201 protein-coding genes, 5 tRNA genes, 1 pseudogene and 2 riboswitches (2 of these 209 running past the window's edge) are annotated in these 230,686 nt (G+C 64.0%); of the genes and pseudogenes, 144 read left to right on the top strand and 63 right to left on the bottom strand.

Features of this window, described 5'->3' with window-relative positions; translation table 11 throughout:
• The 7 genes from B4F07_RS07725 to B4F07_RS07695 all read left to right on the top strand — a co-directional run.
• A protein-coding gene (locus B4F07_RS07725; RefSeq protein WP_293698343.1) for a putative bifunctional diguanylate cyclase/phosphodiesterase crosses the window boundary here: on the top strand, window positions 1-963 show its 3' portion. It extends 582 nt beyond the left edge of the window; 963 of the gene's 1,545 nt are visible here — the last part of the coding sequence; its start codon lies beyond the left edge, outside the window; it ends in the stop codon at window positions 961-963.
• Window positions 960-1,697: a LysM peptidoglycan-binding domain-containing protein gene (locus tag B4F07_RS07720; protein WP_293698340.1), complete on the top strand. Its 738-nt coding sequence runs from the start codon at window positions 960-962 to the stop codon at window positions 1,695-1,697. Before B4F07_RS07725 ends, B4F07_RS07720 begins: the two co-directional genes overlap by 4 nt.
• 51 nt (window positions 1,698-1,748) lie before the next feature.
• Window positions 1,749-3,443: a serine/threonine-protein kinase gene (locus B4F07_RS07715; RefSeq protein WP_293698337.1), complete on the top strand. Its 1,695-nt coding sequence runs from the start codon at window positions 1,749-1,751 to the stop codon at window positions 3,441-3,443.
• A 20-nt stretch (window positions 3,444-3,463) separates the two neighbouring features.
• On the top strand, window positions 3,464-4,483 hold the full coding sequence (locus B4F07_RS07710; RefSeq protein ID WP_293704697.1) for a type VI secretion system-associated FHA domain protein: 1,020 nt from the start codon (window positions 3,464-3,466) through the stop codon (window positions 4,481-4,483).
• Window positions 4,480-5,226: a PP2C family protein-serine/threonine phosphatase gene (locus B4F07_RS07705; protein ID WP_293698331.1), complete on the top strand. Its 747-nt coding sequence runs from the start codon at window positions 4,480-4,482 to the stop codon at window positions 5,224-5,226. The genes B4F07_RS07710 and B4F07_RS07705 overlap by 4 nt, the downstream gene beginning before the upstream one ends.
• A gap of 120 nt (window positions 5,227-5,346) precedes the next feature.
• Window positions 5,347-6,420 carry a sensor histidine kinase gene (locus B4F07_RS07700; protein ID WP_293698328.1) on the top strand — a complete coding sequence of 358 codons (1,074 nt, stop codon included), beginning with the start codon at window positions 5,347-5,349 and terminating at the stop codon, window positions 6,418-6,420.
• A gap of 149 nt (window positions 6,421-6,569) precedes the next feature.
• Window positions 6,570-7,538, top strand: a complete 969-nt coding sequence (locus B4F07_RS07695; RefSeq protein WP_293698744.1) for an ROK family protein — start codon at window positions 6,570-6,572, stop codon at window positions 7,536-7,538.
• Window positions 7,539-7,580: 42 nt separating this feature from the next.
• Here B4F07_RS07695 and B4F07_RS07690 read toward each other — a convergent pair.
• Both B4F07_RS07690 and B4F07_RS07685 read right to left on the bottom strand, forming a co-directional pair.
• Window positions 7,581-7,656: transfer RNA gene (locus B4F07_RS07690), tRNA-Thr, on the bottom strand.
• A gap of 17 nt (window positions 7,657-7,673) precedes the next feature.
• Window positions 7,674-8,546: a hypothetical protein gene (locus B4F07_RS07685; protein ID WP_293698325.1), complete on the bottom strand. Its 873-nt coding sequence runs from the start codon at window positions 8,544-8,546 to the stop codon at window positions 7,674-7,676.
• A gap of 62 nt (window positions 8,547-8,608) precedes the next feature.
• Here B4F07_RS07685 and B4F07_RS07680 point away from each other — a divergent pair, with 62 nt between their 5' ends.
• From B4F07_RS07680 to B4F07_RS07630, 11 genes are all read left to right on the top strand, one after another.
• Entirely contained in the window at window positions 8,609-9,184 is a 576-nt protein-coding gene (locus B4F07_RS07680; protein ID WP_293698322.1) for a NifU family protein, read from the top strand.
• Between the two features lie 27 nt (window positions 9,185-9,211).
• Window positions 9,212-9,805 carry a malonic semialdehyde reductase gene (locus B4F07_RS07675; RefSeq protein WP_293698319.1) on the top strand — a complete coding sequence of 198 codons (594 nt, stop codon included), beginning with the start codon at window positions 9,212-9,214 and terminating at the stop codon, window positions 9,803-9,805.
• A 19-nt stretch (window positions 9,806-9,824) separates the two neighbouring features.
• Window positions 9,825-10,442 (top strand): tRNA (adenosine(37)-N6)-threonylcarbamoyltransferase complex dimerization subunit type 1 TsaB, encoded by a 618-nt coding sequence (tsaB, locus tag B4F07_RS07670; RefSeq protein ID WP_293698317.1) that lies wholly within the window; start codon window positions 9,825-9,827, stop codon window positions 10,440-10,442.
• Entirely contained in the window at window positions 10,439-10,921 is a 483-nt protein-coding gene (locus B4F07_RS07665; protein ID WP_293698315.1) for a GNAT family N-acetyltransferase, read from the top strand. The genes tsaB and B4F07_RS07665 overlap by 4 nt, the downstream gene beginning before the upstream one ends.
• 107 nt (window positions 10,922-11,028) lie before the next feature.
• Window positions 11,029-11,463, top strand: a complete 435-nt coding sequence (locus B4F07_RS07660; protein WP_293698312.1) for a MucR family transcriptional regulator — start codon at window positions 11,029-11,031, stop codon at window positions 11,461-11,463.
• Window positions 11,464-11,597: 134 nt separating this feature from the next.
• Window positions 11,598-12,023: a Fur family transcriptional regulator gene (locus tag B4F07_RS07655; RefSeq protein ID WP_058805138.1), complete on the top strand. Its 426-nt coding sequence runs from the start codon at window positions 11,598-11,600 to the stop codon at window positions 12,021-12,023.
• Window positions 11,992-12,780, top strand: coding sequence for a 1-acyl-sn-glycerol-3-phosphate acyltransferase (locus B4F07_RS07650; protein ID WP_293698304.1), 789 nt, complete (start codon window positions 11,992-11,994; stop codon window positions 12,778-12,780). The genes B4F07_RS07655 and B4F07_RS07650 overlap by 32 nt, the downstream gene beginning before the upstream one ends.
• 7 nt (window positions 12,781-12,787) lie before the next feature.
• On the top strand, window positions 12,788-14,134 hold the full coding sequence (gene miaB / locus B4F07_RS07645) for a tRNA (N6-isopentenyl adenosine(37)-C2)-methylthiotransferase MiaB (RefSeq protein WP_293698301.1): 1,347 nt from the start codon (window positions 12,788-12,790) through the stop codon (window positions 14,132-14,134).
• A 131-nt stretch (window positions 14,135-14,265) separates the two neighbouring features.
• The gene (locus B4F07_RS07640; RefSeq protein WP_293698298.1) at window positions 14,266-15,273 is read left to right on the top strand and encodes a PhoH family protein; all 1,008 of its coding nucleotides are present in this window, start codon (window positions 14,266-14,268) and stop codon (window positions 15,271-15,273) included.
• A 304-nt stretch (window positions 15,274-15,577) separates the two neighbouring features.
• Window positions 15,578-17,800: a TonB-dependent hemoglobin/transferrin/lactoferrin family receptor gene (locus B4F07_RS07635; RefSeq protein ID WP_293698296.1), complete on the top strand. Its 2,223-nt coding sequence runs from the start codon at window positions 15,578-15,580 to the stop codon at window positions 17,798-17,800.
• Between the two features lie 23 nt (window positions 17,801-17,823).
• Entirely contained in the window at window positions 17,824-18,798 is a 975-nt protein-coding gene (locus tag B4F07_RS07630; RefSeq protein WP_293698293.1) for a DUF6607 family protein, read from the top strand.
• Between the two features lie 62 nt (window positions 18,799-18,860).
• Here the strand turns inward: B4F07_RS07630 and B4F07_RS07625 are convergent, their stop codons facing one another.
• Entirely contained in the window at window positions 18,861-19,244 is a 384-nt protein-coding gene (locus tag B4F07_RS07625) for a DoxX family protein (RefSeq protein ID WP_293698290.1), read from the bottom strand.
• A gap of 139 nt (window positions 19,245-19,383) precedes the next feature.
• Here B4F07_RS07625 and B4F07_RS07620 point away from each other — a divergent pair, with 139 nt between their 5' ends.
• The 6 genes from B4F07_RS07620 (at window position 19,384) to B4F07_RS07595 (ending at window position 24,889) form a co-directional block, all read left to right on the top strand.
• Window positions 19,384-19,839, top strand: a complete 456-nt coding sequence (locus B4F07_RS07620) for a carboxymuconolactone decarboxylase family protein (RefSeq protein ID WP_293698288.1) — start codon at window positions 19,384-19,386, stop codon at window positions 19,837-19,839.
• Entirely contained in the window at window positions 19,839-20,705 is an 867-nt protein-coding gene (locus tag B4F07_RS07615; protein WP_293698285.1) for a sigma-70 family RNA polymerase sigma factor, read from the top strand. The genes B4F07_RS07620 and B4F07_RS07615 overlap by 1 nt, the downstream gene beginning before the upstream one ends.
• Before the next feature lie 188 nt (window positions 20,706-20,893).
• Window positions 20,894-21,400, top strand: coding sequence for an rRNA maturation RNase YbeY (gene ybeY, locus B4F07_RS07610; protein ID WP_293698282.1), 507 nt, complete (start codon window positions 20,894-20,896; stop codon window positions 21,398-21,400).
• 19 nt (window positions 21,401-21,419) lie between these two features.
• The gene (locus B4F07_RS07605) at window positions 21,420-22,361 is read left to right on the top strand and encodes a hemolysin family protein (protein WP_293698279.1); all 942 of its coding nucleotides are present in this window, start codon (window positions 21,420-21,422) and stop codon (window positions 22,359-22,361) included.
• A gap of 40 nt (window positions 22,362-22,401) precedes the next feature.
• The gene (locus tag B4F07_RS07600; protein ID WP_293698277.1) at window positions 22,402-23,559 is read left to right on the top strand and encodes a glycosyltransferase family 4 protein; all 1,158 of its coding nucleotides are present in this window, start codon (window positions 22,402-22,404) and stop codon (window positions 23,557-23,559) included.
• 7 nt (window positions 23,560-23,566) lie between these two features.
• On the top strand, window positions 23,567-24,889 hold the full coding sequence (locus tag B4F07_RS07595) for a replication-associated recombination protein A (protein ID WP_293698274.1): 1,323 nt from the start codon (window positions 23,567-23,569) through the stop codon (window positions 24,887-24,889).
• Between the two features lie 29 nt (window positions 24,890-24,918).
• On the opposite strand, the gene B4F07_RS07590 is transcribed toward B4F07_RS07595, so the two are convergent.
• Window positions 24,919-25,335 (bottom strand): GFA family protein, encoded by a 417-nt coding sequence (locus tag B4F07_RS07590; protein ID WP_293698271.1) that lies wholly within the window; start codon window positions 25,333-25,335, stop codon window positions 24,919-24,921.
• 194 nt (window positions 25,336-25,529) lie between these two features.
• Between B4F07_RS07590 and B4F07_RS07585 the strand changes: the two genes are divergently transcribed.
• From B4F07_RS07585 to B4F07_RS07565, 5 genes are all read left to right on the top strand, one after another.
• Entirely contained in the window at window positions 25,530-27,221 is a 1,692-nt protein-coding gene (locus tag B4F07_RS07585; RefSeq protein ID WP_293698268.1) for a hypothetical protein, read from the top strand.
• An 85-nt stretch (window positions 27,222-27,306) separates the two neighbouring features.
• Window positions 27,307-28,539 carry a glycosyltransferase family 2 protein gene (locus tag B4F07_RS07580; protein ID WP_293698265.1) on the top strand — a complete coding sequence of 411 codons (1,233 nt, stop codon included), beginning with the start codon at window positions 27,307-27,309 and terminating at the stop codon, window positions 28,537-28,539.
• Window positions 28,536-29,459, top strand: coding sequence for a glycosyltransferase family 2 protein (locus tag B4F07_RS07575; protein ID WP_349681318.1), 924 nt, complete (start codon window positions 28,536-28,538; stop codon window positions 29,457-29,459). The genes B4F07_RS07580 and B4F07_RS07575 overlap by 4 nt, the downstream gene beginning before the upstream one ends.
• A 2-nt stretch (window positions 29,460-29,461) precedes the next feature.
• Window positions 29,462-30,091 (top strand): class I SAM-dependent methyltransferase, encoded by a 630-nt coding sequence (locus tag B4F07_RS07570; protein ID WP_293698262.1) that lies wholly within the window; start codon window positions 29,462-29,464, stop codon window positions 30,089-30,091.
• Complete coding sequence (locus B4F07_RS07565; RefSeq protein WP_293698259.1) at window positions 30,085-30,504, top strand: GtrA family protein; 420 nt, start codon at window positions 30,085-30,087, stop codon at window positions 30,502-30,504. Before B4F07_RS07570 ends, B4F07_RS07565 begins: the two co-directional genes overlap by 7 nt.
• On the opposite strand, the gene B4F07_RS07560 is transcribed toward B4F07_RS07565, so the two are convergent.
• The 5 genes from B4F07_RS07560 to B4F07_RS07540 all read right to left on the bottom strand — a co-directional run bounded on the left by B4F07_RS07560 (window position 30,494) and on the right by B4F07_RS07540 (window position 36,253).
• The gene (locus B4F07_RS07560; protein ID WP_293698256.1) at window positions 30,494-31,189 is read right to left on the bottom strand and encodes a class I SAM-dependent methyltransferase; all 696 of its coding nucleotides are present in this window, start codon (window positions 31,187-31,189) and stop codon (window positions 30,494-30,496) included. The genes B4F07_RS07565 and B4F07_RS07560 overlap by 11 nt on opposite strands.
• 2 nt (window positions 31,190-31,191) lie before the next feature.
• On the bottom strand, window positions 31,192-32,013 hold the full coding sequence (locus B4F07_RS07555; RefSeq protein ID WP_293698253.1) for a 2OG-Fe(II) oxygenase: 822 nt from the start codon (window positions 32,011-32,013) through the stop codon (window positions 31,192-31,194).
• A 59-nt stretch (window positions 32,014-32,072) separates the two neighbouring features.
• Window positions 32,073-34,370: a phosphoenolpyruvate--protein phosphotransferase gene (gene ptsP, locus B4F07_RS07550; RefSeq protein ID WP_293698251.1), complete on the bottom strand. Its 2,298-nt coding sequence runs from the start codon at window positions 34,368-34,370 to the stop codon at window positions 32,073-32,075.
• 90 nt (window positions 34,371-34,460) lie between these two features.
• Complete coding sequence (locus B4F07_RS07545) at window positions 34,461-35,216, bottom strand: hypothetical protein (protein WP_293698248.1); 756 nt, start codon at window positions 35,214-35,216, stop codon at window positions 34,461-34,463.
• 32 nt (window positions 35,217-35,248) lie between these two features.
• Window positions 35,249-36,253, bottom strand: coding sequence for an NAD(P)H-dependent flavin oxidoreductase (locus tag B4F07_RS07540; protein WP_293698245.1), 1,005 nt, complete (start codon window positions 36,251-36,253; stop codon window positions 35,249-35,251).
• Window positions 36,254-36,443: 190 nt separating this feature from the next.
• Between B4F07_RS07540 and B4F07_RS07535 the strand changes: the two genes are divergently transcribed.
• Window positions 36,444-36,614: a YezD family protein gene (locus B4F07_RS07535; protein WP_293698242.1), complete on the top strand. Its 171-nt coding sequence runs from the start codon at window positions 36,444-36,446 to the stop codon at window positions 36,612-36,614.
• Window positions 36,615-36,704: 90 nt separating this feature from the next.
• Window positions 36,705-39,239: a TonB-dependent receptor gene (locus B4F07_RS07530; RefSeq protein ID WP_293698239.1), complete on the top strand. Its 2,535-nt coding sequence runs from the start codon at window positions 36,705-36,707 to the stop codon at window positions 39,237-39,239.
• A 72-nt stretch (window positions 39,240-39,311) separates the two neighbouring features.
• On the opposite strand, the gene B4F07_RS07525 is transcribed toward B4F07_RS07530, so the two are convergent.
• Window positions 39,312-39,455, bottom strand: a complete 144-nt coding sequence (locus B4F07_RS07525; RefSeq protein WP_293698236.1) for a hypothetical protein — start codon at window positions 39,453-39,455, stop codon at window positions 39,312-39,314.
• 367 nt (window positions 39,456-39,822) lie between these two features.
• Between B4F07_RS07525 and katG the strand changes: the two genes are divergently transcribed.
• On the top strand, window positions 39,823-42,021 hold the full coding sequence (gene katG / locus B4F07_RS07520; RefSeq protein ID WP_293698233.1) for a catalase/peroxidase HPI: 2,199 nt from the start codon (window positions 39,823-39,825) through the stop codon (window positions 42,019-42,021).
• A gap of 108 nt (window positions 42,022-42,129) precedes the next feature.
• Here the strand turns inward: katG and B4F07_RS07515 are convergent, their stop codons facing one another.
• On the bottom strand, window positions 42,130-42,558 hold the full coding sequence (locus B4F07_RS07515) for a hypothetical protein (RefSeq protein WP_293698230.1): 429 nt from the start codon (window positions 42,556-42,558) through the stop codon (window positions 42,130-42,132).
• Between the two features lie 15 nt (window positions 42,559-42,573).
• On the opposite strand from B4F07_RS07515, the gene B4F07_RS07510 reads away from it, so the two are divergent.
• Window positions 42,574-43,107: a hypothetical protein gene (locus B4F07_RS07510; protein WP_293698227.1), complete on the top strand. Its 534-nt coding sequence runs from the start codon at window positions 42,574-42,576 to the stop codon at window positions 43,105-43,107.
• Window positions 43,108-43,463: 356 nt separating this feature from the next.
• On the opposite strand, the gene B4F07_RS07505 is transcribed toward B4F07_RS07510, so the two are convergent.
• Window positions 43,464-44,711, bottom strand: a complete 1,248-nt coding sequence (locus B4F07_RS07505; protein ID WP_293698224.1) for an aspartate kinase — start codon at window positions 44,709-44,711, stop codon at window positions 43,464-43,466.
• Between the two features lie 158 nt (window positions 44,712-44,869).
• On the opposite strand from B4F07_RS07505, the gene ubiG reads away from it, so the two are divergent.
• Window positions 44,870-45,619 (top strand): bifunctional 2-polyprenyl-6-hydroxyphenol methylase/3-demethylubiquinol 3-O-methyltransferase UbiG, encoded by a 750-nt coding sequence (gene ubiG, locus B4F07_RS07500; protein WP_293698222.1) that lies wholly within the window; start codon window positions 44,870-44,872, stop codon window positions 45,617-45,619.
• A 127-nt stretch (window positions 45,620-45,746) separates the two neighbouring features.
• On the opposite strand, the gene B4F07_RS07495 is transcribed toward ubiG, so the two are convergent.
• The 7 genes from B4F07_RS07495 to B4F07_RS07465 all read right to left on the bottom strand — a co-directional run bounded on the left by B4F07_RS07495 (window position 45,747) and on the right by B4F07_RS07465 (window position 56,381).
• The gene (locus tag B4F07_RS07495; RefSeq protein WP_293698219.1) at window positions 45,747-46,418 is read right to left on the bottom strand and encodes a glutathione S-transferase family protein; all 672 of its coding nucleotides are present in this window, start codon (window positions 46,416-46,418) and stop codon (window positions 45,747-45,749) included.
• Between the two features lie 79 nt (window positions 46,419-46,497).
• Window positions 46,498-46,926: a hypothetical protein gene (locus B4F07_RS07490; protein WP_293698217.1), complete on the bottom strand. Its 429-nt coding sequence runs from the start codon at window positions 46,924-46,926 to the stop codon at window positions 46,498-46,500.
• Window positions 46,927-47,184: 258 nt separating this feature from the next.
• Entirely contained in the window at window positions 47,185-51,714 is a 4,530-nt protein-coding gene (gltB, locus tag B4F07_RS07485) for a glutamate synthase large subunit (protein WP_293698215.1), read from the bottom strand.
• A 60-nt stretch (window positions 51,715-51,774) separates the two neighbouring features.
• Complete coding sequence (locus B4F07_RS07480; RefSeq protein WP_293698212.1) at window positions 51,775-52,971, bottom strand: DUF2059 domain-containing protein; 1,197 nt, start codon at window positions 52,969-52,971, stop codon at window positions 51,775-51,777.
• Entirely contained in the window at window positions 52,968-54,410 is a 1,443-nt protein-coding gene (locus B4F07_RS07475) for an NAD(P)-dependent oxidoreductase (protein WP_293698209.1), read from the bottom strand. Before B4F07_RS07475 ends, B4F07_RS07480 begins: the two co-directional genes overlap by 4 nt.
• Before the next feature lie 158 nt (window positions 54,411-54,568).
• Window positions 54,569-55,369 (bottom strand): undecaprenyl-diphosphate phosphatase, encoded by an 801-nt coding sequence (locus B4F07_RS07470; RefSeq protein ID WP_293698206.1) that lies wholly within the window; start codon window positions 55,367-55,369, stop codon window positions 54,569-54,571.
• A 73-nt stretch (window positions 55,370-55,442) separates the two neighbouring features.
• Entirely contained in the window at window positions 55,443-56,381 is a 939-nt protein-coding gene (locus B4F07_RS07465; RefSeq protein ID WP_293698203.1) for a complex I NDUFA9 subunit family protein, read from the bottom strand.
• A gap of 202 nt (window positions 56,382-56,583) precedes the next feature.
• Between B4F07_RS07465 and B4F07_RS07460 the strand changes: the two genes are divergently transcribed.
• The 11 genes from B4F07_RS07460 (at window position 56,584) to B4F07_RS07410 (ending at window position 75,105) form a co-directional block, all read left to right on the top strand.
• Window positions 56,584-56,670, top strand: a tRNA-Leu gene (locus tag B4F07_RS07460).
• 177 nt (window positions 56,671-56,847) lie between these two features.
• Window positions 56,848-58,080 carry a tyrosine-type recombinase/integrase gene (locus B4F07_RS07455; RefSeq protein ID WP_293698200.1) on the top strand — a complete coding sequence of 411 codons (1,233 nt, stop codon included), beginning with the start codon at window positions 56,848-56,850 and terminating at the stop codon, window positions 58,078-58,080.
• A 261-nt stretch (window positions 58,081-58,341) separates the two neighbouring features.
• On the top strand, window positions 58,342-58,521 hold the full coding sequence (locus B4F07_RS07450) for a helix-turn-helix transcriptional regulator (RefSeq protein WP_293698197.1): 180 nt from the start codon (window positions 58,342-58,344) through the stop codon (window positions 58,519-58,521).
• Window positions 58,522-58,880: 359 nt separating this feature from the next.
• Window positions 58,881-59,558 carry a hypothetical protein gene (locus tag B4F07_RS07445; RefSeq protein ID WP_293698195.1) on the top strand — a complete coding sequence of 226 codons (678 nt, stop codon included), beginning with the start codon at window positions 58,881-58,883 and terminating at the stop codon, window positions 59,556-59,558.
• 199 nt (window positions 59,559-59,757) lie between these two features.
• Window positions 59,758-63,846, top strand: a complete 4,089-nt coding sequence (locus B4F07_RS07440; protein ID WP_293698193.1) for an Eco57I restriction-modification methylase domain-containing protein — start codon at window positions 59,758-59,760, stop codon at window positions 63,844-63,846.
• Window positions 63,846-64,262 (top strand): hypothetical protein, encoded by a 417-nt coding sequence (locus B4F07_RS07435; protein ID WP_293698190.1) that lies wholly within the window; start codon window positions 63,846-63,848, stop codon window positions 64,260-64,262. The genes B4F07_RS07440 and B4F07_RS07435 overlap by 1 nt, the downstream gene beginning before the upstream one ends.
• Window positions 64,259-64,753, top strand: a complete 495-nt coding sequence (locus tag B4F07_RS07430) for a DUF6998 domain-containing protein (protein ID WP_293698187.1) — start codon at window positions 64,259-64,261, stop codon at window positions 64,751-64,753. Before B4F07_RS07435 ends, B4F07_RS07430 begins: the two co-directional genes overlap by 4 nt.
• Before the next feature lie 37 nt (window positions 64,754-64,790).
• The gene (locus B4F07_RS07425) at window positions 64,791-65,426 is read left to right on the top strand and encodes a hypothetical protein (RefSeq protein WP_293698184.1); all 636 of its coding nucleotides are present in this window, start codon (window positions 64,791-64,793) and stop codon (window positions 65,424-65,426) included.
• A 418-nt stretch (window positions 65,427-65,844) separates the two neighbouring features.
• A tRNA-Thr gene (locus B4F07_RS07420) sits at window positions 65,845-65,920 on the top strand.
• A 309-nt stretch (window positions 65,921-66,229) separates the two neighbouring features.
• Complete coding sequence (locus B4F07_RS07415) at window positions 66,230-73,246, top strand: putative Ig domain-containing protein (protein WP_293698181.1); 7,017 nt, start codon at window positions 66,230-66,232, stop codon at window positions 73,244-73,246.
• 221 nt (window positions 73,247-73,467) lie between these two features.
• Window positions 73,468-75,105, top strand: coding sequence for an ATP-binding response regulator (locus B4F07_RS07410; protein WP_293704695.1), 1,638 nt, complete (start codon window positions 73,468-73,470; stop codon window positions 75,103-75,105).
• A gap of 23 nt (window positions 75,106-75,128) precedes the next feature.
• Here B4F07_RS07410 and B4F07_RS07405 read toward each other — a convergent pair whose 3' ends face one another.
• From B4F07_RS07405 to B4F07_RS07390, 4 genes are all read right to left on the bottom strand, one after another.
• On the bottom strand, window positions 75,129-75,770 hold the full coding sequence (locus B4F07_RS07405) for a response regulator (RefSeq protein ID WP_293704694.1): 642 nt from the start codon (window positions 75,768-75,770) through the stop codon (window positions 75,129-75,131).
• A 293-nt stretch (window positions 75,771-76,063) separates the two neighbouring features.
• The gene (locus B4F07_RS07400; RefSeq protein ID WP_293704693.1) at window positions 76,064-76,543 is read right to left on the bottom strand and encodes a DoxX family protein; all 480 of its coding nucleotides are present in this window, start codon (window positions 76,541-76,543) and stop codon (window positions 76,064-76,066) included.
• Between the two features lie 28 nt (window positions 76,544-76,571).
• Window positions 76,572-77,003: a hypothetical protein gene (locus tag B4F07_RS07395; protein WP_293698170.1), complete on the bottom strand. Its 432-nt coding sequence runs from the start codon at window positions 77,001-77,003 to the stop codon at window positions 76,572-76,574.
• A gap of 9 nt (window positions 77,004-77,012) precedes the next feature.
• Window positions 77,013-77,438: a lysozyme inhibitor LprI family protein gene (locus tag B4F07_RS07390; protein ID WP_293698167.1), complete on the bottom strand. Its 426-nt coding sequence runs from the start codon at window positions 77,436-77,438 to the stop codon at window positions 77,013-77,015.
• 226 nt (window positions 77,439-77,664) lie between these two features.
• On the opposite strand from B4F07_RS07390, the gene B4F07_RS07385 reads away from it, so the two are divergent.
• The gene (locus B4F07_RS07385; RefSeq protein ID WP_293698164.1) at window positions 77,665-78,318 is read left to right on the top strand and encodes an ankyrin repeat domain-containing protein; all 654 of its coding nucleotides are present in this window, start codon (window positions 77,665-77,667) and stop codon (window positions 78,316-78,318) included.
• A 234-nt stretch (window positions 78,319-78,552) separates the two neighbouring features.
• Here B4F07_RS07385 and B4F07_RS07380 read toward each other — a convergent pair whose 3' ends face one another.
• Window positions 78,553-79,002: a LuxR C-terminal-related transcriptional regulator gene (locus B4F07_RS07380; RefSeq protein WP_293698161.1), complete on the bottom strand. Its 450-nt coding sequence runs from the start codon at window positions 79,000-79,002 to the stop codon at window positions 78,553-78,555.
• Window positions 79,003-79,110: 108 nt separating this feature from the next.
• Between B4F07_RS07380 and B4F07_RS07375 the strand changes: the two genes are divergently transcribed.
• The 3 genes from B4F07_RS07375 (at window position 79,111) to B4F07_RS07365 (ending at window position 82,378) form a co-directional block, all read left to right on the top strand.
• Window positions 79,111-80,244 carry a sensor histidine kinase gene (locus B4F07_RS07375; protein ID WP_293698159.1) on the top strand — a complete coding sequence of 378 codons (1,134 nt, stop codon included), beginning with the start codon at window positions 79,111-79,113 and terminating at the stop codon, window positions 80,242-80,244.
• The gene (locus B4F07_RS07370; RefSeq protein WP_293698156.1) at window positions 80,244-81,023 is read left to right on the top strand and encodes a LytR/AlgR family response regulator transcription factor; all 780 of its coding nucleotides are present in this window, start codon (window positions 80,244-80,246) and stop codon (window positions 81,021-81,023) included. The genes B4F07_RS07375 and B4F07_RS07370 overlap by 1 nt, the downstream gene beginning before the upstream one ends.
• Window positions 81,024-81,151: 128 nt before the next feature.
• Entirely contained in the window at window positions 81,152-82,378 is a 1,227-nt protein-coding gene (locus tag B4F07_RS07365) for an NAD(P)/FAD-dependent oxidoreductase (RefSeq protein ID WP_293698153.1), read from the top strand.
• Here the strand turns inward: B4F07_RS07365 and B4F07_RS07360 are convergent.
• Window positions 82,375-83,013 (bottom strand): DUF4126 domain-containing protein, encoded by a 639-nt coding sequence (locus B4F07_RS07360; protein ID WP_293698150.1) that lies wholly within the window; start codon window positions 83,011-83,013, stop codon window positions 82,375-82,377. The genes B4F07_RS07365 and B4F07_RS07360 overlap by 4 nt on opposite strands.
• A gap of 98 nt (window positions 83,014-83,111) precedes the next feature.
• On the opposite strand from B4F07_RS07360, the gene B4F07_RS07355 reads away from it, so the two are divergent.
• Together B4F07_RS07355 and B4F07_RS07350 are read left to right on the top strand one after the other, a co-directional pair.
• The gene (locus tag B4F07_RS07355) at window positions 83,112-83,912 is read left to right on the top strand and encodes an NUDIX hydrolase (protein ID WP_293698147.1); all 801 of its coding nucleotides are present in this window, start codon (window positions 83,112-83,114) and stop codon (window positions 83,910-83,912) included.
• A 173-nt stretch (window positions 83,913-84,085) separates the two neighbouring features.
• Entirely contained in the window at window positions 84,086-84,310 is a 225-nt protein-coding gene (locus B4F07_RS07350) for a hypothetical protein (RefSeq protein ID WP_293698144.1), read from the top strand.
• 213 nt (window positions 84,311-84,523) lie between these two features.
• Here B4F07_RS07350 and B4F07_RS07345 read toward each other — a convergent pair whose 3' ends face one another.
• Entirely contained in the window at window positions 84,524-85,384 is an 861-nt protein-coding gene (locus tag B4F07_RS07345) for a carbon-nitrogen hydrolase family protein (protein WP_293704691.1), read from the bottom strand.
• Between the two features lie 94 nt (window positions 85,385-85,478).
• On the opposite strand from B4F07_RS07345, the gene B4F07_RS07340 reads away from it, so the two are divergent.
• Window positions 85,479-88,427 (top strand): M16 family metallopeptidase, encoded by a 2,949-nt coding sequence (locus B4F07_RS07340; protein WP_293698139.1) that lies wholly within the window; start codon window positions 85,479-85,481, stop codon window positions 88,425-88,427.
• Here the strand turns inward: B4F07_RS07340 and B4F07_RS07335 are convergent.
• Window positions 88,424-90,205: a cation:proton antiporter gene (locus B4F07_RS07335; protein ID WP_293698137.1), complete on the bottom strand. Its 1,782-nt coding sequence runs from the start codon at window positions 90,203-90,205 to the stop codon at window positions 88,424-88,426. The two genes, B4F07_RS07340 and B4F07_RS07335, sit on opposite strands and share 4 nt — an antisense overlap.
• A 169-nt stretch (window positions 90,206-90,374) precedes the next feature.
• The gene (locus B4F07_RS07330; RefSeq protein ID WP_293698134.1) at window positions 90,375-91,589 is read right to left on the bottom strand and encodes an NADP-dependent isocitrate dehydrogenase; all 1,215 of its coding nucleotides are present in this window, start codon (window positions 91,587-91,589) and stop codon (window positions 90,375-90,377) included.
• A 139-nt stretch (window positions 91,590-91,728) separates the two neighbouring features.
• Here B4F07_RS07330 and B4F07_RS07325 point away from each other — a divergent pair, with 139 nt between their 5' ends.
• Together B4F07_RS07325 and B4F07_RS07320 are read left to right on the top strand one after the other, a co-directional pair.
• Entirely contained in the window at window positions 91,729-92,463 is a 735-nt protein-coding gene (locus B4F07_RS07325; RefSeq protein ID WP_293698131.1) for a phosphatidylserine decarboxylase, read from the top strand.
• Between the two features lies 1 nt (window position 92,464).
• On the top strand, window positions 92,465-93,238 hold the full coding sequence (locus B4F07_RS07320; RefSeq protein ID WP_293698128.1) for a CDP-alcohol phosphatidyltransferase family protein: 774 nt from the start codon (window positions 92,465-92,467) through the stop codon (window positions 93,236-93,238).
• Here B4F07_RS07320 and B4F07_RS07315 read toward each other — a convergent pair.
• Window positions 93,222-93,482: a hypothetical protein gene (locus B4F07_RS07315; RefSeq protein ID WP_293698125.1), complete on the bottom strand. Its 261-nt coding sequence runs from the start codon at window positions 93,480-93,482 to the stop codon at window positions 93,222-93,224. The genes B4F07_RS07320 and B4F07_RS07315 overlap by 17 nt on opposite strands.
• Window positions 93,483-93,794: 312 nt before the next feature.
• On the opposite strand from B4F07_RS07315, the gene rpsB reads away from it, so the two are divergent.
• From rpsB to rpmE, 12 genes are all read left to right on the top strand, one after another.
• Window positions 93,795-94,664: a 30S ribosomal protein S2 gene (gene rpsB / locus B4F07_RS07310; RefSeq protein ID WP_293698122.1), complete on the top strand. Its 870-nt coding sequence runs from the start codon at window positions 93,795-93,797 to the stop codon at window positions 94,662-94,664.
• Between the two features lie 137 nt (window positions 94,665-94,801).
• Window positions 94,802-95,728 (top strand): translation elongation factor Ts, encoded by a 927-nt coding sequence (tsf, locus tag B4F07_RS07305; RefSeq protein ID WP_293698119.1) that lies wholly within the window; start codon window positions 94,802-94,804, stop codon window positions 95,726-95,728.
• Window positions 95,729-95,957: 229 nt separating this feature from the next.
• Complete coding sequence (pyrH, locus tag B4F07_RS07300; RefSeq protein WP_293698117.1) at window positions 95,958-96,689, top strand: UMP kinase; 732 nt, start codon at window positions 95,958-95,960, stop codon at window positions 96,687-96,689.
• Between the two features lie 29 nt (window positions 96,690-96,718).
• Complete coding sequence (gene frr / locus B4F07_RS07295) at window positions 96,719-97,273, top strand: ribosome recycling factor (protein WP_293698114.1); 555 nt, start codon at window positions 96,719-96,721, stop codon at window positions 97,271-97,273.
• Window positions 97,274-97,392: 119 nt separating this feature from the next.
• Window positions 97,393-98,079, top strand: a complete 687-nt coding sequence (gene uppS / locus B4F07_RS07290) for a polyprenyl diphosphate synthase (protein WP_293704689.1) — start codon at window positions 97,393-97,395, stop codon at window positions 98,077-98,079.
• 3 nt (window positions 98,080-98,082) lie between these two features.
• The gene (locus B4F07_RS07285; protein WP_293698108.1) at window positions 98,083-98,769 is read left to right on the top strand and encodes a phosphatidate cytidylyltransferase; all 687 of its coding nucleotides are present in this window, start codon (window positions 98,083-98,085) and stop codon (window positions 98,767-98,769) included.
• Between the two features lies 1 nt (window position 98,770).
• Window positions 98,771-99,937, top strand: a complete 1,167-nt coding sequence (locus B4F07_RS07280) for a 1-deoxy-D-xylulose-5-phosphate reductoisomerase (RefSeq protein ID WP_293704687.1) — start codon at window positions 98,771-98,773, stop codon at window positions 99,935-99,937.
• On the top strand, window positions 99,930-101,063 hold the full coding sequence (rseP, locus tag B4F07_RS07275; RefSeq protein WP_293704720.1) for an RIP metalloprotease RseP: 1,134 nt from the start codon (window positions 99,930-99,932) through the stop codon (window positions 101,061-101,063). The genes B4F07_RS07280 and rseP overlap by 8 nt, the downstream gene beginning before the upstream one ends.
• Before the next feature lie 72 nt (window positions 101,064-101,135).
• On the top strand, window positions 101,136-103,802 hold the full coding sequence (gene bamA, locus B4F07_RS07270; protein WP_293704685.1) for an outer membrane protein assembly factor BamA: 2,667 nt from the start codon (window positions 101,136-101,138) through the stop codon (window positions 103,800-103,802).
• A complete protein-coding gene (locus B4F07_RS07265) occupies window positions 103,802-104,494 on the top strand; it encodes an OmpH family outer membrane protein (RefSeq protein WP_293700961.1) in 693 nt (230 codons plus the stop codon). The genes bamA and B4F07_RS07265 overlap by 1 nt, the downstream gene beginning before the upstream one ends.
• Before the next feature lie 4 nt (window positions 104,495-104,498).
• On the top strand, window positions 104,499-104,978 hold the full coding sequence (fabZ, locus tag B4F07_RS07260; protein WP_293704683.1) for a 3-hydroxyacyl-ACP dehydratase FabZ: 480 nt from the start codon (window positions 104,499-104,501) through the stop codon (window positions 104,976-104,978).
• 212 nt (window positions 104,979-105,190) lie between these two features.
• On the top strand, window positions 105,191-105,418 hold the full coding sequence (gene rpmE / locus B4F07_RS07255) for a 50S ribosomal protein L31 (RefSeq protein WP_088439403.1): 228 nt from the start codon (window positions 105,191-105,193) through the stop codon (window positions 105,416-105,418).
• Between the two features lie 135 nt (window positions 105,419-105,553).
• On the opposite strand, the gene B4F07_RS07250 is transcribed toward rpmE, so the two are convergent.
• Together B4F07_RS07250 and B4F07_RS07245 are read right to left on the bottom strand one after the other, a co-directional pair.
• Window positions 105,554-107,026, bottom strand: a complete 1,473-nt coding sequence (locus tag B4F07_RS07250) for a glycerol kinase (protein ID WP_293704680.1) — start codon at window positions 107,024-107,026, stop codon at window positions 105,554-105,556.
• A 69-nt stretch (window positions 107,027-107,095) separates the two neighbouring features.
• Window positions 107,096-107,971: an MBL fold metallo-hydrolase gene (locus tag B4F07_RS07245; protein ID WP_293696922.1), complete on the bottom strand. Its 876-nt coding sequence runs from the start codon at window positions 107,969-107,971 to the stop codon at window positions 107,096-107,098.
• 64 nt (window positions 107,972-108,035) lie between these two features.
• Between B4F07_RS07245 and B4F07_RS07240 the strand changes: the two genes are divergently transcribed.
• From B4F07_RS07240 to B4F07_RS07210, 7 genes are all read left to right on the top strand, one after another.
• Window positions 108,036-108,362 (top strand): ArsR/SmtB family transcription factor, encoded by a 327-nt coding sequence (locus B4F07_RS07240; protein WP_293696919.1) that lies wholly within the window; start codon window positions 108,036-108,038, stop codon window positions 108,360-108,362.
• A 2-nt stretch (window positions 108,363-108,364) separates the two neighbouring features.
• Window positions 108,365-108,898 carry a rhodanese family protein gene (locus B4F07_RS07235; protein ID WP_293696916.1) on the top strand — a complete coding sequence of 178 codons (534 nt, stop codon included), beginning with the start codon at window positions 108,365-108,367 and terminating at the stop codon, window positions 108,896-108,898.
• Window positions 108,898-109,329 (top strand): DoxX family membrane protein, encoded by a 432-nt coding sequence (locus B4F07_RS07230; protein WP_293696913.1) that lies wholly within the window; start codon window positions 108,898-108,900, stop codon window positions 109,327-109,329. The genes B4F07_RS07235 and B4F07_RS07230 overlap by 1 nt, the downstream gene beginning before the upstream one ends.
• Window positions 109,326-110,084 carry a sulfite exporter TauE/SafE family protein gene (locus B4F07_RS07225; RefSeq protein WP_349681317.1) on the top strand — a complete coding sequence of 253 codons (759 nt, stop codon included), beginning with the start codon at window positions 109,326-109,328 and terminating at the stop codon, window positions 110,082-110,084. Before B4F07_RS07230 ends, B4F07_RS07225 begins: the two co-directional genes overlap by 4 nt.
• Window positions 110,085-110,320: 236 nt before the next feature.
• On the top strand, window positions 110,321-111,700 hold the full coding sequence (locus B4F07_RS07220; protein ID WP_293704678.1) for a DEAD/DEAH box helicase: 1,380 nt from the start codon (window positions 110,321-110,323) through the stop codon (window positions 111,698-111,700).
• 164 nt (window positions 111,701-111,864) lie between these two features.
• Window positions 111,865-113,532 carry an MFS transporter gene (locus B4F07_RS07215; RefSeq protein WP_293704676.1) on the top strand — a complete coding sequence of 556 codons (1,668 nt, stop codon included), beginning with the start codon at window positions 111,865-111,867 and terminating at the stop codon, window positions 113,530-113,532.
• A gap of 60 nt (window positions 113,533-113,592) precedes the next feature.
• Window positions 113,593-114,639, top strand: a complete 1,047-nt coding sequence (locus B4F07_RS07210) for an alpha/beta fold hydrolase (protein WP_293696910.1) — start codon at window positions 113,593-113,595, stop codon at window positions 114,637-114,639.
• On the opposite strand, the gene B4F07_RS07205 is transcribed toward B4F07_RS07210, so the two are convergent.
• The 8 genes from B4F07_RS07205 to B4F07_RS07170 all read right to left on the bottom strand — a co-directional run bounded on the left by B4F07_RS07205 (window position 114,590) and on the right by B4F07_RS07170 (window position 121,013).
• On the bottom strand, window positions 114,590-115,345 hold the full coding sequence (locus B4F07_RS07205) for an alpha/beta fold hydrolase (RefSeq protein WP_293704674.1): 756 nt from the start codon (window positions 115,343-115,345) through the stop codon (window positions 114,590-114,592). The two genes, B4F07_RS07210 and B4F07_RS07205, sit on opposite strands and share 50 nt — an antisense overlap.
• 48 nt (window positions 115,346-115,393) lie before the next feature.
• The gene (locus B4F07_RS07200; RefSeq protein ID WP_293704672.1) at window positions 115,394-115,633 is read right to left on the bottom strand and encodes a hypothetical protein; all 240 of its coding nucleotides are present in this window, start codon (window positions 115,631-115,633) and stop codon (window positions 115,394-115,396) included.
• A gap of 127 nt (window positions 115,634-115,760) precedes the next feature.
• Window positions 115,761-116,324, bottom strand: coding sequence for a septal ring lytic transglycosylase RlpA family protein (locus B4F07_RS07195; RefSeq protein WP_293704670.1), 564 nt, complete (start codon window positions 116,322-116,324; stop codon window positions 115,761-115,763).
• A gap of 10 nt (window positions 116,325-116,334) precedes the next feature.
• Window positions 116,335-117,006: a spermidine synthase gene (locus B4F07_RS07190; RefSeq protein ID WP_293704668.1), complete on the bottom strand. Its 672-nt coding sequence runs from the start codon at window positions 117,004-117,006 to the stop codon at window positions 116,335-116,337.
• Between the two features lie 3 nt (window positions 117,007-117,009).
• On the bottom strand, window positions 117,010-118,263 hold the full coding sequence (locus tag B4F07_RS07185; protein ID WP_293704718.1) for an N-succinylarginine dihydrolase: 1,254 nt from the start codon (window positions 118,261-118,263) through the stop codon (window positions 117,010-117,012).
• 151 nt (window positions 118,264-118,414) lie between these two features.
• Window positions 118,415-119,416, bottom strand: coding sequence for an arginine N-succinyltransferase (locus tag B4F07_RS07180; RefSeq protein WP_293702909.1), 1,002 nt, complete (start codon window positions 119,414-119,416; stop codon window positions 118,415-118,417).
• Complete coding sequence (locus B4F07_RS07175) at window positions 119,413-120,624, bottom strand: hydrolase (protein WP_293702912.1); 1,212 nt, start codon at window positions 120,622-120,624, stop codon at window positions 119,413-119,415. Before B4F07_RS07175 ends, B4F07_RS07180 begins: the two co-directional genes overlap by 4 nt.
• Before the next feature lie 89 nt (window positions 120,625-120,713).
• A complete protein-coding gene (locus tag B4F07_RS07170; protein WP_293702915.1) occupies window positions 120,714-121,013 on the bottom strand; it encodes a WYL domain-containing protein in 300 nt (99 codons plus the stop codon).
• A gap of 215 nt (window positions 121,014-121,228) precedes the next feature.
• Here B4F07_RS07170 and B4F07_RS07165 point away from each other — a divergent pair, with 215 nt between their 5' ends.
• The 3 genes from B4F07_RS07165 to B4F07_RS07155 all read left to right on the top strand — a co-directional run bounded on the left by B4F07_RS07165 (window position 121,229) and on the right by B4F07_RS07155 (window position 126,520).
• Window positions 121,229-123,322, top strand: a complete 2,094-nt coding sequence (locus B4F07_RS07165) for a malate synthase G (RefSeq protein WP_293702918.1) — start codon at window positions 121,229-121,231, stop codon at window positions 123,320-123,322.
• Window positions 123,323-123,681: 359 nt separating this feature from the next.
• On the top strand, window positions 123,682-125,697 hold the full coding sequence (locus B4F07_RS07160) for a GMC family oxidoreductase N-terminal domain-containing protein (protein ID WP_293702921.1): 2,016 nt from the start codon (window positions 123,682-123,684) through the stop codon (window positions 125,695-125,697).
• A gap of 94 nt (window positions 125,698-125,791) precedes the next feature.
• Window positions 125,792-126,520 (top strand): rhodanese-related sulfurtransferase, encoded by a 729-nt coding sequence (locus B4F07_RS07155; RefSeq protein ID WP_349681316.1) that lies wholly within the window; start codon window positions 125,792-125,794, stop codon window positions 126,518-126,520.
• Window positions 126,521-126,524: 4 nt separating this feature from the next.
• Here the strand turns inward: B4F07_RS07155 and B4F07_RS07150 are convergent, their stop codons facing one another.
• Window positions 126,525-127,151, bottom strand: coding sequence for a class I SAM-dependent methyltransferase (locus B4F07_RS07150; protein ID WP_293702924.1), 627 nt, complete (start codon window positions 127,149-127,151; stop codon window positions 126,525-126,527).
• Complete coding sequence (locus B4F07_RS07145; RefSeq protein ID WP_293702927.1) at window positions 127,152-128,165, bottom strand: SRPBCC family protein; 1,014 nt, start codon at window positions 128,163-128,165, stop codon at window positions 127,152-127,154. It lies immediately after the preceding gene.
• Between the two features lie 92 nt (window positions 128,166-128,257).
• Between B4F07_RS07145 and trxB the strand changes: the two genes are divergently transcribed.
• On the top strand, window positions 128,258-129,223 hold the full coding sequence (gene trxB, locus B4F07_RS07140) for a thioredoxin-disulfide reductase (RefSeq protein ID WP_293702930.1): 966 nt from the start codon (window positions 128,258-128,260) through the stop codon (window positions 129,221-129,223).
• A gap of 259 nt (window positions 129,224-129,482) precedes the next feature.
• Here trxB and B4F07_RS07135 read toward each other — a convergent pair whose 3' ends face one another.
• The 4 genes from B4F07_RS07135 to B4F07_RS07120 form a co-directional block, all read right to left on the bottom strand.
• Window positions 129,483-130,280, bottom strand: coding sequence for a hydrolase 1, exosortase A system-associated (locus B4F07_RS07135; protein WP_293702933.1), 798 nt, complete (start codon window positions 130,278-130,280; stop codon window positions 129,483-129,485).
• The gene (locus B4F07_RS07130; protein WP_293702936.1) at window positions 130,265-130,951 is read right to left on the bottom strand and encodes a hypothetical protein; all 687 of its coding nucleotides are present in this window, start codon (window positions 130,949-130,951) and stop codon (window positions 130,265-130,267) included. Before B4F07_RS07130 ends, B4F07_RS07135 begins: the two co-directional genes overlap by 16 nt.
• A 75-nt stretch (window positions 130,952-131,026) precedes the next feature.
• On the bottom strand, window positions 131,027-131,293 hold the full coding sequence (locus B4F07_RS07125; protein ID WP_293702939.1) for an acyl carrier protein: 267 nt from the start codon (window positions 131,291-131,293) through the stop codon (window positions 131,027-131,029).
• A complete protein-coding gene (locus tag B4F07_RS07120) occupies window positions 131,290-132,246 on the bottom strand; it encodes a GNAT family N-acetyltransferase (RefSeq protein WP_293702942.1) in 957 nt (318 codons plus the stop codon). The genes B4F07_RS07125 and B4F07_RS07120 overlap by 4 nt, the downstream gene beginning before the upstream one ends.
• A 74-nt stretch (window positions 132,247-132,320) precedes the next feature.
• Between B4F07_RS07120 and B4F07_RS07115 the strand changes: the two genes are divergently transcribed.
• The 21 genes from B4F07_RS07115 to B4F07_RS07015 all read left to right on the top strand — a co-directional run bounded on the left by B4F07_RS07115 (window position 132,321) and on the right by B4F07_RS07015 (window position 156,132).
• Window positions 132,321-133,856 carry an acyl-CoA ligase (AMP-forming), exosortase A system-associated gene (locus tag B4F07_RS07115; RefSeq protein ID WP_293702945.1) on the top strand — a complete coding sequence of 512 codons (1,536 nt, stop codon included), beginning with the start codon at window positions 132,321-132,323 and terminating at the stop codon, window positions 133,854-133,856.
• 129 nt (window positions 133,857-133,985) lie between these two features.
• Window positions 133,986-135,215 carry a pyridoxal-dependent decarboxylase, exosortase A system-associated gene (locus tag B4F07_RS07110; protein WP_293702948.1) on the top strand — a complete coding sequence of 410 codons (1,230 nt, stop codon included), beginning with the start codon at window positions 133,986-133,988 and terminating at the stop codon, window positions 135,213-135,215.
• A 173-nt stretch (window positions 135,216-135,388) separates the two neighbouring features.
• Window positions 135,389-136,045, top strand: coding sequence for an XrtA/PEP-CTERM system exopolysaccharide export protein (locus tag B4F07_RS07105; protein ID WP_088439355.1), 657 nt, complete (start codon window positions 135,389-135,391; stop codon window positions 136,043-136,045).
• Window positions 136,046-136,096: 51 nt separating this feature from the next.
• Window positions 136,097-137,644, top strand: coding sequence for an XrtA system polysaccharide chain length determinant (locus B4F07_RS07100; protein ID WP_293702955.1), 1,548 nt, complete (start codon window positions 136,097-136,099; stop codon window positions 137,642-137,644).
• 14 nt (window positions 137,645-137,658) lie between these two features.
• On the top strand, window positions 137,659-138,681 hold the full coding sequence (locus B4F07_RS07095; protein WP_293702958.1) for a P-loop NTPase: 1,023 nt from the start codon (window positions 137,659-137,661) through the stop codon (window positions 138,679-138,681).
• On the top strand, window positions 138,681-140,390 hold the full coding sequence (locus B4F07_RS07090; protein WP_293702960.1) for a hypothetical protein: 1,710 nt from the start codon (window positions 138,681-138,683) through the stop codon (window positions 140,388-140,390). Before B4F07_RS07095 ends, B4F07_RS07090 begins: the two co-directional genes overlap by 1 nt.
• A 23-nt stretch (window positions 140,391-140,413) precedes the next feature.
• On the top strand, window positions 140,414-141,625 hold the full coding sequence (locus B4F07_RS07085) for an XrtA/PEP-CTERM system-associated ATPase (protein ID WP_293702963.1): 1,212 nt from the start codon (window positions 140,414-140,416) through the stop codon (window positions 141,623-141,625).
• A gap of 42 nt (window positions 141,626-141,667) precedes the next feature.
• Window positions 141,668-142,531 carry an XrtA system polysaccharide deacetylase gene (locus B4F07_RS07080; protein ID WP_293702966.1) on the top strand — a complete coding sequence of 288 codons (864 nt, stop codon included), beginning with the start codon at window positions 141,668-141,670 and terminating at the stop codon, window positions 142,529-142,531.
• Complete coding sequence (locus B4F07_RS07075) at window positions 142,513-143,595, top strand: FemAB family XrtA/PEP-CTERM system-associated protein (RefSeq protein WP_293702968.1); 1,083 nt, start codon at window positions 142,513-142,515, stop codon at window positions 143,593-143,595. The genes B4F07_RS07080 and B4F07_RS07075 overlap by 19 nt, the downstream gene beginning before the upstream one ends.
• Window positions 143,596-143,702: 107 nt before the next feature.
• Complete coding sequence (locus B4F07_RS07070) at window positions 143,703-144,908, top strand: TIGR03087 family PEP-CTERM/XrtA system glycosyltransferase (RefSeq protein WP_293703396.1); 1,206 nt, start codon at window positions 143,703-143,705, stop codon at window positions 144,906-144,908.
• Entirely contained in the window at window positions 144,905-146,383 is a 1,479-nt protein-coding gene (xrtA, locus tag B4F07_RS07065; protein ID WP_293702971.1) for an exosortase A, read from the top strand. The genes B4F07_RS07070 and xrtA overlap by 4 nt, the downstream gene beginning before the upstream one ends.
• Window positions 146,384-146,395: 12 nt before the next feature.
• Window positions 146,396-148,291 (top strand): XrtA/PEP-CTERM system amidotransferase, encoded by a 1,896-nt coding sequence (locus B4F07_RS07060; RefSeq protein WP_293702973.1) that lies wholly within the window; start codon window positions 146,396-146,398, stop codon window positions 148,289-148,291.
• A gap of 157 nt (window positions 148,292-148,448) precedes the next feature.
• Complete coding sequence (locus B4F07_RS07055) at window positions 148,449-149,633, top strand: GNAT family N-acetyltransferase (protein WP_293702976.1); 1,185 nt, start codon at window positions 148,449-148,451, stop codon at window positions 149,631-149,633.
• Window positions 149,630-150,496, top strand: a complete 867-nt coding sequence (locus tag B4F07_RS07050) for a cupin-like domain-containing protein (protein WP_293702978.1) — start codon at window positions 149,630-149,632, stop codon at window positions 150,494-150,496. Before B4F07_RS07055 ends, B4F07_RS07050 begins: the two co-directional genes overlap by 4 nt.
• A 72-nt stretch (window positions 150,497-150,568) precedes the next feature.
• Window positions 150,569-150,787, top strand: coding sequence for a translation initiation factor IF-1 (gene infA, locus B4F07_RS07045; protein ID WP_088439331.1), 219 nt, complete (start codon window positions 150,569-150,571; stop codon window positions 150,785-150,787).
• Window positions 150,784-151,374 carry a Maf family protein gene (locus tag B4F07_RS07040; RefSeq protein WP_293702982.1) on the top strand — a complete coding sequence of 197 codons (591 nt, stop codon included), beginning with the start codon at window positions 150,784-150,786 and terminating at the stop codon, window positions 151,372-151,374. Before infA ends, B4F07_RS07040 begins: the two co-directional genes overlap by 4 nt.
• On the top strand, window positions 151,367-152,350 hold the full coding sequence (locus B4F07_RS07035; RefSeq protein ID WP_293702985.1) for a ribonuclease E/G: 984 nt from the start codon (window positions 151,367-151,369) through the stop codon (window positions 152,348-152,350). Before B4F07_RS07040 ends, B4F07_RS07035 begins: the two co-directional genes overlap by 8 nt.
• Window positions 152,340-152,522 (top strand): DNA gyrase inhibitor YacG, encoded by a 183-nt coding sequence (locus B4F07_RS07030; RefSeq protein ID WP_088439327.1) that lies wholly within the window; start codon window positions 152,340-152,342, stop codon window positions 152,520-152,522. Before B4F07_RS07035 ends, B4F07_RS07030 begins: the two co-directional genes overlap by 11 nt.
• A 96-nt stretch (window positions 152,523-152,618) precedes the next feature.
• A tRNA-Phe gene (locus B4F07_RS07025) sits at window positions 152,619-152,694 on the top strand.
• A 64-nt stretch (window positions 152,695-152,758) separates the two neighbouring features.
• Window positions 152,759-153,304, top strand: coding sequence for a pseudouridine synthase (locus B4F07_RS07020; RefSeq protein ID WP_293702990.1), 546 nt, complete (start codon window positions 152,759-152,761; stop codon window positions 153,302-153,304).
• 209 nt (window positions 153,305-153,513) lie between these two features.
• The gene (locus B4F07_RS07015) at window positions 153,514-156,132 is read left to right on the top strand and encodes a TonB-dependent receptor (protein WP_293702994.1); all 2,619 of its coding nucleotides are present in this window, start codon (window positions 153,514-153,516) and stop codon (window positions 156,130-156,132) included.
• A 113-nt stretch (window positions 156,133-156,245) separates the two neighbouring features.
• Here B4F07_RS07015 and B4F07_RS07010 read toward each other — a convergent pair whose 3' ends face one another.
• Window positions 156,246-159,254, bottom strand: coding sequence for a TonB-dependent receptor (locus B4F07_RS07010; RefSeq protein WP_293702997.1), 3,009 nt, complete (start codon window positions 159,252-159,254; stop codon window positions 156,246-156,248).
• Window positions 159,255-159,691: 437 nt separating this feature from the next.
• Here B4F07_RS07010 and folE point away from each other — a divergent pair, with 437 nt between their 5' ends.
• Window positions 159,692-160,294, top strand: a complete 603-nt coding sequence (folE, locus tag B4F07_RS07005; protein ID WP_293703000.1) for a GTP cyclohydrolase I FolE — start codon at window positions 159,692-159,694, stop codon at window positions 160,292-160,294.
• A 241-nt stretch (window positions 160,295-160,535) separates the two neighbouring features.
• On the opposite strand, the gene rplI is transcribed toward folE, so the two are convergent.
• The 4 genes from rplI to B4F07_RS06985 all read right to left on the bottom strand — a co-directional run bounded on the left by rplI (window position 160,536) and on the right by B4F07_RS06985 (window position 163,343).
• Window positions 160,536-161,171 carry a 50S ribosomal protein L9 gene (rplI, locus tag B4F07_RS07000; RefSeq protein ID WP_293703003.1) on the bottom strand — a complete coding sequence of 212 codons (636 nt, stop codon included), beginning with the start codon at window positions 161,169-161,171 and terminating at the stop codon, window positions 160,536-160,538.
• A 14-nt stretch (window positions 161,172-161,185) separates the two neighbouring features.
• Window positions 161,186-161,410, bottom strand: a complete 225-nt coding sequence (gene rpsR / locus B4F07_RS06995; protein ID WP_088440322.1) for a 30S ribosomal protein S18 — start codon at window positions 161,408-161,410, stop codon at window positions 161,186-161,188.
• Between the two features lie 11 nt (window positions 161,411-161,421).
• Entirely contained in the window at window positions 161,422-161,799 is a 378-nt protein-coding gene (gene rpsF, locus B4F07_RS06990) for a 30S ribosomal protein S6 (RefSeq protein ID WP_293703008.1), read from the bottom strand.
• A 155-nt stretch (window positions 161,800-161,954) separates the two neighbouring features.
• A complete protein-coding gene (locus tag B4F07_RS06985) occupies window positions 161,955-163,343 on the bottom strand; it encodes a Mur ligase family protein (protein WP_293703011.1) in 1,389 nt (462 codons plus the stop codon).
• A gap of 156 nt (window positions 163,344-163,499) precedes the next feature.
• Here B4F07_RS06985 and B4F07_RS06980 point away from each other — a divergent pair, with 156 nt between their 5' ends.
• The 5 genes from B4F07_RS06980 to B4F07_RS06960 all read left to right on the top strand — a co-directional run bounded on the left by B4F07_RS06980 (window position 163,500) and on the right by B4F07_RS06960 (window position 167,125).
• Window positions 163,500-164,327 (top strand): LD-carboxypeptidase, encoded by an 828-nt coding sequence (locus tag B4F07_RS06980; protein WP_293703014.1) that lies wholly within the window; start codon window positions 163,500-163,502, stop codon window positions 164,325-164,327.
• A gap of 46 nt (window positions 164,328-164,373) precedes the next feature.
• Window positions 164,374-165,312 (top strand): ACP S-malonyltransferase, encoded by a 939-nt coding sequence (gene fabD, locus B4F07_RS06975; RefSeq protein ID WP_293703016.1) that lies wholly within the window; start codon window positions 164,374-164,376, stop codon window positions 165,310-165,312.
• Between the two features lie 67 nt (window positions 165,313-165,379).
• A complete protein-coding gene (locus B4F07_RS06970) occupies window positions 165,380-165,796 on the top strand; it encodes a GxxExxY protein (protein ID WP_293703019.1) in 417 nt (138 codons plus the stop codon).
• 14 nt (window positions 165,797-165,810) lie between these two features.
• Window positions 165,811-166,551, top strand: coding sequence for a 3-oxoacyl-[acyl-carrier-protein] reductase (fabG, locus tag B4F07_RS06965; protein ID WP_293703022.1), 741 nt, complete (start codon window positions 165,811-165,813; stop codon window positions 166,549-166,551).
• A 34-nt stretch (window positions 166,552-166,585) separates the two neighbouring features.
• Complete coding sequence (locus B4F07_RS06960) at window positions 166,586-167,125, top strand: hypothetical protein (protein WP_293703025.1); 540 nt, start codon at window positions 166,586-166,588, stop codon at window positions 167,123-167,125.
• Window positions 167,126-167,261: 136 nt separating this feature from the next.
• On the opposite strand, the gene B4F07_RS06955 is transcribed toward B4F07_RS06960, so the two are convergent.
• Entirely contained in the window at window positions 167,262-169,385 is a 2,124-nt protein-coding gene (locus B4F07_RS06955; protein ID WP_293703028.1) for a TonB-dependent receptor, read from the bottom strand.
• A 195-nt stretch (window positions 169,386-169,580) separates the two neighbouring features.
• Between B4F07_RS06955 and B4F07_RS06950 the strand changes: the two genes are divergently transcribed.
• The 32 genes and pseudogenes from B4F07_RS06950 to B4F07_RS06795 all read left to right on the top strand — a co-directional run bounded on the left by B4F07_RS06950 (window position 169,581) and on the right by B4F07_RS06795 (window position 204,297).
• Window positions 169,581-170,573 (top strand): cysteine synthase A, encoded by a 993-nt coding sequence (locus B4F07_RS06950; protein ID WP_293703031.1) that lies wholly within the window; start codon window positions 169,581-169,583, stop codon window positions 170,571-170,573.
• Complete coding sequence (locus B4F07_RS06945) at window positions 170,570-170,959, top strand: hypothetical protein (protein WP_293703034.1); 390 nt, start codon at window positions 170,570-170,572, stop codon at window positions 170,957-170,959. The genes B4F07_RS06950 and B4F07_RS06945 overlap by 4 nt, the downstream gene beginning before the upstream one ends.
• Window positions 170,956-172,119 (top strand): Gldg family protein, encoded by a 1,164-nt coding sequence (locus B4F07_RS06940; protein ID WP_293703037.1) that lies wholly within the window; start codon window positions 170,956-170,958, stop codon window positions 172,117-172,119. The genes B4F07_RS06945 and B4F07_RS06940 overlap by 4 nt, the downstream gene beginning before the upstream one ends.
• Window positions 172,120-172,393: 274 nt before the next feature.
• The gene (locus B4F07_RS06935) at window positions 172,394-172,894 is read left to right on the top strand and encodes a division/cell wall cluster transcriptional repressor MraZ (protein ID WP_293703039.1); all 501 of its coding nucleotides are present in this window, start codon (window positions 172,394-172,396) and stop codon (window positions 172,892-172,894) included.
• Window positions 172,891-173,871, top strand: coding sequence for a 16S rRNA (cytosine(1402)-N(4))-methyltransferase RsmH (rsmH, locus tag B4F07_RS06930; protein ID WP_293703042.1), 981 nt, complete (start codon window positions 172,891-172,893; stop codon window positions 173,869-173,871). The genes B4F07_RS06935 and rsmH overlap by 4 nt, the downstream gene beginning before the upstream one ends.
• The gene (locus B4F07_RS06925) at window positions 173,865-174,458 is read left to right on the top strand and encodes a hypothetical protein (RefSeq protein ID WP_293703045.1); all 594 of its coding nucleotides are present in this window, start codon (window positions 173,865-173,867) and stop codon (window positions 174,456-174,458) included. The genes rsmH and B4F07_RS06925 overlap by 7 nt, the downstream gene beginning before the upstream one ends.
• Window positions 174,455-176,149, top strand: a complete 1,695-nt coding sequence (locus B4F07_RS06920; protein WP_293703048.1) for a peptidoglycan D,D-transpeptidase FtsI family protein — start codon at window positions 174,455-174,457, stop codon at window positions 176,147-176,149. Before B4F07_RS06925 ends, B4F07_RS06920 begins: the two co-directional genes overlap by 4 nt.
• A complete protein-coding gene (locus B4F07_RS06915) occupies window positions 176,149-177,588 on the top strand; it encodes a UDP-N-acetylmuramoyl-L-alanyl-D-glutamate--2,6-diaminopimelate ligase (protein ID WP_293703051.1) in 1,440 nt (479 codons plus the stop codon). The genes B4F07_RS06920 and B4F07_RS06915 overlap by 1 nt, the downstream gene beginning before the upstream one ends.
• Entirely contained in the window at window positions 177,585-178,961 is a 1,377-nt protein-coding gene (locus tag B4F07_RS06910) for a UDP-N-acetylmuramoyl-tripeptide--D-alanyl-D-alanine ligase (RefSeq protein ID WP_293703054.1), read from the top strand. The genes B4F07_RS06915 and B4F07_RS06910 overlap by 4 nt, the downstream gene beginning before the upstream one ends.
• Window positions 178,961-180,031 (top strand): phospho-N-acetylmuramoyl-pentapeptide-transferase, encoded by a 1,071-nt coding sequence (gene mraY / locus B4F07_RS06905; RefSeq protein WP_293703057.1) that lies wholly within the window; start codon window positions 178,961-178,963, stop codon window positions 180,029-180,031. Before B4F07_RS06910 ends, mraY begins: the two co-directional genes overlap by 1 nt.
• The gene (gene murD, locus B4F07_RS06900; RefSeq protein WP_293703060.1) at window positions 180,028-181,332 is read left to right on the top strand and encodes a UDP-N-acetylmuramoyl-L-alanine--D-glutamate ligase; all 1,305 of its coding nucleotides are present in this window, start codon (window positions 180,028-180,030) and stop codon (window positions 181,330-181,332) included. The genes mraY and murD overlap by 4 nt, the downstream gene beginning before the upstream one ends.
• Window positions 181,329-182,567 carry an FtsW/RodA/SpoVE family cell cycle protein gene (locus B4F07_RS06895; RefSeq protein WP_293703063.1) on the top strand — a complete coding sequence of 413 codons (1,239 nt, stop codon included), beginning with the start codon at window positions 181,329-181,331 and terminating at the stop codon, window positions 182,565-182,567. The genes murD and B4F07_RS06895 overlap by 4 nt, the downstream gene beginning before the upstream one ends.
• Window positions 182,564-183,748 (top strand): undecaprenyldiphospho-muramoylpentapeptide beta-N-acetylglucosaminyltransferase, encoded by a 1,185-nt coding sequence (murG, locus tag B4F07_RS06890; protein WP_293703066.1) that lies wholly within the window; start codon window positions 182,564-182,566, stop codon window positions 183,746-183,748. Before B4F07_RS06895 ends, murG begins: the two co-directional genes overlap by 4 nt.
• Complete coding sequence (murC, locus tag B4F07_RS06885; protein WP_293704717.1) at window positions 183,748-185,181, top strand: UDP-N-acetylmuramate--L-alanine ligase; 1,434 nt, start codon at window positions 183,748-183,750, stop codon at window positions 185,179-185,181. Before murG ends, murC begins: the two co-directional genes overlap by 1 nt.
• 115 nt (window positions 185,182-185,296) lie before the next feature.
• Window positions 185,297-186,196, top strand: a complete 900-nt coding sequence (murB, locus tag B4F07_RS06880) for a UDP-N-acetylmuramate dehydrogenase (protein WP_293703068.1) — start codon at window positions 185,297-185,299, stop codon at window positions 186,194-186,196.
• Window positions 186,193-187,116, top strand: coding sequence for a D-alanine--D-alanine ligase (locus B4F07_RS06875; RefSeq protein ID WP_293703071.1), 924 nt, complete (start codon window positions 186,193-186,195; stop codon window positions 187,114-187,116). The genes murB and B4F07_RS06875 overlap by 4 nt, the downstream gene beginning before the upstream one ends.
• On the top strand, window positions 187,113-188,051 hold the full coding sequence (locus tag B4F07_RS06870; RefSeq protein ID WP_293703074.1) for a cell division protein FtsQ/DivIB: 939 nt from the start codon (window positions 187,113-187,115) through the stop codon (window positions 188,049-188,051). Before B4F07_RS06875 ends, B4F07_RS06870 begins: the two co-directional genes overlap by 4 nt.
• 3 nt (window positions 188,052-188,054) lie before the next feature.
• A complete protein-coding gene (ftsA, locus tag B4F07_RS06865; protein WP_293703076.1) occupies window positions 188,055-189,311 on the top strand; it encodes a cell division protein FtsA in 1,257 nt (418 codons plus the stop codon).
• 153 nt (window positions 189,312-189,464) lie between these two features.
• Window positions 189,465-190,934 (top strand): cell division protein FtsZ, encoded by a 1,470-nt coding sequence (gene ftsZ / locus B4F07_RS06860; protein ID WP_293703079.1) that lies wholly within the window; start codon window positions 189,465-189,467, stop codon window positions 190,932-190,934.
• 140 nt (window positions 190,935-191,074) lie between these two features.
• On the top strand, window positions 191,075-192,973 hold the full coding sequence (locus B4F07_RS06855) for an SPOR domain-containing protein (protein WP_293703081.1): 1,899 nt from the start codon (window positions 191,075-191,077) through the stop codon (window positions 192,971-192,973).
• Complete coding sequence (locus B4F07_RS06850; protein WP_293703084.1) at window positions 192,970-194,142, top strand: deoxyguanosinetriphosphate triphosphohydrolase; 1,173 nt, start codon at window positions 192,970-192,972, stop codon at window positions 194,140-194,142. Before B4F07_RS06855 ends, B4F07_RS06850 begins: the two co-directional genes overlap by 4 nt.
• On the top strand, window positions 194,135-194,782 hold the full coding sequence (locus B4F07_RS06845; RefSeq protein WP_293703087.1) for an NAD-dependent dehydratase: 648 nt from the start codon (window positions 194,135-194,137) through the stop codon (window positions 194,780-194,782). The genes B4F07_RS06850 and B4F07_RS06845 overlap by 8 nt, the downstream gene beginning before the upstream one ends.
• A 57-nt stretch (window positions 194,783-194,839) precedes the next feature.
• Window positions 194,840-194,941: riboswitch (glycine riboswitch) on the top strand.
• A riboswitch (glycine riboswitch) is annotated at window positions 194,942-195,051 on the top strand.
• A gap of 54 nt (window positions 195,052-195,105) precedes the next feature.
• Complete coding sequence (gene gcvT, locus B4F07_RS06840; RefSeq protein WP_293703090.1) at window positions 195,106-196,272, top strand: glycine cleavage system aminomethyltransferase GcvT; 1,167 nt, start codon at window positions 195,106-195,108, stop codon at window positions 196,270-196,272.
• A 3-nt stretch (window positions 196,273-196,275) separates the two neighbouring features.
• The gene (gcvH, locus tag B4F07_RS06835; RefSeq protein ID WP_293703093.1) at window positions 196,276-196,647 is read left to right on the top strand and encodes a glycine cleavage system protein GcvH; all 372 of its coding nucleotides are present in this window, start codon (window positions 196,276-196,278) and stop codon (window positions 196,645-196,647) included.
• A gap of 75 nt (window positions 196,648-196,722) precedes the next feature.
• A complete protein-coding gene (locus tag B4F07_RS06830) occupies window positions 196,723-197,505 on the top strand; it encodes a glycosyltransferase family 2 protein (protein ID WP_293703096.1) in 783 nt (260 codons plus the stop codon).
• A gap of 3 nt (window positions 197,506-197,508) precedes the next feature.
• On the top strand, window positions 197,509-198,867 hold the full coding sequence (gene gcvPA / locus B4F07_RS06825; RefSeq protein ID WP_293703099.1) for an aminomethyl-transferring glycine dehydrogenase subunit GcvPA: 1,359 nt from the start codon (window positions 197,509-197,511) through the stop codon (window positions 198,865-198,867).
• Window positions 198,864-200,456, top strand: a complete 1,593-nt coding sequence (gene gcvPB / locus B4F07_RS06820) for an aminomethyl-transferring glycine dehydrogenase subunit GcvPB (RefSeq protein WP_414711727.1) — start codon at window positions 198,864-198,866, stop codon at window positions 200,454-200,456. The genes gcvPA and gcvPB overlap by 4 nt, the downstream gene beginning before the upstream one ends.
• 20 nt (window positions 200,457-200,476) lie before the next feature.
• Window positions 200,477-200,791 carry a hypothetical protein gene (locus tag B4F07_RS06815; RefSeq protein WP_293703102.1) on the top strand — a complete coding sequence of 105 codons (315 nt, stop codon included), beginning with the start codon at window positions 200,477-200,479 and terminating at the stop codon, window positions 200,789-200,791.
• A gap of 31 nt (window positions 200,792-200,822) precedes the next feature.
• The gene (locus B4F07_RS06810; RefSeq protein WP_293703104.1) at window positions 200,823-201,476 is read left to right on the top strand and encodes a TMEM175 family protein; all 654 of its coding nucleotides are present in this window, start codon (window positions 200,823-200,825) and stop codon (window positions 201,474-201,476) included.
• A complete protein-coding gene (locus tag B4F07_RS06805) occupies window positions 201,473-201,919 on the top strand; it encodes an ABA4-like family protein (RefSeq protein ID WP_293703107.1) in 447 nt (148 codons plus the stop codon). The genes B4F07_RS06810 and B4F07_RS06805 overlap by 4 nt, the downstream gene beginning before the upstream one ends.
• Window positions 201,919-202,636: pseudogene (locus B4F07_RS06800) on the top strand (DUF938 domain-containing protein). The gene B4F07_RS06805 and the pseudogene B4F07_RS06800 overlap by 1 nt, the downstream one beginning before the upstream one ends.
• Window positions 202,637-202,737: 101 nt before the next feature.
• Window positions 202,738-204,297: a fatty acid--CoA ligase gene (locus B4F07_RS06795; protein WP_293703112.1), complete on the top strand. Its 1,560-nt coding sequence runs from the start codon at window positions 202,738-202,740 to the stop codon at window positions 204,295-204,297.
• Window positions 204,298-204,438: 141 nt separating this feature from the next.
• Here B4F07_RS06795 and B4F07_RS06790 read toward each other — a convergent pair whose 3' ends face one another.
• Together B4F07_RS06790 and B4F07_RS06785 are read right to left on the bottom strand one after the other, a co-directional pair.
• Window positions 204,439-205,056: a glutathione S-transferase family protein gene (locus B4F07_RS06790; protein WP_293703114.1), complete on the bottom strand. Its 618-nt coding sequence runs from the start codon at window positions 205,054-205,056 to the stop codon at window positions 204,439-204,441.
• Window positions 205,053-205,988, bottom strand: a complete 936-nt coding sequence (locus tag B4F07_RS06785) for a DMT family transporter (protein WP_293703117.1) — start codon at window positions 205,986-205,988, stop codon at window positions 205,053-205,055. Before B4F07_RS06785 ends, B4F07_RS06790 begins: the two co-directional genes overlap by 4 nt.
• 92 nt (window positions 205,989-206,080) lie before the next feature.
• On the opposite strand from B4F07_RS06785, the gene B4F07_RS06780 reads away from it, so the two are divergent.
• A tRNA-Trp gene (locus tag B4F07_RS06780) sits at window positions 206,081-206,156 on the top strand.
• Window positions 206,157-206,586: 430 nt separating this feature from the next.
• On the opposite strand, the gene B4F07_RS06775 is transcribed toward B4F07_RS06780, so the two are convergent.
• The 4 genes from B4F07_RS06775 to dctA all read right to left on the bottom strand — a co-directional run bounded on the left by B4F07_RS06775 (window position 206,587) and on the right by dctA (window position 213,191).
• Complete coding sequence (locus B4F07_RS06775; RefSeq protein ID WP_293704665.1) at window positions 206,587-207,573, bottom strand: M14 family metallopeptidase; 987 nt, start codon at window positions 207,571-207,573, stop codon at window positions 206,587-206,589.
• Window positions 207,574-207,772: 199 nt separating this feature from the next.
• A complete protein-coding gene (locus tag B4F07_RS06770; RefSeq protein ID WP_293703121.1) occupies window positions 207,773-210,844 on the bottom strand; it encodes a TonB-dependent receptor domain-containing protein in 3,072 nt (1,023 codons plus the stop codon).
• 17 nt (window positions 210,845-210,861) lie between these two features.
• Entirely contained in the window at window positions 210,862-211,809 is a 948-nt protein-coding gene (locus tag B4F07_RS06765; protein WP_293703124.1) for an alpha/beta hydrolase, read from the bottom strand.
• Window positions 211,806-213,191: a C4-dicarboxylate transporter DctA gene (gene dctA, locus B4F07_RS06760; protein WP_293703126.1), complete on the bottom strand. Its 1,386-nt coding sequence runs from the start codon at window positions 213,189-213,191 to the stop codon at window positions 211,806-211,808. Before dctA ends, B4F07_RS06765 begins: the two co-directional genes overlap by 4 nt.
• A gap of 189 nt (window positions 213,192-213,380) precedes the next feature.
• On the opposite strand from dctA, the gene B4F07_RS06755 reads away from it, so the two are divergent.
• Window positions 213,381-215,078: a sensor histidine kinase gene (locus tag B4F07_RS06755; protein WP_293703129.1), complete on the top strand. Its 1,698-nt coding sequence runs from the start codon at window positions 213,381-213,383 to the stop codon at window positions 215,076-215,078.
• Window positions 215,075-216,400, top strand: a complete 1,326-nt coding sequence (locus tag B4F07_RS06750; protein WP_293703131.1) for a sigma-54-dependent transcriptional regulator — start codon at window positions 215,075-215,077, stop codon at window positions 216,398-216,400. Before B4F07_RS06755 ends, B4F07_RS06750 begins: the two co-directional genes overlap by 4 nt.
• A 261-nt stretch (window positions 216,401-216,661) precedes the next feature.
• On the opposite strand, the gene purU is transcribed toward B4F07_RS06750, so the two are convergent.
• From purU to B4F07_RS06720, 6 genes are all read right to left on the bottom strand, one after another.
• On the bottom strand, window positions 216,662-217,522 hold the full coding sequence (purU, locus tag B4F07_RS06745; protein WP_293703133.1) for a formyltetrahydrofolate deformylase: 861 nt from the start codon (window positions 217,520-217,522) through the stop codon (window positions 216,662-216,664).
• 24 nt (window positions 217,523-217,546) lie between these two features.
• A complete protein-coding gene (locus tag B4F07_RS06740) occupies window positions 217,547-218,071 on the bottom strand; it encodes a sarcosine oxidase subunit gamma family protein (RefSeq protein WP_293703137.1) in 525 nt (174 codons plus the stop codon).
• Entirely contained in the window at window positions 218,064-220,997 is a 2,934-nt protein-coding gene (locus B4F07_RS06735) for a sarcosine oxidase subunit alpha family protein (protein WP_293703139.1), read from the bottom strand. Before B4F07_RS06735 ends, B4F07_RS06740 begins: the two co-directional genes overlap by 8 nt.
• Window positions 220,994-221,281 carry a sarcosine oxidase subunit delta gene (locus B4F07_RS06730; RefSeq protein ID WP_293703142.1) on the bottom strand — a complete coding sequence of 96 codons (288 nt, stop codon included), beginning with the start codon at window positions 221,279-221,281 and terminating at the stop codon, window positions 220,994-220,996. The genes B4F07_RS06735 and B4F07_RS06730 overlap by 4 nt, the downstream gene beginning before the upstream one ends.
• Before the next feature lie 7 nt (window positions 221,282-221,288).
• Window positions 221,289-222,533 (bottom strand): sarcosine oxidase subunit beta family protein, encoded by a 1,245-nt coding sequence (locus B4F07_RS06725; protein WP_293703145.1) that lies wholly within the window; start codon window positions 222,531-222,533, stop codon window positions 221,289-221,291.
• A gap of 89 nt (window positions 222,534-222,622) precedes the next feature.
• Window positions 222,623-223,771, bottom strand: coding sequence for an MFS transporter (locus B4F07_RS06720; protein ID WP_293703148.1), 1,149 nt, complete (start codon window positions 223,769-223,771; stop codon window positions 222,623-222,625).
• A 170-nt stretch (window positions 223,772-223,941) separates the two neighbouring features.
• On the opposite strand from B4F07_RS06720, the gene B4F07_RS06715 reads away from it, so the two are divergent.
• From B4F07_RS06715 to B4F07_RS06695, 5 genes are all read left to right on the top strand, one after another.
• A complete protein-coding gene (locus tag B4F07_RS06715; RefSeq protein ID WP_293703151.1) occupies window positions 223,942-224,574 on the top strand; it encodes a TetR/AcrR family transcriptional regulator in 633 nt (210 codons plus the stop codon).
• A 253-nt stretch (window positions 224,575-224,827) separates the two neighbouring features.
• Window positions 224,828-225,805, top strand: a complete 978-nt coding sequence (pip, locus tag B4F07_RS06710) for a prolyl aminopeptidase (protein ID WP_293703154.1) — start codon at window positions 224,828-224,830, stop codon at window positions 225,803-225,805.
• A gap of 4 nt (window positions 225,806-225,809) precedes the next feature.
• Window positions 225,810-227,198 (top strand): peptide MFS transporter, encoded by a 1,389-nt coding sequence (locus B4F07_RS06705; RefSeq protein ID WP_293703157.1) that lies wholly within the window; start codon window positions 225,810-225,812, stop codon window positions 227,196-227,198.
• Window positions 227,199-227,675: 477 nt separating this feature from the next.
• Window positions 227,676-230,027 carry a TonB-dependent receptor gene (locus tag B4F07_RS06700; RefSeq protein WP_293703160.1) on the top strand — a complete coding sequence of 784 codons (2,352 nt, stop codon included), beginning with the start codon at window positions 227,676-227,678 and terminating at the stop codon, window positions 230,025-230,027.
• Between the two features lie 71 nt (window positions 230,028-230,098).
• Window positions 230,099-230,686 carry the 5' end (the start) of a S9 family peptidase gene (locus B4F07_RS06695; protein WP_293703163.1) on the top strand. 1,839 nt of this gene lie beyond the right edge of the window, so the window shows 588 of its 2,427 coding nt (coding positions 1-588); the start codon lies at window positions 230,099-230,101; the stop codon falls past the right edge of the window.

The following is a 230,686-nucleotide window of genomic DNA, read 5'->3' as shown; positions in this document are numbered from 1 at the left end:
GCAACGCGTTGTGCGGCGTTGGTGGACGGCGTCACCCCGCAGCTGCTGCTGACGCGAACGCTTGCCTCCTTCGCGCTGGACGATTTGGCTGAGACGCACGAGCTGAGCGATCAGGCCATTGCGCAAGTTCAGCATCGCTATGCAATGGAACAGGATTTGCGCGGCGCGATCGCCCGCAACGAATTCCAGCTATTCTTCCAGCCGCTGATCGATGCGAACTGGCAATGCGTGACGGGCGCGGAGGCGCTGATCCGCTGGAACCATCCCGAGCGGGGGAGTGTGCCACCGTCGCTGTTCATCCCGATCGTCGAGGCATCGGGCTTGGCCGAAGAGGTCGGACTATGGGTTCTCAACGCGGCTGCGCGCCAGGCGAGCGAATGGGAGGGGGGCACGGCGGGTCCGTTGAGGATCGCCATCAACGTGTCTGCCAGCCAGCTTCACGACGCCAAATTCGCAGAGGTGCTCAGCCGCACGCTGCACAATCATTCGCTCGACCCCGCATGTCTGGAAATCGAACTGACGGAGGGGGTTGCCAGCACCGACGATGCTGCCCTCGCCCGGCTGTTCGGCAAGATTCGCGCGCTGGGCGTGAAAATCGCCATCGATGATTTCGGCACCGGATATTCGAGCTTCAGCACGCTTCGCCAGCTGACCTTTGACAAGATCAAGATTGATCGCGAGTTCGTGACCGACGTTCATCGGCGACCGCAAAGTCAGGCGATCTGCCAGAGTATCATTGCCCTTGGCCGCGGTCTCGACATTCGGGTGCTCGCCGAGGGTGTGGAAACCACCGAGGAATATCGCTGGCTGGTCCAGCATGGCTGCCGCCATTTTCAGGGCTATTATTTTTCCCGGCCGCTGTCGGCGGACGATTTTCTGGCGTTCATCAACGACCGAGCCAGCCTGACCGCTTTGCTCCAGTCATCCATCCCCGTCCCCCAAATCGAGAGAATCACATCATGACGATTGCCGCCCAAAACGGCCCGCATCGGTATGTCCGGCGCACGATGGTTCTGGCCGCCGCGCTGGCTTTGGCTGGTTGCGCTAGCGGGCCAAAACCTGGCGCCGTCGCCGCTCCGGCCAGCAGCGCGCAAAATATCGACGCCATCGCGGAGCATCTGAACCAAGGTGACGTCTCCGCCGCGCGCAAGCTGATTAAATCGGGGCTGAAGCGCGATCCCAACAATCCTTCGCTTGCGCTATTGCGCGATTCGATTGCTCGCGATCCGGTCGAACTGCTTGGGCCGCAATCGTTCGACTATGTCGTCCAGCCCGGCGACACGCTCGCGGGCATCGCCCAGCGCTATCTCGGCAATCGGCTGATGACCTATCAACTGGCGCGGTACAACGGGATTGAAAAGCCTGCGGCGCTGATCGCAGGCCAGATGTTGCGTATTCCCGGCACAAAGCCTGCGCCGGCGCGCCGGCTGGAGAAGCCGTCGCCGCCGCCATCGGCACCTGCGGCGCCGCGCGCCCAGCCGCCCAAATCGGCGGTCGCGCCGCCCGCGGCGCGCAGTGACCCCGCCGCGGCGCGTCAATTGCGCACGCAGGGCCTCGCCGCGCTCAACAAAGGGTCCGCGACGCGCGCGGTGCAGTTGCTGCGGCGCGCTTCGGCGCTTGATCCCGGCAATGCGATGATCAAGGCCGACCTAGCGCGCGCCGAGCGGATCGAGGCAACCGTCCGGTCGCGACGCTAGTCATATTTCAACCTTCGCCCGCTAAGACGGGCGATCACGAGGGTCAGACCGATGAAGTCGCTTGGACGTTATACTATCGAGGGCCGCCTGGGCGAGGGCGCGATGGCCGACGTCTATCGTGCGATCGATCCCAGCATCGGACGCAACGTCGCGATCAAGGTTCTCAAGCCGGAATATGCGCGCAACCCCGGCCTCAATATCCGCTTCCTGCGCGAAGCCCGCGCCGCGGGGGCGCTCAGCCACCCCAACATTGCCACGATTTACGAAGTCGGCGAAGAAGCAGGCATCGCCTATATCGCGATGGAGCTGATCGAAGGTCAGCCGCTCGACACGTTGCTCCAGGCGAATGGCCGCTTGCCCTATGAACGGGTGTTGGTGCTCGGGCAGCAGCTCGCCGGGGCGCTCGCCTATGCGCACAAGATGGGCGTCGTGCACCGCGACATCAAACCGTCGAACATCCTGCTGTCGAACGACGGCCGCACGGCAAAGCTGGTCGATTTCGGGGTTGCGCGCATCGACGATCCCGATCCCGCGGGGAATGGCGACCAGCTTGCGCAAACCCAGTTCGGCCAAATGATCGGGACCCCGCGTTACATGAGCCCCGAACAGGCGCTGAGCCTGCCGGTCGATCACCGCTCGGACCTGTTTTCGCTCGGCATCGTGCTCTACGAAATGGTGACCGGAAAGGCTGCATTCCCGGGCATCGGCCTCGCGACGCTGGCGATCCAGATCGCGCAGGAGCGGGTGGAACCGATCGAGCGGTCGGCGGGTGATTGTCCGCCGGGGCTGCGCTTCATCATCGACAAGCTGTTGTCCAAAAAGCCCGAACAACGTTTTGCCGATGGCGAGGCGGTGCGCAAAGCCCTCATGCGCGAAATGAGCGCGCGCGAAGAGAACGCAGTGCCGCGCCGCGGCCTGTCGCTGCGTGTCAAACTGCCTTTATTGCTGGCGACGGTTACCTTCGCGGTGCTCGCGGTCTGCGGCGCGCTGATCAGTATACGCGAAGATCAGGCGTTCGAGCAAATGGCGGCCACATCGGGGCGGACGATCGCTTCCTTTGTCGCGAGCAACGCGGGGGTGGTGGCGGTCGATAACGCGGGATTGCCGCCTGACCAACAGGATTGGGGGGCGTTACAAGCCTTTGTCACCAGCGCTAGCGACGGCAGCGAGATTCGCGCCATGACGGTCGTCGATGCGAACAACGTGGTCCGCGCCGCCACCGACAGCCGTCAGGTCGGCGCGCGCTATGCGGCGCCGCAAGGTGAGGCACGCATCGGCGCGACCCAGGGCGCCGTGGTCAGCTATGTCGGCGCCGAACAAGGTGCCGGGATGCGGATTGTGCAGCCGATCCGCTATGCGGGGGCAAGCTATGGCAAGGTCGATGTCGTTGTCCGCACCGAAGCCCTAGCGGCCGCCGCCAACAACACGCGGTGGCTGCTGGTGATGTTGTCGCTTGTGGTCATGGTGACGGTCATGATCGTTGGCTATTTGAGCGGCGCTGCGGTCACGCGTCCGCTCGCACGCCTTCGCAAGGCGCTCGATGAGGCGGCGTCATCGCGGTTTGCGCTGCGCATCTCGCATCGGCGGGGCGATGAGTTTGGCGCGGCGTTCGACGCCTTCAATCGTGCCGCTGCGGTGGCGGAAGAAAATTTCGCGGTCGGTACAACCGACGATGACGCATCGATGCTCGCCACGCGAATTGCCGAACCCGCCGTCGCCGCAGCGCCTGCCCGCAAAGTCGCCTGAGGAAAGCGCGGCTCATGTATATGTTGCAACTTTTCGAACGTGGCGATGACATCCATCCGGTCGATGCCCGGCTGCTGCGCGAGGGTGTGCTGCGGGTTGGCCGCGACAAGAGTGCCGACTGGTCGATCCCCGACCCCGATTGCGCCCTCTCGCGGACTCACTGCGAATTTACGGTCGCACCCGAAGGACTAACCCTGCGGCCGCTCGGTGCCAATGGCGTGTTCAACGCGGCCACTGGCGAGCGTCTTGCCGACCAAGCGGAGATAGCCATCCCGCTGCCGTTTGCGATCCGCCTCGGCGACTTTCGCATTGTCGTGTCCGAGGCGCCGCACGCCGATATCGCCGGTCAGGAAACGCGCACGATGGTGCTGACGCCGCCGCTCGGCCATTCGATCGATGTCCCCAGCGATTGGACCGATACCGCGGTCGCAACCCAGCCCGGTGCGACCGCGGCGATCACCACCGGGTCGCTGCTCGACGCATTTTGCGAAGGCGCCGGACTGGACGCTTCGCTGTTGGCGCGCGAGGATCCCGTCGAAATCATGCGCCGCGTGGGCGGGGTCTATCGCCAGATGGTGCTGGGCGTGGGCGATCTGATGAGCGAGCGCGATCATGCCCGCTCGCATTATCAGATGACGCGGACGACGATCGGGAGCGCTGACAACAACCCCTTTAAATGGGCGCCGACCCAGCGACTGGCGATCGACCTGATCCTGGGCGGGTCGCACGGATTCCTCTCGGGTCCGGCGGCGCTGCAGTCGTCATTTCGCGACATCAAGCGGCACCTGGTTGCGACCTTTGCCGGCCTGCGCGGAAGTTTGCAGCAAGCGATCGCATGCTTTGACCCGGCGCGGCTCGACGGGGACACGCCCGGCCGGTCGCTGTTTCAGAACCGGGCGGTAGCGCAACTGAAGGAGCTGGAAAAGCGGCACGCCGATCTGCTTGAAGAGATTGAGGGCAAAAAATCGGGGGTGCTCGATCGGGCGTTCGTCCAGGCCTATGACATCGCCGACGCGGCCGCGATCGACGATCGCGAATGAATTTCCTGCGTATCTTTCGTCGCGGTGCGGCGCCGATCGCCACTGGCACGGCCGCGACTATTGCATCGGTAGCGCTCACTCACGTCGGCCACGTCCGCGCCGTCAATGAGGATCGCGTCCTCGATTTGCCCGAGGCCCGGCTCTGGGCGGTGGCTGACGGCATGGGCGGTCATCAATCGGGCGATGTCGCCGCGCAAATCGCCATCGATGCGCTAAGCGATCTGGCCAGTCGCCTCCCGCAACCATGCAGTGCCGACATCGTTACAGCGCTGCAATCGGCCAATATGATGATCCATGACCGCTACAGCGACGCCGACCGGCGCAGCGGCACGACCATTTTGGCGGCTCTGCGCACCAACGATCAGATCGAGATTTTCTGGGCCGGGGACAGCCGCGCCTACCGATTGCGATCGGGCAAGTGGCAATTGCTGACCCGCGATCACAGCGTCGTTCAGCAGATGGTCGATGCGGGCGCGCTTCCACCGTCCGCTGCGGCCAATCATCCCAAATCCAATGTGATCACCCGCGCCTTGGGGGTGCATCGGGAGGTTGTGATCGACCAGCTGGCGACGACGTTCGCAGCGGGGGATATCATCATGCTTTGTTCGGACGGCGTATCACGAAGTTTGCGGGAGGGGGTGAACGATGCCCCCTCGCTGTCGTTGCTCGCGCAATCGATACTCGATCAGGCGCTGACTCGCGACGGCAGCGATAACGCCAGCCTCGTTCTGATTCAGGGGTGATTTGTCCGCCGCCGGCAATGAGTTGTGCGACATTGTCGTGAATCTTCTAACCGTTGAATTGCAAATGGCAGGGTCGATCCGAACCCGCTATGCGGGTGGAATCATGTCCGAGGAACAGCAATGAATACTGAAAAATCCGACCAGGTGGAGACGTTGCTGGACACGCCCAACCTCGCCGATGCGCTGGAGAACGAGCGGTTCAAACAGTTTCTCGATCATGTGCCAGTCGCTGTGGCGGTTTCGGAACTTCATCCGTCGGAAGTTGTAACTTACGCAAACCGCGAATTCGAACGCCTGACCGGTCATTCGATTGCCGAGATCGAAGGAAAAAGCTGGCGGTCGCTGCCGGGCGTGGCCGCCCCTGCCGACGATGACCGGCTCTTGCGCGACGCCGTGCAGGCCGATGTCGATTATGTCGGCGAATTCCGGATCGAGCAGGAAGCGGGCGCCATTATCGTGGACGCCTGGTCGAACACGATCGAGGACGAGGACGGCACGCCCCTTTATCGGCTTGTTGCGCTGGCGCCCACCGGCAACGAACGGGCGGAGAACGAACAAACAACCGAGCTCGCAGCGAAAGACGCGCAGCTTCGCGAGCTTCAGCATCGCGTCAAAAACAATTTGCAGATGATCACGGCACTCATCCGGCTCGAAGCGCGCAACATCCCCGATGGCGATACGGGGGAGCGCTTTGATCGGTTGGCGGGCCGGATCGGCGCTTTGGCGGTGCTTTATGACACCTTGTCCCGGGAAAATGCCGACGACAGCATCGATCTGGGAATTTACCTGGGTCAGATCGCGACGTCGGTGATGGCGGCCCATGCAACCGACGGCGTGCGGCTCGACATGAAGCTCGACAGCTGGCCAGCATCGGTCAATGTCGCGATGCCGGCGGGCCTGGTGGTCAATGAGCTGCTGACGAACGCGCTCAAACACGCTTTTGTCGGACGCGACGGCGGTACCATCACCCTCCACAGCCTGATCGACGACGTCGGTTGTCACATTACCATATCCGACGATGGTGTCGGCCTGGCCGACGGCATCACATGGCCCAAGGCCGGCAAGCTTGGTGCCATCATTGTCCAGTCGCTGAAGCAGAATGCGTCGGCAAAGGTAGCCGTCACATCGGAGCCGGGCAACGGACTGAAAGTGGTCATTTCCTTTGCCAAAGCGGACGCTGCGCCCGCGGTTTAACCCGCCATCTGCCGGCGTTATACGTCGCTTCATGGCATGTTTCGGCTATGCTCCGCGGCGTTCGGCATCGTGGCGCGATCAAGCCTTGCATTTGGAGTTTGCGTCCGACATCCGCAGTGGGGGATCGGGCTTAGGTAGGCGGGATCATGATGACCGAGACGGTAGTCGCAGTTGATATTGGCGGTACCCATGCGCGTTTTGCGATGGCCGAGGTCGCGGGCGGGCGTGTGCTGTCGCTGGGCGAGGCGACGACGCTGCATACCGCCCATCACGCCAGTTTCCAGTCGGCGTGGGAGGCGTTTGCGCGGCAGGAGGGCGGCGTGCCGCGCAGCGTCGCGATTGCCGTGGCGGGACCGGTGCGCGGCGAGGTGATCCGTTTTACGAACAACCCTTGGCTGATCCGCCCGGCGTTGATCGGCGAAAAACTGCATGTCGATCGCTATGTCCTGGTTAATGATTTCGAGGCGGTCGGCCATGCCGTAGCGCAAGCCGATGCCAGCTATTTCGAGCGGCTGAGCGGTCCCGACGAACCATTACCAGCAACCGGTACGATCAGCATTATCGGCCCCGGTACTGGACTGGGGGTCGCGCACATCTGGCGGGATGGCCGCGATTATCGGGTGCAGGCGACCGAAGGCGGCCACGTCGACTTTGCGCCCTTGGACAGCATCGAGGATGCCATTCTCGCAAGGCTCCGCGAGCGCCACCGCCGCGTGTCGGTCGAACGTGTCGTATCCGGCCCCGGCATCGTCGACATTTATGAAACACTGGCAGCGCTCGAAGGACGAGCGGTCGCATCGCTCGACGACCGGACGATCTGGACCATGGCGATGAGCGGCGACGATAGCCTCGCTGCCGCTGCTGCCGATCGCTTCTGCCTGTCGCTGGGCAGCGTCGCCGGCGATCTGGCGCTGGCGCAAGGCGCCGGCGGTGTGGTCATTGCGGGCGGGCTGGGGCTGCGCATCCGTGATAGCCTCGTGCGCTCGGGTTTTCCCGAACGCTTCATTGCAAAAGGCCGGTTCGAAAACCTGATGGCGTCGTTGCCCGTCAAGCTGATCACCCATCCGCAACCCGGCCTGTTCGGCGCCGCCGCCGCCTTTGCGCGCGACTATCGCTGACGGTCCAAAATCGGATCAACAACGCGTGCGCGTCAGAATGCATGGTGCCGACTGTCAGACTCGAACTGACGACCTACCGCTTACAAGGCGGTTGCTCTACCAACTGAGCTAAGCCGGCGTGGGGCGCTCCTTGCGTCAAATTATCCCAAAGGTCCAGCCTTCGGTGCGTGCGAGGCTGTCGGTGAGCGGCGCGGGCGACCAGGGGGCCGCGGCATCGGCGGTGCGGCGCAGCCAAGCCGCGGTCAGAAGCGCGTCACTGGCATGATCGCTGATCGCGCCGGTCATCCCGACCGGCGGCGAGCCGAGCGTCATCAGCGCGCTGTCGAGCGCGGCGCCGTCGCGAATCTTGCTGCGCCCCGCCGCCACCCCGGCGGCACGCGCCGCGAGCCCGGTGTAGATTTCGACGAGCAGGGGACCGCGCGAGGGCACCGGATCGAGTGGCCACAACGGCAGCGCGGGATGCAGCCGGTGGAGCAGACGCATTCCCGCCAGACTCGCCTTGCCGACCTGCGCCGCGCCGATCAGGTTGAAATTGCTGACGCTCGCGGCCTGCTTGGTCGCGCGCTGATGATGCTCGACGATCCGCAGCCGACCCGTGCCGGGCGCGAACAGATCGCCGACATCGCTGCGCGTGTGGCGGAAATGCCGCCGTGCCTGGGGATGCGCCAAAAATCCGCCGATCTCGAAATGCGGGTCCGCGGCAGCCAGCCGCTCGACCAGCGCCCACAATGCGGGCAGGTCGGCGGGGCTCGCGTCCCATTCCGGAAAATAGGCGCCGCGGTCGGCAAAGGCGAATCCCGCCGAAAAATCGAACCCGATCAGCATATCGACTTGCGATGCCGCAACATCCTGTAACCACGTCAGGATTTCAGCGCGCGACCAGATATGGCCAGGCTGCACCAGTTCGGGCGCGCCGGTGCCGCTCGCCATCGCCAGCGCAATCCCGCGCTGCCGCGACCCGCGCGCGCCCGACCAGTCGAGGGCAGCAAAGTGGGTGAAGCGGCGCATCCACGGTGTCTAGCGCCCCCAATCGGCTTGCACAAAGGGCGATGGCGTCCCACATGCAGCCCATGCTGATCGAAACCGAATCAACGCCCAATCCCGCGACGCTCAAATTCCTGCCCGGCCAGGCGGTGATGGAGGCGGGAACCCGCGACTTTGCCAGCCCCGAAGAAGCCGAGGCGTCGCCGCTGGCGAGCGCGCTCTTCTCGCTCGGCGATGTGACGGGCGTATTCTTTGGCCGCGATTTCGTGTCGGTCACCGCGGCGCCCGGCGTCGGCTGGAGCGACCTCAAGCCCGACGTGCTCGGCATCCTGATGGATCATTTCCTTGCCGGCGTGCCACTGTTCAACGCCGCCAGTGCGGGCTTTGCGGTGCCGCCCGAAGATGAGACCGGCTTCTCCGACGATCCCGCCGATGCCGATATCATCGAGCAAATCAAGGAACTGATCGAAACGCGCGTCCGTCCCGCGGTCGCCAATGACGGCGGCGACATCGTCTATCGCGGTTTCGACAAGGGCAATGTGTATCTGAAAATGCAGGGCGCCTGCGCCGGTTGCCCGTCCTCGTCGGCGACGCTCAAGAACGGCATCGAATCGCTCTTGAAACATTATGTGCCCGAGGTAACGGCGGTTCACGCCGTCTGATCTTTCAAGTTTCAGGAGAATTCCTCGATGAGCGAACCGTTATCCGACAGCGCCCTCGACCAGCTGTTTCGTACCGCGCGCACTTACAATGGCTATCTTGATGCGCCCGTTTCAGAAACGCAGCTGCACGCGATCTGGGATCTGATGAAGTTCGGTCCGACCAGCGCGAATTGCCTGCCCGCGCGAATCATCTGGTGTACGTCGGACGCCGCAAAGCAAAAGCTTGCCGCGCTGGCCATGCCGGCCAATGCCGAAAAGATTTTGAAGGCGCCGGTTACCGCGATCATCGGCATGGACCTGAAATTTTACGAGAATTTGCCGGAACTTTTTCCGCACACCGATGCGCGGAGCTGGTTCGTGGGCAATGATGAATTGGCCAAGGCGACGGCGTTTCGCAATTCCAGCCTGCAGGGCGCTTATTTCATCCTCGCGGCGCGCGCGCTTGGCCTCGATACGGGGCCGATGTCGGGGTTCGATAACGATGCCGTCGATGCGGCCTTTTTTGGTGACCAGCCGAGCGTGAAGAGCAATTTCATCTCGACCCTTGGCTATGGCGATCCAGCGACGATTTTCGAACGCAGTCCGCGCCCCGACTTCGGTCGGTTCAATCGCATCGCCTGAGCCGAAACTCCCACGCTTCATGCGCCAGTTGGTAATCGATTCGGCGAGCGAGGCCTGTTCGGTAGCGTTGCTGGAGGGCGCTGACGTTGTGGATTACCGGCACGAGGTGATCGGTCGCGGCCATGCCGAGCGGCTGGTTCCCCTGATTGCTGAACTCATCAATGGCGGTAAAGCCGACGCGATCGTCGTCGGTTGCGGACCGGGCAGCTTTGCCGGGGTGCGGATCGGCGTTGCCGCGGCGCGTGGACTGGCGCTGGGCTGGCAGGTGCCGGTGCGGGGGTTTTCGACGCTCGCGCTCGTCGCGGCCAGCGCCGCCGAAGCGATAGCGGCAGCAGGCGGCGCGCTCGTCGTGATGGAGGGCGGGCATGGCCAATGGTTCGTCCAGCCTTTCGCCGCCGACCTCTCGCCGCGCGCGGAACTCCGTTCGCTGTTGCCTGATGAAGCGGCCGCGCTGACCGATGAACTGGTCGTCGGCAATCGCGCCGAACCGCTCGTTGCGCGGCGCGGTACCGGCCGCGCGCTGGCGATGCTGCCCGACGCGCGGGCATTTTGGCGTCTGCCGCCGGCGGCATTGCTCGACCAGCCCAGCCCGATTTATGGCCGCGCGCCCGACGCCAAGCCGATGGCGCCGGCATGACCCACGACATCCGCCTGACCACCGCGCGCGTCGCCGATCTCGCCGCGGTGATGCGCGTCATGGATGCCGCTTTTGAACCCGCCTATGGCGAGGCGTGGAGCGGGGCACAGCTGCTCACCCTGTTTGCCCTGCCTTCGGCGCGGGTGTGCATCGCGTGGGTTGGCGACCAGCCATGCGGCTTTTCGGCAGCGCGGATTGCCGGACCCGAAAGCGAGCTTTTACTGCTCGCGGTCGACCCGGCTTGGCGCGGACGCGGGATCGGCAAGTTGTTGATACAGGACTGGCAGGCTTGGGCCGCTGCGCAGGGTGCCAATGACTATTTTCTCGAAATGCGCGCCGACAACGATGCGATACATCTGTATTTACAGACCGGCTTTTCGGAAGTCGGGCGACGCGCTGCCTATTATCGCGGTCAGGATGGCAAGATGCGCGATGCTATTACGATGCGCCGCACGCCGCTAGTGGCCGGAAACAACTGATCGGTCGTTGCGCATTCGCTTGCAAAGTGGCAACATTGTAAGTGGCGTCGCAAGAATTCCAATGGTCGCCGTCCAGATTCTGGGTCAAAACAATAAGGAATAGTCTCATGTCCGACCAAGCCGATACCAACGAGATGCTCGTTACACTGACCGCAGACATTGTCGCCGCGCATGTCAGCAATAACAGCGTAGCGATTTCCGATCTTTCTTTGCTCATCAACAATGTTCATGCCGCTTTGACCGGGCTCGGCTCCGCGCCGGTCGTCGAGGAAAAGCTCGTTCCCGCGGTATCGATCCGCACGTCGGTCAAACCCGACTTCATCACTTGCCTGGAAGATGGCAAGAAGCTGAAGATGTTGCGCCGTCATTTGATGACGCATTATGGCATGACGCCCGACGATTACCGCACCAAATGGGGGCTGCCCGCCGACTATCCGATGGTCGCGCCCAATTATGCCGAACGGCGCCGCGCGCTGGCGAAAGAAATCGGGCTGGGCACCAAGGGGCGGGGCGGCGGACGCAAGCGCAAGGTCAAAGCCTGAGCCGCTGCTCCTGGGCGCCCGGACCGGCAGGGAAAGGGGGGTGCCCGGGGGGTGCCACCCTTGTCCTATCGCCAGGGTGACCCTATACAGTTGTTATAAGAAAGACGCGGCTGCATCTTGCAGGAAAGGCCAGCATGTCCGGTACCATCGATCTCGAAGCCCTGTGCCACGAAAAGGGGCTGCGCATTACCGAGCAGCGCCGCATCATCGCGCGCGTCATCTCGGATTCCGAGGATCATCCCGATGTCGAAACGCTCTATGAGCGCGCGTCCAAGATCGACAGCGGCATTTCGATCGCCACCGTTTACCGCACGGTGCGCCTGTTCGAAGAGGCAGGCATCCTCGATCGCCATGATTTCGGGGACGGGCGCTCGCGTTACGAAGCCGCGCCCGAGGCCCATCACGATCATCTGATCGACGTCGAAACGGGCAAGGTGATCGAATTTGTCGATCCCGAACTCGAAGCGTTGCAAAAGGTGATCGCCGAACGGCTGGGCTTCCGCCTCGTCGACCATCGCATGGAGCTTTATGGTGTCGCCCTCGATCGCAAGCGCGACTGATCGCGCCGCGATCACTTGGCGGACGGTCGCCCGCCTGACCCTGATGGTGCTGGCGCTCCTGTTTCTGATCGTGCCGCACCTCCTGTATCGCGCCGTCGGTCGGCCGTCGCCGATGGTCATGGCCTTCCTCAATGCCGCGGGATGGATCGCCGGGCTGCGGATCCGCACCACGGGCACCCGCCTCCGCCGCGACGTGCTGTTCGTTTCGAACCATGTCAGTTGGCTCGATATCCTTGCGCTTGGCGGCGCCGCGCGCTCGGCGTTCGTGTCAAAGGCGGAAGTGAAAACGACGCCTTTCGTCGGCTGGCTCGCCGATCAGAACAGCACCATCTATGTCCAGCGCGAGGCGAAGCGCGACATCCACAGCCAGGCGAACAGCCTGCGCGATGCGCTCGCGCGTGGACGCCCGGTGACGCTGTTTCCCGAGGGGACGACCGGACCCGGCGACGGTCTGCTGCCCTTCCGCGCCTCGCTGTTCCAGGCGATCATCCCGACCCCGCCCAAATTGCAGGTCCAGCCGGTGTTCCTCGATTATGGGCCGGAGGCGAACGACATCGCATGGCTCGACCCCGAATCGGGGCTCGATAACTTCAAACGCCTGCTCGCGCGCAAGCAGCCAATCCCGCTGACCATCCACTATCTCGACCCACTGCCCGACGCCGTCGAGCAGGATCGCAAGGCGATCAACGAGGCGGCACGCGCGGCCATTGCCGCCAAAATCGCGGCGGCTTCCGCCGCGCCGCGGCATCGCCTATAGCGCGCCGATGAAATCCGACTCCCCCACCACCGCCAAGACCTTTCACGTCAAATCCTTCGGTTGCCAGATGAACGTCTATGACGGCGATCGCATGGCCGAGATGCTGGCAGCCGAAGGCTATGTCGCCGCCGCCGACGGTGCCGACGCCGACCTGGTCGTGCTCAACACGTGCCACATCCGCGAAAAAGCCGCCGAGAAAGTCTATTCGGACATCGGCCGTTTGAAGCGCGCCGACGGCAGCCGCCCGACGATCGCGGTGGCAGGCTGCGTCGCGCAGGCCGAGGGTGCCGAAATCGCCCGCCGCGCCCCCACTGTCGACGTCGTTGTCGGCCCGCAGGCGTACCACCGGCTGCCCGACCTGCTCGCGCGCGCGGCGCGCGGCGAGAAAGCGGTCGACCTTGACATGCCCGCCGCCAGCAAGTTCGGCGCTTTGCCAAAACGCGGCGCGAGTCAGCGCCCGACCGCCTTCCTGACGGTGCAGGAGGGCTGCGACAAATTCTGTACCTATTGTGTTGTTCCCTACACCCGCGGCGCCGAGATCAGCCGACCGTTCGCCGACCTGATCGCCGAGGCCCGCGCCCTGATCGCGGGCGGCGCGCGCGAGATCACCTTGCTCGGCCAGAACGTCAACGCGTGGGACGGCGAGGATGACCGTGGCAGGGCGATCGGCCTCGACGGCCTGATCCGCGAGCTGGCGCGCGAGGATGGGCTCGAACGCATCCGCTATACAACGAGCCACCCCAATGACATGACCGACGGGCTGATCGCCGCACATGGCGAGGTCGACAAGCTGATGCCCTTCCTCCACCTGCCGGTGCAGGCGGGCAGCGACCGCATTCTCGCCGCGATGAACCGCAGCCACAGCAGCGAGAGTTATTTGCGCGTCATCGAACGCGTCCGCGCGGTGCGCCCCGACATCGCAATCTCGGGCGACTTCATCGTCGGCTTCCCCGGTGAGACCGAGGCGGATTTTCAGGCGACGCTCGATCTGATCCATCAGACGCGCTACGCAATGGCATACAGCTTCAAATACTCGCGCCGCCCTGGAACGCCCGCCGCGACGATGGACGATCAGATTTCCGAAGATGTGATGAACGATCGCCTCCAGCGCCTGCAGGCGCTGCTCAACGAGCAGCAACAGGCGTTTAACGAAGCGAGCGTCGGCAGCACGGCGCGGCTGCTCCTCGAACGCAAGGGCAAGCTCGACGGGCAGCTGATCGGCAAGACGCCGTGGCTGCAATCGGCGCATGTGATCGCTCCCGGCCTCGCGATCGGCGACATGATCGACGTGCGGATCGTATCGGCCGGGGCCAACAGCGTTGCCGCCGAGCCTTTGTTCGAAGCGGTCGCCTAGTGCGACTTGCGGAAGCTGTCTCCACGAAGCCACACTCCGTCGCCTTCTGTCGAATCCCTAAACTATCGGTGATGGACTCCCGCCAGTGCGGGAGTACACAGGATCATTCTTAGCCAAGGTGACTTGCCCATATGTCCAAACGCCCGCTGACTGCCTCGACCCCCGCCGAGCCCGGCGACCGCGTCCGACTGACCGCGGAATTTGAGCGAACGCAGCTGTTGGGCATTTTGTTCGGCGAGTTCGATCGCAACCTTGTCGGCATCGAGAACCGGCTTGGCGTCTACATCTCGGCGCGCGGCAACCGGGTCCAGATCGAGGGTGAGGCCGAAGCTGCGGCGCGTGCGCGCGACGTGCTCCTCGATCTCTACAACCGCATCGAACAGGGGCAGGAGGTTGACGCCGGGATGGTCGACGGCGTGATCGCCATGTCGGCGCAGCCGACGCTCGCGGGCATCATCCGTCACGACAAGGACGAAGCGCCGACGGTGATGATCCGGACGCGCAAAAAGACGATCGTGCCGCGCGCCCCGTCGCAGGTGCCCTATATGAAGGCGCTGGCGCGGGACGATGTGATCTTTGCGCTCGGTCCGGCGGGGACGGGCAAGACCTATCTCGCGGTCGCGCAGGCGGTGGCGCAGCTGATAACCGGTAGCGTCCAGCGCCTGATCCTGTCGCGCCCCGCGGTCGAGGCGGGCGAAAAGCTCGGGTTCCTGCCCGGCGACATGAAGGAAAAGGTCGATCCCTATCTGCGCCCGCTCTACGATGCGCTCCACGATTGCTTGCCCGCCGAACAGGTCGAGCGCCGCATCGCCAGCGGCGAAATCGAGATTGCTCCGCTCGCCTTCATGCGCGGTCGGACGCTCGCCGACGCCTTCATCATCCTTGATGAGGCGCAAAACACGACGATTCCGCAGATGAAGATGTTCCTCACCCGCTTCGGCATGAACAGCCGAATGGTCATCTGCGGCGACCCTAAGCAGGTCGATCTGCCGATTCCCGCCAGCTCGGGCCTTGCCGACGCGGTCAGCCGCCTGGAGGGCGTCGAGGGCATCAATGTCAGCTACTTCACCAGCGCCGATGTTGTGCGTCACCCGATCGTGGGGCGGATCGTCGATGCCTATGAAGGGCCGGGGGCTTAACTCCTAAAAATCCTCCCTGTGGCGAAGCCATGGGGAGGGGGACCACTTGCGCAGCGAGGGGTGGTGGGGCGCCGCGACTTTGCGCAACGCCCCTCTGTCAACGCTTCGCGCTGCCACCTCCCCATGGCTTCGCCACAGGGAGGACCGTTGCCGCCTCTCCGCCGCATCATCCTGCGTACAAAACCCAATATCCATACAATCATAGACGCAAACGAGTCGCAATAGCATAAAACTTGACCCCTTGATTTCGCGCGCCTAGAGCGTCGCTATTGCGACTCACTCGCAACCAATTAGGGGAAGCATTTTGATAAACGACCGTTCGCCGTCCGCCATCCGCCTAGTCACCGGCACCGCGCTGGGCCTCGCGCTCGTCGCGACCGCCACGCCGGTCTTTGCGCAGGACAATGACGGCGACTATTGGGCGGCGCGCAAGAGCCAGATCGTCGTCACCGCGACGCGCACGCCCGTGAAGGTCGAGGACATTCCGGTCACCGTCACCGTCAAAGACGCCGAACAGATCGCCGACGAGCTGGTCACCGACATCCGCGACCTCATCCGCTTCGAGCCCGGGGTCAGCGTCCAGCGCCAGCCCGCGCGCTTCGGCGCCGCGCTCGGTGCCACCGGCCGCGCGGGCAACGACAGCTTCAACATCCGCGGTATCGGCGGCAACCGCGTCCTCATCCAGGTCGATGGCGTCCGTGTCCCCGATGGCTTCAGCTTTGGCGCGCAGGCGTCGGGGCGCGGCGACTATGTGGACTTAGGTCTCATCAAGTCGGTCGAAATCCTGCGCGGTCCGTCGTCGGCGCTCTATGGCAGCGACGGCTTGGCGGGCGCGGTCAGTTTCATCACCGCCGATCCCGCGGACTTCCTTGAGGAAGGCAAGAGCGTTGGCGGCCTGCTCCGCGCCGCGTACAGCAGCGCCGACAAGGAGTTCAGCGAAACCGCGATCCTCGCGGGGCGCAGCGGCGACTGGTCGGCGATGGCGGCCTACACCCGCCGCGATTATCAGGAACTCGACAATCAGGGGACGGTCGGCGGCACCGGCGCCGTGCGGACACGGCCCAATCCGCAAGACGGCCGCTCCGACGCCGCCCTCGCGCGCCTCGTTTACGATCCCGCGAACGGCCACAAGCTGCGCTTGACCGGCGAATATCTCGACACGCACCTCTATACCAACGGCCTTTCAGGCCTCAGCGCCTCCGTCGACCGGCTCGAAGGCTTCGACAGCGGAACCCGCAAGCGCGTCTCGCTCGACTGGAGCTGGGAGGGCGAGGGGGCGATCGATTTCGCGCGCGTCGCGCTCTACTGGCAGGACGGCGAGGATCGCCAATATACCGAGGAGGATCGCACCACCCTCCCGGATCGCACCCGTCTCAACACTTTCGAGAACCGCGTATTCGGTGCGTCCGCCGATGCGCGCGCCGACTTTGCCACCGGCGCGATCACTCACCGCCTGGTTTTCGGCGGCGACATCAGCCAGACGCGCCAGCGCGGGCTGCGCGGCGGCACCGTGCCGCCGGCCGGCGAGACCTATCCAGCGCGCGCCTTCCCCACCACCGATTTCACCCGCGCTGGCCTGTTCGTCGGCGACGAAATCGCGATCGCCGATGGGCGCCTGCTGCTCTACCCGGCACTGCGCTTCGACTGGTATGATCTGTCGCCCGACAACGACCCGCTGCTGCCGACCTTCGCCGCGGCGAAACAGGATGGCTCGCGCCTGTCGCCGAAGTTCGGCGCGGTGTGGAAAATCACCGACCAGGTCAGGCTGTTCGCCAATTATGCGACGGGCTTCAAAGCGCCCGAGCCCGGACAGGTTAACCAGTTCTTCGAAAACCTGACCTCGCCCTTCTTTTCCTACCGCTCGATCCCCAATCCCGATCTCGGTCCCGAACGCAGTGAAAGCGTCGAGGGCGGCATCCGCTTTGCCAGCGACGCGGTCAGCCTGGATGTCACGGGCTTTTCGGCGCGCTACAAGGATTTCATCAGCCAGGAACAGATTGGCGGCGCGGGGACGATCGCCAATCCGATCCTCTTTCAATTCGTCAATCTCGACCGCGTCCGCGTCAAAGGGGCCGAGGCGCGGTTCGAGGGGCGAGCGTCCTCCGGCCTCTATGCGACGCTCGCCCTATCCTATGCCAAGGGCGATGTGATCGACCCCGCGGGCGCCCGTTCGCCGCTGTCCACGATCGATCCGCTCAAGCTGGTCGCCGGGGTCGGCTATCGCGAGGCGCAGGGGCGCTTTGGCGGCCAGATCATCATGACGCACAGCGCCCGCGTCAGCGCATCACGCACCACGGGCATTTGCACCCCTGACTGCTTCCGCCCCGATGCCTTTACGATCGTCGATGCGACGGCGTTCGCCCGCATCGTCGACGGGCTGACGCTGCGTGCCGGGGTCTTCAACATCCTCGACAAGACATATGCCTGGTGGAGCGACGTCCGCGGGCTCGCCTCCACCTCGACTGTCACTGACGCCTACACCCAGCCCGGCCGCAACGCGAGCGTATCGCTCAGCTTCCGTTTCTGATCCGCAACGAAGGACTGCATCCCATGAAAACCATCCGCAACCTCGCCGCCGCCGTGCTGTTCTCGGCCGCAATCCCCATCGCGGCTTCCGCACACCCGCCGATCGCTGCCGATGCCGCTGCGGCCAATTTCGAGCAGGACCGCGCCGACATCCTCGCGATGGCGGGCAATTACCGCGTCAGCTTTCACATGCAGGAATCGACGCGCTGGGATCCGAATTACGAAGTGCTCGAACCCAAACGCTCGGGCGGCAACGAGGTCGTCCGCGTGATCGAGGATACGGGGCGCAAGATCGTCCTCCAGCACCTGCTCGTCATCACGACCGACGACGACAAGAGCATGATCATCAAACATTGGCGGCAGGACTGGGAGTATGAGCCTGCCAAGGTGCTCGTTTATTCGGACCGCAACAGCTGGACATGGGAAGACGTCCCCGAACGCATGCGCACCGGCCGCTGGTCGCAGACGGTGTATCAGGTCGATGACAGTCCGCGTTATGGCGGCTGGGGCCAGTTCGAAACGCAGGGCGGTCTCCGCCGCTGGCGTTCGAACTGGACCTGGCGCCCGCTCGCGCGCCGCGATGCGGTGCGGAACCCCGTTTACGACCGTTATCTGTCGATCAACCGCCACCAGCCGAGCCCCGACGGCTGGGTCCATTGGCAGGACAACACCAAGATGGGAACGATGGACGGCAAACTGGTCCCCATCGTTCAGGAATATGTCCTCAACACCTATATCAAATATGACCAATATGACGTGAAGGCCGCCGACGATTATTGGGCCGCGACGAAGAATTATTGGGCCGCGGTGCGCGCCGAATGGGACCGCGTCGCCGCCACCAAAGGCGGTATCGCGATCAACGAGGAGGCGCAAACCGGTACCGTGATCAGCGGTCGCCTCCTCGAGATGGCTGACGAGGTGCAGGACCAGAAACTGACCACCGCCAAGGCTATTGCTGAGGCGAAAAAACTGATCGAGGCGAATACCCGAAAGCTGTGACGACCTTCACCATGTGAATCCCGGCACTGGGGGCGGTCCGTCAGGGCCGCCCCTATTTTGCATTACGCCTTTGCGCGTGCCCCATCCACGCTCCAGATCCCGGCCCCGCGCGTCGCGATGAACAGGAAGATGAAGCAGTAGAGCGCGATCGTCTCGCCGCCATTGGCGATCGGGAAGGGGCTTTGCATCCCGTGCGCGACCCAATAGCCGACCGCCGACATCCCGCTGGCGATAAACGCCGCGGGGCGGGTGAACAGCCCGATGGCGATCAGCGCGCCGGCGATCAGCTCGATCGCGCCTGCGGCTTGCAGCATCGGCGTCAACGGATAGGGAAAGGCGGCGGGGAAATTGATAAATTTCTGCACCCCATGCGCCATGAACAACAGACCCGCGACGATGCGCAGCAGCGCGTAGGCCTGTTCGCCGAAACCATCGAGAAACTTCATGATTGGACCCCTCCTCATCATTGTCGAGGCAACCAAGCTAACGGATTTTCACACCCGTGCGAAATTTTTTCGCGCGCCATGTCACACCTGCCGATCCTGTCTCGTCAAGTCGGTACAAACCAACCAAAGGAGACAGATTATGACCGTCGTAACCGACCCCTTCGCCGCCGCGCCGCAGCTGATGAAACAGTGGATGAGCGTCAGTCTGGCGGTGCAGGACAGCCTGGAGCCGAGCCTGATCGAGCTGGTCAAAATTCGCGCCTCGATCCTCAACGCCTGCGCCAATTGCATCAACATGCACACCGCCGAAGCGCGCGCCAAGGGCGAGACCGAGCAGCGTATCTATTTGCTCGCGGCGTGGCATGAGGCTCCCGTCTATACCGCGCGCGAACGCGCTGCGCTGGCGTGGACCGATGCCTTGACCCGTCTGTCCCAAGGCCACACACAACAGGCTGCGAAAGACGGACTCGAAGCGCATTTCACGGCGGAGGAACAGGTGAAGCTGACGCTGATGATCAACATCATCAATGGCTGGAACCGCCTCGCGGTCGGTTTCGACCTGTGGTTCGAACAGCCGGCGGCTAAGGCGGCCTGATGACCCGGACGGGTTCCCAAGATGCGGCAGACGCGGCGGACAGTTTCGACCCGATGCGCCCGCTGCTCACCCGCGTTGCATACCGCATGCTCGGCTCGGTCGCCGATGCCGAGGATGTGGTGCAGGATGCCTTCATCCGCTGGCTCGGCATCGACCGGAGCGAGGTGCGCGAGCCTGCGGCGTTCCTGCGCCACACCGTGACCCGGCTCTGCCTCGACCAGATCAAATCGGCGCGCCATCAACGCGAGACCTATGTCGGTCCCTGGCTCCCCGATCCGCTGGTCGAAGAGGAGGAAGCCGACGACGTCACCCTGCCGCTGATGCTCGCGCTCGAACGCTTGTCGCCGCTCGAACGCGCCGCCTTTCTGCTCCACGACGTGTTCGGCGTCGAATTCGACGAGGTGGCGAAGACGATCGACCGCGATCCCGCGGCAACGCGCCAGCTCGCCGCGCGCGCCCGCACCCACGTTCGCGACGCGCGCCCGCGCTACAAGCTCGAGAAGGAGCAGGGGCTCCAGATCGCCAACGCCTTTTTCGCCGCCTCGCGCAGCGGCGACATGGCCGCGCTTGGCGCCATGCTCGCCGCCGATGTCGGCCTATGGTCCGACGGCGGCGGCAAGCGTCCGGCGGTCACCGAGCCGGTGTTCGGTTACGACATCGTGCTCAAGCTGCACCGCAGCCTGGCGGTATTGTTCGGCAAATATGGCTCGACGCTGGTCCACGCCGGGACGATCAATGGCCTGCCGGGCTTCGTCACCCGCGAGGCTGACGGCAAGCTGCAAACCACCGCGCTGGAGATCGAGGACGGCAAGGTGGTCGGCATCTATGTGATGCGCAACCCCGACAAGCTGGCGCATGTGCATTGATGGCCGCTCCCCACCTCAAACCACCCCTCCCCGGAACCGGAAAAAACGCTGTCCTACATTCTCGCGCCGCGGTAGCGGATGGGCATGAGCTTCAACGCTGATCCTGCGAGGGCAAGCCCCGCCCTGAAAGCGCAAATTGCGAATGAACTTGCGCAGTTTTCCGCCATTTATCTTCCGCGAGGTCTTGCATGCTGAGCGTCGAAACCCACGCCGCGACGCCATGGCCCGACGCGCTCGATTGGGAGGCGCGCGCCGCGGAAGCCGTGGCCGCCGCCCTCGCGTTGACGCCCTATGCGGCGCTCACCAACGCAGCGCCGCTGGTCGAGGTTGCGGTACGGCTGACCGACGATGCTGAGGTTCAGACGCTCAACCGCGATTTCCGCGGCAAGGACAAACCCACGAACGTGTTGTCCTTTCCGCAAGTGCAGGACGATCTCCTCGAAGGTCTGGCGAACAGCGACGACGGCGAAATCCTGCTCGGCGACATCGTGCTGGCGCGCGAAACCTGCGCGCGCGAAGCCGAAGAGAAGGCAATTTCGATCGCCGACCATGCGACGCATCTGATCGTCCATGGCACGCTGCATCTGGTCGGCTATGATCATGGGGACGATGCGAGCGCCGGGGCAATGGAGGCATTGGAAGTGAAAGCACTTGCATCGCTGGGCATCGCCAATCCATATGCAGATCAGGACTAACAGAGGAACCACGACATATATGCCCGACGACCAGGGATCTTCGACCCGATCGGAAGAGGACAGTAGGTCCGGCCTGTGGGCCGGGCTCCGGACATTGCTGTTCGGCGGCGACAAGGAACCGTCGCTGCGCGAACAGATCGAAGAGGTTATCGACGAGGCCGAAGAAGAGGGGCACGACCGGCGCGGCAGCAATATCGTCGGCGATATGTCGCCGATCGAGCGCAAGATGCTGCGCAACCTGCTCCATTTCGGCGAACAGACGGTCGACGACGTCGCGGTACCGCGCGCCGACATCATCGCCATCCCCGAAAGCGCCAGCTTTGATGAAATCGTCGCGCAATTTGCCGAGGCGGGGCATAGCCGCCTGCCGGTGTACCGCGAAAACCTGGACGAAGTGGTCGGCATGATCCACGTCAAGGACGTGTTCGCGGTGCTCGCCGAGGGCCGCCCGCCGCCGCCGCTGCTCGACCTGCTCCGCCAGCCGCTCTATGTGCCGCAATCGATGGGGGTGCTCGACCTGCTCGCCGAAATGCGGGCGAAACGCACCCATCTGGCCATCGTGATTGATGAATACTCGGGGACCGAAGGCCTGCTGACGATTGAGGATCTGGTCGAGGAAATCGTCGGCGAGATCGAGGACGAGCATGACGACGAGCCGACCGCGCTGTTCATGGCTGGCGAAGACGGCTGCTGGAACGCCGATGCGCGCGCCGAGCTCGACGATGTCGGCGAAGCGATCGATCCGCGGCTCGCCGAGATCGACGAAGATGTCGATACGCTCGGCGGCCTGGCCGCAGTGCTTGCGGGCCATGTGCCGCAGGTCGGCGAAATCTTATTTCACCCGAGCGGTTGGCGGATCGAGGTAACCGAGGCCGACGAACGCCGCGTTCATCGCCTGCGCCTGCACCCGCCCGTCGTCGTCGATCTGGAAGCTTCGACCGAGCGCCGCGAGGAGTTCTGACGAATTGCCTTTGTCGGCGCGAGGGACTAGCTGGGTCCCGATGGACGTCTCCGACCTGCGCATCGCCCTGTTCAGCGGCAATTACAATATGACCGTCGATGGGGCGAACAAGGCGCTGAACCGCCTTGTCGGCTATCTGCTGGCGCAGGGCGCCGCGGTGCGGGTTTATTCGCCGACCGTCGCCAACCCCGATTTCGAACCGACAGGCGATCTGGTCAGCGTGCCCTCCTTCGCAATCCCTGGCCGCAGTGAATATCGCATCCCGGTCACCTTTTCATCGCGGGTGCGGCAGGACATCGCCGCTTTCGCACCGAATATCCTCCATATCTCCAGCCCGGATCGCGTGTCGCGTCAAGCGGCATCGTGGGCGCGGCGGCGGCGGTTGCCGGTCGCATGTTCGGTCCACACGCGCTTCGAAACCTATTTTCGCTATTACAACCTGTCGTTCCTCGAACCCGTGATGGTGGCGTGGCTGCGCAAATTGTACCGCAAGTGCGACGCGCTGATCGCGCCGTCGGAGAGCTTTGCGCAGGTGCTGCGCGACCAGCGGATGAATTACGACATCGGCATCTGGACGCGCGGCGTCGAGCAGGGCGTGTTTCATCCGGGCCGCCGCGACATGGCGTGGCGCCGTTCGCTCGACATCGCCGACGACGTTCCCGCCATCGCGTTTCTGGGACGGCTGGTGATGGAAAAGGGGCTCGATGTGTTCGCCGACGCGATCGATGTGCTGGCCCGGCGTGGGGTGCCGCACAAGGTGGTCGTCATCGGCGAGGGGCCGGCCGGTGACTGGTTCGAATCGCGGCTTCCGAACGCCAGATTTGTCGGTTTTCAGGGCGGCGAAGACCTCGCCCGCGCGCTCGCGTCGTGCGATATCTTTTTCAACCCGTCGGTCACCGAAACCTTTGGCAATGTGACGCTGGAGGCGATGGCGTGCGGACTTCCCGTGGTCGCGGCGCGCGCCACGGGAAGTGCCAGCATCGTCAAGCATGGCCGGACGGGGTATCTGGTCGCGCCGGGTTCGATCACCGGTTTTGCCGATCATCTTCAGCGCTATTGCCGCGACCTCCCGCTCCGCGCCGACCATGGCGCGGCGGCGGTGGCCGAAAGCGGCGCCTATCAATGGGACGCCATCAACCAGGCGGTCGCCGACACCTATCTGCGCCTGATTCGCCAGAAACAGCGGCGCGGGGGCTGAGCGTCCGATGGGCGGAGACTTGTTCGGCGGCGATCCCCCGGGACAACGCAACGTCGCTGCAACCGGCCCGGTGCCACTCGCCGAACGTCTCCGCCCGCGCACGCTGACCGACGTCGTCGGGCAGGAACATCTGACCGGACCCGAAGGCACGATCGGCCGCATGGTCGCGGCAGGGCAATTGTCGTCGATCATCCTGTGGGGACCGCCAGGCACCGGCAAGACGACGATCGCGCGGCTGCTTGCCGAAGCGGTAGGAATGCGCTTTTCGGCGCTGTCGGCGGTGTTCTCGGGCGTCGCCGACTTGCGGACGGCCTTTGCCGAGGCCGAAAAAATGGCCGCAGCGGGCAAGCGGACCTTGCTGTTCGTCGATGAGATTCACCGCTTCAATCGCGCGCAACAGGACGGCTTCCTGCCCTATGTCGAGCGCGGCACGGTGGTACTGGTCGGCGCGACGACCGAAAATCCTAGCTTTGCCTTGAACGCGGCGCTGCTGTCGCGGGCGCAGGTGCTGGTGCTCAACCGCCTCGGCGAGGATGCGCTGAAGCAGCTCGTCGCGCGTGCCGAGGGCGATATCGGACGCAGCTTACCGGTCACCGACGATGCCCGGGCCGCTTTGGTCACGAGCGCCGACGGCGACGGGCGCTTCTTGCTCAACCAAGTCGAGACGCTGTTCGCCGCGGCGATCCCTGATCCCCTCGATCCGGCAGCGCTCGCACAGTTCCTGCACCGCCGGATGCCGGTCTATGACAAGGACCGCGACGGTCACTACAATCTGATTTCGGCGCTGCACAAGGCGCTGCGCGGATCCGATCCGCAGGCGGCGCTCTATTATCTCGCGCGAATGGTCGTCGCGGGTGAGGAGCCGCTCTATGTGCTCCGTCGACTGGTGCGGTTCGCAAGCGAAGACGTCGGCCTCGCCGATCCACAGGCGCTGGTGCAATGCCTTGCCGCCAAGGACGCTTATCAGTTTCTTGGTTCGCCCGAGGGCGAACTGGCGATCGTCCAAGCATGCCTCTATCTTGCCACCGCCCCGAAATCGAACGCGGCCTATGCGGCGCAGAAGGGGGCTTTCGCATCGGCGCGCGACACGGGATCGCTCGCGCCGCCCGCCAATATCCTCAACGCGCCGACCAAGCTGATGAAAGACTTGGGTTACGGCGCGGGCTATGCCTATGACCATGATGCGCCCGATGGCTTTTCAGGGGCAGATTACTGGCCGGAAGGCATGAGCGCGCAAACTTATTATCAACCGACCGACCGCGGATTCGAAAAGCGGATCGCCGAACGCATGGCGTGGTGGGATGAGCAGCGCCAGACGCGGCCATCCTGACTGGATCGCCGGGCCATCATCAGCCAGCCCTATTCGAACGGGGGATAGCGTTCGAAGGTGGGCAGGCTGTCCAGATTTTCCATCCAGCCGATCCGCTCGGCGGTCTGGATCTGCACCTGCGCCGGGATCATCCCGGGATCGTCGAGGGTCGCCGACTGCACATCGATCTGCCCCGGAAAAATCGCTTCGCTGGTATAGAACAGCCCGGTCCCGCATTCGCCGCAAAAATGGCGCCGGCCATGTTCGGACGACGCATAGATTTTGGGCGTGCCGGTGATCTCGATCTCATCCTGACCAACCAGCGCCCATCCCACTATCGGCGCGCCCGCATGGCGGCGACAATCGCTGCAATGGCAGAGCGCGTGATGCTGTACCGCAGTGCTCATCGAATAACGGATCGCGCCGCAATGGCATTGCCCGGTCGCCCGAGAGCTCGAATCACGCATGGCCGTTCTCCTTGATTGACGATGAGAACATAACATAAACATATGCGATCGCGCAATTGCTTGGCGGGTCATTGTGCCGGTCGAAAACGATAATTGCCGTTGAAAATCGGCATACCCAGCGGCGTTGATGGCATGTTATCTGCATTGCAGCCGAAGTTAACGCCGAATTATCCATAATGTGGCAAGGCGTGGCGATGACGAATAGACAGCTTTTCGGCCTGACCGTCCAACGACCGATGGTTTTCGCTGCGATGGCCTTTGTTCTTGCCGCATTGCAGGGTGCCGACGCCAATCTAAGTCTCTTTTTTCTGCATCGCCAAGACCGCTGGTTGTTATTCGTAGGCGTATTGTTGCTAGCGCTTTGTGTTTGGCGTCTTCCCGCGCGCGAACAGGCTTTCGCAGGTGGCTGGCGGCTGGCGTTGACCATCGGCACCCCGATGGCGATCGTTGCCTTTGCCGGGCATTATTTCATCCTGTCCGGCTATGATCTGAGCCGCGATGAGCAGATGGCGACCTTTGATGCGCAGGTCTTTGCGCAGGGACAACTTGTTGCACCGTTAAGCGGTATCTGGCGCGACCATGCCGATGCACTCAATACGATGTTTATGTATCCCACCACCCAAACCGCGGGCTGGATATCCGCCTACTTGCCGTTGAACGCTCTGCTGCGAACCCTGTTTGGTTTTGTCGGCGACCCTGCCTTGTCTGGTCCCGTCATGCTGTTGCTGGGCGCTTTTGCGCTGTGGAAATGTGCAAGACGAATATGGCCCGCCGATCACGAAGCGGCAGTCGTGGGGCTTTTACTCTATCTTGGATCAGGGCAGATCCTGTTCAACGGCATGACGGCATATGCCATGCCGGCCCACCTTGCCTTGAACCTCTGTTGGCTTTGGCTTTTCTTGCGCCGAACGCTGTGCACCGATGTGGCAGCGCTGGCGGTCGGTTTTGTCGCGGTTGGGCTGCATCAACCCGTCATGCATCCGATGTTTGCTGCGCCAATTCTCTTCCTGCTGGTCATCGAGCGCGACTGGCGCCGTGCCGCCGTTTACCTCTTGGGCTATGCTGCGATTGGAGCGTTCTGGGCTTGGTGGCCCAACGCCATGTGGGCGCTAGTCGAAGCCGATGCGGTGGCGCCCAAAGAACAAGGGATCGACTATCTCAGTCGGCTCGTCCTTACAGTGACGCAGGGCGATGGTTTGCGCATCGCCAACATGGTCGCGAACATCCTCCGCTTTTTTGCCTGGCAGCATTTGCTGCTGCTGCCGCTCTTGCCGCTCGGGCTGATGATCGCGCGTAAGGATAGGCTGGCGGGTGCATTGACGGCAGGCATATTGCTGACAATCGCGGTGATGCTCGTCATCTTGCCGTATCAAGGGCATGGCTTCGGTTATCGCTACCTGCACGGCCTGATCGGCAATGCCATCCTGCTCGCGGTTTATGGCTGGACGGCGCTGGGTGACGCGCGGGCGCGTTGGCGGCCTCTACTCATGCGGACGACGGCGGCGGGGCTGGTCATCATCTTGCCGTTGCAAGCCTGGATGGCGCATTCCTTTTATGCGCCCTCGGCGCAGGTGTCGCAGCGTCTTTCGGCGATCGACGCCGACTATGTTGTGATCGGGGCAGGCGATGCGCCCTTTGCTGCGGATCTTGTTATCAACTCGCCTTTTCTTGTCGAACGCCCGATCAGGCTGCTGCGCGAAGCTATGACACCCGCCGCGCTGCGCGCCGTTTGCAAGCCAAAACCGCGGGTTGTCATGGCCGGATGGACTGAGCTGGCGCCGATCTTCCGCTATTATGGCCTGGAAATTCCTCCCGCTTCCACCACGGCTCGGACATTTGCCGGCGACCTGCGGCGCGCCGGTTGCCAAATCATCCCAAGCCGGTGACGCTTTGCTGCGCCGTCCAGCTTTTATGGGATGTTAACCACAAGTTTCTAGACTCGTCAGAGCGCCGATTTCTGGGGAGTTTTGGATGTATCAGCCTCTGGCCGAGGCGGCGACGCTCGATCGGGCGAAGCCACTGGGTGTGACCATTGTCATGCCGTGCCTCAATGAAACGATCAGCTTGCCCCATTGTATCGCGAACGCTCACGACGCGCTGCGGCTGATCGAGGACCGTTTTGGCTTGGCGGGCGAAATCGTCATCGCCGACAACGGGTCCACTGATGGCAGCCAGACGCTTGCCGAATCACTCGGCGCACGGGTGATCGCGGTGCCGCGGCGCGGCTACGGTGCGGCGCTTATCGGTGGCTGCCATGCGGCCTATGGCGACTACATCCTGATGGGTGATTGCGACGGTAGCTATAATTTTACTGAAGGCGTCGCGATGATTGGCAAGCTGATCGAAGGCCATGATCTTTGCATGGGCTCGCGCTTCGACGGCGGAATCGCGCCCGGCGCCATGCCCTGGAAGAACCGGCACATCGGGAATCCGGCTCTCACCGGCGTTCTCAATCTCTTCTTCCGCTCGGGCATCAATGATGCCCATTGCGGATTGCGCGCGATCAGCCGCGACGCGTTCGCGCAGTTGGGACTGTCCGGCGAAGGCATGGAATTTGCCAGCGAAATGGTCATCAAGGCTTCGCTCAAGAAGATGCGTGTCGCCCAGGTTCCCGCAACCCTGTCGGTCGATCTGCGCGACCGCGCGCCGCACCTGCGCCCCTGGCGCGACGGATGGCGCCATCTGCGCTACCTGTTGATGCTCAGCCCAACATGGGTGTTCGGGGTGCCCGGAGTGACTGCGGTGCTCCTTGCTGCCATCATATTTGGCGTCGCGGGGGCTTATGCGACCGGTCTGGTGGCTGGAACGCCCTTTTTCGGCGTCAGCTGGTGCGTCATCGCAGCGTTTCTGGCGACTTCCGGTCATTTCTGCCTGCTCATGGGGACGGCCATGCACCTTCATGGGGTACGAAGCGGCTATCGCCGTTTGCGTCCTTCAATTGCCCGTTTGGGGCAGATCCTGACATTAGAGACCATGCTGGTTGCGGGTCTTGCCCTGATCGTCGTTGCGTTGTTCACGCTGGGGCTCGTCGGGATGCAATGGAGCAAGGGCGGCTTCGAAGCATTGAATAATCCGCTGCCGCTGATCGGCGGCGCTGCGCTTGGCGCGATCGGCCTGCAGACGGCGTTCGGCGCTTTCGTGCTCGCGATTATCGCCGGAAATGACAATCGTCTGGCGCCAGCTACGGAAGCGGTCGGCGGATGAAGCGCCCGTTGCTCTCCGTCGTCATGCCAGTCCATGGCGGCGGACAATGGCTCGATGAGGCTCTGGCGAGCGTCCAGGCAGGCGATCGCGACGAAGTCGAAATCGTCATCCGCGATTCGAGCCCCGGCAGATCCTGCGAAGCGATCGTGAAGAAGCACGCTGGCAGATTGCGGATCGATTATGCTTATCTGCCTGAAATACCGAGTTGGACGCGAAAGACCAATCTGGCCGTCGAGGCGGCGAGCGCAGCGCATGTCTGCCATTTGCATCAGGACGATCTTTGGCTTGAGGGTCGGCTCGCGGTCGCACGCGAGATGATCGCGGCGGCGCCGGATGCAGCACTTTTCCTGACGCCCGCCGTCATTGTTGATGGAGGAGGAAAGCGGCTTGGTCGGTGGCGCCCGCCTTTTCATGTCGGCTTCATCGATTCCGCATACTATCGCGACGCGTTACTGGTCCAAAATTCGATAGCAATCCCCGCACCCATCTTTCGCCGTGATGCTTATCTCGCCGTCGGCGGCATGGACGAAAGCCTGTGGTATACGCCCGATTGGGATTTGTGGTTCAAGCTGGCGAAACAGGGGCCAGTTTATTATGACCCGCGCGCAGTTACTGCTTTTCGCATTCACAAAAACTCACTGACGATGACGGGCGATCGACGGGAGTTGGCCGAGCAGATGGACCTGATCCTCGAACGCAATTTGCGCGCCGACGGAAAAACCGAACGGATCAGCCGCACGTCTGCAAAAATCAACGCGCTACTTTCGGACGCTGCGCTTGGGCACCCCTATGCTATGATCAAGGCGCTCGCCATTTTCCTTTCGCTTGGCCCTGCCGAGGGCAGCCGCTACATTCGCTATTCACGTATTGTCGAGCGGGTCGTGCCGCGGATCAAACTGCGTTTTGCGGGGACGATGTAACGATGGCGCTTGGCTCGCTAGTCCGCAAAAGCTTTGGCCGTCACGAGCATCGCGTCGCCCAACTGTATCGCGGCGCCTTCATGGATCTTCGAGATTACGCGGGCAAGATCGGCGATTGGGCACCAAAGGCTCGCCGCATTCTGGAAGTCGGATGCGGCGAGGGTGCCGTTACGGAGATTCTTGCCGAGACCTATCCCGATGCCGATATTCTGGCGATCGACATCGCATCCAGTGCGGGGCGTCTCTATCGCGGCCGCCCCAACGGCGTCGAGTTTCGGCAGGCTCCGGTTCTCGATATTGCCGCCGAATATCCCGCGTCGTTCGACTTGATCACCTTGTCGGACGTAATGCATCATATTCCGTTGGAGTTTCACGCCGAAATTCTCGACGCCGTCCGCCGCTGCTTGGCGCCGGGGGGGCGGTTCGTGCTCAAGGATTGGGCGCGGACGCCTACCCCCATTCATTGGCTCTGTCATGCCGGCGACAGGTGGCTGACCGGCGACCGGGTGCACTATCTCACACCGCTGGAAGCGATGACGCTGGTGACATCGAGCGTTCCCGATTTCATGCTGGTCGCGCAGGGCCATATCGGTCCTTGGAGAAACAATTATTCGCTGACTTTTCAATGTTGAAGTCGCTGCTCGACAACAGGCCGACACGCTATCTTGTCGTGGGCGCGATCTGTGCAGTCGCCAATAATATCATCTTGATCGCCAGTGATGCGGCAGGTTTGCATTACTGGTTCGCAGTGCTTTTGACCTTCGTGCTGATGGTGCCGCCAAGTTATGTCGCCCACGCTTTGTGGGTGTTCGGGGTTCGGGCAACATGGCACGCTTTTGGCCGTTATGTTGCCGGAACACTGTCGAGCCTGGTGGTCGCGACGCTGGCTATCGGGTTACTTTGTGGCGTTCTGCTGCTACCTATGGTCGCCGCAGCGCCAATCGCTACGCTGACGATGGTGCTTTACAATTATCTGATGACGCGCTGGGCCGTGTATCGCGGTCACGTCCGCGCCATTCCCGCCTTCGCCGATCCTACAGCCTGATCCGCACGACGTAGCCAAAGCTGCGAAGTGGAAAGAGGCATTCATAGGCGCGGATGATGGTTTCGACCACTTTGACAGCAATTCGCTTGGGTCCGGTCGACTGCAACAACATTTCGGTTGCGTAAAAACGGTAGGGAATGATGTCCCAGTCGCGGCACCCGGCACGCTGGCACAGGGTGTTCAGCGTCTTGTATGTCGATGTCAAGAGATGGTCGCGATGCTGTGCCTCGCGGCCGATAGTGCCGAGCAGGGCGTTCGCGAACGAAGCACCGTTAGGGGTCGAGATCAGCATTTCGCGACCAGGATAAGACAGTTTTATCCTGGAGAGGAATTGAAGCGGATTCTCGATATGTTCGATGAACTCGCCGGCGACGATAATGTCGACAATGTCGGGCGCGACATCCGGGTTCGTGCCGTCACCCTTGATGATCTTGGAATTGGGCCCGGTTACCAATCCGTCTACCGGCAGATGTTCGGATAGGTCGATCCCGGTCACCTGCTTGGCGAGCGCGGCGATACGCTGGTGGAGCCATTCGTTCGTATTCTGCTTGTCGAGCGCGGTCTCGTCAAGGCAGCCGATATCGAGCACACGTTTGCCGCGGCAGCGTTCGGCGATGAAACTGACGCGCTCGACCGGGCGGCCTATGTGCAGGCGTTCGAGCGTTTGATAGGCAAGTTGCGGCACGGCTAGTGCTTGTCGCGCTGATAGACGTGAGGGTTGCGCCACAACGCGCCGCCCGTAGAATTTAATATGGTGGTACGGAGCGCATTGTCCGCCCGCATGGTAAAGTCCGCGAGTCCGCGACCATGTTCGGCGCGAAAGGTCGTGGCATGAGAATAGTTCGTCGCGCCGGGCGCCGCACGGGAAAAATAATAGTTGGAGACACAGCACCGGCGTCCGTCGTGCCTGACCTCGTTAACAGAATGCCATGACTGGTCGTCGGTCAACATGATGACAAGGCTGTTGAAAAGGCTTGGGATGGTACGCGGTTTTCCGCGCGGTCCGTTGTCCCAAAGCTGGAGCGAACCACCGAAATCTTCGCGCCATCCGGGCGTGACATAAAAGAGCAGGTTGAGAGCGCGGTAGCGTTTGCGATCCTTGTCGTGCGAATTGTCGAGATGCGGGCGCAGATAGGCGCCTTTCGACATTGCGCTGATTCCGCCGGCATAGAGATCGGCGTCGGGTTCGAGCGTGGTGAGTCCGGTGATGTGGCCGACCAGATCGACGACACGTGGATCCTGAAACGCATAGACGATCTCTTCGAGGAGCGGATCATGCTCGTCCATCTGCGCCACGACGTGCTTGTTTTCCTTTATCGAGCGTTTCAGAATCATACGCTCCGAGGCAGGAAAGGCACGATAGACCTGTTCGACCAAATCGGTGGGAAGGATGTTCTTCGCTTGGCACGCTGCAATTCGTCCCGCCGTCCCGAATTCTCGGCCAAGCCTCTCGACCTCTGGATTGAGCCGGGCGACGATCAGATCGGCGATTTCGGTGCGGTTCATCATCGTGGTCCTCTATGCCCGGTTGACCATGATATGGTTAAGGAATTGCTAAATCCGCCGCATCAGTCGCCAAGATCCACCCCATGCGTCTCGGCCCACGCCCGATACTGGCCGCGCGGGTTCGACGACGGTTGTGCCAAAATCGTCGGCATATCCGCGCGCAGCGCGCTGAGGTCCAGCGAGCGGATCATGGCTTTGACCGGACCGACCCCGGCGGGGGTGATCGACAGGCGTTCGATGCCGACGCCGAGCAGCGCCATGGCTTCCAAAGGCCGCCCGCCCATCTCGCCGCACACGCCCAGCGCGACCTTCGATCCCGATACCGTGCGCACCACGCGCGCCAGATAGCGCATGACGATCGGCGACAGCCAGTCGTAACGCTCGGCCAGACGCGGGTGGGCGCGGTCGGCGGCGAACAGGAACTGGGTGAGGTCGTTGGTCCCGATCGACAGGAAGTCGAGATGCGGCAGCATCAGGTCGAGCGTCTCGAGCAGCCCTGGCACTTCGAGCATGGCACCATAACGGATCGCGACCGGCAGTTTCTTGTTATGCTGCGCCAGCCAGGCTCGCTGCCCGACGAAAAGGCTGCGGGCGGCTTCATATTCCCAGGGTTCGGACACCATCGGGAACATGACGTTGAGGGTGCGGCCGGCGGCGGCCTCCATCAGCGCCCGCGCCTGAACCTTGAGCAGGCCTTCGCGTTCGAGTGCGAGGCGCAGGGCGCGCCAGCCCATCGCAGGATTTTCCTCGAGCGCGCTGTCGCCGACATTCATATAGGGCAGCGCCTTGTCGCCGCCGATGTCGACGGTGCGAAAGATCACCGGCCGGTCGCCCGCCGCGTCGAGGACGTCGCGATAGAGCCGTTGCTGGCGGTCGCGCGAGGGCAAGGTCGCCGAAACCAGGAACTGGAACTCGGTGCGGAACAGGCCGATACCGCGCGCACCGGTCAGGTCGAGCGCGGCGACATCTTCGCGCAGCCCCGCATTGATCATCAATTCGATGGGTATGCCATCCTTGGTGACCGCGGGCAGGTCGCGCAGCGCGGCCAGATTGGCGCGGCGCTTTTGCGATATCACCAGCTTGGCGTCGAACGCATCCTGCACCGCCTGCGTCGGGCGGACGTGCAGCGCGCCCGCCGCAGCATCGAGCAGCAACAAATCGCCTTCGCGGATCGAGGCGCGCACGTCGCTGACGCGGCCGATGACGGGAACGCCCATCGCGCGCGCGACGATGATGACGTGGGCGGTGAGCGAGCCTTCCTCCAGCACGACGCCTTTCAGGCGGCGGCGGTCATATTCGAGCAGTTCGGCGGGGCCGAGGTTGCGCGCGATCAGGATTGAATCCTGACGTAGCCCCATCTGCGCCGCGGTACCCATTTGCCCCGACACAATGCGGATCAGCCGGTTCGACAGATCCTCCAGGTCGTGCATGCGATCGCGCAGCAAAGCATCGTCGATCTGGCGCATTCGCATCCTGGTGCGTTGCTGTACGCGCTCGATCGCGGCTTCGGCGGTCAGGCCGCTGTCGATCGCTTCGTTGATCCGCCGTGACCAGCCTTCGTCATAGGCGAACATCTTGTACGTCTGAATGACCTCGTCATGTTCGCCGCCAACCCCAAAGTCGGCCTGGCTCGCCATGCGGTCGATCTGTTCGCGCATCTTGTCGAACGCGGCATAGACGCGGTGCCGTTCGGCTTCGGTATCTTCGGCGACGGTATGTTCGATGGTGATGCGCGGCTGGTGGAACACCGCGACTCCGGCGCCCATGCCGTCGACCAGCTTCTGGCCGGTCAGCCGCTGCGCCGACTGGTCTGCAGCGGCGGCGTCGGTGCGCGCGGCGGTGTCCACCAGGTCGGCGTTGGTGATCAGTTCGGACAGCACCATGGCGACCGTCTGCAACGTCTCGATTTCAATATCGGCGTAGCGGCGCGGGTCGGCGTGTTGGACGCAGAGGACGCCGACGGCGCGTTCGCGGCGGATGATCGGCACCCCGGCAAAGCTGTGGAACAATTCTTCGCCGGTTTCGGGACGGTACGAAAAGTCGGGGTGCGCCGCCGCCTCGTCGAGGTTGAGCGTTTCGATCTGGTCGGCGATCATGCCGACCAGCCCTTCGCCGAGCCCGAGGCGGGTGACGTGCACCGCCTCCTGCTTCAACCCGCGCGTCGCATAAAGTTCCAGCGCGCCGTCGCGCAGCAGGTAGATCGAACAGACCTCGCTATCGAGGCACTCGCCGATGATCCCGACGACCTGATTGAGCTTGCCCTGCGCGTTGGCGCGCGAAGCCATCACCTCGTGCAACCGGGTCAGGATGGTCCGCGCCGACTGTGCGGCCGACGAAGGGGGAGGCGGGGCGTTGGTCATTCGCCCCCTGCTAACAGATGGATGCGCCGAGCGCCATGACCCCCGCGCCCCGCCGAGGCCAATCTATTCTTCGCTGTCGCCAAGCTTGCGTCAGTTGGTCCCGACCGGCGCGGTCGGCCCCTGCGCTGCACCCGGCGGCGTGGCGGTCGTCGTGGTCGGCGCGAAGGGCGTAGCCGGTGCCGGGGCAGTCATGATCGCTGGTGGCGGGGCATATTTGGCGTCCCATGCGACGACATCATACTGATATTTGGCGTAGGCCTCGTAAAACTCATGGAAGGGTTCATCGAGCCGCGCCAGATGTGCGGGCGCCTGTTCGACGACCTGTGCGGTCGGCGTCGACGAGACCATCTGCGCGATTTCATTGGCGCGGGTGCAAAAGGCCCGCTGCGCCGGGGGCTGCGCGAAATAGTTGAACAGCTGGGTCGACAGTTTGTCACGGGCCGCGGTGCCGTTCGTCTTGGTTTCCTTGCCCAGCTGCGTGATCACATTTTTCTCGGTCGAGCGGATGACCTTGCCATGCGCCTTGATGATATTGTTGTATGCCGACACCAGCGTCGTTTCTTCCAGGCCGCGGCAACCGATGGCGGCGACGTTCAGCCCGATCTTGAGCTGCCAGAAGGCGCGGTCGCCGGTGACATTGCTGTTCGCGGTGACAAATTTGCCGTCGATCCCGCGACCCGGCAGGATCTGCGTCAGCGAGGCGTTACCCGGGGGCAGCGGGCGCGGCGGCACGACGATCACGACCGGCGGCGGCGGCGGTGGAGGGGGCGGCGGTGGCGGCGCTTTGGTACAAGCGGCCACGCTCGCCAGCAGTCCGGCCACGATGATCTTGCGCGACAAATTCATGAACTTCTCCCCAGCCGCCATATCATGCGGCATCAACCCCGAGCGTGCAATGCGGCGTCGGCCTGTTGCACCAAAGTTGCGATGATATCGGCAACGCTCTCTTCTTCGGATACCATACCGACAGATTGCCCTGCCATTAACGAACCATTTTCGACGTCGCCGTCGATCACCGCGCGGCGAAGCGCACCCGCCCAATAATGTTCGATTTCCAACTGCGCTTCCGTCATGTCGACCTCTCCCAGATCAAGTTTGTTTGCGACCTCGCGCTGCTTGGCGGTGAACGCCTCGGTCCCGGCATTTTTGAGCGCGCGCACGGGGATGACCGGCAGGCGCGGGTCGATCTGGACACTCGCGACGGCTTCGCGCGCTGAAGCGCGCATGAACGCCTTTTTGAAATTGGGATGTGCGATGCTTTCGGTGGCACAGACGAAACGGGTGCCGAGCTGGACGCCCGAGGCGCCCATCTCCAGATAGGCGGCAATCGCTTCGCCGCGACCGATGCCCCCGGCGACGAAGATCGGCACCTCGTCCGCAAGCGTCGGCAGGATTTCCTGCGCCAGCACACTAGTCGATACCGGGCCGATATGGCCGCCGGCTTCCATCCCCTCAATCACCAGCGCATCGACGCCCGACCGAACGAGCTTTTTGCCCATCGCCAGGGTCGGCGCAAAACAGATGACCTTGGCTCCCGATGCCTTGATCGCCTCCAGGCTGCCTTTGGGCGGCAGACCGCCCGCCAGCACGACATGTCCCACGTCATGTCTGGCGCAGATGTCGATCAGCTCGAACAATTGAGGATGCATCGTGATCAGATTGACGCCGAACGGCTTGGTCGCCAGCGCCTTGGTCGCGGCAATTTCGGCATCGAGCAAAGCGGGTGTCATCGCGCCGCATGCAATCACCCCAAAGCCGCCGGCGTTGCTGATCGCGCTGACCAGATGGCGTTCGGAAACCCAGCTCATCGCGCCGCACAGGATGGCGTAGTCGCTGCCGAGCAGTTCGGTCCCGCGCGCCATCAATTCGTTCATTTTGCTCATTGAGGCTGCCTTTGCCAGCAGTAGGACTCGCGCGCAATCCCTACCAGTATCGCCGCCATCGGCCCGTCGCAGATGCGAATCCATTTGGCGCGACAACCGAACCTTTCGGCGCAGAAAGCAAATCAAACATTGTCAACCGAAACACTTGGCATATGCTTGGGCGGCGAATCCACTAGGGAAAGGAATAATCATGAGCACTGCCCAGGAGACCGCGAAAGCCGGGTCCGAGCAGACGCCGCGCGCCGTGCAGACGGTGCTCGACGCGCTTGAAAAGCTAAAATTCGGCGCGATCCAGCTGACCGTCCATGAAGGGCGGCTGGTGCAGGTCGATGTGACCGAACGGCACCGCTACCCGGGCTGAACCCTACCGCTCCCAAAGCGGCCTCTCCCCTCATCCTGCCGCAGACTGGACCACCGGATGTGGCAATTTTCTTTGCAACAGGAAATTGTCATGACCGCAAAATACCCGTCCGTCCGCCGCCGCCGCGTGCAGGCATCATCGCTCACTTTATCACTCCTGCTCGTGCTGGGCGCCACGCCCGCCGCGGCGGAGGAAGCACCCGCCGCAACGGCGGTAGAGGGCGTTTCCGCGACCGCCGCCGCGCAAGTCGATGACGATGTCAGCCGCGGCGACATCATCATCGTCACTGCGCGCCGCCGCCAGGAAACCGCGCAGGAAGTGCCGGTCGCGATCTCCGTCATCAGGGGCGATTCGATCGAGGCCACGGGCAATTTCAACGTCGTGAAGTTGCAGCAGCTCGCGCCGACCTTGCAGGTTTACACCACCAATCCGCGCAACACGTCGGTCAACATCCGCGGCATCGGCGTGCCGTACGGCTTGACCAGCGACGGGTTCGAACAGGGCGTTGGGATCTATGTTGACGACGTCTATAATTCGCGCGTCGCCGCCGCGACCTTTGACTTCCTCGACGTCGATCAGGTCGAGGTGCTGCGCGGGCCACAGGGGACGCTCTATGGCAAGAACACCACTGCTGGAGCGATCAATATCACGACCAATCAGCCGACCTTCGATTTCGAAGGGCGCGCCGAGGTCAGCGTCGGCAATCTGAACTATCGACAGGCGAAAGCCGCGGTCTCGGGACCGCTGACCGACAAGATTGCGGCCCGGATCGCCGTCGCGGCGACGAGCAGGCGCGGTACCCTGTTCAACACGCGCACCGACCGCTGGATCAACGAGCAGGATAATCTGGGCCTGCGCGGCCAGCTGCTGTTTCAACCCAATGAGGATCTCAACATCACGCTGGCGGGTGACTATAGCAAGCAGGATCCCGAATGCTGCGGCACCGCCTTCGTACGCGTCGGCACAACACAGCGGGCGCTCAACCGCCAATATGATGCGATTATTGCACGGCTTCAGGCCGCCAATCCCAATTACAATTACATCGTGCCGAGCCGGAACGTCTATGATCGCCTGACCGACATTGATGCCAGCCTAAGCGCCGGCAATAAAATTGGCGGTGCGTCGCTGCGGGTGAAATGGGACATTGGTCCCGGCACTTTGACCTCGATCACCGCATGGCGCTTTTGGGATTGGCTGCCCGAGAACGATCGCGATTTCACCGGCGCTTCGGTCGTTTCTCGGTCGCAGAACCCGTCGCAGCAGGACCAGTACAGCCAGGAGTTCCGCTACAATTACGAAGGTGACACGATCGATTTTGTCGCCGGTCTCTTCGCTTTCCGGCAGCGGATCGATACACAGGGGACCGAGCAGCAAGGCATCGACGCGACGCGTTACAGCCTGGCGCCGTCGACCGATCCGAACAATGTCTACAACCGGCCCGAGGTGCTGAACGGCCTGACCGCGTCCAACACGCAGTTCCTGAAAGCGGATAGCGCCGCTTTCTACGGCCAGCTCAGCTACAAGCTGACCCCCGAACTGACCATCCAGCCGGGCATCCGCATCAACTATGACAAGAAAGAAGGCTTTTATCAGCGCGTGGTGACCACGGGTGCGGGGCAGGTGATTGCCAGTTGCGCGCCGGCGGCGACCGCGGGCAATGCGGTGCTGACCGCACAGTGCGGGGTCTATCAGCCGCAGCTGACCGAGCCGTCGGTCAGCGACTGGAATTTCAGCTATGATCTGAACGTGAACTACAAGCTCGCACCCGACGTGCTGGCCTACGCAACTTATGCCAAGAGCTTCAAGACGGTCGGCATCAACCAGAATGGCTTGCCGCTCGATACCAACAACCAGCCGGTGCTGAGCGCCAGCACCGTGAAGCCGGAATCGGTCAATCATTTCGAAATCGGGCTGAAGACGCAGTTCCTGAACCGGCTAGCGACCTTCAACCTCACCGCGTTCCGCACCGAGATCAAGAATTTCCAGGCGACGGTAAACGGCGGCCAGTTCGGTACCGTGCGCGGCTATCTGGCGAACGCCGAAAAAGTGGTGTCGCAAGGTATCGAGGCGGACTTCAAAATTCGCACCAGCGACCGGTTCACGGCCTATGCGAATGGCGCCTATACCGACGCCAAATATAAATCTTTCACCAACGCGCCGTGCCCGCCAGAACTCTCTGGCGGGACATTCCAACCGGCCAATGTGGCGCCCGATTATTCACAGCCGGGAGTGCCGGGCGCGCTCAGCCCGCGGGAGTGCGACATTTCCGGCTTCGACCTGCCTGGTGTCTCGAAATGGGCGTTTTCCTATGGCGCCGAAACAAACATTCCGGCCACCCTGCTGGCCCAGGATGGCCAGGTCTATCTGGGTATCGACGGCAATTACCGCTCACGCTGGAATTCGAACGCGTCGCCGTCGATCTATACCGATGTGAAAGGTTATGCGCTGACCAATTTCCGCGTCGGGTTCCGCGCCGACGGCTTTGATGTCTTTGGCTGGGTGCGCAACGCCTTCGACGTCAATTATATCGAAACGTTGCAAGTGGCGCCGGGCAATGTCGGGCTGATCGCGGGCCAACCGGGCGACCCGCGGACGTGGGGCGGGACGGTCAAGTTCAATTTCTGATCTGGCCCATTCGCCAGACAGGGAGAAGGGGGCGTTCCGCAAGGAGCGCCCCCTTTATCTGTGAGTTGATATTTAGCGCTGCTGCGGCTTTTCGTTATCCTGATCGGGACGCTGGCCGCCCTGCTGGCGATCCTGACCGCCATCCTGCTGCTGCTGCTGCTTGCGACGCTGTTCTTCCTCGCGCTGCTGCTGCTCATTGGAGTTTTGGTTAGCCACTTTCTCTCTCCATTTCGTCACGCCATTGCGCGGGTGACATCAAGCCAACCCGCTGCTCGGCCAGTATGTTGCGCCGCGCCGTGACCGTTTCGCCGGGGCGTGGCGGCGGCGCGACCAACGTCGTTTGATTGCGGCAACCTGCGCCGCTGTAATCGGTTCGTTCAATGACTGAATTCACCTTATTCGGTTATGTCGATGGACGGGGTCGGCCTATCCTTTCCATCCCAAGGCGAAAGGACGATCCAATCGACTCGCGACCGGCCCCTGTCGACGTGCTAGCGGTGACCATCCGGTCGCCCGCGCGTCATGCGCCAGTCATCGTACCACGCCACCCCAATTCAACGAGAACCCCAAAAGGAGAGACTGTATGAACGACCAGACCCCCATTGATGCCGCGGGTGGTTGCCCGGTTCACCAGCCCGGCGGCGTGCGTTCGCTGCTTGGCCGCACCAACAAGGATTGGTGGCCGGACATGCTGGCGACCGAGGTGCTCACCCCGAACGGCCCGTCGAACCCGATGGGCGACGACTTCGACTATTCGAAGGCGTTTGCTCTGCTCGACTATCAAGCGCTGAAATATGACCTGAAGGCGCTGATGACCGATAGCCAGCCGTGGTGGCCCGCCGACTATGGCCATTATGGTCCCTTCTTCATCCGCATGGCGTGGCACGCCGCAGGCACCTATCGCACCGCCGATGGGCGCGGCGGCGCCAACAGCGGACAGCAGCGTTTCGCGCCGCTCGACAGCTGGCCCGATAACGGCAACCTCGACAAGGCGCGCCGCCTGCTGTGGCCGATCAAGCAGAAATATGGCAACAAGATCAGCTGGGCCGACCTGTTCATCCTGACCGGCAATGTCGCGATCGAAAGCATGGGCGGGCCGGTGTTCGGCTTCGGTGGCGGCCGCGCCGATGTGTTCGAGCCCGAGCGCGATATTTATTGGGGCAGCGAAGACAAGTGGGTGAACGAGGGCGTTCAGACCCGCATCGATCCCGACAAGGGCATGGAGGCGCTCGAAGGTCCGCTCGCCGCGATCCAGATGGGTCTGATCTACGTCAACCCGGAAGGGCCGGGCGGCAATCCCGATCCGCTGCAATCGGCGCGCGACATGCGCGCGACTTTTGAGCGCATGGCGATGAATTCGGAAGAAACCGTCGCGTTGACCGCGGGCGGCCACACGTTCGGCAAGGCGCATGGCAATGGCGACGCTTCGCTGCTCGGCGCGGCGCCATCGGGCGGCGACCTGGCCGCGCAGGGCTTCGGCTGGGTCAGCAGCCACGACAGCGGCGGTATCGGCGAACATGCCGTGACCAGCGGAATCGAAGGATCGTGGGTCAACACCCCGACCGAGTGGAGCGAGAATTATTTCCGCCTGCTGCTCGACTATGACTATGAGCTCGTCCACTCGCCCGCGGGCGCGCAGCAGTGGCAGCCGATCAACCAGAAGCCGGAGGATATGGCCCCGGCGGCGTGGGATCCCAACATCAAGGTTCCGACCATGATGACCACCGCCGACATGGCGCTCAAGATGGATCCGGAGTTCCGCGTGATCAGCGAGAAGTTCCGCAATGACCATGAAGCGTTCAAGGATGCCTTTGCCCGCGCCTGGTTCAAGCTGTGCCACCGCGACATGGGGCCGAAGGTTCGTTACCTTGGTCCCGAAGTTCCCGCCGAAGACCTGATCTGGCAGGATCCGATCCCCGCGGGCACGATGCCGTCGGACGCCGAAGTGGCGGCGGTGAAGGAAAAGATCGCCGCGAGCGGCCTGACCGTCAGCCAGCTGATCAAGACCGCATGGGCCTCCGCCAGCACCTATCGCAAGTCGGACCACCGCGGCGGCGCCAATGGCGCGCGCGTCCGCTTGGCACCGCAAAAGGACTGGGAGGTCAACGAACCGGCGATGCTGGCGAAGGTGATCGAAACCCTTGACGGTCTGCGCGGCAACCTGTCGATCGCCGATGCCATCGTGCTCGGCGGCGTGGTCGGTCTGGAAAAGGCGATCAAGGATGCGGGTTTCAACGTGGCGGTGCCGTTCACCGGCGGCCGCGGCGATGCGACCGCGGAACAGACCGACGCCGAGAGCTTCGACGTGATGGAGCCCGAGGCCGATGCGTTCCGCAACTACCTTGGCAAGAAAAAGCTGGCGATCAAGACCGAGGAAATGATGCTCGACCGTGCGTCGCTGCTCGGCCTGTCGGTGCCCGAAATGACGGTGCTCGTCGGCGGGCTGCGCGTTCTCGGCGCCAATCATGGCGAACGCGGCCACGGCCACTTCACCAAGCGGTCGGGCCAGCTGACCAACGACTTCTTCGTCAACCTGCTCGACATGACCAATGTCTGGAAGGCTGTCGATGGGTCGGACGATCAGGAATATGTCGCCACCGACCGCAAGGGCGGCGGCGAAACCTGGCGCGCGACGCGGGCCGACCTGGTGTTCGGTTCCAATTCGGAGCTGCGTGCGGTCGCCGAGGTTTATGCGCAGTCCGACAATGAAGAAAAGTTCGTCAAGGACTTCGTCAAGGCGTGGACCAAGGTGATGAACGCCGACCGGTTCGACCTCGCCTGATCGGGACCAGCCGATCGGATGACGGGTCGCGACCCGCCCCCGGGGACATGGGCCTGGGGGCGGGTCTTTCTTTTGGCTTAAAGCCTCAAAAGCCCCGCATGGGAGCATTCAAAATGTGTCCTTTGTGGCTTTAAGCGGCGCGGCATCCTCGCGCATCGCGGCCCGCACGACATCCATGTCCGGGCCGCCGGTGACGTCGATCGCCCCGCCGCGCAGGATGCGAACGGTGGTGACGCCATTGAGCGCCCGGTCCATCGCATAGTCAAACTGTCGGATGCGACCCATGGAGAGCGCGCGGTCCCACGCCGCGACGAAACTGCCTGCGCCCGCGCGCTCGCGAAGGCGATAGGCGGAGCGGCGTCCCATACCGACGGCGCGCGATGCCTTGCCCACCGATCCCATCGCTTCGAGCGCGCGGATGAAATTGGCCTGCGTTTCGGGTGTCCAGCCATCGGCGCGGTGGCGCTGTTGAGGGACGGGCGCGAAGGCGAGGCAGGTGTCGGCGAGCAGCGCGGCGGGTGGGGCGGTTTGTTCCATCTGACAGTATGAAGCATGGTGAAATATTGTAGGAAAGCGTTTTTTTTTTGTGGGCTGCGGGCGGATGACGACTTTGGGTTGGAAAGCGGACACGTTGTCCTGCATGGTTCCGGTTCACGAAGCGGGGCAATCACCTTGAAGCGCAACTTCCAGTTCGACGGTTTTTCGGTTGTCCGTTGGGGTAACAGGTTCATCGACCTCCACAACGCTTATGACCTTGAAAGCTTTGGCACTGACCTAACGGGAAGCGAGGTCAAGCTGGGCTTCACCCGCAATGAACATGCACTTGAACCGGACAAGCTGCCGTCTAAGGTTACGCTTTCTTGCACAGGAAATGTGAGGGTCGCTTTCAACAACCTTGGCGAGATATCTACACCTCTGGACGATGAGGGCATAGAGATCGCTTACTTCGATGAGGGATGTGACTGGCTCTCGTTTCTGGACGAGGACATCGCGCGGTCGCAAGAGCCGATGGGCTTGCACGTCAGCTTCATCAATGGCCTCGCCATTCGCATCTTCTGCGACGAGACTACGCTCACTACTCAATGATGCGCTGGCGCCTGCTTTTGGTCGCTTTCCGACATTCGCTCCAAATCGGCGGCGAACGACGAGAATGGCGTGCGAACCGGACGTCCTGTGGTTTCGTCGTCCCGGACTTGATCCGGGATCCATGACGACCGCGCGGCTATGGATCCCGGATCAAGTCCGGGATGACGATCAGGACAAAATCCTCTTTGTCGCGCAGCGATGGGGAGGGGGACCGTTCGCGAAGCGAATGCTGGAGGGGCGGCGATGGTCGCGCCACTTGCCCCTCCGTCAGCGCTTCGCGCTGCCACCTCCCCATGGCTTCGCCACAGGGAGGATGACGTGCGCAACCGGTCGTTAGCCGCCGTGCCAGCGATTGTTCAGTCGGCATCCAGCCCGTAAGCGGTGTGCAGTACGCGCACCGCGAGTTCGGTCTCGTCCTCGTCGATCAGCACGCTGACCTTGATCTCGCTGGTCGAGATGGCCTGGATGTTGATCCCTCTATCCGCCAGCGCGCGGAACATCGTGCTCGCGACCCCCGCATGGCTTTTCATGCCGACCCCGACGACGCTGATCTTCGCTACCTTGTCGTCGCTGATGATGCGGTTGAAGCCGATCTTTTCCTTCGCGGCGTCGAGCAGGTCGATCGAGCGCAGCAAGTCGGTCTGTGGCACCGTGAAGGTCACGTCGGTCTCACCCTTGTCGCGGCCGACGTTCTGGATGATCATGTCGACGTTGATCCCCGCCGCGGCGAGCGGGCCAAAGATGTTGGCGACGCCGCCGGGTCGGTCGGGCACGCGGGTGACGATGACCTTGGCTTCATTCTTGTCGTGGGCGATGCCGGTGATCAGCTGCCGTTCCATCTGATGTTCCTCTATTTCCTCGTCGCTGACGATCATCGTGCCTTTTTTGGGGGCTTCGTCGCCCTCGACAAAGCTGGAGAGCACTTGCACGCGTACGCCCTCTTTCATCGCGAGCCCGACCGAGCGCGTCTGGAGCACCTTGGCGCCGACGCTCGCGAGTTCGAGCATTTCTTCGTATGTGACGTAATCGAGCTTGCGCGCGCGGGCGACGATGCGCGGGTCGGTGGTATAAACCCCGTCGACGTCGGTGTAGATGTCGCAGCGATCGGCCTTCAGCGCCGCGGCGACGGCAACCGCGCTGGTGTCCGATCCGCCGCGGCCGAGGGTCGATACACGGCCGTCGTCCATCAGGCCTTGGAAACCCGGGATCACTGCCACCTCGCCGCGCGCCATCGCGGCGGCGAGCGCGCCGGTGTCGATGTCGGCAATGCGCGCGCGTGCGTGCGCTTCCTCGGTGCGGATCGGGAGCTGCCAGCCCAGCCAACTGCGCGCTGGGGTACCCATCGCCTGCAAGGTGAGCGCGAGCAGGCCCGAGGTCACCTGTTCGCCCGCCGCGACGACAACGTCATATTCGGCGGGATCGTAACGCGGGTTCGCCTCGCGGCAGAAATTGACCAGCCGGTCGGTCTCGCCCGCCATCGCCGACACGACGACCGCGACTTCGTTGCCATTGGCGACTTCGCGCGCGACGAGCTTCGCCACGGTACGAATCCGCTCGGTGCCCGCCATCGACGTGCCCCCGAATTTCATCACGATCCGCGCCATGTCGCCCCGCTTTCAAGAAACTGGTTTCTGCCGCAACATTCGAACAATTCGGCGGCGCTCGGCTGTTAGGCAAGGGGGCGGGCGAAGGCAAGGGGAGCGGGCGCCGCAGTGGATAGAATTTCTTGCATGGGGCGAGGGGGAGTGCCACATCGCGACGCATGAGCAGCGCGACAATCAACCCGAATGAAGCCGCCCATTTCGGCGCGCTCGCCGCCGATTGGTGGGATCCGCATGGGTCGTCGGCGATGCTGCATAAGCTCAATCCGGTGCGGCTGGCCTATATCCGCGCGCAGATTGACGCGCATTGGCATGGCGATACGCGGGCGCGTTATCCGCTGGCGGGGCGGGGCGCGCTCGACGTCGGGTGCGGCGCCGGGCTGCTGGCCGAGCCGCTGGCGCGGATGGGCGCCAAGGTGACGGGGGTCGATGCGGCGCCGGAGAATATTGCGGCGGCGCGGGATCATGCGGCGGGGCAGGGGCTCAATATCCATTATTTCGCCGGGGAGCTCGCCGACCTCCCAATTCCGTTCGTGTCGAACGGGGGAGGGGTTTTCGACCTCGTCACCTCGATGGAGGTGGTCGAGCATGTGACCGATCCTGCGGCATTCATCGCGCAGCTCGCGGCGCGGCTGGCACCGGGCGGGCTGATGATCCTGTCGACGCCGAACCGCACGATACTGTCGAAGCTGCTGCTCGTCGAAGCCGCCGAACGCGTCGGCGCGGTGCCGCGTGGGACGCACGACTGGGACCAGTTTCTGAAGCCCGAGGAGTTGACGAAGTTGCTTGAAGATGCAGGGCTTGAGGTCGTCGACCGTACCGGGCTGTCGCCCTCGCCCGCGAAGGGTTTCAAGCTGGGTGGCAGCGAAGCGCTGAATTATCTGGTCGCGGCACGGTGGCCAGATAGCTAAGAGAAACCGTCGCCCCCGCGAAGGCGGGGGCCGCTGTCGGTTTACGCAGCGGTGCTGAATAAGGCTGCCAACGACCCCCGCCTTCGCGGGGGTTGACGCTTCGGAACGCTCTGCATTCCGTGGCGCGTCAAAAGTCGACATCCTCGTAGTATTTCGGCGGCGTCACGATCTCCATCCGCTCGGCTAGAAGCGGTCGAAAGCTCGGGCGGGATTTCAGGCCCGAATACCATCCTTTCGTTTGCTCATGCCCTGTCCAGTCAATGCCGCCCAGATAATCGGCGACCGAAATATGCGCGGCGGCGGTCAGGTCAGCGAGGCTCATCGTCGCGCCCGCCAGCCAGGTGCGGTGGTCGATCAGATAATCGACATAATCGAGATGGTTGTTCGCCGCCTTCATCGCCTCGCGCAGCGCGCCGCCGTCGGGGGGCTGGCGGTGGACGATGCGTTTCTGCATCCGTTCGAACAGCAGCGGGCCGGTGACCTCATAATAGAAATCATGGTCGAACCAGGCGGTCAGGCGGCGGATTTCGGCGCGGTTCGCCGCCGTGCCGTTGATCATCGCCTTGCCTTCGACGGTTTCCTCGAAATACTCGGCGATTGCCATGCTGTCGATCAGCACCTGGCCGCGCGCCTGATCGACCATGACGGGGGTGCGGCCCGCCGGATTCAAGTCGATGAATTCATCGCGCCGTTCCCACGGCGATTCGCGTACCAAATCATAACCGACGCCTTTTTCGCCCAGCAACAGGCGAACCTTGCGCGAAAAGGGACAGAGCGGGAATTGATAGAGTTGCCACATGGGTCCGGCATAGCGGCAGCGGGGCGCCGCGCGCAACGGCTATGGCGCGCGCGAGCAGGTGAGAATTGTGGATTATGCCTTAGCGGCGCGGTGCGGCGCGTTCGCGTTCCCATTGCGCGGCCATATCGCGCGCCATGTCCTTGAGCACCGGCGCATAAACGGCAAGCGCCGACGCGGCTTGTCCGGCCATGCGCGTCGTCGCACGGACGTCGGCTCCCATCCGGTCGGCGTAGTCGGGATCGCGGCCCGCAACCTCGCCGAGCGTCGCGTCGCGCGGGATATAGGCGGCGTCGGATTCGGGATCGACGCGCGCAATGGCGTCGGCGAGCGGGCCGACCGGCATCTGCATCAGCGCGCCGACGATCGCGGTGATCGTGTCGGCCATGCGGTCCTGCGCCACCGGATCGTTCAGGGTCGCGACGGTGTCGCGCAGTTCGGGGTCGGCGGCGGCCGGGAGCGGCGCGGCGAGCGCGAGCAGGGGGAGGGCGAGCAGGGCGAAACGGGTCATGGCTGTCATCCTTTCAGAGGACGCAAGGTTCGGTAAAGGCGGTGTGCTTAGCGGTGTAACGCTTTCGCTGGGCTGAACGTGCCAACGCATTGCGATGAAGTGCCGTCGGAACGGGATGAGCAATCCTCCCTGTGGCGAAGCCATGGGGAAGGGGACCGCCGCCGCAGGCGGTGGTGGAGGGGCAACACCGGTCGTGCCATGGCCCCCTCCGTTAGCGCTTCGCGCTGCGACCTCCCCATCGCTGCGCGACAGGGAGGATTATTCCGCCGCGACCACCTCAGCTTCGGCATCGCTGAGCGGATGCGCGAGACGGCTGAGCATTTCCTTCGGGCACACCTGCCAGAACTGGTCCTTCCAGCGATCCCAGTCGGCGAGGATTTCGCTCGACCATTTGCTGCCGGTGGCCTTGGCATGATCTTCGACCAGCTCTTTCACCACGCCTTCCCAATGGATGCTGTCGAACCGTTGCCAGACGATCGATTCGGCGTTGGCGTGGCGTTCGAACTGGCCGTCGGTGTCGAGGATGAAGGCCATGCCGCCGGTCATCCCGGCGCCGAAGTTGGAACCGACGGGGCCGAGGATCACGGCAACGCCGCCGGTCATATATTCGCAGCCGTTGGCGCCGCAGCCTTCGACAACGACCCGCGCGCCCGAATTGCGAACCGCGAAGCGCTCGCCCGCCTGGCCCGCCGCGAGCAGGGTGCCCGAGGTCGCACCGTAGAGGACGGTGTTGCCGATGATGCTGTTGTGCTGGCTGACCAGTGGGCTCGACACGGTGGGGCGCACGACGATGCGGCCGCCCGACAGGCCTTTGCCGACATAGTCGTTGGCATCGCCGAACACTTCCAATGTTATGCCGCTACACAGGAAGGCGCCGAGCGACTGGCCCGCGGTACCGCGCAGGCGGATCTGGACATGATTGTCCGCAAGCCCGTTCATGCCGAACTTTGCCGTCACTTCGGCCGACAGCCGGGTGCCGACGGCGCGGTGGGTGTTGCGGACGTTGTAGGTCAACTGCATCCGCTCACCGCGATCGAACAGCGGCTTCGCGTCGTTCAGTATCTGCGCGTCGAGGCTGTCGGGAACCGGATTGCGCAGCAGGCCGTGCGAGCGGCGCTGGTTGTCGGGGGCATCGACCTTCGCAAGGATCGGGTTGAGGTCGAGATCGTCAAGATGTTCGGCGCCGCGGCTGACCTGGCGCAGCAATTCGGTGCGGCCAATCACTTCGTCGAGGCTGCGGCAGCCGAGCTTGGCCAGAATTTCGCGGACTTCCTCGGCGATGAAGGTCATCAGGTTGATGACCTTTTCGGGCGATCCAGTGAATTTCGCGCGCAGTTTCTCGTCCTGCGTGCACACGCCGACCGGGCAGGTGTTGCTGTGGCACTGGCGCACCATGATGCAGCCCATCGCGACCAGGCTGAGCGTCCCGATGCCATATTCCTCCGCGCCCAAAATGGCCGCGACCACGATATCGCGCCCGGTCTTGAGCCCGCCGTCGGTGCGCAGGCGGATGCGGTGGCGTAGGCCGTTGAGCGTCAGCACCTGATTGACTTCGGACAGCCCCATTTCCCACGGTGTGCCGGCATATTTGACGCTGGTCTGCGGCGAGGCGCCGGTGCCGCCGGTGTTGCCTGCGACAAGGATGACGTCGGCGTGTGCCTTGGCGACGCCCGCGGCGACGGTGCCGATGCCCGCCGAACTGACGAGTTTGACGCACACGCGCGCACGCGGGTTGATCTGCTTCAAGTCGTAGATGAGCTGGGCGAGATCCTCGATCGAATAGATATCGTGGTGCGGCGGCGGGCTGATCAGCGTCACCCCTGGCGTCGCATGGCGTAGGCGGGCGATGAACTCGGTGACCTTGAAGCCGGGCAATTGGCCGCCTTCGCCGGGCTTGGCGCCCTGGGCGACCTTGATCTCGATCTCGTCGCAGGCGCCAAGATATTCGGCGGTGACGCCGAAGCGGCCGCTCGCGATCTGCTTGATGTTGCTGTTGGCGTTGTCGCCATTGGCATAGGGCTGATAGCGTTCGCTAGCTTCGCCGCCTTCGCCCGACACGGCCTTGGCGCCAATGCGGTTCATCGCGATCGCCAGCGTCTCATGCGCCTCGGGCGACAGTGCGCCGAGCGACATGCCCGGAGTGACGAAGCGTTTGCGGATTTCGGTGATCGCCTCGACGCTGTCGAGCGCGACGCCTTGCGCCGGATAGTTGAATTCCATCAAGTCGCGCAGATACACCGGCGGCAGGTCGGCCACCCCGCGCGAAAATTGCAGATAGGTCGAGTAACTGTCGGTCGCGACCGCGGTCTGGAGCAGGTGCATCAGCTGCGCCGAATAGGCGTGCGTTTCGCCGCCCGCGCGCTGGCGATAGAAGCCGCCGATGGGCAGGGTGGTGGCGCGCTTGTCGAACGCCGCCTCGTGTTTCTCGGTCGCGTTGATGAACAGCGATTGATAGCCTTCGCCCGAGATTTTGGCGGGCATACCGGGGAACAGGTCGTTGACGAGCGCGCGGCTCAGCCCGACCGCCTCGAAATTATAGCCGCCGCGATAGCTGGAGATCACCGCGATCCCCATTTTGGCGAGGATTTTGAGCAAGCCGTCGTCGATCGCCTTGCGAAACCGCTGGCGGCAATCGTCGAGCGAGAGCTCGCTGCCGAACAATCCGCGCGCGTGGCGATCGGCAATCGCGGCCTCGGACAGATAGGCGTGGACTGTGGTCGCGCCGACCCCGATGAGCACCGCAAAGGCGTGGGTGTCGAGCACCTCGGCCGAGCGCACGTTGATCGAGGCGTAGCTGCGCAGCCCCTTGCGCACGAGATGGGTGTGAACGGCGGCGGCGGCGAGCACCATCGCCATGCCGACCCGATCTTCGCCGATCGCCTGATCGGTCAGGAACAATTCGCTGCGCCCCGCGCGCACCGCATCCTCGGCCTCGCGGCGGACGCGCGCAATCGCCTCGCGCAAGCTCGCGGCGTCGCCGCCGACGGGGAAGGTGCAATCGATGTCGGCAACCGCATCGCCGAAATAGGCGCGCAGCCGATCCCAATCGTCACCCACCAGTACGGGGCTGTCGATTACAAGGACGTGATCGCTCTGGCCGCGTTCGTCGAGGATGTTGGCAAGGTTTGCGAAGCGCGTCTTGAGGCTCATCACATGCCGTTCGCGCAGACTGTCGATCGGCGGGTTGGTGACCTGACTGAAATTCTGGCGGAAAAATTGCGCGACGTGGCGCGGCTTGTCCGAAATGACCGCTAGCGGCGTGTCATCGCCCATCGAACCGACGGCTTCCTTGGCATCCTCGACCATTGGCGACAGGATCAGCTCCATATCCTCCATGGTCAGCCCCGCCGCGACCTGACGGCGCAGCAGTTCGCGACGCTCAAAGGTCGGCAGGCTGGACTTGCCGCCCTTGGGCAGATCCGCCATCGTGCGAAAGCCTTTGACGCGCGAGGCATAATCGGCGGCGCCCGCGATCCGGTCCTTGATCGCGCGATCTTCGTAAAGGACGCCTTCCTCCAGATCGACCGCGATCATCTGGCCGGGGCCAAGGCGGCCCTTCTTGCGGATGCTCGCCTCGGGCAGCAGCACCATGCCGCTTTCCGATCCGACGACGAGCAGGTTGTCGGCGGTCAGCGTGTAGCGCAGCGGACGGAGCGCGTTGCGGTCCATGCCCGCGATCGCCCAGCGGCCGTCGGTCATCGCGAGCGCGGCGGGGCCGTCCCACGGTTCCATGACGCTGGCGAGATAATTATACATCGCCTTGTGCGCGTCGGGCATCTCGGGCTCGTTGACCCACGCCTCGGGGACCAGGATCAGCTTCGCGGTCGGTGCATCGCGCCCGGCGCGGCACAGGGTTTCGAACACTGCATCGAGCGCCGCCGTGTCCGATGCGCCTGCGGGGATCACCGGCTTGATGTCTTCCGAATGCTCCCCGAACGCCAGACTGGCCATCTTGATCTCGTGGCTTTTCATCCAGTTCTTGTTGCCGCGGATCGTGTTGATTTCGCCATTGTGCGCAAGGCAACGGAACGGCTGCGCCAGCCACCATTGCGGGAAGGTGTTGGTCGAATAGCGCTGGTGGAAAATCGCGACGCGGCTTTCGAACAGCTTGCTGGTCAGGTCGGGATAAAAATCCGCCAGGCTCTCGGCGAGGAACAGCCCCTTGTAGATGATCGAACGGCACGACAGGCTGCACACGTAAAAGTCGGCGATCTGCGCCGCGATCACCTTTTTCTCGATCCGGCGGCGGACGAGGTAGAGCTGCTTTTCGAACTCGGCGAGCGATTGTTCGTCGGGCAGCGGCCCGGCGATCATGATCTGCTCGATTTCGGGGCGCGTGCGCTGCGCCTTGTCGCCGATCACCGACACATCGACCGGCACCTGGCGCCAGCCATAGATGGTGAAGCCCGCGTCGATGATTTCGGCCTCGACGATCGTGCGGCAATGTTCCTGCGCCTCCAGATCGGTGCGCGGCAGAAAGATCATGCCGACGGCGAGGCGGTTCGGGCGCACCTTATGTCCTGACGCGGCGATCGCATCGTCGAAGAAGCGCACCGGCAGGTCGACATGGATGCCCGCGCCGTCCCCCGTCTTGCCATCTGCATCGACCGCGCCGCGGTGCCAGACCGCCCGCAAGGCTTCGATCGCCGCCTCGACGACGCGGCGCGACGCCTTGCCGTCGGTCGCCGCGACCATGCCGACGCCGCACGCATCGGATTCCAGGTCGGGGCGATACATGCCGTGCTCGGCAAGCCGGGCGTGTTCGGGGGTGGGATAATGGGTCATCATTGTCGTCCTGACGGTCTATTTTGTTCGTCATCCCGGCCTTCGCCGGGATGACGGATATTCTTAGTCGGGTAGCCTCTTGCGCGCGTTGTTGGCGGCTGTTTCCTGCGCTTCTGCGGCGGCGATGGCGGCATTGCCGGATGCGGTCTCGAGATCCTCGACACGCTTCAGGTCGGCTTCGGACCAGTTGCTGCGGTCATAGGCCGGATCGTCACTGGCATAGTCGGTCGCCGCAGCAGCCGCTTCGGCTGCGGCAGCGGAAGCGTCCGCGGCCGCCTGCTCAGCCGCTCCCATGCCGCTGTCGTCGTAAGTCTCGCCCGAAGCTGCGGCGTCGACCTCAGCCTCGGTCGCGTCCATCGCATCGGTCTTCCACATATCGCGCTGGTCCGTCAGCACCTTCACATCAACCTTCATCAGCTTGGCGAGCGACGCGAGTTCCTTGTCGCTGAAGTCAGACAGCTGCTTTTCCTTCGGCAGCTCCTTCATGTCCTTTTCGATCTGCGGCCCGCGATCCATGAATTTGGTGATCAGCGGCGGCAGCGCCTTCATCACCGACACCATCACTTCGGGATCGGCCTGCAAAGCCATCCACTCATTGGCATAGACGCTGCCGGTCGGCGTCGCGAGAAAGCTGTTGAGATCGGTCAGCTGCGCTGCGCTGAATTTGCGGGCATAGGCTTTCGCCATGCCGGCCCGCATTGGCGCTTCTAGATCGGTCAGCGCTTCGCTGATCAGGGGCTTGATCACGCCGATGATCTGGTCTTCGCGTTCCTGGCGATAGGGATCGAAAATATCGGCGATCTGGGTTTTCGTCGCCGCGTCGAGCGCGCCGACCTTGTCGCTTTCGACCCCGGTCTTGATCGACAGCATCAGGTCCGACTGGCCGCCGATCTCGGCCATGATCGTCCTGAACATCTTGCCATAAAGGGCGTCGATCATCTTTTCCAGACTGCCGGCGGGGATCAGCGTATCCATCGTCCGCTGCGCCAGTGTCAGGCGGACTGGCTCGATCGGCGGCAGGCTGGCGGTGTCGAACATCTTTTCGACCATGGCGATCGCCGCATCCATTTCCTTCTGCATCTTTGCTTTGGATTCGGCGGCATAGGCTTTGCTGTCCAATTCCGCCTGCTCATCGGTCGCGACGACCTCGGCAACGGGCGCTTCCTGCGCCGTGGCGGCCAGCGGCGCCAGCGCGAACGTTCCGGCGAGCAGCATCGTCTTGAAGTTCGACATCATGAATTTCCTTCCCCTGTTGGTCATGCTGCCTTCTTTTCGCTTTTCGCTTTCGCCTTCAACCACTTTGCCATCTGGTCGCTGACATCGCGGCCATCGCGGATGCCCCACACGACCAGGCTGGCGCCGCGGACGATGTCGCCCGCGGCGAACACACCGGGCAGGCTGGTCATCATCGTCTGGTGATCGACGCGCAGCGTGCCCCAGCGCGTGACGCTGAGGTCGGGGGCGCCGAAGAGGTTTGGCAGCTCCTCGGGATCGAAGCCCAGCGCCTTGATCACCATTTCGGCGGGCAGGTCGAAGGTGCGGCCGGGGTCGACCTCAGGACTGCGGCGGCCGCTGGCGTCGGGGGCGCCAAGGCGCATCCCCGCGACCGCGACCTGCTTGACATGCTTGTCGGCGGTGAAGCTTTCGGGGGCGGACAACCACACGAATTCGACGCCTTCTTCCTCGGCGTTCGACACTTCGCGCAGCGATCCCGGCATATTTTCGCGGTCGCGGCGATAGAGGCATTTGACCGACTTGGCGCCCTGGCGCACCGCGGTGCGGACGCAATCCATCGCGGTGTCGCCGCCGCCGATGACGACGACATGCTTGCCCGCGGCGTTGAGGCCGCCGTCGTCGAACGCCGGAACCGCATCGCCGAAGCCCTTGCGATTCGACGCGACGAGATAGTCGAGCGCGGGGACGACGCCTTCTGCTTCATTGCCCGGGACATTGATCTCGCGCGCCTTGTAAACGCCGGTGGCGATCAGCAGCGCGTCATGCCTCTGGCGCAGTTGGTCGAGCGTCGCGTCGCCGCCGACCTCAAAGCCCAGATGGAAGTGGATGCCGCCTTCCGCGAGCCGGTCGATGCGCCGCATCACGACGTCCTTCTCCAGCTTGAAGCCAGGGATGCCGTAGGTGAGCAGCCCGCCCGCGCGGTCGTGGCGGTCGTAAACATGCACCTCATGCCCTGCCACGCGCAGATATTCGGCCGCGGTCAGCCCCGCAGGGCCAGCGCCGATGATGCCGACCGACTGGCCGGTTGCGGCGCCGGGGTGCAACGGTTCGACCCAGCCTTCGGCCCAGGCGGTGTCGGTGATATATTTTTCGACGCTGCCGATGGTGACCGCGCCATGGCCCGAAAATTCGATGACGCAATTGCCTTCGCACAGACGGTCCTGCGGACAGATGCGGCCGCAGATCTCGGGCATCGTGGAAGTAGCGTTGCTCAGCTCATAGGCCTCGCGCAGCCGCCCCTCGGCGGTCAGGCGCAGCCAGTCGGGAATATGGTTGTGGAGCGGGCAATGCACCGAGCAATAGGGGACGCCGCATTGCGAACAGCGCGCGGCCTGTTCATCGGCATCGGGCGCGGCATAGCGCTCGGCGATCTCGCGAAAATCCTGCGCGCGGTCTTCGGCCGAGCGCTTGTCCGGATAATGTTGTTCACGCTCGACAAACTGGAGCATGCGATCGGCAGCCATGCAATTTCCCCTTCGATGCGGGGCAGATGCATGGTCAGACAGCGTCTGTCACGGAAGAATTACCAGTTAGGTAAGTTTAACTGTCCTAAAATTGCACCCGCTCGCCGAACGCGGCGTCGTGCGCGCAATTATCTTTCACATATAATCCCATTCCGGCCCTATCTCAGGCCAAGCCAGATCAAGGCGACCGTGCCAAGAATGATTCGATACCAGGCAAAAGGCGCAAAGCCGAAGCGACCGACGATCGCGACCAGCGCCTTGACCACCGCTAGCGCGACGACAAAGGCGACGCCCAGCCCGATCGCAATCGCGGTCAGATCGTCGATCACCAGCACATCGCGATCTTTCCACAGCGCATAAACGGTCGCGCCCAACATCGTCGGGACGGCAAGGAAGAAGCTGAATTCGGCCGCGGTCTTGCGCTCGACCCCCATCAGCAGCGCGCCCATGATCGTCGCGCCCGACCGGCTGACCCCGGGGATCATGGCGATGCACTGGATGATACCGATGATGATCGCGGTCTTGAGCGGCATCCCTTCGACGCTCTCGACCTTCACCACCTTGACCATGCGTTCGATCACCAGGATCACGACGCCGCCGACAATCAGCGCGACCGCGACGGTCGTCGGCGACTGAAGCAGCGCACGGATCGCTTCGTAGGCTACCGCGCCGATCAGCATTGCGGGCAGGAAGCCGATCAGGATGTTGCGGGTGAAGGCGATCGACGACGGATCGGCGCGCAGCAACCCCATGCCGACATTCCAGAAGCGCTGGCGATAGGCGACAAGGACCGCAAGGATCGCACCGAGCTGGATCGAGATCTTGAACGCCGCCGACCCCTCGCCGGTAAAGCCGAGCAGTTCGGCGGCCAGGATCAGGTGGCCGGTCGACGACACCGGCAAAAACTCGGTCAGCCCTTCGATGATGCCGAGCAGGATGATGGTCGCGAGGTCGTGCATATATGGTCCTGAGGTTGTTCACCCCGGACGACCCAATGATCGGGTGGGGCAGGGCATCGCCCGGGTGGCGGGGTCAGGCGGGCTTTTGCACCGCAAAACGCCCATGGCGACGATATTGGACCAGCCAATCGTCGGCGACCGCGGCGAGCGACGTCGGTACGACGCCTAACTCGGCCAGTCCTGCGGCGCCATCGGCAACGACATTGTCTTTTTGCAGCATCAGCCACTGGTCCTTGGTGATCGGCGCGCCGGGCGCCCAACCGAGACCCGAGGCGAGCGCCCCGGCGACGACGTCGGGGACGTCGACGAACAGCGGTGAGCGGCCTGTCGCGCCAGCAATCCAGCGCTGCAATTCGCCCATCGTCAGCACTTGCGGCCCGCCCAGCTCGAAGGTCCGGCCTGCGGCCGTATCGCCCAGCGCAGCGACCACTGCATCGGCTACGTCGCCGACATAGACCGGCTGAAACTTCACGTTCGGCGCCACGACCGGGATGACCGGCGTCATGCGGATCATCGCCGCAAAGCGATTGATGAACTGATCCTCGCGACCAAAGACGATCGACGGACGCAGGATGGCGGCGGCGGGGAAGGCGGCGCGCGCCGCGGCCTCGCCATCGCCCTTGCTGCGGCCATAGGCCGACGCGCTGCCCTGATCGGCGCCGATCGCCGAGACATGGACGAGCGTTCCGACCCCAGCGGTTTTGGCAGCTGCAGCGACATGCCCGGCGCCATCGGCCTGCACCGCCTGCATATTGTCGAACGCGCCGACCAGGTTGATCACCGCGTCGCTGCCCTGGACCGCGCGTGCGATGCTGGCGGGATCGCGGACATCGGCGGCAACGAACTGCGTCTGCCCCAGCCCGCCGAGCGGTTTCAGAAAGGTCGCGGCGCGCGGGGTGCGCTGCGCGACGCGGACGCGCGCGCCGCGCGCGAGCAGGCGTTGTACGACATAGCGGCCGACGAAGCCGCCGCCGCCCAGCACGGTGATCAATTGCCCGTCGAGTTTCTGCATGGGATCCGCCTGTGATCGATTCTTCTGGAGTGGCGCGGTCTGCGCCCGGTGGCTTCCCATGCCGCGAAGCGGCGAAGGGGGCAAGGGGCGACAGCGGCCCGGCGGCGGGAAAACCGCCGCTTTGCGATAAAATGTGCGGCGACCGGCGCACCGCGGTTGACAAGCCGCCAGCCCCGCCGCTAAGCGCCCGCTCCTACCCCGTGCCCAGATGGCGGAATTGGTAGACGCACCAGCTTCAGGTGCTGGCGATCGCAAGGTCGTGGAGGTTCGAGTCCTCTTCTGGGCACCATTTACTTGTTCCCCAAAGCCCCCCAATGCTTGAAAAAGCGGCAGAAATCTGAAACTAATCATCCCTCTTTGCAGCGGGGTGCGTCATGGCGTTTCTGGATAATCCGTCGAAATTGGGGGCATGGTTGGGGGCATATCTGCCCAAATGCACCCAATTCACGAAAAGCGATGCCCCCAAATGTCGCTGAAGGTCGCAGAAATCAGCGCCTTTCGGGCGGGCGATACACCCTACAAAAAGGCCGATGCCAAGGGGCTGTATCTGGAGATATTCCCCAACGGCTCCAAATTGTGGCGTTGGAAGTACCGCGTCGCGGGCAAGGAAAAGCGGCTGGCGTTGGGGGCATGGCCGGACGTGACGCTCGCCAAGGCGCGCCAGCTTTGCGAGGCCGCCCGCGCGACACTTGCCGACGGCGCCGATCCGGGGCTGGAGCGCAAGCGGGCCAAGGCGACCGCGCGGATCAGCGCTGCCAATACCTTCGCGAGCGTTGCGGCTGAATATATTGAAGGCAAAATGGTGGGCGAGGGTCGTGCCGAAACGACACTGGCAAAGGCGCGCTGGTTTCTCGACCTGTTGCGTCCAGCGGTCGGCGAATTGCCGATCAGCGACGTTGATCCCCAAATGCTGCTCGCCCCGCTGAAAAGGCTGGAGGCACGCGGCAATAAAGAAACGGCAAAAAAGGTCCGGTCCTTTGCCAGCCGCGTGTTCCGCTATGGCGTGGCGACCGGGCGCTGCAAGGCCGATCCGGCCGCGCTGCTCCAAGGCGCGCTGGTCGCGCCCAAGGCGCGGCACTATGCCGCCATTCTGGAACCGGCGAAGCTGGGCGAGCTGCTACGCGCGGTCGATGCCTACACGGGCAATCCGACCACGCGGCTGGCGCTTCAAATCACACCGCATGTCTTTGTGCGGCCGGGGGAACTTCGCCATGCCGAATGGTCTGAATTCGATTTGGACGGGGCGATCTGGCGCATCCCAGCGGGCAAGATGAAAGCACGACGGGCACACAGCGTGCCGCTCTCGCTACAGGTGGTTGCCTTGCTGGGTGAGTTGCGCGCCCTGACGGGGGGAGACGGATATGTCTTTCCCGCGCTTTACAGCCCGCGTCGTCCAATGTCGGAAAATACCATCAATGTTGCTTTGCGCCGCATGGGGTTTGGCAAGGATGAAGCGACGGCCCACGGTTTCCGTGCGACCGCATCGACGTTGCTCAACGAAAGCGGCAAATGGCAGTCCGACGCCATCGAGCGCGCGTTGGCGCACGGCGACAGCGACGCGGTGCGAGGCACTTATTCGCGCGGGCAATATTGGGAAGAGCGCGTGCGCATGGCGACGTGGTGGAGCGATTATCTGGATCGGCTACGCGTAGGTGGCGAGGTGATTCCGTTTGGACACGTCGAGTCGAACAAACGGTGATTCACCTGCGACCATTTCTTGGAAACGCGCGAATCAAAATTTTTCGAGGTTTTCCATCCCTCTGGCTCATCTTCCGAACTAAAATGCTGATTTACAATCATATTATAGTAAAGTGGCTGCGTTGAGACGAATCAAATCATCGACGAACCGAGTCCCTAAAACGTCATTTAATACGTCACGGCGCTTCTGGGTGCTGCTATAGTAGCGCCATGTTAGATGTTGTCCGCATGGGGGCACCCCTGACTTGGAAAGGAGGATAAAATGACAGCACGGCAATTTTTGACTGTTCAGGAGTTTTGCGACCGCTTCGCGGTTTCGCGTTCGACCTATTATCGGCTGGTCGCCAGCGGCGACCTTGCGCCGGTGCATATCGGGCGTGCGGTTCGCGTTCGCGCGACCGACGCGAACAACTGGGCAGACTCGCTTGCGAACGACAACTGAGCCGGGGCTGAAAGCAAAAGCGCCGACGAAAGCCTAGACCTTCGCCGACGCGGTATCCAAATCTTGGCGGACTGGATAATCGCTTTCTACTCCGATTCACGGATTGTGATCAAATGGAATCGCACGGCGCGATAGGCATTTGGGATCAGTCGAACGGCAGGGCCGGGGCTATTGGTCCCGGCCCCATTTCCCCTGATCTGTGTTAGGGTGTCCCCTGTTGCCGCTGGGCGTGCCTTTGAAACTTGCGCAATTTTGTGCCCCGGTGTTCCGTAGCGGCTGCGCGGAAAGAGGGCATAGTCTAGCAGTATCAACGACTTGCTTAGCTGACTCCCCCGCTACCCTTTTATTAGGTGCATCGAATGACCCCGCGAGTTGTTGACGCGGCATCACGCCCGCGCCTGTTGAAGCGCGGCGGACGGCGCGATAGGGGCAGGGAGCGTGACCGGCTTACCGAACGCGAGTGCCGCGACCTGATCGCAGCGGCGCACAAGGCATTGGGAGCCGGGCGCCCCTTCAATCGCTTTGTTACGCTGGCATGGGTCAACGCCGGTATCGGGCAGGATGCGGTCGCGGTTCGACGCGTAACGGCGGCTTGGGTGAAGCTGGCGCGCGACTGGCTGGGCGCGCGGGGACATCGCCCGCTGGTTTGGGCTTGGGTAATGGAGGATGGCGCGAACCGCGGCGGGTTGCATGTCCACCTTTTGATGCACGTCCCGAACAATCTGGCGCCGCTGTTTTCTCCCATGCCGAGACGATGGGTAAAGCAGTTGACGCCGGGCGGGCGCTATGTGCCCGGCAGTCTTGATACAAAGAAATTCCGAACCGCCGATCCCAGCGGCAGCGATGCGGCGTGGGTGGGCTACGCGGGCGAATTGAACGCGCGGCTCCACTACATTTTGAAAGCCGCCCCAAGGGCGCTGGAGGGCAATCTAGGCATCGAAGGGTGGCGATGGCCGGACGCGCCCTGCTGGGGTCAACATTGCCGTGTCAGCGGAACGAGGATGCGCATCTGGCAGGGATGGCAGCGTGTTCGCTAAAATAGGGCGAAATAGACAGGGGAAGGGTCAAACCCTGTGGCACCGAGGCCAGACCCCGGCTCAATTCCGCCTTCAAAACGCTAACCCAATTTTTCGCCCGCGCACGCGAGGCCGCGTTTCCGCCAGTGTCCCGACATCCCATTGCCTATCGATTTAGGAAAATCTTGGCGGCGGCGGCCGGGGCGGATAGACCTGCGCGATGCATGATCCCAGCCTGTTCACGTCCGGTGCGCTTTTCACCCAGGATTACCTTTCCCAAGGCATTGTCGGGACGGCGAATTATCAGGCGGTCGATGTCGTCGGCTTGCGGTCGGAGCTGGTTCAAATCATTGCGGGCTTCCCGCACGCCGACACGCCGAACGAAGCGACGACCGAGGGGGATCTGGTTTGGCCGATTCTTCGCTTGCTGGGCTGGAGCGACTTTCTGACCCAACAGAATCTGTCAGCGGCCGGTCGCGTCGATGTTCCTGACGGGCTGCTGTTTATTGATAGCAACGCGAAAACAAGCGCCAACGCGCATCCCGAAGAGTGGCGGCGCTATGAATTCGGCGCGGCGGTGTTGGAAAGCAAACGCTGGGGCCGCGCGCTCGACCGCGCCGAAGGGCGCAAAGGCGCCGACCGCGATACGCCCTCAACCCAATTACTGCGCTACCTGCGCCGTATCGACGATTTGACCAACGGCCGCTTGCGCTGGGGTATCCTGACCAACGGCGGCAAATGGCGGCTCTATTTTTCAGGCGCGCGCTCGACCATCGACGATTATCTGGAACTGGACCTGTCGCGCATCCTGTCGCTCGATCCCGCTTTGCGCGATACTGATGTGACCGATGCCGACCGCGACCATTGGCTGGCGGTATTCGTCGCCATGTTCTCGCGCACCGCCTTCGAGCGCGCGAGCGACACGGCGCCCAGCTTTCACGATAGCGCGAGGCGCGATGCTGCCTTTTACGAAGAACGGGTGGCGAAAAGCCTGTCGGAAAAAGTATTCGGCACGCTCTATCCGTCGCTGGGCAAGGCAGTCGCGGCGGCAGCACCGGCCGACACCCCGCTGGACGACGTGCGACAGGCGACGCTGATCCTGCTCTATCGTCTGCTGTTCGTCCTCTATGCCGAAGATCGGGGGCTGTTGCCGGTAAAGGATCGGCGGTTCGATGACTACGCGCTTCGGATCGCTCGTATTGACGTGGGAGAGCGCAAAGACGCCGGGGACGCCTTTTCCGCAGTAGCGCGCAATTACTGGAACCGCTTCGCTGACCTTGCCACGATGATCGACAAGGGCGACCCGTCGGTGGGATTGCCACCCTATAACGGGGGGCTGTTCAACGCCGATGCCACGCCCCTGCTGGCGTCGATTGCGCTGCCCGACGCGGTTATGGCCGAAGCAATCGACATCTTGTCGTTCGAACAGGCGGGCGGTCGGCGGCGCTACATCAACTATCGCGACCTGTCGGTGCAACAGCTCGGGTCGATCTATGAGCGGTTGCTGGAATTCGAACTGACGCGCGATGCCGACGGCGTGGTCGATGTCCGGCCGAACATATTCGCGCGCAAGAATTCGGGCAGCTATTACACGCCTGACGAACTGGTCCTGTTGATACTGGACGAAACGCTGGCGCCGCTGATTGACGATGCGTTGGAGGGTTTCAAAGCCGCACTGGCAGCGCTCAAACCCAAGGACAGCGAAGATTATCGCATCGCGCAATTGCAGAAAGCCGACCCGGCGCGGGCGATTACGCGCTTGAAGGTCTGCGACCCGGCGATGGGGTCAGGACATTTCCTTGTTTCGCTGGTTGACCGGCTGACCAATCACGCGCTCGACGCTATCGAAGAGGCCCGCTCGCTCGCGCGCGACGTTGCCGAACTCGATTATGAAAGCCCGGTGTCCGAAGAAATTCGTAAGGTGCGCGCCACCATCCGGCATAATGCCGACGATGCGGGCTGGAGCGTTAGCGAAGAGCAACTGGACGATCCCCAGCTCGTGAAGCGCATGGTGCTGAAACGCTGTGTCTATGGCGCCGACAAGAATCCGATGGCGGTTGAACTGGCGAAGGTCGCGCTGTGGCTGCATACCTTTACCGTCGGCGCGCCGCTGAGCTTTATCGACCATCATCTGGCGGCGGGCGACAGCCTATTCGGGCTTTGGGTGCGCGATGCGCTCGACAAGGCCGGAAAGGGCGGCGGTCTGTTCCTTCACGAACCACTGAACAACGCACAGCGGCAGGCGGCGGTCATGCGCACCATCGAATCGCTGACCGATGCCGAGGTAGCCGAGGCGCATCGCAGCGCAGAAATGTGGCACGATGTCGAAGCACAGACGGGGCCGCTGGACGGCTTTGTCAGCTTCATGCACGCGCTCGAATGGCTCGACCTGAAGGACAAGAAAGACAAGGCGGTGGTCGCGCTATGGCTGGACGGCCGGTTCGGTGAACCGATCCCGATTGCTCGCGGCCGGGTTGCACCGGAAGGCGGCAAGGCCCGTGCCGAAGAGGTTGAACGCTTCACGGCGATCTGGCGCGAGGCGCGGGCGCTGATCGACGAAGAGCGTTTCCTGAATTGGCAAATCAGCTTTCCCGGCGTCTGGGACAATTGGGACAGCGTGGAGCGTGAAGGGGGTTTCGATGCCATTGTAGGCAATCCGCCGTGGGACCGGATCAAGCTGCAACAGGTGGAGTGGTTCGCGGCGCGGCGGCCGGACATTGCGAAGGCGCAGCGAGCATCCGACCGGTCGGGCATGATAAAGGCGTTGAAAGATGCTGGCGACCCGCTGTTCGACGATTACCAGAAGGCCGACAAGCGCGCCGCCGATACGATGCGGATTGCGCGCAAGGGCGGCCACTATCCGTTGTTGAGCCGAGGCGACATCAACCTTTACAGCCTATTTGTCGAGCGGGCGCACACCTTGGTCAAACGCGGCGGCATGGTCGGACTGTTGACCCCCAGCGGCATCGCGTCTGACCTGTCGGCATCGGAGTTTTTCCGCAAGGTCGCGACGGGCGGGAATTTGCGCGCGCTCTATGATTTTGAGAATCGGAAAGTGTTCTTTCCCGACGTCCACGCCAGTTTCAAATTCTGCGTGCTCGCCTTCAGCCCGCAGCGGTCGTTCGGGGCCGCCAAATGCGCCTTCTATTTGCATTCAGTCGATGAACTGAAAAATTCCGATCAGGCTTTCCCGATCACGGCGGCCGACTTTGCACGGGTCAATCCCAACACCGGCACCGCTCCGATTTTTCGCACCCGCCGCGACATGGCGTTGACGACCGCAATCTATGGCCGAGTGCCGGTGCTGGTCGATAAATCTGGCGACGCGCCAAAGGCAACATGGCCCGTCAAATATGCGACCATGTTCCATATGACGAACGACAGCCACCTATTCCGTACCCGCGCCGAACTGGAGGGGCAGGAAGGCGCATGGCCGGTAGGCGGAAATCGTTGGCAGTCGGCGACCGGGGAGTGGGTGCCTTTATATGAAGGCAAGATGATTCAAGCCTTTGACCATCGAGCTGCCAGCATTGTTGTCAATTTTGATAACCTCAATCGACCAGCTCAGCCTTTCGCTGCGACGCCGGATCAGTCATCAAATCCTGACTGGCTCGTCGATCCCCAATTTTGGGTTAAGCCCGACCGATCAGTTTACCCGGATTTAGGCTGGGTTCTGGGTTTTAAGGAGATAACGGCTCCGACCAATGTAAGGACGATGATCGCGGCGTTGTTGCCGAGCGTGGGATTTGGCAACAAGGTGCCCGTATTATTGCCGGACGGTGACCATCGCGATGAATGGCTATTAGCAGCCAACCTTAATTCGATCCCATTCGATTTTGCAACACGGCAAAAAGTGCAGGGGCAAACGCTAAATTTGTTTATCGTCGAACAATTGCCGGTAATCGCGCCGCGTGAATACGCACGTCCTTTCGGCGAGAAATTTGCTGCCAATATTGTCAAAGAGGCGGTGCTCGAATTGACCTATACCGCGCGCGACATGGCTCCGCTCGCGCGATATCTCGGTTACGTCGATGAAGCGGGCGAGGTGCTGCCGCCCTTTATCTGGGACGAAGAGCGGCGACTGCATTTGCGCGCCAAGCTCGATGCGCTCTATTTCATTCTCTACGGCATATTTAATCCGGCCGACGTGGCGCAAAGCCGCGACGATATTCGCTACATCTATTCGACGTTCCCGATTGTCGAACGGCAGGAAGTTGCCGCCTATGGCAGCTATCGCAGCCGCGACCTTGCGTTGGCCTATATCAACGCGCTGATCGCGGGACAACCTGACGCGGTGGTCGCGGGGTAATGGCGAAGCGCAAGCCCGACGTTCGGCAGGATGGCGCCCTATATTGGTTTTCGCTCCCCAAGGCGGCTGGACTGACCGGGTTGACCAAAAAGGAAATGATGCGCCGCGCCGATGCGCGCGAGCTGCGCACCGATCCGGCCGTGCCCGATGAATATTGGTTCGAGCGCGAAGAGATATGGGCGCTGAAAATGGCAAAAGAAGCCCGCTCGGAGGCATGGCAGGCGCGCAATCCCGACGGCGCGAAAAAGCGGATCAAGACGCCTGAACAGCAAGAAAAGGCATGGGAGAAAATGTCCGGCGCGCGGGCGCAAGGCTGGCGACCCGGCGGCGGCGGCGTGTCGTCGCATTATGAAAAAGTGCTGTTGAGCGAAATTGCCGAGGCGAACCGCAAGCGGAAAGACCAAGGGCCGAAATGACCGAATTCGAAATGCCGAGCTTGATTGCCGATATGGTGGCGGCCCGGAACAAGGTTCGCGAACATTATCGGGCGATGCTCGACCGGCAGGGGAGCGCGGTCGAACTAAAATTTACGCTCGATGGCAATCTGGTCGGTGACATCGGCGAAGCGCTTGCCGCGCAGCTATTCGGCATAAGGTTGGTCGAAACCAAATCGACCGAGGGCATCGACGGTTTTGCGCCCGACGGCCGAACGGTGCAGGTCAAGGCGACAGGAACGGGACGCGGTCCGGCCTTTCGCTGTGTCGAAACGCGGGCCGAGCATCTGCTATTTTTCGACCTGGACTTTGATCGCTGTCGCGGCGCAGTCGTTTACAACGGCCCAGAACACTATGTGGTTCGCCACCTGCCCGACGTATTCGCCAATCAACGCCAGCTGTCACGGCTGCAAATCCGCGCCGCCGATGCGATGGTGCGGCCGGACGAACGACTGGCGCGCATCGAAATTTAGAGATTCGGTGCGCGTCGATTGCTGCTATGATGGCAACATGGGTGGTTACGGATCAGGACGGCAAGGCGGGCGACCGATTGCGGACAATGCGCTGTTCGTCGAATTGTCGTGGATGCTGCGCACCGGGCGCGCGGCCGATGGCGCGATAAGAAGCGGCCAACTGAGCTGGCAGCGACGGGGAGAGACGGTCGCGTGGATTGGCTATCGGTGCGACATGACCGATCCCGACGCGGCGATGCTGACGCTGGATTATCGTCGTACACCCAACGGCGGCGAACCCGAAAGCGTGACGCAGCGGATCAGGCTGGTTTCGACGCAACCCCATTTTGGCGGACGGCGATGGTGGATGCTTTGCCCCTATCGCGGGGTGCGCGCCGACAAGCTGTATATGCCGAGCGGCGGCGACCGCTTCGCATCGCGGCAGGCATGGCGGCTGGGCTATCAGTCGCAACGCGAGACGGCGCGCGACCGGCCATTCTCGCAACTGTTCGCGCTGCAAAAGCGGCTGGGGTGCGAACGGGGCTGGGAACAGCCGATACGCCGCCCGAAGGGAATGTGGCACCGCACCTATGCGCGGCTCGAAGAGCGCTATTGGGAACTGGACGACCGCTGTGCTGTCGAGATGATCGGGTCGCTGTCGCGGTTTCGGGCATTGGGGTTGGCGCAGCCCTGATCAACGGTTCCCGGTTCACTACTTTAGTGAAAAATAGTGGGGTAGTGCGTCCGATTGGGGGCATATATGGGGGCAGAAAATTTTCCGACTGATATTTTATCTAAATATATCAATTGAATAGAGATGAAAATCGAGTCCTCTTCTGGCTCCATTTCCCGTCCGACGGGGTGCTGATCACGACGAAGCATCCATCAAGGTCTGATGCCTAGCGACACGCTCGATGTCCCGGGATGGTCAAGCCATCAAACTTTCATCCCGACGCATAGCGATCACCGATATTTTCCGGGGATTTGGTGACGGCCCGCATTCGATTCCTGGCCGGGCGTGTCCAAACCGGCGCCGCGATAATGGTCGCGGCCGTTCGTTGCCGAACGATGCTTGTTTTCCCCTCACCGCGCTGTTACAGGCGCGCCTCGTTGCCGCTTTAGCTCAGTTGGTAGAGCACATCATTCGTAATGATGGGGTCACAGGTTCGAGTCCTGTAAGCGGCACCATTCTCCCAAATTATTGCTGGTATTGGTTCGCGCATTGGCGCGGCGGTGATGTCGCGCGCTTTTGGTTTAGCAGCGGCGCGCACCATTTTCCGTGTGGTGCGATGTGCCACCCCTTGGCGTCGCAAGCGCGTCCGAGCAGTGCTTGGGACGCACTTGGTGGCGGGCAAAAGCGGTGGCATTTCACTTGGTTCGGTGGCCTACTTTATGTGACCTAGTACGTTTGTCATTCTAGTGGGGCCTCGCCGGCGCTTCTAGGGTCCGCCGCGGGCGCCTTTGCCATCTGGCGGGCTGCGCGGGGAACGGACTATCATGAATCTGGCGGTTTTGCGCACGGCGATGGCGCGTTGGATGGCAATTGCGGTGCTGATCGTGTTTGGCGCGATGTTGCCGCAGACGGCTGACGCGCAGCATACATCGACCGAGTGTCCGCCGCAAACTGCAACGGTGGCCTATGGCGGCACGGTGAGCATTGATGCAACAGACTGTCATGCCGGTTTCGGGCTTGGCACCGTTGCCTCGCCGCCAACGCATGGTACCGCTACGATTGGTCCTTTCGGGCCGCAACAGTTCATCAATTACCAGCATAATGGCAGCAGTGGAACGACTGACACGTTTCTCGTGCGCGACGGAAATGCGCCGCCGAACAATATCATTCAGGTGACGATCACGATCCTCCCGCCCACATCGTCGATTGCCATTTCGCCGGCGTCGCTGGCGCCGATGACCGCCGGGGCGCCCTTTTCGCAAACGCTGAGCTCGACCGGTGGAGTAGGGTCCTATACCTATTCACTCAGTTCCGGCAGCCTGCCGACGGGTTTGACGCTCAGTTCGGCGGGAGTGATTTCGGGCACGCCGACGCTCCGCGGCACCTACACATTTTCGGTGCGGTCGCAGGATTCGGTCGGCGATTTTGTGGTCAGAGGCTATACCGGCACGGTCGCCAATCCGACGCTCGTGATCAATCCGGCTTCGGCAACTGCGGCCCAAAATGCGCCTTTCTCATTGAACATTGGCGTCAACGGCGGCGTCGCGCCCTACAGCTTTTTGCATGAAGTCGTCGCCGGGCCTCTTCCAGCAGGCATGTCCTTGTCTTCGACCGGGGTGTTGAGCGGTACACCAACGACGATCGGCACCACCAATTTCCGGATGCGGGTCAGCGACTCCAGCACCGGTCCCGGCACATATTTCCAGCTTCAAGATTTCAGCTTTACCGTGGTGGCGCAGCCAGCGGTATCGATCGCAGTCTCGCCGTCTTCGGTGTCCGAAGATGGCGCGACCAATCTGATTTACACCGTCACGCGCAGTGTCGCGAGTTCCAGCCCGCTGACGGTAAACCTGGCAACGTCGGGCACGGCGATTGCCGGGACGGACTATAGCGGCAGCGTCGCTTCCGTCACTATTGCGGCCAACGCGACGACCGCGACCGTGGTCATCGACCCGACCGCGGATTCCCTGATCGAAGCCGACAAGACGGTGATTTTGAGCGTGGCGGCAGGCGCTGGCTATACCATTGGAGCTCCCGCTTCTGCGACCGGGACGATCCTGAACGACGATTTGTCAAGCGCGTCGATTACGGTTTCTCCGGCAAGCGTCGTCGAAAACGACGGGCCGAATCTGGTGTATACGGTCGCGCTGAGCGCGGCGGCCACGGCACCGCTCACGATCAATTATACGATCGGCGGCGACGCGATTAACGGCAACGACTATGCCCCGATCGGAACGTCGGTGGTCATCGCTGCCGGTGCAACCAGTCAGACGATCATTGTCAATCCCAACAACAATGGCACCATCGAACCCGACGAGACGGTGGTGATCACGCTGGCGCCGGGCGCAGGTTACACGGTCGGCGCCCCGGCAAGCGCGACGGGCACGATCCTGAACGATGATTTTCCCAGCATCTCGGTCACGGACGTGACGGTTGCCGAAGGCAACAGCGGGACGACGAATGCAGTCTTCACCGTGCAATTGTCCGCGCCCGCCACATCAGCCGGGGTGACCTTTGACATTGCGACATTCGCCAGCACCGCAACGGCGGGCGAGGATTTTGTCGCGAACAGTCAGACCGCCGTGGTGATCCCGGCGGGTGCGTCGTCGGCGACCTTTACCGTGCTCGTCAACGGCGATGTGCTGAACGAAGCCGACGAACGGTTCTTTGTCCGGATCGCCAATGTGACCGGCGCATTTGTCAACGGGTCGCAAGGGACGGGAACGATCACCAACGACGATCCCCTGCCGACGCTGTCGATCAGCAGCCCGTCGATCGTCGAGGGCAATCTGGGTAACCGGACGCTGAATTTCGTGCTGACGCTTGATGCGCCGAGCAGCCTGGGGGTGTCGGTCAATGTCGCGACGGCCAACGGCACCGCGACCGCAGGCAGCGATTATGTCGGCACGACCGGCGGAATTTTCTTTGCGTCTGGCGAAACCAGCAAGACGCTGCCGGTGACGATCAACAGCGACACGGCGCCCGAAGCCGACGAAAGCTTTACGGTCACCATGTCCGGCGTGACCAACGCGACCATTGGTGCGAACCCCGGCACCGGGACGATCCTCAACGACGATGTGCCGCTTGATATTCAGCCTGACACGCTGCCGAACGGGACCGTCGGCATCCTGTACAGTGCGATCCTGACCACCGATGGCGGCACGGCGCCCTATAGCTATGCGGTGACCGCCGGTACCATACCCGCGGGGCTGACCTTTGACCCGAACGGCACCCTGTCCGGAACGCCGATCGCGGCGGGCAATGCCAACTTCACGATTACGGCCACCGACAGCAGCGGCACGCCTGGACCCTATTCGGCCAGCCGCAACTATACGGTGACGATTGCGCCGCCGTTCATCGAACTGGTGCCGTTGACGCTGCCCAACGCGACCTTTGGCGTTCCCTATAGCCAGGCAATTACCGTCGACGGGTCGATCGGGCCATACAGCTTTGCGGTTACCTCGGGCAGTTTGCCGCCCGGGCTCACCCTCGCGTCCGACGGCACGCTGGCCGGGACGCCAACCCTGGGCGGGCCGCGCACATTTACGATCACGGCAACCGACGCGACGCCCGCGCCAGGACCGTATAGCGGCGCGCGCGCCTACACGCTTACCGTCGATGTTCCGGCGCTCGTCCTGCCGACCACGACCTTGCCCGATGGCGCCACTGACGTCGCCTATTCGGCGCAGATCAATCCGGCGACCGGCGGCGTGGCGCCCTACACCTATGTCGTGACGTCGGGCGAACTGCCCTATGGCCTGACGATGTCGGCGTCGGGGGCGATTACCGGCACGCCGACGACGGCCAATCTGTTCGGTTTCGTCGTCACAGCGACCGACAGCAACAGCGGCACCGGCCCCTCGGTCGTCCAGCAAAGCTATTCGATCAATATCGTCAACACGCCGCCCGTCGTCGGCGCCGTCACCGCGAGTGTGCCCTATGGTGCCGGACTGACCCCCATTCCGCTCAGCATCACTGGCACCGCCAATTCGGTCGCGGTGGTCACGCCCCCCACCAATGGCCGCGCCGTGGTCGATGGCATGACGATTAGCTATATCCCCGATACCGGCTTTGCCGGAGCCGACAGCTTCACCTATCTCGCCAGCAACAATGGCGCCAATTCGGCCCCGGCGACGGTGACGATCAGCGTTGCCAATCCGGCGATCACGGTCACTGCGGGCGGGCCGCTGACCGCGACGGTCGGCACGGCTTTCAGTCAAACATTCACCTTCAATGGCGGGACCCAGCCCTTCACCAACTATCAGGTCACCGGCCTGCCCGCCGGGATGCAGGCGGGGAGCAGCGGCGTTAACACCGTCGAGATCATCGGAACACCGACCAGCGCGGGCAGCTTTACGCTCACCGTCTCGGCGACCGACGCTTCGACGGGTGCCGGGCCTTTCAATGCCAGCCAAACCTTCACCCTTGTCGTCGCGGGACCGGCGTTCACGATGACGCCGGGGGCGGGGACACTGACCGCGCCCTATAATGCCGCATTCGCGCAGGCCTTTAGCGCCAGTGGGGGTGTCGGGCCGTTCACTTATGCGCTGACCGGTGCCTTGCCCGCCGGCCTGAATTTCAGCGGCAACACGCTCAGCGGCATTGCGACCGCTCCGGGCAGCTACCCGATCACCGTTACCGCGACGGACACCGGCTCGACCGGGGCCGGTTCGCCGTTCACCATCGCCCAGGCCTATACGATCAACGTCCCCGCACCGACGATCAGCATCGCGCCGGAAACGCTACCCAACGGCAGCGTCGGGGCGAGCTACAGCCAGACAGCCGTCGCGTCAGGCGGGGTCGCGGCTTATGGCTATACGGTGACCGCGGGCGCACTGCCGCCCGGCATGACCCTGTCGGGCAGCGGCGCTATCGTGGGTACCCCGACGGCGGGCGGCACCTATAATTTCACCCTCACCGCGACCGACGCCAATGCGCAGAGCGGTAGCCGCGCCTATAGTTTGACGATCGGCGCCGCGATCGTGTCGTTGCCGCCGACAACGCTGGCGGGCGGCCAGGTCGGTTTTGCCTATTCGGCGCCGCTGAACCCGGCGACCGGCGGCACTGCGCCCTACAGCTATGCGGTGACCGGCGGGGCCCTGCCCGGCGGAACGACGCTGTCGGCGGCCGGGGTGCTTTCGGGTACGCCAACGGCATCAGGTACCTTCAACTTCACGGTAACGGCGACCGACAGCAGCACGGGCAGCGGCCCCTATACCGCGACGCAAAACTATTCCCTGCAAATCGAGCAGTCCGCGCCGGTCGCCAATCCGGTGTCGGCGACGGTTGCCTATGGCAGCGCGGCGAACCCGATTGCGCTGACGATCACGGGTGGCACGGCTGCGAGTGTCGCGATTGCCGCGCCCCCGGCCAACGGCATTGCCGTCGCCAGCGGCACCAGCGTCACCTATACGCCGAATGCGGGTTTCGCGGGGAGCGACAGCTTCACTTACACCGCGACCAACCCGGGCGGGACGTCGGCTCCGGCGACGGTGACGATCACCGTCGGCAATCCCGCGATCACGATCGCGGCGGATGGTCCGCTCACTGCGACGGCGGGGATGGCGTACAGCCGGACCTTTACCTTCAGTGGCGGCGCGCAGCCCTTTGCTGGTTATCAGGTCACGAACCTGCCGATCGGGCTGGCGATCAGCGGCAGCAGCGCGAACAGCGTGACCGTGTCGGGAACGCCGGCCAGCGCGGGCAGCTTTGCGCTGGCCGTCTCCGGCACCGATGCCTCGACCGGCAGCGGGCCGTTCAACACGGTTCAGACCTTTACGCTTGTCGTCAACGCCCCGACCTTGGCGCTGACCCCCGCGACGGGCAGCTTTACCGCCACTTATGCGGCGGCGTTCAGCCAAGCGATTACCGCAACCGGCGGGGTCGGTCCCTACAGCTACAGCTTGACCGGCAATCTGCCGGCGGGCGTCACGCTCAATCCGTCGACCGGACTGCTTTCCGGGTCGCCGACGGCGTCGGGATCCTTCAACTTTGCGGTCACCGCCACCGACACGGGATCGACCGGAGCCGGGGCGCCGTTCACGGTGCAGGGCAATTACAGCCTGACCGTAGCGGCGCCCTCGGTCGCGGTGACGCCCACCAGCTTGCCGGTTGCCGCCGCAGGCACCGCCTACACGGCGACGCTGACCGCCACCGGCGGGGTGGCGCCTTACAGCTTTACCCTGGGCGGCGGCGCGCTGCCCGCAGGGCTGTCGCTGTCGGCGGGCGGAATCGTGTCGGGAACGCCGACGGCCGCGGGCAATTTTGCCTTCACCGTCAACGTCACCGACGCCAACGGCCAGGTGGGGTCCGCCAATGTGACGCTGGCGGTCGGCAACACCGCGATCACGATAACCCCGGCGACGCTGCCTCGCGGCACGCAGGGTGTCGCCTATAGTCAGAGGGTGACCGCGACGGGTGGCATTGCGCCCTACCGCTTTGCCGTCAGTTCGGGATCGCTCCCGCCGGGACTCACGATCGACGCGGCGACGGGGGTCATCGCCGGAACCCCGACCGGATCGGGCGACACCAGCTTTGCGATCACGGTCACCGACAGCACGGGCGGCACACCCTCGACCGCGACGATCACCTACACCCTACAGATCGTCGCGCGGCCCAATCCCGCCAACGATCCCGAAGTGCGCGGACTGATCCAGGCGCAGGTCAATTCGGCGCGGCGATTTGTCGATACCCAGGTCGGTAACTTCAATCGCCGGCTGGAGGGGCTGCGCCGTGGTGGCGGCGGCGGCGGGTTCAACAACTCGCTGCGGATCAACGCATCGGATCATTGCATCGATACCATCACCGCATGGACGAACCCGGTTTGTGCCAATGCGGGCGGCAATGCGGTCGGTGGGGCAAACCGCCAGTCGGGCGGTTTCGGCGCCAATACCCAAGCCGGCTCGCTGGCGGGCGGAATGCTGGGTGGCGGTGCGATCGGAGCGGCGGCGCCGCCCGCCGATGAGGCGCAGGCGGCGGCGGGGGGCGCAGGGTCCGGCAACGCCGCCATGCCGCTCACGATTTGGGCGGGTGGCACGATCCGCTGGGGCGATCGCGACGAAAAAACCGGGCGTCCGTCCGAACGGTTCGAATCCGAAGGGGTCACTTTTGGCGCTGATTATCGGTTCAACCCCTCTTTTGTCGCCGGCATCGGCGTCGGCCTGGGCCGCGAGACGACCGACATCGGTCGCAACGGATCGCAGAGCGAGGGCGAAGCCAAAACGCTGGCCATCTATGGCAGTCATCTGCTCGGCGGCGGTCTTTATGTGGACTGGTTGGCAGGCTATCAGTGGCTCGATTTCGATCTGCGCCGCTATGTCACCCTGTCGGGCATGATGGTCAATTCGTCGCGCAGCGGCCGCCAGTGGTTCGGTTCGGTGTCCGCGGGCGCCGACATCGAAAGCGGCGATTGGCGCTTCACCCCTTATGCGCGGATTGATGCGCAGCGCGGTACGCTCAACGGCTATACCGAAAACAGCGGGTCGGTGTTCGACCTCACCTATCTGGATCAGGATGTCGCGTTCACATCGATCGGGGCGGGCGCGAAAATCGATTATCGCATAGCGGTCGAAAACGGCTTTTTCCTGCCGCGCTTGCGCCTGGAATATCAGCGCGACGTCGAACGCGACGGTCAGGCCCTGGTCGCCTATTTCGATCAGATATCGGGGCCGTTCAACGCCGTTCCCCTGACCGGGTATGCGCGCAGTCGGTTGTTGATGGGCTTTGGCGTCGAGATGATGATCGGTGACCGAACCGCGGTCGATGTCGAATATACGCGTCGCCACAATAGCGGAGCGGGGGCCGATCAGGGCGTCTTGATCAACGTCAAACAGGCTTTTTGACGGTGCGCGGCGGCACAACCGCGTGTCTGCTGCGACGATGGCCTGGGCCTTGTGGCGGACGCGCGGAAAAATCTGTGCCACACCGCGCTCCGTCGGACGAAGCGCGGTACGTTATCGCGCTTTAGAACCTGCGGACTGTTCAGCTCGTCATGGCGCTTTGGCTTCGTGATGATAATTTGGCCGGCCGAGCGTTCGCTGTGACAGAAAAGTTTATCGCAAAGATGATCTTCCGCCGCCTGAAAAGCACCCCGATCGAAGAGCGGTCGGAGGAGATGCAGGCGTGGATCCGCATGTTCATCCTCATGCTCGTTTCCGCTTATGCGATCGGCGCGAGCATCATCACTTCGCCCGAACAGCGGATTCAGCCGTGGGCGATCGAAGTGCTCACCTATTTTGCATGTTACGCCCCAGTCGCTGCCGGGCAGCTATATCTGATCATTCGCTTTCCCGGCCATTATCCGGCGCGCCGGATTTTCGGGATGATCAATGATTTTGCGGGGCTGGGGTTCGCGCTCATCGCGGGGGGCGCCGCGATGCTGCCTACTTACGCGATCATCATGTGGGTCACCGTCGGCAACGGCCTGCGTTATGGGTCGCGCTACATGATCATCGCGGGTGTGATGGTGCAATTCACGCTAGCCGTGATCACGGCGCTGACGCCTTATTGGCGCGCCAATCCCATCCTGGTGTTTACCCTGTCGCTGACGACATTAATCGTACCGATCTACATCCAGACGCTGCTTCGTGATATCGAGCAAGCGCGCCGCGCCGCCGAGGAGGCGAACACCGCAAAATCACGTTTTCTGGCCCAGGCCAGCCATGACCTGCGCCAGCCGGTTCATGCGATCGGGTTATTCCTCAACAGTCTGACCCAAACCGGTCTGGCGCCCGAGCAGCGCACCATCGTCGATCGGATCGATCGATCGTTACAGGGGGTTGCCGAGCTGTTTCGCTCGCTGCTCGATATTTCCACGCTCGACAGCGGCGCGGTGACGCCGAAGCTTGAACCGGTGGCCATCGCCCAGCTGTTCCGTATGCTCGAACAACAGAATCAGGTCAGCGCGCAATGGGCCGGGGTCGATCTGCGCTTCGTTGCCTCGCGTCGCATCGTGTTGGCCGATCGGGCGCTTTTGCTGACCATGTTGCAAAATCTGGTGTCGAACGCGATCAAATATGCCCCGCGCGGTCCAGTTCTGGTCGGCTGTCGCCCGCGCGGCGACAATGTTTCGATTTGGGTCGTCGATCGCGGCCCAGGCATCGCGGCCGAGCATTTGCCGCGGCTGTATGACGAATTTTATCAGATCCGCAAATTGGGCAGCGCCGATATGCAGGGTGTCGGGCTGGGCCTGTCGATCGTCAAGCGACTGGGCGCGCTGATGGGTCTTGATGCCGAAATTCGCTCGACGCCGGGGCGGGGGACGGGCGTCGCCATTCACGGGTTGGCCGCGGCCGCTGCGTTGCCGTTGCGCACGGTTGGTCGCAACACCAGCTATGCCGTGCCGCTGCACGGCCTGCGCATCCTGCTTGTCGAAGATGACATCGATGTGCTTGATGCGACGGCCGACCTGCTGCGGACATGGGGCGCCGATGTTACCGCCTGGTCCACGGTGCCGCCGCACGCGCAGCCATGCGATCTGATCGTCACCGATTTCGACATCGGCGGCGGAAGGACCGGTGCTGACTGCATCGCACTCCACCGCGATCAACAGCCTCCGCCAATGGCGATTGTGATGACGGGGCATGATGAAATAGCGATCGAGGAAAGCATCGCCGACGCGCGCGTCCTTATCCTCAAAAAACCGGTGCAACCTGCCGAGCTACGGTCGGCAATCGCGGCGTTGCGCAGCCGCCGGGGGTAGTACGAAGCGGCTTTACCCTGCGGCTATTGAATGCCCAGCGCACCGGCCTTTTTCACGGCTTCCGATCGCGTATTGGCACCCAATATCCGCAGCAGCGCCGATACATGAATCCGCACCGTGAACGGCGATATGTCGAGTTGACGGCCGATTTCCTTGTTGGTCTTGCCCATTGCTAATTGAATTAGAACATCGCGCTGACGCGGGGTGAGTTCCTGAACGCGGGCCTGTGATGGGGGCGGCGGTGGAACAATCGAAGCCGTCTCGGGGACCAGGACCATCGTATCGCCGTTTCGTACCGCTTTGATGGCCGATAACATCGCATCGGACGGCATGGCCTTGCCAATGAATCCGTCGGCGCCTTGTTGCATGACGCGCCGGATCGTTTCGGGGTCATCTGACATGGAAATGATGATGATCGACGAGGTAGGAAACTGACCGCGAAGGGTGGCAATGGTGGTCGCGGGGTCCATGCCCGGAAACATCAGGTCCAGGATGAAAACGGCGGGCGCGGCGCCGACGCCGGCCAGCGCCATAATCTCATCGACATTGCCCGCTTCGACAACATCGGCGTGCGGAAACGCGCCGCCGACCAGGCGGCTCATTCCGTCGCGGAACACGGGGTGATCGTCGGCAACCAGAATTCGTTCGGCGGTTGGCATTTGCATGTCGCACTGAAACTCCACTGTCGCCAGATATCGCGGCGTCAGTCGTTACTTGGTCGCGCAATGCCACGGCCGATGCCAGCCCCATGAGGTACTGGTTCGCCGTTCCAGGAAGGGGCTCGCATCGCTGCGAGCCCCTTCGCCACCAAGCGACCCTTTGGCGGATGGGAATCTCTGGTGTCGTTTCGCCCGCAAAGGGCGCGAGGGGCGAGCGCCGACGGGCATGACCCCAAAAATTGACGGTTCAAATTGACGCTATCGGCAGTTGGCCGCAACCATCGCGATGGGCTAGCACGTCATGGGATTTCTAGGCGCGGCTGGCGATCCTGATCGTCCGCCATGATCAGCAACAAGAGGATGATCAGCGCGGCGCTATATTCGACGCCGCCTGTGCCATGTTCGCCGACGAACCAGCCAGAATGGCGGTGGATCAGGACAATGCCGCCCACCGCAATCGCCAGCAGCGCCGCCGCCGCGGGGCGGACAAAGCGGCCGACGATCATCAGGAAGCCCGCCACCAGCTCGGTCAGGGTGATAGCCCATACCAGCGCTTCGCCGGCAGGAAATCCTTGTCCTTCCATGAACTGGCCGAACTGAGGGATCGTGTCATTGGCGATCCGCACCACCGCATGCGCCATGAACAATCCCGCCGTTATGACGCGCGCGAACAAAATCGTCGGTCGGGTAAGGCGGCTGGATGACGGAAAGCGGGCGATTTTCATCCGCATGGCGCGAAACACCGTGTGCGCCGCGGCGCGGCAACCTGCGTAGCGCACGGTTGCGCTGTCGCGGGCCGAAGCGGGATCATCTCCAGCCGCTCCAGCACGCCGAGAGGATCGCCACCCAGGCATAAGAGATTGCCACACTCGAACCCAATCCCAGCGTCGCGGCCAGCCGCTGCGTCGCAACGCCGCCGAATGCAAAGGCATTCACGCCAAATGCTCGAAAAACATAGGCGAGGGGATTGAGCCAGCCCCCCAGGATCATTGCCCACACGGCCGACGGCGCAGGTTCGACGGCAAAGACGATGACAAGCCCACCCGCCAGCCCCTGCATCAACCCCAGCATCAACCAGTCAAGATGCGCGGCGCCAAATTGTTTGAAATTCATGCCCTGGAGCAGTTGGCGCCCCCATGGCTGCATCGGCACCAGCATCAAAAAACCGAGAAAGGTGGAAAAAAGCATCGAGGCGGCGCCCGAAAAGAGCAGCAGTTTGGCGATTTCGATCGTGTCCATCGGCTTCCCCTATCGTCCGTAAGGGAGAGGCTGCGGATAGTCCCGCAGCCACTGGGTGCGATCCGCCACGATGCGCAAGCGGCAATTCCCCTCGATCAGGAGGCCGCCGGAACCGCCCGCCATTCCCGAGCGGGCCACCTCGTCAGCGCAAACGTCCCAGCGGTTTTTCAGCCACGTCCGCTGCAACGCGCGCAGCCGCGATCGCGCCGTGTCACTTGGCAACCGGCGCAGCGCGCCGCGATACGCCATGTTCAGCGCCTGATCGAGCCGCCGATATTCGCCCCCGATGCAGTCCTGCATCGCCGCAGTGACGCCCCCGCTGTCGCGGATACATTCGCGAAACTCCGGCGATCGATCCAACGCCGCCGCGTCGGTTGCCCGAACGCCGACGATGCCAGGCATGACAAGCATGAATAGCCCGGCGGAGGCGAGCATCGATCGGCTGGCCGTCGCTTTGCGGTGAGAACATGGTGCCATCGCTCGCTCTCCCGTCCGGATGCGGTGCCGACCGAATGGTCACAGCCGGGCGGACGTCGTCTGGCGGGATAGGGCCGCGCGCCCTGCGGTGGCAGGGCGGCCGGCGTACCGGTGCATCGACGGGCTTTGTTTTGTGATGGTCGCAGGGGATGTTGATGTGATGGCAAGGTCCGATCAGCGACGCATGATATGGGCGCTCCCGCTGCTCGGCGCCGCTGTGTCTATCGGTCTGCCAGGCAGCCTGTCCAGCGCGCGCGAACCGGATGCCGCGGCGAAGCCGCCGGTGACGACGCCCGATCCGCCGCGCCGTCCGGCCATGACGCAGCTCATCTTTCGAGGCGCCGCGCCCAGTGACGTGCGCGCGATGTTGGATGCCGGGGGCGACCCGCTGTTGCCTGATCGCGACGGGGATACCGCGGTCCATTATGCGGCGATGGCGCGCGATCCGGCCTATCTGGATATATTGCTGGCGCGGGGAGCAAGCCCCGATACGCCCAATCGCAGCAATGGCCGCACACCGCTGATGTCGGCCATGCTCGCCGAGAATGACCGCCAGTTCAGCCGACTGTTGGCGGCGGGCGCCAGCGCCGCGCTGGCCGATGCGACTGGCAACACGCCGCTGCATGTTGCGGCGCAGATCAACGAACCGCGCTATGTGCTCGCGCTCCTGGACGCAGGCGCGCCAGCCACCGCGCGCAATGCGCAGGGACAGACGTTTCAGCGTTATCTGTTCATGACCCCCGACCGGTTGTTGAATACCGAAACATTGCAGGCGCGGCGGGAGGTCGTAACATGGCTGCGGCAACATGGCATCGCGCTGGAGACGCCAGTGCCCTAGAGGTTGGAAAGCCCCATGTACCGGTTCCTGCGGTCGATTGGGTTCGCGCATATGCTCCGCTAGGGTCGCGCTATCGATAATTTCCTTGGGATGGCGTCGATGCAGGGGCTGACATCTTTATATCTGGCGTCCGGTCGGACGCCGGGTTCGGTCGATCATCGTCGATGCGAAAAGCCGGTTGGCGCATGCCGCGCGGGCGCCGACGATCATCGCCCTGCGTCGTTCTTGCGGTGGTCAGGCCGCCAAGCTGGTGGGAAAGGTCGGCAGCACCGCCCCGGCGTTCAGCGACCGGCGCATTGCCCGGCGGCACGGATACCCCAGAATGCGCAAGATGTTCGACACATGGTTGCGCACCGTAAAATGCGACAGCCCAAGCTTGCGGCCAATTTCCTTGTTCGACAGGCCGCTCAGCAGATAGTCCAGAATCTCTCGCTGCCGGTGAGTCAGCGGCGCGGGCGCGGGAGAGGAGATGGGCTCGGCGAGGATATCGGTGACGTCGCGATCGACGTACAGCTGGGACAGGTTGATGATCTCCGAACCGGGGAGCACCGATTTAATTCGCGAAATGGCGTCCTCGCCGCGATACCGCGAAATCGTTACCAGGACGATGGTCCGGTCATCGCGAGCGCGGGGATCGACGTCCGACTGCAACGCGGGATATGATGACGGGTCGATATGTTTCATGGCGCGGCAATGCTATCGCATCGGCGACAAAGGATGAGGGGGGAAACCGGCAGTTGGCTTGCAGGCGACAATGAACGGGTGGAGTTTTCTACCAATGGCTTGTTGGTGATGACGAGCGTTTCAGAGGAACAGGCACAACAGGCCCGGTTGATCCGCGGCGGCGCCAATCCGCCCGCGCCACTGGGCGTGGCGACCCCGCAGGAACGCAAGGCGATTACCGCGACGACGGTCAAGCTGGCGGCTCTGTTCTGGCTGTGCGTGCTGCTTTCGGACAGCTTGTTGTGGGGCATTGCCGGGACCGATCCGATCGCGTCGGCATTCGGCAAGGTGGTGCTGAACAGCTTTGGAGCCGGGCTGACTTTGGTGGTCACCGCGCTGTTGTTCCGGCTGCGCGCCGTATCGATCTTCACCAAGGTCGTGATCGCCTTTACGTTCTCGATCCTGGCTGCAGCGATCTACAGCGTGATCGACATTGTCATCTATCTGTGGATGGCGCGGCCCGACAGCTGGGTGTTCGACAACGTCCAGTTCGGACACACGATGATTTCCAGCACCGCGATGTTTTTTGGCTGGTCGTGCCTTTATGTCGCATTGATCTACAGCTTTGATGTCCGCGACCGCGAGCGCAGTCTGGCGCTGGCGCGCGAGGAGGCGCTGTCGGCGCAGATGCGCGCGCTGCGCTATCAAATCAATCCGCATTTCCTGTTCAACACGCTCAATTCGGCGATGGGGCTGGTCGAGGAGGGGGCGACCGCACGGGCGCAGCGGATGATGGTGTCGCTGTCGGCGTTTCTCCGCCAGACGCTGGAACTCGATCCGATGAAGGACGTCACCTTGGCGGCCGAACTCGCCTTGCAGGAGGATTATCTGGAGATCGAGCGCGAGCGTTTCCCGGATCGGATGCGGTTCACCATTGATGTGGAGGAAGCCGCGCTTCAGGCGCTGGTCCCCAATTTGATCCTGCAACCGCTGGTCGAAAATGCTGTCCGCCATGGCGTCGAGCCCTGTACCGGGGAAGTCGGGATCCGGATCACCGCGTGGCGGGAAGGCGATCGTCTCGGCATTCGGGTCGAGAATGATCTCTGTTCGGTCGAAGAAAGCGCTGTGCGACCGGGCAGCCGGATCGGATTGCGCAATGTGGCCGAACGGCTGTCGGCGCGCTTTGGCGGCGACAGCGGATTTGAAACCAAATTGACCCCGGCGCTGTTCCGCGCCGAAATCCGCCTTCCCTGGGCGATCTGATGCAGCGGTTGTCGATTTTGGTGGTCGATGACGAGCCATTGGCCCGGCGCCGTGCGGTGCGGCTCGCGCAGCAATTGCCCTGGGTTGGCGAGGTCGGCCAGGCGGGCAATGTCGCGCAGGCCATCGACTGGTTGGCGGCTAACCCCTGCCACATCATCTTGCTCGACATCCGGATGCCGGGGGGCAGCGGGTTCGACCTGATCCGGCACTTGCCCGATCCTGCGCCCGCCGTCATTTTCGTCACCGCGTTCAATGACCAGGCGCTGCGCGCTTTTGAGGCGCGCGCGGTGGATTATGTGACCAAGCCGATCGAAACCGGACGGTTCCAGACCGCGATGGAGCGTGCGCGTGCGGTTGCCGAGCAGTCGAACAGCGCCGACCGCATCCGCGAGCTGGAAGAAGTAGTGGCCAATTTGCGTGCCACCGGCGATGCGTCGCGGCCGCATATGGCCGAACTATGGGTGCGGGCAGGCGGCGAATATATCCGCATCAAGCCCGAGAGTATCACCCATGTCGCGGCCGAACGCGATTATGTCCGCATCCACGCCGACGGCCAAAGCTATTTGTACAATGAAAATCTGGCGACCCTGGAACGTCAATTGCCGGTGCAGCAGTTTCTGCGCATCCACCGCAGCACGATGGTGCGGATCGACGCGGTCGAACGCGTGAAGGGCGGGCAGTTTCATTCGCTGATCGCGGTCCTGACCGACGGTACCGAACTCAGGGTCGGCCGCACCTATACCGCGGCCATTCGCGCCCGCCTCGCGCGCCGCGACTGACGGGTTCGGCAACCGGGTCGGCACGGTGCGCGCCTCAAGTTTTTCTTTGCCGACGGGCAGGGGGTGCTGCTTGTCTCACCCTGCATCCCGTGCAAGGGACGCGCGAACGAATTGCGGGAGAGGTATTGATGCACTTCGACGTGGTGATTGTCGGTGCCGGCCATGGCGGCGCGCAAGCCGCGATCATGCTGCGCACCCAAAAATTCACCGGCAGCATCGCGATCATCGGCGACGAACCCGAACTGCCCTATGAGCGGCCGCCGTTGTCGAAAGAGTATTTCGCGGGCGAAAAGGAATTCGAACGGATCCAACTGCGTCCCGCCAAATACTGGGACGAGCGCGAGGTGACAATGCTGCTGGGAACGCGGGTCGTGTCGGTCGATCCCGCGGCGCACCACGTCACCACGGACGGCGGCAAAATGATCGGTTACGGCAAGCTGGTCTGGGCGACCGGCGGCAGCCCGCGGATGCTGCCGATCCCGGGCGGCGACCTGCCGGGCGTTCAGGGCGTGCGGACCCGCGCCGATGCCGATGCGATGAAGGCGGCGTCCGAAACAGCGAACCAGATCGTTGTCATCGGCGGCGGCTATATCGGGCTGGAGGCCGCGGCGGTGCTGCGCAAGGCGGGCAAGACGGTCGTGCTGCTCGAAGCGCAGGACCGCGTGTTGGCGCGCGTCGCGGGGACCGAACTCTCGCGCTTCTACGAGCGCGAGCATCGCGAGCATGGCGTTGACCTGCGGCTCGGCGTCGCGGTCGAGGCGATCGAGGGGGAGGGCCATGTCACCGGGGTACGGCTGGCGGACGGCGAAGTCATCCCCGCCGATCTGGTCATCGTCGGCATCGGCATCGTTCCGGCGGTCGAGCCGCTGATCGCGGCGGGTGCGGCGGGCGGCAATGGCGTGCTGGTCGACCGTCTGTGCAAGACCAGCCTGCCCGACATTTATGCGATCGGCGACTGCGCCGCGCACGAGAATGACTTTGCCGAGGGCGTCGTGATCCGGCTGGAATCGGTGCAGAATGCCAATGATCAGGCCAATGTCGTTGCCAAGGGGATTTGCGGCGATGAAGCGCCCTATCATGCGATCCCCTGGTTCTGGTCGAACCAATATGACCTCAAGCTTCAGACCGCCGGATTGTCGACCGGCCACGACCGTGCGGTGATGCGCGGCGACCCGGCGACGCGCAGCTTCTCGGTCGTCTATCTGAAAGCGGGGCGGGTGATCGCAATCGACTGCGTCAATGCGACCAAGGATTATGTCCAGGGCCGGATGATCGTGACCGCCGGACTGCAGGCAACCGCCGAGCAGCTCGCCGATACGGAGACGCCGCTGAAAGCCTTGCTGCCCGCGCTCTAAGGCACAGGCGGCGGGCTACTGACCGTCGGCGGCTCGTCGCCGAGCGCCCGTTTCAACGATGCCTTGATGTTGCGGAGCAGGCGGCGGAGCGCGATGATCACGATCACCGCCGCGATGGCCATGACCACCGCGATCACGATCGCGAGCGGCGGATAGGCGATGGCCAGCGCCAGCAAGCCGCCGGTCGCAACATCCTCGCCAGTCGATACCACGGCATTGCTGAACGGTTCGGGACTGGCGTTGACGACCGCGCGCGTCGTCGCCTTGGCGCCGTGGCTGAGCAGCGCGCCGCCGCCGCCGAGCAGAAAAGCGATCACCTGCCAGGTCGGATCGGACGCATCGACAAGCGCGAGCGCGAGCAACGCGCCGCCCAGCGGGCGGATGACACTGTGGACCATGTCCCAGATCGAATCGACCCAGGCAATTTTGTCGGCCAGAAATTCGGCGAGGGTGCCGACCGCCGCAACGCCGAGCACCCATGGATTGGCCAGCACCTGCAAGGCGGCGAGATGTTCGGGCAGCGGCAGCCAGCCGAAATGCATCGCGGTCCCGGTGGCCAATATGGTGAGGTAAAGCCGCCATCCTGCGAGCAGGCTGAGGCTGCCGGCAACGCCCAAAATCTCGACGATTCCCAATATCCTGCTCCCTACACCGGTTCGCCTTCTTCTTGCACCTCCGATTGCCGTGTCGCAATGCCGGGATGACAAGGGCTCACGGCCCGGTTATCGCATCGATGATGAACAGCATCACGACCCCATCGGTCCCGTCGGAAAATTTGCCCGAAGGCGCGATTCCCGCCGCCACGCTGGTCATCATGCGCCCGTCGCCCAACGGCGGGCCGGACGAAATCCTGATGGTCAAGCGGTCGACGACGATGGCTTTTGCGGCGGGGGCGGTCGTGTTTCCCGGTGGACGGGTCGATCCCGACGATTATCTGGTGGCGCGCCAGCACGCGCCCGCGCTTGATGCGGCTGATGGCGCAGCGCGGGTGGCGGCGCTGCGCGAAACGCTTGAGGAAACGGGGCTCGCCGTCGGCTGGCCGGGGTTGGCCGATGCGGAGGTGGCGGATGCCCGCCGGGCGCTACTGGCCGGAACCTTGCTCTCCGACATGCTGGCGGCGCGCGGCGATCGAATCGCATTGGATTCCTTTGTGCCCTTCGCGCGCTGGTGTCCGAATTTCAAAGAGGCACGGACCTTTGATACGCGGTTTTATGCCGTCGCAGCGCCGCCGCACAGCCAGGAATTGACGGTCGAGGAGGCCGAGCACAGTCATATTTTCTGGGCGAGCGCGCGTGAAACGCTGGCGATGGCCGATCGGGGGGAGGTGTCGGTCATTTTCCCCACCCGCCGCAATCTGGAACGCCTTGCCCAAGTTCCCGATTTTACGGGTTTCGCCGACCATTCGGGTCAGTTTCCGGTGGAACTGATCACCCCTTGGATCGAAGACCGCGACGGCGAGGCGTTTTTGTGCATTCCGGGGCATTTGGGATACCCGGTGACGAGCGAATCCTTTGAGCGTGTTCGGCGTGGCTAGTGGCCTTTTTGCAACAATTTTCTCTCTATTTAGCAATTCGGTAAGATTTGGCGGGCTAGGGCAAATCGTCGTTGCATTTGCCGAACGCCGTGCCTAATAGGGCTGTGCAGAAGCAGATCGGGGATTTTCTCCGGTGTGATTCGACAAGACTAATCCAGTGGACGGAGAATATAATGAACCTGCTCAAAAAGGCTGCGATCTCTCTCGCAGCGACCTCGATGATTGCAGCCCCGGTTGCCGCATCGGCCGCTCCCGCAGCCCGTGCAGCTTCGGCCGTTGAAGGCCAGAGCGAGCTGGAAGGCTCGAGCTGGATCATCGCGATCATCGCACTCGCAGCCATCATCGGCGGCATCATCATCGCGTCGGACAACAACGACGACGCGCCGACCAGCCCGTAATTACGGCTGATCGCTAAAGTTACCAAAAGGCTCCGAGTTCGCTCGGGGCCTTTTGTGCGTCTGCGATATTGGCTCTCGTGCCGATCTGGACAAAAATGTCCTCAATTGGAATCGTGATTGCGAGCGAAGCGAAGCAATACAGCGTGTGACAAGCCGCTCTGGACTGCTTCGCTTCGCTCGCAATCACGCCTATAGCAACCTGAGCGCATCAGATTAGAGCGTGATATTCCGCGCCATGCGCGAGCGCGCGAGCGGGATCGCTGTCCGCGCCCGTTCCGTCGCCGCGGGGTCGATCGGCGCCAGCATCACCCGATACCCCGCCTCGTCCTGCGCCGACCCCGCGTCGCCCAGCACCGCTCCCCATGGATCGACGATCAGGCTGTGACCAAAGGTCAACCGGCCGTCCTGATGCCTGCCGCATTGGGCCGCAGCCAGCACATGACAACCGGTTTCAATCGCGCGGGCGCGCATCAGCACATGCCAGTGCGCCTCGCCCGTCGACACGGTGAAGGCGGCTGGAATGGCGATCAGCTCCGCTCCTTGATCGACCAGCGCCCGATAAAGTTCGGGAAAGCGCAAATCATAACAAACGCTGAGCCCCAATGGCCCAAGCGGCGTTTCGACGACGATAATCGTATCGCCGCCGACATAGGCGGCCGATTCCGTCCAGTTTTCCCCCGTTGGCAGGGTGACGTCGAACATATGGATCTTGTCATATCGCGCGCGGATACTCCCGTCGGCGGCGATCACATGGCTGCGGTTCACGCGCCGTGCGCCCTCGTCGGCCAGCAGCGGTATCGATCCCGAATGCAGCCAGATGCCATGTTTTTGCGCCAGCGCCTGCAAGGCTTCGGGCCAGGGGCTGTCGGCCTCGCGGACGATATGCGCCGCCGATCGCGCCCGATCGCGGTCGAGCAGCAGTGACATTTCGGGCAGAAACGCCATCGCCGCGCCGCCCGCCGCGGCCTCCGCCAATGCCCGGTCGATCGTCGCCAGATTGGCGACCGGATCGATACCGCTGGACATCTGGACCAGTGCGGCAATCGGGACGGCGCCCAGAGGATCGTTCGTCATCGTCATCCCGCAATCGCTAAGCTGAAGCGCTTTGCAGGACAAGCGCCGTGACAGTTCAGTGGCCAGCAAGGTTCGAACGCGATAAGATGGCCCAATGGCCAATTCTCCTGCGCGTCTGTCGCTTCGTTTCTCCCGATCGTTCCTGTGCGCCAGTGCCAGCGCGGCGCTGTTGTTGCTGCCCTTCGCCGTCAACGCGCAAAGCGGCCAATCGCCGAGCACGACTGCCAGTCAGGTCGCGACCGGCGATTGGCTCTATGCCGGCAGCGACATTCCGCGCGACGCCGCGTGGCAATTCGGCACGCTCCCCAACGGCGTGCGCTATGCCGTGCGCAACAATGGCGTGCCGCCGGGCCAGGTCTCGATTCGGGTGCGCATGGACGTCGGTTCGATGTTCGAGACCGAACAGGAGCGCGGCTATGCCCATTTGCTCGAACATCTGACCTTTCGCGGCTCCGAACATATCCCTGACGGGGAGGCCAAGCGCATCTGGCAGCGGTTCGGAGTCACTTTCGGCAGCGATTCGAACGCGCAGACGACCCCAACGCAGACGGTCTATCAACTCGACCTGCCCAACGTGACCCCGGCCAATCTTGATGAAAGCATGAAATTGCTGTCGGGGATGATCCGGGAACCGCGAATTTCGGAGCTGGCGGTCGCCGCCGAGCGTGGTGTGGTCATGTCTGAATTGCGCGAATCGGACGGGCCGCAAAAACGGATTGGCGATGCGACCAACGCGCATCTGTTCGCTGGCCAGCTGCTCGGCGACCGCTCGCCGATCGGCACGACGACATCGCTGAGCAAGGCGAGCGCCACGACGGTCGCCGCCTTTCACAAGCGCTGGTACCGACCCGAACGCGCGGTGGTGGTCATCGTCGGCGACGCCGACCCCGCCGAACTCGCGCGGCTCGTGGAAAAATACTATGGCGACTGGCGCGCCGAAGGGGCAAATCCCGCCGACCCCGATTTTGGCAAACCCGACCCCAAGGCATCCGCCGCGCTTCAAATCGTCGAGCCGAATCAGCCGCTCGCGCTGACGCTGGCGATGGTTCGCCCCTGGAAAAAGCGGATCGATACGGTTGAAAACACACGCCGACTCTATCTGGAATTCATCGCCCAGGCGCTGGTCAACCGGCGGCTGGAAAACCGGGCGCGCAGCGGCGGCAGTTATCTGGTCGCGACCGTCGAACAGCAATATGTCAGCCGCAGCGCCGACGTCACCTTGGCTTCGATCGTCCCCTTGAGCGACTGGAAGGCCGCCCTCGCCGACGTGCGCGGGGTGATCGCCGATGCGGTTAAAACGCCGCCGTCCCAGGCCGATATCGACCGCGAGGCGAACGAGATCGAAGCCTTTCTGCGCAAAGAATGGGAAAATGCCCGCAACGAACCGGGCGCACGGCTCGCCGACGATCTGGTCCGCGCGGTCGATATCCACGAAGTGGTGACCAGTCCGCAGGGACAGGTCGATATGTTCAAGGCGATCCGCGCCTCGGCAACCCCGCAGGTGATGCTGGACATCAGCAAGGCGATCTTTGCTGCACCCGTGACCCGCGTTGTGTTGACCACGCCGACCGCGGCGGGCGGCAACGCTGCCGTGCTGGCGGCGCTGAAAGCACCGGTGACCGCGCGCGATGACCGGCTGGCGACGGTGCAAGCCGATTTCAAGCAGCTCCCGGCGTTTGGCACGCCAGGGACGATTACCTCGACCAACAGCCTGCTCGGCCTGCGTGCCGAACGGATCGAATTCGCCAATGGCGTGACCGCGCTGGTGTCGAACAACAAGGTCGAACCGGGCAAGGTCCGCGTCAATGTACGCTTTGGCACCGGCAACCGCAGCGTCGCCGCCGACGCGCCGAACCTGTTGTGGACCGGTGATTATGCGCTGGTCGCCAGCGGCATCGGCCCGTGGGGCCAGAACGAGATCGACCAACTGACCAACGGGCGCCAGATCCAACTCAATTTCGCCATCGACGACGATGCGTTCGAATTGTCGGCGGAAAGCAAACCTGCGGACCTAGCCGACCAGATGCGGCTCATCGCGGGCAAGCTGGCGCAGCCGCGCTGGGACGCGGCGCCGATCGAGCGCCTGCGCGTCGGCTATCTCACCGGTTATGACCTCAACGACGCGACCCCCAATGCAGTGCTCGACCGCAACCTGCGCGGCTGGCTGACGGGCAATGACGCGCGCTGGGCGGCGCCCGACAAGGCGCAGATCGAAGCGCTGACCCCGGCCGCTTTCCGCGCTTTTTGGGAGCCGCGGCTGGCCAGCGGGCCGATCGAGGTACAGATTTTCGGCGATCTTGAAGCCGTCGACTATCGCGAGATCCTGGCAAACACGCTCGGCGCCTTGCCGCCGCGCAAGGTGCTGGCACCCGCCGGCGGCCAGCGCGTCAATTTTGCCAAAGCAGCGCCGGTTCCCGACATCGCTTATCACCGCGGCGAACAGGGCCAGGCAGCGGCGATGACCGCGTGGCCGACCAGCGGCGGCATGACCAACCCGCGCGAAGCGCGCGGTCTTGAAGTGCTCGCCGCGGTGTTCAACGACCGTCTGTTCGACCGGCTCCGCGCCGAACAGGGTGCCAGCTATGGCCCCGTGGTGGACAGCCATTGGCCGACCGGGTTCGACAGCGGCGGTTATCTGCTCGTCGGCAGCCTGCTCGCGCCGAAGGACATCGACCGTTTCTATGGCATCGCGCGCGACATCGCCGCCGATCTCGTCGCGAACCCGGTCAGCGCCGACGAGCTGACGCGCAACGCGGTACCGATCCGGGAACAGGTCGCGCGGGCATCAACCGGCAATGTCTATTGGATGTTCCTGCTGGAGGGCGCGACGCGCGACCCGCGGGTCACCGCCGCGGCCCTGTCGATGCAGGACGATATTGCCGCGGTCACCGCCGCCGATGTCCAGCGACTGGCGCAGCAATATCTGACGCCGCAGCGGCAATGGTCGCTGGCGATCCTGCCCAAGGGGATGACGCTGGCCGATGCATCGGCGCTGGGCGCGGCGACCGCGACTCCGGCAACGACGACGGCAGGCGGACGCTAAGCCGTTTCGCCGCCGGGTGCAGGGGCGCGCACCTTGCGGATGCGCGGTTCGCGGTCCAGTGCGCCTTTCGTCATGATGTCGCGCCGCATCTTGGCGCGCACGTCGTGGATCGAGGCGATCACCGGCCCCATTGCGACGCCCAGATCGATCAGCACGGCTTCGGCAAGTTGCAGCGAGCTTTCTAGCGTTTCGGGCACCGCGTCGGTCGCCCCTGCCTGATACAGTGCCGCAGCATGGTCGGCGTCGCGGGCGCGGCTGATGATCGGCAGGTCGGGAAATGTCTGGCGCAGCTGCTTGGTCATGCGCAGCTGCTGCACGGGATCGTCCATCGTCAGCACAATCGCATCGGCGCTTTCGATTCCCAGCTTGTCCAGGCTGCCCTGCCGCGCGACGTCGGCAAAGCGCACCTTAAAGCCGTCGCGGCGCGCCACCGCCACGCTATCGATATTGGCATCGACGGCGATATAGGAGCGGCCATGCTCGCGCAGCAGCTCGGCGACGGTGCGCCCGACGCGGCCAAACCCAACGATCACCGTCCGCGCCACGGCAGGCTCGTCCTCGGGCGTGTCGTCGCTGCGCATTTCGATCCGCCGCGCCATGTCATGCCCGACGCGCGCCAGCAGCGGCGTGATGGTCAGCCCGATCGCAGTGACCAGCTGCCAGAAACTGGCCGTTTCGGGATCGATAATGCCCGCCGTCAGTGCGGCGGTCAGCACGATCAACGTCGTTTCCGACGGGCTGGCCATCAACAGACCGACTTCAGCGGCGGTGCCGCGGCGTGCGCCGGAAAAGCGGAGCAGCGATGCGGTGACAATCGCCTTGACCAGCACAACGCCGACAACCGCGGCGATCAGCAGCGGCCATTGCGCTGCGATGCTTTGGAGGTTCAGTCCCATGCCGACACTGATCAGGAACACCCCTAGCGCGAGGCCCTTGAACGGCGCCGTGATCGCCTCCACCTCGCCATGATATTCGGTTTCGGCGATCATCAGGCCCGCGAGCAACGCCCCGACGATCGGCGACAGGCCGACCGTCGCGGTGGCAAGCGCGGCGACGATGACGACCAGCAGACTGGCGGCGAGGAACAGTTCGGGATCCTTGGCGCGCGCCGCCTGGGCAAAGATGCGCGGAAGCAGGAACCAACCGGCGACCGCGAGCACGGCGACGACCAGCGCGCCCTGCCATAAGGTGGTCAGCAGCAATTCGGTGTTGTCGCCCGCCGGATTGGGGGCGAGGGCGCCGAGAACGAAGATGATCGGGACGATCGCCAGATCTTCGAACAGAAGCATCGAAAAGGAGGCGCGGCCGACCGCCGACTTGGTTCCGACCATGGGCAGCACCAAGGCCGTCGAGGATAAGGCGAGGGCGATCCCCAGTCCGAACGCAGCGGGCGTCGACAGATCACCAAGCAACCACAGACCGCCGCCCAGGATGGCGCCGCCGAGCAGTAATTCGGCGGCGCCGACCCCGAACACCAATTTTCGTAACGACCAAAGACGGCGGAACGAGAGCTCGAGCCCGATCGAAAACAGCAACATGATGATGCCGAATTCGGCAAACAGCGCAATATCATCGGTCGATCCGATGGTGATATGCTTCAGCCACGGATAATCGCCGGCCAGCGACCCCAGCCCCGACGGCCCGACGAGCAGGCCGACCAGGATGAACCCGATCACCGGCGGCAGGCGAAAGCGCGCGAATGCGGGGATAACGATGCCCGCGGCGCCCAGCACCACCAGCGCGTTGCCGATGGCTGATGTTTCTGTTTCCGATACCATAGGGGCCGACCTTATGCAGGCCGGCCCCGATTGGCTAGGTGGTTATCTCAAGCAAATCGCTTATATCCCGCGTCATTGCGAGGAGCGAAGCGACGCGGCAATCCAGGGTAGCCTCAACAGACCTGGATTGCGTCGCTCCGCTAGCAATGACGAAAGCGGAGGCGTGGCGTTAGGCGCCCATCTTCGCTTCAAGATTCTCGACGATTGCCTCGAAGAACCCTTCGGTGGTCAGCCAATTCTGGTCGGGGCCGATCAGCAGCGCCAGATCCTTGGTCATCTTGCCGCTCTCGACCGTCGCAACGCACACCTTTTCCAGATCGTCGGCGAATTTGATCAGCGCCGCATTGTCGTCGAGCTTGCCGCGGTGCTTGAGCCCGCCCGTCCACGCAAAGATCGACGCGATCGGGTTGGTCGACGTCGCCTTGCCCTGCTGGTGCATGCGGTAGTGGCGGGTGACGGTGCCGTGCGCGGCTTCGGATTCGACCGTCTGGCCATCGGGCGTCATCAGCACGCTGGTCATCAGCCCGAGCGAGCCAAAGCCCTGCGCGACGGTGTCCGACTGGACGTCGCCGTCATAATTCTTGCAGGCCCAGACGAACTTGCCCGACCATTTCAGCGCCGATGCGACCATGTCGTCGATCAGGCGGTGTTCGTAAACGATGCCCGCTGCGTCGAAATCGGCCTTGAATTCGGCGTTGAACACTTCCTCGAAGATGTCCTTGAAGCGGCCGTCATAGGCTTTCAGGATCGTGTTCTTGGTCGACAGATACACCGGCCACTGGCGCGCGAGGCCGTAGTTCAGACTGGCGCGGGCGAAGTCGCGGATCGAATCGTCGAGGTTGTACATCGCCATCGCGACGCCCGACGAGGGGAACAGGAACACTTCTTCGTCGATGACCTTGCCGTCTTCGCCCTCGAACACCAGCCGCAGCTTGCCGGGGCCGGGAACGCGGAAGTCGGTCGCCTTATACTGGTCGCCGAACGCATGGCGGCCGACGACGATCGGGTCGGTCCAGCCGGGGACGAGTCTGGGCACGTTCTTCATCACGATCGGTTCGCGGAACACGACGCCGCCCAAGATGTTGCGGATCGTACCGTTCGGCGACTTCCACATTTTCTTGAGGCCGAATTCCTCGACCCGCTGTTCGTCGGGGGTGATCGTCGCGCACTTCACACCGACGCCATATTTGGCGATCGCGTTCGCGGCATCGACGGTAATCTTGTCGTCGGTCTGGTCGCGCATTTCGATGCTGAGATCGTAATAGTGCAGGTCGATGTCGAGATAGGGAAGGATCAGCCGCTCGCGGATCCATTGCCAGATGATCCGGGTCATTTCGTCGCCGTCGAGTTCGACGACCGGGTTGGCTACCTTGATCTTGCCCATGCGTTCAGCCTTTATCCTTGGGGAGTCGGAGTTGCAGCGGGCCTTAGGCAAAGCGGCGCGATTGATCAATGGGCGTGGTGGAACCGCGGGGGCGCCTTATCCATTGTCAGTGTCAGGCGCGCACCCTAGAAGAACGGCCATGTCCAACATCATCTCTTCCAACCGCCCCGGTGGCGGCATCAAATGGCAATGGCCATCGATCCATCCCGAGGGACGCAAGTTCCTGCTGATCGCCGCGATCATCACCCTGTGCTTCTGGCTGCTCGGCTGGGAAATCATCGGCTGGCTGATGTTCGGCATCACGCTGTGGATCGGCACCTTTTTCCGCGACCCCGTTCGCGTCACTCCTACCGGCAGTGATGTCGTCATTGCGCCAGCCGACGGGCTGGTGACCCAGATTGCCGAAGTGCCGCCGCCGCCCGAGATCGCGGGCGCCGACGGGCTGGGCGACGCGCCGATGCTGCGCGTGTCGATTTTCATGAGCGTGTTCGATGTCCATATCAACCGCACCCCGGTCGCCGGGACGCTGCGCAAGCTCGTCTATATCCCCGGCAAATTCCTCAACGCCGACCTCGACAAGGCGAGCGAAGAGAATGAGCGCCAGCATTTCGTCGTCGAACGCGCCGACGGGGTACGCATCGGCTTCACCCAGATCGCGGGCCTCGTCGCGCGGCGGATCATGCCGTTCGTGACGATGGGCAACGAGCTGACCACCGGCCAGCGCGTCGGGCTGATCCGCTTCGGCAGCCGCGTTGACGTCTATCTGCCCGCGGGTACCACCCCGCAAGTGTTGCTCGGTCAGCGGACGCTGGCGGGTGAAACCGTCGTCGCGCGGATCGGAAAGGCCGACATGATCGACGGCATCGGGCAATAGGGTGAGCGACGACAACCAGCTTCCGGCCGACGCTGCGGGCCGCCGCATCGGCGGCATCGGTCTGCGCGCCTTCGCCCCCAATGCGATTACCGTGCTGGCGCTGTGTTTCGGGTTGACCGGGGTGCGCTTTGCGATCGGCGGACAGTTTGAACTCGCCATCGCTGCGGTGATTTTTGCCGGGGTGCTCGACGGCATGGATGGCCGTATTGCCCGCCTGCTGCGCGCCCAGAGCAAATTCGGTGCCGAGCTCGATTCGCTGTCGGACGTGATCGCTTTTGGCGTCGCTCCGGCAATGATTCTGTTCTTGTGGTCGCTACAGGATGCCCCCAAATTCGGCTGGACCGCCGCGCTCGCGCTGGCCGTCTGCTGTGCGCTACGCCTGGCGCGCTTCAACTCGCGCATGGACGCCGATTTTCAGCCGCATAAATCAGCCGGTTTCAACACCGGCATTCCCGCACCCGCCGGGGCAGGCCTGGCGTTCGTGCCGGTCTATCTCTGGCTGACGACGAGCAATGAGCTGTTTCGCGAATGGTATCTTGTGATGCCCTGGGCGCTAGGTGTCGCGATGCTGATGATCTCGGCGATCCCGACCTACAGCTGGGCCTCGATCCGCCTGCGCCGGTCGTGGCGGTTGTTCGCGCTGGCGGGGGTCGGTTTGCTTGGCGCTGCGCTGGTGACCGCGCCGTGGCTGACGCTGCTCGCCGTCTGCGCCCTTTACGCGGCGACGTTGCCGTTCGGCCTCGCCAGCTATGCGAAGGTCAGGCGGCGCAGCTGAACTGCGGTTGGCTGCGCTGGGGGCGGGCAACGATGGCGCGCGCGATGTGACGACGCGGTGCCGACGGGCGGAGCTTGATCGCCGTGGCAGGTCCGGGCTGCGGTGCGGCGTCGCCCGCAAACGCACCTTCGCCGAGCAGCGCGGAGAGAATCGCGGTCTCGTTCGATTTCAGCATCGCCAGGATCACCGTGATGCCGAGTCCGGCGGCGAGGGCGAAGAGGAGTGCGGCTGCGACCTGAACCATGATCTGTCCTTCCGGGTTTTCGTTAACGAAACCTTTCCAACCGGAACGACGGTTTCGCTTGGCTTTTAGTTGCATGTTCATGATTTGTTCTCACGTGTTTTGCGACGAATGGAGTCAGATTGGCGCCAGATTGAATGATCGGGCGTGCCCGCGGTTCATCCCAAATATGCCGCGGGCGCTTGCTTTTGCCGATCAACGCGGCTAACGGCCCGCGCATTCCACATGGAAGGCGCACATAAACCGGTGCCGGGACCATCCGCTTGCGGAACCCGGTTCTTGCTTTCCAGAGGACCAACCGGAAGGAGAAAGACTATGGCGGCACCTGTCGTCACGATGCAGAATCTTATCGAGGCTGGCGCCCACTTCGGCCACCAGACCCACCGCTGGAACCCGCGCATGAAGCCGTATATTTTCGGTGCGCGTAACGGCATCCACATTCTCGACCTGTCGCAGACCGTGCCGCTTTTTGCGCGCGCGCTCGAATTCGTCGCCTCGTCGGCGGCATCGGGTGGCAAGGTGCTGTTCGTCGGGACCAAGCGCCAGGCGCAGGGTCCGATCGCCGATGCGGCGCGCGCTTCGGGTCAGCACTTCGTCAACCATCGCTGGCTGGGCGGCATGCTCACCAACTGGAAGACGATTTCGGGTTCGATCAAGCGGCTCAAGACCCTTGAGGAACAGCTTTCGGGCGACACCTCGGGCCTGACCAAAAAGGAAGTGCTCAACCGCACCCGCGAACGCGACAAGCTCGAAATGTCGCTCGGCGGTATCCGCGATATGGGCGGCATTCCCGACGTGATGTTCGTGATCGACGCGAACAAGGAAGAACTGGCGATCAAGGAAGCCAACGTCCTTGGCATCCCCGTCGTCGCGATCCTCGATTCGAACGTCTCGCCCGACGGCATTGCCTTCCCGGTTCCGGCCAATGATGACGCCGCGCGCGCCATCCGCCTGTACTGCGATGCGATCGCGCAGGCCGCGACGCGTGGCGGCCAGCAGGCTCGCGCCGATCGCGGTGAAGATCTGGGCGCCGCGGTGAACCCCGTCGCCGAACCGGTACTGGTTGAAGAAGCTGCCGCTCCGGTTGCTGAAGAAGCCCCGGCTGTCGAAGCTGCTCCGGTTACCGAAGACGAACAGGTTCCCGCCGAAGCCGCTGCCGAAACCGAACGTCAGAGCGACGCCTAAGCGCGCCTGAATGGCCGGGCGGTGTGCTGTGACAGCGCAGCCGCCGCCCTCGGTCATCGTTTTGACTTATCGCGCCGCCACGCGTGCGGCGCAGCGGTCCCGTTCACAGGACCGCTCCACTTTGGAAAGGATCACCCATGGCTGAAATTACGGCCGCTCTCGTCAAGGAACTGCGCGACCGCACCGGCGCCGGCATGATGGATTGCAAGAAGGCGCTCGCCGAAAATGGCGGCGACATCGAAGCGTCGATCGACTGGCTGCGCACCAAGGGGCTCGCCGCCGCCGCCAAAAAGGCCGGCCGCGTTGCCGCCGAAGGCCTGGTTGGCGTTGCCACCGACGGCACCCGCGGCGCGATGGTTGAAGTCAACAGCGAAACCGACTTCGTTGCCAAGAACGAACAGTTCCAGGGCTTCGTCCGCGACGTCACCAACGTGGCGCTCGCCGGCAACCTGACCGACATCGACGCGCTCGGCGCTGCCGCTTATCCGGCTGGCGGCACCGTCACCGAAGCACTGACTCAGAACATCGCCACGATCGGTGAAAACCAGTCGCTGCGCCGTTCGGCCATCATGTCGGTGAACTCGGGCGTCGTCACTGCCTATGTCCACAACGCTGCCGCGCCCGGCATGGGCAAGATCGGCGTGCTCGTCGCGCTCGAATCGACCGCTGGTGCCGATGTGCTCGAACCGCTCGGCAAGCAGCTGGCGATGCACGTCGCTGCCGCGAACCCGCTGGCGCTGAACGGCGACGATCTCGATCCCGACCTCGTCGCCCGCGAACGCGCGATCGCCGAGGAAAAGGCGGCCCAGTCGGGCAAGCCTGCCGACATTGTGGCGAAGATGGTCGACGGCGGTATCGCCAAGTTCCGCAAGGAAAATGCGCTGCTGTCACAGCTGTTCGTGATGGACGGCAAGACCCCGGTCGCCGAAGTCGTCGCCGCTGCCGGCAAGGATGTCGGCGCGACGATCACGCTCAAGGGTTTTACCCGCTTCCAGCTCGGCGAAGGCATTGAGAAGGAAGAAAGCGATTTCGCGGCGGAAGTCGCAGCGGTCGCTGGCGTCTAAACGAAGAATTGGGCTGCGGGTTTCGGTCGGCATTATACCCAGCTTTCGTCATGCCGGACGTGATCCGGCATCCACTCCGGCCTCGCCGCATGGACCTCGGATCACGTCCGGGGTGACGACCTGGGGAATGCAACCCGAACAACGCCGCAGTCCGCTTGGCAATGGCGCGTACTCTGACTAGGGTGCGCGCCATTCGCTTATCAAGTGGTTGAAAGAGGTTCCTCCCGACATGGCTCTACCCGGCATGAAACGCATCTTGCTGAAACTGTCGGGCGAGGCGCTGATGGGGTCGACCCCCTTCGGCATCGACCCTGAAACCGTCGCCAGCATGGCCGCCGAGGTCAAGGAAGCCAAAGACCGCGGCCTTGAAATCTGCCTTGTCATCGGCGGCGGCAACATCTTCCGCGGCATGGCGGGCGCTGCGAAGGGCATGGACCGGGCGCAGGCTGACTATATGGGCATGCTCGCCACCGTCATGAACGCGCTGGCGATGCAGAATGCGCTCGAACAGCTCGGCGTCCAGACCCGCGTCCAGTCGGCGATCGAGATGGACAAGGTGTGCGAACCCGTGATCCGCCGCCGCGCCGAACGCCACCTCGAAAAGGGCCGCGTCGTGATCTTCGCCGCGGGCGTCGGCGCCCCTTATTTCACCACCGACAGCGGCGCCGCGCTGCGCGCTGCCGAAATGAAGTGCGACGCGTTGCTCAAGGGGACCAGCGTCGATGGCGTGTATAACGCCGATCCCAAAAAGGATAAGTCGGCGGTGCGTTACGACACGCTGAGCTATGACCGCGTCCTCGCCGACAATCTGAAGGTGATGGACGCCAGCGCGGTGGCGCTGTGCCGCGACAACCATATCCCGATCGTCGTGTTCAACATTCGCGAAGCCGGTAATCTGGCGCGGGTGCTGGCGGGCGAGGGGGTTTCGACCGTCGTGGCCAACGCCCCCGGCAACGCCTGAACGCGCAAAGCATAGAAGAGGAAAAGACGATGGCGAAATATGACAAGGCCGATCTGGAACGCCGGATGCACGGCGCGGTCGAGGCGCTGAAAAGCGACCTGTCGGGCCTGCGCACCGGGCGTGCACACACCGCGCTCCTCGATCCGGTAACGGTCGAGGTCTATGGGTCGCACATGCCACTGAACCAGGTCGCCTCGGTCAGCGCGCCCGAAGCGCGGATGCTGACGGTGCAGGTGTGGGACAAATCGAACGTCGGCCCGGTCGACAAGGCGATTCGTTCGGCGGGGCTTGGCCTCAACCCGATCGTTGATGGGCAGATGCTGCGCTTGCCGATCCCCGAAATGACGCAGGAACGCCGCAAGGAACTCTCGAAGCTGGCCGGTCAATATGCCGAAAAGGCCCGCGTTGCAGTGCGCAACGTCCGCCGCGACGGCATGGACAATCTGAAGACTGACGAGAACAAGAAGGAAATCAGCGAGGACGAGCGCAAGCGCCACGAGACCGAGGTGCAAAAGCTGACCGACGCGACGATCGCCGAAATCGATGCCGCCGCGACCGCGAAGGAAAAGGAAATTCTGGGCTAGTGCTCTCCGGCGCTTACCTCTCTTCCGTTCGTGTCGAGCGAAGTCGAGACACGCTGCGTCCGTGCCCGACTTCCCGTGTCTCGACTTCGCTCGACACAAACGGGTTCTGAGGTCTTTTCGTGACAGCCCCCAACCACGGCGCGCGCCATGTCGCCATCATCATGGACGGCAACGGCCGCTGGGCGAAGAAGCGCCTGCTGCCGCGCTTCGCCGGTCACAAGGCGGGGGTCGAGGCGGTGCGCACGATCGTCCGCGCCGCGGGCGACTTGGGGCTGGAGGCGATGACGCTCTACGCTTTCTCGTCCGAAAACTGGAAACGGCCGGAGGACGAGGTCAACGACTTGATGGGGTTGATGAAGCGCTTTATCGTCTCTGACCTCGACGAGTTCGCCGCCAATGACGTGAAGTTGAAAGTGATCGGCAATTGGCGCGCGCTGGCGCCGGACGTCGTCGCGCTGATCGAAAATGCACTGGAGCGCACCTCGGGCAACAAGCGCACCACGCTCGCGGTCGCGCTCAACTATGGCGCGCAGGACGAGCTGGTCCGCGCTGCGCAGGCCGCCGCTGCGGCGGGCGAGATCAGCGAAGCCGCGATTGCGGCCCATCTCGACACCGCCGACATGCCGCCGCTCGACCTGCTCATCCGCACTTCGGGCGAGGTGCGGTTGTCGAATTTCCTGCTGTGGCAGTCGGCCTATGCTGAGCTGTATTTTACCGACATATTGTGGCCGGATTTCAAACCAGCCGACTTGCAGGCGGCGCTCGATCATTTCGCGCGCCGCGATCGTCGTTACGGGGGACTTTAGGGTATGACGACGACAACCGCGGGAAAGCGATCGGATTTCATGGTGCGCGCGGGATCGGCGATCATCCTGTTCGCGATCGCGGGCACCGCCTTGTGGTTCGGGGGGTTGGCGTTCGGTTTGCTGCTGCTGGTCGGCGGGGCGTTGATGCTGGTCGAATGGTTCGCGCTGGTACGGGCGATGACCCTGAGCAGCGGCGCCAAGCTGCTGTTGAACAGCATCGGGCCGGTGCTGGCGCTCGGCGCCATGGCGGGGCTGTGGTTCATCCGCGACCAGCTGGGCATGACGGCGGCGCTGTGGGTGTTCGGCATGGTCTGGGCGACCGATATCGGTGCGTATTTTGCGGGTCGCGCCTTTGGCGGTGCGCGTCTGGCGCCGACCATAAGTCCGTCGAAAACCTGGTCGGGGCTGATCGGCGGGATGATCGCGGCGCTGATCGCCAGTGCCACGATCGGCGACCGCGCCGGGATCATCGGCGTGCCACTCTGGATCGGTCTGTTCATGGGATTGCTCGCCCAGCTTGGCGATCTCGCGCAAAGCTGGATGAAGCGGCGCGCCGGGGTCAAGGATTCGGGCAAGCTGATCCCCGGCCACGGCGGGCTGTTCGACCGCGTCGACGGCATCTTGCCGGTGGCGTTGCTGCTGGGTGCGTTGGCCTATGTCGGACAGCTGAGCATCGGGACGGCGGGCTGAGATGACGCAGCGCCGCCTTTCGCTCTTTGGTGCCACCGGGTCGGTCGGGCAATCGACCCTCGACCTCGTGCGGCGCGATGGCGCGGCGTGGCGCGTCACGGTGCTCACCGCCAACAGCGATGTCGCCGAACTGGCAAAGCTGGCGAAGGAATTTCGCCCCGACGTGGCGGTCATCGCCGACGCCGCGCGGCTGGACGATCTCCAGGCCGCGTTGGCCGACACCGGCATCGAAGTCGCCGCCGGTGCCGAGGCGTTGGTTGAAGTCGCGCAGCGTCCGACCGACCTCGTCATGGCCGCGATCGTCGGCACCGCGGGTCTCGCGCCAACAATGGCCGCCTTGGCGGCCGGATACGACGTTGCGCTGGCCAATAAGGAAGCGTTGGTGTCGGCGGGCGAACTGATGACGGCGGTTGCCCGCACCTCGGGCGCCACGATCCTGCCTGTCGACAGCGAGCATAATGCGATCTTTCAGTGTCTGGCGGGCGGACGGATCGATCAGGTGCGCCGGATCATCCTGACCGCCAGCGGCGGCCCATTCCGCACGATGAGTGCCACCGATATGGCAAGCGTCACCCCCGCGCAGGCGGTCGCGCACCCGAACTGGTCGATGGGCGCCAAGATCAGCGTCGATTCGGCAACGATGATGAATAAGGGCCTCGAACTCATTGAGGCGCATCACCTTTTTCCCGTCGGGCTCGACCGCATCGAAATCCTTGTTCATCCGCAGTCGGTGATCCACAGCCTGGTGGAATATATCGACTGCTCAACCTTGGCGCAGCTCGGCTCGCCCGACATGCGCATCCCGATCGCCAGCGCGCTCGCCTGGCCGCAGCGGATGGCGACGCCGTGCGCGCCGCTCGACCTTGCCAGCATCGCGCGGCTCGACTTCGAGGCACCCGACGAGGTGCGCTTCCCCGCGACCGCACTGTGCCGCGCCGCGATCGCCGCGGGCGGCGCGCGTCCGGCGCAGCTCAATGCGGCGAACGAAGTCGCAGTCGCCGCTTTTCTGGCGGGCCGCATATCCTTCCCCGCAATCGTCGATACCGTGCGCCGGGTGATCGATGCCGCGGAACCTGCGGCGCCGTCATCGCTTCAGGACATATTCAGCGTCGATGCCGCATCCCGCGCGGCTGCCCAGCATTTTGTGGACCAGTTTGAACATGCTTGAGACCCCCGGTTTCGCTTTTACCATCCTCGCTTTTCTGCTGGTTCTCGGCCCGCTGGTCTTTGTCCACGAATATGGCCATTATATCGTCGGGCGCTGGTGCGGGGTAAAGTCCGACACCTTCTCGATCGGCTTTGGGCGGAAAATCGTCAGCTGGACCGACAAGCGTGGCACCGAATGGAAGATCGGCTGGCTGCCGTTGGGTGGCTATGTCCAGTTTGCGGGCGACCGCGACGCAGTGAGCCAGCCCGACGCCGAATGGCAGCAGCTGCCCGCCGAACAGAGATCGCACACCTTTCCCGCCCAGCCGGTGTGGAAGCGGTCGCTGATCGTGGCGGCGGGGCCGGTGACCAATTTCCTGTTCGCCATCCTCATTCTCGCCGGTTTTGCTTGGGTCGGCGGCACGCCGGTGACGCCGCCGGTCGCCGGCGGGATCGCGGCCGGGTCCGCCGCCGCCACCGCAGGGCTGCGCCCCGGCGACCGCATTGTCGAAATCGACGGCCGCCCGATCGCCGTGTTCGGCGATATTCCGATGGCGGTTGCGCACCGCCCGGGCGAAGCGATGCAGGTCCGCATCATGAGCGGTGGCAGCGAGCGGGTGATCGCGCTGACCCCGCGGCTGGTCAAAGAAAAAGATCCGTTCGGTAACGAATATGAACGCGCGATCATCGGTCTTGAGCCGCCGCCAGCCCAATTGCAGTCCGTATCGCTGCTCGAAGCCCCGGCCGTCGGCCTGCGCCAGACCTGGCAGATCATAAGGCAGACCGGCGAAGTGCTGGGGCAGTTTCTGACCGGGCGGCGGTCGATCAAGGACATGAACGGGCCGGTCAAGATTGCCGAAATTTCCGGGCAGGCGGCGACGCTGGGAATTGCCTCGCTGATATTCTTTACGGCGCTGATTTCCATCAATCTGGGGTTCATCAACCTCTTGCCATTGCCCATGCTCGATGGTGGTCATCTGCTTTTCTACGCCTATGAAGCGATCCGGCGCCGCCCCGCGCCGCCGCAGGTGCAGGAATGGGCGTTCCGATTCGGCTTTGCGGCGGTCGTCACGCTGATGCTGGTCGTGACTTTCAACGATTTGGGCTCATTGGGCCTGTGGGACGGGATCGCGCGCTTGATTGGCTAGCGAGTCTGGGGCAGGGAGTGCGCGCGAGCCCGCGGTCAGGCGGGTTTGTCGCTTTTGAGTTATTTTTTCGGGATGAACAGCGTGGCTTCACACAAATTCTCGGCGCGGACACAGCTGTCGGCCTTCCTTTTGGCAGGAACGATGCTCTCGGCGCCGGTGATGGCGCAGCAGGTTGCCCCGCCGACTGTGCCGGCGCCCGCAGGTGAAGCGGCCCCAACCGCGACCACCGTCCAGTCGATCACCGTGGTCGGCAACCAGCGGCTGGAGGCGCAGACGATCCTGTCGTACCTGCGTTTGCGCGTGGGTCAGACTTACGACCGGTCGATTCTCGATCAGGCCCTCAAGGATCTCGCTGCGACCGAGCTGTTCAAGGATTTCCAGATCACCGACAACAATGGTGCACTGACGATTGAGGTTACCGAAAACCCGGTGATCAACCGCGTCATTCTGGAGGGCAACAAGCGCCTGAAGGAAGACAAGATCCGCCCCGAGATCAAGCTCGCGCCGCGCCAGATCTTCACCCGCTCAAAAGTCCGCGCCGACGTGGCGCGCATCATCGAGCTGTACAAGCGTCAGGGCCGCTTCGCAGCGACCGTCGAGCCCAAGATGGTCTCGCTCGACCAGAACCGCGTCGATGTGGTGTTCGAAATCAACGAAGGGCCGAAGTCGAAGGTTCGCCAGATCAGCATCCTTGGTAACGAGAAGTTCAGCGACGGCGACCTGAAAGATGAAATGGCGACCAAGGAGTCGGGGCTGCTGACGATCCTGTCGTCGAACACCAGCTACGACCCCGATCGCCTGGCCTATGACCAGCAGAAGCTGCGCCTGTTCTACCTGCAGAACGGCTATGCCGATTTCCGCGTCATTTCGGCGGTGGCCGAGCTGACCAGCAACAAGCAGGACTTCATCATCACCTACGTCGTCGAGGAAGGCGAGCGCTATAAATTCGGCGACATCGACGTGAAGAGCGAACTGCGCGACTTCCAGCCCGAAATGCTGAAGACGCTGCTGCCGATGAAGAAGGACGATTGGTACGACGCCAAGCTGGTCGAGGATACGGTCGAAAGCCTGAGCGAGACTGCCGGCCTGTTCGGTTACGCTTTCGCCGACATCAACCCCGAATTCCGCCGCGACCCCGAAACGCGGACGATGCAGATCACCTTCAACGTCGCCGAAAGCCCGCGTACCTATGTCGAGCGCATCGACGTCAACGGCAACACGCTGACCCATGACAAGGTGGTGCGCCGCGAATTCCGCCTGAATGAAGGCGACGCGTTCAACAGCTTTGGCATCAAGCGCACCGAAAACCGCCTGAACAGCCTCGGCTATTTCCAGGAAAATCTGGAAATCGAGCGTAAGGAGGGCAGCGCCCCCGACCGCATCATTCTGGAAACCAATGTCCAGGAAAAGCCGACCGGCGAATTGTCGCTGTCGGCCGGTTTCTCGTCGATCGAGAATTTCTTGCTCCAGGCATCGATCCGCCAGCGCAACTTCCGCGGCCTCGGCCAGCAACTCCAGGCATCGGTCAATTATTCGAGCTATTCGAAATCGGTCGAGCTTGGGTTTACCGAGCCCTATCTGTTCGATCGCAATATCTCGGTCGGCGGCAGCGTCTATCGCCGCGATTTGAATTCGTTCAACTTCATCGACAACGACCGCCGGACGACGTTCGAGCAGGTGACGACCGGTTTCCAGCTCAACGCCGGGGTGCCGCTCACCGAATTCATGTCCTTCTTCGCGCGCTACAGCCTGAACTATGACGATGTCACGCTCGACCGTGGCACCTATTTCTTTGGCGATCAGTGCGACCCGTTCATCGCAGGGCGTTATCTTTGCGATGCGATCGGCAAACGCACGACCTCGCTTGTCGGCTACACGCTGGCCTATGACGATCGCGATAACCGCATCCGCCCGACCCGCGGCCAGTCGCTGTCGCTCAGCCAAGATTTTGCGGGCCTGGGCGGCAGCGTCAAATATGTAAAGACCCGGGTCAATGCGTCCAAACATTTCAACCTAGGCAGCCGTTTCATCCTCAACATCTCCGCGGAAGGCGGCTATATTTTCCCCTTTGGCAGCGCGCCGAACCCGGGCAGTGACAAGGTCCGCCTGACTGATCGCTTCTTCCTCGGCGAACCGCAGATGCGCGGCTTTGACATTCGCGGCGTGGGTCCGCGCGTGATCCGCTATTCGGTGGACAATACCGACCCCGCCAACCCGATCGTGGTCACGGAAACCGACGGCAATCGCGGTCAGATCGACGATGCGCTGGGTGGCCGCGCTTATTATCAGGGCCGGATCGAAGTCGATATCCCGCTGGGTACCGGCGCGAAAGAGCTGGGCTTGCGGCCGTCGGTGTTCCTCGACGTCGGTTCGGTGTTCAGCGTCCGCAGGCCCGAACTGACGACGTTGGCAACCTTTACCGATCCCTCCGATGGTCTGGCCAAGAATCTCTGCCGCAACTCGGCGACATCGGCGGTGACATTCGGGTCGAATATAAACCCAGTCTCGGGTGCGGTCGAAACCCAGTATCAATACTGTCCGACCGGTACGACGTCCAACCTTGCTCCGTTCGAGGAACGCTTCTTCGGCGATACCTGGATGCCACGCGTTTCGATCGGCGCCGGGGTCAACTGGAACTCGCCCTTCGGTCCTTTCCGGATCGACTTCGCTTACGCCCTTCGCAAAGAAGAGGGTGATGATACAAAACGCTTTTCATTCAACGTAGGAACTCAATTCTAATGAAGAACATTCTTATCGCCTCGGCGCTCGCCGTCGCCACGCTGTCGGTTTCGCCGATCATGGCCGTCCCGGCCGCCGCGCAGGCCAAGGCGGTTGCCGTCGCCGACGTCCGCGTCGCTGCCGCGCGCTCGAACGCTTTCACCGTTGCCTCGCAGCAGATCGAAACGACCTACAAGGCGCAGATCGACCAGCAGCAGTCGCGCGGCCAGACGCTGCAGGCCGAAATCAACGTCCTGATCGCCAAATATAACGAAGAGTCGCGCAAGACGCCGCAGAACCAAGCGGCGCTGCAGGCGGCCGGCCAAGCCGTGCAGAACAAGCGTCAGGCGGCGCAAACCGAACTCGGCCAAATTGGCCGTCCGGTCGAGCTCGCCATTGCTTATGTCGAAGACCAGATCAGCGTGCGCATGAACGAAGCGATTCGTGCCGCGATGACGGCGCGCAAGATCGACCTGCTGCTCAACCCCGATGCCGTGCTGGCGCGCGAAAACAATGTTGATATCACCGACGCCGTCATCGCCGAACTCAACCGCCTCCTCCCGACGGTGTCGACCGCGGTTCCCGCCGGTTATCAGCCGGGTCAGCTCGTTCAGCAGCGCAACCAGCAGCTGATGGACGCCGCTCGTGCCGGACAGCCGGGCGCAACGCCCGCCGCACCGGCGCCCACCGGCACCGCACCGACGACCCGCTAATATCGTGACCGACGGGGATAAAGCGGCAGGGGCGCTGGGACCGGTGGACATCCGCCGGATCCTGACGCTGCTGCCGCACCGTTATCCGATGCTGCTTGTCGATCGGGTTGTGTCGATTGTCCCCGATACCTCGATCCACGCGGTCAAGGCGGTGACGATGAACGAGCCCTTTTTCCAGGGGCATTTTCCTGGCCGACCGATCATGCCCGGCGTCTTGATCGTCGAGGCACTGGCGCAGGCCGCTGGCGTCCTAGCGATCGAATCGATGGGGCTCGCCGGGACCGGCAAGCTCGTCTACTTCATGGCGATCGACGGCGCGAAGTTCAGGAAGCCGGTCGAACCCGGCTGCCTGCTCGACCTGCATGCGACGATCATCCAGGCCAAGCGCAGCGTCTGCCGTTTCGAAGGCAAGGCGATGCTGGATGGGGTGCTCGCAGCCGAGTGCCAGTTCACCGCGATGATCGCCGACCCGCCGACAGATTGAGCCACCCCATATTCCGTTCGTGCTGAGCTTGTCGAAGCACCGTTCTTCCTTTTGACGTTGCCGACGAAAAGGACAGCCCTTCGACAAGCTCAGGGCGAACGGGGTTGGTGTTGCATTTTTTCAACTTGGCCACTAAAGGCCGCACCTTCGCGTCCCTGGACGCACAGACTCGCGCCCGCTGGTCGGTAACCAGCGGCACAGGAGCTTAAGACATGAAACAAGACATTCACCCCGCATACCACATGATCACGGTCAAGATGACCGATGGCACCGAATATCAGACGCGCTCGACCTGGGGCAAAGAGGGCGACACGATGACGCTCGAAATCGACCCCACCGCGCATCCGGCGTGGACCGGCGGCAATGGCCGTATGCTCGACGCGGCGGGTCAAGTTGCCAAGTTCAACAAGCGCTTTGGTGGTCTGACCCTCAAGCGCTAAGTCTAATTCGCCCTCCCCTTTAGGGGAGGGGCAGCGAGACTTGCGAACTTGTTCGCTAGTCGCAGCGGGGTGGGCATTCGGGTGTTGCGCAGATCGCGACCCCTACCCCAACTCCTCCCCTGAAGGGGAGGGGCTTTAGGTTAAAACCTTTGCAAGCGCGCTTTGCCACCCGGCAAGGCGCGTTTTGCGTTTGTCGGCGTCCAGCGCGCATGTGAAGCGCGTTGCCGTGCCGCGCATCGCCTTGGCCGCGCTCGCCAGATCGGGGTAGAGACCGGCGCCGGTCGCGGCGAGCATCGCGGCGCCCAACGCGGTGCTTTCCACAAAATCGGGCCGCTCGACGGTCAGGTCCAGCATGTCGGCCAGATCCTGCGCCATCCAGTCGTTTGCCGCCATCCCCCCATCGATGCGCAAGTCCGCCCAATCGACGCCATCCGCGGCAAAGGCCGATTTCAGGTCATGCGCCTGGTACGCCTGCGCCTCGAGCGCGGCGCGCGCGACATGCGCTTTGGTGCTCGCGAAACTCAGCCCCGAGATCGCGGCGAGCGCATCGGGCCGCCAGTGCGGCGCACCGAGCCCGGTAAGGGCAGGGACCAGATAGACCCCGCCATTGTCGGCGACCGAGCGCGCCAGCCCCTCGCTCTCGCCCGCATTGGCGAGCAGTCCGATCCCGTCGCGCAGCCATTTGATCAGGCTGCCCGCGACGAACACCGATCCTTCCAGCGCATAGGAACGGACATCACCCTCCTGCACCAGCACGGTCGCCAGCAGCCGGTTCTTTGATATCGGCCGCGTGGTCCCGCTCGCCGACAGGATGAAGGCGCCGGTGCCGAAGGTCGCCTTGGTTTGCCCGGGCGACAGGCACGCCTGGCCGATCGTCGCCGCCTGCTGATCGCCCGCCATGCCGCAGATCGGGATCGCGCCGCCGAACAGCTCAGGATCGGTCGCGCCGACGGTCGTGGTGCATCCGGTGATTTCAGGAAGCAGCCCCATCGGTACGCCCAGCAGATCGCACAGTCCCGCGTCCCAGCCGCCCGCGCCGTTGATATCCATCAGCAAGGTCCGCGACGCGTTGGTCGCATCGCTGACATGCACCCCGCGGGTCAGGCGATAGACCAGATAGGATTCGATCGTCCCGACCGCGAGCCGATCGCCCGCCTCGCGCAGCTGCGGCCAGTGTTTCAGTGCCCAGCCGATCTTGCTGCCCGAAAAATAGGGGTCGAGCAGCAAGCCGGTGATCGCCTGCACCGCTGCCTCATGCCCTGCGTCCTTCAGCGCCGCGCAGTCGGCGGCAGTGCGGCGGTCCTGCCACACGATCGCGGGCGCCAGCGGTTCGCCGGTCGATCGATCCCAGAACACGATCGTCTCGCGCTGGTTCGTAATGCCGATGGCGGCGACCTGGTCGGCCCCCCCGGCCTTGGTGATCATCGCGCGGGTGCAGGCGAGCGTGGCCTCCCAGATTTCTACCGCATCATGCTCAACGAGCCCGGGGCCGGGATAATGCTGCTGAAATTCGCGCTGCGCGCTGCCCAACGACGTCCCGTCGGCGGCAAAGAGCATCGTGCGGGTCGAGGTTGTCCCCTCGTCGATAACGATGATTTTTTCGGCCATGCTCCGCTCTCCCGCTTTACGCGCAACCTTGGCGCAGCACCGCGGACGACTCAAGCGCGTTGGTGCGGATCAGATCGTATCGAGCGGGATGCGCAGATAGCGACGTCCATCGGCTTCGATCGGCGGCAGTGCGCCGGCACGAATGTTGACCTGCAACGACGGCAGGATCAGCTGCGGCGCCGCCAAACCCTTGTCGCGCGCGCTGCGCATCGCGACGAAATCGGTTTCGCTGACCCCGTCATGGACATGGACGTTGGCGGCGCGCTGCTCGGCGACGGTCGATTCCCATTCGGGCTCGCTGCGATCCTGGGTCGGGTAATCGTGACAGGTAAAGACGCGCGTGTCCGTGGGCAGGGCAAAAATCTTGCGGATCGACCGATAGAGCGTCGCCGCGTCGCCGCCGGGAAAGTCGGCGCGCGCGGTACCATAGTCGGGCTGGAACAGCGTATCGCCGACAAAGGCGGCATCGCCGATCGTGTAGGTCACGCAGGCGGGGGTGTGGCCCGGCGTGTGGATCACGCCGATCGTGAGTTCGCCCAGCGGCAGCGTGTCGCCTTCGTCGACCAGCCGCGAAAAGGCGCCGCCGTCGGGCGTGACGTCGTCCGCGGCAAACAGCGGCGCAAAGATGCGCTGCACGTCGCCGATATGGCGGCCAATGACAATCGGTGCGCCAGTGCGTTCATGGATGTGATGCGCCGCGGTCAGATGGTCGGCGTGGGCGTGGGTTTCGAGCACATAGGCAAGATGCAGACCGCGCGCTTCGATTTCCGCGAGCAGCCGGTCGGCCCCGGCGGTCGAGGTGCGACCGTCGCGCTGGCTGAAATCGAGCACCGGATCGACGATCGCCGCTGTGCCGGTAGCCGGATCGGCAACGATATAGCTGATCGTATTGGTTGCGGCGTCGAAAAAGCCGGTGACGTCGGGGCGCGGGGATTCGGCGGTCATGGAAAATCTCCTTTGCACATATATTAGGGATTGCTAAATTAGAATCAACTAATATATTGACGCCATGTTCGATCTGACCCGCTTTGACCTCCGCCTGTTCGAAGAAAGCGCCGGGCGCGCTGCGACGCTCCTCCGCCTCCTTGCCAATGAAAAACGGCTGATGATCCTCTGCCAGCTAGCCGACGGCGAAATGGCTGTGGGCGATATTCAGTCGCACGTCAGCCTGTCGCAATCGGCGCTGTCACAGCATCTCGCGCTGCTCCGCACCGAAGGCATCGTCGCGACGCGGCGCGAGGGGCAGGCGGTGTTCTACCGGCTCGACGATCCCGCCGCGATGCGCGTGATCGAAACGCTCGCCGAACTTTTCTGTCCCCCTGACATGAGGAAATGACCATGACGGCCACCATCAACAGCCTCGCGCCGCACGAGGTCCGCGCCCGGCTCGACAGCGGCCGCGCGATCCTCGTCGATATTCGCGAGGCCGACGAATTTGCCCGCTCGCACATTGCGGGCGCCCAATCGCAGCCCTTGTCGGGGTGGGAACAGGCGCATCTTGGCATTGATCCGGCCGCCGACGTTATTTTCACCTGCCGTTCGGGCGCACGAACTGCGGGTGCGTGTGACCGACTGGCGGCGCGTATTTCTGGCGAGGCGTTCGTCCTCGACGGCGGTCTCGACGCCTGGAAAAAGGCGGGCTTGCCGGTGGCGACCGACGCATCAGCGCCGCTGGAAATCATGCGCCAGGTCCAGATTGCGGCGGGCGCGCTGATTCTGATCGGCGCCTTGCTCGGCACCTTTGTCGCGCCCCCCTGGTTCGGGCTGTCGGCGTTCGTCGGCGCCGGGCTGTTGTTTGCCGGGATCAGCGGCTTTTGCGGCATGGCGCGGCTGCTGATGCTGGCGCCGTGGAACCGCCGGATGGCGCATTGATGCGCGCGACATGGGCTTGGCTTCGCGAACTTGATCGTGGGTTATGGTCACCGCGCTGGATTGCGCACCGCGCCGAGACGATCTTTCGCATCGCGCTTAGCCTGATTTTCATCGTCGGCGGGATCGGCCATTTTGTCCAGCTGGACGAGATGCGGCAGCGCATCGATGAATCGCCATGGCGCGATCAGGTCATGGCCATTGGCGATCCGGCGATGCTGCTGTGGCTCAGCGGCGGGGTGTTCATCCTTTTCGGGCTGCTACTCGCATTGGGGCTTCTGCAACGTCTGTCGGCGCTCTTGTTGTTCGTCACGCTCGTGCCGATCACTGTGTCGGTCCACATTGCGCCCGGCCATGTCGGGCCACTGCTCAAAAATGTCGCGATCCTTGGCGCGTTGCTCTTCATTTATGCACAGCGCGGTCGCGTGCGTTGATCGAAACGCTGCTCCTCGCGGCGCTTGGCGGCGTTCTCATCGGGCTACTGCTGACGTTGTTCGGCGGCGGCGGATCGGTGCTCGCAACCCCCTGGCTGATCTATGTCGTCGGAGTAGTCGATACCCACGCCGCGATCGCGACCTCTGCTGCCGCGGTGGCGGTGAACGCCGCGACAGGACTGATCGCGCAGGCCAAGGCTGGGCGGGTCAAATGGCCGTGCGCCAGCGTGTTTGCCACCGCGGGGTTGATCGGTTCGGTGGCGGGCGCACGGCTGGCGATGCAAATCGACGGCGATTTTTTGATCCGCGCTTTCGGCGTCGCGATGATTGCCATCGCGCTGTCGATGCTCATCCCGCGCAAGAATGAGGGCGACCCGGCGGTCCGACTGACCCCGACGATGGTGTGGAAGCTGGCACCCGTCGGATTGGTCGCGGGTTTGGCGGCCGGTTTCTTCGGCATCGGCGGCGGCTTTCTGATCGCGCCGGGGCTGATGGCGGCGACCGGCATGACGCTCGCCAACGCTTCGGCGTCGTCGCTCGTTTCGGTGACATTGTTCGGCGGCGCGACCAGCGCCACTTACGCGCTTCATGGCCAGCTGCTCTGGCCGCTGTTCGGAGCGCTCGTCGCGGGTGGCGCGCTCGGCACATTGGCCGCAATGCCGCTGCTTCGCCGCATCGAGAAGAATGCGAAGTTGCTGCGCCATGGCTTCGCGCTGCTGGTGATCGCGGTCGGACTATTTATCATCTTTCGCTAAACGCTTGCCAAATCGCCATCTCTATGCCATATATTGTGCAGCGCAGCATGGCGGAACGATCCGCCGAAGCCACCGGCAGCGTGATTTTCCCGCCCAATCTCAGGCGCGGGACGAGCCGGAACCGCGCTATTGTCCCCAGAGGCACCCTTTCACGCGGGTCGTTTCGAACCCGCGGCCCGTGCGCCGTCCGTTCGATGCGAATGGACGCTGTGCGCGTCGCTCTTAGTGAGTATTTTATGACGACTTTTAACGACTTTGGCCTGCACGCCGACATCAATCGCGCGCTTGCCGCCAAGGATTATACCGTCCCGACCCCGATTCAGATGCAGGCGATCCCGCCGCTGATGAAGGGCCGCGACCTGTGCGGCATCGCGCAGACCGGGACCGGCAAGACCGCCGGTTTCTCGCTGCCCTCGATCCACCACCTGCTGACCTATCCGCACCGCCCGACCCCGCGCGGTTGCCGGATGCTCGTCCTCGCGCCGACGCGCGAGCTCGCCGCGCAGATCGCGCAGAGCTGCCGAGACTATGGCCGCTTTACCAAGCTGTCGGTCTCGACGGTGTTTGGCGGCGTGCCGATCAACAAGCAGATCCGCGACCTGTCGGGCGGCGTCGACATCCTCGTCGCCACCCCGGGCCGCCTGCTCGACCTGATCGACCAGCGCGCGCTGCGCCTCGACGATGTCGAAATCTTTGTCTTGGACGAAGCCGACCAGATGATGGACATGGGCTTCATCCATTCGCTGCGCCGCGTCGCCAAGCTGCTGCCGTCGCGTCGCCAGAACCTGTTCTTCTCGGCGACGATGCCCAAGGAAATTGCGGGTCTCGCCGAGCAGTTCCTCAACGATCCCGTCACCGTTTCGGTCACCCCGCAGGCGACCACGGTGGAGAAGATCCGCCAGTTCGCGACCTTCGTCGAACAGAAGGAAAAGCAGGCGCTGCTGCACTCGGTCGTCGCGACGCAGGATATCGACCGCGCGCTGATCTTCACCCGCACCAAACATGGCGCCGACCGCGTCGTGCGGCATCTGGCGGGCGCCGGGATCAAGGCGATGGCGATCCATGGCAACAAGAGCCAGTCGCAGCGCACCCATGCATTGCAGGCGTTCCGCTCGGGCGACATCAAGCTGCTCGTTGCGACCGACATTGCCGCGCGCGGTATCGACGTGTCGGGCGTGTCGCACGTCATCAACTTCGAAATCCCGAACGTGCCCGAACAATATGTCCACCGCATCGGCCGCACCGCGCGCGCGGGTGCCGAGGGCATGGCGATCAGCTTCATTGCCCCCGATGAGCGGCCCTATATGCGGGACATCGAGCGCGTCACGCGCAGCAAGTCCGAACCGATGCCGCTGCCCGAGAATTTCAACGAGCTGGTGCGCAACCTGCCCAAGCCCGTTGCAGGGCCGCGCGACACCGGCAGCCAGGGCCGCGACCCGAACCGTCAGCGTCAGGACGCGCGCCGCCAGCCGAGCGGCGGCCAGCCGCGCGGCGATCGCGGTCCGCGCCGCGATGCGCCTGCCGGTGAAGGTGCCGAAGGCCAGCGCAAGCGCCGCTTTCGCCCGCGTAACAAAAGCGTCGGCGCACACAAGGGCGCGGTGACCCGCGTCGGCTGATGCTAAAACCCTCGTCATTGCGAGGAGCGTAGCAACGAAGCAATCCAGGACACGACAAGCCGCTCTGGATTGCTTCGCTCCGCTCGCAATGACGAGCTGAAGCCATTGACGCCAAGCCCGCGCAGGCTACCCTTTGCGCCATAGCGAAAGCGAAGGGGCAGCGGGTGACGGACGCAGGGGCAACGACGCCCATCGACACGCGCCAAAGCGAACGCAAGGTCATCCTCGCGTCCTCGCTTGGCACCGTGTTCGAATGGTATGATTTCTACCTGTATGGTCTGCTTGCGACCGTCATCTCGGCGCAGTTTTTCTCGGGCGTCAACGAAACCACCGGCTTTATCTTCGCGCTCGCTGCCTTTGCCGCAGGCTTTGCCGTCAGGCCGTTTGGCGCTCTGGTGTTCGGTCGCATCGGCGATCTGGTCGGACGCAAGAATACGTTCCTCGTCACCATGGGCCTGATGGGCGCCTCGACCTTCCTTGTCGGCGTGCTGCCCAACTATGCGTCGATCGGCGTCGCCGCGCCGATCCTGCTGGTGGTTCTGCGGCTGCTGCAAGGGCTGGCGCTAGGCGGCGAATATGGCGGCGCCGCCACCTATGTCGCCGAACATGCGCCCGAGGGCAAGCGCGGGCTGTTCACGAGCTTCATCCAGACGACCGCGACGCTCGGCCTGTTCGCCGCGCTCGGCGTCGTCATCACCATCCGGACGCTGATTGGCGAGGCGGCGTTCGCCGACTGGGGCTGGCGCATCCCGTTCCTGATCTCGATCATCCTGCTCGGCGTGTCCCTGTGGATCCGGATGCAGCTCAATGAAAGCCCCGTGTTCCAGAAGATGAAGGAAGAGGGGACGACGTCGAAGGCGCCCTTGACCGAAGCCTTCGGCCGCTGGGGCAACCTCAAATGGGTGATCGTCGCACTGTTTGGCGCGGTCGCGGGGCAGGCGGTGGTTTGGTACACCGGCCAATTCTATGCGCTGTTCTTCCTCGAAAAGACGCTGAAGGTCGATGGCGCAACCGCGAACATTTTGATCGCCATCGCGCTGATTCTCGGCACACCATTCTTTATCTTCTTTGGGTGGCTCAGCGACAAGATCGGGCGCAAACCGATCATCCTCGCGGGCTGCGCGCTGGCGGCGTTGACGTATTTCCCGACTTTCCAGCTGCTAACCAGCGCTGCGAACCCGGCAATGGCGTCGGCGCAGCTCCGCGCCGCCGTGTCGGTCACCGCCGATCCCGGTGCCTGCGCCTTTCAGTTTGATCCGGTGGGTAAGAACAAGTTTGAAAATACCGGCTGTGACATCGCGAAATCGGCGCTGGCTAAGGCGGGTGTGACGTACATCAATCATGAACGTGACCGCATCACCGGATTGCCCGCGCATATCCGGATCGGCGACCGCGTCCTCATCGCGCCCGAACCTTGGCGTCTGGCTGAAAACGAGCGGGCAGCCGCCGCCGAGGTGTTCCGCAAGCAGTTGGCGGCCGCGACGGCAGAGGCCGGATATCCGGCAAAAGCCGACCCCGCGCGGATCAATAAACCGCTCGTCGTCGCGATACTCTTCTACCTCGTACTGCTGGTGACGATGGTCTACGGCCCGATCGCCGCGCTGCTCGTCGAGCTGTTCCCCAGCCGCATCCGCTACACCGCGATGTCGCTGCCCTATCATATCGGCAACGGCTGGTTCGGCGGTTTCCTGCCGACCACCGCCTTCGCGATGGTCGCCGCGACGGGCAATATCTATTACGGCCTGTGGTATCCGGTCGTCGTCGCGGTGATCACGCTGGTGATCGGCCTGTTCTTCCTGCCCGAAACCTTTCGCCGCAGGATCGATCAATAGCTCGGCATTGACGGGCTGCGCGCGCGCGTTAGGGTCGCCCCCAGCCTTGAGGGGGGCGTGATGACAAACCGGATCGACGACGACGATTTTGAACCGCTGCCGCCGCGGCGACCATTATTCCGGCGCAAGCGCGTCCTGATACCGATTGCCATGTTGATCGCCATTGTCATCGCGTTCCTTGCGCTGCGCACCCCCGACACCGACCGCGATGCGATGATCGCCAAATACAGCGGGCCGGCGGGCGCGTTCGTCGCCGGGCCAGCGGGGCAACGCATCCATTATCGCGACCAGGGCCAGCGCGGCGGCCCCGCGATCATCCTGCTCCACGGATCAAACAGCAGCGTGCATACCTGGGAACCGCTGGTCCAGCGACTGGGCGGCGACTACCGCGTCGTCACGCTCGACCTGCCAGGCCACGGGTTGACCGGCGGCACCCCTGACAAGGATTATGGCGCGAACGGCATGGCGGCCGCGGTCGATGTCGTCGCCGCCAAGCTTGGCCTCGATCGCTTCATCCTGGGCGGCAATTCGATGGGCGGGTGGGTCGCGTGGCGTTACGCGCTCGCACAGCCGGATCGCGTCGACGCCTTGCTGCTGATCAACGCCGCCGGGATGCCGCTTCGCAAGGGTGAGAAGACCCCCGAATCGAACGTCGGCTTTCGCATCCTAAAATATCCCGCCGGACGGAGGCTGGCGACGCAGATCACGCCGCGGGCGTTGGTCGAACAGTCGCTGCGCGGGTCGGTCGAGAAACAGGGTATCGTCGATGACGCGATGATCGATCGCTATTGGGAATTGCTGCGCTTCCCCGGCAATCGCGAAGCCACGGTGCTCCGCGCCCGACTCGACCGCGAACCCGCGATGGCCGACCGGGTCAATGAGATCACGGCGCCGACGCTGATCCTGTTCGGCGACAAGGACCGCATCATCAATCCCAGCGCGGCGCAGACCTTTCACGAACGGATTCCGGGATCGGACGTCGTGCTGCTCAAGAACATCGGCCATCTGCCGATGGAGGAAGCCCCCGACGCGACCGCCGCGGCGATTACCGACTTTCTTACGCGGCGGCTTTTTGCGTCGCCGCCGGCTGGTCCAGAAACGCGCTGATCCGCGCCGCCATGGCGGCGGCGTCGGTAAAGGGGAACAGGTGCGACCCCGGGACCACTTCCAACACCGCTCCGTCGATCAGACTGGCAAGCATCTGGCCATAGCAAGCAGGCATGACGCCATCCCGCTCGCCCATCAGGACCAGCGTGGGCAGGTTTTTCAGCCCCGGGAGATAGGCCGCGCTACTCCATCCCGCCATCGCCGCGGTCTGATAGGCGATGCCGAGCGGGGTCGCGGTCTGGATTTTCAGCCCGCTTGCCTGCATGTCGTCGTCGAACATGGCGGCCCAGCCGATGCCGGGCGCACCCATGACTGGCGTCGTTGCCATCAGCACAAGGCGGCGGACGCGCCCCGGAAACTGGATCGCGATCTGCTGCGCCAGCGCGCCACCCCAGCTGAATCCGGCAATATCGATGATCTTGTGGCCCAGCCGGTCGGCGATTTCCATCACGACCGCGGCAATGGTCGACGCGCCATAGGGCAGCAGTGCGTCGGGCGAACCGCCGACTCCCGGCATGTCGAGCGTCCACACCTCACGCCCGTGCATCTGCGCGAGCAGCGGCGCTGCGGCGGCGATGTCGGCGCCGATACCGTTCAGGAACAACAGCGGCGTACTGCCCGCGCCCGTCCGCCAGCGCGCGACGCGCAGCGTCAGGCCATAGACATGTTCGGTGCTGATGGCCGGTCGGCCGCTGATCCTGCTCATGGTTCCCGCCTTCGCATATCCCGGTGACGCGGGAAAGACTGCTCCGGTTTAGTTCGCCAGTTTGGCGTCGGCGGCCGCCTGCTCGTAACGGAGGCAGTCGAAAATCTTTGCGCCCGCCAGAAACACCGCGCCGCTGCATGCAACCAACAACAGCTTGCCGCCCATCCCGGGATATTCATGAAGGTAGGCGCTGCCGCGCGCCATCGCGCCGACCGCAAGCGCATAAATGATCAGGCACGCTTCAAAGCGGGTCTTGATGACGAACAGGCGTCCGATTTTTTTCCACATCGTGTTTTACCCAGCAAGAGCCATGCCACTGGCGCAAAAGCGGGATCCGATGCGCCGGGCTTATGGTAAACTGTAAGTTAATCCGACAAAAGAGGGAAGGGGCGTCGCGGGTGTCGCCAATCGGGACTTACCGTACCGCAGGAGCCATTCGCGCCCGCAGCCTTTGCAACTCGCGTTCCGAAACGCGCTCAAGCGATGCGGCAGGCTTGCCTTTGCGCAGCCGCTCGCGATCCTTCTCCGTCGGTTCGACCCGCCGCACGCGCACCGCGGCATGGCCCTGCGCTTTGATCCCCAGCTGTTCGGCAGCCCCGCGCGACAGATCGATAATCCGACCCTGCGCGAATGGGCCGCGGTCGTTGACCCGCACGATGATCCGCCGTCCGGTATCGAGCGCGGTTACCTCGACATAGGTGGGCAGGGGCAGCGTGGTGTGCGCGGCGGTGATCCAGCCGGGACGAAACTGTTCGCCATTGGCTGTACGGTTTCCCGACTCGCTGCCGTACCAACTGGCATAGCCGAGCGCGTCATAGGTCGGCGCGGCGGCGGGGACATAGGTCGCGCCGCGGATAGTGTAAGCGGGTCCGACACGCACGGCAGTGTCGGCAACTGGGCGATAATTGTTCCCGGCACAACCGGACAGCGACAATGCCATCACGGCTGCGGCAACGATCGAATTGGGCCGTATTGCCATGACTCCGGGCTCAGGCCGCGCGCGCGAACCAGATGACGTGTCGCGGGCCTTTGCCATTGCTGCGCGCGCGCACGCCGACCTCTTCGACCTGAAACCCCGCTGCGCTCAATTGGCGGGTGAAGCGGGCGTCGGGGGCGGCGGACCATATCGCCAGTATTCCGCCGGGCCGCAGCGCCGCCTTGGCTGTGGCAAGGCCCGCCGCCGAATAGAGACCCTCGTTGGCCTCGCGCGTCAGGCCATCGGGGCCATTGTCGACGTCGAGCAGGATTGCGTCATAGCGGTGCGTCGCCGCGCCGATCGCTTTCGATACGTCGCCGAGCACCAGTTCAACCCGCCGATCGTCGAGGCAACCCGCCGCCAGTTCCGCCATCGGACCGCGCGCCCACTCAATGATGCCCGGCACCAGCTCCGCCACGGTGATTTTTGCGTCCGGCCCCAGCGTCGCCAGCGCAGCACGCAGGGTGAAGCCCATGCCGTAACCGCCGATCAACAGGCTGGCTGCTCGCGCGCTGCGGAGCCGCTCGCACGTCATCGTCGCCAGCGCTTCTTCGGAGCCGCTCATCCGGCTGCTCATCAGTTCGTTGCGGTCGATCGCGATGATGAAATCGTCGCCGCGCCGATACAGCCGCAGTTCGTCGCCGCCGGGTACCTGTGCGGTGCCGAGCAATTCGCGCATTTTCATGCGTTAGGTCAGTTCGCTAAGGTCGAGCGCTTCGAGCAGCGCGGCGCGCGCGCGGCGGACATCGGAAGCCAGCGTTGCCGACGCGAGGTCGCCGGGCGCAATCGCTTCCGGCCAGTGCGTCGCCACCACTTCGGCAATCCGGTCGAGTTTTGCGTCGTCGGCGATGAAGCGCGGATCGACGGTCGCAGGATCGGCGACGACGCGCAGGCGCAGACAGGCCGGGCCGCCGCCATTCGCCATCGACTGGCGGACGTTGACCGGCAGCAGGCGGCGGATCGGGCCGTTGCCCGCGACATGCGCCTCTAGCCAGTTCCACACCGCGGGGGTGGCTTGCGCCTCGGTTGGCAGGACAAGACCCATGCCGCCGCCGTCCGGCAGGCTGACGAGCTGCGCGTTGAACAAATAGGATTTGATCGCGTCGGGCAGGGTCACCGCGCTCGCCGGCACCTCGACGATCTCGACCGCCGGAAAAGCGGTGCGGATTTCGGCGTGGGCCGCCTCGCGGTCTTCGAAGGCGGTTTCGTGGGTGAACAGCACATGCTCGTTCGCAACGGCGACGACATCGTTGTGAAAGGCGCCGCCTTGGATCGCGGTGTCCGACTGGCGGATGAAAAGGGTGCGGGCGGGGTCGAGCCGGTGATGGCGCGCGATCGCCTTGGACGCGTCGAGATGCTGGCGCGCCGGAAATCGGCCGCCGCCGACGCCATAGACGAAAATTTCGACACCTTGCCCGTCATGCCCGCTGCACAACCGCATATGGTTGGCCGCGCCTTCGTCGCCAAACGGGGCAGGGATAGGCGCGTGGACAGCAAAGGCGGGATCGGCAAAAGCAAGGCGAAGCTGGGCTAACGTCCCCGGCCATTCGTGACTGCGGTGCGGCATGGTGACGAGGTTCGCGACGGTCAGATGACATTTGCCGTCGCCGCTGTCGGGAGCCGGGGAGACGGTCGCGGCATTCGCGGCCCACATCGACGACGCCGACCACGCCTGCGCGCGCAAATGACCCTCGGCATCGTCCAGCGTCGTGCCAAGCGACGCCAGCCATGGCACATCGGGGCGGTCGAGCGGCATGAAAAAGCCTTGCGGCAGCCCGAGCGCCAGATTGTGGCGCATCTTGTCGATACCCTGCAACGCCGCCGCGCGCGGCTGCGACACGTCGCCCGCGTTCGATGCGGACGCGATATTGCCGCGGCTAAGCCCCGCATAATTATGGCTGGGGCCGATGATTCCGTCGAAATTGATTTCGGTAAGCATGATGTCCATTTTTCCCTGTTTCAACCCCTCCCCTTCAGGGGAGGGGCAGCGAGACTTGCCAGCTTGCTGGCTAGTCGCAGCGGGGTGGGCCTCAACGGTGGCGCTATGCCGATGGCCCTACCTCAACCCCTCCCCTGAAGGGGAGGAGCTTGTCTCAGCGCCCAATCCAGCTGATCTCGTCGCCCGGCTCCACGCCGAGTAGGTTCGCCGCGGTGCGGTCAAGCGTCGACCCGTCCCCGACCTTGCCGAAACAGCAGCGGAAATCGGCGAGCCGCCCGGTAGCGACCAGCGCGTCGTCGCCGGTGTCGGCGATCGCCGACACTTGGGCGTGCTTCGCCCCGGCAACGCTCGCGACCTGATCGGTGCGCGCGGTCATCGTCGGGCCGCCGTCGAAGATGTCGACATAATTCTCGAACGCGAAATTCTCGTTCTCCAGCATCCGCATCGCGGCGCGGCCGCTGGGGTGCGGGACGCCGATGACGCTGCGCGCATGCTCGCTGAGCATCGCGATATAGACGGGATGCTTGGGCATCAGGTCGGCGATGAACTGATTGCCGTGGACCGCGTTGAACTGGTCGGCTTCTTGAAAGCTCATCCCGAAAAACTTGCCCGCGACGCCGTCCCAGAAGGGCGAGCCGCCGGCCTCGTCGATCACCCCGCGCAACTCGGCGAGGATGCGGTCGCCAAAGCGCGCGCGGTGGCGCGCAATGAACAGATAGCGCGAGCGGGCGAGCAGCAACCCCAGCCCACCGGCGCGCGCCGCGGGATGAAGGAACAATCCGCCGACCTCGCTCGACCCGTTGAGGTCGTTGCTGAGCATCAGGATCTGCGCGTGAAAAGTGCGGCCGAGCTGCTCGCTGTGCTTGCTGTCGGTGCCGATGCGATAGGAGTAAAAGGGCCAGCGTTGGCCGACCTGCCCGAACACCTGGCACGTCCCGCGCACTTCGCCGCTGTCGAGATCTTCCAGCACGAGCAGATAGAGCTCGTCCGAGGGATATTCCTTGTCGCTGGCGAACGAGGCTTCGGTACGCTCCAGTTTCGCGCGCAACGCCTTTTTGTCGGGGGGCAGGTTGGTAAAGCCGCCGCCGGTCAGCTTCGCCATTTCGTAAATGCTCTGCAAATCGCCCGGCTTGGCTGCCCGGATCACATAATTCACACTGTCCCCCGTTCCGCTATACGTATCATGGTGAGCGCCGACAGCTGCGCGCGTTCGGCGAGGCTGTCGACGATCAGAAATTCGTCCGAAGAGTGGATAGCGCCGCCGCGCGGTCCCATGGTGTCGACGACCGGGATCCCGCACGCCGCGATATTGTTGCCGTCACAAACGCCGCCGGTGGCGTTCCAACGGATCGGTGGCAGACCGAGCGCGGCGCCGCAGTCGCGGACCAGCTCGAACAGGCGCGTTGCCGCGGCGTCGAGCGGTTTGGGCGGGCGGTTGAAGCCGCCGTGGAGGTGGCAGTGGACGTCATGGTCGCGCTGGATGTTGGCGATGGTGTCACGCAGCGCGGTTTCGGCGGCAATCATCGCTTCGGGGGTCGAAGGGCGGAGGTTGACGCGCAGGATGGCTTGGTCGGGGACGACATTGTTCGGGCCACCGCCGTCGATGCGGGCCGGATTGATCTTCAATTCCAGGGACTTGAGTGCATTCAGGCGCACCGCGAGATCGGCTGCGGCGACTAGGGCGTTGCGGCCTTCTTCGGGGTTGCGTCCGGCGTGCGCCGCCAGACCACGGACGGTCACCGAAAAATTGCCGCTGCCCGGCCTTGCCCCCGCCAAGGTGCCGTCGGGCAGGGCGGGTTCGTAGGTCAGGGCGGCCGTCTTGCCCTTCGCGAGTTCGGCGATCAGCGCGGCCGAGGCGTGGCTGCCGGTTTCCTCGTCGCTGTTGATCATCACGTCATAACCGACCCGCGCTGCGAACGGCGAGGCTTCGAGCGCGGTCAGCGCGGCGAGGATCACCGAAATGCCCGCTTTCATGTCGGCGGTACCGGGGCCGTTGAGGACGCCGGGTTCGAGCCATTTGAGCGTCTGGAACGGATGATCGGCGGCGAACACCGTGTCCATATGGCCGGTGAGCAGCAGCTGGACCGGAGCGTCGGGGCGCACCCGTAAATGGAGATGGTCGCCGCGCTGGATCGTGCTGACCCGGCCTGCGGCGTCGACGCTTTCGACCGGATCGGCGGCGACGAGCCGCACGTCGCCGGGCAGTGCGGCAAAGCTGTCGGCGAGCTGCCCCGCGACATTTTTCAGCCCCGGCAAGTTGCCGGTGCCGCTGTTGATCGCGGCCCAGCGTTCAACCTGCGCCAGCATCGGCGCATCCGCAGCGCGTTCGAGGGTGGCGGTTTCGGTGGCCGTGAGCGACGTCATCGCTCGGCTATAGCGGGCGGCGCAGCACTTGCCACCCCCGCCGGGGCGGAATCATCGATCCGGCATGACCCGGGGTTATGGTCCGGCGATCAGATCGCGAGGAGCAAAGTGTCGTCGCTTTGCGGCGGCGCGGCCTCGAACGAGGGCAGGGGTTCGAAACTCGCGTCGATCAGCGCCGGTTCGACCAGCCCGTCGAGCTTGAAATGGCCGAGCCGCCGTTCGTCGTCGGAGCGCCAGCTCTTGTCGAGGTTGAGCGCGCTGACGAACAGGTCGCCGCGGCGTTCGAACATCTGATGGGGCGCCAGCTTCATTTGCTGGCCATTATATTGCGCGGTCACGACGCGCTTGCGCGCAATCGCCTCCATTAGCGTCAACCGGGTTTCGTTCATGAGCTCACCTGGGGGAGGAGGGGAGAGGTTCCGTTGTGCATTGCAACATAATGCACATGCCGACGCCCCCGGCAAGTGTCGAATCGAAACCGATCGCATGAAATCCTATGCGTGAAATCGCCGCCATTGCCATATTGCGTCAATCGCGGCATAGGGCGGCGGCCCTTTCCTCCCCGGGTCCACTGGCGCAGTTGCGCCGACCAGAGGGTGCTACCATGACTGAATTTCTCGACCGCAGCGGCATGTCCGTCGATTCGCGCCTGGCCGATTTCATCGAGGCGCGCGCGTTGCCCGGTACCGGGCTCGATGCGGGTAAATTCTGGGCCGAATTTGCGGCCTTGCTCGGCAAATTTGCTCCCGAAAATGCCGCCTTGCTAACCAAGCGTGAGGATTTGCAGGCGCAGATCGATGCCTGGCACGAAGCGCGGGCGGGGCAGGCGCATGATGCGGAAGCTTATCAGGCTTTCCTGCGCGAAATCGGCTATCTCGTCCCCGAACCGGCGCCCTTTGCCGTGGGGACGCAGAATGTCGATCCCGAGATTGCGACGATGGCGGGGCCGCAGCTGGTTGTCCCCGCGCTTAATGCGCGCTTTGCGCTCAATGCCGCCAACGCGCGTTGGGGCAGCCTGTATGATGCGCTGTACGGCACCGATGCGCTCGACGCGCCGCCCGCTAAGCCGGGTGGTTATGACGCCGCCCGCGGCGCGGCGGTGATCGCGCGGGCCAAGGCGTTTCTGGACGAAGCGGTGCCGATGGCATCGGGCAGCTGGGCCGACTGGCAGGGCGGCCAGCTCACGCTCGCCGATCCGGCGCAATGGGTCGGCAGCAAGCCCGGCGGCATCCTGCTCCGCCACCATGGCCTGCACATCGAACTGGTGATCGATTCGGCGAGCGCGATTGGCAAGACCGATCCCGCGGGCATCGCCGACGTCGTGCTCGAAGCCGCGCTGACCACGATCATCGACCTGGAGGACAGCGTCGCGGCGGTCGACGGCGAGGACAAGACCCTCGGCTACACCAACTGGCTGGGGCTGATGCGCGGCGACCTGACCGAGAGTTTTGCCAAGGGCGGCGCCACGGTGACGCGCGCGATGGCGGCCGACCACGAATGGACCTCGCCGACGGGCGATCCCTTCGTCCTGCACGGCCGCAGCGTGATGTTCGTGCGCAACGTCGGGCATCTGATGACGACGCCGATGATCAAGCTGCCCGGTGGCAATGAGGCGCCTGAGGGGCTGTGCGATGCCGTCATCACCGCGCTGTGCGCGCTCCACGACCTGAAAGGCCTTGGCACGCTGACCAACAGCCGCGCGGGCAGCATCTATATCGTCAAGCCCAAGCAGCATGGGCCGGAAGAGTGCGGCTTCACCGATCGGCTGTTCGACGCGGTCGAGGATATGCTCGGCCTTGCGCGCCACACGATGAAGGTCGGGGTGATGGACGAGGAGCGCCGCACCAGCGCCAACCTCGCCGCGTGCATCCATGCGGTGAAGGACCGCATCGTGTTCATCAACACCGGCTTCCTCGATCGCACCGGCGACGAGATCCACACCAGCATGCGCGCGGGGCCGATGATCCCGAAGGGCGAGATGAAGGCGAGCGACTGGATCGCATCCTATGAGGATCGCAATGTCCGCATCGGGCTGGCCTGCGGGCTGTCGGGCAAGGCGCAGATCGGCAAGGGCATGTGGGCAATGCCCGACCTGATGCGCGCGATGCTGGAGGCGAAGATCGGTCATCCGAAATCGGGTGCCAACACCGCGTGGGTGCCGTCGCCGACGGCGGCGACGTTGCATACGCTGCATTATCATCAAGTCGATGTGTTCGCGCGGCAGCAGGAGATCGCGGGCGAGGCGGTGCCGTCGCTCGACCGGTTGCTGAACATTCCGGTCGCCACCGGGCGCAACTGGAGCGAGGCCGAAATCACCCGCGAGCTCGACAATAATTGTCAGGGCATTTTGGGCTATGTCGTGCGCTGGATCGATCAGGGGGTTGGCTGTTCGAAGGTGCCCGACATCGACGACGTCGGCCTGATGGAAGACCGCGCGACGTTGCGGATCGCGTCGCAGGCGCTAGCGAACTGGTTGCTGCACGGCGTGTGTTCGGCGGAACAGGTCGATGCGGCGCTGGCGCGCATGGCGTTGAAGGTGGACGGACAGAATGCGGGTGATCCGCTGTACGAGAAGCTGACCCCCGACGGGATTGCCTATCAGGCGGCGCGGGCGCTGATCTTTGATGGGGTGACCCAGCCATCGGGTTATACCGAGCCGTTGCTGCACAAGTTCCGGCAGGCGAAGAAGGCGGCTTAGAAGGCCGTTGGGAAAGCTGATCCTGCCTGTGGCGCAGCCATGGGGAGGGGGACCGTTCGCGAAGCGAATGGTGGAGGGGCAGCGATGGTAGCGCCAAAGCCCCTCCGTCAGCGCTTCGCGCTGCCACCTCCCCATGGCTGCGCCACAGGGAGGATATTCTCCTCCTCCTGCTCCTCGTCATCCCGGACTTGATCCGGGATCCATAACTGCGCCGTCGTCGTGGATCCCGGATCAAGTACGGGATGACGAAGCCGAGAGATGGCTGCTCCCACCCATAACCGACGTTTCCATACAATACGCCTTGCCTCCACCCGCTATAACGCGCCATCTTTGACGCGGGGCAGGCAGGGGGCAGGGTGATGACGGCACCGTTTAATTTCGGGCAGCTCAAATTTCTGAAGGCGCTGACCGAGGCGCTGTTTCATGGCGCGACCATGGCGATCACCGCCGATCAGGTGGTCGATAATATCTGTCAGCTGTTCGCCAAGGTCGGCGGGACCAAACTGGACGAAATCCGCCTGTCGCTGACCGCCACCGAGGTCGTGCTGGGCGGTCCGTTTTTTACCGAGGACGATGTCGCGGGGCGCGCCGCCAAGCTGAAGAGCCGCCTCCAGAACAGCCAGATCGACCTGTTTCAGGACATGGCGCGGCTGCGCGGCATTGTTTATGCCTGCTATTATGGGCATTGGCAGCCGGGGCTGTTGCCGGGCGATCAGGACGCCAATATCGCCAATCCGGTGCATCGGCAGATCGGCTTCACGCTACCCAAACACCGCGCTCGCGGGGCGGGCGAGATGCCGATCACCTCCGTCACGGGGCGCGAGATTGACCCGGCGCATATCCTCGATGCCGCGACGCTCGATGACGAATATGATGTCGTCGTGATCGGGTCGGGCGCGGGCGGGGCGGTCGCGGCGCATAATATCGCGGCGCAGGGCTATACGGTGCTGATCGTCGAGGCGGGGCCGTTTTTCCCGTCGCACAAGATTCATCACCACGAGCTCGACATGATCGCGAGCCTGTACAAGCATGGCGCGCTGCAGACGTCGACCAACCGCGATTTTGTGGTGTTTCAGGGGCGCTGTGTTGGCGGTTCATCGACGATCAACAACGGCATCTGTCTGCGCGTCAATGAAGCAGGACGCACACACCCCGACGCGCAGGATGTGCTGGCAAAATGGGCGCGCATCGGGGCGCCGATTGACGCCGCAGCCTTTCATGCGAGCTATGACGCGGTGCAGGCAAAGCTGGGCATCGCGAAAATCGAGCCGCGCAGTGGGCGGCACAATGGGCCGCATCTGATCGAGGGGTGGAAGGCTTATGCCGCGGCGTCGGGCAAGCCGCGCGATGCGCGGGCGATCACCGACTGGTTCACCAAGAATTTCGGGCCGCCGCATACGCCCAATGCCTGTGCCTATTGCGGTTACTGCAATTCGGGCTGTCCCTATGGCCGCCGCATGGGGGTGGCACAGACCTATCTGCCCGCGGCGTGCCGCGACTATGGCGCGCGCATCCTGCCCGATACCAAGGCGGAGCGGATCGTGTGGCAAACTGCCTATGACGGGCGGCGCGAGGCCGAGGCGGTGGTGCTGATCCTGCCCGGTGATGTGCGGAAAATGGTGCGCGCCCGCGTCGGCGTAGTGGTCGCGGGCGGCACGATCGCCTCGTCGAAGCTGCTCGATCGCAGCGACATCGACGGCACCGGTTATCAGGTGTCGCTCAACGTCGCTTCGCCGGTGGTCGCGCTGATGCCCGACGGGGTCGGCGGCGATGCGTGGGACGAGGACCAGATGTCGAGCTATGTCGATGTCGGCGACTATCTGCTCGAAAGCCATTTCCAGCCACCGATGTCGATGGCGTCGCTGATGCCCGGCTGGTTCGCCGACCATGCGAACCGGATGAAGAATTTCGGGCGCGTGCATTCGGCGGGCATCCTGTTCCCCGCCGACCGGCGTGGGCGAGTGGTGAACGACAAATTGCAGTTCCAGCTCGACGCGACCGACGATTTGCCGGTGCTGCGCGATGCGATGGCGACGCTGACCAAGGTGCATTTCGCGGCGGGGGCGATCGAATGTTATCCGGCGCTGGCGCGGGGGCAGGTGGTGACGCCCGACATGGATGTCGATGCGTTTTTCGCGAGCGCGATCCGTGAACAGGATGATGTGACGCTGTCGAGCAGCCACCCGCATGGCGGCAATGCGATCAATGAGGATCCTTCGCACGGGATCGTCGATCTCGACTGCCGGGTTCACGGGACGACCAATGTCCTGGTCACCGACGCCAGCGTGTTCCCCAGCTGCATCCGGGTGAATGCGCAATGGACGACGATGGCGATGGCAGAATATGCGACGGGGCGGGGCGATCCGTTTGGGTAGCAGGGGCTAATCCGCTCGTTCCCGTTCGTGTCGAGCGAAGTCGAGACACGTTGNNTCGACTTCGCTCGACACGAACGGCTATGGGACGGGGACCATGACCAACACCGTTGCCGCCCTCTATAAATTCGCGCCCTTCAACGATCCCTCCATGCTGCGCCAGCCGCTGATCGACCTGTGCGCCGCGCAGGGGGTTAAGGGGACGCTGCTGCTGGCGCGTGAGGGTATCAACGGGACGATCGCGGGCGGCGCCGATGGCATTGCCGCGGTGCTGGACCATATCCGCGCGCTGCCGGGTTGCGCCGACCTCGACATCAAATGTTCGACCGCGGCTGCGATGCCGTTTCAGCGGCTGAAAGTGCGACTGAAGAAGGAAATCGTGACGCTCAAGGTCGCGGGTCTCGATCCTGCGCGCGATGCGGCACCTTATGTCGATCCGGCCGACTGGAACGCGCTGGTCGATGATCCCGACACCGTACTGATCGACACGCGCAACGGGTTCGAGGTCGGTTACGGAAGTTTCGCGGGCGCGGTCGATCCGGCGACGAAAAGCTTTGGCGAGTTCCCCGAATGGTGGCGCGCCAATGCCGAGCGTTTTGCGGGCAAGCGGGTGGCGATGTTCTGTACCGGCGGCATCCGCTGCGAAAAATCGACCGCGTTTCTGCGGCATGAAGGCGTCGAAGATGTCGTGCATCTGAAGGGCGGCATCTTGGCGTATCTGGAGCAGGTGCCGACGGAGGAGAGCCGCTGGCACGGCAGCTGTTTCGTCTTCGACGAGCGCGTGAGCGTGGGGCATGGGCTGGTCGAGGTGGGCGAGAAGGCTTGACGAGTCAGGCGTTTAGCCGCGCCGCGCCATATTCGTACCAGCCGAACGGGCGCGGGGTTTTGGGAATATAGGCTGCGGCCTGCCGGTCGACGGCAAAGCCTGCCTGTTCGTAGGCGCCGGAAATCGGGCGCGTCAGGTGGCAATTGCCGCCGATGCGTTTCCACACCGGCTCGATCCGTCGCTGCCATTTCGCCACGCTTGCGTCGGGCGCCGCACCATGTTCGAGGAACAGCGCGGTGCCGCCGGGTTTGAGCACGCGGCGGATTTCGGCGAGCACCGCGGCCTGATCGGCGACCGAGCAGAGGGTGAAGGTGGTGACGACGGTGTCAAACTGCGCGTCAGCAAACGGCATCGCTTCGCCGACGCCGCCCTGAATGTCCGCGGCCATCTCGCGGGCCTGCGCTGCGGCGCGGCTCATCGCCAGCAATTCGGGCGAGGGGTCGAGCCCGGTGAAGCTGGTGACGCGGGCGGGGTCGTAAAATTCCATGTTGATGCCACCGCCGCAGCCGAGCTCGAGTACGTCGCCGCTGGCGTTGGGTACGACCTTGCTGCGCACCTTCATGATCTGCCCCTGCGAACAGGCGCATTTGATCAGCCGCGGCACCCCATGACGTTCCCACCAGCTTGCCATTTATCGGTCTCCCCCAGCGCCGCGTTCCGTTCGCGCGGCGACGATGGCAAGGACGTTGTCCTGAATATCGCCCAATATGCGCTCGCCCCACCATCCCGCATAGCCGTTGAACGGAGTGGCCAGTTGATAGCGTGTCCACAGCCGGATTTTTGTCCTGCCGTCGGCGAGCGGTATCAGGCGATAGCCGCCGGTGTCGATCCAGAGATGGCGGCCGTGCGGTTCGATATGTCGATCGGTGCGTTCGTGAATCGCTGGGTCGGGAAACGCAAAACGCCATTGCAGGCGCTTGTTCGTCTGCCAGTCGGTGACAATTTCCTGAAACCGGATGCCGTCCTGCCAATAGGCGTCGCGGACTGCGCCGCGACCCTCGCCCGACAAACGGGCTGCCAGCGGCCGCGGCAGGCGGAGCAGATCCTGGCTGGCGTTCCAGCGGCCTTCATCGGGCGCGATCGCCGGAATGGCGAGCAGACGCGGCCACACCACCGACGGCGGCGCATCGACGATGATTTCGCGAACCACGGTGCGCGTCTCGCGCGGCGGCGCGATCTGCTGATCGATCAGCAAAGCCAGGAAGGGGATCAACAGCAGGGCATGGGCACGGAAGGTCGCCGGATCGACGCGCTTGCGCGAGCGGCGATAGAGGTAAACCGGCCACAAGCCGATATAGCCGAAGGCAATCCACACGGGCAGGGCCATTACTAGACAAACGACGCCTTCGCGAAGGAAGACGGCACCAATGAGCGTCGCGGCAAAGGCCAGCCACAGCGGGATGGCCAAAAAGGTACCGCGCGACCAGTCGCGGCCCATGCTGCCGACCCAGGCGATGAAGGCGGTCAGCGCCGCGGGCAGCACGACAATCAGCGCATAGCCGATCGTCGCGCCCGATCCCGCCGCGGCCAGAAAATAGACCCCAAGGGCCGCAGCAAGGGCGACGATGAGGGCTGTGACCAGCTTCCAGTTATCGCGGCGCCGCGGCGCTGGGGCCGTTTCGGCTGGTGGGTGGTTCGTCGTCACGCGGGCTCCCTCTTGGCGTGCAGCCTGTCCCTTGCTAGCGCGGTTGGCAACACCCATCTGTGCGGGTCCGCACAGCGTTTTGAAAGATCGACATGCCCGCTACCCACCACACCAAGATGCTCATCCTCGGCTCCGGCCCCGCCGGCCTGTCGGCCGCCATTTATGCCGCGCGCGCCGGCATGATGCCGATCGTGGTGCAGGGCTTGCAACCCGGCGGCCAGCTGACGATCACCACCGATGTCGAAAACTACCCCGGTTTTGCCGAGGTGGTGCAGGGGCCGTGGCTGATGGAGCAGATGACCGCGCAGGCGACGCATGTCGGCACGTCGATGATCTGGGATACCATTGTCGACGTTGACCTGTCGCAGCGCCCGTTCAAGATCACCGGTGACGGCGGCGATGTCTATATGGCCGAAACTCTGGTCATTGCGACCGGTGCGCAGGCGAAATGGCTGGGCGTGGCGGGCGAGCAGGAACTGGGGGGCAAGGGCGTTTCGGCCTGTGCTACCTGTGATGGGTTCTTCTATCGCGGCAAAAAGGTCGTGGTGATCGGCGGCGGTAACACCGCGGTCGAGGAAGCGCTGTACCTGACCAACCACAGCGACGATGTGACGCTGATCCACCGCCGCGACCATTTGCGCGCCGAAAAAATCTTGCAGGACCGGCTGCACGCCAATCCGAAGATCAAGGTCTTGTGGAACAAGAAGGTCGAGCGCTTCGTCGCCGGTGAGGGAGTTTCGGGGCTGGTCGGGGTCGATCTGATCGACACCGTCACTGGTGAGGCGAGCCACGAGCCGACCGATGGCGGGTTCGTCGCGATCGGCCACAGCCCGTCGACCGAGCTGTTCAAGGGCAAGCTGCCGCTGGATAGCGACGGGTATCTGGAAGTTACGCCGGGGACGTCTTTGACGTCGATTCCGGGGGTGTTCGCGGCGGGCGATGTGACCGACAAGGTGTATCGCCAGGCGGTGACCGCGGCGGGTATGGGCTGTATGGCGGCACTGGACGCCGAGCGGTTTTTGGCCGAGGCGGAATATAAGGCGTTGGTGGAGGCCTGACAGGACGGAATTTGAAGGGATTCGCGCAGAGGCGCAGAGATCGCAGAGATCGCAGAGTATTTTGGTTCACGCGGAGACGCGGAGGCGCGGAGAAAAATGAGGAGCGGCAAAGCCGCTCAATCTGTGCCGCGAGACTGCGCTTCGGGTAACGGCCGCAGCCCGCCCCAAAAAGCTGTTCGGCACCTCCGCGTCTCCGCGTCTCCGCGTCTCCGCGTGAACAATGCCTTTCTCTGCGATCTCTGCGCCTCTGCGCGAAATTTTATAGCGCGTTTAGAGCGCGGCGTATTCGTTCCGCCAACCACTCGGCATCGTCCCCAGCAAAGCTGTGCGACGTACTGTCCAGCCGTTCGACCGGCACCGCGCCGGGAGTGCAATTCTCGACAAACGCCTGCGCCGTGCGGTCGCCGGTGGCGAGCAGGATCGTGGCGGGGCAGGGTAGGCTGGCGAGCGCGGCGTTGAGGCGCGCGGGCAGGCTGTCGGGGGCGGCGGGCGCGGCGCGGCGGCGCAGCGCGGACAGGCCGCGGGCCAGCTTTTTGACGTCGATCTCGCCCTTGAGCAGCCGGAGCAGGCTTTTGGGGTCAGTCAGCCGCGAAAGGTAGCGCGCGCGGATCGCGGCGGCGGGGGGCAGCGCGGGTTCGTCGGTTTCTTCGCTGTCGTCGCTTTCATAAGTCCACGGATTAGCAAGGAGCAGCGCGTCGAGTGCGAGCGGCTGGTGGAGCAGCAGCGCGCTGGCGGCGTCGCAATTGCCGAAGGCGATGATGCGGGTGAGGTGCGTTGCGGCGCGGCGGAAGGCGGCGATTGCGGCGGCGATGTCGGGGGCGCTGCTGGTGTAGCCGGTATTTTCGCCTTCGCTGTCGCCGATGCCGCGGCGGTCGAAGCGGAACACCGGGTGACCGGCCTCGGCGATGCGCTGCGCCAGCGTCGCCATACCGCGGTGCGCGCCGCTGCGGATTTCATTGCCGCCCGAGACGATGAGCAGGCCGGTGGTGCCGGGCGCTTCGTCGAGCGTCGCGGCGAGGGTGGCGCCCTCGCAGGGGAAGGTCAGTTGATGCCGCATGTCGTGCTCCATGCGGCGATGTCGGCGGCGATTGCCTTGGCCATCGCGGTGTCCTCGCCGGGTTCGGCGCGCAGCCATAGCGGGGTGCCGGCGATGTCGTCGGCGCCGCTGCCGAGGGCGACGGTGCGGAGGGGGGTGACGGGTTGGGCTTCGGCGGTGGCGAGCTGTGCGATCATGGTTGGGGAGAGGCGGTTTCCGGCGAGGAGCAGCGGTGCGGTAGCGGCTTCGGCTTGCAGGCTGTCGAGCGACGAGGTTACCCCGGCTTCGCGGTCGGCGGCGACGCGGGCGCGCATCAGGGTGCGGACTAGCGACGCGCCGCCGACGGGGGCGAGGCGCCACCAGGCGGCGGCTTTTGCTTGGTGATCGATCAGGGCGCCACCGCGCAGCGAGGCGATGATCAGCGGGCCGCCGATGGCTGTCGATGTTTCGGCGAGGGCGCTTTGCCAGCTGGCGAGATCGACCTGTTCGAGCGGAACGAGGCTTTCGTTCTGGCCGGGGAGGTCGGGGAGCAGGGTGGTGAAACCTTCGGCCGCCAGCGCGCGCATCGCGAGCACGAGGGTGCGGTGGGTGCGGTTGGCTTCTTCGAACAGTGGCGGGACGAACAGGATCGTGCCGCGCGGGGGGCCGGTGGGGGTGATGCGGAGGACATGCTCGGGGGTGGAGATCGCCATTCGCATGCTCCCTGTCGTCATCCCGGCCTTCGCGGGGATGACGATAGAAGGGGGACGGATGCAAACCGATACCTCTCAATCGGTCACTTTGCGCAGCGAAAACGCCAGCAAATTGCCGTAGGTTTCAAAGATCTCGCCATCGATCTCGTCATCGTCGATGAGGATACCGAGGCGGTCTTCCATCTCGGTCAGCACCGTCGCCACTGCCATCGAGTCGAACTCGGGCAGCGCGCCGAACAGGCCGCTGTCTTCGGTCAGCGCCGCGGCGCGTTCTTCGCCGAGGCCGAGCACGTCGGCGAGCAGGGCGCGGAGAGTGGCGTCGACGGTATCGGGTTCGGTCAATTTTCTTTCCTCAGCAGGGAGCGGGCGAAGGCCTTGAATGCCGGTCCCCATGCCGCGGGGCGCGACGGATTGAAAGCCTTGATCCGCCACAGCGGGTCGTGGCGGTTCATCCAGTCGCGCTTGTAGGCGTCGTTGCCGGTGCCGAAATCAACGCGCTTCACCTTGTCGATGTCGATGACATGGCGGAACAGCGCGGCGGAGAGCAGGGTGCCGGGGGAGGCTTTCAGGCTGTCCTCGACATGCGCGAGCTTGTGGATGAAGGCGGTGCCGTCCTCGACAGTCCAGAACTGCGCGGCGACGGGGATGCCGTCGATGCGCGCGATGCCCATCCGCAAGTTGCCCCGGGCGCCTTCGGTCTCGGCAAAGGCGCACAGGAGGGCGGGGTGGCCTTCGTCGGGTTTCCAGCTCGCGGCGTAGATCTGTTCGTAGGCGGCCCAGCTGCCATCATCGAATTCGGTGAGCAGCTGGATATCGACGATGCCCTTTTTCGCTTTGCGCTGGACGGTATTGCGCAGCGCGCCGGGGCGGCTGGCCCACCAGGCGTCATGATCCATGTCGCCGAGGTCGAGCCAGTGGCGGTCGCCAGAGGGGGTGGCTTTGACCCACCAGCCCGCGGCGCGGAGCGCGGCAATGAGGTCGTCGGGATCGCTGACGGGGTACAGCGTCAGGTGCGCGGCGGAGCGGCGGAGATTGTGGAACAGCGCGCGCAAGGCGGGGCCGCGGTCGCCGTCGCCGGTGTAGAGCGGGCGGATCGCGAAGCTGTACCAGTTGGTGAGGCCTGCCACGTCTCCCGGCGTTTCGATGCGCAGCGGCAGCCATGCGGTGACGGCGCCCGCGCGGCCCTGCGCGTCGACCCGGCCTTGTCCGGCAAAGCCATAAGATTCGAGCAGGTCGAACCACGCTGCGCGGTCGAAGGGCGAGGCGAGGCCGGTGGCGTGCGCGGTCGCGGGCAACCGCTGATCATTAGCGTGATGTTCACCGTTCCCTTGCATGGTGTCGCCCTCTATCACTTCACTCCTAACAGCCGATGACCAAAGCCGAAAACCCATCTTCCCGGCCGATCGACCATCTCGCCCTGCGCGGCGCGCCGGAGGCGGCTGCGCTGCTGATCGGCGATCGGATCCTGACCTTTGCCGAATTGGATGCGGGGGTCGGGCGGCTGGCGGCGTGGCTGCGGGAGCAGGCGGGCGCGCCGGGCGAACGGGTCGCGAGCTGGAGCGCGAAGACGCGGGCCGCGTGCCTGATGCCGCTGGCGGCCGCGCGCGCGGGACTGATCCATGTACCGGTCAATCCACTGCTCAAGGGGCCGCAAGTCGCGCATATTCTGGCCGATAGCGGCGCGAAGCTGCTCATCACCAACGGCGCGCGGGCGGAGATGCTGGGCGACGGGCGGCCCGATGATTGCGTGGTTCAGGATTTGACGGTCGCCGAGGCGGTGATCGATTCGGACGGGGAGGGAGTGCCGCCTTCGTCAACTAATTCTGACGATCTGGCGGCGATCCTTTACACCAGCGGATCGACCGGGCGGCCCAAGGGCGTGATGCTAAGCCACGCCAATCTGTGGCTGGGGGCGGAGAGTGTCGCGTCCTATCTGAAACTGGCGCCAGACGACCGCGTGCTCGCGGTGCTGCCGCTGAGTTTTGATTATGGGCAGAACCAGCTGTTTTCGAGCTGGTATGCGGGGGCGGCGGTCGCACCGCTCGATTATCTGACCCCGCGTGACGTCGTGAAGGCGGTGGCGCGGCACCGGGCGACGACGCTGGCGGGCGTGCCGCCCTTGTGGGTGCAATTGGTCGAGAGCGATTGGCCTGCCGACGCGGCCGCGCATTTGCAGCGACTGACCAACAGCGGCGGGGCGCTGACGCCGTCGCTGATCGACGCGATGGCCGCGACCTTCCCGAACGCCGATATCTACCCGATGTACGGGCTGACCGAGGCGTTTCGATCGACCTATCTCGAGCCGAAATATGTGGCCGATCATCCGACCTCGATGGGGCGCGCGATCCCGCATGCCGAGATTTTGGTGTGCCGCCCTGACGGCACGATCGCCCCCGACGAGGAGCCGGGCGAGCTGGTGCACTGCGGGCCGCTGGTCGCGCAGGGCTATTGGCAGGATGCCGAGCGAACCGCCGAGCGGTTCAAACCGGCGCCGCGGGTATCGGTATATGGCGGCATGGCGGTGTGGTCGGGCGACACGGTGCGCCGCGACGCCAATGGTCTCCTCTATTTCGTCGGGCGCGACGATGCGATGATCAAGACCGCGGGCAATCGGGTGAGCCCGACCGAGGTCGAGGATGTCGCGGTGGCGTCGGGGTTGATCTACGAGGCCGTCGCGTTCGGGGTGCCCGATACACGGCTGGGGGCGGCGATCATACTGATCGTGCGCGGCAAGGGCGGGGTCGCCGACGAAGCGGGGCTGAGCGCCTATCTGCGCCAGAACCTGCCCAATTTCATGCAGCCGCAGGTGATCGAATGGCGCGATGCGCTGCCGCGCAATCCCAATGGCAAGCTCGATCGGGTGGCGATTGCCGCCGATTGGGCGCATGGGTATCAAGATGTTTAAATTCTCCGTTCGCATCGAGCGAAGTCGAGATGCCCATCGACGACGCGCTGCCCAGAAGGGTGTCTCGACTTCGCTCGACACGAACGGGTTTTGGGGGCCCAGTTTGACTCCAGAACCGAGGGTGGCGGCATGAAGCCGCATGGTCCGATCCCGCCCGGTTACGCCGCCGACGAAGACGGCATGCTGCTGATCGGCGGCGACCGCGCCGATACGCTGGCCGATATGGCGGGCGATACGCCTTTATTTGTCTATGACAGCGCGATACTGAGTGCGCGCGTCGCCGAATGGCGCGCCGCGATGCCTGCCGCGGTACAGCTCCATTTTGCGATGAAGGCGAACCCCTATGCGCCGCTGCTCGCCTTCATGGCGCGGCTGGTCGATGGGTTCGACGTCGCGTCGGGCGGCGAGCTGAAGACTGCGATCGACAGCGGCATGGCGGCGGCGCACATCAGCTTTGCCGGACCCGGCAAGCGCGACCGCGAGCTGGAGGCGGCGATTGTCGCAGGGGCGACGCTCAACCTGGAATCGGCGGGCGAGGGAGAGCGAGCGCTGTCGATCGCGACGCGGCTGGGCGTGACGCCGCGGCTGGCGGTGCGGGTCAATCCCGACTTCGACCTCAAAGGATCGGGGATGAAGATGGGGGGCGGCGCCAAGCCGTTCGGGGTCGATGCTGCCGAGGTTCCGGCGCTGGTCCGGCACCTGATCGCGGCGGGCGCCGATTGGCAGGGTTTCCATATTTTCGCGGGATCGCAGGCACTTGATGCCGCGGCGATCGCCGATACGCAGAAGCAGACGGTCGCGCTCGCAGCGCGGCTGGCGGAGGAGATCGGGGCGACGCCGCCGCTGGTCAATCTGGGGGGCGGCATGGGCGTACCCTATTTTCCGGGTGACAACGCGGTCGATGCGGCGGCGGTCGGGTGGGCGCTGGGCGAGACGCTGGCCGGGCGGCCCGCGGTGCTCGCGGACAGCCGGTTTGCAATGGAGCTGGGGCGCTGGCTGGTGGCCGAAGCGGGGGTGTATCTGGCCCGCGTCGTCGACCGCAAGACCAGCCATGGCGAGACGTTTCTGGTCACCGACGGCGGGCTGCACCACCAGCTGGCGGCGAGCGGCAATTTCGGGACGGTGATCCGCCGCAACTATCCGATCGCGGTCGCGAACGCCTTTAGTCGCGAGCCGACCGAGACCGTATCGGTCGTCGGCTGCCTGTGCACGCCGCTCGACCGATTGGGTGACCAGGTAGGGCTGCCGCGCGCCGACGTCGGCGACCTGATCGCGATCTTTCAGGCAGGGGCTTATGGGGCCAGCGCGAGCCCGGCAGCGTTTCTGGGGCAGGGTCCGGCGCGCGAAATGCTCATCTGATCGGTCAAAACTTGTGCCTTAACGGGACAGTTCTTCCGATGTGCTAGTCGCACTTATCGCAACACTAACTCTATGTTCACCCTTTTCGCGCAAGGGTGGATGCTGACGCAATGACGATTGTCGCGGGGATTTGGACCGCGACGGCGGCCCGCGGCACGAAAGGTTGATTGATTATGGCTTCGTTCCCCTCGCTTCGCGTCGCCCGCGCCGCGCTCGTTTCCGGTATCGCGGCGACGGCGCTCTCCGGCTGCGCAAGCGGCGGCAGCAGCGCGCCGCAGCTGCCCAGCGCGAATTTCGTGCAGAATCAAGAGGGTCCGGGCGAGGAATATATCATCGGCCCGCTCGACGAGCTGCAGATCTTTGTCTGGCGCAACCCCGAACTCGGCGGCAAGGTGCAGGTGCGCCCCGACGGCCGCATCACCACCCCGCTGATCACCGACATGCCCGCGGTCGGCAAGACCCCGACGATGTTGCAGCAGGACATCAAGCTCCAGCTGAGCCAATATATCACCGACCCGATCGTCAGCGTGATCGTCACCACGTTCAACAGCACCTTTTCGCAGCAGGTGCGCGTCGTCGGCGCGACCGAAAAACCCGCCTCGATTCCGTTCCGCGCCAACATGACCGTGCTCGATGCAATGATTGCAGTCGGCGGCCTCGGCGAATATGCCGCTGGAAACAAGGCACGACTCGTCCGTTTCGACAAGGGCAGCGGCAAGCAGCAGGAGTTTGGGCTGCGGCTGAACGACCTGATCAAGCGCGGCGATATCAAGGCCAATGTGCGGTTGCAGCCCGGCGATGTCATCATCATCCCCGAAAGCATGTTCTGACCCAGACCGCCCGCACCAACCGACCCATCTCCCAAGGATTGATCGCAACCGATGAACAGCCTTTACGACGAATTCCGGGTGGCGCTGCACAGCGTCTGGACGCGCCGGTGGCTCGTGCTGGCGGTGGCGTGGGGTATCTGCATCCTCGGCTGGCTGGCAATCGCGTCGATCCCCAATCGTTATGATTCCCGCGCCCGGCTGCTCGTCGACATCAACGAAATCCTGCCCGACGATCCGCAGGGCGGTACGTTCGGCGGCCGCCAGCGGATCGACCAGATCCGCGAAACGCTGACCAGCGCGCGCAACCTGGAAAAGGTCGCGGCTACCACGGGCTTGCTGCCCGCAGGTGCGGGCGAGCGCGAGAAAGCCAGCGCGGTTGCGATGCTGCAAAAGAATATCAAGGTGATCCCGCAGCAAGACAATATCTTTGAAATCACTTCGAGCATCGGGGTCGGCAGCCTGTCCGACGCCGACAACGCCAAGCTGGCATCGGGTGTACTCGACAGCCTGATCACGGTGTTTCGCGACGATCAGCTGCGCGGCGGGCGGATGAACGCGCGCGAGGGACTGAAATTCCTCGATGCACAGATTGCCGATCGCGAAAAGGCGCTGCGCGAAGTCGAAGCGCGGCGGGCGGCGTTCGAGGCACAGAATATCGGGCTGATCCCCGGCGGTGCCGGATCACCCGCACAGCGTGTCGAAGCGGCACGCGCTGAACTCGGCCAGATCGATTCGCAGCTGGTGGCCGCGCAGGCGCAGCTGGCAGCGGCGAACGGCCAGCTTGCCTCGACCCCCGCGACGATCAACGTCCCCGGGATGGGTAGCGTCGGCGGCGGCGTCGCGCGGCAGCAGCTGGCGGGCGCCCAGAACGAACTGTCGTCGATGCGTTCGCGCGGGCTGACCGATGCGCATCCCGACGTCATTGCGCTCAAAAGCCAGATCGCCTCGCTGAAAGCCATGGCCGACCGCGAAGGTGCGGGCGCCGGTGGCGGCGGCAATTCGCAGAACCCGGCCTATGCCTCGCTCGCGGCGATGCGCGCCGAGCGGCAGGCGACGGTGAGCGCGCTCAACGCGCGCAAGGCGCAGCTGAGCGGCGACATCGCGCGGATAACCTCGCAGCAGATCCAGAACCCCGGCATTGCCGCCGAATATGACCGGATCAACGGCGAATATACCGCGTTCAAGGCGCAATATGACAAGCTGCTGGGTCAGCGCGAGCAGGTGCGGCTGCGCGGCGATGTGCAGACCGAAACCGATGCGATCAAGATCGAGCTGCTCGATCCGCCGACGAAGCCGACGAGCCCAGCGGCGCCCAATCGGCCTTTGTTCCTGACCATCGTTCTGCTCGCCGGGATCGGCGGCGGCGTCGGCGCGGCGTTCGGGCTGGGTCAGGTCCGCGCGAGCTATGCCACCGCGGCGAAGCTGGAACGCGCCAGCGGACTGCCGGTGATCGGGTCGATTACCGAAGTGGTGACCCCCGAACGTCATGTCGAACGGCGCAAGAAGCTGGTGTGGCTGGCGAGCGGTAGCGGCGCGCTGGTCGGGCTCTATGCCTTGCTGCTGGTCGCCGAATTCATCCAGCGCGGCATGGTTGCGTGACGGGGGACGATGACATGAACGACCAACGCAAAGTCAAGCGCCCGCCCTCGCTCCTCGAACGCGCCGCCGACATGTTCGGCCTCGATCCCGCTGCCAATGCGCCGACGATCGACGTGTCGAGCCTGCCGCCCGAAGCGCCCAAAAAGGCGAAGACGGTCAAGGCGGAACCCGTCGCCGACGTGCTGCCGCCCGAAAGCCTCGACCCTGTCGTCGAGGCCGCACCGACGGTTGAAACGGCGCCAACGCCTAAGCCTTCGCCGCGCAAAGAGATTGCCAAGGCGGCCCCTGCGATCGTGCCGACGCGGCAGGGGACGATCGACCGCGCGCGGCTCGCGTCGCGGGGGATGATTGTGCCGGGTACCCCGGTCACCGGCATTTCCGAAGAATATCGCATCGTGAAGCGCGAGCTGATCCGCAATTTCGGTGGCGTCGGCAATCGCCCGATCCTGCCGCGCGGCCACCGCGTGCTGATCGCTTCGGCCAATCCGGGGGAGGGCAAGACCTTCTCCGCGGTCAATTTGGCGCTCAGCCTGGCGGTCGAGGCCGACCATGACGTGCTGTTGATCGACGCCGACATTGCCAAGCCCAGCGTGCTCGAAGCGCTGGGGCTGGAGGATGGTCCGGGGCTGATGGACGCGCTTGCCGATGCGCATCTGCCGCTGGGCGACTGCCTTATCCAGACCGACATTCCGGGGCTGAAGGTCATGCCCGCTGGTACCGGGCATATGCACGACACCGAACTGCTCGCCTCGGCGCGAACCGATGCGTTGCTGGCGCAGCTCGAACAGGGCGTCCCCGGGCGCATCCTGATCATCGATTCGCCGCCGGTGCTGGCGGCATCGCCCGCCGCGGTGCTCGCGGGGCATGTCGGCCAGACGATCATGGTCGTGCGCGCCGACGAAACTTTGGAATCTGCGCTGCGCGACGCGATCGGCCTGATGGGCGCGTGTCCGCATATCCAGCTGCTGCTCAACGGGGTGAAATTTTCGCCGGGTGGCCGCCGCTTCGGCACCTATTACGGACAAGGAGGCGCGTGATGCGCACCACCACCCTGCGCCACGCTGGTGCGCTGGCGGCACTGCTGCTGGCGGGAACCGCGACAGGCGCGCACGCGCAATTTTCGGGCGACCCCGGATCCGGCGCGAGCGATGCGCCGACGAGCGCCCCGGCGGCCGAACCGGGCCGCGCGGCGAAGCGCGCCGAAGGCCGCCGCAACCAGCGGCAGGTCGATGTCAGCCCCTATCTGGAGGTCGGGCAGGTGCTGACCGCCGATTTGAAGAATGGCGGCGACGTCCTGACCTATACCAATGTTGCGGTCGGGGTGGATGCTGCGATCGTGACGACGCGCGCCGAACTGGCGGCGACGCTGCGCTATGAGCATCGTTTTGGCTGGAACGGCGGGCTGGGCGATTCCGATACGATCAGCGGGCTGGCTCGCGGCCGGATTGAAGTCGCGCGCGGATTGAACCTGGAGGGCGGCGCGCTCGCCACCCGCACCCGCGCCGACGGGCAGGGCGCCGATAGCGGATTGTTCATCGGCAACGCCAGCAATGTCGCCAATCTTTATTCGGTGTACGCAGGGCCGACTTTTGCGCGCCGGATCGGCGGGCTCGATGTCGGGGCTGGCTATCGCTTCGGCTATACCAAGGTCGATGTCGATGAGCCCGCGATCCTGGCACCGGGCAGCCAGCCGCAGGATATTTTCGACAGCTCGACCAACCATGTCGCGTGGGCCAGCGTCGGCGCGCGGCCGGGCGACCTGCCGTTCGGCTGGCAGCTGTCGGGCGGCTATGAGCGCGAGGACGCAAGCCAGCTCGACCAGCGGTTCGAGGGCAAATATGCCCGCGCCGACGTGACGATGCCGATCGGGCCGACCGTCGCGATATTGGGCGGCGTGGGTTACGAAGACATCGAGATTGGCCAGCGGGATCCGGTGCTCGACGTAAATGGCGTGCCCGTGCGCGATGCGAACGGCCGTTTCGTCACCGACAAATCGACCCCGCGCCAGCTGTCGTTCGATACCGACGGGCTGATCTGGGACGCCGGGGTGATGTGGCAGCCGAGCCGCCGCACGTCGGCGACCGCGCGCGTCGGGCGCCGTTACGGCGATACCATCTACACCGGCAGCTTTTCCTATCGCGCCGACCATGCGACGACGATCCAGGTCGGCGTCTATGACGGGCTGTCGAGCCTGGGCCGTGGGCTGTCGGGGGGGCTGGCGGCGCTGCCGACCCAGTTCGACCCGACGCGCAACCCAATCGGCGGGACGATCAATCCGTGCGTGTTTGGGCAGGAGGGTGGCGGATGCCTGAACAACCAGCTCGGCAACGCGACCTCGGCGCAATATCGCAGCCGCGGCGTGCAGGCGACGATTGGGTCGCGCTATGCCGGGTGGAGCTATGGCGTCGGCATAGGATATGACCAGCGCAAGTTGCTGGCGCCGCTGCTGTCGCCGATCGCGAACCTGAACGGGATCAAGGACGAGAATTATTATCTCTTCCTGTCGGCAGGACGCCAGCTCGACGTCGATTCGGACATCAGCCTGACCGGTTATCTCAACTATTTCGACAACGGCGCGCCGGGGGCGAGCGATGTGCAGTCGGCAGGTCTGTCGGCGGCCTATGCGCGGCGGTTCTGGCGCGGGCTGACCGGGACCGCGGCGGCGAGCCTCAACGCCTTTGATCAGGACGGCTTCAACAGCCAGCTTATTGGTTCAGCTTTGGTGGGACTGCGTTACAACTTCTGACCAGGCAAACGGGAATTTTGACGATGTACGATCAGTTCTATGGTTTCACCGGGCGTCCGTTCCAGCTGACGCCAGACCCGCACTTCTATTTCGAAAGCGGCACCCACCGCAAGGCGATGTCCTACCTCGGCTACGGACTCGCGCAGGGTGAGGGCTTTATCGTCATCACCGGCGACGTCGGCGCGGGCAAGACGACGCTGGTCGGCCATCTGATGAACACCATCGACCCCAATCGCCTGACCGCGGTCAAGCTGGTGTCGACGCAGGTCGAGGGCGACGATCTGCTCCGCCTGGTCGCCGAACAGTTCGGGATCGAGTGGGAAGGCGAAAGCAAGGCCGAACTGCTGCGGTCGATGGAGCAATATCTGCGCGAACAGGCGCGCGCGGGGAAACGCACGTTGCTGATCGTCGACGAGGGGCAGAATCTTGCCGTCTCGGCGCTTGAAGAATTGCGGATGCTGTCGAACTTCCAGCTCGGTGGCCATTCGCTGCTCCAGATTTTCCTGCTCGGCCAGCCGGAATTTCGCCAGACCCTGTTCCATTCGCCGACGCTGGAGCAGCTGCGCCAGCGGGTGATCGCGACGCATCATCTTGATCCGATGGAGCCCGAGGAGGTCGAGCCTTATATCCTCCACCGCCTGGGCAAGGTCGGCTGGACGGGCAACCCGAGCTTCAGCCCCGACGCGTTCGAGGAAATTTTCGATTATAGCGAAGGCGTGCCGCGCAAGCTGAACGTGCTGGTCAGCCGCTTGCTGCTGTATGGCGCGGTCGAGCAGATGACGCGGATCACGGCGCAAAATGTGCGCTCGGTCGTCGCCGAGATCGAGGCCGACCGCGGGATCGATGCATCGACGCTGGCGCCATTGCCGGTCGAGGAAGTCGTGGCGGCGGCTGCCGCTGCGGTGGCGCCGACGCCGGCGCCCTTCGCCGCCCCGACGGCAGCCAACGAAACCACGCTCGACTGGCCGCAGCGCGCCGCTGATGGACGCCCGCCGTTTGCGGAGCCTGTCTCAACATCTCCCGAGGCCGAGGTGCTGGAGCTGACTCCCGAACCGGCCCCGGCGATCGATCCTGAACAATTGGCGGCGCTCGAAGCGCAGATCGCTTCGCTGGAGGCTCGGCTGGTCGAACAGGATGCCGCGCTGCGCCGCGTGCTCGACCTACTGATCGAATGGGTCGAGCGCGATCCAGAGAATGCCCCCAACCCGGCGACGTCGCGGACTTGGGCGGCCTGACAGCCGCCGCGAAATCGGCTATCCGGTCGATGAAGGTGAGAAATGATGCAGAACGGCCTGTCGGTCGATGTCGAGGACTGGTTCCAGGTCGGCGCCTTTGAGCGCACGATAGACCGCGCCGACTGGCCGACGCTTGAGTGCCGGGTCGAGGCGAATTGCGACGCGGTTTTGCAGATTTTTGCCGATGCCGGCGCCAAGGGGACGTTCTTCACGCTGGGCTGGGTTGCCGAACGCTATCCGGCGCTGATCAAGCGCATTGTTGCCGCGGGGCATGAGCTGGCGAGCCATGGCTATGACCACAAGCGCGTGTTCAACATGACCGCCGACGAATTTGCCGCTGACCTCCAAAAGACGCAGGCGATCCTTGAGGATCTGGGCGGGGTCGCCGTGCGCGGCTATCGCGCGCCGAGCTTCTCGGTCGATACGCGCACCCCTTGGGCGCATGCGGTGCTCGCCGAGCAGGGCTATGCTTATTCGTCGAGCGTCGCGCCCGTGCTCCACGACCATTATGGTTGGCCGCAAAGCCCGCGCCATGCTTGGCGGCCGCTGCCCGACAGCGATATGGTCGAATGGCCGGTGACGACGGCGCGCTTTGCCGGGCGCACCCTCGCAGCAGGCGGCGGCGGCTTCATGCGGATGCTGCCTTATGGCTTTACGCGCTGGGCGATTGCGCGGATGAACGCCGAGGGGCATCCGGCGATCCTCTATTTCCATCCGTGGGAAATCGACCCGGGCCAGCCGCGCGTCGCCGATGCGCCGATCAAATCGAAGATCCGTCATTACAGTGGCTTGTCGGCCATGGCTGGCAAGCTGAAGAAACTGCTCGCTGATTTTGAATGGACGCGCGCCGACGCGCTGCTCCCGGCGCAGCAGGACCGCGCGCAGCCGTGGCGCGCGGCGGCGTGAATGCGCCGATCCGTCCGGTGAAGGATGGCTTTTCCGGCGCGCCGCTGTCCGACGCGGCGGCGTGGGACGCCTATGTCGCAGCGTATCCGGACGCGACGCCCTTTCACAGCCGCGCCTGGTGTGAGGCGATTACGCGGGCGACCGGGCATCAATGCCATTTGGTGACTGCGCGCGATGCGGAGGGGGCGCTGACCGGCCTGTTGCCGCTGCACCATGTCCGCTCGCCGCTGTTCGGACAAGCACTGGTCGGCAGCGGTTTTGCTGTCGATGGCGGTATGCTGGCCGATGATCCCGCGGTGGCGGCGACGTTGGCCGAGGGGGCGGCAGCGATGGCGCAATCGCTGGGCGTTCCCTCGGTTGAACTGCGCGGCGGGCCGCAGCCCGAAGGCGAAGGGTGGCACCGCGAAGACGGAGTATACGCGGGGTTCGCGCGCGACCTCGCCAGCGACGACGACGCCGAACTGCTCGCGATCCCGCGCAAGCAGCGCGCCGAGGTGCGCAAAGTGCTGGAGAGCGGCTTGACCGTGACCACCGGCCGCGATGCGGCGGAGCGGCGCGACCATTATCATATCTACGCGACCAGCGTCCGCAATCTCGGGACGCCGGTGTTCCCCAAGGCGCTGTTCGATGCGGTGCTCGATGCGTTCGGCGACGATGCCGATATTTTGACCGTGCGGCAGGATGGGCGCCCCGTCGCGAGCGTTGTCAGCCTGTATTGGCGCGGCACGGTGATGCCCTATTGGGGCGGTGGGATTGCGGATGCAAGGCGGCTGCGCGCCAACGAGCAGATGTATTTCGCGCTGATGCGCCATGCGCGGACCAAGGGTTGCACGCGGTTCGATTTCGGGCGGTCGAAGGTTGGGACCGGGCCGTATAGCTACAAGAAGAACTGGGGGTTCGAGCCGCAGCCGCTGGTCTATGCGCGCTGGCTGGCGCCGGGCGAGACGCCGCGCGACACCAATCCGAACAGCGCCAAATATCGGTTGCAGGTCGATCTGTGGAAGAAAATGCCGCTGTGGGCGGCGAACCGGATTGGGCCGCTGATCGCGCGCGGATTGGGGTGATCGCGGTGCTTTCGGACACATCGTCATTGCGAGCGAAGCGAAGCAATCCAGAGTGGCGTAAACCGCTCTGGATTGCTTCGCTTTGCTCGCAATGACGGGAAGCGATGATGCCCCAAATCCTGTTTCTTGTGCATCGCGCGCCGTGGCCCCCCGACCGCGGCGACCGGATCCGTAGCTGGCATGTGTTCGAAGCGCTGGCGAAGCTGGCGCCAGTGCATGTTGCGGCGCTCGCCGACAATGAACAGGATGCAGCAATAGCGCGCGAAAAGATGGCACCGCTTTGCAAGAGTTTGGCGATCGAAGTACGCAATGTGTCGCGCCCGGTGGCACTGGCGCAAGCGGTACTGCGCGGCGAGCCGGTGTCGAACCGGTTGTTCAAAAATGCCGCGCTCGCGCGCCATGTTGATACGTTGGTTCGCGGCGGGCCCATCACCCACATCGTCGGCTTCTCGGGCCAGATGGCGCAATATCTGCCGACCGATTTCGGGGGCCCGGTGTTGATGGATTTCGTCGATGTCGATTCGGCCAAATTCGCGACTTATGCCGAGCAGGACCAGCGCCAGCCATTGCACTGGGTGCATCAGCGCGAGGCGCGGGTGCTGGGTGCCTATGAGGCCGCGGTGGCGCGGAGCGTCGATGCGAGCCTGCTCGTCAGCGACGCCGAGGCGGCGCTGTTTCGCGCGCGCAGTGGGCTGGGATCCGACAAGGTGCGTGCGGTCGAGAATGGCATCGACACCGACCGGTTCGATCCGGCGTTGACATTCGACAAGGTCGATGGCGGTGAGGGGCCGCTGGCGGTGTTCACGGGTCAGATGGACTATCGCCCCAACATCGACGCAGTGCGCTGGTTCGCCGCCGACATCCTGCCGCTGATCCGTCAGCAGCACCCGGCGGCGCGGTTCGCGATCGTCGGGCGGGCGCCGACCGAGGAGGTGCGTGCGCTCGCGAAGCTGCCGGGCGTGATCGTGACCGGCAAGGTGCCGGATGTACGACCCTGGCTTGCCGCTGCGGATGCGGTGGTTGCGCCGCTGCTACTGGCGCGCGGGGTGCAGAATAAATTGCTCGAGGCGATGGCGATGGCTCGGCCGGTGGTGGCGAGCGCCGCTGCGGCGACCGGCATCGATGCGACCCCCGGCGATCATCTGCTGGTGGCCGACGGCACCGCGGCGATGGCCGATGCGGTCGGCGCGCTGTTCGATGACCGTGCTGCCGCCGCGGCGATGGGACAGGCAGCGCGCGCGCGGATGATTGCGCGCTATGGCTGGGATGCGCGACTGGCGCCGCTCGGCGAGCTGCTGGGGCTGCCCGCATGACGTTGTGGCAACGCCATCTGGGCGCGCTCGCACTGCTCACGGCGGCGGTCCTCGTGATCTTCTGGCGCGATGCAGCCGATATGGCGGGCATCTGGTGGCACAGCTCGACCTTTACCCATTGCCTGCTGATGGTGCCGATGATCGGCTGGCTGGTGTCGCAGCGGATCGACCTGCTGCGCCCGCTGACCCCCGTATTCTGGTGGCCCGCGCTCGTCTGGATGGCGGGGGCGGGGCTGGTGTGGCTGGTCGGTGAGGCGGCGGGGGTCGGGCTGTTTCGGCAACTCGGGCTGGTGCTGATGCTGCAAGGCGCGGTCGGCGCGGCGCTGGGCGAGAAGCTGGTGCGCGGGCTATTGTTCCCGCTGGGCTATGCGCTGCTGCTGGTGCCGTTCGGCGAGGAACTGGTGCCGCTTCTCCAGACCTTTACCGCGCATATCAGCGTCATCCTACTCCACCTGTCGGGCATTTCTGCCGAGATGGAGGGGGTGTTCATCACCACCCCGGCCGGATTCTTCGAGGTCGCCGAGGAGTGTTCGGGGGTCAATTTCCTGATCGCGATGCTCGCTTATGCGGTGTTCGCGGCGCATCTGTGTTTCAAAAGCTGGACGCGGCGGATCGTCTTCATCGTGCTCGCCTTGGCTGCAACGATCCTCGCCAACGCGCTGCGCGCCTATGGCACGATGGTTGCCGCCGAAATCTGGGGCATCGAGGCGGCGGGCGGGATCGACCATATTTTCTATGGCTGGATCTTTTTCGGGCTGGTGATTGCGATCGTGATGCTGGTCGCGTGGCGCTGGTTCGACCGGCCCGCGAACGATGTTGCGGTCGATGTGAGCGGGCTGGATGGCCCATCGCGCTTTGCCGGGTCGGCCAAGGCAGTGTTGCCCATAGCGATTGCGATCCCGTTGGCCTTTGCTGGCTGGGCGTGGCTGGTCGGCGGGCGCAGTGCGCCGCTGCCCGCGACGATGACGGTCGAGGCTCCGCGCGGCTGGAGCGAAACGCGCGCGGAGGGCATGGCGTGGACGCCGCGCTTCGACGGCGCCGATCAGCGGCTGCTACGGCATTTTGTCGATGCCGCGGATCGCCGGGTGACCGTCGCGATCGGCGGCTATGAACGTCAGGCCGAGGGGCGCGAGGTCGTCGCGTTCGGGCAGGGGGCGGTCGATCCCGACAGCAAATGGGCGTGGAGCGCGGCGTTGCCCGCGGTCGAGGGCGCGCGAACCGAACGCCTGTTTCATCCCGGCCCCGTGCTGCGCGATGCGGCGACGTGGTTTGTCGTCGATGGCGCAGTGACCGGCGATCCGCGCCGCGCGAAGCTCGCAGGTCTGAAAACGCGACTACTCGGCGGAGACCCGCGCGCGCTGTCTCTGATCGTGTCGAGCGAAGAGCGCCAAGGCGGGCGCGACGCGATAGAGGATTTCGTTTCCGCGTCGGGCGGAGCCAAGGCAATGGCTGACCGCGCGCTGAAAACCCGCTAGGCCCATCAGCATATGTGTGGGATCGCGGGCATCTATCATCTCGAGACGGCTAAGCCCGTCGATCCGGCGCGGCTGCGCGCGATGCTGTCGCCGATGCAGCACCGCGGCCCCGACGGAGCGGGCGAGTGGACCGCAGCGGGGGTCGGGCTGGGCCATTTGCGCCTGTCGATCATCGACATCGAAGGCAGCCCGCAGCCGATGGCGAGCGACGACGAAGCGGTGACGCTCACCTACAATGGCGAAATCTATAATTTCCGCGAGTTGCGCACCGAACTGGAGGATCGCGGGCATCGGTTCCGCACCAGCGGCGATACCGAGGTGATCATTGCGGCGTGGCGGCAATGGGGGCCGGATTGCCTGTCGCGGCTGAACGGCATGTTCGCCTTTGCGATCCACGATCATCAGCGCGGCTGCCTGTTCCTGGCGCGCGACCGGTTGGGGGTCAAGCCGCTGCATTATGCGCGGCTGTCGGACGGATCGGTGGCGTTTGCGTCCGAGCTGAAGGGACTGCTGCGCAATCCCTTGCTGCGGCAGGAAGCCAATCTGACCGCGATCGAGGATTTTCTCGCTTTTGGTTATGTCCCCGACGACAATTGCATCGTCGCGGGGGTCGAGAAGCTCGCCGCGGGCTACTTCTTGTTGCTCGAACGCGGCAAGCCGGTGCCGGCGCCGACGCGCTGGTGGGCGCCCGATTTTTCGAAACGCATCCGCGCAAGTGAGGGCGAGGCGGCCGAACATCTGGTCCATCTGATGCGCGCCGCAGTGACCGACCGGATGGTTGCCGACGTGCCGCTCGGCGCCTTTCTGTCGGGCGGGGTCGATAGCAGCGCGGTGGTTGCCTTGATGGCCGAGGCGAGCGCCAAGGCGGTCAAGACCTGCACCATCGGCTTCGATCAGGCGGCGCTCGACGAGACGGCCTACGCCCAGCAGATCGCCGAGCGGTTCGCGACCGATCATCGCACCCGCACCGTTTCGTCGGGCGACTTTGGGCTGGTCGACACGATCGCCGATCATTTCGACGAACCTTTCGCCGATGCCAGCGCGCTGCCGACATACCGCGTGTGCGAACTGGCGCGTGAAGAGGTGACGGTGGCCTTGTCGGGCGACGGCGCCGACGAAGCGTTTGCGGGGTATCGGCGGCTGGTGTTCCAGCATCAGGAGGAACGGCTGCGCGGGCTGATCCCCGGATTTATGCGCCGCGGGGTGTTGGGGCCGTTGGCGAAGGTCTGGCCGCAGATGGACTGGGCGCCGCGCCCGCTGCGCGCCCGCGCGACGCTCGCCAGCCTGTCGAAAAGCGGGGCCGAGGGCTATGCCGAGGCGGTCGGGGTGACCGGCGTGGCGCAACGGTCGCGGCTGTTCAATGACGCGGCGCATCATGCGTTGGGCAACCATGTTGCCGAGGCACGCTATTGGAAGGCGATGGCCGAAGCCCCGGCGCGCGAGCCGCTCGACCGTGCGCAATATGCCGACCTGATGATCTGGCTGCCCGGCGACATCCTGACCAAGACCGACCGGATGAGCATGGCGGTGAGCCTGGAGGCGCGCGAGCCGCTGCTCGACTACCGCCTAATCGAATTTGCCGCGAGCCTGCCCGCTTCGATGCGCGTCAAGGGATCGACCGGCAAGGCGATCATGAAGCAGGCCATGGAACGCTACCTACCGCACGACATCCTGTATCGACCAAAGATGGGGTTCGTGACGCCGGTGTCGCAATGGTTCCGTGGGGCGCTGGTCGAGCAGGCGCGGGGGCTGGCGACGTCGTCGACGCTGGCGCGATCGGGCTGGTTCGACATGGCCGAAATCGAACGGATCGTGGCGGCTCACCAGTCAGGGCGGCGGGACCATGGGCGGCTGATCTGGCAGTTTTTCATGTTGGAGAAGTCGCTGGCGAAATTATTCGGGATATAGCGCTTATTCTCCCCTCCCGCTTGCGGGAGGGGTCGGGGGATGGCCTGTGTCTTGTGTGGCAATCTTTGACGAGCCCTCCCTACAAACCCTCCCGCGAGCGGTAGGGGCTTACGAAATCGCCACCCCATTTTAACGCTTCCCTGCTAAACTCCCGCCGATGACGGTGCACCCCGCCTTTCCCGCCGACGCCGCGCCCGCCGACCCGCTGACGGTACGCGTCGTCGATCCGCTGGCGCTGTCACCCGAGCTGTCGGCGGCGTGGGACCGGCTGGCGGCGGAGGCGAGCGAGCCCAATCCGTTTGCCGAACGCTGGTGCCTGCAATCGGCGTTGCACCTGCTCGACCCCGATCGCACCGCGCGGCTGGTTATGGTGCGCGACGGCAGCGACGGGCCGGTGATCGGGATGATGCCGATCGCACTGGCCCGCCGCTATGGCCGTCTGCCGCTGCGCCATGTCACGGGCTGGGCGCACCCCAATCATTTTCTGGGGCTACCGCTGGTGCGCGCGGGGTTCGAGCCGCTGTTCTGGTCGATCCTGCTCGGCTGGTGCGACGCGGCGCCATGGGCGCGGACGTTGCTGCATGTGCCGCGGCTGACCGAGGACGGTCCGCTGTACCGCGCACTGGTCGACGTCGCACGGGTGCGCGGCGGTGAGGCCGAGGTCGTCCACCGCGAGGAACGCGCGCTGCTCGACAGCGACCTGTCGCCTGCGGAGTATTGGGATGCCGCGGTGCGTGCCAAGAAACGCAAGGAACTCAGGCGGCAGGCGAACCGGCTTGCGGAGGAGGGTGCGGTGCGCTTTCGGCGCTGGCAGGCGGGCGAGGCGATCGAGCCGTGGATCGATGCGTTTCTCGATCTGGAGGCGCGCGGCTGGAAAGGCCGCGCCGGATCGGCGCTCGCCAGCCATAGCGACACCCAGGCGTGGTTTCGCGCGATCCTGACCGCCGCGGCCGAAGCGGGGCGGCTCGATATGCGCGCGCTGGACTTGGATGAGCGGCCGCTGGCGATGCTGATCAACTTCCGGGCGCCGCCGGGGGGCTTTTCGTTCAAGACCGCGTTCGACGAGGATTATGCGCGCTTTTCGCCCGGGGTGCTGTTGCAACAGGCGAACCTCGATCTGCTTGAGGACCCCTTGATCGCGTGGGTCGATAGCTGTGCGGCGCCCGGGCATCCGATGATCGACAGCGTCTGGCGCGAGCGCCGCGCTCTGGTGTGGGTCAACGCTGCCTTGTCGGCGCCCGCCGACCGGCTGCGCTTTGCGATGCTGACCAGGATCGAACGGCTCTGGCGGCGCTGGAAGGGTGCCGCGGGGACCGAAAATGAAGTAGAAAGCTCGTCATGACTGCGCATCAGCCGATCACCAAGCCCGTTTTTCCACCCGAAACGCTCGCGACGATGACGGCGCTTTATCCGCTTCAGGCGGGATTGCTGCACCATCACCTCCCAGACCATCCCCTCTTGTCGCTTGAAGCGCTGGCGCAGCTTGGCGAAGGCCTGCCTGCGAGCGCGGTCGAATATAATTTGGGCAATGTGCCGATCGGGATCCGTCCCGAGGACATTCCGTCAAATGGCCTGTCGATCGGCGAGACGATCCGCACCATCGACGGCAATGGCAGCTGGGCGGTGCTCAAGAATATCGAGACTCTTCCGGCCTATCGGACACTGCTGATGGACCTGCTTGGCGAGCTCCAATCGGTCGTCGAGCCGCGGACTGGAGAGATGCTGACGCCGCAGGGATTTATCTTCATCTCCTCGCCCGGATCGATCACCCCATTTCATTTCGATCCCGAGCACAACATCCTGCTGCAGTTGCGCGGGACCAAGGTGATGCATGTCTGGCCCGCGGGCGACGAGCGGTTCGCCGACCGGCGCGAGCATGAGCGCTATCACGGCGGAGGCCATCGCAACCTGCCGTGGCAGGACGATTTCCACGCCGATGCCCAGCAGGTGCCGCTAGGTCCCGGCGACGCGGTGCTCATGCCGGTGATGGCGCCGCATTTTGTCGCCAACGGCGATGCGCCATCGATCTCGCTGTCGATCACCTGGCGCAGCGAATGGAGCTACCGCGAAGCCGAAGCGCACGCCGCCAACGCCACATTGCGTCGCATCGGGCTGGACCCGGGGATGCCACCGCGCTGGCCGAGCTATGCGTGGGCCAGGTCGATCGGATGGCGGGTGGCGCGAAAGCTGCGGCTCGTCGCGTGACAGACCGCTTTTCATCGCCGCATTTTGCGGCTATGGGCGCGCATCCTTATTTTGTGAGATCCTAGAGGACTGATGGCGAAAGAAGAACTTCTGGAGATGCGCGGCCAAGTGGTCGAACTGCTGCCCAACGCGATGTTTCGCGTCAAACTGGAAAATGGCCACGAGATTCTGGGCCACACCGCGGGCAAGATGCGCAAGAACCGCATTCGCGTGCTGGTCGGCGACGAAGTGCTCGCCGAACTTACCCCCTATGACCTGACCAAGGGTCGGATCACCTATCGCTTCAAGTGAGTAGCGCGGCGAACCTTCCCGCGCTCGTTCTGGCTTCGACATCGCCGCGGCGGCTTGAGCTGCTCGCGCGCATCGGTGTGACCCCGGCGCGCATCGCGTCCCCTGACATCGACGAAACGCCGCTGAAGGCCGAATTGCCGCGCGACTATGTGGCGCGGCTTGCAAAGGGCAAGGCGCTGGCGGTCGCGCGTGCATCGGACGAGGTGGTGCTGGCGGGCGACACCACGGTCGCGGTCGGACGGCGCATTCTGGAGAAACCAACCGACGAGGCCGATTTACGCCGGATGCTCGGTCTGTTGTCGGGACGGCGGCATCATGTCTTTTCGGGCATCTGCGTCGTCGGCACCGACGGCAAGGCCCGGGTACGCGTCGCGGATACGGTCGTGGCGTTCAAGGTGCTGAGCGCTGCCGAGATCGACTGGTATGTCGAAAGCGGCGAGGGCATGGGCAAGGCAGGCGGCTATGCGATCCAGGGCCGCGCCGAAACCTTCGTCCGCTTCCTGTCGGGCAGCCATTCGAACGTCGTTGGGCTGCCCTTGTTCGAAACGCGCACCCTGCTGAACAGTGCGGGCATCCCCCTTGGCTGAATGGCTTTACGAAGCCGGGATCGGCGAGGCGCGGGCGGCGCTGGTCGATGGCGACGAGATTCTTGAGGCGCGGATCGAACGTGAAGGCGCGGGGCCGCGCGTCGGGGCGATTGTCGCGGCGCGGCTGGTCGAGGCCGGGAAAGCGCCAATGGTCGCGCTCGACTGGCCCAGCGCTCCGTCGGCATCGCTGACCGGGCTGCCGCCCGCGACCTCGATCGGTGCGGCATTGACGGTCGAGATTACCCGTATGGCATTGCGCGAGCGCAGCCGCGACAAACCGGCGCGGGCGCGAATGGCGGAGGCGGACGCGGTGATCGGCGACGGCCCCGACCTGCGCGCCCGCATCGCCGCGAGCGGCATACCGGTTACCGAGCTGCGCGCGACCGATCCCGATCGGCTGGAACAGGCCGGCTGGTCCGAACTGATCGATCATGTTCGCACCGGCCATTGGCCGTTCGATGGCGGCGCGCTGTGGGTCGATGCCACGCCCGCAATGGTGCTGATCGACATCGATGGCGAGGGCGACGCGCTGACGCTAGCCAAGGCAGGCGCGCGGGCAGTGGCGGAGGTTATCCGCTGCTGCGACATCGGCGGGTCGATCGGCATCGATTTTCCTTCGCTGCCCGACCGGGCCGGACGTCAGGCGATCGACGCGGCGATCGACGCGGCGCTGCCCCAGCCCTATGAACGCACCGCGGTCAACGGTTTCGGGCTGATGCAGATCATCCGCCGCCGCGACCGCCCGTCGCTGATCGAACAAGTCGTGCTCGATCCCGTCGTCACCGACGCGGCCCTTTTGCTGCGGCAGGCCGAGCGCGCGGTGGGGACGGGGGTGCTGACCTTGACCGCGCGGCCCGCGGTGATCGACCATGTTGCGGCGCATCCGGCGTGGACCCAGCTGCTGCAAAATCGCACGGGGCGTCCGGTCCAGCTGACCGCCGACGCCGCCAGCAAAGGAACCGGACATGCCCAGTAAACCGCCGCGCTGCCCGCTCTGCGGTAAACCGCGCGAACCCGAATTCAAACCCTTTTGCAGCCGCGGCTGCCGCGACCGCGACCTGCTCAACTGGTTCGGCGAAGGCTATGCCGTCCCCGCCGCGCAGGCACCCGACGGCACCGCCGACGATGATCGTTTCGACGAAGGTTGAGGCCGGAAAAGGGGCATCACAAAGCCACTGGACAGGACCCAAAGCCCTGCCTATAGCCGCCGCTCGCCAGCGCGACCGTCGGGTCGCAGCGGCCCTGCCCGGGTAGCTCAGTTGGTAGAGCATGCGATTGAAAATCGCAGTGTCGGCGGTTCGAACCCGTCCCCGGGCACCATTTCTCTGCTAAGCCCAGCGACGAGTGGCCGAGCCTTTGGCCCGGTATGGCGGGAAGGAAAGTCGTGGGTCGCATCATCCTGTTCAACAAACCCTATGGCGTGTTGTCGCAGTTTACCGATCGCGGCGCGCCCGAGGCCCGCGCGACGCTGTCCGACTATATCGATGTCCCGCAGGTCTATCCCGCAGGACGGCTCGACCGCGACAGCGAAGGGTTGCTGATCCTGACCGATGATGGCGCCTTGCAAGCGCGCATTGCGTCGCCGCGGCACAAGACGTCCAAGACCTATCTGGTGCAGGTCGAGGGCGAGCCCGATGTGGCCAGCCTTGATCGGCTGCGGGCGGGGGTCGTGCTCAACGATGGTCCGACCCGGCCGGCAGATGCGCGGCGGATCGAACCGCCGCGCCTGTGGCCGCGCGATCCGCCGGTGCGCTTTCGCAAAAGTGTCCCCGACAGCTGGCTGGAGATCATCATCACCGAGGGCCGCAACCGTCAGGTGCGACGGATGACAGCGGCGGTTGGCTATCCGACGCTGCGGCTTGTGCGGATACGCATCGGTGTGTGGGAACTGGGCGACTTGGCACCTGGTGCGTGGCGCGAGGTGGGGTAGGGCGTTCGAGATATCTCTCGTCGTTGCGTTCGCAATTTATGTTGCAGTGCAAACTGTTGCTTTTCAGTCACAAATCGCGAGAAAATCGGTGTAGTGCAGCGGCGCCGCGTTGACGCGGCGCGCGGGGTTATTACAGCGATCGGTTCCGGTGGGGCATCTCCCGCTTTGGCGAAAGGCCGCGCTTGCACCGGTTTGGAGAGAGAGACATCATGACTTTGCGCAACCTTTTGCTGGGCGCCACGATGCTGTGCGCCAGCGCCACCCCCGTCATCGCTTTTGCCCAGGACGCCGCCCCGGCTGACGACAGCGCGGTCGCGGTTGACGACACCGACTATGGCAATGACATCATCGTCACTGCGTCGAAGCGGTCGCAGACGTTGCAGGACACCCCGGTCGCGGTTTCGGTAACTTCGGCCGCGCAGCTGGAGGAATCGCAGATCCGCGATCTTATCGACCTGCAGACCGCCGTCCCCAGCCTGCGCGTGTCGCAGCTTCAGTCGAGCGCCAACACCAATTTCATCATCCGCGGTTTCGGCAACGGCGCCAACAACGCCGGGATCGAACCGTCGGTCGGCGTGTTCATCGACGGTGTCTATCGCTCGCGCTCGGCCGCCCAGATCGGCGACCTTCCCAATGTCGAGCGCATCGAAGTGCTGCGCGGTCCGCAGTCGACCCTGTTCGGCAAGAACGCATCGGCGGGCGTGATCAGTATCGTGACGCAAAAGCCGCAGTATGAATTCGGCGGCTCGGCCGAAGTCACCTATGGCAATTTCAACGCCATAACAGTCAAGGGCGACGTGACCGGCCCGATCAGCGAGACCGTCGCTTTCTCGATCGGCGGCAGCTACAACCGCCGCGACGGTTATGCGCAGGATCTGAATCTCGACACCGACGTAAACGATCGCAACCGTTGGGGGGTGCGTGGCCAGTTGCTTTTCGAACCGACCGACGCGCTGTCGATCCGCCTGATCGGCGATTATGACAAGATCGACGAAAATTGCTGCATCGCGGGTAACGTCATCGCCGGCCCGACGATCGGGATCACCAACGCCCTGGTCGGCGGCCCCAGCGTCGATGCCAACAACCCATTCTCGTTCGACGTCTACAACAATTTCCTGTCGACGAACGAGATCGAAAATTACGGCGGTTCGGGGCAGATCGACTATGATCTGGGCAACCTCGCTCTGACCTCGATCACCGCGTACCGCAAGGTCAAGGCGCTCACCAACCAGGATTCGGACTTCACCAGTGCCGACCTGATCGGGGAGAACAGCCAGGATCTGGGGATCGATACCTTCACCCAGGAACTGCGCATCACGTCCGACTTTGACGGCCCGCTCAACTTCCTGCTCGGTGGTTATTATTTCAACGAGAAGATCAAGCAGAAGAACGATATCCGCTTCGGCACTGATTTCCGCGATTATGGCAATGCGCTGATCCAGGCGGCCAGCGGTGGCGCGCTGAGCGTACCGTTGCTTGAGGGAACCTTTGGCGCGCTGGAAGGCGCTCCCGCGCGTTATGTCGGTACCTTCTTCCGTGCCGGTGATGGTCTTGACGAGGCGTACCGCCTGAAGGACGAAGCCTTTTCGATCTTTGGCACCGTCGATTTCGAGGTGACCGACCGGCTGACGCTGTCGCTGGGCGGCAACTACACCAAGGATCGCAAGAATTTTTCGACCAATGTGATCAGCACCGACACCTTCTCGGGCATCAACCTGGATGCGCCGCAATTTGCACCGTTCCGCAACCAGCTGATCCTGGGCGGCGCATTGCAGCAGGCGGGAGTCAATCCGAACAATCCGGCAGCAGTCGCAGCATTCGCTACCAATCCCGCCACGGCGCCGATTTTCCAGCAGTTCGTGGCTTTTGCGGCCGCCAACCAGAACAACCCGGCGGCGAACCCGCTCGGTGGGCTGCGAGCGTTCCAATTCCTGCCGCCGTTCCTGAACGTCCCCAATTCGGTTGAGGATGGCAAGACCCGCGACAGCGATTTCTCGTACAGCGTCCGCGCGGCTTATGAAGTGACCGACACGGTCAATGTCTATGCGACCTATGCGACTGGCTTTAAGGCAAGCTCGGTCAACCTGTCGCGCGACAGTCGTCCGTTGGCGTCGGATCTTGCGGCGATCACCGCCGCTGGACTTCGCACGCCGAACCTTGCAACGGGATCGCGATTTGCGGCTCCCGAAGAATCGACGGTTTACGAGTTCGGCCTGAAGGGCCAGTGGGACGTCGCGGCGGTCAACATCGCGGTGTTCAAACAGTCGATCAAGGGCTTCCAGTCGAACGTCTTTACCGGCACCGGCTTTGCGCTGGCCAACGCCGGCAAGCAGTCGACCTTTGGTATCGAGTTCGATGGTTCGGTGCGGCCGGTCGAGGGACTCAATCTGACGCTGGCAGCGACCTATCTCGACGCCAAATATGACAGCTTTATCAACTCGGCCTTCGGCGACATCTCGGGTACCACGCCCGCGGGTATTCCCGCGCTTTCGATGTCGATGGGCGCCACCTACACGCATGAATTTGCCGGTGGCACCAAGGCGATCGCGCACGTCGATTATGCCTATGAAAGCCCGGTCCAGATCGTAGAAGGCCTGAGCGGTTTCCCGGCGGGCGTCGTCGAGGGTCTGCAGCGCGAGGTGAACTCGCTCAACGCATCGTTCACGATCCGCCTGACCAACGGGCTCGACGTCGGCGTGTGGGGTCGCAACCTGACCAACGCGCAGTATCTGACGACGATCTTCCCGGCGGTGGCGCAGGCGGGCAGCGTGTCGGGCTATCCCAGCCAGCCGCGCACCTATGGCGGCACCGTTCGGTTCAAATTCTGATCGGGTAAGGGTCGGGGCGGCGATGCCCCGGCCCTCCCGATCGGCGGATAAAAGAAACCCCGGCCTCTCGATGGAGAGGCCGGGGCTTTTTGTTGGCGTTGCCGCCGGGTCGGTTAGAACTTCACACCCGCCGCGATGCCGTAGCGGCGTGGTTCGAGGGTGAAGATGTTGGTGTAGTTCCCCGACGACTGGTCGGTGATGTACAGGCCAGTGACGCTGTTGGCGTCAAAGATGTTCTGGATGAAGCCTTTGACATACCATTTGTCGTCGGCGCCGTTCAACTGCAGCTGGGCATTGACCTGAGCATAGCCTTTGATCCGGTTGACGTTGCCGTTGAAGATGCTGCCATAGCTTTCGCCGGTGTAGGCAAGGTCAACGCGCGGGACGAGCGTCATGTCGCCGTTGCTCAGCCGGGCGGTATATTGGACGCCCGCGCTGAACTTGTAGTTCGGTGCCTGCGGCAATTCGTTGCCCTTGATATTGACGGGCACGCCGGCGGAAAAGTAATCGACCCCGCCGAGCGTGACAGGGTTGACGGACAGTCCCGCGACAGGAGCGGGTAGATTGGCAAATGCGCCTGCGGCAGCCGCTTCCAAGACCGAGCAGATGCTGAACGCACCTGTCGAAGCGATGCCGCCATCGGCTGGAAAGGTCGTCGTTGGCTGTAGTCCAGCGCCGCCTTGAACCCCTGGAACGATCCCCAGGTTGATGAGCGTCTGAACACCATTCACGAAGCTGTTGACGCCAGCTGCGTTGCCCGAGCGTGATGCAACGGCGCAGTTGGCGGCATTGGTGATGTCCTTGATGATCACCGCATCGGCGCGGCCACCGCCAAAGTCACGCGGGTTGCTGGTGAACTTGTCTTCGCTGACCTTGCTGTGCAGGTAGCTGAAGCCCAGGTTGACGACGACATCGGGATCCGGCCGCACGATGGCTTCGGCTTCGAAGCCATAGATGTTGGCGCTGACATTGTCGTTGACCGCGGTGCGGGCGACAATCTTGCTCAGCTGCAGATCCTTATATTTGTAGTAAAAGGCCGTCAGGTTCAGTTGGAGCGCGCCGTTACCGAAGCTGTTCTTCGAGCCGATTTCGAACGCGTCGATCTGTTCGGGCAGGAAGCTTTCGGGCACCGCAAAGATCGGCTGCAGCGGCGGGTTGATGCCGCCCGATTTGTAGCCGCGCGAGTAGGATGCATAGATCAGATTGTCGTCGGTGATCTTGAAATCGAGCACCGCGCGTCCGGTCAGCTTGTTGAATTTGACCGATCGCGCCTGGATGATCTGATTGCCCGGCGTGCCGGGGTCGGCGTCGAACGATCCGACGAACGGCGAATCGAACACGGTGCCGGTCGTGCCGCCGTGCGGCGCCAGGAAGCTGGCCAGCGTCGAGCGCGCCGTCACCGCCTTTTTGTCGTTGTTGTATCGCAGACCGGCGGTCAGTTTCAGCCGGTCGTTGAACTCGAAATAGGCTTCGCCGAACAGACCGTAAGAGGTGATCTTGAGGTCGTCGGTGTTGTTGCGGAAGAATGGCGTCGCGAGGAACGACGGAGGCAGTGGGCCACCGGCGGCCGGCGGATTGGTCGCCGCAGTGAACGCCCCCAACACCCCGGTCAGATAATCGATCGGGAAGGCGTTCACATAATAGCTGTTCTCGGTCAGGTGATAATCGGCATAGATGCCGCCCACCAGGAAGTTGAACGGGCCGTCGAGGTCGCTCGACAAAATGCCTTCGACCGACCAGCTGCTGTTATACTGGTTCGACCGGTCGAACTGCAGCGACTGGTCGCTACAGATCTTGTTGCCGCCGTAGGAGCCATAGCCCGTTTCTTCCGCGAGCGAGGTGCAGAGCTGCCCCGTCGGACCATTGGGAATGATCGCCGCGGCGACCGGCGCGAAATAGGGTGTAAAGCCGGCACCGAGCCCGCCGTTTGCCGCTGCCTGCAACGTCGCCAGACCGCCCGCATAGAGCGCGCGGTTGCCGACGTTGCTGTTATAATCCTGCGATGCGTCCAGCTTGACCTTTTGATACTGGCCCGACACCTGCAGCGAAACGGGGCCGAAATTATGTTCGATCTGGCCCTGAATCGTCAGTTCGCTGGTGAAATAGCTGGGCGTATAGGCGGTGTTCACCGTCCGCGGATCTTCGGGTACCGTCGTGTTGGCATAGACGTCGGGGCCATAAAGGCTGCCGAGCGCAAATGCGGTCGGAATCCCGCGGATCGCCAGAAATTCGCGCGAGGTCAGCGCTGCAGTAAAGGTCGCGTTGCCGTTGAACGGTGAATTGTCGAGGCGCGTGTTCAAGCAGCCCAGGATACCGGTCGGATCGCGCTGACACTGTTGTTTCTGGATGCGCGTGCGCTGATCCTTTTCGCGAAAGTATGACGCGAGAATGTCGATCGTCGTGTCGTCGCTGGGCTCCCAGCGCAGCGAACCGCGGACCGAATAGAGATCGCGGTCGTCGATGCGGGTGTCGAGGAACGTGTTCTTGGTATAGCCGTCGCGGTTCAGGTAGATGCCCGCAACGCGGAATGCCATGGTGTCGCCGAGCGGGATGTTGACCATCGCCTTGCCCTTCATGGAATCATAATTTCCATATTCGGCTTCGGCGGCGGCTTCGAAGGTACCAAGCTTGGGCTTGGCAGTGATGACGTTGACCACACCAGAGGTCGCGTTGCGACCGAACAGCGTGCCCTGCGGTCCGCGCAGCACTTCGATACGTTCCAGATCGTAGAATTCGGTTTCGAATAGACGGGTCGAAAACAGCGGGTCGCCGTTCAGGTGGATTGCGGTCGCGCTGTCGCACGTGGTGCCGACGCACAGATCGCCGATGCCGCGGATGGTAAAGCTGGCGCCGGTAAAGTTGGTTTTTGTAAAGGTCACGTTGGGCAGCGTCAGCTGCAGATCCGACGGGGTCTTGATCTGCTGCGCTTCGAGCGCTTCGGTCGAAAAGGCGCTGACAGCGATCGGTACGTCCTGCAGACGTTCCGACTGGCGCTGCGCCGTGACGACGATTTCGCCGCCGAAAGCGTCGCGTTCCACTTCTTCTGCCGGATCCTGCGCCCATGCCGGTGTCGCCACCGCCATCGCAAGAATCGACGTCCCGATCAGTGCCTTGAACTTCATTTATAACCTCCCTTTTTCGATCCCGCGTGCTGCGGGGCCGCCCAAACTTAAGTTGTGGTAAGGGGAGGGGATAAGACCAGACATGGCAAAGGCTGTCCGACCAGCACGGCCGAAAGCCTATAGGTATCCCTTTTGCCAGCTGTGCTGGTCATCGTCCTCTCCCACCGGCGTCGGGGAAAAACGCCGGCCTCTCCGGATCACGACCCGCTTAGGCGGGTTCTGTAATGCAACCTAAAGGTGCGCTTAGTTGACGCGAGCGTCAAGCCACTTGTTCGATCCGGAAAGTGACATGAAATAGGGCAGTTGCAAAAATGCAAAATGCCAAGTTTCCGCAACGTAAACTTGCGTACCAGTCATTATTGTTGTTGCCCTGCCCTTGTTAATCGAGGCATTCGCACCGAAATGTGCGGCAAGAATGCAACAGTGAAAGTGGGGCGATGAGCGACAGCAGATTTGAATTGGGCGCCGATGGCAAGGTGGTCGTTCCCGACCATGTCGCGGACGCGGTGCGGACGCTGATCGAGTGGGCCGGCGACGATCCGGCGCGCGAAGGGTTGCTCGATACACCCAAGCGCGTCGCGCGCGCATGGAAGGAGTATTGCAGCGGTTATGCCGACGATCCGGCGATCCATCTGGCGCGTACCTTTGAAGAGGTTGGCGGCTATGACGAGCTGGTGCTGCTGAAAGACATTCCGTTCCAGTCACATTGCGAACATCATATGGCGCCGATCACCGGCAAGGCGTCGATCGCCTATATGCCGCGCGACCGCGTCGTTGGCATTTCCAAGCTGGCGCGTGTGCTCAACGGCTATGCGCGGCGATTGCAGGTGCAGGAACGGCTGACCGCCGAAGTCGCGCGCTGCATCTGGGACAATCTGCACCCGCATGGCGTTGCCGTGGTCATCGACGCGCAGCATGGCTGCATGACCGGGCGCGGCGTGCGCACCCCGGGGGTGGGGATGGTGACGAGCCGCCTGCTCGGCTGTTTTCTGGATGACCAGCGTAGCCGCAAGGAAGTGCTGAGCTTGATGGGGTATTGAGGGACGGGGCTGTTCGACGAGCGGGCGGTTATAACATGATCGTCATCCCGGCGAAGGCCGGGATCTCGCCGGTGTCTCAAATCGGGAGGGTGAGATCCCGGCCTTCGCCGGGATGACGAAATCAATAAATATCCGCCTGCTATTCTGAAGTTTGCATCGCCGCTCTTGTAGGTAACGAAAAAGGCTCCGGAACGCTGGGTTCCGGAGCCTTTTCTATGTCTTGCAACGAAGCGGAAGGAGATTAGGCCTTGTCGCCCTCTTCGTCCGCAGCGTCGTCGCTGGTTTCGGCAGCGCGTTCCGACGGCGGCGTGGCGTCGTCGAATTCGTCTTCGCTGTCGGGCTCGAGCGCCGTGGCGACGGCTTCGGCCTGTTCTTCTTCGAACATTGCGGCGATGACGTCGATGCCTTGCTTCTGCATCTCGGCTTCATCGGGCGAGCGGGCGACGTTGACGCCGACCGACACGATGACTTCGGGGTGCAGCTTGACCTTGACGTCGACCAGGCCGAGCGCCTTGATCGGACGTTCGAGCGCAACCATCGACTTGCCGATGTCGGTGATGCCGTCCTCGGCCAGCGCGTCGACGATGTCGCGGACCGAAACCGAACCATAAAGCTGGCCGGTGTTCGACGCCTGGCGGATCAGGACGATCTGCTTGCCGTCGATATCCTTGGCGCGGCCTTCGGCTTCGCTGCGACGTTCGGCGTTATCGGCCTCGATCTTGCCGCGGTTCGCTTCGAACAGCTTGCGGTTGGTGTCGTTCGCGCGCAGTGCCTTGTTGTTGGGCAACAAATAGTTGCGGGCAAAGCCGTTCTTGACGTTGACGACATCGCCGATGCCGCCGAGTTTCTCGATACGTTCGAGCAGAATGATTTCCATCAGACCAGCCCTCCTTACTTCACAATGTAGGGGAGCAGGCCGATGTGGCGCGAGCGTTTGATCGCTTTTGCCAGCTCACGCTGCTTTTTTGCGGACACCGCGGTAATCCGCGACGGGACGATCTTGCCACGCTCCGACAGGTAACCCTGGAGCAGGCGAACGTCCTTGTAATCGATGACCGGTGCGTCCTTCGCAGTGAAGGGGCAGGTCTTGCGGCGGCGGAAAAAGGGTCGTGCCATGATCGTTATCCTTATTCTTCGCCGTCGCGGTCACGACCGCCACGTTCGCCGCGGCCGCCACGACGTTCTTGCTTGCGCATCATGACCGACGGGCCTTTTTCAAGTTCGTCGACCTTGATCGTCATCCAGCGGATGATGTCTTCGCTGATCGCCGCCTGACGCTCGATCTCGGCAATCGCTTCGCCCGACACTTCAGCCGACAACATCACATAATGACCCTTGCGGTTCTTCTGGATCTTGTAGGCGAGCTGCTTCAGGCCCCAGGTTTCGGTCTTGTGGACCTCACCCTTATATTCGGTGACGATATTGGTGACGGTTTCCGCCAGCGCGTCGACCTGAGCCTGGCTCAGGTCCTGACGCGCGATAAAAACATGCTCGTAGAACGGCATGATGCGCTTCCTTCGATTTGGCCGATCGCTGACCTGCGCCAATCGCAGGCCCCTCCGGCTGTCGTCTCGCTTTGCGAATCGGTGCAAAGCAAACGGGGCGACGGCATAGAGCCTCGCCCCGAATGAGGGCGCCTATACAGAATTGCGCGGGGGAATCAAGCGCGCGAAGCCAGCTTCGCCAGCAATTCATGCCCGAATTCGGTCAGGGTGTCGTCGCGCGCGCCGAGGATGAGGATGCGGTCGCCTGCTTTTGCTTTGTCGAGGATCGCTGCACCGCAATGCGCACGCGTGGTCAGATGCACCGCATCGCCGCCGCCCGCGACGATATCGGCGACCAGTGCCTCGCTGCCGATGCTGCGGTCGACGGTGCCGCCGAAATAGACGGGATCGCAGACATAGAGCTTGTCGCCGTCGCGCATCCCCTTGGCAAAGCTCGCTCCAAGTTCCTTGCCCATCTGGCGTAGCGGGCCATAACCGTGCGGCTGGAAGAACAGCAGCGCGCGGCCCGGTAGCTCGGCGACCGCGGCGAGGGTTGCGGCAACTTTGTCGGGGTTGTGCGCAAAATCGTCGATGACGGTGACGCCGTTCGCTTGACCCAACACCTCATAGCGGCGCGCGAGACCAGCGAAATCGGCGAGGGCGGCGACCGACTGCGCGACCGAAACATTGACCGCGCGCGCCGCGGCAATCGCCGCAAGGGCGTTCATCGCATTGTGGCGCCCGGGCATCCGCAGGCGCACCGCGTGCCGATCGCCGGCGAAGCTGACGGTGAAGCGGCAGCCATCGGGCAAGGCTTCGAAATCGCTGCCGCGGATCGCTGCGGCATCGCTGAATCCGAAGCGCATGACGTTGTGACCCGCGAGCAGCGGCGCGGATTCGGGATCGTCGGCGTTGATCACCGCGATGCGGGCTGTCGCAGCGAAGTCGCCGAATAGCGCGTTCAACTCGGCAAGGCTTTTGTGGTCGAGGCTGATATTGGTGACGACCGCGACGTCGGGCCGGTAGAGCGCGATGGAGCCGTCGCTCTCGTCGACCTCGCTGACGAAGGTTTCCGCATCGCCAATCAGCGCGCTGGCAAAGGGCAGATCGTCGTTCGCGAAATTGCGCATCACCGCGCCGTTCATCACCGTAGGGTTCCGGCCCGCTCTCGCGAGGATCCAGCCGATCATTCCGGTGACGGTCGACTTGCCGCTGGTGCCGCCAACCCCGATTGGCTGGGTCGCGGCGTTGAACAGCGCGGCGTTGAGGTCGGCGCGGGTCATGCGGGAAAGGCCGAGCGCGTTGGCGGCGGCAATGTCGGGAACGCTATCCTCAATCGCGGCCGAGGCGATGAGAATCTGGCCCGCCTTCGGCCCGCTGCCGTCCTGAGGGTAGAAGGCGATCCCGTGGCGTTCGAGCCATGCGAATTTCTCAGGCGAGCGCCCTTGATCGCGGCTGCGATCCGACCCTGAAACGCTCGCCCCGCGCGCCGCGACGATCATCGCCAGCGGCAACATGCCCGACCCGCCGATGCCGCAGAAGAAATAGGATTTGTTTTCCGCCATCGCGGCGCGATATGGACTTGCTGCAATGTTTGCAACCGGCGCTCGCCGCAAATCCCGTTCGTGTCGAGCGAAGTCGAGACACCCATCGAGATGGCGCAAGGCCGCGGGGCATCTCGACTTCGCTCGATTCGAACGGAAATTGGGGTTGGCTGAATAATGCGTATCGGAATTGTCGCCCCCTCAACTCCCATTTTGCCCGACGATGCCGAGGCCGTGCGCGCGCTCGCCAGCCTGGGCTATCCCGACGTCGAGCTGATCTTCGACCCGCAATGTTTTGCCACCCACGGTCATTTCGCGGGCGAGGACGGGCATCGCTTCGCGGCATTGGTCGAGATGGCCAACCGCCCGGACATCGACGCGATCTGGTTCGCGCGCGGCGGTTATGGCGCGTGTCGGATCGCCGAGGATGCGGTGGCGGCGATGACCGACGTCGCGCGTGGCAAGGCGTTCCTTGGCTATTCGGATCAGGGCAATATACTCGGGGCGCTGTATCGTGACGGGTTCGACCATGTCGCGCACGGCCCGATGGTCGCCGATATCCGCCGCGAGGGCGGCGATGCGGCGGTGCTGCGCGCGCTCGATTGGCTGGTCGCGCGCGATCCGGGCGCTTGCGAGGACGGATTGCAGCATGGCGCGCGCCACGCGGCGTTCAACCTGATGACGCTGTCGATGCTGCTCGGCACCCCGCTCGAACCTGACTTGGCGGGGCATGTGCTGCTGGTCGAGGAGGTCAGCGAATATCTCTATGCCTTCGACCGAGCGTTTTTCCATGTCGCCAGTTATCTGGGGCCGCGCGGACTGGCGGGGCTGCGGCTTGGCCGGGTCAGCGATATCCGCGAAAACGAACGACCGTTCGGTATCGAAGCCGAGGCCATTGTGCAGGGCTGGTGCGCGCGGTGCGACATTCCCTATCTCGGCCGCGCCGATATTGGCCATGATGCGGACAACAAGGTCGTCCCCTTCGGCTTGCATCGGGCCGGGTGAGGGAATAGGCGCGGCCCAACTCAAAAATCACGCTAGGGGACGCAATATGCGCGCATTCATTTTTCCGGGTCAGGGCAGCCAGGCGGTCGGCATGGGCAAGGCGCTGTCCGACGCATCGCCGGTTGCGCGCGAGGTGTTTCAGGAGGTCGACGACGCGCTGGGACAGAAGCTGTTCCGGCTGATGATCGAAGGGCTGGCGGACGATCTGATGCTCACCGAAAATGCCCAGCCCGCGATCATGGCGAACGCGATCGCGACGCTGCGCGTGCTGGAGAAGGAAGGTGGCGTGACGCTGGCGGCGAAGGCCGATTATGTCGCGGGTCACAGCCTGGGCGAGTATTCGGCGCTCTGCGCGGCGGGCGCCTTTGACCTTGCGACCACGGCGCGCCTGCTCAAGACGCGCGGTCAGGCGATGCAGGCGGCGGTGCCGGTTGGCGTCGGAGCGATGGCGGCCTTGATCGGCGCCGATATCGAGTCGGCGCAGAAGCTAGCCGATGCCGCGGCCGAGGGTGAAATCTGCACCGTCGCGAACGATAATGACCCGACGCAGGTCGTGATCTCGGGCCACAAGGGCGCGATCGAACGCGCGGTGGCGCTGGTGAAAGATTATGGCATCAAGCGCGGACTGCTGCTTCCCGTCTCCGCGCCCTTCCACTGCCCGCTGATGCAGCCCGCCGCCGATGCGATGGCCGAGGCGCTGGGCGCGAATCCGCCGTCTGCGCCGCTGGTCCCGGTGGTCGCCAACGTCACTGCCAGCCCGGTGAGCGACGCCGACACAATCCGCGACCTGCTGGTGCAACAAGTCACCGGCCGCGTCCGCTGGCGCGAAAGCGTCGGCGCGATGGAGGGCGTCGGGGTGACGCAGTTCGTCGAATACGGCGGCAAAGTGCTATCGCCGATGGTCAAGCGCAGCGCATCGGGGGAGGTCGAAACGGTCAGCGTGATTTCGATGGACGACATCGAGGCTTTGCTCAAAATCCTTTAAACAATTCGCGTTGAGAAGGCAGAGATCGCAGAGAAAATTTGTTCACGCGGAGACGCGGAGGGGGACTGTGCAGGATATCGATGTCGTGAGCGGCGATGTGCTGAATCTGTCCCTCCGCGTGCATCGGGATTTGGGTCCCGGGCTGCTGGAAAGCGTCCACGAAACGATACTGGCGGGCAAGCTGATCCAGATGGGCTATAAGGTCGATCGGCAAAAGCCGATCGATATTCAGTTCGAAGATATGCGCTTCGAAGCGGCGTTCCGTATCGACCTTCTTGTTGACGACCGGCTGCTCGTCGAAATCAAGTCTGTGGAGCGTCTCAATGCGGCGCATGGCAAACAGCTCTTGACCTATCTGCGCCTCACCGGCCAAGCGGTCGGCCTGTTAGTCAACTTCGGCGGCGCCACGCTCAAGGAGGGCGTCCGGCGCATCGTCAACGACCATAAACCCTCCGCGTCTCCGCGTCTCCGCGTGAACCAATAAAGGAAGCAACTCAGATGTTCGATCTCACCGGCATGACGGCCCTTGTTACCGGCGCCTCGGGCGGTATCGGCTCCGCGATTGCGCAGGCGCTGGCGGGGCAGGGGGCGCGGCTGGCGGTTTCGGGGTCCAATGCCGATAAGCTGAATGCCTTTCGCGACGCGCTGGGCGGCGATCATGTCGCGTTGCCTTGCAATCTGGGCGATGCGGCGGCGGTCGATGCGCTCGTCCCGGCGGCGGTCGAAGCACTCGGCAAGCTCGATATTCTGGTCAACAACGCCGGGGTGACGCGCGATAACCTCATCATGCGGATGAAGGACGAGGAGTGGATGGATGTCATCCGCATCAATCTGGAGGCCAATTTCCGCCTCGCCCGGGCTGCCGCCAAGCCGATGATGAAGGCGAGGTTCGGGCGCATCATTTCGATCACCAGCGTCGTCGGCGCCACCGGCAATCCCGGGCAGGCCAATTATGCGGCGTCGAAGGCGGGGGTCACCGGCATGACCAAGGCGCTGGCGCAGGAACTGGCGAGCCGCGGGGTGACCGCGAACTGCGTCGCACCGGGGTTTATCGCGACCGCAATGACCGACGACCTCCCCGACGCGCAGAAAGAAGCGCTCAACCAACGCATTCCGGCGGGACGGATGGGCGAGGGGGGCGATATCGCCGCGGCGGTCGTCTATCTGGCGTCGAAGGAGGCCGGTTATGTCACCGGTCAGACGTTGCATGTGAACGGCGGCATGGCCATGCTGTCCTGATGGATCGCGCGGTCACAGTGAAGGGAATATCGGGATGATGAAGGGTTTGATCGCGAGCGCCGCGCTGGCGATGGTGGCGCTGCCCGCTGGGGCCGCGGCGCAGGAAGGCGAGAAGTTCGATTGCGCCGTGTCGGCGGTTGCCGCGGACGCCAAAGCGTCCATCGGTGCAGCGATGGCGGGCGGAGGCGACGACGCCTTACGCGAAGCGCTGTTCAAGCAGCTGGCGACGATAACCGAGGACTGCGTTACAAAGCATGGCATCGCCGAAGCGCAGAAGTCCGACTATCTGGAATACAGCCTTGCGCGCATTTCGCGCGAATGGCTGATTGGTGACATCGCCAAGTTCAATCTCTCGTCGGCAATCGTCGACAAGGCGCTCGATTTTGGACCTGCGGGCGCCAACCCCGATTTATCGAGCGATATGTCCGAAGATCAGATCATGAAGATCGTCCAAGCCTATATCGCCAGCGGCGTCGATATCGAGAAAGTCGATAGTACGGCGTGGGAAAAGGTCGGTGCCTATGCCGCGGCGACCTCGATTTACTGGAACAAGCGCAAGCAATTGCCGTTTTAAGAATCGGTTGGGAAGATAGCTCCCGCCGCTCTCGTCATTGCGAGCGGAGCGAAGCAATTCAGGGCGGCTTATGCCTATTCTGGATTGCCGCGTCGCTTCGCTCCTCGCAATGACGAGGCGATTTTAGGTTTGGTGCTCAGAAACTCGCGCGCGCGGTGATCCGGATGTCGCGGCCGACCAGCGGGACAAAGTCCTTTGTAAAGCTGGCGTGGCGCCGCGCTTCGACGTCGAAGATATTGTTCGCCGCCAGCGACAGCGTCAGGTTCTTCGTGTCGGGCAGCGGCCGCCAACTGATCGACGCGTTCACCAAGGTAAAGCCCTTGGTGGCAGTTTCAAACGGCGCGATGCGGGTCTGGTCGTCGGTCCATTCGACCTCGGCGCGGGCATCGATGCGTTCGCCCTGTGCTTCAAGCCCACCCAGCACCCGCATCGCTGGGATGCGGGGAACATTGTCGCCGCCCTTGATTTTGGCGCGCGTCATGTCGGCAACGACGTCGCCGACGATATTGAAGCCGCCGATCTGAGCCAGTCGGGCGCTCGCCTCGGCCTCAAAGCCCCACACACGGGCGTCGCGTTGGAAATACTGGAAGACGGGCAAGTCATCCTCTTCTTCACCGGTTTCTTCGGAATAGATGAAATTGTCGAACCAGTTGGAATAGCCGGTGAGGCTCAAGCTAAAGGCGTCGGTCTTGACCCTGAACGAGGCTTCGGCGCCCCGGCTGGCTTCGCGTTTCAAATCGACATTGCCGACTTCGAACGATTGCGTCGCGATGTGCGGGCCGTTCGAAAACAGTTCTTCGGCCGACGGCGCGCGGACGGCGCGGGCGACCGACAGGCCGATCTTCGCGCTCTCCCCGATCTCGTAATTGGCGCCAAGCGCGCCCGAGAAAGAGTTGAAATTGCGCGAGATGCCCAGCGTGGGGGCGCGGACATCGGTCTTTTCGTACCGCGCGGCGGCTTCGATACCAAGCGACCCCAGCGTCCATTCCTGCAAGGTGAACAGCGCAAACTGGTCGGTCAGGTTGCGCGGCACAAAGGCTTCGGCACCGATCGCGTTAAAATCGCGGTGGCTGTACTGGATGCCGCTGGCACCGCGCCAGCCCCCACGGTCGTTCTGCGCCAGTTCAAGCCGGCCTTCGATACCCTGGTTGGTAAAGACGGTCCCGACCTCGTCGCCTTCGAATTCGGTATGTTCGTAATCGGCGAACCCGGCCCGGATGCGCAGCTTGTCGAAAAAGCCGTCACCCAATTCGACTTCGCCGCGAAGGTCGGCGCGCCATTGCTTCAGCCCGATGGTGACGGGCGCTTCGCCCTCTTCTTCGCCTTCTTCACCTTCCTCCTCACCTTCTTCGTGATGATGTTCGGTGCCGGGGCGGCTGGGAACGCCGTAATTGCTGTCATAATAGCTGACGGAAATGCCAAGCTGGCCGCCGTCGTTGATCAAGGACAGGCCGCCAGCCGCGGTCCATGTCTCACTGGCGGTATTGGCAACTTTGCCGCGCGATCCCGCCTGTTCGGTCAGTTCGGCGGCTTCGCCGTCATTGCCTTCCTCGGTTTCTTCGGCGGCAAGGTCGAGCAGCTCGGCGCGAAGGCCAGGGGCATAGACAAAGCCACCCGATCGAACGTCGCCGGTCTTGCGCCAGCTGCCGTCGACATGCGCGACGATGTTGGGGGTTAGGGCGACGTCGAGCGATGCGCCGCCATTGCGATCGTTTGCGGCGGTGCCGTACCCGCCGATCGCGTCGATATGAATGTGATCGGTCGGCACCTTGCGCGGGATGCGGCGGTCGAACAGGTTGACCGCGCCGCCGATCGCCTGGCTGCCGAACAGCAGGACCGCGGGGCCGCGCAGAATTTCGATCCGCTCGACGGTCAGCGGGTCGATCGTCACCGCGTGGTCGGCCGAGGTGTTCGACACGTCGATCGATCCGATGCCGTCGGTCAGGACGCGGACGCGTTCGCCCGAAAAGCCGCGCAGCACGGGGCGCGAGGCGCCGGGGGTAAAGCTGGTGGCCGATACACCCGCCTGGCGGGTCAGCGTATCGCCGATCTGGCCGCGAATGTCGCGCGCCAGCTCGTCACCCTCAAGCACCGAGACATTGCCAAGAATATCGAGGCTGCGGACGTAAGGCGCGGTGACGATGATCGGATCGCCGGTGTGCAGGTCGTCGCCGCCATTCGACGTCGAACGATCTTGCGCTATCGCCGGGGTGGAGAGAATGGCGGCAAGCGTGAAACCGGCGGAGGAAAGCAGACGCATCGGAGAAAAATCCTGATCGTTGGAGAGGGAATATCGCGGGGTCAGTAATGTTATACTGTCACAAACGCAAGCATTGACCGTGCATTTTTTGGCTGTTTGTCGGCAGCACGGCGTCGTTGGTCGACAAAGTGCGATCTCACTGATGCCAAGCGATGCTGTCTTGCGGCCACCCCGGCACGCCCCTAAATCAACTGCATGACTATTGCTGCAAACAGCCTCGACCTGATCGGCAACACCCCGCTGGTGTTGCTGAAGGGGCCGAGCGAAGCCACCGGCTGCGAAATCTGGGGCAAGTGCGAATATGCCAACCCCGGAGGATCGGTGAAGGATCGCGCCGCGCTTTACATCGTGCGCGATGCAGAGGCGAACGGCACCCTGCGCCCCGGCGGCACGATCGTCGAGGGGACGGCGGGCAACACTGGCATCGGGCTGGCGCTGGTCGGCAACGCGCTGGGCTATCGGACGATCATCGTCATGCCTGACAACCAAAGCGCCGAGAAAATGGCGACGATCCGCGCGCTGGGGGCCGAGCTGGTGCTGGTGCCGCCGGCGCCCTTCGCCAACCCCGGCCATTTCGTCCACACCTCGCGCCGCATCGCCGAGGAAACCGACAATGCGGTCTGGGCCAACCAGTTCGACAATATCGCCAACCGCAAATCGCATGTGATGGGCACCGCCGAGGAAATCTGGGAGCAGATGGACGGGCGGATTGACGGCTTTACCTGCGCTGCGGGGACTGGCGGCACAATCGCCGGGACCGGGCTGGGGCTGAAAGCGCATAATCCCGACATCGTCATTGCGCTGACCGATCCGCACGGCGCCGGGCTGTATAATTATTACCAATGCGGCGAATTGAAAGCCGAAGGCAGCAGCGTCGCCGAGGGGATCGGCCAGAACCGCATCACCGCCAACCTCGACGGCGCGCCGATCGACACCCAGTTCCGCATTTCGGATGCCGAAGGCTTGCAGGTGGTGCGTCAGCTGCTCGACGAGGAGGGGCTGTGCCTGGGTCTGTCGTCGGGGATCAACGTCGCGGGCGCCATGGCGCTGGCGCGGCAATTGGGACCGGGCAAGCGCATCGCAACCATCCTGTGCGACAGCGGGTTTCGGTATCTGTCGACACTCTACAATCCCGAATGGTTGGCGAGCAAAGGCCTGGCGGAGACGCGCGAGGGAGTTGTGGCATGACCGACATGCGGATCGACAAGAATGCGCCGCCCAAGGTGGTGGTGCCGACGCCGGTCAACGACACGATGCGCCGGTTGCAGATCGGCATCGCCGGGGTGCTGACGGTGCTGCTACTTGTCGGCATGGCGGGGCTGATCGGCGACCGCGCGCGTGAAAATGTCGAGAGCGACGCAGCGACTGCTACTGAGGTCAAGATGCCCGGTGACGAAGCCAAGACGGGCGGCGCCCCGCTCGAAGAGCTGGGGGTGCAGCCGGTTTCCCCCTCGTCGAAAGATGAAAATGCCGAGACACCGGTGAAGGTGCCGCAGGCGGCGCCCTCGGCCGCGACCGTTCCCGACCTTGAGCCCGACCCTGAATTGCAGCGCGCGCGCAAATCGGCACCGTGACGATATTGTCGCGGCGCCCGGTGGTGCGCGCTGTTTCGATTGCAGTCTTGACATTGCTGCTGGCGTGGATCGGCGGCGGGCAAGCATGGCTCGGCCGGATCGATCCCGCCCTGGCAGCGCCCATTATCGCGCTGCCGATGCTGCTTCTGGCGCTCTGGCATCGCGGTGAGGGGGCTGCGCTGCGATGGCGCACGGTGATTGCTGTGCTGGTGTGTCTGGCGGTGGCCCAAGCGCTGATTGGGGTCGTGCTCGCAGGATCCATGGCGAGCTTTCAATTGGGACTTACGTTGCTGACCGGCGCGGCGGCCGCTTATGTCGCCGACCGGTTGGTGCAATGGCGTCCGCGAAGGACGTTCCTCGCTTGGCTTGCCGCGCTCGCGCTCGTGATCGGCTGGTTTGCGGCAAGTCATATGCTGCTCGCATCGCTGTATCGGCCCGCGACGGCATCGGCTGGGGCTCCGGCGACGACGATGCTGACCGGCCTGCCGTTGCGCTGGTCGGGCAGTGGCGACATCGCCGCGATCATTGCCGATAAGGCAGGCGATGATCCGGCTTTGGTCCGGCTGGAGGCGATGGGGCAGGTGTCTCTGGTCGATAGTTTGATCGATGCGGTGCCGCCGCCGGGCGGCGCGCTGTTGATCGCGCACCCGCGCGCGCTGGCGCCACAGGAACTGGTGGCGATCGACGCCTTTGTCCGCGGTGGCGGCAAGGCGGTGGTGCTGGCCGATGCGCTGTCGGGCTGGCCTGCGCCGCATCCGCTCGGCGATCCGCGCAATCCCCCGGTCACCAGCCTGCTCACCCCGCTGCTCGACCATTGGGGGGTAAGGCTTGGCGCTGCACCAACCGACGACATGGATGTGTCGGCGGTCGATGTCGACGGTGTGCGGCTGCGCCTGTCGAGCGCTGGGGCATTCGAGCGTCTGCCGCCGACATGTCGCAGCTTCGCCGATCGCCGCGTTGCGCAATGCCGGATCGGTGCGGGCGAGGCGTGGCTGGTGGGTGATGCCGACCTGCTGTTTGCCCCGCTCTGGTCGCCGCTGGTACCCGGCGCCGACCATCTGCGGCAGGCCGATACGATCGAATGGCTGTCCGCACGGTTGTGGCCGGGCGCCGGAGTCGCGGTGTTGCAACCGCTTTGGATCCGCTCTCGCGCCGATTAAGGCGCCCTTTTCCACCCCATTTTGCCCCGTTGAAGCTGCGCCTTGCCGCTGTGTCGGTCTCTATAGATCCTGTTTGGGCGCCTATTTGCGCCTTTTGCGACGAATAGGGGGTAGATTCCCTATTATTCCCTAAATTTCCCCTTTTCACCCTACTCTATACTTGATAGGCAGAGATCGGAGAGGGGCAATCTCCGCCGAGACCGAACCAACTGGAATCATGCGATTCTGGGGCCAGGGAAGTATTGCCCGCAGGCGCATACGGGGGGGCAGAGCGATGGCGATTGTGACGCCCGGCCAATATGCGGGAACCAGCTTCGCCGCGATCGATGGCAAGGGACGCATCGCCGTCCCCTCTCAGTTCCGCAACAATGTGCCCCTTACTGCGGACGGCCAGCGCGTACTTTGGGTTGGCTTCCACGAAAAGCTGCCCTGCCTCGTTGCCTATGGCCACGATCAATATGATCGCCTGAACGGCGAGATCGAGCGCGACCGCGACACCGCGCGCTCGCGCAATCTCGATTTTGACGAGGATTTCGAATTCAAGAAGCGGTTCAGCTACACCGACGCCTATGCGCTCGACGACAGCGGCCGCTTCCTGCCCGGCTTCACCCATCGCGACCGCGTTGGCGACAGTGGCGCGACCGCCTTTGTCGGGTCGGGCCGCCGCTTTGAAATCTGGTGGCTGCCGACGCTCGCCGAATGCGCCGACGCCGATCCGGTGTTGCAGCGGCTCGCTGCGGCATGGGATGCGACCAAAGGGAAGGGGCGCAAATGAGCGATCTTTCCCGCGATCCCCGCCACGATCCCGTTCTCCGCGACGAAGTGATCGCTGCGCTCGCCATCGCCCCGGGTGAGCGCCATGTCGATGCGACCTTTGGCGCCGGTGGCTACACCCGCGCGATGCTCGCGGCGGGCGCCGATGTCGTCGCCTGCGACCGCGATCCCGATGCAATTGCCGACGGACAGGTGCTGGTCGAGGAATCCGATGGCAAGCTGACGCTGATCCACGGCCGGTTCGGCGAAATCGACCGGCTCTTGGCCGAGCGCGGGATCGATGCCGTCGATGGCATCACCTTCGATATCGGCGTGTCGTCGATGCAACTCGACCAGGGCGAGCGCGGCTTTTCGTTTCAGAAGGACGGCCCGCTCGACATGCGCATGGCGCAGGACGGCGAAACCGCCGCCGAGTGGCTGAACCGCGCCGACGAGACCGAGATCGCCGATGTGCTGTTTCATTATGGCGATGAGCGTCAGTCGCGCCGCGTTGCCCGCGCCATCGTTGCTGCGCGTCCGCTCAGCCGTACCGCCGAGCTGGCGACAGTGATCCGCAAGGCGCTGCGCCATCCGCCCGGAGCGCCCAAGGATCCCTCGACCAAGAGCTTTCAGGCGATCCGCATCCACATCAATGCCGAACTCGACGAGTTGGTCGCCGGCTTGGCCGCTGCGGAGCGCATCCTGCGTCCCGGCGGCCGGTTGGCGGTGGTCAGCTTTCACAGCACCGAAGACCGGATCGTGAAGAATTTTCTGCGCGAACGGAGCGGCAGCGATGCCGCCGGTTCGCGCCACCGGCCCGCGCCGATCCCTCTGGCGCGGCCCGCAACTTTCGAGCCCCCGGCCCGCAAGGTGCGGCCGAGCAAGGCCGAGGAGGCGCGCAACCCGCGCGCCCGATCAGCCACGCTGCGCAGCGCGGTGCGGACGGCAGCGCCGGCCTGGCCGGGGCAATCCACGATGAAGGAGGCGATCTCATGCTGATGGCGGCGCGCAAACTTCAGGGCATCGGGCTGGTCCTGCTCGTGCTCATATGTGCGATGATGCTCTACCCCGTGTCGCTGAAGGTTGCGGCGACGCGCAGCGAACTGACACGCATCGAAAAAGAGATCGAGCGCAGCCGCGACAATATCCGCTACCTCGAGTCCGAACTCGCGGTGCGCGCTTCGATGCGTCAGCTTGAGCAGTGGAACGTCGACACGTTCGGCTATTCGGCCCCCGCCGCCGATCAGTATCTTGCCAACGAGCGTCAGCTCGCCTCGCTTGATGGTCTGCCGCGCGCGCGCGGCGCGAATGAGGTCGCGCCGGTGCTGATGGCGATGGTATCGCCGGTCGCCGTTCCCGCAGTGCCTAAGGAAAGCCCGGTTGCTGCGAAACCCGCGGCCGCTAAGCCGGTCGTGCTGGCGCAGGCCGAAACCGGAATTCGCAGCGACGCCGCGCCGCGGATGACGCCGACCCGCCGCCGTGAACAGCTCAAGATGATCGAGGACCAGTTGCTCGCCGAATCGACGCTCGCCGATCTGAAGCGCGCCGCTGCCGCCGAAGCCGCGGGAGGGAAGTCCGGCCGATGAACACGCTGGTCGTCCGTCCGACCCGGGTGCGTACCGCTGGGGTGCGGCAGCAAATCTTGCTGACCGCGCAGCAGCGTCTGATGATCCTGATGCTGCTGTTCATGGCGGCATTTTTGCTCGTGTCGGTGCGGCTGCTCTATTTCGCATTATTCGATACCGGGTCGCGCAATGGGACGGCGTCGACGGCTTTCATTCCCGCGCGCGCCGACATCGTCGATCGCAACGGTGTCCCGCTGGCGCGGACGATCGACGGTTATGCGATCCGCGTCGTGCCGGCCAAGCTTTTGAACAATCGCCAATATCTGGCCGATGAGCTGCACAAGATTTTCCCCGACATGTCGCGCGCCGAATTGCTCGCCAAGATCAGCGGGCCCCGCCCGACCTATATCCGCCGCCGCGCGCTGCCCGATCAGGTCGCAGCGGTAAATGCGATCGGTGACGTCGGGTTCGATTTTCCGCGCGAAAAGGAACGGCTGTATCCGCAGCTCAGCCTCGCCGCGCATGTGCTGGGCTTCACCGACGCGGCGGGACGTGGTGTCACGGGCGCCGAGGGCGCATTCGACGGCCGCCTGATCGACAAGGCGACGCGCGGCGAGCCGCTGGCGCTGTCGATCGACGCGCGGGTGCAAGGCGTCCTCGAAAGCGAGCTGGGTTCGGCGGTCGCCAATCTCGAAGCGATCGGCGGCGCGGGGATCATCCTCGATGTCCACACCGGCGAAATCGCGGCGATGACGTCGCTGCCGACCTATAATCCGAACAAGCTGGTCCCCGAAAACATGGCGGCGCGGCGCAACGCGGTAACACATAATCTGTATGAGTTGGGCTCGACCTTCAAGCCGCTGACGGTGGCGGCAGCGATCGACGCCGGCACCGTCACCAGCATGGCACGCCGCTATGACGCAACGGCGCCGCTCGCGATCGCGGGTTTTCGCATCCGCGACAGCCATCCATCGAACCGCTGGCTCAACGTCCCCGAAACGCTGATCCACAGCTCGAACATCACGACCGCACGCATTTCCGACGAACTGGGTCGCGAAAATATGGAGGCGATGTTCCGCAAGCTCGATTTCGATACACGGCCAAAGATCGACCTGAAGGAACGCGCCTTTCCGCTGTGGCCGAAGGATTGGGGTCGACTGACGACGATGACCACCGGCTATGGCCATGGCATCGCGGTGACCCCGCTGCACCTTGCCAGCGCCTATGCCGCGCTGGTCAACGGCGGCATCTATCGTCCCGCGACGATCACCAAGCTCGGCGACCAAGCGCCGCCCAAGGGCCGCCGCGTGTTCAAGGCGGCAACCAGCGCGCGGATGCGCCAGTTGCTGCGCCTGATCGTATCCGACGGCACGGGCAAAAAGGCCGAAGCGCCCGGTTTTCGCGTCGGCGGCAAGACGGGCAGCGCCGAAAAGCCCGGCGCGGGCGGCTATCGCCGCAGCTCGGTCGTCGCGACCTTTGCCGCGGCGTTCCCGATGGACAATCCGCGCTATGTCGTGCTGGTGATGATCGACGAACCGAAGGGCAATGCTTATAGCTCGGGTCAGCGCACCGCAGGCTGGACCGCAGCGCCGGTGGTCAGCAAGGTCGTGATGCGTGCCGGGCCGATGCTCGGCGTATTCCCCGACGAAAGCCGCGACGTCGATGTCTCCGAACTCACCCCGCTGCTGTGGAGAAACGGGGACGGTGAATAATGCGCCTCTCCGCGCTGCTCGAACAATCACATGACGGGGTTCCCGATCCGGTCGTGACCGGGTTGGCGATCGACCATCGCAAAGTCGCGCCGGGGACCATATTCGGCGCCTTCATCGGCGAAAAATTCAACGGCGAGGACTTCATTCCGGCGGCGATCGAGGCCGGGGCGGTGGCGATCGTCGCGCGGCCCGAAGCGCCGGTCGATGGCGCGGTGCATGTTGCCGAAGCCAATCCGCGCCGCGCCTTTGCGCATGTTGCGGCGCGCTTCTTTCATCGTTTTCCGGCGACCTGCGTCGCGGTGACCGGCACCAACGGCAAGACCTCGACCGTCGAAATGACGCGCCAGCTGTGGCGGATGGCGGGGTTTCACGCGGCGTCGATCGGCACGCTGGGCATCACGACGTCGAACGACAGCGCCTCGACCGGGCTGACGACGCCCGATATCGTGACCTTCCTCAGCACTATGTCGGGGCTGGCAACCGAAGGCGTCAGCCATGCGGTGTTCGAGGCGTCCAGCCACGGCCTCGACCAATATCGCACCGAAGGATTGCCGGTGAAGGCCGCGGCGTTCACCAACCTCAGCCACGATCATCTCGACTATCATGGTACGATGGACGCCTATCTCGCGGCCAAGCTGCGGCTGTTCAGCGAAGTGGTCGAGCCGGATGGTACGGCGGTGGTTTGGAACGACGACGCCTATTCGGCCGCTGTGGCCGATGCGGTGCGCGCGCGCGGCATCCGGCTGATGACGGTCGGGGCGCGGGGCGACGACCTGCGGCTTGTTTCGCGCGAACCGACCCAGCTTGGCCAGACGCTTGTCATCACAGCGGGCGATGTGACCCACAAGGTCGACCTGCCCCTGATCGGCGCCTATCAGGTCGCCAATGCGCTGGTGTCGGCGGGCCTGGTCATCGCGACGGGCGGCGATGTGGCGCAAACGCTCGCCAATCTGGCGCGGCTCCAGCCGGTGCGCGGGCGGCTCGAACGTGCGGCGATCACCAAGGCCGGGGCGCCGGTCTATGTCGATTATGCGCATACCCCCGACGCCATCGAGGCGGCGCTCGACGCGCTGCGCCCCCATGCGACCGGGCGGCTGATCCTGGTGTTCGGCGCCGGCGGCGACCGCGATCAGGCGAAGCGACCGGAGATGGGAAAGGTCGCGGCGGCCAAGGCTGAGGTGCTGATCATCACCGACGATAATCCGCGCGGTGAGGATCCGTCGCTAATCCGCGCCGCGATTGCGGCGGGCGCGCCGAGCGCGCAAGTCATCGGCGACCGCCGCGCCGCGATCGCCGCTGCGATTGCCGAAGCGCGCGCCGACGACATCGTCTGCATCGCGGGCAAGGGGCATGAGCATGGGCAGATAGTCGGCTCCGGCGCCGACATGCGGGTCATTCCCTTCGACGACGTGGCCGTCGCGCGCGAGTGCGCGGCATGACCCCGCTGTGGACCGCGCGCGCCATCGCCGCCGCGACGGGCGGGGAAGCGAGCCATGATTTTACCGCGCATGGTGTCGCGTTCGATTCGCGCGAGGTGGCCACGGGTGACCTGTTCGTCGCGATGCGCGGCGAGGCGACCGACGGACACAAGTTTATCGACAAGGCGATTGCCGCCGGGGCGGCGGGGATCATCTGCGAGACCGCGATCGACCATCCGCATGTCCGCGTCGCCGACAGCGCCGTGGCGCTGAACGCGCTCGGCACCGCGTCGCGCGCGCGTAGCCATGGCCGGATCATCGGGGTGACCGGCTCGGCGGGTAAAACAGGAACCAAGGAAGCACTGTTCGCGGCGCTCGACCGCTTCCGCCCCGGCAAAGCGCACCGCTCAGTCAAAAGCTACAACAACCATGTCGGCGTCCCGCTCAGCCTGGCGCGCATGCCCTCGACCGCCGATTTCGGGGTGTTCGAGATGGGGATGAACCATGCGGGCGAGCTCGCCGAACTGACCCGCATGGTCCGTCCGCACGTCGCCATCGTGACGACCATCGCCCCGGCGCATATGGAGTTTTTCGGCAGCGAAGAGGCGATTGCCGAAGCGAAAGGCGAGATTTTTGAAGGACTCGAACCCGGCGGCACCGCGATCGTCCCCTTCGACAGCCCCCATTATGCCCGGCTCCGCGCCAAGGCCGAGCAGCACGCCGCCCATGTGATCAGCTTTGGGTTGGGTGCCGACGCCGATGTTCGCGCGGTCGACTGGCTGTCCGACGGCAAGGGCGGTTCGCTTGTGACCGCGCAGGTGCAGGATGCGCTGCTGTGCTTCACCATCGCGCAGGCCGGGGCGCACTGGGTGTCCAATTCGCTTGCCGTGCTGGCGGCGGTCAAGGCGGTCGGTGGCGACCTGCCCGCAGCGGGGCTGGCCTTTGCCGAAATGGCGGGGCTCGCCGGACGCGGCGCGCGTCACCGCCTACCGTTTGGCGACGGGCATATCCTGCTGATCGACGAAAGCTATAACGCCAACCCCGCCTCGATGGCGGCGACGATCGGCCAGCTCGGCAGCGAATCGGGCGAGCGCCGGATCGCGATTCTGGGCGCGATGAAGGAACTGGGGCCGGACAGCGAGGCCTATCACGCCGGTCTCGCGGCTCCGCTCGTCGCAGCCCGGGTGCAATTCGCCCTGCTCGTCGGCGACGAGATGGCGCCGCTGGCAAAGGCGCTTGAGGGGCAGATCGATTTCGCGCATGTGGCCGACCATTCGGCCGCCCGCGCGCGGCTGGGCGACTTGATCCGGCCCGAGGACACGGTGCTGATCAAAGGGTCGAACAGCGTCGGCCTGTCGCATCTGGTGGCGGCGCTGACCAACGGGGAATTTTGATGCTTTACTGGCTGGCGGAATGGCTGGGCTTTCCGGGGGTTCTCAACCTCATTCGCTATCTCAGCTTCCGCTCGGGCGCCGCGGTTGCGACGGCGCTGATCATCGGGCTGTGGATCGGGCCGCGCTTCATCCTGATGCTGCGGATGCGGCAAGGGAAGGGGCAGCCGATCCGCGAAGACGGGCCGCAAAGCCACCTCGCCAAAAAGGGTACGCCGACGATGGGCGGGCTGATGATCCTCATCTCGCTGATGATCTCCGCCCTGTTGTGGATGGACCTGTCGAACCGCTTTGTATGGGCGTGCATTTTTGTGACCGGAGGGTTCGCCGCCGTCGGCTTTCTCGACGATCTCGACAAGGTCACCAAGGCCAGCCACCGCGGGATTCCGGGGCGCGTCCGCCTGCTGATCGAGTTTCTGATCGCCGGGGTCGCGGTGTTCCTGATCGTGTCGCGTACCGGCACCGACCTCTATCTGCCCTTTTTCAGCGGCGTCGTGCTCGAACTCGGGCCGCTCTATTATGTCTTTGCGATGGTGCTGATCGTCGGCTTTGGCAATGCGGTGAACCTGACCGACGGGCTTGACGGGCTCGCCACCTTCCCGGTCATCATCGCCAGCCTGACCTTTCTCGTCATCGTCTATCTGACGGGCAATGTGAAATTCGCTGAATATTTGGGCATCCCGCATGTCGCGGGGGCGGGTGAGCTCGCCATCTTCGCCGCCGCGATCATCGGTGCTTGCCTTGCTTTTCTATGGTTCAATGCGCCGCCCGCTGCAGTGTTCATGGGCGATACCGGCAGCCTCGCGCTCGGCGGGGCGCTGGCGACGATTGCGGTCACGGCACAGCACGAGCTGGTGCTGGTGCTGGTCGGCGGGCTGTTCGTGGTCGAGGCGCTGTCCGTGATCATCCAGGTGTTCTGGTACAAGCGCACCGGCAAGCGGGTGTTCCGCATGGCGCCGATCCACCATCATTTTGAACAATTGGGCTGGCCCGAATCGACCGTCGTCATCCGTTTCTGGATCGTGTCGATCGTCCTCGCGCTCGCGGGGCTCGCGACCTTGAAACTGCGGTGATCACCTCGCGCGCCTTTGCCGGTCGCCGCTATGCGGTGCTGGGACTGGCGCGCTCGGGGCTGGCGACGGTCGAGGCGCTGGTCGCCAGCGGCGCCGGGGTCACCGCGTGGGATGACCGCGAAGAAGCCCGCGACGATGCGATGGCGCTGGGCGCCGACATCGGCAATCCGCTCGACATCGACCTGATCGGTTTTGCCGGGGTGGTCGTCTCGCCCGGTGTGCCGCTTAACCGTCACCCAATCGCAGCGCATGCGCGCGAGGCGCATGTGCCGGTGATCGGCGACGTCGAGCTGTTCGCCGAAGCGCGCGGCGACCTGCCGCCGCACAGAGTCGTCGGGATCACCGGCACCAATGGCAAGTCGACCGTCACCGCGCTGATCCACCATATGCTGGAAAGCGCGGGGGTGCCGTCGCTGATGGGCGGCAATATCGGCCTGCCGATCCTGTCGCGCGATCCGCTTCCCGACGGCGGGGTCTATGTCCTGGAACTGTCGAGCTACCAGATCGACCTGTCGCATAGTCTGGCGTGCGACGTCGCGGTGCTGACCAACCTGAGCCCCGATCATCTCGACCGCTATGACGGCTTTACCGGCTATGCCGCGTCGAAGGCACGCCTGTTCGGCTTGCAGCATCGCGATCAGGTCGCGATCGTTGCGGTTGATGACGATCCGTCGAAGATGATCGCGAGCCGGATCAACCATCGGCTGCACCGCGTGTCAGGCAAGGACATCGACCCGGTCGATCAGGCGCGCTGGCCAGCACTGCAAGGCCCGCACAATGCGCAGAACGCCGTCTGCGCGATCGCGGTGTGTCGCGTGCTGGGGCTTAACGACGAAGCGATCGAACGCGGTCTCGCGACATTCAAGTCGCTGCCGCACCGCATGGAATTGGTCGGCGAAGTCGCTGGCGTCCGCTGGTATAACGACAGCAAGGCGACCAACGCGGCTTCCGCTGCACCGGCGCTGGCGGCGTTTCCGCCGGCGCCGGACCAGCGTTTGCACTGGATTGCCGGGGGGCAGGCCAAGGGTGACGGGCTGGCAGCGTGTCGTCCCTGGTTTGGGCATGTGCGCCAAGCCTATCTGATTGGCCAGGCGATGGAGGGTTTCGCCGCCGAGATCGGCGATGCAATTCCGGTCGAACGGTCGGACGACATGGCGACGGCCGTCGCCCAAGCGGCGGCGGCAGCGCGACCAGGCGACATCGTCTTGCTTTCGCCCGCCTGCGCCTCGTTCGACCAGTTCAAGGATTATGAACAGCGCGGCGATGTTTTTCGCGGACTTGTGCAGGCGCTTGGGGCATGAGCGGGGGAATGGACAATATGGACGCCACGACCGAACGGCCGGTGATCGCGACGACGCGCCCCGCCAAGCGCCGCGGCCCGCGCCTCAGCCGCGCCGACCGCACCCCGCTGGGCCTGTGGTTCTGGGAAATCGACCGCGTCCTGCTGCTGCTCGTTTCGATGCTCGTTGCGATTGGGTTGGTTGCGGTCGCTGCGGCCTCGCCCGTTGCGGCACAGAAATTGTCCACCAGCACCGCCTCGCTTGATCCGCTTTATTATTTCTATCGCCAGCTGATGTGGGTGATCGTCGGGGTGCCGGTAATGCTGGCGGTGTCGATGCTGCCCAAGGCGCAGGCGCGGCGCTTTGCGATTTATGGCACGATCATCTTTCTGTTCCTGCTGTTCCTGGTGCCCCTGTTCGGCACCACAGTGAACGGCGCGCAGCGGTGGATCGGCAGCGGTATGTTCCGGCTGCAACCATCGGAATTTCTGAAGCCCTTCTTCGCGGTGTCGCTGGCGTGGATATTGTCGCTGCGGCTGCACGATCAGAGCCTGCCGGTGGTTCCGCTCAGCTTTGTGCTGACCGGGGTCATCGCGGTGTTGCTGATGGGCCAGCCCGATCTGGGCCAGACGGTCATCTTTGCCGCGACCTGGCTGGTGCTCGTGCTGGTCGCCGGGCTGTCGATGCGGATCATGGGGATGCTCGCGGCGACCGGTGTCGTCGGCATCATCCTCGCCTATTTCTTTTACCCCGTGGCGCAGCAGCGCATCAATATCTGGCTGTTCGCCGAGGGTGACAGCTTTCAGGTCGACAAGGCGCATGCGACGCTGACCGCGGGCGGGCTGATCGGCACCGGGCCGGGGGCGGGGCTGGCCAAATTTCAGCTGCCCGAAGCACACACCGACTATATCTTCTCGGTCATCGGTGAGGAATTCGGGATGATCGCGTGCATCGCGATCGCGATCCTCTATCTCGCGATCATCGTGCGCGTGCTGGTGCGCCTGCTCGACGAAGAGGATAGTTTCCTGATCCTCGCGGTCGCAGCGCTGATCGCGCAGTTTGGCGGGCAGGCGGTGATCAATATGGCGGTGAACACGCAGATCTTCCCGTCGAAGGGGATGACCTTGCCGTTCATCAGCTATGGCGGTTCGTCGTTCATCGCGCTGTCGATCGGCATGGGTTTGCTCTTGTCGCTGACCCGGCGAAACCCCTATGCGGCGCGGGTGTCGATGACCCGCAACTGGAACAAGAAATGACTGCAACCCGCCACTATCTGCTCGCCGCCGGTGGGACGGGGGGCCATATGCTGCCCGCCTATGCCCTCGCGGGCGAGCTGATTTCGCGCGGCCACCGCGTGGCGCTGGTCAGCGACGACCGTGGCCTGCGCATCCCCGGCGCACCGCACGAAATGGAGACGCATGTGCTGCCTGCGGGCCGGGTCTCGGGCGGGCCGGTCGGTTGGGTCAAGGCGGCGCTGGCGATCTTCAAGGGGCGCCGCATGGCGATCGACCTGATCCGCGACTTCGATCCCGCCGTCGTCGTCGGCTTTGGCGGCTATCCGTCGCTGCCCAGCCTGCTCGCCGCGGGCGCGACGAAACGGCCGCGCGTGCTGCACGAACAAAATGCCGTGCTCGGCCGGGTCAACCGGATGATGGCGCCGCGGGTCGATGCGGTCGCGGTCGCCTATCATAACATCCAGCGCTACCCGGCAGGGCACGAGTTGAAGAAGCATATCACCGGCAATCCGGTGCGCGACGAGATCATCGCGATCCGCGAGGAAGGTTTTCCGCCGCTGACCGAGGACGGCATTTTCCGCCTGCTCGTGGTCGGCGGCAGTCTGGGCGCGACGGTGCTCAGCGATGTCGTCCCCGCCGCGATCGCGATGCTGCCCCGCGCGCTACTCGACCGGTTGCAGGTGGTGCAGCAGTGCCGCGACGCCGATCTGGACGAAGTGCGCCGGAAATATGCCGACATGGGAGTTGCCGCCGAATGCGCGACCTATATCGCCGATTTCCCCGAGCGGCTGCGCTGGGCGCATCTGGTGATCGCGCGCGCCGGGGCGTCGACCGTGGCCGAGCTGGCCTGCGCCGGGCGGCCAGCGATCTTCGTGCCCTATCCGCACGCGATGGACAATCACCAGACCTATAATGTCGTGGATATGGTGCAGGCGGGCGGGGCGCGCTCGATCCCGCAGCCGCAATTCACCGCCAGCGAACTCGCCAAGCAGATCCAGCGCATGGCGCTCGAACCCGGCGCGCTGGAAAACGCCGCCGCGCGCGCCGCAAGCTGCGGCCTGCCCGACGCGACGCGCGACCTCGCCGACCTCGTCGAATCGCTCGCCGCGCCGCCGATGATGGACGTCATCCGCGTCGGGGCGCCGTCGGGCCAGCGTGCCGCCGCAACCGGCATGGCGTCGGCGCGCATGGGAGGCGAATGATGCGCGGCGTTGCGACCGACATCGGCCCCATCCACTTCATCGGCATCGGCGGCATCGGCATGTCCGGGATCGCCGAGGTGATGCACAATCTGGGCTATCAGGTGCAGGGCAGCGATATCGCCGATGGCTATGTCATTGAAGGCCTGCGCAAACGCGGGATCAAGGTCGCGATCGGCCATGATGCCGCGAACGTCGACGGCGTGGCAGTGGTCGTCACCTCGACCGCGGTCAAGCGTGGCAATCCGGAGGTCGAGGCCGCGCTCGCGCAGCGCATTCCGCTCGTCCGCCGCGCCGAAATGCTCGCCGAACTGATGCGGCTGAAATCGACCGTCGCCATTGCTGGCACCCACGGCAAGACGACGACGACCAGCCTGGTCGCGGCGTTGCTTGATGCGGGCGGGATCGATCCGACGGTGATCAACGGCGGTATCATCAACAATTATGGGTCGAACGCGCGGCTCGGTGCCAGCGACTGGATGGTGGTCGAGGCCGATGAGAGCGACGGCAGCTTCCTGCGCCTCGACGGCACGATCGCGGTCGTCACCAACATCGATCCCGAACATCTCGACCATTATGGCAGCTTCGACGCGATCAAGGACGCCTTCGTCGAGTTTATCGAGAACGTCCCGTTCTATGGCGCCGCGATGCTTTGCCTCGACCATCCCGAGGTGCAGGCGATCATCCCGCGCATCCGCGACCGGCGGATCGTGACCTATGGCTTCTCCGCCCAAGCCGACGTGCGCGGCACCAATGTGGTGCCCGGCCCCGACGGCAATCGCTTCGACGTCGTTGTGCGCGACCGCGACGGCAATAGCCGGACGATCGAGGGCATCCATCTGCCGATGTCGGGGCGCCACAATGTCCAGAACTCGCTCGCCGCGATTGCCGTGGCGCTGCACATGGGCGTGTCGGACGACAAGATCGTGTCGGGCTTCAACGGTTTCGCCGGGGTCAAGCGGCGTTTCACCAAGGTCGGCGAGATCGCGGTCGAGGGCGGGGTGGTTACGGTGATCGACGACTACGCCCACCACCCGGTCGAAATCCGCGCGGTGCTGTCGGCGGCGCGCGAAGGTGTCGGGGCAGGGCGCGTCGTCGGCGTCGTCCAGCCGCACCGCTTCACGCGCTTGCGCGACCATATGGACGATTTCCAGCAGGCGTTTAACGACGCCGATATCGTGCTGGCGCTGCCCGTCTATGCCGCGGGCGAGACGCCGATCGACGGCGTGTCGTCGGACGAGCTGGTCGCGGGGTTACGCGACCGCGGGCATCGGCAGGCGAGTGTTGTTGCGGACGCTGGGGCGTTGGCCTCAGCCATTGCGGCCAGCATTGAGGCGGGCGATCTGGGCGCGGGCGATATGGTCATTTGCCTTGGCGCGGGCGATATCACCAAGATGGCGGCGGGTCTGGCGAGCGCAGTGGAGGGGGCGGGATGAAAAACTTCTCCGTTCCCATCCCACCTCCGTTCGTGTCGAGCGAAGTCGAGACACGCCAGCGCCGCGCCAGACGTCCCTCGACTTCGCTCGGGACGAACGGGGAAGGGGTGCCGTTGTGAGCGACCTCGCCACCCTCCCCGCCGTGCGCGGCAAACTCACCCCGCAAGCACCCCTCGCACCGCTCGTCTGGTTCAAATCGGGCGGCCCCGCCGAGTGGCTGTTCGAACCGAAAGATGCCGACGACCTCGCCGATTTCCTGCGCGATCTTGATCCCGCTGTCCCCGTGATGGCGCTCGGCCTCGGCTCGAACCTGATCGTCCGCGATGGCGGCTTTCCCGGTGTCGTCATCCGGCTAGGCAAGGCTTTCGCGAAAGTCGAAGCGATCGACGCGACGACGCTGCGCTGCGGCGGGGGCGCCTCCGGCATTCTCGTCTCCTCGACCGCGCGCGATGCGGGCATTGCCGGCATGGAATTCCTCCGCTCGATCCCCGGCACCGTCGGTGGCTTCGTGCGCATGAACGGCGGCGCCTATGGCGGTGAGGTTAAAGATATCCTGATCGACGCCGACGTCGTGCTTCGCTCGGGCGAGCGCAAGACGCTGCCGCTCGCCGACCTTGGCTACACCTATCGCCACAGCGAACTGCCTGAGGGCGCGGTGGTGATCGGCGCGACCTTCCGCGGTCGACCCGGCGAACCCGCGGCGATCCAGGCCGAAATGGACCGCATCTCGGCCAGCCGCGAAGCGTCGCAGCCGCTGCGCTCGAAAACCGGCGGCTCGACCTTCAAAAATCCGGAGGCCCACAAGGCGTGGCAGCTCGTCGACGAGGCCGGCTGCCGCGGCTTCGCGGTCGGCGGCGCGCAGGTCAGCGAAAAGCACACCAATTTTCTGATCAACACCGGTGAGGCGACGAGCGCCGACATCGAAGCCCTCGGTGAGGAAGTCCGCCGACGGGTCAAGGACAAGAGCGGCGTGGATTTGCAATGGGAAATACAGCGCGTGGGAGTGGCGAAGTGAGCCGGGGTCCATGGCATGTCGCCGTCCTGATGGGTGGCTGGTCGGCTGAACGCGAAGTGTCGCTGATGAGCGGCAATGGCGTCGCCGACGCGCTGGAATCGCGCGGCCACAAGGTTACGCGCATCGACATGGACCGCGACGTCGCGCAGCGGCTCGCCGAGGCCAAGCCCGATGTCGTTTTCAACGCGCTCCACGGCGTTCCCGGCGAGGACGGGACGGTGCAGGGTATGCTCGACCTGATGGGGCTGAAATATACCCATAGCGGCCTCGTCACTTCGGTGATCGCGATCGACAAGGAATTGACGAAGCAGGCGCTGGTGCCGCATGGTATTCCGATGCCGACGGGGACCATGGTCGACAGCGAAAGCCTCTATTCCATCGACCCCTTGCCGCGCCCCTATGTGCTGAAGCCCGTCAACGAGGGCTCGTCGGTTGGGGTCGCCATCGTCAAGGACGACAGCAATTACGGCAACCCGATCGCGCGCGAAGCCGTCGGTCCGTGGCAGGAGTTCGACCGCCTGCTTGCCGAACCCTTCATCAAGGGGCGCGAGCTGACCGTTGCGGTGCTGGGCGATCAAGCGCTCGCGGTGACCGAGCTGCGCGTCAAGTCGGGCTTTTACGATTATGACGCCAAATATACCGACGGCCTCACCGAACATGTGTGCCCCGCCGATGTCCCGGAGGAAGTCGCGCAGCGGATGAAAGATCTGGCGCTGCAATCGCACCGCCTGCTCGGCTGCAAGGGCGCCTCGCGCTCCGATTTCCGCTGGGACGACGAGCATGGTTTGGCGGGCATCTATCTGCTCGAAGTTAACACCCAGCCGGGAATGACGCCGCTCAGTCTGGTACCCGAACAGGGGCGGGCTGTGGGCATGGACTATGCCGAACTGGTCGAACGCATCGTGGGGGAAGCGTTATGAGTAACACGCGGATCAAGCGCGGCAGCTCGCCGCCGCGGCGCCCGGCGCGGACGCCGAAGAAGCGGCGCAAGGTGCAGACCTCACGGCTCAACGCGATCATCAACGCGCTGCCGATCAGCCCGCAGCGGTTGCAGAAGGTCGCCAACTGGACAATCGGGCTTAGCCTGTTCGCCGTCGCGGGTCTGGCCGCGCACGCGACCGGGGTGACGGCGAAGATCCATGAGGAATATGCGCAGGCGGTCGGCCGCGCCGGATTTCAGGTCAAAAAGGTCGAAGTCGTCGGCGCCGACCGCATCGACCGGCTGAAGGTTTACGACATCGCCCTCGCGCAAAAGGACCGCTCGATGGCGGCGGTCGACCTCGACGGGGTGCGCGGCGATCTGATGCGTTATGGCTGGATCAAGGACGCGCGCGTCTCGCGGCGGCTGCCCGATACGCTCGTCGTCGACATCGTCGAGCGCACCCCGGCGGCGATCTGGCAGCATAACAACCGCCTGTCGCTGATCGACGAAAAGGGCGTGGTGCTCGAACCGGTCACGGTCGCAACGATGCCCGACCTGCCGCTGGTGATCGGCCCCAAGGCGAACCAGCGCTCGCAGGATCTCGACCGCTTACTGGCCGAGGCAAGCAGCCTCAAGGAATTGCTTGCGGGCGCGACCTGGGTCGGCAATCGCCGCTGGGATCTGCGCTTTCGTAGCGGCGAGACGCTGTCGTTGCCGGAGGGCGAGGCCGAGGCGAAAGCCGCGCTCGCCAAATTTGCGCATCTGGATGGCGCTAACCGCTTGCTCGGGCGCGGCATATTGCGTTTCGACATGCGCGATCCGAGCCGCTTCGTGCTACGTCTGCCACACGAGGGGCAGGTGGCGCCCGCGAAGCTCGACGACGCGCGCGCTGCGGTCGATGCCGTCGCGACCGCAGCGTCGAACGAAGGATAAAGCATGGCCCCGCCGCGCATCGAAAAGATCATCACCGCGCTCGATGTCGGGTCGTGGAAGGTCTGTGCGCTGATCGCGGGGCAGACCGCCGATGGCCAGCTCCACGTGCTTGGCACCGGCCAGCGCGAAAGCCGCGGCGTCCAGCGCGGCTATGTCGCCGACATGGAGCAGACCGAGCATATCGTGCGCGAGGCGATCGAACAGGCCGAGCGGATCGCGGGGCTCAACATCGATGACGTCTGGGTCAGCTTTTCGGCCGGCGGGTTGCTCAGCGACGTGGCACCGATCGAAAGCGAACTCGGCGGCCACAGGATCGAGAAAGAAGATATCGACGACCTGCTTGCCGCAGGACGCGCCGGGATCGATCCCGAGGGACGGATGATCCTCCACGCCCAGCCCGCGCTTTATACGCTCGACGGGCTGACCGGGGTCAAGAACCCGATCGGGCTGCACGCCGACCGCCTCGGCGTCGACATTCATATCATCATGGCCGACGGCGCGCCGGTGCGGAACCTGGAGGCGGCGGTGCGGCAGGCGCATCTGGACGTCAACGCGGTTGTCGCGTCGCCGATCGCCGCAGGACTCGCTTGTCTGTCGGACGAGGAACGCGACCTGGGCGTGGCGCTGGTCGAGCTCGGCGCCGCGGTGACGACAGTGTCGCTCTATGCCGGAGGGATGCTCGTCGAAATGGCGTCGCTGCCCTTTGGTGCCAGCGACATCACCGATGACATTGCCTCGGCCTTTGGCATCCGGCGCAGTCAGGCGCAGCGGCTCCAGAGCTTTTACGGCTCGGCCTCGGCCAGCCCGCGCGATAACAACGAAATTATCGAGCTGGAACCCGGAGCGCCGACGAGCGGCGATGCTCCGCGGATCACCCGCGCGCAGTTGGTGACGGTGATCCGCCAACGTCTCGACGCGATGATGGGAGAGATCGGCAGGACGCTCAAAGATCTGCATTTCGTTGGCCCAATCGGGCGCCAAGTGGTACTCGTCGGCGGCGGCGCCGATCTGAAAGGCATTGCCGATTACACCCAGAGCGCACTCGGCCGCGCCGCGCGGGTTGGAAGGCCGCGCGGCCTGCATGGCCTGCCCGATGCGCACAGCGGCCCTGCTTTCGCGACGCTGGCCGGTTTGGTTCTCTATGCCGCGTCGGACCCGGTCGATCTGCGCGATCTGCCGATGATGTCGCAGGACGTCTATCGTCCGGCAAGTACATCGATCCTGCACCGCCTGATGGCGGCGCTGAAAAGCAGCTTTTAGCGGTGAGACGCGAAAAAAGGTTAATTTTTTGGATGATTCCCGCGTCACAATAGTGCAATGCGGTGCAAGAAATCCAGGCGGGAGGACCACCGCCTGGTAGGGTCGCATGGTGAGGGAAGCGGCACAGGTTCGCCGCTGCAGGGAGACTGATTGATGAGCATCAACATTGGCCCGCCACAGGTCGACGAACTGAAGCCGCGGATCGCGGTTATCGGTGTCGGCGGCGCGGGCGGCAATGCCATCGCAAATATGATTGCCTCGCGGGTCGAGGGGGTCGATTTCATCGTCGCGAATACCGACGCGCAGGCGTTGAACGCATCACCCGCCGAGCGGCGCATCCAACTGGGGACGCAGATCACCCAAGGGCTGGGCGCGGGTTCGCGGCCCGAGGTTGGCCGTGCGGCCGCTGAGGAAAGCATCGCACAGGTCGAAGAGGCGCTGAACGGCGCCCATATGTGCTTCATCGCCGCCGGAATGGGCGGCGGCACCGGCACCGGGGCGGCACCCGTGATCGCCAAGGCAGCACGCGACCGCGGCATCCTGACCGTCGGCGTCGTGACCAAGCCCTTCACCTTCGAAGGTCAGCGCCGGATGCGGTCGGCGGACTCGGGCATTGCCGAGCTGCAGGATCATGTCGACACGCTGATCGTCATTCCGAACCAGAATCTGTTTCTGGTCGCCAACCCGAACACGACCTTCAAAGAAGCCTTCACCATGGCGGATGAAGTGTTGCAGCAGGGTGTGCGCGGTATCACCGACCTGATGGTCATGCCTGGCCTGATCAACCTCGATTTTGCCGACGTGCGCAGCGTGATGCGCGAAATGGGCAAGGCGATGATGGGGACCGGCGAAGCCGAAGGCGACGGCCGTGCGCTCGAAGCCGCGCAGAAAGCGATTGCCAACCCGCTGCTTGATGGCGTCTCGATGGCGGGCGCCAAGGGTGTTATCATCTCGATCACCGGCGGCGAAGACATGCGCCTGATGGAAGTCGACGAAGCCGCGAACCATATTCGCGAGCTGGTCGATCCCGATGCGAACATCATCTGGGGCAGTGCGTTCAACGACAGCCTGGATGGCAAGATCCGCGTGTCGGTGGTCGCCACCGGTATCGACAGCACGGGCGAAATGGCGGCGCAGGCTGCACCCGCGACGCGCAGCTTCTCCTTTGCTCCCGCGCGCACGGCAACCCCCGCGCCGGTGGCTGAGGAGGCGTTTGCGCCGGTCGTCGAAGAAGAGCCGGTCGCTGAAGCCCTGGCTGATGGAGCCAATGATCCGGCACCGGGCTTTTCGCTGAGCGACACGGTCGACGTCGAAGCGCCCGCGGCCGAAGAAGAGCCAATGGAATTGTCGCAGGTCGCGGCGACCTATGACGACACCGCGGAAGAGCTGGTGCTCGACGCGCCCGAAGAGCCGGCGACTGATTACCGCACGGCACCGCCCCCGGCATCGGGCGGCGAGGCAGGGGCTGGCGAGGAGTCGCCCGCCCGCTCGATAGGCGGCGGCACGCTGTTCGAACGCATGTCGCGCCTGTCGCGTGGGGCCACGGCGCCGGAGGGCGATGCCGCTGACAAGCAAGACGGGGTGGATATCCCGCGCTTCCTGGGGCGTCAGAACAACCAGTAACGGGGCCATAAACGGCTGCTCGCAGGGCAAGGCAGGCCGGAGATCGGGATGAATTGCCCATGCGGCAAGCGAAAATAACGGCGAGGCCGACACGCGTTCGGCTTTGCGCCGGCGCGTTCGGTGCGTTGTTGCTGGGGTTCATGGCGCCACCTGCCGCCGCGCAGGTGACGCCGCCCGATGCCGCGACCAAGGCCGCGATGGAAAAGCGGACAGCGGCCCGGACTTTGCTGTCGTCTGCGCTCGCCCGCATCGCGTCGAACAACAGCGATCCCCGGGCGCTCCTCGATGCCGGTCGCGCTTCGATTGAGCTGGACGATCATCGCGCCGCGCTCGGCTTTCTGGTGCGCGCCGAGCAGGCCAGCCCGCGCGACGGCGCGATCAAGGCCGCACTCGGTTCGGCAATGGTCCATATGGAGAACCCGACCCGGGCGCTCGACTATTTCGGCGAGGCACAACTTCTCGGGGCGCCTGAGCGACTGTTCCTGTCCGACCGGGCGCTGGCGCGCGATTTGCTGGGGCAGCAGGATGCGGCGCAGCGTGACTATCAGCTGGCGCTCTCGATCGTCCCCAGTGACGAATTGACGCGGCGTTATGCGCTGTCGCTGGGGATCGCCGGCGAGGCGGATCGTGCGATCCAGATGCTGACCCCGCAGCTGCGCGCGCAGGATCGCGGCGCCTGGCGATTGCGCGCGATGATCCTGGCAATGAACGGTCGTGACGGTGAAGCAAGCGAGATCGTTAACGCCACGATGCCGCCCGCGATGGCGCAGAATATCCTGCCCTATCTGACCCAGATGGACCGGCTCAATCCGGCGCAGCAGGCCGCGGCGGCGCATTTCGGGCGTTTCCCGACCGGGCGGCTCGGGCCGAAGCGCCAGCCGGTTCAGGTCGCCGCAGCGACGCCGCCGCCCGCGGCCACAACGGGCCGGCGTCCGACGGGTAGCCAACGTCCGCCGGCGGCCTCGGTGGCTGCGAAACCAACACCTGCACCCACGCCTGCGCCGCGGCCGGTGGGTCCGGCCTACGCGCAGCCGCGCGAAGCGGCCGCGACCCCGCCCGCAGCGACGCCGCGGCGGGAAACCGTTGCGGCACCAGCGGTGCGGCCTTCATCGCAGCGACCGACGCCGGAGAACCCCTTTCCGGCGGCGGGGGGACCGGCGCCGACCGTGGTCCGGTCGGGTCCGACCGCCGACAACCCCTTTCCGTCGGCGGCGGCGGGGGGTGACGCCGGTTCCAAGCCGCCGGTCTTGCAGTCCCCTTTCCGTGAGACGATTCGGCCGCTCCCGGCCGCCCGGACCGATGCGAATGACGCAGGCGCCGCCGTCGTTCGCGAACCGCCGACGGCGACGGCAGCCGCGGTGGATACGCCATCATCCGCGCCGCCCGTCGGACCGGGCTTTTCGCTGGCCGCCGTCGGGCGCGCGGCCGATCCGGTGGCGTCCGTCGCCACACCGGCGCCAGCCAGCGCAGCGCCAGCCAGTGCAGCGCCGGTGCCGCCGCCGCCGGGACCGACCCCGGCGCCCACCGCAGCGGCGCCTTTGCTTCCGCTGGCATCGCTCGCCGATATCGTCGGCTCAATCGAGATTCCGCCCGAGGAGCTGAACGCGTCGGCCAATGCGGTCGATGCGGCGACGCTCGCGAAACTGGTCGAGGACAAGCGCCGCGCCGAAGCAGCCGAAAAGGCCAAGCGCGAAAAGGACGAGGCGGCGGCGAAAGCCAAGGCCGAAGCCGATGCCAAAGCCAAGGCCGAGGCTGCCGAGAAAAAGGCGCATCCGGCACGGATCTGGGTGCAGATCGCGACCGGTGCCAATGCGCGCGCGCTGGCGCTCGATTTCGGGAAATTGGCGAAAAAGCACCCCGCGCTGTTCAAGGGCAAGACCGGCGGCACTGCAGAATGGGGCCGCACGCGGCGCCTGTTGCTTGGCCCGTTTAAGGACCGCAAGGCGGCGCAGGATTGGCTGGCGGATTATAAGAAGGCGGGCGGCGACGGCTTCCCGTTCAACAGCGAGGCGGGCGAAACCGTCGATCCCGTCAAGTGAGCGTCGCCGCCTGCGCCAGTCGTCCCGACGACAGCCGCGGGCGGCGTTTCGACGAAGTCGGCCGCGTCGTTCGCGGGCCGCGCGACGATTTCCAGCGCGACCGCGACCGCATCATCCACTCGATCGCCTTTCGCCGCCTGCGTCACAAGACGCAGGTGTTCGTCGCCCCCGACGGTGATCATTACCGCGTCCGCCTGACCCACAGTATCGAGGTCGCCCAGATCGGGCGCGGTATCGCGCGCGCGCTCGGATTGAACGAGGATCTGACCGAGGCCTTGTGCCTGGCGCACGATATCGGCCATCCGCCCTTTGGTCATGCGGGCGAGGATGCGCTGAAAGCTGCGATGGCGGCGCATGGCGGCTTCGATCACAATGGCCACACACTGCGCACGCTGGCGGCGCTGGAATGTCCCTATCCGCTGTTCGACGGGCTCAACCTGACGTGGGAAACGCTCGAAGGGCTCGCCAAGCATAATGGCCCGGTGACCAACCCGGGCTGGGCGCTGGCGGCGATCGACGATGATTTCCGCCTCGACCTTGGCAGTCATGCCAGTCTGGAAGCGCAGGTAGCGGCGGTGGCCGACGACATCGCTTATGATAATCACGACATCGACGACGGGCTGCGCGCCGGGTTGCTCGACCTCGATCAGTTGATGGAACAGCCGTTTGTCGCCGCCAATTTCGGCGCCGTCGAGGACCGTTTCCCCGGTGCGCCGCGTGACCGCTTGCTGCGCGAACTGGTCCGCGACCAGATCGGGGTGATGGTCAATGATGTGATCGCCGCGACCACGGCCAATGTCGCGGCGGCCGGTGTGGCAAGTGTCGCCGAGGTCCGCGCCGCGGGCCGCTCGCTCGGCGGCTTTTCCCCCGGACTCGCTGCCGAGGAGCGCGAACTGAAACGTTTCATGTACGCCAATCTTTATCACCACCCCGAACAGGTCGCCGCCGCAGCAGCAGCGAACCAAGTCGTCGGGCGGCTGTTCGCTGCCTATGCCGACGATCCGCGGCTGATGGGCGAGGATTGGTCGGCGAGGCTGCCCGGCGAAGAATGCGCGACAGTGCGCCACATCGGCGACTATATTGCCGGGATGACCGATCGTTTTGCCATCGACCGCTATGCCGAGATTTTCGGACGTGCCGACGTGCCGGAGGCGTTGGCGCATGTCTAACGCACTGATCGTCGGCGCGACGGGGCTGGTTGGCAGCGCCGTGATCGACGCGTTTGGCGACCGCAGTGTCACAATCGTTACGCGGCGGCCGGTCGAGGGGCTGCTGCCGCACCATGCCGAACGCGTGGCGCCGCCCGACAACTGGCCCGACATCATCGCCGCCGAAAAGCCCGCGGTATTGATCTGTTGCCTTGGCACCACGATCCGGCAGGCGGGCTCGCAAGCGGCGTTTCGCGCCGTCGACCATGACCTGATCCTCGCCGCGGCGCGTGGCGCCCGGCAAGGCGGCACGGCGCATATGATCGTCGTCAGCTCGGTCGGAGCTTCAGCGAAAGCGGGCAATTTCTATCTGCGCACCAAGGGTGAGACCGAGGATGGGCTGCGCGCCTTGGGGTTTGAGCGGCTCGACCTGATCCGCCCCGGCCTGCTGCTCGGCGACCGACCCGGGCCGCCACGGCTGGGCGAGGGGCTGGCGACGATCGCGGCGCCGCTCGCCGATGCTTTGCTGCACGGGTCGTTCCGCCGCTACCGCTCGATTCACGGTGCCACGGTTGCCGCCGCCATCGTCAATCTCGCGGGGCAGGGCGGTTCTGGTGTGTATATCCACGAAAACGACGCCATCCGCGCGCTCGCCGATTGACTCCGTTTAAGGGCAGCGCCAAGGCTCGGGCGTCTGTCGCGTTCCGCAAGGGATTCGACCGGCCGCGCGGGAGAGCGTGAGGGCAGGGCAACCGGCGCCTCACCACCGAAGGAGCAACCGCCCCGGAAACTCTCAGGTCAGCAGGACCGCGCAGGCTGGAACGGACACTCTGGAAAGCGTTCCGGCTGGTTGCTGGAACCACCGAAGGGGTAACCCCGGACTTTGTTGCCGGGGGAAAACTCTCAGGTTCCCGTGACAGAGGGGGCATGGCGAAAGGCGCGGCACCCCGCCGCGCATCCGCCGTGCAACCGCGGGAGACTGACATGACCGAAACCGAACAGCTGGACGAAGACGGCGCGATCGAAGCCGCGACCGAAGTGCTGCCGCTCGACGCCTGGCATCGCGCCAAAGGCGGCCGGATGGTCGAATTCGCCGGTTACTGGATGCCGATTCAATATGAAGGCATCATGGCCGAACATCTGTGGGTGCGTGAACACGCCGGGCTGTTCGACGTGAGCCATATGGGGCAAATGCTGCTGTCGCACGAGGGCGGCGACATGGCAGCGCTCGATGCCGCGGTCGAGACCCTGCTGCCGATCGACCTATCGACACTCCAAATGGGCATGCAGCGCTACTCGCTGCTGTTGGCCGAAGATGGCGGCGTTCTCGACGACCTGATGGTCTCTCGCTGGCCTGACTATCTCTATCTGGTCGTCAATGGCGCGACCAAATGGGACGATATCGGCCATCTGCGTGAGTTTCTGCCCGACGACATTGTCATCAATCATCTCGACGATCAGGCGCTGCTGGCGCTGCAGGGTCCGGGCGCGGCGGCGGCGCTGGGCCGCCATGTGACCGGAGAATGGCCGCTGTCGGCGCTGGTTTTTATGCGCCTTGGTGCGTTTCAGATCGGCGGCGTGCCGGCGACGATCAGCCGGTCGGGCTACACCGGGGAAGACGGGTTCGAAATTTCGATACCTGCCGAGGCCGCGGCAGCCGTTGCCGATCTGCTGTGCGCCGAGCCTGAGGTCAAGCCGATCGGCCTTGGGGCGCGCGATTCGTTGCGGCTGGAGGCGGGGTTGCCGCTCTATGGCCATGATCTCGACCCGGCGATCGATCCGGTCGAAGGCGACCTGGCGTTCGCGATCAGCAAGCGCCGCCGCGAGGAAGGCGGCTTCCCCGGTGCGGCACGCATTTTGGGCCATCTGGCCGACGGCAGCCCGCGCAAGCGCGTCGGCCTGCTTGTCGATGGAAAAATGCCGGTGCGCGAGGGTGCCAAGCTGTTCGACGGCAACACGGAAATCGGTGTTGTGACCTCGGGCGGCTTCGCCCCCAGCGTCGGCGCGCCGATCGCTATGGGCTATGTGCCGCGCGACCATGCCGAACCCGGCACCGCGCTCGCCGCTGAAGTGCGCGGCAAGCGGGTGGCCTGCACCGTCGCCGCCATGCCCTTTGTTCCACATAATTATGTTCGTAAAACAGGAGCTTGACCGATGCCGCGTTACTATACCGAAGAACATGAGTGGATCGATGTCGACGGCGACGTCGCGACGGTCGGCATCACCGATTTCGCGCAGGGCCAGCTTGGCGACATCGTGTTCGTCGAAGTTCCCGACACCGGCGCCGAGCTGAGCCAAGGCGGCGACGCCGCGGTGGTCGAATCGGTGAAGGCAGCGAGCGACGTCTATGCCCCCGTCGACGGCACCGTGACCGAAGGCAACAGCCAGCTCGAGGAGGATCCGGCGCTCGTCAATTCGGACCCCGAAGGCGAGGGCTGGTTCTTCCGCCTGGCGCTGAGCGACAAAAGCCAGCTCGACGGGTTGATGGATGCGAAGGCGTACAAAGCCTTTTGCGACGCGCTGTAGTCAGTTGCCCTCCCGCAAGCGGGAGGGCGGAGAAATGCCATCGCCACCGAACCCGCGCTGACCAATTGCCGCCTGATGGTGGCGACGCCCATCTATGAGGGCGCGCAGGGTACCTATGTCCGCGCCGCGCTCGCGCTTGCTCTCCGGGCGCAGGCGGCGGGCATTTCGGTGCGGTTCGAGTTCATCCTGTATCAGCCGTCGATCACCCGCGCGCGCAACATCCTGACCGCGATGTTCCTTGCCAGCGATTGCACCCATCTGCTGTTCATCGATGCCGACATCGATTTTTCGGCGGACGACGTGTTCGCGCTCGTCCGCGCGATGGAGGCGAAGCCCGAATGCGGGGTACTGGGCGGCGCCTATCCGCGGCGGATGATCAACTGGGGCAATGTGGCGCGCGCGGTCGAGCAGGGGCTGGCGAAGGAAAACCCCGCCGATCTGGCCCGCTTCACCGGCGATTTTGCGCTGCATTTCCTGAATCCCGAGCAGAATTTCAAGATGACCGACCTGGTCGAACTGACCCGGCTCGGCACCGCGATGATGCTGATCCGCCGCGCGGTGCTTGAAGGCATGGCGAAGGCGATGCCCGAGCTGGTGTTCCGGCCCGACCCTGCCGAGCGGCAGGCGCACGGCGTCGGTGACATCGTCCCCGCCTTTTTTTGCCCCTATATCGAGCCCGAAAGCCAGGCTCTGCTGTCCGACGATTATGCCTTTTGCCGCCGCGTGCGCGACGCAGGCTTTCGCATCTGGCTCGCGCCGTGGATCCGCACAACCCATGCCGGCCCGGCGATCTTCTCCGGCACGCTTGCCGATACCGTCCAGCTTTTTGCCAAAAAACCAGCTTCTTCTGCGGAGTAGTTCATGCGTTACCTCCCCCTTACGACCGATGACCGCAGCGCGATGCTCGCCACCATTGGCGCGACGTCGATCGACGATCTGTTTGCCGATGTTCCCGTCAATGCGCGGCTCGACGGGCCGATTGCGGACTTGCCGCTGCACGCCAGCGAGCTGGCGGTCGAGCGCCATATGGCCGCGCTGGCACGCCGGAACCGCGCCGCGGGCGACGGGCCGTTTTTCCTTGGCGCCGGCGCCTATCGCCACCATGTCCCCGCCAGCGTCGATCACTTGATCCAGCGCGGCGAGTTCCTGACCGCCTACACCCCGTACCAGCCCGAAATCGCGCAGGGTACGCTGCAGATGCTGTTCGAATTCCAGTCGCAGGTCGCGCGCCTGCTCGGCACCGACGTCGCCAATGCGTCGATGTACGACGGCTCGACCGCGTGCTGGGAAGCGATCGTGATGGCGCGGCGGATCACCAAGCGCGGCAAGGCGTTGCTCTCGACCGGGCTGCACCCGCATTACCGCAGCGTCGCGCGGACGATGGCGAAATATACCGGCGATGTGCTGGTCGATGGCGACCCCAGCCTGGAGGCGGGGACCGACTGGGCGGCGCTGGCGGACAGCATCGACAAGGACACGAGCTGCGTTGTCGTCCAATATCCCGACATCCTCGGCCGCATCGATGATATGACCGCATTGGCCTCGGCGTGTCAGGCGGCGGGGGCGCTGCTGATCGCGGTGGTCACCGAACCCGTCGCGCTCGGCCTGATCAAGGCGCCGGGCGAAATGGGTGCCGACATCGTGGTCGGTGAGGGGCAGTCGATCGGTGTCGGGTTGCAATTCGGCGGGCCTTATGTCGGCCTGTTCGCCTGCAAGACCAAATATGTTCGCCAGATGCCGGGCCGCCTGTGCGGTGAGACGGTTGACGCGAATGGCAAGCGCGGCTTTGTGTTGACGCTGTCGACGCGCGAGCAGCATATCCGCCGCGAAAAGGCGACGAGCAATATCTGCACCAATTCAGGACTTTGCGCGCTGGCCTTCAGCATTCATATGACCTTGCTCGGCGAAGCAGGGCTGCGCCAGCTCGCGGCGATCAACCATGGCCGCGCCAAGATGGCTGCGACCGAACTGGCCAAAATCCCGGGCGTGTCGGTGCTGAACAACAGCTATTTCAACGAATTCACCCTGCTGCTGCCGACCGAAGCACGCCCGGTGATTCACAAGCTGGCGGAACGCGATATCCTCGGCGGCGTGTCGCTCGGTCGTCTCTACCCCGCCAACGCAAACTTGGCGAACGGCCTCGTCGTCGCCGTCACCGAAACCGTCACCGAGGCGGATATTTCCGCCTTCGCTGCCGCTCTGAGGGAGGTGCTGGCATGACCGCGCTCAATCCTGGCGGCTGGCGCCCCGAAATGACCGCCGCGGGCGGTGCCGACGACACCACCACCTTCACCGGCAACCGCGCGCTGATGCTCGAGGAAGCGCTGATCTTCGAGATTGGTTCGACCGCGACCACCGGCGTCGATTTCGACGAAGCCGCACCCGCCGCGGACCTCGGCGCGCTGGCGCGCACCGCGCCGATCGGCCTGCCGGGGCTCAGCGAAGCCGAAACGGTGCGCCATTACACGCGCCTGTCGCGGCAGAATTACGCGATCGACCTCGGCCTGTTCCCGCTCGGCAGCTGCACAATGAAGCACAACCCGCGCCTCAACGAAAAGGTGGCGCGCATGCCTGGCTTTGCCGACGCGCATCCGTTGCAGCCGCAGGAAACGGTGCAGGGCGCCTATGCTGTCATCCACGAGCTCGCCGAATGGCTGATCACCCTGACCGGCATGGACAGCGTCGCGATGTCGCCGAAGGCGGGCGCGCATGGCGAGCTGTGCGGTATTTTGTGCATCAAGGCGGCACTCGAAGCGCGCGGCGAAGACCGGCGGGTGATCCTGGTCCCCGAAAGCGCGCACGGCACCAACCCGGCGACCGCGGCGTTTGCAGGCTTCACGGTCGAGGATATTCCGGCAACCGAGGCAGGCCGCGTCAACCTTGAAGCGCTCAAGGCTCGCCTTGGCCCCGACGTCGCGGGGGTGATGATCACCAACCCTAACACCTGCGGCCTGTTCGAGCGCGACATGAAGGCGATTTCGGACGCGGTCCATGCCGCGGGCGGCTATGTCTATTGCGACGGCGCCAATTTCAACGCGATCGTCGGCCGGGTGCGCCCCGGCGATCTGGGCGTCGACGCGATGCACATCAACCTGCACAAGACCTTCTCGACCCCGCACGGCGGCGGCGGCCCAGGGTCGGGGCCGGTGGTGTTGTCGGAAGCGCTGGCACCTTTCGCGCCCTTGCCGTTCGTGACCAAGCATGCCGAGGGTTTCCGCCTGATCGAAGAGGAAAGCGCAGGCGAGGATCATCCGCAAACTTTTGGCCGCATGACCGCTTTCCACGGCCAGATGGGCATGTTCACCCGCGCGCTGACCTATATCCTCAGCCACGGCGCCGATGGTCTCAAGCAGGTCGCCGAGGATGCGGTGCTCAACGCCAATTATGTCCTGCGCAGCCTGGAGGATGTCCTCGACGCGCCGTTCGCGGCATCGGGGCCGTGCATGCACGAGGCGCTGTTCAGCGACAAAGGCCTTGCCGAGGGTTTCTCGACCCTCGACATCGCCAAGGGTCTGATCGACGAAGGCTATCATCCGATGACGGTCTATTTCCCGCTCGTCGTCCACGGCGCCATGCTCGTCGAGCCGACTGAGACCGAGAGCAAGGCGGCGCTCGACCAGTTCATCGGCGCGCTGCGCAGTGTGGCGATGCGTGCCAAGAATGGCGACCCGGCGCTGAAAACCGCTCCGCATTTCGCGCCGCGCGCGCGGCTCGACGAAACCGCCGCGGCGCGCAAGCCGATCCTGGCGTGGAACGAGCCCGCCGCCGCACCCGGCACCCCGTCGCTGAGCGAGATCGGCGGCAGTTGAGCGAAGGCGGCGACAGCGGTGTGAAACGCACCGCCACCGGCTGCCTGGCCGGCGGGGCGTTGTTCGCGGTCGTCTTCGTCGCCGTCTGGCTCGCCGCAATCACGCTCTACGGGCTGGTCGTCGAGCAATGGGAGCTGATCGACGTGCGCCGCGAGTTCAGCTACGACTGGGCGTTTCTCTACGGTCCGCTGATCGCGCTCGGGCTGGGCCTCGCCGCGGCCTTCGCGGCAACGCGGCGACTGCCCGCGGCGCGGGTGACGCTGTTGATTGTGACGACCGGCTTGGTAACGCTGTTCGCCGGTATCTTTCTGTTCGGGCTTGGCGGGCTGCTCTAGCACTGGCAAGAAGCAGCCGAAGGGGGGGGTGATGACTAGCGGACAGGGACGGCTCGATGCCTTTACTGACGCGGCCTTTGCCTTTGCGGTGACGCTAATGGTCGCTGGTACGGGCGGCATGGCCCCAGACTATCGGCAGCTCGAAGCGGCGATCGCCGGGGCGCCGAGCTTCGCAATCGCCTTCGCGATTATCGCGATGTTCTGGCTGGCGCATGTCCGCGCGCGACGGATGGTCGGCGAGGGCGACTGGCGGTTTCTGCTGCTCACTCTCGCGCTGGTCTTCACCGTTTTGCTCTATGTCCACCCGCTGCGCGCGATGGCTTCGAGCTTTGCAGCCTTCATTGCGGGGCGGGCGGGCGATTATGATGGCCGCCTGGGGCAGATGTTCGCGCTCTATGGCGCCGGTTTCATCCTGATGTCGCTGCTGACCGCCGGTCTTTTTGCAGTTGCCCGCCGCAATCCGCTGATAGACGCGCAGGGACATCGCGAAGCCTTTGGCCAGGTGATCATCTGGCTGATTTTGGGGGCAACGGGTCTGCTGTCGACGATCATGACCTTTTTTCGTTCGACGGTTCCGCTGGCGCCGATGGTGTATGCGACGCTGCCGATCAGCATCGGCATTTTTGCGTCGCGCTATCGCTGGACCGAACCCATCGTGGCGACGGCCGAAAAGGAGCAAGCATGACCTGGGACACAATCTTTCTGCTCGCCAATTATTGGGCCTTCGCCAGCTGGATTGCGCTCGCCCTCCTGCCGCGTGGTCCGAAAGTTCTGGCGGTGATCCTCTACGCCGGGGTGTTCCTGCTCTGCCTCGCCTACACCGTGATGATTGTCGGGTTCCTGACCGGCGGGATCGATCCCGGCGGTCCCGGCGGCGGTGATTTCACGACGCTGGCGGGGGTGATGAAGCTGTTCGACAGCCCTGGCGGCGCGACCCTCGGGTGGGTTCACTATCTGGCGTTCGACTTGTTCACCGGCATGTGGATCGCGCGTGACGCCGATCAAAAGGGCTTCAGCCGCGTCGTGCAATTCCCGTTCCTGTTCCTGACGCTGATGGTCGGCCCGGTCGGGCTGCTCGCATGGCTGATCGTGCGCGAGCGCCGCGCCCGGGCGCAGGCCAAGGCCTGATGGCATCGTCACCGCCGTGGATGCCCAGCGACGGCGGCAGCGACGCCAAGCGCCACGCCCCGGCGACGCTGCGCAACCGCGATGCGATCGCGGCGGTGCTCGCCGATTGGCTGCCCGCGGNNCCTGGATTAACAAGAAAACCATTTGCCCCATCTTCAATCAATTCTAATGTTCCGCCCACATTGCCACCTATAATAGGGAGTCCCGGTGCTGGAAGTCGCCAGCGGATCGGGTGAGCATATCGTCCATTTCGCCGCGACCTTTCCGGCGCTCGACTGGCAACCGAGCGACCCCGATCCCGCGGGACTGGTGTCGATCGCCGCATGGAGCGCCGAGGCCGGACTGGCCAATATCGCGCCGCCGCTCGCGCTCGATGCCGCGGCTGACGACTGGCCGATCGACCGGGCCGATGCGATCCTGTGCATCAACATGGTGCATATCAGTCCGTGGGCCGCGACGCTGGGGTTGCTGGCGGGCGCGGCGCGGTTGCTGCCCGGCGGGGCTCCGCTGATCCTCTACGGCCCCTATATCGAACCCGACGTGCCGACCGCTGATAGCAATTTGGCCTTCGATGCCAGCCTGCGGATGCGCGATCCGACGTGGGGACTCCGCCAGATCGATGACGTCAAGGCCGCAGCCGTCGCCGCGGGCCTGACCTTCGCCGAACGCCGCGCGATGCCCGCGAACAACCTGATGCTGCTGCTGCGCCGCACCTGACGTTGCTGACAGGGTTGTCGATACGCGCTTTACCTGCCGCCCACAGCCGCTAGCCTTTCCCCAATTGCACGCAAAAGATGCGATTCGAGGAGAGAGATTTCATGCCGCGCGACGTTTCGGAGCTTTTCACATTCGACGAATTCCTGACCCATTGGGCCAGCGAGCGCGCCGACCGCGTCGCGCTGCGCGAGGAAGACCGTGTTTACACCTATGCGCAGCTCGACGAAGCGACCGCGAAAGTCGCGTCGGCACTGTTCGCCGCGGGGCTGCAAAAGGGCGACCGGATCGCGTGGATCGGCAAGAACAGCGATCTTTATTTCATCCTCTTCTACGGCGCCGCGCGCGCCGGGATCGTGATGGCGCCGATCGGCTGGCGGCTGTCGCCGACCGAATGGGCGTTCATCGTCAACGATACGCAGGCAAAGATGGTGTTTGCGGGGCCGGGTTTCGAAAATCTGGACGAGCAGCTGGCGGGCAAGCTCGACCACGCCCCGACCATCGTCAGTGCTGCCGAAGCGCGGGCGATGATCAATGGCGCCGCGCGAACCCCCTTCGTCCCGTCGGGCACCGATGATGCGGTGCTCCAGCTTTACACCTCGGGCACCACCGGCAATCCCAAGGGCGCAGTGCTGTCGAACCGCAACCTGTTCGCGCTGCGCAAACATTCGAACGACCTCGACCTGCCGTACACCAAATGGGACGATGACGAGGCGGTGCTGGTGGCGATGCCGTGTGCGCATATCGGCGGCACCGGGCTGGGCATTATGGCGCTCGCCGCCGGGCTGCCCGGCATCATCCTTGCCGAATTCAATCCCGATGGGGTGTTCGATGCGGTCGAGCAGCATGGCGTGACGCGTTTCTTCATGGTCCCCGCGGCGTTACAATTTCTGCTCATGCACCCGCGCTGCGCGACGGTCGATTACAGCCGCCTGAAATATATCCTCTACGGCGCCGCGCCGATCCCGCTCGAATTGCTGCGCCAGTGCATCCAGATGTTCGGCGCGCAGTTTATTCAGGCCTATGGCATGACCGAAACCACCGGCACCATATCGATGCTGCCGCCCGAAGATCATGATCCCGCGGGCAATGCGCGAATGCGCTCGGCGGGCAAGCCGTTGCCGGGGGTCGAGATCAAGATCCTTGGTCCCGATGGCGAGGAAGTCCCGGTCGGTGATGTCGGAGAGGTCGTCACAAGGTCGTCGAACAACATGCTGGGATATTGGAACCTGCCCGACGCGACGGCCAAGACGGTCAGCGCCGACGGCTGGATCCGCACCGGCGACGCGGGCTATCTGGACGAGGACGGCTATCTGTTCATCCACGACCGGATGAAGGACATGATCATTTCGGGCGGCGAGAATATCTATCCCGCCGAGGTCGAAAGCGCGATTTTCGGTCACCCCGCGGTGCAGGAGGTCGCGGTGTTCGGCATCCCCGACGACAAATGGGGCGAGAGCGTGAAAGCCGTGTGCGTCGCCAAGCCGGGCATGACCGTCGAGGAGGCCGACATCATCGCCTGGGCGCGCGAACGCATCGCGCCGTTCAAATGCCCGCGCAGCGTCGATGTGATTGATGCTTTGCCAAGGAATGCGTCGGGCAAGATTTTGCGCAAGGATTTGCGGGCGCCTTACTGGGCTGGGTATGCGCGGATGGTGAATTGAGAGCGGTTAGCGACTGAAACTAGCCGTCGCCCCCGCGAAGGCGGGGGCCGCTGTCGGTTTGCGCGGCAGCGGAGGGACAGGCTGCTTGCCGCCCCCGCCTTCGCGGGGGCGACGACCATTTTTGCAGAGTCGCCTCAGCAGCTAGCTATTCTGCCTCTCCCGCGCCCGAACAAACCCCTCACGCGCCATGCATCGCGCCAGCCACGCCTTCGTCGCCTCGCCCAGCACATCGTCCGCCCCCAGCGTCGTCGCTAGAAACGCTGCATATCCGATCGTAATATCGGCGATCGTGAACCGCCCCGCGACCAGCCACTCGCGCCCGTCGCTCAGCGCTGCCTCGATGCTCTTGGCACGCCCGCCGAAGAAGGCTTTGTAATCGTCCACCGCCTGCGCCAGCCGCCGTTCGGGCACCTCGACGCGGGTGTAGCGGATCATGATCGCGAGCGGGAAGGTCAGCGTCGCGTCACTGCGGTGCAGCCAGTTGCGATAGTCCCAATAATCCGCCTCGTCGCGGCGCACTTCCAGCGACGTGCCTTCGGCGATGCGTTCGCAAATCGCGGCGGACTCGGTCATCAGCCGCCTGTCCTCGACCCAGCCGGGGATCGTCATCAGCGGGTTCACCGCGCGGTATTCGGGTTCGAAGGCGCGGGGCGGGAATTTCAGCAGCCGCAAATCGACGTCGACCCCGGCCTCCTCGACCGCCCACAGGCAGCGAAGCGAACGGGCGTCGGGACAGTGGTAGAGAATGGGACGCGTCATGCGGCAACCTCCTTCGGTCGGTTGATGTGGCGGCGGTGCTCGCGCCAGGCGATGAACAGGCCGGATGCGACAATCAGTGGCGCGCCGACCCACGTCGTCTCTGCGGGCAGCGTACCGAAAAACCACCAGCCGGCGACGATAGCCCACAGCAGGCTGGAATAATCCATCGGGATCACGACCGAAACGGGGGCAAGGCGCAGCGCGCCGGTCAGCGACATCTGGACGATGGCCCCAAGAAAGCCGAGCGCGAGCAGCAGCAGCCATTCGGTGCCACTGTGCGGAGTGATGACAAAGGGCAGGGCGATGCCCAGCGGGACCATCGACAACAGGCTGAACCAGAACACGATCGTCGCTGCATTTTCGGTGCGGCCAAGGTCGCGCACCGCAATGGTGATCAGCGCGGTCATGATGGCGCCCGCCAGCGCCACAAGCGTGCCGACGCCATGCGCGCCGTCGAAACCGCCCGCAAAGCTTGCGAACGGATCTAGCACGACCAGCACGCCGACAAAGCCGATGATCACCGCGCTCCACCGCTGCCATCCCGTCGCTTCGCCGAGCAGCAGCGCGGCAAAGATCACCGCAAAGATCGGCACCGACAGGCTGATCGTCGTTGCTTCGGCCATCGGCAGCAGGATCATTGCGCCAAAATTGCACGCCATGCCGGTCAGCCCCATCAGCATCCGCCGCGTATGCGCGCCGAGGCGGTTGGTGCGAAGCGAGGCGAAGCCGCCGGTCGCCTTCACCCACAGGAGCAGGAAGGGCAGCACCAGCGCCTGCCGCCAGAACAGGCTTTCGACGATATGGATGCCCGCGCGGTCGACATATTTGACGACCACGAACATCAGCGACAGGCTGGCCATCGCCAGCAGCCGGAGCGCGATGCCGCCAAGATAGTTTTGAGGCGCAGCGGTCGAGGGGGCGGCGGAGGTCATGCAAAAATGCGCATATCAGGCGGGTCCGCACGCGCAAGCCGTGATCCCCCTTGCTCCCGTCTGGCAATCCGGCTAGTGGCGCACTCCGGCCTAGGGGTATAGCTCAGTTGGTAGAGCATCGGTCTCCAAAACCGAGGGTCGTAGGTTCGAGTCCTACTGCCCCTGCCAGGCCGGCCCAGAACGTCCCATGACGTCCCACCTTAAAGCAGCGAAAAATTGGCTTTAAGGCGTTGGATTAAGCGATCCCAAATCGTCGCAGAGGGTCTCACGCAGAACTTTCAGATTGAGCCCAGTTCGAGCAATTTGTTGGTACGATTGTTCGCATCCGGCCGAAGTCTGTCGACGCTTACCAACAATTCCCCCAATGTCCTGAATTCGAATCGTTAAATTTAGAATGGCTTAGCGAGAGCGGTTGTCGGGCACCGTCCAAATCCGCGGCGCAGGTTCGAGTCCTCAGCGGTAACTTGAAGGCGCGAAAGGCGGCTTTGCGCCTCAACGCTGCCGTCCCGGCTCCCGTATAGATGTCCCGAAAGCGGCTGTTCGTTCAGCTTTGCGATGCCGGCAACTTGTTACCCCAGTTGCGGTTTTTCAGGTGACCTTAGGGTAATCCCGAACGCGGCAGCACTTCCACCAAGCTTGTTGCAAGCTCGCGGGCAGCCTGCGCGATTGCTTGACGATCCGTCTCGTCGCCAACTTCGTAGGTATAGGCTGGAATGCCATGGGTGGCGTGGAACCAGTTCTTTGCGGTTCCGGTGCCCGGGTTGGCGTTACGACGCTCGATGGCAAACGGGTAACCGGCGATCAGATGTTCCTTGCCGCCAAGCCAGCGCGCCATGAACCGCTCCTGATCCGCGCTCGCTTCGTCGCCTTGCACGTAGAACAGGTTGCGCGAGGTGGAGTGGAAATCGACCATCACGACAGGTCGAATTTGGCTTGGCAACCGATCGAGCCACTGTGCGACGGAGCGGGTCTCGGGCTGGGCAAAGGATCCCCAGTCGCGATTGATATCCTCGCCGCCCAGATTGGCTCGCCAATGTCCGCGTGCGACGCCATCGGGATTGAGCAACGGAACGGCAAGAACCTGCATATCCTGCGCGTCGAATTTTCCGGCGTCGGCAAGCGCGACCAGCGTTTCGAGGAAATGTTCCATCGCGATCGCACCGCTGACTTCGGGCGGATGCTGCCGCCCGAGCAGGATCACCAGCTTCGGCGCCGTCGGCTCGCCGATCCGGAGCGCTTCGATGGGCCGCCCGCCGTGGGAACGGCCCAGCGTTTCTCGTGTCACTGCGGCACTGCGATCAAGCCGCGCCATCAGCGAAGCATATTCCTTTGTCCCGATCAGTTCCTGACCGCTGACGACAGCCTCACCCGGTGGCAGGGAAAGGGTCGCGGTCCTGCCGTCGTCGTGCAGCGAAGCGTCCAGCACCTTCATATGGATCGCGCTTTGCCATTTGGGGCGGTAGCGATGCTTCGCCGCAAGATAGCGAAGATGGACGACAACATTCTCGGATCCATTCGCCTGGTAGCGAAATGCGTACCACGGGCTGGGATTGATCGGCGGGGCGTGCTCGGGCGACACCAGCACCGAGAACTCGCGTTCGCCCTCGATCGTGCAGTGCGAGGGCGGTGCCCCTTCGAAATCGAAACTGATGCTCGCGGTTTCGGTGGAGCAGCCCGACAAAGCGGCCCCGGTCCCGGTGTCGAGGGGAGGTAACTGCGCGCACGCTCCGAGCGCAAGGAGCGCCCCCCCACACGACAACCGGACCCGATGCATTCTCACAGCGTCAGAACTTCTTCCTGATTTCAATGGCGAACTGGCGACCGCGCGGACTATGCAGATCGCTGTAGAAGCCATAGGTCTCGTCGGCGAGCGGCGGGTCGGTATCGAACAGGTTGTTGATCGCGAACCGCAGCCGCGTTCCGTCGAGCGGAGTGTCGTTGTTGATCGTATAGGCGACCGATACGTTCATCGTGAAGACGTCATCGACGGGGAAGAAGTTGGCGTTGGGATCATCCGATACAATAAGGACATCGCGAACGACACTCGTGTCGTAGAACTTGCCGACATAGCTGCCGAACAGGCCCACAGCGACCGGACCTTTTTCCCAGTTGATCGAGCCACTGGCGCGCCATTTGGGCCGACCGTCCACCTCAAGAAGTTCGCCAAGCCCACCGACGGTGACGTCGAGCGGCAGCGTACCGGCCGCGATTGCATCGACGATTTCCTGTCCATCGGCGCCTGCGCTCTGCACGAAGCTGTCGAGCCGTGCGGCGTTGAGCCGGATCCGGAAGTCACCGGCCCCAAAGTCGGGCACGCGATAGACAAGCCCGAAGTCCCAACCCTTCGACACACGGCTGTCCAGGTTGACATAGGGGTCGATCACACGTTCGATCCTGCCCGCCGGGGCCAGGCCGGTTCCGGCGAACAGGGCAATGTCGTCTGCTGTCGGCGCTTGGCGGATCACGTTGGGGTTGGTGCTCCCTGCCAAACGGCGCAGCAGGTCGAGCGCAATGGCGTTGTCATCGCCGAACGTGCCGACGAGGCCGGTCTGCTTGACCCGCCAATAGTCTGCCGTGACCGTCAGGCCGGGGATGAACCCAGGCTCTAGCACGATGCCAAGATTGATGCTTTCGCTGTCTTCCGGCCGCAGGTTGCGGGCGCCCGAGCGGAAGCTGATCACGCCCGCGCCGGGGCAGGCGGCGAGGCTGGCGATGATGCCCTTCTCGACCTGCGCCTGACAGACTACGAAGTCGTCGCGCGTGTTCGACCGCGTGGTGCCGTCGTCGTTCACCTGCACGAGGTTCGGGGCGCGGAAACCCTGCGACCAGGCGCCGCGGAACGTGACGCCCGGGATTGTCGTCCACGATGCCGCGATCCGCGGCACCTTGGCGGTTGCGCTGATGTCGGCGAAGCGCTCGATCCGGCCCGCAAGCTGGACGTTGAACGCCTCGACCAGCGGAATGTCCATTTCAGGGCTGACCAGGGGAACGAACAGCTCGGTAAACGCCGAATAGACGTTGCGGACGCCGTCAGAATCCGGAGATTCGCTGGTGCCGGCGACATCGCTGCCGTTGAACACGCCGGTGACGCTGTCCGTGAAGGTGATGGTCCCGTCGAGCCGCGGATCACGGTCGTCGTAGAAGGTCTCACGCCGCCACTCCACGCCGGCGGCAATGCCGACATTGCCGCCCGGAAGGGTGAACAGATCGTCGCGGCTGATCTTGAAGTCGGCGAGCGCCAGACTGGTGCCGCCCTTGCGGAACACGTCGATCCGGAACGGCTCGATCGATGCGGCCGGATTGGGCGTGCAATCGCCGAGGCCAGGATCGTCAAGGCAACCGCCGTTGAACGGGTTATAGGCGTCGGGGGTGGTCAGGTTGATCTGGCGCTGCATGGCGGTGAGCGAAACCCGGTTGCGCTCCAGGTCGATCGTATCGGCCTCGGAATAGACGAAGCCGGTATCGAAGTCCCACGCGCCGAAATTGCCGCGCAATCCGGCGACGAGCCGGTAACTTTCCTTCTCGACATCGATGATCCGGTTGCCGACATCGACGAAGCGATACCGTTCCATGATCAGGTCGGCGCCTTCGGCCGCAATCGTGGTGCCCGGCAAACGCTGCGGGTTTGGTTGTCCGTTTCGCGTGGTGGGGCCGAATGGATTGTAATAGGCGTTGCGCGAGATGCCGACAGGGACGGCGCTGAGGATTGCCGACGGGTCGAAGTTCCGCACGCTTTCCGACCGGTAATAGCTGCCCTCGAAATAGGCCTCGATATCGTCGGTCAACTCGTAGCTGAGCAACGCTAACGCATTATAGCGATCTTTTTTGCTGATCAGGCTGTTGCCGAATATCGTGTTGTAACGAACGGCAGCGACCGGCGTTTCGCCGTTGCGGGCGCAGATGCCGCCGCCGAACTGGAGGCGACAACCGGCGAAGGTGCTCGGTTGAAGGTAGAAGTCGTCGTCGGCGATCGGCGTGCGGTTGGAAGGCGCCTGGATATCGAACTGCCCGAACGGGCCGAATGTATTGCGGTTGTTGAACGAAGCATCGCCCTCGAAATCGGTCCCTTCGACCAATGGCAGGCGGTTGTCGTCCCGCGCGTAATCCCGCCCAGTGACGGGAAGGCCGTTTTCGTGGAAGTAGCTGCCGTACACGGTAACATTGCCGCGGCCGCCACCAAAGTCGAACCCGTAGCCACCGGTCAACGTATAGCTGTACAGGCTCGTCCCATCGGACATGCGGTAGTCGCCTTCGATGAAGCCGCCCTTCATGCCGCCCCTGAGGACCGTATTGACCACGCCCGCCACGGCATCGGCACCATAAAGGGCCGATGCGCCATCGCGCAGGACCTCGATCCGCCTGACGCTCCCGGGCGCGATCTCATTGGTGTCGGGCGAGACGACCGGCACAAGCAGTTCGGTCTGGAAGCCGGGGTGCAGGTTCATGCGGCGGCCATTGATCAGCAAGAGCGTGTTGCCGGTGCCCAGATCGCGCAGGTTGATCGAGCCGACATCGCCGCGCACATTGTTCTGGGTCGTCGCGTTCTGCTCGTTGAAGGCGACCGTCCCTGCCTGCGGGATGGCGCGGAACATCTCGTCGCCCGACGATGCGCCGCTGTTCTCGATCGACTGTTCGTCGATCACGGTCACGGGCAACACGTCGTTGATCTGCGCGCCCTGGATTTGCGTGCCGGTCACGACAATCTCCGGCTCTGCGACAGGGGCTGAAGCGGTCACGTCCGCGGCACCCGGCTGCGACCCGGTCGCCGCCTGGTCCTGAGCCGAGGCGATAGAGGTAGCGAGCAGGCTCGTGCCGCCTAGAAGCGCCAGTCTGACAATGGTTGCGGTGATGCGCATGTTGGTGATCCTCCCGATCATTTGTTCTGGACAATTTGCGTATCGAGCCAGGCGGTGAACAGCGTCGGCCATTGGCTCAGGGTCTGGTCAGGCGTGCCGAGGCCCCATCCGTGGCCTCCGGCTGAAAAGATGTGCATCTCGACACGCGCGCCCACCCGGTTGAGCGCCTCGAACAATGCGATGTTGTGGCCGGGGGGCGTCGTCTGGTCGTCGGCCGAGGAGAATAGGATCATCGGCGGCGCGTCCTTGGACGCATGCGTATCGAGCGACCACAGTTCCTGTGCGGCGAGGCTCGGTTCGCGACCGACGATTTCGCGCCTGGTGCGGGTCTTGTCGTAGGGCTTGCGCAGCGTGACCACCGGGAACAGCAACACGGCAAAGTCGGGTCGCGCGGACGCTGTTTCGAACCTGTCGTTTCCCGTGTAGAACGCCTGGTCCGGTTTCAGCGCGGTATAGCCAGCCAGATGCCCGCCAGCCGAGAACCCCAATATGCCGATGCGGTCGGGGCGGATGCCGAATTCGTCGGCACGATGGCGAATGATCTTCATCGCGCGCTGCGCATCCATGAACGCGGCGGCGGCTTCCCAGCCATCGCCCGGAAGGCGATGGATCAGCTCGAAGACCGTGTAGCCGTTGCGCTGCAGCCATTGCGCCGCCGGTGTGCTTTCCTTCCAAAGCTGGATGCGAAAATATCCGCCCCCGCCGATCACCAGCACCGCCCGGCCATTGGGGTGGCTGGGGCGATAGACCCGCAGGCGCGGGTTGGAGACATTGGACACCGCGCCAAAGCCGGCGCCCTTGTCCCCAATCAGTTCCGGTCCGCTAACGTCGCCTTTGCCCGGCGGCTTGCCCGGCCACAGCGGGATTTCATCGAAATTCTGCGCCTTCAGCGCAGCGCTGCCCAGCAAGGTCGATGCGGCGAGCAGCGTAGCAGCGCCCGAGATCAGCGTGCGACGGGCAATCATGGCGTCTCTCCGATCGCGGCTGCCATGCCTTCGCTATAGGGCCCGGTGCGTTCGTGATGTTCGATGTCGGGTTCCGGAAGCGGCATCGGGCTGCCCGCCATCGCGGCGGCGAGGCGCTGCGTGTCGAGCGCATTTTCCCACTTTGCGACCACAATCGTGGCCACCGCATTGCCGATAAAATTGGTGAGCGCGCGGCATTCGCTCATGAACCGGTCGATGCCCAGGATCAGTGCCATCCCGGCGACCGGAACCGAGGGGACGACCGACAGCGTTGCCGCGAGGATGACGAAGCCCGCCCCGGTGACGCCTGCCGCGCCTTTCGAGCTGACCATCGCGACCAGAACCAGGGTCAATTGCTCGCCCAAAGACAGATCGATGCCTACCGCCTGCGCAATGAACAGTGCGGCCAGCGTCATGTAGATGTTGGTGCCATCCAGGTTGAAGGAATAGCCGGTCGGCACCACCAGTCCGACCACCGTCTTGCGACAGCCGGCAATCTCCATTTTCTCCATCAGGCTGGGCAGCGCGGCCTCGGACGAGGAGGTGCCGAGAACGAGCAGAAGCTCTTCGCGCAGATATTTGATGAGACCAATGATGGTGAAGCCTGCCAGCCTTGCGACGAGACCGAGCACCACGAGCACGAACAGCAGCGAGGTGAGGTAGAAGGTCGCGATCAGCGCAGCGAGGCTGGCCAGCGAACCGATTCCGAATTCGCCGATGGTGAAGGCTATCGCCCCGAATGCGCCGATCGGGGCGAACTTCATCAGCATGTGGACGAGCTTGAAGATGACCTTGTTAAAGGACCCCATCACGTCGAGCACGAGGTCGCTGTGCGGTCGCGTCGTGGCGATTGCGACACCGGTCAGGATCGCGACCAGCAGCACCTGGAGAATCGATCCGCTGGTCAGCGCGCTGAACAGCGTTGTGGGAATCATGCCGAGCAGGAAGGCCGAAATGGTCTGTTTTTCGGCCGTTTCCGCATATGCCGCAACGGCCGCAGTATCGAGCGACGCGGGATCGATGTTCAGGCCCGCACCCGGCTGCACCACGTTGGCGACGACCAGCCCGATGACCAGTGCGAGGGTGGAGAAGAACAGGAAATAGACGAACGCCTTGCCGGCGACACTGCCGACCGCTGTCATGTCTTTCATTCCGGCGATGCCGGTCGCAACCGTCAGGAAGATCACCGGGGCGATGATCATCTTGACCAGCGCGATGAAGCCATCGCCGAGCGGCTTCAGCGAGGCGCCGAAGGCTGGAAACAGATGTCCCACCAGCGCTCCGAGCGCGATCGCGCTCAACACCTGGACATAGAGATGCCGGTAGAATGGCAATTTGCGAGCGGACACGCTCGTGTCGCCAGTGGCCGCTGCCAACCCCATCGCTGATCCTCTCCCACGGCAGTTTTGCCTTACGGGCACTATAAATCGCGATCGAAAGGCGTGAAACGCCGAAGGACGAAATTCAATTATGATTTATATTCAATGCGTTAATCAAAATAGTCAGTCAGATTCGTGCGGCTTTCCGCACATTCAGGTTGCACATTATGCGGAAAACCGCACAATGCCGAGATGGCTGGCTGGACAGACATTATGGTTCGTGATCGCCGTCGCCTGATTCTGCCAGCGGTGGTCGCCATCGTCCTACTGGTCGGATTAGTTCTGTCCGTCGACCGGGTAATGTACGCGCGCGCCCTCGCCCAGGAGAAGGAGGTTGCGCGCGATGATGCAGCGATTCTCGCCGCCGGTCTCAGAAGCGAACTCGACAAGGTCAGCCTGCTGCCGATCACGCTGGCAGGAGACTTGCAAGTGCGCGAGCTGCTCGAGGGCGATGCGAGCCAGACCAGGCATCTCGATACCCGGCTGGAGAACCTGGCCCGCCAATCGGGTGCCGCGGCCATTTATGTTATGGACAAGGACGGTCTCACCCTTGCGGCAAGCAACTGGAAACAGCCAGCCAGTTTTGTCGGGTCGAACTACGCCTTCCGCCGTTATTTCTGGCAGGCTCTAGACGCAGGAACCTCGACCGAGTTTGCGCTTGGCACAGTCAGCCGCAAGCCAGGGCTGTATATCGCGCACAGGGCAGGTTCGACGACCAGCCCGTTAGGCGTCGTCGCCGTCAAGATCGAATTCGACGCACTCGAGGCAAGCTGGCGCAAGACAACCGACGGCGTCTACGTCACCGATGCGACCGGCGTTGTGCTTTTGGCAACAGACGCAGGGTGGCGGTTCCGGCTGACCGGAGAAGGCGTCGCCCGCGCGCGCGACGCCGTGCAGGACGAGCAACGCTTCGGCTTGGCCCGACTCGAGCCGCTGGCGATCATGCGGACTCGCGGCGCGGGTGAGCGTGCGACCATCGAAGCGCCGCTGTTCGACACCTTGCAGCCGATCTCGCCCGATGGATGGATCCTGCACCTGCTAGTCGACCCGGGGCCGCGCGCAGCAGCCGCAGTCGCTAGCGGCCGGCTGGCCGTGGCGCTGGCACTGGCCAGCACGATCGCGCTCGCGTTCGCCTTGGCCTTCGTGCGGCGGCGACGTCAGGCCTTGCAGGAGGAGATGGTCGCTCAGCGCACGCGCACGCTGCGCGACCAGCTGTCTCAGGCAAACCGCCTCGCGACGCTGGGTCAGATCTCAGCGGGAGTCGGCCACGAGATCGGGCAACCCGTTGCGGCTATGCGGGTGTTTGCAGAGAACGGCGAGAAGCTCATTGCGCGCGGACGTGCCGAAGAGGCGTCGGCAAATTTCCGCGAGATTGTCGGCCTCGCGGATCGGCTTGGCCTGATTACGGGGGAGCTGCGGCGATTCAGCCGCCGCCAACCCGGCCCCCGACGCCTGGTCCGGATCGGCGAGATCGTCGATGGGGCACTCCTTCTGCTCCGCGATCGGATCGTGTCGATGGACGTGGCGCTGCAGATGCCGTCGGCGGATGACCTCGATATAGCCGTTGCCGTCGAGCATGTGCGTCTGGAACAGGTGCTGGTCAATCTGCTCCAGAACGCACTGGACGCCGTCGGCGAAGCTGGCGCGGTTACTATCGAGGTCATCCGCAACGAAAACGATATCCGCGTGCGCGTGAGCGATAGCGGCCCCGGTATCGGTGCCGACGAGGTCGCCCAGATATTTCAGCCCTTTGCCACCACGAAGCCGGACGGTCTCGGGCTCGGTTTGGTCATTTCGCGCGACATCATGCGCGATCTGGGCGGCGACCTCGTTTTCGAACCCGACGCCAGCCGGACCTGTTTCACCATGATCATTCCCCGAACAAAATGATCGACGATGGCATATCGGTCGTCTTCGTCGAGGATGACGAAAGTCTGCGGGCAGGCACGGTCCAGGCATTGCAGCTGGAGGGATTCGCCGTGGCGGCGTTTCCGGCCGCGACGGCCGCCTTGCGCGAGATCAATGCCGACTTCGATGGCGTGGTGGTCAGCGACGTTCGCCTGCCTGTCCTCGACGGGATCGAGTTCTTTGCCCGGATTCGCCAAATCGACCCCGATATCCCCGTGATCTTCACCACCGCGCACGGCGACGTGTCGATGGCCGTCAACTCCATGAAGGATGGCGCGGCAGACTTTTTCACCAAACCCTACGCGATCGAGCGGCTCGCCCGGTCGGTGCGCCAGGCAGCCGACCGGCGCAAGCTGTTGCTGGAGAACCGCCGACTTCGCTCGCAACTCGAAGGCAGCGCACGCACAGGCTGGATGGGATCGTCCGCCGTCGCAAGCCGCACCGAGCGGATCGTGCGCGAAGTGGCGCAGACCGATGCCGACCTGCTGATCAGCGGTGCGACGGGCACCGGCAAGAGCCATGTCGCACGCAGGGTGCATGATCTCAGCCCGCGCCGGAATCGTCCGTTCGTCGTCCTCGATCCAGGCGTGTTCGCCAACGAGGAAGCCAACGTCCTGGTCTATGGCCGCGATCCGTCGGTCGCGCTGTCGAGGTCGGGGATGATCGAGCGGGCAAGTGGCGGGACGCTGGTCATCGAAGCCGTGGAAACGATCACCGCACGCGACCGGCCGCGTCTGGTCAGCCTTGTGGATCACCGGAATTTTATTGCCCTTGGTGCCGACCGCCCCAAGAACGTCGATATCCGGATAATCGGGACCACAACGATACGCCGTCCGGAAGACGATGACGGTCTAGCCCGCGACCGCGGGTTGGAAGACCGGCTGAGCGGCATAACCGTCACTTTGCCCCGGCTCGTTGAGAGGCGTGACGACATACCAGAACTGTTCCGCATGTTCGTGGCAGATTTCGAACGCAGTCTCGAACGAACGGCAGATGATCTCACCGAGATCGAGTGGCACCATCTCGTCAGCCACGACTGGCCCGGCAATCTGCGCGAATTGCGAACATTTGCGCAGAATTTCGTGCTCGGACTTACGCGCCTCGCTCAACCCGCATCGCGGGGTGCGATGGGAGCAAGTCTGCATTCTCTAGTCGCAAACTTCGAGCGAACGCTTCTGGAAGATGCGATGCGCCGTACTGGCGGAAGCGTCGCCGAAGTTCAGCAAAATCTGAATATTCCCCGCAAAACCTTGTACGATAAACTTGCCAAGTACGGGCTTCAGGCGCGTAATTTTCGATCATGAACGAACGATCTGGCGGCGATGAGCGGGGCCGCCATCGAGAGCGCAACGAAAGCGCCGCTTATTGGCGAACGGAGGCGCGCGCCGCGCTCTGCAACATCGATAAACACCGTCAGTGACCTGAACCCTCCCCACCTTCTACCATACAGCGTCCGCCTTGCGCCTCATTTCAGTCGTGCGAACTGGCAGTCCAACTCGCGGCGTTCCCACGATCCGGGGCGTCCCAGATGCATTACGCATTGCCGTGCGCCTATTGCCAAGAACTCAAACGAGAACGACGGTCTGGTTCCCGTTGCCGATGATCCGATGTTCGGCGTGCCAACGGACGGCGCGGGACAGGACCGATGCCTCGACCTCGCGGCCGATGGCGACCATTTCGTTTGCGGTCGTCGCGTGGCTGACACGGCGCACGTCCTGTTCAATGATCGGCCCTTCATCAAGATCGGCGGTGACATAGTGCGCGGTGGCGCCGATCAGCTTGACGCCGCGGGCCTTTGCCTGATGATAAGGTTTCGCGCCCTTGAAGCTCGGCAGGAAGCTGTGGTGAATGTTGATGCAGCGGCCATCGAGACTCGCGGCAAACTCGTCTGACAGGATCTGCATATAGCGGGCCAGTACGGTCAGCGCGGCGCCGCTTTCGTTGATGATTTCCAGGAAACGGCGCTCTTGTGCCGCCTTGTCGGTGCGACCGACGGGAAGGTGGTGATACGGGATGCCGTGCCATTCGACATATTTACGCTCCTGATCGTGATTGGAAACAACCCCGACGACGCGGATCGGCAGGGCGCCAATTTCGACTTTGTGGAGCAAGTCGACAAGGCAGTGGTTGAATTTCGAGACCGCAATCAGGACCGGCATTGGCTGTGCGATGTCATGGACCTCCCAATCGAGGCCCAGCGTTTCGATGGCGGGCGCGAGATGACGCGGCAGGTCCGCGATCGCCGCGCGGATGCTCGCCAATTCGGTCCGCACAAAAAAGATAGTGCTGTCGGGGTCGCCGTATATGGCGGCTTCGCGAATGTCCCAGCCGTTTGCGGCGAGCAAGGATGAAACGCTGGCAAGGATACCAGGCTGATCGGGGCAGCGGAAGCGGAGGACGCAGCGCGCGGGTTTCGTTTCGGTCATGGCAGGGGTCCGGTCGGTTCGGCATCACCCGAGGCATACGCTCTGGCCGATCAGGTGCAGGAGGTAGGGGGTGTAGCTTTGATCGGCGAGCAGCAGATACGTCGGCGCGTCATCGGTGCAGGCGACGAGCACCCCGATGTCGCCGAAGCGAGTGCGTAGCGCCGCTCCGACGGGGGTGCTGGCGGGGCGGAGGTCGAGGGCGGTGAATGCAGCAAGGCAGGCGGTACCCGCCGCGCCTTCGAGCCGCAGCGCAACCAGCCCGTGGGTGACGTCGAGTGTCAGTATGGTCTCCCCGCGAAGCGCCGCATCGGTTCGTTCGAGCGCCGCCGCGAGGCCGTCTGCGGTGCCGATTAGCAGCCACTCGTCGGGCGCGATCGCGGCCAGCATAATGCCGCCGGCTTCGGCGTAACGGTTGGCCGTGGGCATGCGGACGCGGAGTGCTGCGGCCAGTCGATCCGCCGCGTCGGGGGCGTCATAGACCTGGACCTTCGCCACGGCCAGATCGGGGTCGTGGCGGCACCATGCGGGCATCAGCGAGGCGTCAGACATCGAGCCGGGTTCCTTGCGGATCATAGCGGCAGGCGCGGGTGATGCGTGCTTCGCGCCATGCGCCCAGATCCCAGACACGCACATTTTCCCCGATCCGCTTTTCACCCCGCTCAATCATCGCGAGAGCCAGCGGCGCGCCCAGCGTCGGCGACCATGTGCTCGACGTGACCCAGCCCTCACCAGGCTGCGGCTGCGTCGTCCCGGCGGGGAGGATATGCGCTCCAATCGCGAGCGGAGCCGCATTGCCGTCGGTCGCCTCCAGTCCGACAAAGCTGCGTCGGTCGCCGCGTAAACCGTCCGGACGATGCGCCGACCGGCGTCCGACGAAATCCTGCGTCTTTTTCGCCATGATCGCGCCAAGGCCGATGTCCTGCGGCAGCGTGGTGCCGTCGGTATCCGCCCCGATGTGCAGGAAACCTTTTTCGATCCGCAACGTCATCAGCGCCTCGACGCCGAACGGGACAATGCCGTGCGAAGATCCCGCCGCGATCAGCGTCTCCCACAATGCCCCGGCACAGCGCCACGGCACAGCAATCTCGTAGGAAAGCTCTCCAGTAAAACTGACGCGCGCGACGCGGGCCGGGATGCCGCCAATATAGCCGCGCTGCGCGGTCATATGGGCAAAGGCGTCGGCCGAAAAATCGATATCGGAAGCCAGCGTGTCGAGCACGCTGCGCGTCTGCGGACCGACGACGTTGGCGACCGCCCAACAGGTCGTGACATCCTCCACCAGCACGCGCATCGTCGTCCATTCGCATTGCAGCCATTCGCGGAATGCCTCGGTGATGATGGCGGCGTGGCCGCTGGTGGTTCCGACAAGGAAATGGTCGTCGGTCAACCGTGTCACGACACCATCGTCGAACACCGTGCCATTCTCGCTGAGCATAATTGCATAGCGGCAGCGACCGGGTTTCAACGTGCTGATCCGGTTCACGTACATAAGATCGAGGAAGGCCGCGGCGTCGGGGCCTTTCACTTCGATTTTGCCGAGCGGTGAGGCTTCGAAAATGCCTACCTCGGTTCGCACGGCCAACACTTCGCGGCGGACGGCATCGGCTTCGCTTTCGCCGGGCCGCAAATAGGCCGCGGGACGCATCCAGCCGCCATATTCTTCGAACGACGCATTCCTGCCGACATGCCAATCATGGAGCGCGAGCTGACGGCGGGGGCGAAGACCGTCGCCAATCCGGTGACCGGCTAACAGGCCGAACGGGATTGGGTCGTAGGGCGGACGGAACTTCGTGGTGCCGATCGCCTCGATCGATTTGGCCAGCAATGTGCTGAGGATGCCGATACCGTTGACGTTCGAAGTCTTGCCCTGATCGGACGCCATGCCAAGCGTGGTGTAGCGCTTCAGATGCTCGACCGACCGGAAATTCTCACGCGCGGCGAGCGCGATATCGCCGGCGGTTACATCGTTCTGGAAATCGACCCACGCCTCGGCGTCGGGGACATCGGATTCCGATATCGACCACAGCGCAGCTTGGGGCGGCCCGGGACGTCGCGTCACGGCCTGTTCGGGTGCCGCGGCGAGGGTGCTGTAACGCGCAAAGTCGCCTGCCGCCCCGCCGATGATGCGGTGGCCGCTACTCTCTGCTTCGGGAATGAAGCTGCTCAGGCCGGGATCGAACTTCAACCGCCCGGCGCCCTGTGAATGAAGATGCACGGCCGGGTTCCATCCACCCGACATCAGCAGCAGATCGCACGGCAATGTCTGAGTAGCACCGTGGATGCGTCCCGCGGAGGACACGCACCCGATCCGCACCGCCCGCACTGTCTGCCGACCGATCGCCTCGGTGGGTGCCATGCTGGCGTGGACCATGATGCCTAGCGCTTCCGCGCGTTCGACGAGCGCCGGGGACGGGGACGGTCGGGTGTCGATGATCGCTACGATCGTTGCTCCCGCCTCGGCCAGATCGAATGCGGCATACCAGGCGCTGTCGTTGGTGGTCGCCACAACGATCTCGCGCCCTGCGACAACGGCATGGCGATGCAGATAGGCCCGCGCCGCCCCTGCCAGCATGATGCCCGGACGGTCGTTGCCGCGGAACACCAGCGGTCGTTCGATGGCACCCGTGGCCAGAATCAGCGCGTCGGCGCGGACCCGCCAGAACCGCTGCCGCGGACCGGAGCGTTCATGGATCGGCATATGGTCGGTCAGGCGCTCGCACAAGGAGACCATGCCATGGTCGAAATGGCCAGTCGCCAGCGTGCGCGTCATCAACGTCACATTGGGCATGGCGGTGAACGTGCGCAGCATGTCCTTGATCCAGACGGCTGCGGGCTTGCCCTCTACGCTATCGCTGGTCCCGGCCAAGCGGCCGCCCCAATGCCGACCGCCCGTCACCAGCATCACCGACTTCCCGGACATCGCCGCGTGCTGCGCGGCCGCGAGCCCCGCGATGCCGCCGCCGACAATCAGCACATCGATATGCGCCGAGGTCTGTTCGTAACAATCCGGATCGGGCAGCTTGGGTGACGCGCCCAGACCGGCGGCCTTGCGGATCAACGGTTCGAACAGCCGCCAGGTTGGCCACATGAAGGTCTTGTAATAGAATGCCGCCGGGATGAAGCGTTTGAAGATGCTGTTGGCCGCGAGCAGGTCGAAGCGAAGGCTGGGCCATGCGTTGACGGGGGCGGCATCCAGACCATCGTAGAGCTCAACATAAGGCGCCTTGAGATTTGGCGTGGTACCTGCGCCGCGTTCGAGTTGAACGATAAAATTGGGTTCGTCGAGGCCGGCGGCGATTAGGCCGCGCGGGCGGTGATATTTGAAGCTGCGCCCGATCATGCGGACGCCGGACGCCAGCAATGCAGACGCGAGCGTGTCTCCGGCGAAGCCGGTATAGCTGCGACCCTCCCACCGAAAATTAATCGGGCGGCTGCGGTCGATGTCGCCGCTGCGTTCCAGCCGATAACCGCTCATGCGCCCGGCCCCAGCACGGGGCGCGGATCGGTGATCCCGTAGATGGCGAGGATGCGATGCGACACCGTGTCGCGCGCGATGTTGAACCACAGGCCGCAGCCGAAACGATGATGCCAACGCTCGAAGCTGAGCCCCTTCACATTGTCGCGGTAGAACAAATAGTCCGCCCACGCCGCGTCGTCGGTGGCGGCAGGATCAGCAGGGCGCACGATCGGGCTTTCGCCACCGCAGCGATATTCGCTTTCGGCACGCGGGCCGCACCAGGGACATTCGATCAGCAGCATGAAAACCTCAATGGGCGATGCCGGATGCGGCGGCTTCGTCGATCAGCGCGCCGGTCCGGAAACGGTCGAGTGAGAAGGCGGCGGCCAGCGGATGCGCCTCGCCCGTCGCCATATGGTGGGCAAGGCAGAAGCCGCCACCGGGAATCGCCTTGAAGCCGCCGGTGCCCCAACCGCAATTGAGATAGAGGCCTTTCACCGGGCTTTCGCCGAGGATCGGCGTCGAGTCTGCGACCACGTCGACGATGCCTGCCCACTGCCGCAACAGGCGAACGCGCGAGAATTGCGGGAACAAGTCGATCAGACCCGCGGCGGTATGTTCAAGCACAGGCAGGCTGCCGCGCTGCGCGTAGGAGGGGAACAGGTCGAGGCCGCTACCGATCACTAGTTCGCCCTTGTCCGACTGGCTGAGATAAGTGCCGGTGGACGGCGCCAGGACGACGGTGTCGAAAACGGGTTTGAGCGGTTCGGACACGAACGCCTGGAGCGCGTAAGATATGATAGGCAGGCGAAAGCCCGCGCGTTCGGCCATCACGCTGCTGTGTCCGGCGACGGCCATGCCGACGCATTCGGCCGCGATATCGCCCTGCGTCGTTTGCACGCCGACGATACGGCCGCCGCGGATGTCGAACCCGGTGACGTCGCAATTCTGGATGATGTCGACGCCCAAGCTGTCCGCGGCGCGCGCGTAGCCCCAGGCGACGGCATCGTGGCGGGCGGTGCCGCCGCGCGGCTGGAGCAGGCCCGCGAGGATTGGAAAGCGCGGCGAGGGGTTGAGGCCCGGAATCCGCCGCTGGACCTCATCGGCCTCATGATATTCGGCATCGACGCCGTTGAGCCGCATGGCGTTTACCGAACGGCGCAGCATTTCGACGCCATGCCGGTCGTGCGCAAAGCTCCACATCCCACGCTGTGAGAACATGATGTTGTAGTTGAGTTCGCGCGACAGCCCTTCGTAGAGCGTCAGCGAAAAATCATAGAAGCGCGAGCTTTCGGGATAGAAATAGTTCGAGCGGATGACGGTCGTGTTCCGGCCGGTATTGCCGCCGCCGATCCATCCACGCTCCAGCACCGCAATGTCGCGGATGCCGTGTCTGCTGGCAAGATAATATGCTGTGGCCAGCCCGTGTCCGCCGCCGCCGATGATGATCGCCTGATAGCGTTTCCTGGGTGTCGCGTCCCGCCAGGCGGGACCCCATGTTCGCTGACCTGCAAAACCGGCGCGCACGAGCGACCACGCAGAATATCGTGTCACCGGCGCTGCTCCCCCGTTTGTTACAAACTATCCGAAGAGCATAAATACATTACTGTATTTATGCAATGGGCCAGTCGCAGAATTTGCGATCAGGCGGGGGCAGGGGGTGTGACGGCCAGACGCCGCGCGACAAGCGGCATGCATAAAGGAATGGTGAGAACGCAGCTGAGAAAGCCGAGGATACCGAGCATCGAATAGGAACCAAGGTCCGTGACGATGCCGCCGATCGGGGCGCCAATCGCGAACGCAAAACGCTCGCAGCCCCCGCCCAATGTCCCGGCGCGGCCCGAGGGGTCGATCGACGCGGCGACCCCCAGGAACACTGAATATTGGTACATGTAGAAGATCCAGTAGGTCAGGACGCCGAGCGCGAACATCACCGTGCCTGTTGCAAAGCCGAGCATCAGGCAGGATATGCCGGTGCCGACCAGCCCGATCACCATCGACAGGATGCGCGGCGACCGGCCGCCAAACCATGCTGCGACGCCAGTCCCCAATATGCCGCAAAGCGCGCTCAGCGACAGGATCGTCGCGGTCGTTTCGGGCGCAATCGCCAACCCCTTGGCGATCCGTTCGGCAAAACTCCACAGCGCGCCGGTCCCCAGCGAATATCCTGCCCACATCAGCATGAGCGCCAGCACCGCCGGCTGACGAAGCAGACTGCCGGCATCCATCGTGGGCAGGCTGGCGCGCGCCTTGAAAGCGAGCATCACTGGCATGGTGACAAGGATCGCGATCGCAACGGCCAGAAAGGCGCCCATCTTGCCGAGGTAGATGCTCGCCATCGGCATGATGAACATCAGGGCGACGACATAGGCGACCGCGCCGCCATTGCCGATGGCATAAACGCGGTCGGGATTGGCCGCGGTTGAACCGCCGGTAATCGTCGCTGCGAAGACCAAGCCATAGCCGGTTCCGGCCAGCGCAGCGAACAGAAGCAGCAGCGTGAAGGATCCCGGCACCATGTACATCAGCACATGCGCGCCGATCGTCAAAACCGCGCCTGCCATCGCAACGGTCACCGATCGGGCGCGGTGGATGAACGGGGCGAGCAGGATCATCGACAGGGCGAGGGCGCCGATCTGGAAGAACCCGAAAAGTCCGGCTTCACGCCCATTCAGGCCCATGTCCATAAGCGCGCCGACCTGGAACGGCATCGTCGAAGTGCCGATGTGCGCGATGCCATTGCCGATCACGACCGCTGCGATCAATGTAAGGCTATCCGTCCTGCGTGCCATCAACTTTTCCCTTCAGACCGCGCGCTGGCGTAGCCGCTCCATGGGTCGGCTGCGCTAGGAATACATCTATGTATTGACATGTCCAGCCCCTCGCAACAAGCCATCGACGGCAATTTCGGTAGGCGGGCAAATGATTGACCGCACCCATATTTATCTGGCAATGAGGCGCTATGACCGAGAAAAAATCGACACCGGCAAAAACCGGCGCGGGGACGGGGAAAACAGGGCGCACCTGGCGTCGAACGCCGCCGCCCGAGCATACGCCCTCGACGCAGGAATGGGTCGACACGGCGCGGCAGACGCTCATCGAGGAAGGTATCGTCGGCGTCAAGATCGATCGACTTGCCAAAATCGCCGGGGTCACACGGGGCGGATTCTACTGGCGGTTCAAGAACCACACCGAACTTCTCGACAAGCTGCTCGAAGACTGGCGCACGTGCAACACGCAGCCGATGCTCGACGTGCTCGCTACGCCGGGGACCGTGAACGAACGGCTGTCTCGACTGGCCAATCTTTATATTTCAGAGCAGGGCTTCAGTCCGGCCTATGACCGAGCGGTGCGCGCATGGGCCAATCTGGCCGCGGACGTCGAAGCCGTGGTGCAGGAGGTCGACGCGATCCGCATCGAAGCCATTCGGAAAGTCTTCGTCGAGGGCGGCTATGACGAAGATGATTCGATGATCCGGGCTCGTATCGTGTATTTTCATCAGGTCGGATATTATGCGACCGGGCTTCAGGAATCGCACGAACAGCGGCAGGCACTCGTCCGCAGCTATATGAGAGTCCTGACAGGGCGTGATTGAGTCCGAGCGCAGCGCTGACCTTTCCCATTTAACGGATTTCTTTGTCCGAGGCGATCTATCGTCCCTTAATCACCGGCGATGCGTGGGGACCGACCGGCGCCGCGCATCAACATCTTGGCCTTGACAGTCCCAAACATAACATCGATACAAAATACACATCTGTATTGTAAGATTCAGATAGGACAAGCGGGAAGGCGCCGACCTTGGTCTCCTCGCGTATTGGTTCTGCGTTTCGTGTTGAGGGCTGGTGGATATGACCGAGTTGCGCACTTTTTACCCGCCGGTCGAGCCTTATGAGACCGGTCTGCTCGACGTCGGCGACGGTCACCATGTCTATTATGAGCGCGTGGGCACCCCCGGCGGCAAACCAGCGGTGTTCCTGCATGGCGGCCCGGGCGGCGGTATCGCGCCATCGCATCGTCGCCTGTTCGACCCGCAACGCTATGACGTCCTGCTGTTCGATCAGCGTGGTTGCGGCCAGTCGACCCCGCATGCCAGCATCGACGCCAATACGACATGGCATTTAGTGGCCGACATTGAGCGATTGCGGCAGCTCGTCGGGGTCGAAAAATGGCTGATTTTTGGTGGATCGTGGGGATCGACGCTCGGCCTTGCCTATGCCGAAATGTATCCGCAGCGCGTCAGCGAACTGATCCTGCGCGGCATCTTCACCGTGACGCGAGCAGAGATCGACTGGTTCTATCGGATGGGTGTATCGGAGGTTTTTCCGGACAAATGGGCGATGCTTCAGGCCCCGATTCCCGAAGCAGAGCGCGGCGATATTGTCGCAGCTTATCGTCGCCGACTGACCGGCACTGACCCGATTGTGCAGGTCGAAGCGGCAAAGGCCTGGACGCGCTGGGAATGCGAGACGTCGACGTTGCTGCCCGATGCTGCGCTTGCGGCGCTGTGGCGTGATGACCGTTATGCGCTGGCGTTTGCGCGGCTGGAAAATCATTATTTCACGCATGACGCCTGGCTGGAAGACGGACAATTGCTGCGCGACGCGCATCAGCTGCGGGGAATTCCCGGCGTGATCGTCCAAGGCCGCTATGACCTGCCGTGTCCGGCCAAATACGCTTTTGCGCTGCACAAGGTCTGGCCCGAGGCCGACTTTCATCTCATCGACGACGCCGGTCACGCCTATTCGGAACCCGGCATTCTCGATCAGCTGATTCGGGCGACCGATCGCTTCGCTGAACAGGCGCCGCCCGTTCGGATGGATATCTAAAGGCGTGGCCGTCGCATCAGTTCTCCCGCTCGCGGCGCGCAACCCCGTCGACCAAAGCTTTTGGGGCCATCCCAAAGGACTAGCCTATCTGGCCTTCACCGAGGCATGGGAGCGCTTTTCCTTCTACGGCATGTCGGCACTGCTGCTGCTCTATATGATCCAGCATTTGCTGGCGCCGGGCGTGTCGGACAGTGTTGTTGGTTTTGCTGGCGTTCGAACCGCGATTGAGACACTGACTGGACCGCTATCGAACCAGGCTTTCGCCAGCCAGATGTTCAGTCTCTATACCGGCCTCGTTTATTTCACGCCAATTTTCGGCGGATTGCTGGCTGATCGTTTCCTCGGACAACGACGCACGGTGGTGCTCGGCGCATTGCTGATGACGGCCGGCCATATTCTGATGGCGTATGAAGCGAGTTTCCTGATCGCGCTGGCGCTGCTCATCGCGGGAACCGGATGCCTCAAAGGCAATATCTCGGTTCAGGTCGGCCAGCTTTATCAGCCCGAGGACGGCGACCGGCGGACGCGTGCCTTTGCGATCTTCTCTGCCGCTATCAATGTGGGTGCGCTGCTTGGCCCGCTGCTGTGCGGCATTCTGGCGCAGGTGTATGGCTGGCATGTTGGCTTCGGAACGGCCGGCGCGCTGATGCTCATCGCGCTGGCCACCTATCTCGGTGGCTGGAAACATCTGCCGCCCGATCGCAAGCGGCAACGCGATTCATCTGAAGCGCGCTCGCTGTCGGCCGGCGATTGGCGGAATGTCGCGGCGCTGTTGTTCCTCGCCGCGATCAGCATCCTGCCTTGCGCCGCCTATTTTCAGGAAATGAACGCGGGCTTGTTGTTTATCGACGCTTCGGTCGATCGCCAGCTGTTTGGCTGGACGGTTCCCACGGCGTCATTCAACGCGCTCGACGGTTTGTTCTGCATTCTCGCGGTGCCGACCTTGATTGCGCTGTGGCGCTGGCAGTCACGGAGTGGCGGCGCAACGGGTGAAATGACCAAAATCACGATTGGCTACCTGATCATTGCCGGTGCAAATTTGATGATGATCCTGCCCGCCGGCTGGGCAGACCGGGGCGAGGTGGTGGGGGCGATCTGGCCGGTCCTGCTCTACGCTTTTAATGCGCTGGGCTTCACCTTCTATTGGCCGACGCTGCTGGCCCTATTCTCGCGCGCCGCCCCGACGCCGGTCAATTCGACGATGATGGGGGCGGTCTTCCTGTCGGTGTTTCTGGGCAATCTGCTGGTTGGCAGCCTTGCCACACTGTGGGAATCGATAAGCCATGCTGGGTTCTTTGCGCTGCACGCGGCGTTCGCCTTTGCCGCTTTTGTTATCATGCTGTTTGTTGCACCGGCTTTGAGCCGACAGCTTCTCGCTGACCAGCCAGCCTGATTTTCTTGTCTGCCCTTTCGCCGTCCGGATTCGCTGCGCGCAATCCGGCGCGGTCTCTTGCCGCAGATGCTGGCAGCGCCTGGCGGAAACGCGCGCGAAAAACCAGCCAAAAACGCGAAAAAGACCGTGACAGTTTGTTGACAATACATTGATGTATTGTACAACGGTCTGGGTTCGGGTTTGAGGGGATTCGAAAGAGGCGAGCTGTTCGCCGGAACTTCGATCTCCACAACATCTCGCTCGGATGCGCGCGGGTTCAGGAGGAAGTTTTCGGGCCATGCTTTGCCAATTGTCTTGTGGGTCTTCGCGCCGCGGGCGTCGACATTTGCATTGCCCTGTTCCGCACGGCACTAGCCGCCGCGCTTTGAACCATCGCATTGTTACAAAAGAATAATATTTGATCCAGTCCAGTTAGAGGAGGGTTATGTGTCACTGAGGGGGATAACGGCAACATTGGTTGCGAGCGCATCGACGCTCATGTTCAGCGCAGGCGCGGCGGCACAAGAACCGGGCGTCGAGGCGAGCAATGCGGATGAAATCGTCGTCACGGCGCGCTTTCGCGAGGAATCGATCCAGGACATCGGCGGCAGCATTGCCGCGCTCGATGGTGCCGAGCTTCAGCGCTCGGGCATTGTCGATTTCGAAGATCTGGCGAACCGCGTGGCGGGCGTCGAATTGCTCGATCGCGGCCCCAACACGAATGAAATCAACATTCGCGGCGTGACCAACAGTACCCAGGTTTCGGGCAACGCGCTGCAGCCGCTTGTCTCGATCCTCGTCGATGATATTTCGGTGGCGTCGTCATCGGCGTCGCAGCGCGACTTCAACTTTTTCGACTTCGACCGAGTGGAAGTCCTGCGCGGCCCGCAGCCCACCTATTTCGGCGAAGGCGCGATGGGCGGCGTGATCCGCTATTTCTCCGCCGACCCCGATCTCGACAGCGGCAAAACCTTTGAAGGAACGTCGAGTGGCGGCGTCAGCACAACCAACAACGGCGGCGTCAATTATCGCGTTGAAAATGCCACGAGCCTGATCCTTGTTCCCGAAAAACTGGGCATTCGGATCGTTGGTTTCTATCGCAAGGACGATGGCTACATCGACAACCTTGGCCTCAACAAAAACAATATGAACGATTTTGAATCGTTCGGTGGCCGCGCGATCATCGTGGCACGCCCGACGGAAAATCTGACTCTGCGTCTCGCGGCGCATGTGGGACGCGACGATATCGGCGAGCTCAATTTTATCGAACCGACGACAATCGGCGACAGCGTCGGCACCGAAGACCTCATCGCGCCGTCGTTGAGCCTGATCGACGGTCTGAACCAGGATGACTTCGAACTCTACAGCGGCAAGATTTCGTACAATTCGGGACCGATCACGATCGAATCCATCACCGGCCTTTACAAGCGTCGGCGCGAAGCGGAGACGTTCAGTTCGGCCTACACCTATGGGTTCGAGGGGTTCTTCAACGCATTCCCGCCGTTCGACACCGCGAGCAACCTGCTGTCGTCCGATCTCACCGCGATTGCGCAAACCCGCGGCAAAGAACGGAGCGTGTCGCAGGAGTTCCGCTTCGTTTCGGACTATGATTCGCCGCTGAATGTCACCGCGGGCGCCTTTTTCCAGGACACGAAGGCGACCTCGACCGCGCTGGTCACGGGTGACGGCTATGCCAATATCACCGACACGGGCTCGACCGAAATAGAGCGCAGCACGACGCGCGTCGATACGCGCCAGTTCTCTGGTTTCGTGGAGCTGAGCTATGATGTTTCGGATCGGCTGCGGCTTTTCGCAGGCGCCCGCTACGTCAACGAAAAGGTGACATCGACGCTGGTCGAATCCTTTGTCATCGGCATTTTCTCGCCGATCTTCACCGACCCCAGCGACATTTTTGCGCCAATCTATTTCCCGGTGCCGAACGATGTCGAGGCGCTGACCGCTCCGGGCGGCCCGGGGACGAGTTTCGATTTCAAGCTCAACACCTTCCTGCCGCGTGTGGCGTTCGAATATGACATCACCCGTGACGTAATGCTGTACGGTACGCTGGCGCGCGGCGTGCGCAACGGCGGGCTGAACAGCCCGTTCTCGGCGCTCGGGTTCGGCCCCGTCGGCTCGCCTGAGTTTGAGGACGCGCTGACCTATGGGTCGGATGACATCGTCACGGGCGAAATCGGCATCAAGTCGCGCTGGATGGACGGCGACCTGACGTTCAATATTGCGGGCTTCTATTCGGATTTCGACAATCCACAGATCGGGATCAGCAATCCCGGTGCACTGACCGCCAATGGCCCGCAGCTGCGCATCTATGGGTTGGAAGTCGAAAGCGTTTACAAGGCCAGCAGCAATGTGTCGCTGTTCTTCAGCGGCAATCTGACCGAGGCCGAATATACCAAGGGGATGTCGGTGTTTGCCGTTGCTGGCGCGCCTGCCGACTATCAGGATCTCGCCAAGGGCAACCGTCCGCCCAACGTCCCGAGCCTGTCCTTCTCCACCGGGGCGGATCTTCGCTACCCGCTGGACAGCGACGACCTCGAACTCACCGGTCAGATTGCGTTTCAGTATATCGGCGAGCGCGAAACCTTTCCGCAGAACTTCGCGACCGGCAAATTGGGCAGCATGGAAATGCTCAACCTGCGCGTCGGGCTGGAACGGGAGTGGTGGTCGCTTACCGCCTACATGACCAATGTCCTGAACGATCTGGAATTGCAGGCGACGACCATTCCGACCAGCTCGGCACGGTTGGTCAACGGCGTGCTCGACGGACCGCTTTCCTCGGCGTTCATCAATCGCCCGCGGACAACCGGCCTCACATTGACTGTTCGTTATTAATGATGTCCCAAGTGGCGGCGGTTCGTTCTTCAAACGGATCGCCGCCACCACCTCCAAGCCCAGGAATTTCGATGATCGAGGCCTATATTCGGCGAGCATTGGTCGCAATGTTGTTGGCTCTGGGTGCAACATGGGCGACCGTCATGCCGGTCGGCGCAACCGAACAGGATGCAGCGCTGACGCGCGCCGACGTCGAACGAGCCTCACTCTTCTATCCGGCCAACGTGCGCAAACTCGTGCGCAACGCCGCCCCGGTTCCCAACTGGATCGCGGGCGGCGATCGTTTCTGGTATCGGCACGAAATTGAAGGCGGTTTTCGTTTCGTGACCGTTGATGCGGCGACCGGCCGCGCCGAGCCGTCGTTTAACCATCAGGCGATGGCGGCGACGTTGTCGCGCGAATTGGGCCAAGCGGTCTTACCCAATCAACTGCCGTTCGCGTCGATCACCTATTTGCAGGACATGCGGGGCGTTTCCTTCACCAGCGCGGGCAGATTGTTCGAATGCAACCGTGCAGGCACGAGCTGTAAGGGGCGACCCGAGTCCGCCTCCGATCCAGCCATTGTCGTTTCGCCCGGCGGAAAGCGCGCCCTGTTCGCGCGCGACAGCAATCTGTGGCTTCGCGATACGGCGACAGGGGACGAACGTCCGCTAACCACC

It is taken from the genome of Sphingopyxis sp. UBA6723, assembly GCF_002454115.1.
Taxonomy (GTDB): Bacteria; Pseudomonadota; Alphaproteobacteria; order Sphingomonadales; family Sphingomonadaceae; genus Sphingopyxis.
Note: the sequence above shows the minus strand (reverse complement) of the source record. Positions and strands in the feature narration are given on the sequence as shown.

Bases quoted from the DNA above. Each gene is read 5' to 3' on its own strand.
- B4F07_RS07720 (WP_293698340.1), top strand. From the start codon at position 960: ATGACGATTGCCGCCCAAAACGGCCCGCATCGGTATGTCCGGCGCACG.
- B4F07_RS07715 (WP_293698337.1), top strand. From the start codon at position 1,749: ATGAAGTCGCTTGGACGTTATACTATCGAGGGCCGCCTGGGCGAGGGC.
- B4F07_RS07710 (WP_293704697.1), top strand. From the start codon at position 3,464: ATGTTGCAACTTTTCGAACGTGGCGATGACATCCATCCGGTCGATGCC.
- B4F07_RS07705 (WP_293698331.1), top strand. From the start codon at position 4,480: ATGAATTTCCTGCGTATCTTTCGTCGCGGTGCGGCGCCGATCGCCACT.
- B4F07_RS07700 (WP_293698328.1), top strand. From the start codon at position 5,347: ATGAATACTGAAAAATCCGACCAGGTGGAGACGTTGCTGGACACGCCC.
- B4F07_RS07695 (WP_293698744.1), top strand. From the start codon at position 6,570: ATGACCGAGACGGTAGTCGCAGTTGATATTGGCGGTACCCATGCGCGT.
- B4F07_RS07685 (WP_293698325.1), bottom strand. From the start codon at position 8,546: ATGCGCCGCTTCACCCACTTTGCTGCCCTCGACTGGTCGGGCGCGCGC.
- B4F07_RS07680 (WP_293698322.1), top strand. From the start codon at position 8,609: ATGCTGATCGAAACCGAATCAACGCCCAATCCCGCGACGCTCAAATTC.
- B4F07_RS07675 (WP_293698319.1), top strand. From the start codon at position 9,212: ATGAGCGAACCGTTATCCGACAGCGCCCTCGACCAGCTGTTTCGTACC.
- tsaB (WP_293698317.1), top strand. From the start codon at position 9,825: ATGCGCCAGTTGGTAATCGATTCGGCGAGCGAGGCCTGTTCGGTAGCG.
- B4F07_RS07665 (WP_293698315.1), top strand. From the start codon at position 10,439: ATGACCCACGACATCCGCCTGACCACCGCGCGCGTCGCCGATCTCGCC.
- B4F07_RS07660 (WP_293698312.1), top strand. From the start codon at position 11,029: ATGTCCGACCAAGCCGATACCAACGAGATGCTCGTTACACTGACCGCA.
- B4F07_RS07655 (WP_058805138.1), top strand. From the start codon at position 11,598: ATGTCCGGTACCATCGATCTCGAAGCCCTGTGCCACGAAAAGGGGCTG.
- B4F07_RS07650 (WP_293698304.1), top strand. From the start codon at position 11,992: ATGGTGTCGCCCTCGATCGCAAGCGCGACTGATCGCGCCGCGATCACT.
- miaB (WP_293698301.1), top strand. From the start codon at position 12,788: ATGAAATCCGACTCCCCCACCACCGCCAAGACCTTTCACGTCAAATCC.
- B4F07_RS07640 (WP_293698298.1), top strand. From the start codon at position 14,266: ATGTCCAAACGCCCGCTGACTGCCTCGACCCCCGCCGAGCCCGGCGAC.
- B4F07_RS07630 (WP_293698293.1), top strand. From the start codon at position 17,824: ATGAAAACCATCCGCAACCTCGCCGCCGCCGTGCTGTTCTCGGCCGCA.
- B4F07_RS07625 (WP_293698290.1), bottom strand. From the start codon at position 19,244: ATGAAGTTTCTCGATGGTTTCGGCGAACAGGCCTACGCGCTGCTGCGC.
- B4F07_RS07620 (WP_293698288.1), top strand. From the start codon at position 19,384: ATGACCGTCGTAACCGACCCCTTCGCCGCCGCGCCGCAGCTGATGAAA.
- B4F07_RS07615 (WP_293698285.1), top strand. From the start codon at position 19,839: ATGACCCGGACGGGTTCCCAAGATGCGGCAGACGCGGCGGACAGTTTC.
- ybeY (WP_293698282.1), top strand. From the start codon at position 20,894: ATGCTGAGCGTCGAAACCCACGCCGCGACGCCATGGCCCGACGCGCTC.
- B4F07_RS07605 (WP_293698279.1), top strand. From the start codon at position 21,420: ATGCCCGACGACCAGGGATCTTCGACCCGATCGGAAGAGGACAGTAGG.
- B4F07_RS07600 (WP_293698277.1), top strand. From the start codon at position 22,402: ATGGACGTCTCCGACCTGCGCATCGCCCTGTTCAGCGGCAATTACAAT.
- B4F07_RS07595 (WP_293698274.1), top strand. From the start codon at position 23,567: ATGGGCGGAGACTTGTTCGGCGGCGATCCCCCGGGACAACGCAACGTC.
- B4F07_RS07590 (WP_293698271.1), bottom strand. From the start codon at position 25,335: ATGCGTGATTCGAGCTCTCGGGCGACCGGGCAATGCCATTGCGGCGCG.
- B4F07_RS07585 (WP_293698268.1), top strand. From the start codon at position 25,530: ATGACGAATAGACAGCTTTTCGGCCTGACCGTCCAACGACCGATGGTT.
- B4F07_RS07580 (WP_293698265.1), top strand. From the start codon at position 27,307: ATGTATCAGCCTCTGGCCGAGGCGGCGACGCTCGATCGGGCGAAGCCA.
- B4F07_RS07575 (WP_349681318.1), top strand. From the start codon at position 28,536: ATGAAGCGCCCGTTGCTCTCCGTCGTCATGCCAGTCCATGGCGGCGGA.
- B4F07_RS07570 (WP_293698262.1), top strand. From the start codon at position 29,462: ATGGCGCTTGGCTCGCTAGTCCGCAAAAGCTTTGGCCGTCACGAGCAT.
- B4F07_RS07565 (WP_293698259.1), top strand. From the start codon at position 30,085: ATGTTGAAGTCGCTGCTCGACAACAGGCCGACACGCTATCTTGTCGTG.
- B4F07_RS07555 (WP_293698253.1), bottom strand. From the start codon at position 32,013: ATGATGAACCGCACCGAAATCGCCGATCTGATCGTCGCCCGGCTCAAT.
- ptsP (WP_293698251.1), bottom strand. From the start codon at position 34,370: ATGACCAACGCCCCGCCTCCCCCTTCGTCGGCCGCACAGTCGGCGCGG.
- B4F07_RS07545 (WP_293698248.1), bottom strand. From the start codon at position 35,216: ATGAATTTGTCGCGCAAGATCATCGTGGCCGGACTGCTGGCGAGCGTG.
- B4F07_RS07540 (WP_293698245.1), bottom strand. From the start codon at position 36,253: ATGAGCAAAATGAACGAATTGATGGCGCGCGGGACCGAACTGCTCGGC.
- B4F07_RS07535 (WP_293698242.1), top strand. From the start codon at position 36,444: ATGAGCACTGCCCAGGAGACCGCGAAAGCCGGGTCCGAGCAGACGCCG.
- B4F07_RS07530 (WP_293698239.1), top strand. From the start codon at position 36,705: ATGACCGCAAAATACCCGTCCGTCCGCCGCCGCCGCGTGCAGGCATCA.
- katG (WP_293698233.1), top strand. From the start codon at position 39,823: ATGAACGACCAGACCCCCATTGATGCCGCGGGTGGTTGCCCGGTTCAC.
- B4F07_RS07515 (WP_293698230.1), bottom strand. From the start codon at position 42,558: ATGGAACAAACCGCCCCACCCGCCGCGCTGCTCGCCGACACCTGCCTC.
- B4F07_RS07510 (WP_293698227.1), top strand. From the start codon at position 42,574: ATGGTGAAATATTGTAGGAAAGCGTTTTTTTTTTGTGGGCTGCGGGCG.
- B4F07_RS07505 (WP_293698224.1), bottom strand. From the start codon at position 44,711: ATGGCGCGGATCGTGATGAAATTCGGGGGCACGTCGATGGCGGGCACC.
- ubiG (WP_293698222.1), top strand. From the start codon at position 44,870: ATGAGCAGCGCGACAATCAACCCGAATGAAGCCGCCCATTTCGGCGCG.
- B4F07_RS07495 (WP_293698219.1), bottom strand. From the start codon at position 46,418: ATGTGGCAACTCTATCAATTCCCGCTCTGTCCCTTTTCGCGCAAGGTT.
- B4F07_RS07490 (WP_293698217.1), bottom strand. From the start codon at position 46,926: ATGACCCGTTTCGCCCTGCTCGCCCTCCCCCTGCTCGCGCTCGCCGCG.
- gltB (WP_293698215.1), bottom strand. From the start codon at position 51,714: ATGATGACCCATTATCCCACCCCCGAACACGCCCGGCTTGCCGAGCAC.
- B4F07_RS07480 (WP_293698212.1), bottom strand. From the start codon at position 52,971: ATGACCAACAGGGGAAGGAAATTCATGATGTCGAACTTCAAGACGATG.
- B4F07_RS07475 (WP_293698209.1), bottom strand. From the start codon at position 54,410: ATGGCTGCCGATCGCATGCTCCAGTTTGTCGAGCGTGAACAACATTAT.
- B4F07_RS07470 (WP_293698206.1), bottom strand. From the start codon at position 55,369: ATGCACGACCTCGCGACCATCATCCTGCTCGGCATCATCGAAGGGCTG.
- B4F07_RS07465 (WP_293698203.1), bottom strand. From the start codon at position 56,381: ATGCAGAAACTCGACGGGCAATTGATCACCGTGCTGGGCGGCGGCGGC.
- B4F07_RS07455 (WP_293698200.1), top strand. From the start codon at position 56,848: ATGTCGCTGAAGGTCGCAGAAATCAGCGCCTTTCGGGCGGGCGATACA.
- B4F07_RS07450 (WP_293698197.1), top strand. From the start codon at position 58,342: ATGACAGCACGGCAATTTTTGACTGTTCAGGAGTTTTGCGACCGCTTC.
- B4F07_RS07445 (WP_293698195.1), top strand. From the start codon at position 58,881: ATGACCCCGCGAGTTGTTGACGCGGCATCACGCCCGCGCCTGTTGAAG.
- B4F07_RS07440 (WP_293698193.1), top strand. From the start codon at position 59,758: ATGCATGATCCCAGCCTGTTCACGTCCGGTGCGCTTTTCACCCAGGAT.
- B4F07_RS07435 (WP_293698190.1), top strand. From the start codon at position 63,846: ATGGCGAAGCGCAAGCCCGACGTTCGGCAGGATGGCGCCCTATATTGG.
- B4F07_RS07430 (WP_293698187.1), top strand. From the start codon at position 64,259: ATGACCGAATTCGAAATGCCGAGCTTGATTGCCGATATGGTGGCGGCC.
- B4F07_RS07425 (WP_293698184.1), top strand. From the start codon at position 64,791: ATGGGTGGTTACGGATCAGGACGGCAAGGCGGGCGACCGATTGCGGAC.
- B4F07_RS07415 (WP_293698181.1), top strand. From the start codon at position 66,230: ATGAATCTGGCGGTTTTGCGCACGGCGATGGCGCGTTGGATGGCAATT.
- B4F07_RS07410 (WP_293704695.1), top strand. From the start codon at position 73,468: ATGATCTTCCGCCGCCTGAAAAGCACCCCGATCGAAGAGCGGTCGGAG.
- B4F07_RS07405 (WP_293704694.1), bottom strand. From the start codon at position 75,770: ATGCAAATGCCAACCGCCGAACGAATTCTGGTTGCCGACGATCACCCC.
- B4F07_RS07395 (WP_293698170.1), bottom strand. From the start codon at position 77,003: ATGGACACGATCGAAATCGCCAAACTGCTGCTCTTTTCGGGCGCCGCC.
- B4F07_RS07390 (WP_293698167.1), bottom strand. From the start codon at position 77,438: ATGCTCGCCTCCGCCGGGCTATTCATGCTTGTCATGCCTGGCATCGTC.
- B4F07_RS07385 (WP_293698164.1), top strand. From the start codon at position 77,665: ATGATATGGGCGCTCCCGCTGCTCGGCGCCGCTGTGTCTATCGGTCTG.
- B4F07_RS07380 (WP_293698161.1), bottom strand. From the start codon at position 79,002: ATGAAACATATCGACCCGTCATCATATCCCGCGTTGCAGTCGGACGTC.
- B4F07_RS07375 (WP_293698159.1), top strand. From the start codon at position 79,111: ATGACGAGCGTTTCAGAGGAACAGGCACAACAGGCCCGGTTGATCCGC.
- B4F07_RS07370 (WP_293698156.1), top strand. From the start codon at position 80,244: ATGCAGCGGTTGTCGATTTTGGTGGTCGATGACGAGCCATTGGCCCGG.
- B4F07_RS07365 (WP_293698153.1), top strand. From the start codon at position 81,152: ATGCACTTCGACGTGGTGATTGTCGGTGCCGGCCATGGCGGCGCGCAA.
- B4F07_RS07355 (WP_293698147.1), top strand. From the start codon at position 83,112: ATGATGAACAGCATCACGACCCCATCGGTCCCGTCGGAAAATTTGCCC.
- B4F07_RS07350 (WP_293698144.1), top strand. From the start codon at position 84,086: ATGAACCTGCTCAAAAAGGCTGCGATCTCTCTCGCAGCGACCTCGATG.
- B4F07_RS07345 (WP_293704691.1), bottom strand. From the start codon at position 85,384: ATGACGAACGATCCTCTGGGCGCCGTCCCGATTGCCGCACTGGTCCAG.
- B4F07_RS07340 (WP_293698139.1), top strand. From the start codon at position 85,479: ATGGCCAATTCTCCTGCGCGTCTGTCGCTTCGTTTCTCCCGATCGTTC.
- B4F07_RS07335 (WP_293698137.1), bottom strand. From the start codon at position 90,205: ATGGTATCGGAAACAGAAACATCAGCCATCGGCAACGCGCTGGTGGTG.
- B4F07_RS07330 (WP_293698134.1), bottom strand. From the start codon at position 91,589: ATGGGCAAGATCAAGGTAGCCAACCCGGTCGTCGAACTCGACGGCGAC.
- B4F07_RS07325 (WP_293698131.1), top strand. From the start codon at position 91,729: ATGTCCAACATCATCTCTTCCAACCGCCCCGGTGGCGGCATCAAATGG.
- B4F07_RS07315 (WP_293698125.1), bottom strand. From the start codon at position 93,482: ATGGTTCAGGTCGCAGCCGCACTCCTCTTCGCCCTCGCCGCCGGACTC.
- rpsB (WP_293698122.1), top strand. From the start codon at position 93,795: ATGGCGGCACCTGTCGTCACGATGCAGAATCTTATCGAGGCTGGCGCC.
- tsf (WP_293698119.1), top strand. From the start codon at position 94,802: ATGGCTGAAATTACGGCCGCTCTCGTCAAGGAACTGCGCGACCGCACC.
- pyrH (WP_293698117.1), top strand. From the start codon at position 95,958: ATGGCTCTACCCGGCATGAAACGCATCTTGCTGAAACTGTCGGGCGAG.
- frr (WP_293698114.1), top strand. From the start codon at position 96,719: ATGGCGAAATATGACAAGGCCGATCTGGAACGCCGGATGCACGGCGCG.
- B4F07_RS07285 (WP_293698108.1), top strand. From the start codon at position 98,083: ATGACGACGACAACCGCGGGAAAGCGATCGGATTTCATGGTGCGCGCG.
- B4F07_RS07280 (WP_293704687.1), top strand. From the start codon at position 98,771: ATGACGCAGCGCCGCCTTTCGCTCTTTGGTGCCACCGGGTCGGTCGGG.
- rseP (WP_293704720.1), top strand. From the start codon at position 99,930: ATGCTTGAGACCCCCGGTTTCGCTTTTACCATCCTCGCTTTTCTGCTG.
- bamA (WP_293704685.1), top strand. From the start codon at position 101,136: ATGAACAGCGTGGCTTCACACAAATTCTCGGCGCGGACACAGCTGTCG.
- B4F07_RS07265 (WP_293700961.1), top strand. From the start codon at position 103,802: ATGAAGAACATTCTTATCGCCTCGGCGCTCGCCGTCGCCACGCTGTCG.
- rpmE (WP_088439403.1), top strand. From the start codon at position 105,191: ATGAAACAAGACATTCACCCCGCATACCACATGATCACGGTCAAGATG.
- B4F07_RS07250 (WP_293704680.1), bottom strand. From the start codon at position 107,026: ATGGCCGAAAAAATCATCGTTATCGACGAGGGGACAACCTCGACCCGC.
- B4F07_RS07245 (WP_293696922.1), bottom strand. From the start codon at position 107,971: ATGACCGCCGAATCCCCGCGCCCCGACGTCACCGGCTTTTTCGACGCC.
- B4F07_RS07240 (WP_293696919.1), top strand. From the start codon at position 108,036: ATGTTCGATCTGACCCGCTTTGACCTCCGCCTGTTCGAAGAAAGCGCC.
- B4F07_RS07235 (WP_293696916.1), top strand. From the start codon at position 108,365: ATGACGGCCACCATCAACAGCCTCGCGCCGCACGAGGTCCGCGCCCGG.
- B4F07_RS07230 (WP_293696913.1), top strand. From the start codon at position 108,898: ATGCGCGCGACATGGGCTTGGCTTCGCGAACTTGATCGTGGGTTATGG.
- B4F07_RS07220 (WP_293704678.1), top strand. From the start codon at position 110,321: ATGACGACTTTTAACGACTTTGGCCTGCACGCCGACATCAATCGCGCG.
- B4F07_RS07210 (WP_293696910.1), top strand. From the start codon at position 113,593: ATGACAAACCGGATCGACGACGACGATTTTGAACCGCTGCCGCCGCGG.
- B4F07_RS07205 (WP_293704674.1), bottom strand. From the start codon at position 115,345: ATGAGCAGGATCAGCGGCCGACCGGCCATCAGCACCGAACATGTCTAT.
- B4F07_RS07200 (WP_293704672.1), bottom strand. From the start codon at position 115,633: ATGTGGAAAAAAATCGGACGCCTGTTCGTCATCAAGACCCGCTTTGAA.
- B4F07_RS07195 (WP_293704670.1), bottom strand. From the start codon at position 116,324: ATGGCAATACGGCCCAATTCGATCGTTGCCGCAGCCGTGATGGCATTG.
- B4F07_RS07190 (WP_293704668.1), bottom strand. From the start codon at position 117,006: ATGAAAATGCGCGAATTGCTCGGCACCGCACAGGTACCCGGCGGCGAC.
- B4F07_RS07175 (WP_293702912.1), bottom strand. From the start codon at position 120,624: ATGACGTCGCTCACGGCCACCGAAACCGCCACCCTCGAACGCGCTGCG.
- B4F07_RS07170 (WP_293702915.1), bottom strand. From the start codon at position 121,013: ATGAACGAAACCCGGTTGACGCTAATGGAGGCGATTGCGCGCAAGCGC.
- B4F07_RS07165 (WP_293702918.1), top strand. From the start codon at position 121,229: ATGACTGAATTTCTCGACCGCAGCGGCATGTCCGTCGATTCGCGCCTG.
- B4F07_RS07160 (WP_293702921.1), top strand. From the start codon at position 123,682: ATGACGGCACCGTTTAATTTCGGGCAGCTCAAATTTCTGAAGGCGCTG.
- B4F07_RS07155 (WP_349681316.1), top strand. From the start codon at position 125,792: ATGACCAACACCGTTGCCGCCCTCTATAAATTCGCGCCCTTCAACGAT.
- B4F07_RS07150 (WP_293702924.1), bottom strand. From the start codon at position 127,151: ATGGCAAGCTGGTGGGAACGTCATGGGGTGCCGCGGCTGATCAAATGC.
- trxB (WP_293702930.1), top strand. From the start codon at position 128,258: ATGCCCGCTACCCACCACACCAAGATGCTCATCCTCGGCTCCGGCCCC.
- B4F07_RS07135 (WP_293702933.1), bottom strand. From the start codon at position 130,280: ATGCGGCATCAACTGACCTTCCCCTGCGAGGGCGCCACCCTCGCCGCG.
- B4F07_RS07130 (WP_293702936.1), bottom strand. From the start codon at position 130,951: ATGGCGATCTCCACCCCCGAGCATGTCCTCCGCATCACCCCCACCGGC.
- B4F07_RS07115 (WP_293702945.1), top strand. From the start codon at position 132,321: ATGACCAAAGCCGAAAACCCATCTTCCCGGCCGATCGACCATCTCGCC.
- B4F07_RS07110 (WP_293702948.1), top strand. From the start codon at position 133,986: ATGAAGCCGCATGGTCCGATCCCGCCCGGTTACGCCGCCGACGAAGAC.
- B4F07_RS07105 (WP_088439355.1), top strand. From the start codon at position 135,389: ATGGCTTCGTTCCCCTCGCTTCGCGTCGCCCGCGCCGCGCTCGTTTCC.
- B4F07_RS07100 (WP_293702955.1), top strand. From the start codon at position 136,097: ATGAACAGCCTTTACGACGAATTCCGGGTGGCGCTGCACAGCGTCTGG.
- B4F07_RS07095 (WP_293702958.1), top strand. From the start codon at position 137,659: ATGAACGACCAACGCAAAGTCAAGCGCCCGCCCTCGCTCCTCGAACGC.
- B4F07_RS07090 (WP_293702960.1), top strand. From the start codon at position 138,681: ATGCGCACCACCACCCTGCGCCACGCTGGTGCGCTGGCGGCACTGCTG.
- B4F07_RS07085 (WP_293702963.1), top strand. From the start codon at position 140,414: ATGTACGATCAGTTCTATGGTTTCACCGGGCGTCCGTTCCAGCTGACG.
- B4F07_RS07080 (WP_293702966.1), top strand. From the start codon at position 141,668: ATGATGCAGAACGGCCTGTCGGTCGATGTCGAGGACTGGTTCCAGGTC.
- B4F07_RS07070 (WP_293703396.1), top strand. From the start codon at position 143,703: ATGCCCCAAATCCTGTTTCTTGTGCATCGCGCGCCGTGGCCCCCCGAC.
- xrtA (WP_293702971.1), top strand. From the start codon at position 144,905: ATGACGTTGTGGCAACGCCATCTGGGCGCGCTCGCACTGCTCACGGCG.
- B4F07_RS07060 (WP_293702973.1), top strand. From the start codon at position 146,396: ATGTGTGGGATCGCGGGCATCTATCATCTCGAGACGGCTAAGCCCGTC.
- B4F07_RS07055 (WP_293702976.1), top strand. From the start codon at position 148,449: ATGACGGTGCACCCCGCCTTTCCCGCCGACGCCGCGCCCGCCGACCCG.
- B4F07_RS07050 (WP_293702978.1), top strand. From the start codon at position 149,630: ATGACTGCGCATCAGCCGATCACCAAGCCCGTTTTTCCACCCGAAACG.
- infA (WP_088439331.1), top strand. From the start codon at position 150,569: ATGGCGAAAGAAGAACTTCTGGAGATGCGCGGCCAAGTGGTCGAACTG.
- B4F07_RS07030 (WP_088439327.1), top strand. From the start codon at position 152,340: ATGCCCAGTAAACCGCCGCGCTGCCCGCTCTGCGGTAAACCGCGCGAA.
- B4F07_RS07015 (WP_293702994.1), top strand. From the start codon at position 153,514: ATGACTTTGCGCAACCTTTTGCTGGGCGCCACGATGCTGTGCGCCAGC.
- B4F07_RS07010 (WP_293702997.1), bottom strand. From the start codon at position 159,254: ATGAAGTTCAAGGCACTGATCGGGACGTCGATTCTTGCGATGGCGGTG.
- folE (WP_293703000.1), top strand. From the start codon at position 159,692: ATGAGCGACAGCAGATTTGAATTGGGCGCCGATGGCAAGGTGGTCGTT.
- rplI (WP_293703003.1), bottom strand. From the start codon at position 161,171: ATGGAAATCATTCTGCTCGAACGTATCGAGAAACTCGGCGGCATCGGC.
- rpsR (WP_088440322.1), bottom strand. From the start codon at position 161,410: ATGGCACGACCCTTTTTCCGCCGCCGCAAGACCTGCCCCTTCACTGCG.
- rpsF (WP_293703008.1), bottom strand. From the start codon at position 161,799: ATGCCGTTCTACGAGCATGTTTTTATCGCGCGTCAGGACCTGAGCCAG.
- B4F07_RS06985 (WP_293703011.1), bottom strand. From the start codon at position 163,343: ATGGCGGAAAACAAATCCTATTTCTTCTGCGGCATCGGCGGGTCGGGC.
- B4F07_RS06980 (WP_293703014.1), top strand. From the start codon at position 163,500: ATGCGTATCGGAATTGTCGCCCCCTCAACTCCCATTTTGCCCGACGAT.
- fabD (WP_293703016.1), top strand. From the start codon at position 164,374: ATGCGCGCATTCATTTTTCCGGGTCAGGGCAGCCAGGCGGTCGGCATG.
- fabG (WP_293703022.1), top strand. From the start codon at position 165,811: ATGTTCGATCTCACCGGCATGACGGCCCTTGTTACCGGCGCCTCGGGC.
- B4F07_RS06960 (WP_293703025.1), top strand. From the start codon at position 166,586: ATGATGAAGGGTTTGATCGCGAGCGCCGCGCTGGCGATGGTGGCGCTG.
- B4F07_RS06955 (WP_293703028.1), bottom strand. From the start codon at position 169,385: ATGCGTCTGCTTTCCTCCGCCGGTTTCACGCTTGCCGCCATTCTCTCC.
- B4F07_RS06950 (WP_293703031.1), top strand. From the start codon at position 169,581: ATGACTATTGCTGCAAACAGCCTCGACCTGATCGGCAACACCCCGCTG.
- B4F07_RS06945 (WP_293703034.1), top strand. From the start codon at position 170,570: ATGACCGACATGCGGATCGACAAGAATGCGCCGCCCAAGGTGGTGGTG.
- B4F07_RS06935 (WP_293703039.1), top strand. From the start codon at position 172,394: ATGGCGATTGTGACGCCCGGCCAATATGCGGGAACCAGCTTCGCCGCG.
- rsmH (WP_293703042.1), top strand. From the start codon at position 172,891: ATGAGCGATCTTTCCCGCGATCCCCGCCACGATCCCGTTCTCCGCGAC.
- B4F07_RS06925 (WP_293703045.1), top strand. From the start codon at position 173,865: ATGCTGATGGCGGCGCGCAAACTTCAGGGCATCGGGCTGGTCCTGCTC.
- B4F07_RS06920 (WP_293703048.1), top strand. From the start codon at position 174,455: ATGAACACGCTGGTCGTCCGTCCGACCCGGGTGCGTACCGCTGGGGTG.
- B4F07_RS06915 (WP_293703051.1), top strand. From the start codon at position 176,149: ATGCGCCTCTCCGCGCTGCTCGAACAATCACATGACGGGGTTCCCGAT.
- B4F07_RS06910 (WP_293703054.1), top strand. From the start codon at position 177,585: ATGACCCCGCTGTGGACCGCGCGCGCCATCGCCGCCGCGACGGGCGGG.
- mraY (WP_293703057.1), top strand. From the start codon at position 178,961: ATGCTTTACTGGCTGGCGGAATGGCTGGGCTTTCCGGGGGTTCTCAAC.
- B4F07_RS06895 (WP_293703063.1), top strand. From the start codon at position 181,329: ATGAGCGGGGGAATGGACAATATGGACGCCACGACCGAACGGCCGGTG.
- murG (WP_293703066.1), top strand. From the start codon at position 182,564: ATGACTGCAACCCGCCACTATCTGCTCGCCGCCGGTGGGACGGGGGGC.
- murC (WP_293704717.1), top strand. From the start codon at position 183,748: ATGCGCGGCGTTGCGACCGACATCGGCCCCATCCACTTCATCGGCATC.
- B4F07_RS06870 (WP_293703074.1), top strand. From the start codon at position 187,113: ATGAGTAACACGCGGATCAAGCGCGGCAGCTCGCCGCCGCGGCGCCCG.
- ftsA (WP_293703076.1), top strand. From the start codon at position 188,055: ATGGCCCCGCCGCGCATCGAAAAGATCATCACCGCGCTCGATGTCGGG.
- ftsZ (WP_293703079.1), top strand. From the start codon at position 189,465: ATGAGCATCAACATTGGCCCGCCACAGGTCGACGAACTGAAGCCGCGG.
- B4F07_RS06855 (WP_293703081.1), top strand. From the start codon at position 191,075: ATGGCGCCACCTGCCGCCGCGCAGGTGACGCCGCCCGATGCCGCGACC.
- B4F07_RS06845 (WP_293703087.1), top strand. From the start codon at position 194,135: ATGTCTAACGCACTGATCGTCGGCGCGACGGGGCTGGTTGGCAGCGCC.
- gcvT (WP_293703090.1), top strand. From the start codon at position 195,106: ATGACCGAAACCGAACAGCTGGACGAAGACGGCGCGATCGAAGCCGCG.
- gcvH (WP_293703093.1), top strand. From the start codon at position 196,276: ATGCCGCGTTACTATACCGAAGAACATGAGTGGATCGATGTCGACGGC.
- B4F07_RS06830 (WP_293703096.1), top strand. From the start codon at position 196,723: ATGGTGGCGACGCCCATCTATGAGGGCGCGCAGGGTACCTATGTCCGC.
- gcvPA (WP_293703099.1), top strand. From the start codon at position 197,509: ATGCGTTACCTCCCCCTTACGACCGATGACCGCAGCGCGATGCTCGCC.
- gcvPB (WP_414711727.1), top strand. From the start codon at position 198,864: ATGACCGCGCTCAATCCTGGCGGCTGGCGCCCCGAAATGACCGCCGCG.
- B4F07_RS06810 (WP_293703104.1), top strand. From the start codon at position 200,823: ATGACTAGCGGACAGGGACGGCTCGATGCCTTTACTGACGCGGCCTTT.
- B4F07_RS06805 (WP_293703107.1), top strand. From the start codon at position 201,473: ATGACCTGGGACACAATCTTTCTGCTCGCCAATTATTGGGCCTTCGCC.
- B4F07_RS06795 (WP_293703112.1), top strand. From the start codon at position 202,738: ATGCCGCGCGACGTTTCGGAGCTTTTCACATTCGACGAATTCCTGACC.
- B4F07_RS06790 (WP_293703114.1), bottom strand. From the start codon at position 205,056: ATGACGCGTCCCATTCTCTACCACTGTCCCGACGCCCGTTCGCTTCGC.
- B4F07_RS06785 (WP_293703117.1), bottom strand. From the start codon at position 205,988: ATGACCTCCGCCGCCCCCTCGACCGCTGCGCCTCAAAACTATCTTGGC.
- B4F07_RS06770 (WP_293703121.1), bottom strand. From the start codon at position 210,844: ATGCGCATCACCGCAACCATTGTCAGACTGGCGCTTCTAGGCGGCACG.
- B4F07_RS06765 (WP_293703124.1), bottom strand. From the start codon at position 211,809: ATGATTGCCCGTCGCACGCTGATCTCGGGCGCTGCTACGCTGCTCGCC.
- dctA (WP_293703126.1), bottom strand. From the start codon at position 213,191: ATGGGGTTGGCAGCGGCCACTGGCGACACGAGCGTGTCCGCTCGCAAA.
- B4F07_RS06755 (WP_293703129.1), top strand. From the start codon at position 213,381: ATGGCTGGCTGGACAGACATTATGGTTCGTGATCGCCGTCGCCTGATT.
- B4F07_RS06750 (WP_293703131.1), top strand. From the start codon at position 215,075: ATGATCGACGATGGCATATCGGTCGTCTTCGTCGAGGATGACGAAAGT.
- purU (WP_293703133.1), bottom strand. From the start codon at position 217,522: ATGACCGAAACGAAACCCGCGCGCTGCGTCCTCCGCTTCCGCTGCCCC.
- B4F07_RS06740 (WP_293703137.1), bottom strand. From the start codon at position 218,071: ATGTCTGACGCCTCGCTGATGCCCGCATGGTGCCGCCACGACCCCGAT.
- B4F07_RS06735 (WP_293703139.1), bottom strand. From the start codon at position 220,997: ATGAGCGGTTATCGGCTGGAACGCAGCGGCGACATCGACCGCAGCCGC.
- B4F07_RS06730 (WP_293703142.1), bottom strand. From the start codon at position 221,281: ATGCTGCTGATCGAATGTCCCTGGTGCGGCCCGCGTGCCGAAAGCGAA.
- B4F07_RS06720 (WP_293703148.1), bottom strand. From the start codon at position 223,771: ATGGCACGCAGGACGGATAGCCTTACATTGATCGCAGCGGTCGTGATC.
- B4F07_RS06715 (WP_293703151.1), top strand. From the start codon at position 223,942: ATGACCGAGAAAAAATCGACACCGGCAAAAACCGGCGCGGGGACGGGG.
- pip (WP_293703154.1), top strand. From the start codon at position 224,828: ATGACCGAGTTGCGCACTTTTTACCCGCCGGTCGAGCCTTATGAGACC.
- B4F07_RS06700 (WP_293703160.1), top strand. From the start codon at position 227,676: ATGTTCAGCGCAGGCGCGGCGGCACAAGAACCGGGCGTCGAGGCGAGC.